Origin of the sequence: Actinomadura sp. NBRC 104412 (assembly GCF_030269515.1) — a bacterium.
Classification (GTDB): Bacteria; Actinomycetota; Actinomycetes; order Streptosporangiales; family Streptosporangiaceae; genus Spirillospora.
This window is the reverse complement of the sequence record NZ_BSTM01000006.1, coordinates 115,344-294,517: the sequence shown is the minus strand read 5'-3', so window position 1 is coordinate 294,517 and position 179,174 is coordinate 115,344. Positions and strand designations below refer to the sequence as shown.

Annotated in this window: 153 protein-coding genes; 83 read left to right on the top strand and 70 right to left on the bottom strand. The window is 73.0% G+C overall.

What is annotated here, in order from left to right; all coding sequences use genetic code 11:
• The coding region (locus QSK21_RS10940; RefSeq protein ID WP_285695385.1) for a helix-turn-helix domain-containing protein at positions 1-479 on the bottom strand (479 nt) is incomplete at its 3' end.
• Between the two features lie 592 nt (positions 480-1,071).
• Between QSK21_RS10940 and QSK21_RS10935 the strand changes: the two genes are divergently transcribed.
• A complete protein-coding gene (locus QSK21_RS10935) occupies positions 1,072-2,211 on the top strand; it encodes an acyl-CoA dehydrogenase family protein (RefSeq protein ID WP_285695384.1) in 1,140 nt (379 codons plus the stop codon).
• Here the strand turns inward: QSK21_RS10935 and QSK21_RS10930 are convergent.
• From QSK21_RS10930 to QSK21_RS10915, 4 genes are all read right to left on the bottom strand, one after another.
• Entirely contained in the window at positions 2,208-6,746 is a 4,539-nt protein-coding gene (locus tag QSK21_RS10930) for a cation-translocating P-type ATPase (RefSeq protein WP_285695383.1), read from the bottom strand. The genes QSK21_RS10935 and QSK21_RS10930 overlap by 4 nt on opposite strands.
• A 107-nt stretch (positions 6,747-6,853) precedes the next feature.
• On the bottom strand, positions 6,854-8,014 hold the full coding sequence (locus tag QSK21_RS10925; protein ID WP_285695381.1) for a CaiB/BaiF CoA transferase family protein: 1,161 nt from the start codon (positions 8,012-8,014) through the stop codon (positions 6,854-6,856).
• Positions 8,015-8,079: 65 nt separating this feature from the next.
• A complete protein-coding gene (locus QSK21_RS10920) occupies positions 8,080-9,834 on the bottom strand; it encodes a hypothetical protein (protein ID WP_285695380.1) in 1,755 nt (584 codons plus the stop codon).
• Positions 9,835-9,998: 164 nt separating this feature from the next.
• Entirely contained in the window at positions 9,999-10,190 is a 192-nt protein-coding gene (locus QSK21_RS10915) for a hypothetical protein (protein ID WP_285695379.1), read from the bottom strand.
• Positions 10,191-10,208: 18 nt separating this feature from the next.
• Between QSK21_RS10915 and QSK21_RS10910 the strand changes: the two genes are divergently transcribed.
• From QSK21_RS10910 to QSK21_RS10880, 7 genes are all read left to right on the top strand, one after another.
• Complete coding sequence (locus tag QSK21_RS10910) at positions 10,209-10,862, top strand: hypothetical protein (protein ID WP_285695377.1); 654 nt, start codon at positions 10,209-10,211, stop codon at positions 10,860-10,862.
• Positions 10,863-11,019: 157 nt separating this feature from the next.
• Positions 11,020-11,781 carry a M50 family metallopeptidase gene (locus QSK21_RS10905; RefSeq protein ID WP_502871540.1) on the top strand — a complete coding sequence of 254 codons (762 nt, stop codon included), beginning with the start codon at positions 11,020-11,022 and terminating at the stop codon, positions 11,779-11,781.
• 280 nt (positions 11,782-12,061) lie between these two features.
• Positions 12,062-13,375 carry an SWIM zinc finger family protein gene (locus QSK21_RS10900; RefSeq protein ID WP_285695376.1) on the top strand — a complete coding sequence of 438 codons (1,314 nt, stop codon included), beginning with the start codon at positions 12,062-12,064 and terminating at the stop codon, positions 13,373-13,375.
• Positions 13,363-14,937 (top strand): DUF5691 domain-containing protein, encoded by a 1,575-nt coding sequence (locus tag QSK21_RS10895; protein ID WP_285695374.1) that lies wholly within the window; start codon positions 13,363-13,365, stop codon positions 14,935-14,937. Before QSK21_RS10900 ends, QSK21_RS10895 begins: the two co-directional genes overlap by 13 nt.
• The gene (locus QSK21_RS10890) at positions 14,934-16,037 is read left to right on the top strand and encodes an ATP-binding protein (protein ID WP_285695372.1); all 1,104 of its coding nucleotides are present in this window, start codon (positions 14,934-14,936) and stop codon (positions 16,035-16,037) included. Before QSK21_RS10895 ends, QSK21_RS10890 begins: the two co-directional genes overlap by 4 nt.
• The gene (locus QSK21_RS10885; RefSeq protein ID WP_285695371.1) at positions 16,034-18,391 is read left to right on the top strand and encodes a DUF5682 family protein; all 2,358 of its coding nucleotides are present in this window, start codon (positions 16,034-16,036) and stop codon (positions 18,389-18,391) included. Before QSK21_RS10890 ends, QSK21_RS10885 begins: the two co-directional genes overlap by 4 nt.
• Positions 18,388-19,578, top strand: coding sequence for a VWA domain-containing protein (locus QSK21_RS10880; protein WP_285695370.1), 1,191 nt, complete (start codon positions 18,388-18,390; stop codon positions 19,576-19,578). The genes QSK21_RS10885 and QSK21_RS10880 overlap by 4 nt, the downstream gene beginning before the upstream one ends.
• 13 nt (positions 19,579-19,591) lie before the next feature.
• Here QSK21_RS10880 and QSK21_RS10875 read toward each other — a convergent pair whose 3' ends face one another.
• Entirely contained in the window at positions 19,592-21,136 is a 1,545-nt protein-coding gene (locus QSK21_RS10875) for a serine/threonine-protein kinase (RefSeq protein ID WP_285695369.1), read from the bottom strand.
• Positions 21,137-21,287: 151 nt separating this feature from the next.
• Between QSK21_RS10875 and QSK21_RS10870 the strand changes: the two genes are divergently transcribed.
• From QSK21_RS10870 to QSK21_RS10860, 3 genes are read left to right on the top strand one after another with little or no spacing between them, the layout of a single operon-like run.
• A complete protein-coding gene (locus QSK21_RS10870; RefSeq protein ID WP_285695368.1) occupies positions 21,288-22,292 on the top strand; it encodes a DUF6777 domain-containing protein in 1,005 nt (334 codons plus the stop codon).
• A gap of 52 nt (positions 22,293-22,344) precedes the next feature.
• Positions 22,345-22,737, top strand: a complete 393-nt coding sequence (locus QSK21_RS10865) for an ArsR/SmtB family transcription factor (RefSeq protein WP_285695367.1) — start codon at positions 22,345-22,347, stop codon at positions 22,735-22,737.
• The gene (locus QSK21_RS10860) at positions 22,734-23,750 is read left to right on the top strand and encodes a cation diffusion facilitator family transporter (RefSeq protein ID WP_285695366.1); all 1,017 of its coding nucleotides are present in this window, start codon (positions 22,734-22,736) and stop codon (positions 23,748-23,750) included. Before QSK21_RS10865 ends, QSK21_RS10860 begins: the two co-directional genes overlap by 4 nt.
• A gap of 25 nt (positions 23,751-23,775) precedes the next feature.
• On the opposite strand, the gene QSK21_RS10855 is transcribed toward QSK21_RS10860, so the two are convergent.
• Both QSK21_RS10855 and QSK21_RS10850 read right to left on the bottom strand, forming a co-directional pair.
• Complete coding sequence (locus QSK21_RS10855) at positions 23,776-24,696, bottom strand: amidohydrolase family protein (RefSeq protein WP_285695365.1); 921 nt, start codon at positions 24,694-24,696, stop codon at positions 23,776-23,778.
• A gap of 22 nt (positions 24,697-24,718) precedes the next feature.
• Complete coding sequence (locus QSK21_RS10850) at positions 24,719-25,705, bottom strand: alpha/beta hydrolase (protein ID WP_285695364.1); 987 nt, start codon at positions 25,703-25,705, stop codon at positions 24,719-24,721.
• A gap of 202 nt (positions 25,706-25,907) precedes the next feature.
• Between QSK21_RS10850 and QSK21_RS10845 the strand changes: the two genes are divergently transcribed.
• From QSK21_RS10845 to QSK21_RS10820, 6 genes are all read left to right on the top strand, one after another.
• Positions 25,908-26,879, top strand: a complete 972-nt coding sequence (locus QSK21_RS10845) for a diacylglycerol/lipid kinase family protein (RefSeq protein WP_285695363.1) — start codon at positions 25,908-25,910, stop codon at positions 26,877-26,879.
• Positions 26,880-27,027: 148 nt separating this feature from the next.
• On the top strand, positions 27,028-27,732 hold the full coding sequence (locus QSK21_RS10840) for a maleylpyruvate isomerase family mycothiol-dependent enzyme (protein ID WP_285695362.1): 705 nt from the start codon (positions 27,028-27,030) through the stop codon (positions 27,730-27,732).
• Between the two features lie 143 nt (positions 27,733-27,875).
• Entirely contained in the window at positions 27,876-29,345 is a 1,470-nt protein-coding gene (locus tag QSK21_RS10835) for a flavin-containing monooxygenase (RefSeq protein ID WP_285695361.1), read from the top strand.
• 23 nt (positions 29,346-29,368) lie between these two features.
• Positions 29,369-30,139 (top strand): SDR family NAD(P)-dependent oxidoreductase, encoded by a 771-nt coding sequence (locus QSK21_RS10830; RefSeq protein ID WP_285695359.1) that lies wholly within the window; start codon positions 29,369-29,371, stop codon positions 30,137-30,139.
• Positions 30,140-30,213: 74 nt separating this feature from the next.
• A complete protein-coding gene (locus tag QSK21_RS10825) occupies positions 30,214-30,534 on the top strand; it encodes a GroES family chaperonin (protein ID WP_285695358.1) in 321 nt (106 codons plus the stop codon).
• Between the two features lie 173 nt (positions 30,535-30,707).
• Positions 30,708-31,499 carry an SAM-dependent methyltransferase gene (locus QSK21_RS10820; protein ID WP_285695356.1) on the top strand — a complete coding sequence of 264 codons (792 nt, stop codon included), beginning with the start codon at positions 30,708-30,710 and terminating at the stop codon, positions 31,497-31,499.
• A gap of 34 nt (positions 31,500-31,533) precedes the next feature.
• On the opposite strand, the gene QSK21_RS10815 is transcribed toward QSK21_RS10820, so the two are convergent.
• Both QSK21_RS10815 and QSK21_RS10810 read right to left on the bottom strand, forming a co-directional pair.
• The gene (locus tag QSK21_RS10815) at positions 31,534-34,518 is read right to left on the bottom strand and encodes an AAA family ATPase (RefSeq protein WP_285695355.1); all 2,985 of its coding nucleotides are present in this window, start codon (positions 34,516-34,518) and stop codon (positions 31,534-31,536) included.
• Positions 34,515-35,645, bottom strand: a complete 1,131-nt coding sequence (locus tag QSK21_RS10810) for an exonuclease SbcCD subunit D (protein ID WP_285695354.1) — start codon at positions 35,643-35,645, stop codon at positions 34,515-34,517. Before QSK21_RS10810 ends, QSK21_RS10815 begins: the two co-directional genes overlap by 4 nt.
• Before the next feature lie 80 nt (positions 35,646-35,725).
• Between QSK21_RS10810 and QSK21_RS10805 the strand changes: the two genes are divergently transcribed.
• Complete coding sequence (locus QSK21_RS10805) at positions 35,726-36,412, top strand: RibD family protein (protein WP_285695353.1); 687 nt, start codon at positions 35,726-35,728, stop codon at positions 36,410-36,412.
• Positions 36,405-36,884: a deaminase gene (locus tag QSK21_RS10800; protein ID WP_285695351.1), complete on the top strand. Its 480-nt coding sequence runs from the start codon at positions 36,405-36,407 to the stop codon at positions 36,882-36,884. Before QSK21_RS10805 ends, QSK21_RS10800 begins: the two co-directional genes overlap by 8 nt.
• Here the strand turns inward: QSK21_RS10800 and QSK21_RS10795 are convergent.
• Complete coding sequence (locus QSK21_RS10795) at positions 36,832-37,455, bottom strand: DsbA family protein (RefSeq protein ID WP_502871539.1); 624 nt, start codon at positions 37,453-37,455, stop codon at positions 36,832-36,834. The two genes, QSK21_RS10800 and QSK21_RS10795, sit on opposite strands and share 53 nt — an antisense overlap.
• Positions 37,456-37,573: 118 nt before the next feature.
• On the opposite strand from QSK21_RS10795, the gene QSK21_RS10790 reads away from it, so the two are divergent.
• Complete coding sequence (locus tag QSK21_RS10790; RefSeq protein WP_285695350.1) at positions 37,574-39,013, top strand: aldehyde dehydrogenase; 1,440 nt, start codon at positions 37,574-37,576, stop codon at positions 39,011-39,013.
• 60 nt (positions 39,014-39,073) lie between these two features.
• Here QSK21_RS10790 and QSK21_RS10785 read toward each other — a convergent pair whose 3' ends face one another.
• From QSK21_RS10785 to QSK21_RS10775, 3 genes are all read right to left on the bottom strand, one after another.
• Positions 39,074-40,018: an AMP-binding protein gene (locus QSK21_RS10785; protein WP_285695348.1), complete on the bottom strand. Its 945-nt coding sequence runs from the start codon at positions 40,016-40,018 to the stop codon at positions 39,074-39,076.
• Between the two features lie 71 nt (positions 40,019-40,089).
• On the bottom strand, positions 40,090-41,367 hold the full coding sequence (locus tag QSK21_RS10780; RefSeq protein WP_285695347.1) for an AMP-binding protein: 1,278 nt from the start codon (positions 41,365-41,367) through the stop codon (positions 40,090-40,092).
• Positions 41,368-41,517: 150 nt separating this feature from the next.
• The gene (locus tag QSK21_RS10775) at positions 41,518-44,004 is read right to left on the bottom strand and encodes a helix-turn-helix transcriptional regulator (protein WP_285695346.1); all 2,487 of its coding nucleotides are present in this window, start codon (positions 44,002-44,004) and stop codon (positions 41,518-41,520) included.
• Between the two features lie 202 nt (positions 44,005-44,206).
• Between QSK21_RS10775 and QSK21_RS10770 the strand changes: the two genes are divergently transcribed.
• The 5 genes from QSK21_RS10770 to QSK21_RS10750 are packed head-to-tail and all read left to right on the top strand — an operon-like array spanning position 44,207 to position 51,567.
• Entirely contained in the window at positions 44,207-45,499 is a 1,293-nt protein-coding gene (locus tag QSK21_RS10770; RefSeq protein WP_285695345.1) for a hypothetical protein, read from the top strand.
• The gene (locus tag QSK21_RS10765; RefSeq protein WP_285695343.1) at positions 45,496-46,020 is read left to right on the top strand and encodes a hypothetical protein; all 525 of its coding nucleotides are present in this window, start codon (positions 45,496-45,498) and stop codon (positions 46,018-46,020) included. Before QSK21_RS10770 ends, QSK21_RS10765 begins: the two co-directional genes overlap by 4 nt.
• Positions 46,013-46,678, top strand: a complete 666-nt coding sequence (locus QSK21_RS10760; protein ID WP_285695341.1) for a hypothetical protein — start codon at positions 46,013-46,015, stop codon at positions 46,676-46,678. Before QSK21_RS10765 ends, QSK21_RS10760 begins: the two co-directional genes overlap by 8 nt.
• Complete coding sequence (locus QSK21_RS10755; protein ID WP_285695340.1) at positions 46,675-49,782, top strand: chromosome partitioning protein ParA; 3,108 nt, start codon at positions 46,675-46,677, stop codon at positions 49,780-49,782. Before QSK21_RS10760 ends, QSK21_RS10755 begins: the two co-directional genes overlap by 4 nt.
• Before the next feature lie 54 nt (positions 49,783-49,836).
• On the top strand, positions 49,837-51,567 hold the full coding sequence (locus QSK21_RS10750) for a serine/threonine-protein kinase (protein ID WP_285695338.1): 1,731 nt from the start codon (positions 49,837-49,839) through the stop codon (positions 51,565-51,567).
• Between the two features lie 36 nt (positions 51,568-51,603).
• On the opposite strand, the gene QSK21_RS10745 is transcribed toward QSK21_RS10750, so the two are convergent.
• From QSK21_RS10745 to QSK21_RS10710, 8 genes are all read right to left on the bottom strand, one after another.
• Positions 51,604-52,425: an ATP-binding cassette domain-containing protein gene (locus tag QSK21_RS10745; RefSeq protein WP_285695337.1), complete on the bottom strand. Its 822-nt coding sequence runs from the start codon at positions 52,423-52,425 to the stop codon at positions 51,604-51,606.
• Positions 52,422-53,471: an ABC transporter permease gene (locus QSK21_RS10740; protein WP_285695336.1), complete on the bottom strand. Its 1,050-nt coding sequence runs from the start codon at positions 53,469-53,471 to the stop codon at positions 52,422-52,424. The genes QSK21_RS10745 and QSK21_RS10740 overlap by 4 nt, the downstream gene beginning before the upstream one ends.
• Positions 53,468-54,529 (bottom strand): sugar ABC transporter substrate-binding protein, encoded by a 1,062-nt coding sequence (locus tag QSK21_RS10735; RefSeq protein WP_285695335.1) that lies wholly within the window; start codon positions 54,527-54,529, stop codon positions 53,468-53,470. The genes QSK21_RS10740 and QSK21_RS10735 overlap by 4 nt, the downstream gene beginning before the upstream one ends.
• Positions 54,530-54,601: 72 nt before the next feature.
• Entirely contained in the window at positions 54,602-56,470 is a 1,869-nt protein-coding gene (gene iolD / locus QSK21_RS10730) for a 3D-(3,5/4)-trihydroxycyclohexane-1,2-dione acylhydrolase (decyclizing) (RefSeq protein ID WP_285695334.1), read from the bottom strand.
• Entirely contained in the window at positions 56,467-57,351 is an 885-nt protein-coding gene (gene iolB / locus QSK21_RS10725) for a 5-deoxy-glucuronate isomerase (protein WP_285695333.1), read from the bottom strand. Before iolB ends, iolD begins: the two co-directional genes overlap by 4 nt.
• On the bottom strand, positions 57,348-58,268 hold the full coding sequence (gene iolC / locus QSK21_RS10720; RefSeq protein WP_285695404.1) for a 5-dehydro-2-deoxygluconokinase: 921 nt from the start codon (positions 58,266-58,268) through the stop codon (positions 57,348-57,350). The genes iolB and iolC overlap by 4 nt, the downstream gene beginning before the upstream one ends.
• Before the next feature lie 23 nt (positions 58,269-58,291).
• Complete coding sequence (locus QSK21_RS10715) at positions 58,292-59,149, bottom strand: TIM barrel protein (RefSeq protein WP_285695332.1); 858 nt, start codon at positions 59,147-59,149, stop codon at positions 58,292-58,294.
• Positions 59,146-60,165: a Gfo/Idh/MocA family protein gene (locus QSK21_RS10710; RefSeq protein ID WP_285695331.1), complete on the bottom strand. Its 1,020-nt coding sequence runs from the start codon at positions 60,163-60,165 to the stop codon at positions 59,146-59,148. The genes QSK21_RS10715 and QSK21_RS10710 overlap by 4 nt, the downstream gene beginning before the upstream one ends.
• 264 nt (positions 60,166-60,429) lie before the next feature.
• Between QSK21_RS10710 and QSK21_RS10705 the strand changes: the two genes are divergently transcribed.
• A complete protein-coding gene (locus tag QSK21_RS10705; protein ID WP_285695330.1) occupies positions 60,430-61,974 on the top strand; it encodes a nitroreductase family deazaflavin-dependent oxidoreductase in 1,545 nt (514 codons plus the stop codon).
• Positions 61,975-62,195: 221 nt separating this feature from the next.
• On the opposite strand, the gene lon is transcribed toward QSK21_RS10705, so the two are convergent.
• On the bottom strand, positions 62,196-64,598 hold the full coding sequence (gene lon, locus QSK21_RS10700) for an endopeptidase La (protein WP_285695329.1): 2,403 nt from the start codon (positions 64,596-64,598) through the stop codon (positions 62,196-62,198).
• A 243-nt stretch (positions 64,599-64,841) separates the two neighbouring features.
• Between lon and QSK21_RS10695 the strand changes: the two genes are divergently transcribed.
• Both QSK21_RS10695 and QSK21_RS10690 read left to right on the top strand, forming a co-directional pair.
• Positions 64,842-65,492: an RNA polymerase sigma factor gene (locus tag QSK21_RS10695; protein ID WP_285695328.1), complete on the top strand. Its 651-nt coding sequence runs from the start codon at positions 64,842-64,844 to the stop codon at positions 65,490-65,492.
• The gene (locus QSK21_RS10690; protein ID WP_285695327.1) at positions 65,489-66,421 is read left to right on the top strand and encodes a hypothetical protein; all 933 of its coding nucleotides are present in this window, start codon (positions 65,489-65,491) and stop codon (positions 66,419-66,421) included. Before QSK21_RS10695 ends, QSK21_RS10690 begins: the two co-directional genes overlap by 4 nt.
• A gap of 924 nt (positions 66,422-67,345) precedes the next feature.
• On the opposite strand, the gene QSK21_RS10685 is transcribed toward QSK21_RS10690, so the two are convergent.
• Entirely contained in the window at positions 67,346-67,726 is a 381-nt protein-coding gene (locus QSK21_RS10685) for a DUF3817 domain-containing protein (RefSeq protein ID WP_285695325.1), read from the bottom strand.
• 39 nt (positions 67,727-67,765) lie between these two features.
• The gene (locus QSK21_RS10680) at positions 67,766-68,134 is read right to left on the bottom strand and encodes a hypothetical protein (protein WP_285695324.1); all 369 of its coding nucleotides are present in this window, start codon (positions 68,132-68,134) and stop codon (positions 67,766-67,768) included.
• A 125-nt stretch (positions 68,135-68,259) separates the two neighbouring features.
• Between QSK21_RS10680 and QSK21_RS10675 the strand changes: the two genes are divergently transcribed.
• The 5 genes from QSK21_RS10675 to QSK21_RS10655 all read left to right on the top strand — a co-directional run bounded on the left by QSK21_RS10675 (position 68,260) and on the right by QSK21_RS10655 (position 74,857).
• Positions 68,260-69,639, top strand: coding sequence for an SWIM zinc finger family protein (locus QSK21_RS10675; RefSeq protein ID WP_285695323.1), 1,380 nt, complete (start codon positions 68,260-68,262; stop codon positions 69,637-69,639).
• Entirely contained in the window at positions 69,636-72,263 is a 2,628-nt protein-coding gene (locus QSK21_RS10670) for a DUF6493 family protein (RefSeq protein WP_285695322.1), read from the top strand. Before QSK21_RS10675 ends, QSK21_RS10670 begins: the two co-directional genes overlap by 4 nt.
• Positions 72,264-72,354: 91 nt before the next feature.
• Positions 72,355-73,611, top strand: a complete 1,257-nt coding sequence (locus tag QSK21_RS10665; RefSeq protein ID WP_285695321.1) for an MFS transporter — start codon at positions 72,355-72,357, stop codon at positions 73,609-73,611.
• A gap of 32 nt (positions 73,612-73,643) precedes the next feature.
• Positions 73,644-74,213 (top strand): methylated-DNA--[protein]-cysteine S-methyltransferase, encoded by a 570-nt coding sequence (locus tag QSK21_RS10660; protein WP_285695320.1) that lies wholly within the window; start codon positions 73,644-73,646, stop codon positions 74,211-74,213.
• A gap of 50 nt (positions 74,214-74,263) precedes the next feature.
• Positions 74,264-74,857, top strand: coding sequence for a TetR/AcrR family transcriptional regulator (locus QSK21_RS10655; protein ID WP_285695319.1), 594 nt, complete (start codon positions 74,264-74,266; stop codon positions 74,855-74,857).
• Here QSK21_RS10655 and QSK21_RS10650 read toward each other — a convergent pair.
• From QSK21_RS10650 to QSK21_RS10625, 6 genes are all read right to left on the bottom strand, one after another.
• Positions 74,854-75,765: an oxidoreductase gene (locus QSK21_RS10650; protein WP_285695318.1), complete on the bottom strand. Its 912-nt coding sequence runs from the start codon at positions 75,763-75,765 to the stop codon at positions 74,854-74,856. The two genes, QSK21_RS10655 and QSK21_RS10650, sit on opposite strands and share 4 nt — an antisense overlap.
• Positions 75,766-75,911: 146 nt before the next feature.
• A complete protein-coding gene (locus tag QSK21_RS10645) occupies positions 75,912-76,403 on the bottom strand; it encodes a glutathione peroxidase (protein ID WP_285695317.1) in 492 nt (163 codons plus the stop codon).
• A gap of 68 nt (positions 76,404-76,471) precedes the next feature.
• The gene (locus QSK21_RS10640) at positions 76,472-76,768 is read right to left on the bottom strand and encodes a hypothetical protein (RefSeq protein ID WP_285695316.1); all 297 of its coding nucleotides are present in this window, start codon (positions 76,766-76,768) and stop codon (positions 76,472-76,474) included.
• Positions 76,769-76,832: 64 nt separating this feature from the next.
• Positions 76,833-76,988 (bottom strand): hypothetical protein, encoded by a 156-nt coding sequence (locus QSK21_RS10635; protein ID WP_285695315.1) that lies wholly within the window; start codon positions 76,986-76,988, stop codon positions 76,833-76,835.
• A gap of 99 nt (positions 76,989-77,087) precedes the next feature.
• Positions 77,088-77,387, bottom strand: a complete 300-nt coding sequence (locus QSK21_RS10630; RefSeq protein ID WP_285695313.1) for a hypothetical protein — start codon at positions 77,385-77,387, stop codon at positions 77,088-77,090.
• Positions 77,388-77,459: 72 nt separating this feature from the next.
• Positions 77,460-78,581, bottom strand: a complete 1,122-nt coding sequence (locus tag QSK21_RS10625; RefSeq protein ID WP_285695312.1) for an LCP family protein — start codon at positions 78,579-78,581, stop codon at positions 77,460-77,462.
• 420 nt (positions 78,582-79,001) lie between these two features.
• On the opposite strand from QSK21_RS10625, the gene QSK21_RS10620 reads away from it, so the two are divergent.
• Positions 79,002-80,819 (top strand): ABC transporter ATP-binding protein, encoded by a 1,818-nt coding sequence (locus QSK21_RS10620; RefSeq protein WP_502871545.1) that lies wholly within the window; start codon positions 79,002-79,004, stop codon positions 80,817-80,819.
• Here QSK21_RS10620 and QSK21_RS10615 read toward each other — a convergent pair.
• On the bottom strand, positions 80,816-84,463 hold the full coding sequence (locus QSK21_RS10615) for an AAA family ATPase (RefSeq protein ID WP_285695310.1): 3,648 nt from the start codon (positions 84,461-84,463) through the stop codon (positions 80,816-80,818). The genes QSK21_RS10620 and QSK21_RS10615 overlap by 4 nt on opposite strands.
• A 135-nt stretch (positions 84,464-84,598) precedes the next feature.
• On the opposite strand from QSK21_RS10615, the gene QSK21_RS10610 reads away from it, so the two are divergent.
• The gene (locus QSK21_RS10610; protein WP_285695309.1) at positions 84,599-84,967 is read left to right on the top strand and encodes an STAS domain-containing protein; all 369 of its coding nucleotides are present in this window, start codon (positions 84,599-84,601) and stop codon (positions 84,965-84,967) included.
• A 46-nt stretch (positions 84,968-85,013) separates the two neighbouring features.
• On the opposite strand, the gene QSK21_RS10605 is transcribed toward QSK21_RS10610, so the two are convergent.
• From QSK21_RS10605 to QSK21_RS10585, 5 genes are all read right to left on the bottom strand, one after another.
• The gene (locus tag QSK21_RS10605) at positions 85,014-85,793 is read right to left on the bottom strand and encodes an SGNH/GDSL hydrolase family protein (RefSeq protein ID WP_285695308.1); all 780 of its coding nucleotides are present in this window, start codon (positions 85,791-85,793) and stop codon (positions 85,014-85,016) included.
• Positions 85,794-85,931: 138 nt separating this feature from the next.
• Positions 85,932-86,552 (bottom strand): GTP-binding protein, encoded by a 621-nt coding sequence (locus QSK21_RS10600; RefSeq protein ID WP_285695403.1) that lies wholly within the window; start codon positions 86,550-86,552, stop codon positions 85,932-85,934.
• A gap of 40 nt (positions 86,553-86,592) precedes the next feature.
• Positions 86,593-87,048: a DUF742 domain-containing protein gene (locus tag QSK21_RS10595; protein ID WP_285695307.1), complete on the bottom strand. Its 456-nt coding sequence runs from the start codon at positions 87,046-87,048 to the stop codon at positions 86,593-86,595.
• A gap of 28 nt (positions 87,049-87,076) precedes the next feature.
• Positions 87,077-87,532 carry a roadblock/LC7 domain-containing protein gene (locus QSK21_RS10590; protein ID WP_285695306.1) on the bottom strand — a complete coding sequence of 152 codons (456 nt, stop codon included), beginning with the start codon at positions 87,530-87,532 and terminating at the stop codon, positions 87,077-87,079.
• The gene (locus QSK21_RS10585; protein ID WP_285695305.1) at positions 87,529-90,849 is read right to left on the bottom strand and encodes a sensor histidine kinase; all 3,321 of its coding nucleotides are present in this window, start codon (positions 90,847-90,849) and stop codon (positions 87,529-87,531) included. The genes QSK21_RS10590 and QSK21_RS10585 overlap by 4 nt, the downstream gene beginning before the upstream one ends.
• Before the next feature lie 847 nt (positions 90,850-91,696).
• Between QSK21_RS10585 and QSK21_RS10580 the strand changes: the two genes are divergently transcribed.
• From QSK21_RS10580 to QSK21_RS10560, 5 genes are read left to right on the top strand one after another with little or no spacing between them, the layout of a single operon-like run.
• On the top strand, positions 91,697-92,683 hold the full coding sequence (locus QSK21_RS10580; protein WP_285695304.1) for an ABC transporter substrate-binding protein: 987 nt from the start codon (positions 91,697-91,699) through the stop codon (positions 92,681-92,683).
• A gap of 22 nt (positions 92,684-92,705) precedes the next feature.
• On the top strand, positions 92,706-93,509 hold the full coding sequence (locus tag QSK21_RS10575) for an ABC transporter permease (RefSeq protein ID WP_285695303.1): 804 nt from the start codon (positions 92,706-92,708) through the stop codon (positions 93,507-93,509).
• Positions 93,506-94,360, top strand: coding sequence for an ABC transporter permease (locus tag QSK21_RS10570; protein ID WP_285695301.1), 855 nt, complete (start codon positions 93,506-93,508; stop codon positions 94,358-94,360). The genes QSK21_RS10575 and QSK21_RS10570 overlap by 4 nt, the downstream gene beginning before the upstream one ends.
• Complete coding sequence (gene mdlC, locus QSK21_RS10565; RefSeq protein WP_285695300.1) at positions 94,357-95,970, top strand: benzoylformate decarboxylase; 1,614 nt, start codon at positions 94,357-94,359, stop codon at positions 95,968-95,970. The genes QSK21_RS10570 and mdlC overlap by 4 nt, the downstream gene beginning before the upstream one ends.
• Positions 95,958-96,764 carry an ABC transporter ATP-binding protein gene (locus QSK21_RS10560; RefSeq protein WP_285695299.1) on the top strand — a complete coding sequence of 269 codons (807 nt, stop codon included), beginning with the start codon at positions 95,958-95,960 and terminating at the stop codon, positions 96,762-96,764. The genes mdlC and QSK21_RS10560 overlap by 13 nt, the downstream gene beginning before the upstream one ends.
• An 88-nt stretch (positions 96,765-96,852) precedes the next feature.
• Here QSK21_RS10560 and QSK21_RS10555 read toward each other — a convergent pair whose 3' ends face one another.
• From QSK21_RS10555 to QSK21_RS10535, 5 genes are all read right to left on the bottom strand, one after another.
• A complete protein-coding gene (locus QSK21_RS10555; protein WP_285695298.1) occupies positions 96,853-98,592 on the bottom strand; it encodes a bifunctional 3'-5' exonuclease/DNA polymerase in 1,740 nt (579 codons plus the stop codon).
• Between the two features lie 111 nt (positions 98,593-98,703).
• Positions 98,704-99,195, bottom strand: a complete 492-nt coding sequence (locus QSK21_RS10550) for a DUF4234 domain-containing protein (protein ID WP_285695297.1) — start codon at positions 99,193-99,195, stop codon at positions 98,704-98,706.
• A 170-nt stretch (positions 99,196-99,365) separates the two neighbouring features.
• The gene (locus QSK21_RS10545) at positions 99,366-100,973 is read right to left on the bottom strand and encodes a metallophosphoesterase family protein (protein ID WP_285695296.1); all 1,608 of its coding nucleotides are present in this window, start codon (positions 100,971-100,973) and stop codon (positions 99,366-99,368) included.
• A 366-nt stretch (positions 100,974-101,339) separates the two neighbouring features.
• Positions 101,340-102,269 carry a diacylglycerol/lipid kinase family protein gene (locus QSK21_RS10540; protein ID WP_285695295.1) on the bottom strand — a complete coding sequence of 310 codons (930 nt, stop codon included), beginning with the start codon at positions 102,267-102,269 and terminating at the stop codon, positions 101,340-101,342.
• Between the two features lie 49 nt (positions 102,270-102,318).
• On the bottom strand, positions 102,319-103,917 hold the full coding sequence (locus QSK21_RS10535) for an FAD-binding oxidoreductase (protein ID WP_502871544.1): 1,599 nt from the start codon (positions 103,915-103,917) through the stop codon (positions 102,319-102,321).
• Between the two features lie 35 nt (positions 103,918-103,952).
• Here QSK21_RS10535 and QSK21_RS10530 point away from each other — a divergent pair, with 35 nt between their 5' ends.
• The 4 genes from QSK21_RS10530 to QSK21_RS10515 all read left to right on the top strand — a co-directional run bounded on the left by QSK21_RS10530 (position 103,953) and on the right by QSK21_RS10515 (position 107,859).
• Complete coding sequence (locus QSK21_RS10530; protein ID WP_285695293.1) at positions 103,953-104,546, top strand: TetR/AcrR family transcriptional regulator; 594 nt, start codon at positions 103,953-103,955, stop codon at positions 104,544-104,546.
• A gap of 270 nt (positions 104,547-104,816) precedes the next feature.
• The gene (locus QSK21_RS10525; protein WP_285695292.1) at positions 104,817-106,379 is read left to right on the top strand and encodes a glycerol-3-phosphate dehydrogenase/oxidase; all 1,563 of its coding nucleotides are present in this window, start codon (positions 104,817-104,819) and stop codon (positions 106,377-106,379) included.
• An 89-nt stretch (positions 106,380-106,468) separates the two neighbouring features.
• The gene (locus QSK21_RS10520) at positions 106,469-107,371 is read left to right on the top strand and encodes a sucrase ferredoxin (protein ID WP_285695291.1); all 903 of its coding nucleotides are present in this window, start codon (positions 106,469-106,471) and stop codon (positions 107,369-107,371) included.
• A 191-nt stretch (positions 107,372-107,562) separates the two neighbouring features.
• Positions 107,563-107,859, top strand: a complete 297-nt coding sequence (locus QSK21_RS10515) for a WhiB family transcriptional regulator (RefSeq protein WP_081640018.1) — start codon at positions 107,563-107,565, stop codon at positions 107,857-107,859.
• Between the two features lie 191 nt (positions 107,860-108,050).
• Here the strand turns inward: QSK21_RS10515 and QSK21_RS10510 are convergent, their stop codons facing one another.
• The 3 genes from QSK21_RS10510 to QSK21_RS10500 form a co-directional block, all read right to left on the bottom strand.
• Complete coding sequence (locus QSK21_RS10510) at positions 108,051-108,794, bottom strand: phosphoribosyltransferase (RefSeq protein WP_285695288.1); 744 nt, start codon at positions 108,792-108,794, stop codon at positions 108,051-108,053.
• Positions 108,795-108,951: 157 nt separating this feature from the next.
• Positions 108,952-109,908, bottom strand: a complete 957-nt coding sequence (locus QSK21_RS10505) for a phosphotriesterase family protein (protein WP_285695287.1) — start codon at positions 109,906-109,908, stop codon at positions 108,952-108,954.
• 55 nt (positions 109,909-109,963) lie between these two features.
• On the bottom strand, positions 109,964-111,157 hold the full coding sequence (locus QSK21_RS10500) for a YihY/virulence factor BrkB family protein (protein ID WP_285695286.1): 1,194 nt from the start codon (positions 111,155-111,157) through the stop codon (positions 109,964-109,966).
• A gap of 731 nt (positions 111,158-111,888) precedes the next feature.
• Here QSK21_RS10500 and QSK21_RS10495 point away from each other — a divergent pair.
• The 5 genes from QSK21_RS10495 to QSK21_RS10475 are packed head-to-tail and all read left to right on the top strand — an operon-like array spanning position 111,889 to position 115,534.
• Entirely contained in the window at positions 111,889-113,559 is a 1,671-nt protein-coding gene (locus tag QSK21_RS10495) for a nitrite/sulfite reductase (protein WP_502871538.1), read from the top strand.
• Positions 113,560-113,575: 16 nt separating this feature from the next.
• Positions 113,576-113,755 carry an Insertion element protein gene (locus tag QSK21_RS10490; RefSeq protein ID WP_285695284.1) on the top strand — a complete coding sequence of 60 codons (180 nt, stop codon included), beginning with the start codon at positions 113,576-113,578 and terminating at the stop codon, positions 113,753-113,755.
• Positions 113,752-114,462 (top strand): phosphoadenylyl-sulfate reductase, encoded by a 711-nt coding sequence (locus tag QSK21_RS10485; RefSeq protein WP_285695283.1) that lies wholly within the window; start codon positions 113,752-113,754, stop codon positions 114,460-114,462. Before QSK21_RS10490 ends, QSK21_RS10485 begins: the two co-directional genes overlap by 4 nt.
• On the top strand, positions 114,444-115,208 hold the full coding sequence (locus QSK21_RS10480; protein ID WP_502871537.1) for a sirohydrochlorin chelatase: 765 nt from the start codon (positions 114,444-114,446) through the stop codon (positions 115,206-115,208). Before QSK21_RS10485 ends, QSK21_RS10480 begins: the two co-directional genes overlap by 19 nt.
• Before the next feature lie 53 nt (positions 115,209-115,261).
• Entirely contained in the window at positions 115,262-115,534 is a 273-nt protein-coding gene (locus QSK21_RS10475) for a hypothetical protein (RefSeq protein WP_285695282.1), read from the top strand.
• Here QSK21_RS10475 and QSK21_RS10470 read toward each other — a convergent pair.
• Positions 115,531-116,235 (bottom strand): DUF1707 SHOCT-like domain-containing protein, encoded by a 705-nt coding sequence (locus tag QSK21_RS10470; RefSeq protein WP_285695281.1) that lies wholly within the window; start codon positions 116,233-116,235, stop codon positions 115,531-115,533. The two genes, QSK21_RS10475 and QSK21_RS10470, sit on opposite strands and share 4 nt — an antisense overlap.
• Before the next feature lie 222 nt (positions 116,236-116,457).
• Between QSK21_RS10470 and QSK21_RS10465 the strand changes: the two genes are divergently transcribed.
• Positions 116,458-118,044 (top strand): FAD-binding oxidoreductase, encoded by a 1,587-nt coding sequence (locus QSK21_RS10465; protein WP_285695280.1) that lies wholly within the window; start codon positions 116,458-116,460, stop codon positions 118,042-118,044.
• Here QSK21_RS10465 and QSK21_RS10460 read toward each other — a convergent pair.
• Positions 118,004-118,969, bottom strand: coding sequence for a LysR family transcriptional regulator (locus tag QSK21_RS10460; protein WP_285695279.1), 966 nt, complete (start codon positions 118,967-118,969; stop codon positions 118,004-118,006). The two genes, QSK21_RS10465 and QSK21_RS10460, sit on opposite strands and share 41 nt — an antisense overlap.
• Before the next feature lie 72 nt (positions 118,970-119,041).
• Here QSK21_RS10460 and QSK21_RS10455 point away from each other — a divergent pair, with 72 nt between their 5' ends.
• The 6 genes from QSK21_RS10455 to glgX all read left to right on the top strand — a co-directional run bounded on the left by QSK21_RS10455 (position 119,042) and on the right by glgX (position 125,418).
• A complete protein-coding gene (locus QSK21_RS10455; RefSeq protein WP_285695278.1) occupies positions 119,042-120,223 on the top strand; it encodes a M24 family metallopeptidase in 1,182 nt (393 codons plus the stop codon).
• Between the two features lie 20 nt (positions 120,224-120,243).
• Positions 120,244-121,428, top strand: a complete 1,185-nt coding sequence (locus tag QSK21_RS10450; protein ID WP_285695277.1) for a mandelate racemase/muconate lactonizing enzyme family protein — start codon at positions 120,244-120,246, stop codon at positions 121,426-121,428.
• Positions 121,429-121,529: 101 nt separating this feature from the next.
• Entirely contained in the window at positions 121,530-122,093 is a 564-nt protein-coding gene (locus QSK21_RS10445; RefSeq protein ID WP_285695276.1) for a DUF4262 domain-containing protein, read from the top strand.
• 34 nt (positions 122,094-122,127) lie between these two features.
• Positions 122,128-122,628, top strand: a complete 501-nt coding sequence (locus QSK21_RS10440) for a GNAT family N-acetyltransferase (RefSeq protein ID WP_285695401.1) — start codon at positions 122,128-122,130, stop codon at positions 122,626-122,628.
• 168 nt (positions 122,629-122,796) lie between these two features.
• Positions 122,797-123,264, top strand: a complete 468-nt coding sequence (locus tag QSK21_RS10435; protein ID WP_285695275.1) for an ATP-binding protein — start codon at positions 122,797-122,799, stop codon at positions 123,262-123,264.
• Between the two features lie 42 nt (positions 123,265-123,306).
• Positions 123,307-125,418: a glycogen debranching protein GlgX gene (glgX, locus tag QSK21_RS10430; protein WP_285695274.1), complete on the top strand. Its 2,112-nt coding sequence runs from the start codon at positions 123,307-123,309 to the stop codon at positions 125,416-125,418.
• A 14-nt stretch (positions 125,419-125,432) separates the two neighbouring features.
• Here glgX and QSK21_RS10425 read toward each other — a convergent pair whose 3' ends face one another.
• Entirely contained in the window at positions 125,433-125,789 is a 357-nt protein-coding gene (locus QSK21_RS10425; protein ID WP_285695273.1) for a hypothetical protein, read from the bottom strand.
• A gap of 222 nt (positions 125,790-126,011) precedes the next feature.
• On the opposite strand from QSK21_RS10425, the gene QSK21_RS10420 reads away from it, so the two are divergent.
• The gene (locus tag QSK21_RS10420) at positions 126,012-126,770 is read left to right on the top strand and encodes a pyrimidine reductase family protein (protein ID WP_352231271.1); all 759 of its coding nucleotides are present in this window, start codon (positions 126,012-126,014) and stop codon (positions 126,768-126,770) included.
• On the opposite strand, the gene QSK21_RS10415 is transcribed toward QSK21_RS10420, so the two are convergent.
• Positions 126,749-127,450 carry a dihydrofolate reductase family protein gene (locus QSK21_RS10415; protein WP_285695271.1) on the bottom strand — a complete coding sequence of 234 codons (702 nt, stop codon included), beginning with the start codon at positions 127,448-127,450 and terminating at the stop codon, positions 126,749-126,751. The two genes, QSK21_RS10420 and QSK21_RS10415, sit on opposite strands and share 22 nt — an antisense overlap.
• A 63-nt stretch (positions 127,451-127,513) precedes the next feature.
• On the opposite strand from QSK21_RS10415, the gene QSK21_RS10410 reads away from it, so the two are divergent.
• Positions 127,514-128,599 carry an ATP-dependent DNA ligase gene (locus tag QSK21_RS10410; RefSeq protein WP_285695270.1) on the top strand — a complete coding sequence of 362 codons (1,086 nt, stop codon included), beginning with the start codon at positions 127,514-127,516 and terminating at the stop codon, positions 128,597-128,599.
• 44 nt (positions 128,600-128,643) lie between these two features.
• Here the strand turns inward: QSK21_RS10410 and QSK21_RS10405 are convergent, their stop codons facing one another.
• Positions 128,644-130,347, bottom strand: a complete 1,704-nt coding sequence (locus QSK21_RS10405; protein ID WP_502871543.1) for an alkaline phosphatase D family protein — start codon at positions 130,345-130,347, stop codon at positions 128,644-128,646.
• Between the two features lie 307 nt (positions 130,348-130,654).
• Between QSK21_RS10405 and QSK21_RS10400 the strand changes: the two genes are divergently transcribed.
• Both QSK21_RS10400 and QSK21_RS10395 read left to right on the top strand, forming a co-directional pair.
• Complete coding sequence (locus tag QSK21_RS10400; RefSeq protein ID WP_502871536.1) at positions 130,655-133,084, top strand: HelD family protein; 2,430 nt, start codon at positions 130,655-130,657, stop codon at positions 133,082-133,084.
• A 90-nt stretch (positions 133,085-133,174) separates the two neighbouring features.
• Positions 133,175-134,617 (top strand): aldehyde dehydrogenase family protein, encoded by a 1,443-nt coding sequence (locus QSK21_RS10395; protein ID WP_285695267.1) that lies wholly within the window; start codon positions 133,175-133,177, stop codon positions 134,615-134,617.
• A 389-nt stretch (positions 134,618-135,006) separates the two neighbouring features.
• Here the strand turns inward: QSK21_RS10395 and QSK21_RS10390 are convergent, their stop codons facing one another.
• Together QSK21_RS10390 and QSK21_RS10385 are read right to left on the bottom strand one after the other, a co-directional pair.
• Positions 135,007-135,837 carry an MBL fold metallo-hydrolase gene (locus QSK21_RS10390; RefSeq protein ID WP_285695266.1) on the bottom strand — a complete coding sequence of 277 codons (831 nt, stop codon included), beginning with the start codon at positions 135,835-135,837 and terminating at the stop codon, positions 135,007-135,009.
• 21 nt (positions 135,838-135,858) lie between these two features.
• Complete coding sequence (locus tag QSK21_RS10385) at positions 135,859-136,947, bottom strand: DNA polymerase domain-containing protein (protein WP_285695264.1); 1,089 nt, start codon at positions 136,945-136,947, stop codon at positions 135,859-135,861.
• Positions 136,948-137,036: 89 nt separating this feature from the next.
• Here QSK21_RS10385 and msrB point away from each other — a divergent pair, with 89 nt between their 5' ends.
• Positions 137,037-137,438: a peptide-methionine (R)-S-oxide reductase MsrB gene (gene msrB, locus QSK21_RS10380; protein ID WP_285695263.1), complete on the top strand. Its 402-nt coding sequence runs from the start codon at positions 137,037-137,039 to the stop codon at positions 137,436-137,438.
• A 21-nt stretch (positions 137,439-137,459) separates the two neighbouring features.
• Here the strand turns inward: msrB and hemQ are convergent, their stop codons facing one another.
• Together hemQ and hemG are read right to left on the bottom strand one after the other, a co-directional pair.
• Complete coding sequence (gene hemQ / locus QSK21_RS10375) at positions 137,460-138,164, bottom strand: hydrogen peroxide-dependent heme synthase (protein WP_285695262.1); 705 nt, start codon at positions 138,162-138,164, stop codon at positions 137,460-137,462.
• On the bottom strand, positions 138,118-139,584 hold the full coding sequence (gene hemG / locus QSK21_RS10370; RefSeq protein ID WP_285695261.1) for a protoporphyrinogen oxidase: 1,467 nt from the start codon (positions 139,582-139,584) through the stop codon (positions 138,118-138,120). Before hemG ends, hemQ begins: the two co-directional genes overlap by 47 nt.
• Positions 139,585-139,766: 182 nt before the next feature.
• Here hemG and QSK21_RS10365 point away from each other — a divergent pair, with 182 nt between their 5' ends.
• On the top strand, positions 139,767-140,627 hold the full coding sequence (locus QSK21_RS10365) for a DUF4349 domain-containing protein (RefSeq protein ID WP_285695260.1): 861 nt from the start codon (positions 139,767-139,769) through the stop codon (positions 140,625-140,627).
• 34 nt (positions 140,628-140,661) lie between these two features.
• On the opposite strand, the gene hemE is transcribed toward QSK21_RS10365, so the two are convergent.
• Positions 140,662-141,705: a uroporphyrinogen decarboxylase gene (hemE, locus tag QSK21_RS10360; protein ID WP_285695259.1), complete on the bottom strand. Its 1,044-nt coding sequence runs from the start codon at positions 141,703-141,705 to the stop codon at positions 140,662-140,664.
• Between the two features lie 198 nt (positions 141,706-141,903).
• Between hemE and QSK21_RS10355 the strand changes: the two genes are divergently transcribed.
• The 3 genes from QSK21_RS10355 to QSK21_RS10345 all read left to right on the top strand — a co-directional run bounded on the left by QSK21_RS10355 (position 141,904) and on the right by QSK21_RS10345 (position 144,505).
• Positions 141,904-142,137 (top strand): hypothetical protein, encoded by a 234-nt coding sequence (locus QSK21_RS10355; protein WP_285695257.1) that lies wholly within the window; start codon positions 141,904-141,906, stop codon positions 142,135-142,137.
• Between the two features lie 214 nt (positions 142,138-142,351).
• On the top strand, positions 142,352-142,915 hold the full coding sequence (locus QSK21_RS10350; protein ID WP_285695399.1) for a DUF3000 domain-containing protein: 564 nt from the start codon (positions 142,352-142,354) through the stop codon (positions 142,913-142,915).
• 243 nt (positions 142,916-143,158) lie between these two features.
• Entirely contained in the window at positions 143,159-144,505 is a 1,347-nt protein-coding gene (locus QSK21_RS10345; RefSeq protein ID WP_502871542.1) for a ribonuclease D, read from the top strand.
• A 7-nt stretch (positions 144,506-144,512) separates the two neighbouring features.
• Here QSK21_RS10345 and QSK21_RS10340 read toward each other — a convergent pair whose 3' ends face one another.
• The 6 genes from QSK21_RS10340 to QSK21_RS10315 all read right to left on the bottom strand — a co-directional run bounded on the left by QSK21_RS10340 (position 144,513) and on the right by QSK21_RS10315 (position 148,915).
• Positions 144,513-144,836, bottom strand: coding sequence for a tetratricopeptide repeat protein (locus QSK21_RS10340; protein WP_285695256.1), 324 nt, complete (start codon positions 144,834-144,836; stop codon positions 144,513-144,515).
• Positions 144,837-144,877: 41 nt separating this feature from the next.
• Positions 144,878-145,240 carry a hypothetical protein gene (locus QSK21_RS10335; protein WP_285695254.1) on the bottom strand — a complete coding sequence of 121 codons (363 nt, stop codon included), beginning with the start codon at positions 145,238-145,240 and terminating at the stop codon, positions 144,878-144,880.
• Positions 145,241-145,424: 184 nt separating this feature from the next.
• Positions 145,425-146,642 carry an ABC transporter permease gene (locus QSK21_RS10330; protein WP_285695253.1) on the bottom strand — a complete coding sequence of 406 codons (1,218 nt, stop codon included), beginning with the start codon at positions 146,640-146,642 and terminating at the stop codon, positions 145,425-145,427.
• Positions 146,639-147,346: an ABC transporter ATP-binding protein gene (locus QSK21_RS10325; RefSeq protein ID WP_285695252.1), complete on the bottom strand. Its 708-nt coding sequence runs from the start codon at positions 147,344-147,346 to the stop codon at positions 146,639-146,641. The genes QSK21_RS10330 and QSK21_RS10325 overlap by 4 nt, the downstream gene beginning before the upstream one ends.
• Positions 147,339-148,388 carry a peptidoglycan-binding protein gene (locus tag QSK21_RS10320; RefSeq protein WP_285695397.1) on the bottom strand — a complete coding sequence of 350 codons (1,050 nt, stop codon included), beginning with the start codon at positions 148,386-148,388 and terminating at the stop codon, positions 147,339-147,341. The genes QSK21_RS10325 and QSK21_RS10320 overlap by 8 nt, the downstream gene beginning before the upstream one ends.
• 5 nt (positions 148,389-148,393) lie before the next feature.
• Complete coding sequence (locus tag QSK21_RS10315) at positions 148,394-148,915, bottom strand: hypothetical protein (RefSeq protein ID WP_285695251.1); 522 nt, start codon at positions 148,913-148,915, stop codon at positions 148,394-148,396.
• Between the two features lie 201 nt (positions 148,916-149,116).
• Here QSK21_RS10315 and QSK21_RS10310 point away from each other — a divergent pair, with 201 nt between their 5' ends.
• From QSK21_RS10310 to QSK21_RS10285, 6 genes are all read left to right on the top strand, one after another.
• Positions 149,117-150,016 carry an SMP-30/gluconolactonase/LRE family protein gene (locus tag QSK21_RS10310; RefSeq protein WP_285695250.1) on the top strand — a complete coding sequence of 300 codons (900 nt, stop codon included), beginning with the start codon at positions 149,117-149,119 and terminating at the stop codon, positions 150,014-150,016.
• 51 nt (positions 150,017-150,067) lie between these two features.
• Positions 150,068-150,730, top strand: a complete 663-nt coding sequence (locus QSK21_RS10305) for a response regulator transcription factor (RefSeq protein WP_285695249.1) — start codon at positions 150,068-150,070, stop codon at positions 150,728-150,730.
• Entirely contained in the window at positions 150,727-152,007 is a 1,281-nt protein-coding gene (locus tag QSK21_RS10300; protein ID WP_285695248.1) for a sensor histidine kinase, read from the top strand. The genes QSK21_RS10305 and QSK21_RS10300 overlap by 4 nt, the downstream gene beginning before the upstream one ends.
• 289 nt (positions 152,008-152,296) lie before the next feature.
• A complete protein-coding gene (locus tag QSK21_RS10295) occupies positions 152,297-153,817 on the top strand; it encodes an amino acid permease (protein WP_285695396.1) in 1,521 nt (506 codons plus the stop codon).
• Positions 153,818-153,851: 34 nt separating this feature from the next.
• Positions 153,852-155,198, top strand: a complete 1,347-nt coding sequence (locus QSK21_RS10290) for an FAD-dependent oxidoreductase (protein WP_285695247.1) — start codon at positions 153,852-153,854, stop codon at positions 155,196-155,198.
• Between the two features lie 114 nt (positions 155,199-155,312).
• The gene (locus QSK21_RS10285; protein WP_285695246.1) at positions 155,313-155,678 is read left to right on the top strand and encodes a hypothetical protein; all 366 of its coding nucleotides are present in this window, start codon (positions 155,313-155,315) and stop codon (positions 155,676-155,678) included.
• A 9-nt stretch (positions 155,679-155,687) separates the two neighbouring features.
• Here the strand turns inward: QSK21_RS10285 and QSK21_RS10280 are convergent, their stop codons facing one another.
• Both QSK21_RS10280 and dxs read right to left on the bottom strand, forming a co-directional pair.
• Entirely contained in the window at positions 155,688-156,296 is a 609-nt protein-coding gene (locus QSK21_RS10280; RefSeq protein WP_285695245.1) for a hypothetical protein, read from the bottom strand.
• Between the two features lie 191 nt (positions 156,297-156,487).
• On the bottom strand, positions 156,488-158,398 hold the full coding sequence (gene dxs / locus QSK21_RS10275; protein WP_285695244.1) for a 1-deoxy-D-xylulose-5-phosphate synthase: 1,911 nt from the start codon (positions 158,396-158,398) through the stop codon (positions 156,488-156,490).
• Positions 158,399-158,617: 219 nt separating this feature from the next.
• Between dxs and idi the strand changes: the two genes are divergently transcribed.
• The 9 genes from idi to QSK21_RS10230 all read left to right on the top strand — a co-directional run bounded on the left by idi (position 158,618) and on the right by QSK21_RS10230 (position 166,148).
• Positions 158,618-159,193 (top strand): isopentenyl-diphosphate Delta-isomerase, encoded by a 576-nt coding sequence (gene idi, locus QSK21_RS10270; RefSeq protein WP_285695243.1) that lies wholly within the window; start codon positions 158,618-158,620, stop codon positions 159,191-159,193.
• Positions 159,194-159,341: 148 nt separating this feature from the next.
• Positions 159,342-160,622, top strand: coding sequence for an ABC transporter substrate-binding protein (locus QSK21_RS10265; protein WP_285695242.1), 1,281 nt, complete (start codon positions 159,342-159,344; stop codon positions 160,620-160,622).
• Complete coding sequence (locus QSK21_RS10260) at positions 160,622-161,560, top strand: carbohydrate ABC transporter permease (protein ID WP_285695241.1); 939 nt, start codon at positions 160,622-160,624, stop codon at positions 161,558-161,560. The genes QSK21_RS10265 and QSK21_RS10260 overlap by 1 nt, the downstream gene beginning before the upstream one ends.
• A gap of 53 nt (positions 161,561-161,613) precedes the next feature.
• Positions 161,614-162,423 (top strand): carbohydrate ABC transporter permease, encoded by an 810-nt coding sequence (locus QSK21_RS10255; RefSeq protein WP_285695395.1) that lies wholly within the window; start codon positions 161,614-161,616, stop codon positions 162,421-162,423.
• Positions 162,424-162,691: 268 nt separating this feature from the next.
• The gene (locus QSK21_RS10250) at positions 162,692-163,312 is read left to right on the top strand and encodes a hypothetical protein (RefSeq protein WP_285695240.1); all 621 of its coding nucleotides are present in this window, start codon (positions 162,692-162,694) and stop codon (positions 163,310-163,312) included.
• A 1-nt stretch (position 163,313) separates the two neighbouring features.
• Complete coding sequence (locus QSK21_RS10245) at positions 163,314-163,952, top strand: class F sortase (protein WP_285695239.1); 639 nt, start codon at positions 163,314-163,316, stop codon at positions 163,950-163,952.
• A 164-nt stretch (positions 163,953-164,116) separates the two neighbouring features.
• A complete protein-coding gene (locus QSK21_RS10240; RefSeq protein WP_285695238.1) occupies positions 164,117-164,557 on the top strand; it encodes an ASCH domain-containing protein in 441 nt (146 codons plus the stop codon).
• 90 nt (positions 164,558-164,647) lie between these two features.
• Positions 164,648-165,274 carry a Uma2 family endonuclease gene (locus tag QSK21_RS10235; RefSeq protein WP_285695237.1) on the top strand — a complete coding sequence of 209 codons (627 nt, stop codon included), beginning with the start codon at positions 164,648-164,650 and terminating at the stop codon, positions 165,272-165,274.
• A 259-nt stretch (positions 165,275-165,533) separates the two neighbouring features.
• A complete protein-coding gene (locus tag QSK21_RS10230; RefSeq protein ID WP_285695236.1) occupies positions 165,534-166,148 on the top strand; it encodes a Uma2 family endonuclease in 615 nt (204 codons plus the stop codon).
• On the opposite strand, the gene mug is transcribed toward QSK21_RS10230, so the two are convergent.
• The 3 genes from mug to QSK21_RS10215 all read right to left on the bottom strand — a co-directional run bounded on the left by mug (position 166,132) and on the right by QSK21_RS10215 (position 170,280).
• Positions 166,132-166,695, bottom strand: coding sequence for a G/U mismatch-specific DNA glycosylase (gene mug / locus QSK21_RS10225; protein ID WP_285695235.1), 564 nt, complete (start codon positions 166,693-166,695; stop codon positions 166,132-166,134). The two genes, QSK21_RS10230 and mug, sit on opposite strands and share 17 nt — an antisense overlap.
• Positions 166,695-167,414: a sulfite exporter TauE/SafE family protein gene (locus tag QSK21_RS10220; protein WP_285695234.1), complete on the bottom strand. Its 720-nt coding sequence runs from the start codon at positions 167,412-167,414 to the stop codon at positions 166,695-166,697. Before QSK21_RS10220 ends, mug begins: the two co-directional genes overlap by 1 nt.
• An 85-nt stretch (positions 167,415-167,499) precedes the next feature.
• A complete protein-coding gene (locus QSK21_RS10215) occupies positions 167,500-170,280 on the bottom strand; it encodes an aconitate hydratase (RefSeq protein WP_285695233.1) in 2,781 nt (926 codons plus the stop codon).
• 353 nt (positions 170,281-170,633) lie between these two features.
• Here QSK21_RS10215 and QSK21_RS10210 point away from each other — a divergent pair, with 353 nt between their 5' ends.
• Positions 170,634-171,347 carry a PadR family transcriptional regulator gene (locus QSK21_RS10210; protein WP_285695232.1) on the top strand — a complete coding sequence of 238 codons (714 nt, stop codon included), beginning with the start codon at positions 170,634-170,636 and terminating at the stop codon, positions 171,345-171,347.
• A 2-nt stretch (positions 171,348-171,349) separates the two neighbouring features.
• A complete protein-coding gene (locus QSK21_RS10205) occupies positions 171,350-171,793 on the top strand; it encodes a DUF1707 SHOCT-like domain-containing protein (protein ID WP_285695231.1) in 444 nt (147 codons plus the stop codon).
• A 64-nt stretch (positions 171,794-171,857) separates the two neighbouring features.
• Here QSK21_RS10205 and QSK21_RS10200 read toward each other — a convergent pair whose 3' ends face one another.
• A complete protein-coding gene (locus tag QSK21_RS10200) occupies positions 171,858-172,550 on the bottom strand; it encodes a response regulator (protein WP_285695230.1) in 693 nt (230 codons plus the stop codon).
• Complete coding sequence (locus tag QSK21_RS10195; RefSeq protein WP_285695229.1) at positions 172,547-173,854, bottom strand: sensor histidine kinase; 1,308 nt, start codon at positions 173,852-173,854, stop codon at positions 172,547-172,549. Before QSK21_RS10195 ends, QSK21_RS10200 begins: the two co-directional genes overlap by 4 nt.
• Before the next feature lie 138 nt (positions 173,855-173,992).
• Between QSK21_RS10195 and QSK21_RS10190 the strand changes: the two genes are divergently transcribed.
• Positions 173,993-176,560 carry an ABC transporter permease gene (locus QSK21_RS10190; protein WP_285695228.1) on the top strand — a complete coding sequence of 856 codons (2,568 nt, stop codon included), beginning with the start codon at positions 173,993-173,995 and terminating at the stop codon, positions 176,558-176,560.
• A gap of 37 nt (positions 176,561-176,597) precedes the next feature.
• Here the strand turns inward: QSK21_RS10190 and eda are convergent, their stop codons facing one another.
• A complete protein-coding gene (eda, locus tag QSK21_RS10185) occupies positions 176,598-177,221 on the bottom strand; it encodes a bifunctional 4-hydroxy-2-oxoglutarate aldolase/2-dehydro-3-deoxy-phosphogluconate aldolase (protein WP_285695227.1) in 624 nt (207 codons plus the stop codon).
• A gap of 70 nt (positions 177,222-177,291) precedes the next feature.
• Positions 177,292-179,169, bottom strand: a complete 1,878-nt coding sequence (edd, locus tag QSK21_RS10180) for a phosphogluconate dehydratase (RefSeq protein WP_285695226.1) — start codon at positions 179,167-179,169, stop codon at positions 177,292-177,294.
• Positions 179,170-179,174 lie beyond the last annotated feature (5 nt).

Below are 179,174 nucleotides of genomic sequence, written 5' to 3'. Positions count from 1 at the left end.
GACGGCAGCATCACCGCACCGATCATCCGGGAATAACCGCTGACCATGACCAGCACAGGAGGACGCCCTGTCTGGCCGAACCCCAGCGGCACGTCCACCGGCGGGAACCACAGATCGCATTGAGCCAACTCACCGGGCCGGTACTCGGTACGAGACGCCGGGTCGAGCGGGCGATACAGCGGCCGCAGCCGCTGCACCCGCTCGAAGAACACCGTCTTGCCCCGACACCATCCGACCCGTTCCATGATCACCGACGTCGGCATGTCGGGGAACTCCGCCAGCAACGCCCGTATCTGCGGTTCGACCGCGTCCACGATCGAGCCCTTCACGGCCCGCACATACCGAGGCGGCTCATGCGAGACCAGCGCCTTACGCACCGTATTCCGCGAGATCCCGAGCCTGCGAGCGATCGCCCTGATCGCCAGCCCCTCAGCCCGGTGCAACCGACGGATCTCCGCCCAGTCCTCCACCTTCAACACCTCACCAGGGTCCAGGGGCGGGTCACGATTCGGCCGGAACCACAGGGTCAGTCTTCAGGCGGAATCAACACTGCGCTCCGTTTATTGGCGGTACCTGCGGCGTCGGGCGCTGGGCGCCCTCCTTCTCCGGCACCGCGCGCGATCGCTGCATCGCTCCGACTCGCCCAGGGGCTCGCTACGCGATCAGGGTCTCGCTGACGCTCGCCCCTGCCTTCGGACGCGATCGCAGCGCTTGGGCACCGTTCGGGGCTGGGGTGACGGGTTGAGGTCGTTGGGAGAGGTGTTTATTGCATGCGCGAGCTGCGCAGTGTTTACTGCTGCCGCGACAAGCGACGAGCCGCCAGAGGAGCGCCGCTCGCGGCTGCGAATGAACACCCTCGCACCCACCCCAGCCCCCAACCCCAGCCCCGAACGGTCGCTCAAGCGTTGCGATCGCGTCCGAAGGCAGGTTCCGAGCTTGCGAGGAACCTGATCGCGAAGCGAGCCTCTAGGCGAGTCGGAGCGATGCAGCGATCGCCGCAGGCGCGACAAGCGACGAGCCGTCAAGGCGAGGAGCGCAGCTCGCGCCTGCCATAAGAAAGAGAGCCGGTGGATGGGCCCGTGGAAGACGGATGAGCGTGTCGCGTTGCGGCGGCTCGTGCGGGAGTTTACCGAGCGGGAGATCGTTCCCTACCTGGGCGGGTGGGAGGAGGCCGGGGAGCTGCCGCGTGAGCTGCATCGGAAGGCGGCGAAGGCCGGGCTGCTCGGGGTGGCCTTCCCCGAGTCCGCGGGCGGGGGCGGCGGCGAGCTGTTCGACTCGATGATCGTGACCGAGGAGCTGATCCAGGCGGGCGGGTCCGGTGGGGTCGTGGCCTCCCTGTTCACGCATGGGATCGCGCTGCCGCACATCGTCGCGTCCGGGGACGAGGGGCTGATCGAGCGGTTCGCGCGGCCGACCCTGGCCGGGGAGATGATCGGGGCGCTGGGCATCACCGAGCCGGAGACCGGGTCCGACGTCGCGGGGATCCGGACCACGGCGGTGCGCGACGGCGACCACTATGTGGTGAACGGGGCCAAGCTGTTCATCACCTCGGGAGTGCGGGCCGACTTCGTGACCACGGCGGTGCGGACGGGCGGGCCTGGTGCCGGGGGGATCTCGCTGCTGGTGATCGAGAAGGGCACGCCGGGGTTCGAGGTGTCGCGGTCCCTGAGGAAGATGGGCTGGCTGTGCTCGGACACCGCCGAGCTGTCGTTCACCGACGTGCGGGTGCCCGTGGCCAACCTGGTCGGTGCGGAGAACTCCGGGTTCCTGCAGATCGTCCAGAACTTCGTGACCGAGCGGCTGGGGCTGGCCGTGCAGGCGTACGCGACGGCGCAGCGCTGCCTGGACCTGACGATCCGGTGGGTGCGGGACCGTGAGACGTTCGGGCGTCCGCTGGCGTCCCGGCAGCTCGTCCGGCACAAGATCGCCGAGATGGCCCGGCAGGTGGACGTGGCCCGCGCGTACACCAGGAGTGTCGCGGAGCGGTACGCGGCGGGTGAGGACGTGCTGACCGAGACGGCGTTCGCCAAGAACACGGCCGTGTACGCGGCCGAGCACGTCGTCCACGAGGCCGTCCAGTTGCACGGCGGGATGGGCTACATGCGCGAGTCGGAGGTCGAGCGGCACTACCGCGACGCCCGCATCCTGGGCATCGGCGGCGGCACCAACGAGATCATGAACGAGATCGTGGGCAAGCGGCTCGGGTTCTAGCGCAGCCTCTCCACGAGCCGCGGTCCCAGGACGGACGCGACCGTGGCCGCCGCGGCGGCGCCGAGGACGACCGACCAGGCCACCGGGCCCAGCGGGACGCTGCCGAAGAAGTGGCTCACGCCCGGCGTCTCGATCACCAGCGCGAGGACGAGCAGCGAGGCCGCGCAGGTGGCCAGGACGGCGGGGCTGCGCCAGCCGGTCTGCAACGTCTGCGCGAGCTGCGTGATGACCAGCGCGGCCAGGCCCATCGTCCCGGCGCGGCGGCCACGCCCGGTGAACCGCCCGATCTGCCAGGCGAGGATGGCGCCGAGCGCGGTGACCACGCCGCGCGCCACGATCGCGTCGTGCAGCGGGTCACCGAGCACGCCGGGACGGGACGGGCGTCCGGCGCGGTCGCTCCGCTCTTCGCCGGGCGGGGCGAGCGCGACGGCCAGCGCGGGCATCATGTCGGTGAGCATGTTGACCAGCAGGAGCTGGCGGGTGGTCAGCGGAGCCTGCCCGCCGCCCAGCGTGGTGCCGTAGAGGGTGAACGCGACCTCCCCCACGTTGCCGCCGACCAGGATCGACACGGCGTTGCGGACGCTCTCCCACAGCGCGCGCCCCTCCAGGAGGGCGGCGACGATGCCGGGCAGGTCACCGCCGCGCAGGATCAGGTCGGCGGCGGACGGCGCGGCCCGCGAGTCCCCCGCGGTCAGGCCGATGCCCACGTCGGCGAGCCGGATCGCGGCGGCGTCGTTGGCGCCGTCGCCGGTCATCGCCACCACCCGTCCCGCGCGCCGCAGCGCCTGCACGATGCGCACCTTGTGCTCGGGCGTGACGCGGGCGAACACCGAGGTCTCCGCGATCCGCCGGGTACGGTCGCGGTCACTGAGCCGGTCCAGCTCGGCGCCGGTCATGGTGCGCTCGGGGTTCGGGACGCCCAGCTCGGCGGCCACGGCGCGGGCGGTGTCCGGATGGTCCCCGGTGATCATCGTGACCCGGATCCCGGCGGCGGTGAGCGTGCCGATCGCCTCCGCGGCGTCCGGGCGGACCGGGTCGGCGATCCCCACGAAGCCGAGCAGCGCGAGCCCGGCGAGGACCTCCTCGTCGGCGTCCAGGGCGTCGGGCTCGGTGTGGCCGACGGCGAGGACGCGCAGCCCGCGGCCCGCCAGGCGGCGCACCGTCGCCTCGGCCTGGGCGCGCCGCTCCTCGGTCATCGGCTCGGTGCCCCGGCCCGTCACGACCCGGCCGCAGTGGGGCAGCAGGACCTCGGGCGCGCCCTTGACGGCGACGTAGGGCACGCCGTCGTCCCGTCCGAGCGCGGCCGAGTAGCCCCGGCTCGGCTCGAACGGGATCGTGCGCAGCGCCTCCCAGCCGGTGTCGTCGCCGAGTCCGGCGGCCGCCTCCAGGACGGCGCGGTCCGTGGCGTGCCGCGCGGGGCCGGCACCGCCGTTCGGGTCGGGGCAGGCGCGGGCGGCGGTGGCCAGGACGCGGCGCCACGCCGCGCCGCCGGGCTCAAGGTCGCGGCGCGGCCCGCTGATCGTGGTGACCTTGAGCCGGCCGTCGGTGAGCGTGCCGGTCTTGTCGAAGCACACCACGTCCGCGCGGCCCAGCGTGCCCAGCGTCCGGGACGAGCGGACCAGCACGTCGCGGCGGGACAGGCGGCGGGCGGCGGCGAGCTGGGCGACGGTCGCGACCAGCGTCAGGCCCTCGGGCACCGCCGCCACCGCGACCGCCACGCCCGAGGAGATCGCCTGCCTGGCGGACATGCCGCGCAGCATGCCGAGCGCGCTGACCAGCGCGCCGCTGAACCCGGACACCGGCAGCGAGACCCGCGTCAGCTCGTTCAGCCGTGCCTGCACCCCCGTCGGCGCGGCGCCTTCGCCCGCCAGGGCGGCGGCGCGTCCCGCCTGGGTGCTCGACCCCGTGGCGACCACGACGGCGTAGGCGCGCCCGGTCAGCACGGTGGTCTCCTCGTACAGCATGCAGGCGCGCTCGGCCAGGTCCGCGCCGGGGGCGGCGGCGACCGACTTGGGCACCGGGGTGGACTCGCCGGTCAGCGTGGCCTCGTCCACCTCCAGGTCCTCGGCCACCAGCAGGCGGGCGTCCGCGGGCACCACGTCGGACGCGCGGACGGCGATGACGTCGCCGGGGCGCAGCTCGGCCGCCGGGATGTCGTCGTGCGGCGCCCAACCGACGCCGTTGTCCAGCCGCAGATCCCAGTCGCGGGGCCCGCCCTGCACGCGGACGCGGCGGGCGGGCGCGCGCTGCCCCAGCAGCAGGCCACGGAGCGCACGCTCCGCACGGGACCGCTGGATGCCGCTGATCAGCGCGTTCCCCGCCATCACCCCGCCGACCAGCGCCGCGTCGACACCGGACCCGACGACGGCGGACGCCGCCGCGCCCAGGACGAGTACCGGTGTGAGAGGGTCGCGCAGCTCGTGCCATACCGCGCCCGCGACCTCGGCGACCGCGCGTACGGGCGGCGCGGAGCGGATCCCTTCCGGGAGGCGATGCGCCGGGGCACGGTCGCGGGCGCCCTCGTCGCGCAGCCGCAGCGCCCGTTCGGCGGCGGCCTGCGGATCCAGGGCGTGCCAGGGTACGCGCGGCACGGGTACGGGCACGGGACGCGCGGCCAGGCGGCGCGCGGACAGGAACCCGCTCACCAGCGCGATCAGCGCGGCGCCGTGCACGGGGGTCAGGTCGAGCCGGGACCGCGAACGGTCCCCGGTGAGCACCAGCAGGGTGCCCAGCGCCGAGCCGCCGATGGCCAGCCGTACCGCGCGTTCGCTCGCGGCCCTGGTCGCGCCCACGGCCACCATCAGCCGCCAGACCTGTTCGAGCCCACCCGTGCAGACCAGGTCGGAGCTCCAGCAGATCGGGGGCGCGGACTCGTCCAGGCCCGTGACGGACACGCTCACGCCCACGTCGGCGGCCAGCGCGGCGTCCTCGTCGCCGGTGGTGACGACGAGCACGCCCTCCCCGTCCCGCTGGAGCGCGCGGACGTGCTCGGCGAGCGGGACGGACGCGTCCAGCGCCTCGTCCACCAGCGGCAGCAGCTCGGCGGTGGCGGCGTGCTCGGTCAGCAGGATCCGGGCGCCGCTGTCGCGGGCGGCCGACAGCACCGCCTCGGCCCGCGGATCGAGACGGCGCCCGATCAGGGCCTCGCCGATCGTGTGACCGGTGGGATCCATCACCTGGACCCTGAGGCCGCGCGGATCGCCGGAGTCGCCGGAACCGCCGGGGGCCCCGGTGCCGTTCAGTAAGGGGTCGGTGGAGGCCGCGGACACGCGGTGGAGGCACCAGCCGTCACGGTCCCGGACGCCCTCGATGCCGGGGTCGATGGTGAGGAGCCGTGCCGTCGCGTCCCACACCTCGGGGCCGTCGGCGGAGACGATCTCGTGTTCGGTTCCGCACAGCGCCGACGAGTCCACCACGACGGCCGTCACCCGGTCGAGCCTGCGGTACGCGGCGCCGTCCAGCGGCACCACGCCCTGCCCGGCCAGCTCGCGTCCCAGCGTCGAGGCGAAGCCCGAGCGGCCGATCCGGGAGGCGCGCGGCACCGCCGCCAGCAGCAGGGCGGACGCGGCACGGGGGTCGCGCCCGAAGGCCACCACCCCGGCGGCGCCGACGAGCGCGGCGATCGAGGAACGGTCGGCCCACTTCTCCACCGGGCCGGGCGGCAGCGGGCAGGGCCGTTCGGCGCGTTCGGGGGCGTCGGCGGGCAGGCCGGGCGCGCACAACGCGGTCTCCCAGCGCGACCAGGCGGCGCGGCGCGCCCTCAGCTCCGCGACCTGCACGCCACGGTGCAGCGCGTCCAGCGCGAGCCCCGACGGCTCCTGGGTGAGCCCGTGCAGCACGGCGCCGCCCACCGACAGCACCAGGTCGGCGCCGTGATGCCCCAGCCTGGTCTCCAGCTCGCGCCGCAGCCGCGGCTGGCTGTCCATCCACGCCAGGGCGATCCGCGCGGCGGGCGGCAGCCGCGGCAGGCGCACGAACCGTCCCGCCGAGGCCAGCGCGAAGGCGGCGCAGTCGGACGCCAGCGCGATCGCCTCGGCGGTGACCGGCGCGGTGTCGGCCGGATGCCCTTCCATCGGGAACGCCTCGTCCCCGACCTGCTGCGCGTCCTCCACCGCCGCGATGGCGTCGACGATGCCGTCCAGGTCGACCCGGTCCTCGTCGAAGAGGCACAGGATCTCGCCCGTGACGGCGTTGACCTGGGCCCAGTGGACGCCTTTCAGCCGTCTCACCGCGGCCGCCGCCGAGTCGCGCAGCTCGCGGGCCGACCGGGTGCGGGCGGTCGGGTGCCCGCGGATCTCGATGTAGGCGCGGCCCTTCCGCGACCAGGTCCGCCGCCGCACCCGATGGCCGATCAGGTTCGCCAGCTCGGCGCGTTCCGCCATCCCGGCGAGGTCGGGAAGCCTGGGCTTGAGCAGCGACGGCTTGGGCAGGGGCGGTTTGGGCAGCGGCAGCGAGCCGGCCAGCCCGGCCGCGCCGGACACCGCGCTCGACACTGTGCGCGGCACCAGTCCGGCCACCGATCGGAGCACTCCCACCCTTGTCACCTTCGCTTGGGGACGACGGTGAGTGCGCTACCCGTGGTCGGGCGGACGACACCGGACGGCCCGGGCAAAATATCACCGCGCCGCCGTAAACCCCCAGGTCAGCTCTGCGCCACGGCCCCCTCGGCGAGCAGCGCGTCCACGTCCTCGAAGCCCAGCTCGGCGAGGATGTCGCGGGTCTGGCCGCCGGGGAGGGCGGGGACGCCGTCGGTCTCGGTGACGGTACGGGAGAAACGCGGGGCCGGGGACGGCTGGTGGTGCCCCTCGTGCTCGAAGAACACCTCCCGGGCGGTGTTGTACGGGTGCTCGGCCGCCTCCTTCAGCGACAGCACCGGGGCCACGCAGCCGTCACCGGGCAGGAACAGCTTGGCCCACTCGTCGCGGGTCTTGGTCCTGAACGCGGCGGCGAACCGTTCCCGCGCCTCCGGCCAGCGCTCCCGGTCGTGCTGGCCGGGCAGGTCCTTCTCGTCCTCCAGTCCCAGCACCCGGATGAACTCGGCGTAGAACTGCGGCTCGATCGCGCCGACCGCCATGTACCGGCCGTCGGCGGTCTCGTACACGTCGTACCAGGGGGCGCCGGTGTCGAGCATGTTGACCCCGCGCCTGTCCTGCCAGAGGCCGCCGGCCATCATCGCGTGGATGAACGTGGACAGGTGCGCCGTGCCGTCCACGATGGCGGCGTCCACGACCTGGCCCTGCCCGCTGGTCCTGGACTCCAGCAGCGCGGACAGCACCCCGACGACCAGGTACATGCTGCCGCCCGCGAAGTCGCCCAGCAGGTTCAACGGCACCTGCGGCGGGCCGCCCTCCCGTCCGATGGCGTGCAGCGCGCCGGTGACCGCGATGTAGCCGATGTCGTGGCCGGCGCTGCTCGACAGCGGACCCCGCTGGCCCCAGCCGGTCATCCGCCCGTACACCAGCCGGGGGTTGCGGGCCAGGCAGTCGTCGGGCCCCAGGCCCAGCCGCTCGGTCACCCCGGGCCGGAAGCCCTCCAGCAGGACGTCCGCGCGCTCCACCAGGCGGAGCACGACGTCACGCCCGCGCTCGCTCTTGAGGTCGACGGCGATGGAGCGCTTGCCGCGGTTGCTGAAATCGGTGCCGCCCCTGGAGGCGCCCGGCTTGACGGCGGAGGTCCGGTCCACGCGGATCACGTCCGCGCCCAGGTCGGCCAGCAGCATCGCGGCGAACGGGCCCGGCCCGATCCCCGCCAGTTCGACCACCCGCACCCCGGACAGCGGCCCCTTACCCGTCGCAGCGCCCATCCCTGCCCCTTTCGCTTCGCCCCTCGGCTTGCAGGGACCAGGGTAAGCGCACGCTGATCCCAGGGTCAGTCCGGGCGGGCCGTCAGCTTCACGCGCCCGGTGGGACGGCGCCTCGGCTCGGCGGGCACCGAGATCAGCAGCCGCGACCGGCGCTGCCACGCCCTGAACGGACCCTTGACCTGTGGTGTGAGCCCGCGCGCCGCCGCGGCGAGGTGGTACCAGTCACCGCGCGCCGACCGCCACCAGGAGCCGCCGACCGGGCGCCGGGCGTCGCACCGGCCGGTGTCCCGCGCCCCGCGCCTGTCGATGAGCACCGCCCGCGCGGCCGATCCGCCACCGGTGTAGGACACGCCGGTGCAGACCCACCGGGCCCGCCTGCCACCGATCCACCCTGACCAGAACTCCCACGCCGTCGCCTCGGACACGGGACGCCCGGAACGTCCCGGGGACGGGGCCAGGCACGCGGTCCGCTCCCACACGCGCAGAGCCCTGCCCGTGAGCCGCTTGCCGTTGCGGCGCGCGGTCTTGGACGCCTTCGCCGCTTTCCTGTTGTTGACCGACTTGGCGGCCTTGCCTGCACCGCCGGCCATGGCGGTGGGGGGACGGTACGTGAGCGGCACACCGCGGACGCCGCCGAACTCCCCAACCGTCCTGGTCCCGCCCTTCTCCCTGAGGTGCAGGACGGGGCCACGCCCGCATCGCGTGCGGGGGAACACCGGGTCGGTGACGCCCTGGCTCACCGTCACCCGCTTCCCGGTGAGGGACACGGGCCGATGCCAGGGGGCCACCAGGTAGCGGCCACGGGACAGCCGGATCGGGGCGGCGGCATCCGTGCCCGCCCTGTACACGGTCATCGGCCCGCCCCCGTCGGTGAAGCGGCCGATCCGGTCGCCGCGCCGCACCAGCGCGACCTTCCGGCCGTCCACATGCCCGGCGAACAGGAGCTGGGGGTTGCCCGCCTCGCCCGGTCTCGCCGCGGCGCCGGACGTCTTCGCGGCGTCCGCCCACGCGTTCAGTGCCCGTCCGGTGAACCGCCTGTCGCCGGTCAGGTCTCCGCGCGCGGGCCACACGTCCAGGCTGTGCGGTGCCGTCCGCCACGTGTCGGGCGCGGGGGCGACCAGGCTGAGGCCGTGCGCGGCGGCGGCCTTGGAGGTGCCGCTCAGCAGCCGTCCCTTGTCCTCGACCATCAGCAGCGTGCCGGCCAGCACCGCCGTCAGCACCACCGCGACGCCCACCGGCATCGGGGAGCGGTGGCCGAGCGGCTGGATCCGTCCCGGCGCGAACGGATCGGAGTGCGGCCAGGTCCTGATCACGGGCACCTTCGCCCGCTCGGCCTCCGCGATCACGTCCATCTGGTCCGGAATGCGCAGGTCAAGGAGCTGGTCGCGTACCTCGTGCCGGCTCATCTTCGCCACGTTCAGCAGCGCGTAGGCGACGCGGACGGGCGGCTCCAGCTCCGCCAGCGCGTTGGTGGTGGCCCCGGCGGGCATCCGGGGCGGCGTGGCGCGCAGCCAACGGCGCAGGCCGACCCGCCATACCCAGTGCGGCTTCATCGCGCGGCGCAGCACCCTGGTCCGGCGCCGTTCGCGGCCGCCGCCCGCGCCCCCGGTGCTCTCCACGATCCGGCGGGCCAGGGCCATCCGGTGCGGCCGCCTGCCCTTGCCGGGCAGGACGAAGTAGGCCAGCCGGACCAGCTCGCGGAACGCCTCGTCGGCGTCCGCCGCGTTACGTGCTCTCCGTGCGCCCGGCGCCTTCGGCCGCGTGGCCCCGGGCCGCTCGCCGGCCACCCTCGTGCCCCTGCCCGTCGCACCGTCCCGCATGGTCTCGCTCCCCCGATTGCGCCCGGCTGATGCGGACCAGACATTAGGGAGCACCGCCACACGCCCAACGGGAGTTGGCGGAACGATTGCCATGCATGGCGGTAGCCATGACCCCGCCAAAGAGCGCTACGAAGAAAGCGCCGAGAAGTGCGGCGAAAGGAGCGCTAGGAAGACGCCTCGGGTGCCTCGGAGGCCCCGGGCGCGCCCGGCTCCTCCTCGGCGATCCGCAGCCGCAGCCGGTCCCTGATCTCCTCGGGCGTGTAGGCGCGGCGCTTGCGCTCGGCCCGCACGATGACCACCCCGGTCGCCGCGACCCCGACGAATCCGGCCACTCCCAGCACCTTCCACCACCGCATCGCCCTAGGGTATCGATCATGTCCGGCACGAGCATCGGTCTCGACGAGGCCGCCGAGCTGACCCGCACCGGTGACCTGTGGTTGTTCCGCGGCCGTACGGTGGCCGACCGGGCGATCCAGGTGACCACCAACAGCCCCGTCAACCACGTCGGCATGGCGATCGTCATCGAGGACCTGCCGCCGCTGATGTGGCACGCCGAGCTCGGCCGGTCCCTGCGCGACGTGTGGTCCGGGGGCCACCACCGGGGCGCGCAGCTCCACGATCTGCGGGAGGCGGTGGTGCTGTGGGGCGGCCGGTACGGGCAGCGCGCCTGGCTGCGGCAACTGGAGCCGCCGCCCACGCGGGGGCGGGAGAACGCGGCGCTGAGGGCGGTGGCGCGGCTGGACGGCACCCCGTTCCCGTCCACGACCCGGCTCGCCTCGCGCTGGCTGCGCGGCCGGATCCCGTTCCGCCGTCCCGCCGAACGTGACCCCGACCTGGAGACCGCGTTCTGCGCGGAGATCGTGGCGGTGACCTACCAGGCGATGGGCCTGCTGCCGCCCGGGCGCCGCCCGAGCTGGTACGACCCCGGCCGCTTCTGGAGCGGCGACGACCTCGGCCTGGAGGGTGACGCCCGGCTCGGCGGCGAGATCAGCGTGGTGGTCCCGCCCGCCGTCCGGCACGCCCGCTGACACGGACACTGACACGGACACTGACACGGACACTGACTCGACGCGGACACGACCTCCTGGGACGAACCGAACGCGTACCTTATTCCGGACGTCTTACCCTGAGGCGGCACACGGGGACTTCGATGGGCCGGCGCGCGAGAACGACGACGAGGTGGACGTGGACACGGTGAGCATCGCCGACTTGTGGGACCGGCTGACGGGGACCCAGCAGGACCCGCCCTGGTGGCTGGTCGTCCTGGCGGCGCTGATCGCCCTGGCCGCGGTGCTGCACGGCCCGACCTGGCGGGTCGCGAGGAACGTCGTCACCATCGCGCACGAGGGCGGGCACGCGCTGATCGCCCTGGTCACCGGGCGCAAGCTGGACGGCATCAAGCTGCACTCCGACACCTCGGGCGTCACCGTCTCGCGGGGCAAGCCGCACGGTCCCGGCATGGTGTTCACCGCCATGGCGGGCTACCTCACGCCTCCGCTGCTGGGGCTGCTGTTCGCCGTCCTGCTGGAGGGCGGCCGGATCACCCTCATGCTGTGGTTCTCGCTGGCGCTGCTGGGCGCGATGCTCGTCATGATCCGCAACGCCTACGGGGTGCTGTCCATCGTCGCCACCGGCGCGATCATCGTCGGGGTGTCCTGGCTGGGCGGCGCCACCGTCCAGGCGGGCTTCGCCTACCTGGCGGCGTTCTTCCTGCTGTTCGCCGCCGCGAGGCCGGTCGCGGAGCTCCAGCGGATGCGCGCCCGGCACATGGCCCCCAGCTCCGACGCCGACCAGCTCGCGCACCTCACCGGGGTGCCCGGCCTGGCGTGGGTGGGCCTGTTCGGCCTGGTCGCCGTGGGCGCGCTGCTCACCGGCGGGCTGCTGCTGGCCCCCGACTCGGTCTCCCTCCCCGACCTGCCCGACGCCCCGGGCGTCAGCCGCGGCTGAGTCCGGATCCGGACAGGGATCTGCCCCTTTCGCCCGAACGGGGCCCACGATGGCTCATGGCCCAGAAGAAGCTCGACCGCGCCAAGTACCACCGCAAGCGCAAGGCCCGTCTGCGCCGGACCCGCCATCGCTCCCGCCCCACCCGCGGCAAGGGCAAAGGCCGCTGACCCCTCCCGTCCCGCAGGACGTTTGCCCAGCTCACAGGGCTTATGGTGGGGCTTTTCCGGTAGGTTGGGACGCGTGGGGATGAATGTCGGACCGGGTCGCTAGGTTCGGCGGTGTGAGCGATCGATGGGATCGGGAGCAGGTGCTCGGCCTGGCCCCGGACACGGCGTCGGCCAAGGCCGCCGAGGGCGTCGCCAAGCCCGCCAAGTGGGGCGCCGCCGGGTGCGACGACGACGCCCTGTGGGGCGAGTGCCGTGGCAGCGGCAAGAACCCGTACCGCGCCTGCGTCGACCTGTCCGAGCCGGCGTTCCGCTGCTCGTGCCCCAGCCGCAAGTTCCCCTGCAAGCACGCCCTGGGCCTGCTGCTGCTGTGGAGCGAAGGCACGGTCGACGCGGGGCCGCGTCCCGCCTGGGCCGCCGAATGGATCGAGGAGCGCCGGGCTCGGGCCGACAGGGCGCGGGAACGCCGGGCGGGCGCGGCCGCCAAGGCCCGCGATCCCAGGACCGTCGAGCGGCGCGAGCAGCGGGTCGACGGCGGCGTCGCCGAGCTCGACCAGTGGCTGCGCGACCAGGTGACGCACGGGCTCGCGCAGGCCGAGCAGGCGTCCTACCGGCTGTGGGACGACGTCGCGCGGCGGCTGGTGGACGCGCAGGCGGCGGGGCTGGCCGGGCAGGTCAGGGCGCTGGCCGCCGTCCCGCGGAGGCCCGGCTGGCCGGGCCGGTTGCTGGAGGAGTACGCGCTGCTCAGGCTGCTGGTGCGGGCGTACAGGCGGCGGGACGGGCTGCCCGAGGGGCTGCGCGAGACGGTGCGGTCGCGGGTCGGCTTCACCGTCCAGCAGGAGGAGGTCGTCCGGGAGGGCGAGCGCGTCCGCGACCTGTGGTGCGTGACGGGGTCGCGCGACATCGCCCAAGACCAGCTCACCACCCGGCGGGTCTGGCTGCGGGGGCGCCGCAGCGGGCGGCCCGCGCTGGTCCTGTCGTTCGCGGTCCCGGGGCGTCCGCTGGACGCCTCGCTGGTCGTGGGCACCGAGGTCGACGCCGAGCTGGCGTTCTACCCGGGCTCGCAGCCACTGCGGGCGGTCGTCGCCGAGCGGTACGGCGCGGCGACCCCGGCGGTGCCCGACGGGTCGCCGGTCGCCGCCTTTTTGGACGAGTACGCGGCGGCCCTGGAACGTGACCCCTGGCTGGACCGCTGGCCCGCCGTGCTGAGCGACGTGCGGCCCGCCCGTCCGCCCGGCGAGCGCAACGGCACCTGGAACCTTCAGGTCGTCGACGCCGAAGGGGACGCGCTGCCGCTGCTGCCCACCGACCCGTGGCGGCTGCTGGCGGCGTCGGGCGGGCGCCCGGTGACCGTCGCCGGGGAGTGGACGCCGCGCGGCATGCGTCCCCTGGCCCTCTGGAGCGAGGACGAAGGGGTATGCATCCTGTGAGCTGGAGCGAGCACGTGAGCGCGGCACTGCTGGGGACGGCGCGCAAGCCGGTGCCCGCGCTTCCCGAGTCGCGGGGGCACCCCGAGGCTCCGGGCCAGGGGGACGACCCGGCGGGGCGGCTGCTCGACCAGGCGGCCGTCCTGACCGTCCGGAGGCGGGCGGGCATGCGGCCCGTCGCGGCGGGCGAGCCGATCGCGCCCGCCCCGCAGGAGCACGCGGCGCCCGCGCCGCCCGCCGCCGCCCGCCGCCTGGCCCGCATCCTGGAGGGCGAGCGGATCCGGGTGCTGCCCGAATGGCTGGACGCCGCGGCCGACCACGGCTACCGCGTCCCGTCCCGGATGCTGCCCGACGTGCTGGAGAAGGGCCGCGGCAACCGTGACCTGCGCCCGTCCATCGCCCGCGCGGCGGGGCGGCGCGGCGTCTGGCTCGCCCTGCAGAACACCGACTGGGCCTACCTCGTCGGCTCGGGCGACGACCCGGGCGGCGACACCGAGGAGGTGTGGGAGACCGGCACCCGGCCGCAGCGGGTCGCCTACCTCGTCCGGTTGCGCGGCACCGACCCGGCGGCGGCGCGGGAGGCCCTGGCCGCCACCTGGTCCCGCGAGGCGGCGCCCGACCGCGCCGCCTACCTCGCGACCTTCGAGCACGGCCTGTCGCCGGGCGACGAGGACTTCCTGGAGCACGCCCTGGAGGATCGCGGCAAGGACGTCAGGCAGCTCGCGTCCGACCTGCTGGCGCGGCTGCCCGGCTCGGCGTACGGCCGCAGGATGGCGGCGCGGGCGCTGCGCTGCGTGCGGCCCGAGATCCGCTCCGCTCCCCCGGGAGGCCGCGCCGAGACCTGGATCACGGTGGAGCCGCCGGACTCCTATGACGACGAGCTGGCCAGGGACGGCGTTCCGTTCCACCCGTCCGGGTCGTTCGCGCCGAGCACACCGGGCGGGCAGCCCGTCGGCGCCCGGTCGGCCTGGCTTCGCGAGATCCTGGCCCGCACGCCCCTGTCCACCTGGACGGAGCTGTTCGAGGCCGAGCCCGCGGCAGTCGTCACCCTGCGGGCCGCCACGTCCGGCGGGCCCGACGCCCGCGCCGCCCGCGACCTGCACACCGGGTGGGCACGCGCGGCCGTACGGCAGCACGAGACCGAGTGGGCCAGGGCGCTGCTGCGCAGCGGCGTCCTGGCCGACGAGCCCGACGACCTCGCCGGGCTGCTCGGCGTCCTGCCCGACGAGGAGCGCGGCGTCGCGGCCGCCGACCTGATCCGGTGGGGCGAGAGCGGCCCCGACGTGCTGCGCGTGCTGCGGCGCGTCCCGGGGCCGTGGGCGGGCCCGCTCGCCGACGCGGTCATCGCCACGATCGGCGCCGCCCACGAGCGCGCCACCGACCTGCACGGCCGGGCGGTGATCCAGTTGTGCGAGCTGGCCGAGCAGCGGCTGACCCCCGACGCGGCGCCGCGGCTCGTACGGCTCACCACCCGGGAGGGAGGCGACGCCGCGTCCCCCGCCCTCGCCCGGCTGATCGACAGCCTGAGCTTCCGCCACGACATGCTGAAGGAGCTTGCCCAGTGACGTCCGACCCGTCCTCCGGCACCGGCCGCGTCCTGCGCCCGCACGCCGAGCAGCAGTACGCCGACGAGCTGGCCCGCCTGGCCGAGCACGACGACCGGCCCCGTCCACCCGGCTGGCGGCTGTCGCCGTGGGCCGTCACCACCTACCTGATGGGCGGGGAGCTGCCCGACGGCTCCACGATCACCCCGAAGTACGTGGGCGCGCGCCGCCTGATGGAGGTCGCGGTGGCCACCCTCGCCACCGACCGGGCGCTGCTGCTGCTCGGCGTGCCCGGCACCGCCAAGACCTGGGTGTCGGAGCACCTGGCGGCGGCCGTCAGCGGCGACTCCACCCTGCTGGTGCAGGGCACCGCGGGCACCGCCGAGGAGGCCATCAGGTACGGGTGGAACTACGCCCGCCTCCTCGCCGAAGGCCCCTCGGAGAAGGCGCTGGTGGAAAGCCCGATGATGCGGGCGATGCGGCGCGGCTCGGTCGCCCGGATCGAGGAGCTGACCCGGATGCCCTCCGACGTCCAGGACACGCTGATCACCATCCTGTCGGAGAAGACGCTGCCCGTCCCCGAGCTGAACACCGAGGTCCAGGCGGCCAAGGGGTTCACCGTGATCGCCACCGCCAACGACCGCGACCGGGGCGTCAACGAGCTGTCCAGCGCCCTGCGGCGGCGGTTCAACACCGTCGTGCTGCCGCTGCCGGAGACCGCGGAGGACGAGGTGGAGATCGTCTCCCGCCGGGTCGAGCAGATCGGCGCCGCGCTGGAACTCCCCGAGACCCCCGCCGGGCTGGACGAGATCCGCCGCGTGGTCACGGTCTTCCGCGAGTTGCGCGCCGGCGTCACCGGCGACGGCCGCACCAAGCTCAAGTCCCCCAGCGGGACGCTCAGCACCGCCGAGGCCATCTCCGTCATCACCAACGGCCTCGCGCTGGCCGCCCACTTCGGCGACGGCGTCCTGCGCGCCCCCGACGTGGCCGGCGGCATCGTCGGCGCCGTCGTCCAGGACCCCGTCTCCGACCGCGTGGTGTGGCAGGAGTACCTGGAGACGGTCGTCCGCGAACGCCCCGAATGGCATGACTTCTACCGCGCCTGCCGGGAAGTGTCATGACACTTCCCGGCCCGCCCGTGAGCGCGGTGGATCGTGGGGAGAAGGTGCGGGTCGAGGTCTATGGGATCCGGCATCACGGGCCGGGGTCGGCGCGGGCCGTGCGGCGGGCGTTGGAGGAGTTCCGGCCGGACGCCGTGCTGATCGAGGGGCCGCCGGAGGCGGATGCGATCGTCCATCTCGCGGGTGACGCGGGGATGGTCCCGCCCGTTGCGCTGCTCGCCTACGCGCCTGGTCGGCAGGATGCGGCGGCCGTGTCGGCCGAGGGTTCCGGTTCTGGGGAGCGTCAGGCCGCGTTTTGGCCGTTCGCCGAGTTCAGCCCGGAGTGGCAGGCCATCCAGCACGCTTTGGCGGCGGGTGTCCCGGTTCGCTTCTGCGACCTGCCCGCCGCGCATCAGCTTGCCCGGGCCGACGAGGCCGAGGAAGGGCAGGAGGAGGGCCAGGAGGGCCAGGGGGAGGGGTCCGAGGACGAGGAGGTGCGGGCGATCCGGCTGGACCCCCTCGGGTGGCTGGCGAAGGCGGCGGGTTATGACGACGCCGAGCGCTGGTGGGACGACGTCGTCGAGCACCGGCATGACGGGCCGTCGCCGTTCCCGGCGATCGCGGAGGCGATGACCGAGCTGCGGGACCGGCTGGCCGCCCTGCCCGAGGAGAGCCTGGCCGGTCACCTGCGGCGTGAGGAACAGCGCGAGGCGCACATGCGGCGGACGCTGCGCCGCACCCTGAAGGAAGGGTACGAGCGGGTCGCCGTGGTGTGCGGGGCCTGGCACGTCCCTGCCCTGCTGCGGAAGGTTCCGGCGACGCGGGACGACCAGACGCTGCGCGGCCTGCCGAAGGCGAAGGTCGCGATGACCTGGGTGCCGTGGACGCATGGGCGCCTGGCGAACCGCTCCGGGTACGGGGCGGGCGTGCGGTCGCCCGGCTGGTACCACCATCTGTTCACGGCGGGCGACCGTCCCGTCGAGCGGTGGCTGACCCAGGCGGCGCGGGTCCTGCGGGAGGAGGACCTGCACGTGTCCTCGGCGCATGTGATCGAGGCGGTGCGGCTGGCGGACGCGCTCGCGGCGCTGCGCGGCCGTCCCCTCGCCGGGCTGGACGAGGTCACCGAGGCGACCCGAGCGGTGCTGTGCGAGGGCGCCGAACTGCCGGTGGAGCTGATCCAGCGGAGGCTGGTGGTCGGCGAGCGGCTCGGGGCCGTCCCCGACGAGACCCCGATGGTGCCGTTGCAGCGCGACCTGAAGGCCGAGCAGGGCAGGCTCCGCCTCAAGGCGTCCGCGCTCGACAAGGAACTGGACCTCGACCTGCGCAAGCCCACCGATCTGGAACGCAGCCGCCTGCTGCACCGGCTGCGGCTGCTGGACGTCGACTGGGGCGTCCCCCAGGAGGACTTCGGACGGTCCAAGGGCACGTTCCGCGAGACGTGGACGCTGATGTGGCGGCCGGAGTTCGACGTGGAGCTGATCGAGGCGAGCGCCTGGGGCACGACCGTCCAGGGCGCGGCCACCGCCCGCGCCAAGGCGATGGCCGCGCACGCCGAGGCGCTGTCCGACCTGACCTCGGTCGCCGAACGCTGCCTGCTCGCCGATCTGGGCGGCGCCCTGCCCGACGTGATGCGGGCCTTGGGCGACAGGGCCGCGCTCGACACCGACGTCGAGCATCTGATGGCGGCGCTGCCCCCGCTCGTCCGCGCGCTGAGGTACGGGGACGTGCGCGGCACCGCCACCGGCCCGCTGCGCACCGTGGTCGACGGGCTGGTGGTGCGCGTGTGCGTGGGCCTGCCGCCCGCCCTGTCCGGCCTGGACGACGACGCGGCCCGCGAACTGCTGGGGCACATCGACGCGGTGAACGGCGCGCTGTCCCTGCTCGACGACCCCGGCCACAGCGAACGCTGGCAGCGCACCCTTGAGGGCGCGGTGGACCGGCAGGGCCTGCACGGGCTTCTCGAAGGACGGCTGACCCGGCTCCTGCTGGACGCGGGACGGCTTCCCGACATCGCGGCGCGGATGGCCCGTTCGGTGTCGGTGGGGGCCGCGCCCGACCGCGCCGCGGCGTGGGTCGAGGGGTTCCTGTCGGGCGGCGGCCTGATCCTCGTCCACGACGACGACCTGCTCCGGCTGGTGGACGAGTGGATCGCGGGCCTGCCGGGCGACGCGTTCACCGACGTGCTGCCGCTGCTGCGGCGCACCTTCGGCGGGTACGCCGCCGCCGAGCGCCGCGCGATCGGGGAGCGCGTCCGGCGGCTCGGCACGCCCCGCGCCGCCGCCGGCGCGCCCGAGGACGGCGGGCTCGACCACGCGCGTGCCGAGCGCGCCGCCGCGACCGCCCTCCACATCCTCGGCTGGAAGGCACCCGCATGAGCGACGACACGAGGAGCGGCATGACCGGCACCCCCGACGAACGCCTCAAGCGGTGGCGGCTGGTGCTCGGCGGCGAGGGCGGCGCCGACGGCACGGGCGTCCGGTTGTCGGGCGACGAGGCGCGCATGGACGGCGCCCTGGAGAAGCTGTACGGGGCGGGCGCCGGCGGCCGTTCCGGGTCCGACCGGCGCGCCGGCGGGCTGGGCGACTCCGCGCCGAGGGTGGCGCGCTGGCTCGGCGACATCCGCGACTACTTCCCGTCCACCGTCGTCCAGGTGATGCAGAAGGACGCGATCGAACGGCTCAACCTCACCCGGCTCCTGCTCGAACCGGAGATGCTCGACGCCGTCGAACCCGACGTCCACCTGGTCGGGACGCTGCTCTCCCTCAACCGGGTGATGCCCGACCGCGCCCGCGAGTCGGCGCGCGGGGTGGTGCGCACGGTGGTGGCGGACCTGGAGAAGCGGCTCGCGCAGCGGACCCGTTCCGCGGTCGGCGGTGCCCTCGACCGCTCCGCCCGCGTCCAGCGTCCCCGCCGCCTGCCCGACGTCGACTGGAACCGGACGATCCGCGCCAACCTGCGCCACTACCTGCCCGAGCACCGCACCCTCGTCCCCGAACGCATGATCGGGTACGGGCGCAGGCAGCAGGCCGTGAAACGCGACGTGGTGCTGGCCATCGACCAGAGCGGGTCGATGGCGGCCTCGGTGGTGTACGCGAGCGTGTTCGGCGCGGTGCTGGCCTCGATGCGGTCGCTGCGCACGTCCCTGGTGGTGTTCGACACCTCGGTGGTCGACCTCACCGACCAGTTGCACGATCCGGTCGAGCTGCTGTTCGGCACGCAGCTCGGCGGCGGCACCGACATCAACCGCGCCATCGCCTACTGCCAGGGCCTGGTCACCCGGCCCAACGACACCATCCTCGTGCTGATCAGCGATCTGTACGAGGGCGGCGTCCGCGCCGAGCTGCTCCAGCGCGTCGCGGCCCTGACCAACGCCGGCGTCCAGGTGATCGTGCTGCTGGCGCTGTCGGACGAGGGCGCCCCGGCCTACGACCACGACAACGCCGCCGCGCTGGCCGCGCTGGGCGTCCCGGCCTTCGCCTGCACCCCGGACGCCTTCCCCGACCTGATGGCCGCCGCCGTGGCCCGCCGTGACCTGAGGGAATGGTCCGAACGCAACCTCTGACGAGGCTCGGGAGTCAGCGGGATCGCAGGCCGGCGGCCAGCAGGGCGACCATCAGCGCGGTGACGGCGGCATAGCCGGCGATGGAGGCGATGCTCCAGTCCACGTCCGGGACCTGGGTCCAGAGCGCCCACAGCGGGACGCGCACCACCCGGGCGGTCAGGACCGTCCACGCGGCGGCCCTGCCGCCCCGCAGGGCCAGCACCACGCCGACCAGCGTCACGACCGCCAGAAGGACGAAGGAGGCGGCCACCACCAGCAGCCAGCGCCCACCGGGACCCGAGGTGAGGTCCGGCCTGGCCACGAGGATCGCCATGGAGAGCACGTCCAGCGCCGCCAGGAGCGCGGCGAGGACGAGTCCCGTGACCGCCGCCACGCCGCGCTTCAGCGTGCGGGGCGCGCGTCCGGCGCCGGTACCGGCTTGGCCGGGAGCGACGTTCCAGCCGGCGGGCCGCGGCCCGCCCGGCGCCGCGCCGGTGGGAGGCGCGCCCGGCTCCCAGGTCTGGGAGGCGCCGACCGGCGGCCGGGCCTGGCCCGCGCCTTGAGGCCGGGGGACGGCCTCGGTCTCCGCCACGACCGTGCCGGGGTCGGGACGGCCGGTCGGCGGCCCGGTCTCCCAGGCGGTGGCAGCGCCCGCGGTGGCGTCCTGGCTTCCGCCGCCCGGCGTCCCGGCCCCCGTGGACGGCCGGCGAGGCGGCACGACCTGGGTCGGCGGCGGGCGATTGGGCGTGGTGCGGTCGCCGAGGAGCCGCATGAGGGCCGCTTCGGCGGACGGACGGGACGCGGGGTCCTTCCTGAGGGCCTCGGCGGCGACGGCCGCGATCTGCTCGGGGAGCACGGACAGGTCCGGCTCGTGATGCATGATCCGGTACATGGTGGCCGGGACGGAGCCGGCGGCGAACGGGTCCCGGCCGGTCGCGGCGAAGAGCATGGTGGCGGCCCAGGCGAACAGGTCGGCGGCCGGGCCGATCCCGGTGCCGGTGAACTGCTCGGGCGCCATGTACGCGGGCGTGCCGACGATCTGGCTGGTGACCGTGGCGGACGGGTCCAGGGCGCGGGCGATCCCGAAGTCGATGACGCGGGGGCCGTCCGCTCCCATCAGGACGTTCTGCGGCTTGAAGTCGCGGTGCACGATGCCGGCGCGGTGGATGGCGGTGAGCGCGGTGACCGAGCTGATCGCCAGCCGGTCCAGGTCGGCGCCCGCGCGCGGCCCCTGTTCCTGGACGAGCCGGCGCAGCGACGGCCCCGGCACGTACTCGCTGACGATGTAGGGCTGGTCACCGGCCAGATCGGCGTCGATCACCTGGGCGGTGCAGAAGCCCGCGACCCGCTGGAGCAGCGACAGCTCGCGGACGAACCGGGCCCGCGCGTTCGGGCTTTCGAGCATCTGCGCGTGCAGGAGTTTGATCGCGACCTGGCCGGAAACGGCCGGTGCGGTCCGGCCGGGAACGGTCACCGGCCGGGCGAGATAGACCACTCCCTGGCCGCCGGAACCGAGGCGGCCGAGCAATTCGTAGTCGCCGAGGCGTACCGGATCTGCCGAACTCAGCGGAACCGTCACTGCCCGCCCACCCCCGGTCACGAGATTCGTCGTTTCTGCCCGGCACAAATCACCCCGCTCCGGCATCAAAGAGTATAGGTACGGCCGGGCACGGGCGGGAGATGGGATGCCGGAGATCAAATTCCGAATTCAGGTGCGGGGGGTTCTTCCCGTGGTGCTGTTGGCGGGTGCCGTCATGGGCGGCTGCGGCGACGCGGGCGCGACCATCACCCGGCTCACGGTGGGATCGGCGGGTCCCGACCCGTATGTGCTGATGTCGGGCACCGACCAGCAGAAGATCAAGCCGAGCCCGCGCGGCGGCGGCACGGAGGACGGCGACGCGCCGGGACTGTACGGGGGCACCCGCAGGGCGGCGTCGTGCGACCCGGCTAAGCTGGTGGCGTTCCTGCAGGCCAACCCGGACAAGGCGGCCGCGTGGGCGAGCGTGCACAAGATCCGTCCGGCGGACGTCCCGCGGTTCGTCTCCCGGCTGACGCCGGTGCTGCTGCGGGTCGACACGCTGGTGACCAATCACGGCTTCAAGAACGGCAAGGCGACCCGTATGCCGGCCGTGCTCCAGGCCGGAATGGGCGTTCTGGTGAACGAATACGGCACGCCCGTGGTGAAGTGCAATTGCGGGAATCCGCTGACCCCTCCGGATTCGGAGATCTCCGCAGGGAACGCCGACTACACCGGTGCCTCGTGGCCGGGATTCACCAAGCGGAAGGTGACGAAGATCCGGCCGCGGCGGCAGGTGACCCGGTTCGTGCTCGTCGACCCGGAGGCGAGGATGGGGTTCCAGCGCCCGGCGGCGACGACCGGCGAACTGGACGGCCCGCCGATGGAGGTGCCGCGGGAGGAACTGGCGGCCCCCAGCCCGGACGGCTCGGGGACCATGGACCCCAGCGTGTCACCGCAGGACTCGCTGCCTCCGGACTCACCCTCGGACGAGCCCGGGACCCCGGATCCGTCCGACGGGCCGTCGCCGGGCGGCGACGTTCCGGGCCAGGAGGTGCCCGGTGATGAGGTGCCCGGTGATGAGGTGCCCGGTGATGACACGGGCGCCGGGTCCGGGCAGGACCCGTCCGGCGAGCCGCCGATCGAGGAGACGAGCGCCGGCGCACCACCGCCGTCGATCGAGCCCGCGGGCATGGTACGGCGGAGGGGAACCATCTGAGCGGCGGGTTCGCCCCCGGCGGGGCGGAGGGGCGTGCACTAAGCTTGCTCATATGAGCACTCCTTCAGATGTCGCGGTCGCCCCGGACGCCTGCGCGGTCCGCGTGGTGGACCCCGCGAAGGTGGCCGTGGTGGCCGCCGCCATGCCGGGCGCCACGGAGATCGACGAGCTGTCCCAGATGTTCGGGCTGCTGTCGGACCCCGGACGGCTGCGCGTGATCACGGCGCTGCTGGAGGGCGGCGAGATGTGCGTCTGCGACATCGCGGCGGCGTGCGGGCACAGCGAGTCGGCGGTGTCCCACGCGCTGCGCCTGCTGCGTGCCCACCGGGTGGTCCAGGTGCGGCGCGCGGGCCGCCGCGCGTACTACCGGCTGGACGACTCGCACGTCCGGCTGCTCCTGGACATGGCGCTGGCCCACACCGGCCACCGGGAGGCCGGCGGATGACGGGGCCCGACGCCCACCCGGAGGAGCGCCTGGGCGGGCACGCGTACGGGCACGGCCATGGTCACGGGCAGCCGGTCTCGCCCGGCGCCGACCGCCGGTACCTGGCGGCGGCGCTGGCGCTGATCCTGGCGTACATGGCCGGCGAGGTGGTCATCGGCCTGATGGCGCGGTCACTGGCGCTGATCACGGACGCGGCGCACATGATGACCGACGCGTTCGCGATCACGCTGGCCCTGATCGCGATGCGGATCGCGGCGCGCCCGCCGCGCGCCGGCTACACCTTCGGCCTGCGCCGTGCCGAGATCCTGTCGGCGCAGCTCAACGGGCTGACGCTGATCCTGCTCGCGCTGTTCTTCGTGTACGAGGGGGTCGAGCGGCTGCTGCACCCGCCGGACGTGGCGGGGCCGCTGGTGTTCTGGACGTCGCTGGCCGGGATCGTCGTGAACGTGGCCGCGACGCTGCTGATCGGGCGGGCGGACCGGCGCAGCCTGAACATCGAGGGAGCGTTCCAGCACATCCTCAACGACCTGTACGCGTTCATCTCCACCGCGATCGCCGGGCTGGTGATCTGGACGATCGGCTTCACCCGTGCCGACGCGATCGCGTCGCTGCTGGTGGCGGCGCTGATGCTCAAGGCCGGGTACGAGCTGTTGCGGGACGCGGGCCGGGTGCTCATGGAGGCCGCCCCCGCCGGGCTCGACCCCCGGGAGCTGGGCGACCGGCTGGCGCGGCACCCCTGTGTGGAGGAGGTCCACGACCTGCACGTGTGGGAGGTCAGCTCCGGCTACCCGGCGCTGTCGGCGCATGTCCTGGTGGAGCCGAAGGGCGACTGCCACACGGTGCGGCGCGATTTGCAGCGGTTGCTGCGTTCGTCCTACGGGATCACGCACACCACCCTTGAGGTGGACCACATCGACGACGAATTCCACTGCGAGGACCCGCACGGGCCCCGCCATGTCTCCGCCCAGGGCGAGCCGCACGACCACAACGGGGACGACCGCTGCGACCACTGAAGCCCGACCGCCTGAAGCCGGCCCGTCACCCCGGCGGTGAGAGGTCGAGGAGCTTCGCCGGGGCGTCCCAGCAGACGGCGCGCAGCCAGTCGTCGCCCAGGTCGAGGCGGGCCAGGGCGTCGAGCTGGTGGGCGTACTCGTAGGGGATGTTGGGGAAGTCGGTGCCGAGCAGGATCCGCCCGCTCAGGCCGAGGTCGCGCAGCCGGGGCCGCAGCGTCTCCGGGAACGAGCCGAGGGCGGAGAAGAAGTCGGTGAACGCCATCGTCGTGTCGAGGTGGACGCGCTCGTACCGGTCGGCCAGCTCGAAGAAGCCCTCGAACTCGGGTGCGCCCAGATGCGCGATGATCGCCGTGAGCCGTGGATGCCGTGCCAGGACGCCTCCGAACGGCTCCGGCCCGGTGTAGCCGTTGGCGACCGGTCCCGACCCCGCGTGGACGATCACCGGGATAGCGGCGTCCGACAGCAGGCCCCACACCGGGTCGAGCTCGGGGGCCCGCGGGTCGAACCCGCCCACTTGCAGGTGCACCTTGACGACCTTCGTCCCGCCCTCCACGGCGTGGCGCACGTACTCGGCGACGCCGGGCTCCGGGTAGAGCGTCGCCGTGGGCAGGCACTCGGGGACGCGCTCCGCGAACCCGGCCGTCCACTCGTTCAGGGACGCAGCCATGCCGGGCTTGTGCGGGTACGCCAGCGAGGTGAACGCCCGCACGCCGAGGGTGCGCAGGTACGCGACCCGCTCCTCCTCGGGGAACCTGTAGCGGATCGGCCACTCGCGGCCCAGCAGCGGCCCGGCCCGGTCGAAGTACTCCCACACCCGGGCCATGAGCCGCGGCGGCATGAAGTGGACGTGCACGTCGATGAGGCCGGGCAGGCCCAGCGCCTTCCAGAACGCGGGCACCTCGTCGTCGCCGAGCGGCCCGCCCGCACCAGAACGGGATTCAGTCACGCATCGGACCCTACCGACCGGATCAGGTGATCTCGGACAGCAGGACGGGCAGCGCGCAGTCCAGCTCGCGTCCCCAATAGGGCCAGCGGTGGGTGCCCTGGTAGAAGTGCGTGGACGCCGGGATGCCCAGCCTCCTCAGCTTGGCCGCGAACTCGGTGCCGGACCGGTGGGCGACCCTCTCCAGCACCTCCCGGCCCCGCGCGGTCAGGGGATCCCCGGGACGCCACCGGTCGTACGGGCCGGGCGCGCCGTCGCCCGAGCTGAGGTACAGGCGCACGCCGGCAAGGCGATCGGCCAGGTCGAACGGGTTGTGCCGGCGCCAGACCGGGCGCTGCTCGTCCGGGTCGCCCCACAGGTCGGTCCAGTCGGCGAAGCGTGACCCGCCGGTCGCCACGCCCAGCTCGATCAGGTCGGGCACGTCCAGCCCGGTGTCATCGCGGTACAGGGTGTCGAGGGCCCCGCTGAACGACGCGGCGGCCCGGAAAAGGCCGCGATGCCGGGCCGCGTAGGCGAGCGCGCCGGTGCCGCCCATTCCGGCGCCGGCGATGGCGCGCCGCGTCCCTGCGCCGTATCCGCGTTCCAGGATCTGCCGCAGTTCGGTCAGGTGGAACGTCTCCCATTGGGGCGGCCCGCCGGCCCCGTGATTCCACCAGTCGGAGTAATTCCCGCAGCGCCCGCCGTCCGGCATGACGACCATAACGCCCTCACCCCCGGCGATCCGTTCCAGCGCGGTGTTGGCCGTCCAGGACGTGTGGTCGCCGCGCCCGCCGCCGTGCAGCAGCCACAGCACCGGCCAGGTGCGCCCGTTCAGCACCCCGTCCCGCGACCAGCCCGCCGGGAGCAGCAACCGTACGCGCGCCGCCCCGGCCAGCGCGGGCGAGCGGACGGTCAGGTCCAGCAGCCGCGGCCCCACTTCGCGCTCGCCGACCACGACGGCGCCGTCGTCCGAGCACGGCGCCGCCGGGGTGGCGGGATCGTCCGGGGCGACGGAGGCCAAAAGCCCCACCATTCCCGTAACAATTCCCGCTCCGAACAGCCCGCGCCGCCACATGTTGTCGCCTCGGCATTCCCGCAATCACTATTACAAGGAATGTCCCCCACTCCGAAGCGGGTTCAACTCAGGGTAACGGAATATAAAATACCTGTCCGGGAAGAGCAGGGGTGCCTGGGTAGTGTGTGCCCCGGCGGGTGGAGGGGAGACGACCGGTCGAATGCGCACCAAACGCGAGCTACAGTCGGCGATCCGGGGAACGGGACGAGCGGTTCTGGTGATCAACGCCAGGTCCCGGCGCGGGCGCCGCCTGTACAGCACGGCCCGCAGCATGCTGGAGGAGGCGGGGCTGGAGTTCGCGCAGGTCTTCCCCGTCACCGAGCCGGACCGGCTGAGCGACCTGTTCGAGGACGTGCTGGCGCTCGACCCCGACCTGGTCGTGGTGGGCGGCGGTGACGGGACGGTCGCCGAGGCGGTCGGCCACCTGGCCCACCGCGACATCGCGCTGGGCATCCTGCCGCTGGGCACCACCAACAACTTCGCGCGCAGCCTGGAGTTACCGGTCGACCTGAAGGGCGCGGTCGGCGTCCTGCGGGACGGCAAGGTGGCCGACGTCGACGTCGGCCACGTCGAGGCGGAGCCGCCCGCCTCCGACGGCGCCGCCCACCATGACGGCGGCCACATCTTCGCCAACATGGTCAGCATCGGGCTCTCGGTCCACGTCGCCGAGCAGGTGCCGCACGACCTGAAACGGGTCATCGGCCGCGGCGCGTACGCGGTGACGGCGGCCCGGCTGCTGCCCAGGCACGAGGCGTTCCGGGCCACGATCACCATCGACGGCGAGACCCACGAGATGGCCACCCACCAGCTCAACGTGGCCAATGGCGCGCACCACAGCGGCCAGCGCATCGCCCGCGACGCCAGTCCCGACGACCGGCTGCTGGCGGTCTACCGGCTGGGCGACCGGCACCGGCTGCGGCTGGCCTCGGCGACCGCCCGGCACGTGCTGACCGGCCAGTGGCGCTCCCTGAACGAGGACGCCTTCCTCACCACCGACCACGTCCGCATCGCCACCGACCCGCCGCTGAACGTGGACGTGGACGGGGAGGTCAGGGGCCGCACCCCGGTGTCGGTGCGGCTGCTCGGCAACGCCCTGCGCGTGATCGTCCCCGGCTCGTTCCACGACACCTGAGCGACGAGGTCGCGGCGCCGTGGCGGCCGGGGGTGCTGGTGGCCGCGGAACGCCACGGCGCCGCGCCATAGAGGTCACGCCCAAGCCGCTCCGCCGGTTGACACGCGGGCGGGTTCCGCGGCGGCCGGAACCGGGCAGTGCTACCCGCATGGACGCCGACATCCTCCGGGGCCTCGACCCCTTCGCCATCCTCGACGCGGAGGCCGCGCGGCTCGACGCGTACTTCGACGGGCTCACCGGGCCCGACTGGGATCATCCGTCGCGCGCCGAGGGCTGGTCGGTACGGGACGTGCTGGCCCATCTCGCCGGGGAGGAGCTCTACAACCACGCCTGCCTGAACGACGATCTCGACGGCCTGGCCGCCCTGCTCGCGGAGCAGGGGATCGGCGGGGTCGACGGGTTCAACGAGTGGTGCGTCCGGGAGCGGCGCGACATTCCCGTCGAGACGGTGCTGGAGGAATGGCGCCGCAAGAGCGGCGAGACCCGCCGCCGGATGCGCGCGCTCGGCGCCGACGCCACCCTCCCCACGCTGGCCGGGCCGTACCCGGTCGGCCTCCAGACCTTCCACTACTGCTCGGAGTACGCCACGCACGCCGACGACGTGAACGTCCCGGTCCGGCCCGGGGAGGAGCCGGGACGCACGGCGTGGCGGTCCAGAGTGGGCCTCTTCGCCCTGGACGAGCGGGACGCGCCCGTCCGGGCCGAGGAGATCGCGGGCGGCTTCCGGGTGGAGCTGGACGGCCGGGCCGCCGAGCTGTCCTCGGCGGACTTCGTGGACGCCACGACCGGCAGGCTCGCGCCCGATCACACGCTGGACCCGGACCTGCGCGCCGCCCTGGTCGTCCTGGCCTGAGGGCCGTCGCCGGGCTTCTCCACCCGGCGGCCGCGCTCATCGGGCACCGGCCCGGCGTCTTCCGGTTGAGCCGAGGGGTGTTCAGGGGCGAAGTGTCCACTTACCCTCGGGAGGGACCACGAGAACGATGTTCGGGACGGCTCATGGACTCCGCGCACGACGCAGTGATCATCGGCTCCGGCTTCGGCGGCATCGGCATGGCGATCCAGCTCGGCCGGGCCGGGTTCCAGGACGTGGCCGTGCTGGAGAAGGCCGACGGGCTGGGCGGTACCTGGCGCGACAACACCTACCCCGGGTCGGCCTGCGACATCCCGTCGCATCTGTACTCGTTCTCGTTCGAGCCCAAGACCGACTGGACCCGGCGGTTCCCTCCGCAGGAGGAGATCCTCGACTACCTGTGGTCCTGCGCGCGCAAGCACGGTGTGCTGCCCAAGGTGCGGTTCGGCACGGAGGTGACCGAGGCACGCTTCGACGAGGACGCGGCGCTGTGGCGGATCTCCACCAGCGGCGGCGACACGCTGACCGCCCGCGTCCTGGTGTCGGCCTGCGGGCAGCTCAACCGGCCCGCCCTGCCGTCGATCCCGGGCCGCGACGCGTTCGAGGGGACGGCGTTCCACTCCGCCCGCTGGGACCATGACGCCGACCTGACCGGCAGGCGCGTCGCGGTGATCGGCACCGGCGCCAGCGCCATCCAGATCATCCCGGAGCTCGCCGGGCGCGCCGGACGGCTCACCGTCTTCCAGCGGTCGGCCCCGTACGTGATCGACAAGCCCGACCGCCCGTACAGGGGCTGGGAGAAGGCGCTGTTCAAGGCGGTGCCCGGGCTGTACGAGCTGAACCGCGCCCGCATCTACGCCAGCTTCGAGTCGCGGGCGCTGGGCTTCATCAAGTACCCCAGGCTCATGAAGCTCATCGAGCGCCGGTTCCGCGCCAACCTCGACAAGCAGATCACCGACCCGCGGCTGCGCGCGGCGCTGCAACCCGACTACCCGATGGGGTGCAAGCGGATCCTGCTGTCCAGCGTCTACTACCCGGCTCTGACCAGGGACGACGTGGAGCTGGTCACCGAGCCGATCGAGTGTGTCACCCCGGGCGGCATCCGCACCCGCGACGGCCGGGAGCGCCCCCAGGACGTGATCGTGTACGCGACCGGGTTCGCCACCAGCGACTTCCTGGCCCCGATGAAGATCGTCGGGCGGGACGGGCGCGAGCTGAACGAGGAGTGGCGGGACGGCGCGCTGGCGCACCTGGGCATCGTGGTCAGCGGCTTCCCCAACCTGTTCCTGCTGTACGGGCCGTACACCAACCTCGGCCACAACTCGATCATCTACATGCTGGAGTCGCAGTTCCGGTACGTGGTCGGGTGCGTGCGGGCGCTGCGCGACGCCGGGCTCGACTGGATCGACGTGCGTCCCGACGTGCAGGACGCGTTCGGCCGGGAGATGCGTGAGCGGATGCGCGCCACGGTGTGGACGTCCGGGTGCGAGAGCTGGTACATGACCGAGGACGGCACGGTGGTGAACAACTGGCCGGGGTTCACCTTCGCCTACCGCCGCGCCACCCGCCGTCCCGACCCGCGCCACTTCGTGGTGCGTCGTACTACCACGAGGTAGGCGAGGGTCCTAGGCTCGGTCCCATGCCGACCGCTCTCATCACCGGAGCCACTGCGGGGATCGGTGCCGCGTTCGCGCGCCGGCTCGCCTCCGACGGGTTCGACCTGGTCCTGCTCGCCCGCGACAAGGTGCGCCTGGAGAACACCGCGCGCGAGCTGCACGAGACGTATGCGGTGCGCACCGAGGTCCTGGTCGCCGACCTGGCCACCGACGAGGGGCTGGCCGCCGCCGAGGACCGCTGCCGCGCGGGCCTGGACCTGCTGGTCAACAACGCCGGCTTCGGCAACAAGGGGCTGTGGCTCGACGTCCCGCTCGCCGACGAGCTGGCCCTGCTGAGGGTGCACTGCGAGGCCGTGCTGAGGCTGACCCACGCCGTCCTGCCGGGGATGCTGGAGCGCGGCAGGGGCGGCGTCATCAACGTCTCGTCGATGTCGGCGTACGCCGTGCGCGGCACCTACGGCGCCGGCAAGGCGTGGGTGATCAAGTTCAGCCAGGGCGTGCGGCACGACCTCGCCCGGCGGCCCGGCGCGGGCAGGGTGCGGGTGATGGCGCTGGCGCCGGGGTTCGTGCGCACCGAGTTCCACGAGCGGGCCGGGATGGACACCTCCGGCATCCCCGACTTCCTGTGGCTGGACGCGGACGAGGTGGCCGCGACGGCGCTGCGCGACCTGCGGCGCGGTGTCCCGGTGAGCATCCCGGGCGCGCAGTACAAGGCGCTCGCGAGCCTGTCCCGGCTGGTCCCGGCCCGGGTCACCGAACGGATCGGCTCCCGTGCCGGGCGGAGCTACGACTGACCCGCCCGCCGCCCGGCCCGCATCGCGGATGCGTGGGCCGCCGTCCGCCCCCACGGGCGGATAACATGCACAGCGTGTCCGATCCGAAGTTCGAAGTGCAGATGCTCCACGATCGCGTCATGATCAAGGTTGAGAAGGAGGCCACGGAGCGCCGCAGCAGCGGCGGCATCGTCATCCCCGCCACGGTCGAGCAGTCGAACCGGCTGGTCTGGGGCGAGGTCTGCGGCGTCGGGCACCACGCGCGCACCGTCAAGGTCGGCGACCGGGTGCTGTTCCATCCGGAGGACCAGTACGAGGTCGAGATCCAGGGTGAGAACTACCTGGTCATGCGCGAGCGCGACCTGCACGCCATCGCCAGCGAACGTCCCGAGCACGGCACCGGCCTCTACCTGTAGGCGCCGCGACCCCCGGCTCCGATTCCTCAGTGCGGAAAATCGCGCCGCTGAGTGATCGTCCGGCTGCCAAGAGCGATCATGCTGGGTTAAGCTGGCCGTCCCTTCGCGGCCCTGCTGACCACCGCGCCTCCCCGCGGCGCGGCTGGGCGGGCCGAACTCCCCGGGGGACATCCATGACCGATCGATACCGGTACGGCCTCAGCCTCGGCAGGCCGACCAGCACCCGCATCCTGAACTACGCCTCGGGCGGCAAGGACAACTACAGCTGCGACCGGGCGACCGCCATGCTGCTCCTGACCGCGCTCCCCGCCCTGTACCGGCTGCCCGGTGAGATCTTCAGGTTCAAGAGACGCGCCGTGCGGTTCATGCTGGCCCAGGGCGTCCGGCAGTTCATCGACGTCGGCTGCGGCCTGCCGGGCAGGATCAACGTCCACGAGATCGTGCACCGCGCCGACCCCGCCGCGCCCGTCGTGTACGTCGACGCCGACCCGATGGCCGTGGTGCACTACCGGGCGCTCGTCCACGGCGAGCCGAACACGGTCGCGGTGGACGCGGATCCCCGCGACCCCCGCTCCGTCCTGGAGCACCCCGAGGTGACCGGGACGATCGACTTCGACCGGCCGGTGGGCGTGCTCATGATCATGATGCTGGCGCAGATCAGGGACGAGGCGGACCCGGAGGGCGTGGTCCGCGCCTTCCGCGACGCCATGGCCCCCGGCGGGCTGCTGGCGCTGTGCGAGCTCACCGACGAGGCCATGACCGACGAGGAACGGCTGCTCTGCGCCGACCTGCTGCGCCAGGTGGAGCTGGTGGCCGAGTTCCGGCCCCGGCAGCGGATCGCGGGCTTCCTGGACGGGCTGGAGCCGGTCGAGCCCGGCCTGGTCGCCGCGCCGGAGTGGCGTCCCGACCGTCCGTACGAGCCGCCGTGCGGGCTGGCGCTGGCCGCCGTCGCCCGCAGACCTTGACGCGGCGGCGGACCCGCGAGCGAGGGCGGCGGGATCAGTGGGCGATGGCGGTCACCGATCCGCCGCGGGTCTTGGTGACGCGCAGCCGGACGGGGATCCGGGAGCGCAGTTCGGCGACGTGGCTGACGATGCCGACGGCCCGGCCGCCGTCGCGCAGCCCGTCCAGCACGTCCATCACCTCGTCGAGGGTCTGCTCGTCCAGGGTGCCGAAGCCCTCGTCCACGAACAGCGTGTTGATCTCGGTGCCGCCGGCCTCGGCGGTGACCACCCCGGCCAGGCCGAGCGCCAGTGCCAGCGAGGTGACGAACGACTCGCCGCCCGACAGCGTGACCGGGTCGCGGCGGCATCCCGTCCAGCGGTCCAGGACGCGCAGGCCGAGCCCGCCCGCGCCCTTGCCGCGGTCGCCCGCCGCCCGGTCGGTGGTGTGCTCCAGCGCGTACCGGCCGGACGACATCCGGTCCAGGCGCTCGTTGGCCGCGGCGACGACCTGTTCGAGCCGTGCGGCCAGGACGTAGGCCGACAGGGACATCCCGCGCCGGTTGTCGGCGGACTTGCCCGAGGCCAGGCCCGCAAGCCGCGCCGCCACGCGGTGCCGCTCCGCGGCCGGGCGCCACTCCCGTACCGCCCCGGACAGCTCGCGGCGCAGCTCGGCCAGGCGGTCGCCACGGCGGCGGGCGCGTTCGGCGGCGGACGCCACGGCGGTGTGCCGCGCCTCCGCGACCGCCAGCGCCGACTCCAGCGCGGGCAGGTCCGGGGCGGGCGCCTCGGCCGCGGCCTTGAGCGCCGGATCGGCGAGGAGCGACCTGACCGCCGCCTCCTGGTCGTCGAAGCGGCGGATCCGGTCGCGCAGCGCGGCCTGCTCCTCGTCGTCGAGCGCGGACTCCGCCGCCTCGTCCGGGTCGCGGAAGCCCTGGTTCCTGGCGGCGGCCCTGGCCTCGGCGCGGGCGGCGGACAGTTCGGCGGAGGCGGTGTCGGCGTCCCGCAGCGCCCGGGCCGCCTCGGCGAGCGCGTCCGCCTCGCGGCCGAGCCGCCGCATCCGGGCCTCGATGGACGGGTCGTCGCCGCGCGCCTCGTCCAGCTCGGACTCCAGGCGTGCCTGTTCGGCGGCCAGTTCGCTATCGCTCGCCGCGTTGGCGGCCAGGGAACGGGCGATCTCGTCGCGCTCGTCACGGGCCCGCTCCAGCTCCCGTTCCGCGTCGTGCAGCGCGGCCTCGAGCCGTCCGACCTCGTCCTCGGCGGCGAGGGCATCCGCCAGCGCGCGCTCCGCCTCCTCGACCTCGGCGGCCAGCTCGCCCAGCGGCGCCTCGCCGACGGCTTCGAGCTTGGCGTCCAGGTCGGCGCGCACCGACTCGACCCTCCTGCCGGTCTCCTCGCGCAGCTCTTGCGCCTGCTCCCACTCCACCCTGGCGCGTTCCTCGTCGTCCTCGCCGGGGACGACGCCGAGGGCCGGCGCGGGCGAGGGGTGATCGGGCGATCCGCAGACCAGGCAGGGCTCGCCGTCCACCAGGTCCTGGGCGAGCGTGGCGGCCATGCCTTCCAGCCGCGCCTGCCGCAGCTCCTGGAACCGGTCGCGCGCCGCCTGCGCCGCGTCCACGGCCTGCCGGTGCGCGTCCTCCGCCTCGGCGAGGCCGCCGTGCAGCTCGTCTCGGCGCTGCGCGAGGCCGAGCCGCGTCCGGGCCTGCTCGACCGCCGCCTGCGCTCCGGGACGGGACGCGGCGGCGAGGGTGGCGGCCTCGTAGGCGGCCCGCTGCTCGTCCACCACGGCGGGAAGGTCCTCCAGGGTCGCGGCGGCCCGCGCCTCCCGCTGCTCCAGAGCCTCGCGTTCCGTGGTGAGCCGGCCGCGCTGGGCGGTCACGTCCGCCAGCCTGCGGGCGGAGGCGCGCCTGCCGTCCAGCGCGGCGATGTCGTCGCGGCGCGCCCGCTCGGCCTTGGCCAGCACGTCTTCGGCGGCGTTCGGCCCGGCCAGCGCGGCGACCCGCGACCTGGCCAGGTCGGCGGCGTTGTGCGCCGCCTTGGCACGGTGCGCCCGGTCACGCAGGTTGCGGACGAGGGGCAGCACACGGTCGGCGCGCGCCGCCGCGTCCAGCCGGGACGTGAGCCGGGCACGTTCCTCGGCGCTCTCCAGCAGGGCGTCCCGGCGGCGCAACGCCTCGGCGTGCCGACGCTGGGCGTCCGCGAGCACACGCGCCTCGTCCAGTGCCTCACGCCTGGCCGTGAGCTCCTCGGCGGCCCGTGCCCGCACCTCCTCGGCCGAGGCGAGGATCGCTGCGTGCTGGCCCGCCAGCTCGGCCGCCCACGCGGGCAGCGCCTCGACGTCCCCGGCGTCCACGGTGTCCCCGCCGGGCCGCCGGTCGCCGGTGGTCTCGGCGATCCGGTCGGCGAGGGACACCGCCGCGGCCCGCAGCGCGTCCGCGTCCCGTCCGGTGGCGGCGCGCCGTTCGGCCAGCCACTTCTCCACCTGCGTGAACACCTCGGCGGCGAAAAGCCGCTCCAGCACCTTGCGGCGCTCGTCGGCGCCCGCGCGCAGGAAGCTCGCGAACTCGCCCTGCGGCAGCATCGCCACCTGGCAGAACTGCGTGGCCGTCATCCCCAGCAGCCGCCCGACCTGATCGCTCACCTCGTCGATCCGGTTCGACCAGGGCGTCCACGCCCCGTCCCGGAACTCCTCCAGAAGCGCCGTGGCGTGCTGCCGGGTCGTTCCGGTGCCGCGCCGCTTGGGACGCTCCCACTCGGGTGAGCGTGAGATACGGAGCCGCCGTCCCCTGATCGTGGTCTCCAGGACGACCCGGGGCTCGACGTCGGCGGCTGCGTGGTCGCTGCGCAGGCCCTTCACCGCGCCGCGCGCCCCCGGAACCCTGCCGTACAGCGCGAAGCAGACGGCGTCGAGCACGCTGGTCTTGCCCGCGCCCGTCTCGCCATGGACGAGGAACAGGCCCGCCTCGGAGAGCACGTCGAAGTCGATCTCCTCGGTGCCGGCGAACGGCCCGAACGCGCTGATTCTCAGCCGGTGCAGCCTCATAGGCGGGCGTCCTTGCCCCGGCACGCCTCGAACGCCTCGTACAGCAGCGCGCGCTCGTCCTCGGACGGCGGCGCCTCCCCCATCTCGGCCACGAAGTCCCCCGCGATGTCCAGCTCCGAGCGTTCCCTGACCCGCTCGGACCAGGTGCGCGCGCTCTCGTCCTCCGGCCCTTCGGGCTCGAAGCCGAGCACGAGGGTGTGCGGGAACCGCCGGCGAAGCCGCTCCATCGCCCCCGCCGGACGGCGCGGATCGGTCAGCGTGACCTGCAACCAGCGGTCCTCGTACGTCTCGTACCGGGGATCGGTCAGCAGCTCATCGATCCGCCCCCGCACCCGCGCCACGCGCCGCGGCACGGGCGACTCCACGAACTCCGCCGCGACCCCGTCCGCACGCAGGTCGACCAGCCACGACCCCTTGACGTGGTGCTCCTCGGAGAACGAGTAGGCCAGCGGCGAGCCGGAGTAGCGCACCCTCTGGGTCATCCGCTGCCGCCCGTGCAGATGACCCAGCGCCACGTAGTCGGCTCCGTCGAACACCGACACCGGCACGTTCGCGGCCCCGCCCACGGAGATGTCGCGCTCGCTGTCGCTGGCCTCTCCCCCGGTGACGAACGCGTGCGCCATCACCACCGTCCGCAGGCCGCGCCGCGCGTCCATGTCCGCCCGGACCCGCCGCATGGCCTCGCCGAGCGCCGCCGCGTGGCTCCGCTCGTCCAGCTTCCACGGCTCCCGCACCAGCTCCGGCTCCAAGTAGGGGATCCCGTAGATCGCGGTGTCCCCGACGATGATCGGCTCCCCGACCCGCCCGGGGTCGGTCCTGACGTGCACGCCGGACCCGTCCATGAGCTGCGACCCGAACCCGAGCCGCCGCACCGAGTCGTGGTTCCCCGCGATCAGCACCACCCGGGTCAGCTCGCCGAGCCGTACCAGCGCCTCGTCGCACAGCGCCACCGCGTCCAGCGAGGGCAGCGCGCGGTCGTACACATCCCCGGAGACCAGCACGCAGTCGACCCGCTCCGCGCGCACGGTCTCGACCAGATGGTCGATGAAGCCCGCCTGGGCCGCCATCAGGTCCTCCCGGTGAAAGGATCTGCCGAGGTGCCAGTCGGAGGTGTGGAGGAGTCGCATATCGGGGCAACCATAGGCACCACCCCCGTCACATCCGGCGCAGAAACGCCGCTTGACCCGCCATTTGGAAGACTGTGAGAGTGAGCCAACGTCCTTATGTGCTGCTGAGCTGCGCGATGTCGGTGGACGGATACATCGACGACGCGAGCCCCGAGCGGTTGCGGTTGTCCAGTGCGGCGGATTTCGATCGGGTGGACGGGGTGCGCGCGGCCTGCGACGCGATTCTGGTCGGGGCCGGGACGATCCGGGCGGACGACCCCAAGCTGCTGGTCAAGTCGGCGGCGCGGCGCAAGCGGCGGGTGGAGCGGGGGATGCCCCCCGACCTGGTCAAGGTGACGATCAGCGCGAGCGGCGACCTGGACCCGGACGCGCGGTTCTTCACCACCGGGGACTCGCCCAAGCTCGTCTACGCGCCGCCGGGCGTGGTCCCGGGGCTGGCGGAACGCCTCGGCGACCGGGCGGAGGTGGTGGACGCCGGTGATCCGCCGGACCTGGCCGCGATGCTGGCCGATCTGGAGAAGCGGGGTGTGCGGCGGCTGATGGTCGAGGGCGGCGGGACGATCCACACCCGGTTCCTCACTGCGGGGCTGGCGGATGAGTTGCAGCTCGTGGTCGCACCGTTCTTCATCGGGGACCCGTCCGCGCCGCGGTTCGTGGGACCCGGGGTGTTCCCGCAGTCGCCCGAGCGGCCGATGCGGCTGGCCGAGGCGACGCGGATCGGCGACCTGGTGCTGCTGCGCTACCTGCTCGGCGGCACGCGTGGATGATCTGGACTGGCTGCGGCTGGCCTGCGAGCTGGCCCGGCTCTGCCCGCGGTCGTCCACCGCGTTCTCGGTCGGCGCCGTCATCGTGGGCGCGGACGGCACCGAGATCGCCCGGGGGTACTCGCGCGAGGACGATCCGCTGGACCACGCCGAGGAGTCGGCGCTCGCCAAGGCGAACGGGACGGACCTGGCCGGGGCGACGATCTACAGTTCGCTGGAGCCCTGCGGGGAGCGCAGCTCCCATCCCGTGCCCTGCGCCGACCTCATCGTCGGCGCGGGGATCGGGCGGGTGGTGTTCGCCTGGCGGGAGCCGTCGGTGTTCGTGAACGCGTCCGGCGCCGAACGGCTCGCCGCGCACGGTGTCGAGGTGGTGGAGCTCGCGGAGCTGGCCGACCTGGCGCGCAAGCCGAACGCGCACCTGCTCAGCCGAGGCCGGGACCGGGATCGGGATCGGGGGGCGCCGGGGGGCCCTTGATCTCGTGGAAGCCGGGGACGCCGGCGACCATGAGCGTGCCGTCCCAGAGGCGCCCGGCCTCCTCGCCGCGCGGGACGCGGGAGACGACGGGGCCGAAGAAGGCGACGCGCCGGCCGTCCTCCCGGGTCACCTCGATGATCGGGGTGCCGACGTGGGTGCCGACCTTGGCGATGCCCTCCTCGTGGGAGGCGCGCACGGCGCCGTCGTACTCGTCGGTGAGCGCGGCGGCGGCCAGGGAGGCGGGCAGCCCCGCGTCGGCGAGGGCGTCCTCGACCACGCCCGGCCGCCAGTCGCGGGCCTCCTGGACGCGGGTGCCGAACGCGGTGTAGTAGCGGCCGAGCGCCTCCTGGCCGTGCCGTACGGCGATGGCGGCGCAGATCCGGACGGGCAGCCACAGGTAGCCCTCGGGGTCGCCCTCCGGGTCGTCGTCGCGGTGCTCGTTCAGGACGGCGAGGCTCATCACGTGCCAGCGGATTGCGATCGGGCGGACCCGCGCGGCCTCCAGCAGCCACCGCGAGGTGATCCAGGTGTAGGGGCAGGACGGGTCGAACCAGATGTCGGCGGTCTGCACCAGGCAAGGATGACATCGCGGGGCGGCCGTGCGATGCTGTGCCGAACGCCACCAAGCAAGCATTCGGTTACTCCGGCGCACCGTGCCGGGTGCCCGTCGCGCGAGGAGGAAGGGCGGCATGCGGGAGCACGATCGGCTGTTCATCGGAGGCGAGTGGACCGCACCGGCGGGGACCGGCACGATCGAGGTCCTCTCCCCGCACACCGAGGAGGTCGTCGGGCGGGTCCCCGACGGCACGCCCGCCGACATCGACGCCGCCGTGGCCGCGGCCCGCCGGGCGTTCGACCACGGCCCCTGGCCCCACATGTCCCCGGCCGAGCGCGCGGAGATCCTGGGACGGCTGTCGGCGCTGTACGCCGAGCGGCAGCAGTCGATGGCCGACCTGGTGACCGAGGAGATGGGCTCGCCCATCATGTTCTCGATCTTCGGGCAGGCCGCCATCCCGCAGATGGTGCTCCAGTACTACGTGGACCTGGCCGCGACCTTCACCTGGGAGGAGGAGCGGCCCGGGATGCTCGGCCCGGTGACCGTGACGCGGGAGCCGGTCGGCGTGGTCGCCGCGATCTACCCGTGGAACGTCCCGCAGTTCACGCTCATGCTGAAGCTGGCCCCCGCGCTGATCGCCGGATGCACGGTGGTCGCCAAGCCGTCCCCCGAGGCCCCACTGGACGCCTACCTGCTCGCCGAGTGGATCCAGGAGGCGGGACTGCCCGAGGGCGTGGTCAACATCGTCCCCGCGGGCCGCGAGACCGGCGCCTACCTGGTCGAGCACCCGGACATCGACAAGGTCGCCTTCACCGGCTCCACCGCCGCGGGACGCGCGATCGGCGCCGCCTGCGGGGCCCGGCTGCGCCCGGTCACGCTGGAGCTGGGCGGCAAGTCCGCGGCGATCATCCTGGAGGACGCCGACCTGGCGGCCACCATCGAGGGCTTCAAGCTGGCCTCGCTGATGAACAACGGGGAGGCGTGCGCCGCGCAGACCCGCATCCTCGCGCCCCGCTCCCGGTACGAGGAGGTCGCGGACGCGCTGGCCGCCATGGTGTCCGGGCTGAACGTGGGCGACCCCGCCGACTACGGCACCGAGATCGGCCCGCTGGTGGCCCGGCGCCAGCAGGAGCGGGTGGAGAACTACATCCGCATCGGCCAGGACGAGGGCGCCAAGCTCATCACCGGCGGCCTGGACCGGCCACTGGACCGCGGCTGGTACGTCAAGCCCACCGTGTTCGGCGACGTCCGCAACGACATGCGGATCGCCCGCGAGGAGATCTTCGGCCCGGTGCTGGCGCTGCTGCCCTACGAGGACGAGGAGGACGCGATCGCGATCGCCAACGACAGCGAGTACGGCCTCGGCGGTTCGGTGTGGACCGCCGACGTCGACCACGGTGTCGAGGTGGCGCGCCGGATCCGCACCGGAAGCTGCGGCGTCAACCTCTACACCCTCGACCCCAACACCCCGTTCGGCGGCTACAAGAACAGCGGCGTGGGACGCGAGCTGGGCCCGGAGGGGCTGCTGCCCTACCTGGAGCACAAGTCGATCCCGCGGCCCGCGCAGGCGTGACCCCGGCGCCGTCCACGCCAGCAACCAGGCCAGCGATCAGGCCAGAAATCAGGCCGGGAGTCAGACCAGAAACGTGACCGTCCAGCCGAGCCGTGCGCGGCAGGTCCGGACCACGTCGGGATCGGCCGCGCCGGTGACGAGCAGCCGCACCTCGCGCCCGGTCGCGAGCGGCTCCGGCCGGAACGCCAGCGCCCGCAGCTTCGTGGGCGTGACCACGGCCAGGTCGGCGCGGTGGGTCTCGATCGCGGCGAGCAGGGAGAGCAGGTCGCGGTCGGGGACCCCGGCGAACGTCGCGCCCTGCGTGAGGCACAGGTCCATCAGCCCGAACCAGGTGGGCGGCGTGCACTCCTCGGGGCAGCACGCCACCACGTCGCCGTCCGCGATCCCGGCGGCGGCGCCGAGCCGGTAGAGGTCGGCGAGCCGGTCGGCGTGGGTGAGCTCCTCGGGCGGGTCGCACAGCCGCAGCGCCGCGTCCCGCAGCGGGTCCAGGCCGGCGGCCAGGGACGCGGGGTCCGGCCCCTCCCGGTCGTCCACGAGGCGGGCGAACGGGGTGGCGCCCGGCAGGTCGCCGAACGCGAAGACCTGGCGGATGTAGGTGCGCTCGGTGGCGGTCAGCGCCAGCACCGCCTCCTCGCCCGAGCCGGTCAGCAGGAACCGCGCCTCGCACTCGTTCATGAGCCGCGCCAGCTCGATCGCGGAGGCGTGCGCGGGCAGCGGCGCGGGCACGGCGCCGGCGGCGGCGGCCGCGTGGACGGCCAGCGCCGCGTCGCACGGGTCCGCGAGATGGACGGCGACCACGTCCCCCATGCGCACCCCGTGGCGGGCCATACCGGCCGCGGCGGCGGGGACGACCACGGCGAAACGCGAGAAGCCGACCTGGCGGCCGGAACCGATCAGTGCGGGACGGCCGGGGTGGCGGACCGCGTTGCGGCGCGCCGCGTCCAGCACGGTCGCGGTGACCGTGGCGCTGGGGACGACCGCCGGACCCGAGCTTGCGTCGACCATGCGCCGACGGTAGGCGCGGCGCGCCCGCGGCCACATCCGAAGAATTGTGTAGAAGCGTGTGTAGCCGTGCCTCATCGCGGGTCTCGACCGGGACGCCGGGAACGTCCCTCGCCCAGGCGGCCGAGGATGTACGCACGCCCGTGCTCGTCGCGGAAGGCCGCGTCACCGGTGCGCAGCCATCTCGCGCGGGCACGCCCCGCGGTGCCGGTGGCGGGGATGCGTACGCACATCTCGCCCGGCTGGTACGAGGGCTGGTCGCGGCCGGTGGCGGCGTCCACGATCCGCCACTCCACGCCCGGCAGACCCGGGCCGACCGAGTCCAGCGTGCCCTCTTCGGCGGGACGCCGGTTGAGATGGGTGATCCCGGCCGTCTCCGTCAGGCCGTACGCCTGCCGTACCGCGCAGCGGAGACGGACGGCGCAGGCGCGCGCGACCTCGGCGTTCAGCGGGCCGCCCACCGACACCACGGAGCGGAGGGCGTGCAGGCGGTAGCCGGAGACCGCGCGGTCGTAGGCGAAGGTCTCCACGGTGCGGGGCGGGACGAGCACGACCGTGACGCCGTGCCGCTCCATGGCGCGCATCAGCTCGCGGCGGCCCGCGGCGGGGCTGGCCACGACGGTCGCGCCCAGCCGCAGCGCCGGGTTCAGCACGCCGTTGAGCCCGAGCGCGCCGCTGAACGGCAGCGCGGACAGCACGATGTCGCGCGGGCCGATCATCCCGGCGGCGGCGACCCTGACCAGCCCCGCGACCAGTTCCGCGTGGCCCAGCGCGACGACGCGGGCGGGCGCCGCCGTCCCGCGCGTGCAGGCCAGCATCGCCGGGGCGGTCTCCAGGTCGGCGACGGCGCCCGCGAGCGGCACCGCGGCCGGCTCGTGCGCCAGCAGCGCGCCGAACGGCTCGGCGTCGGGTTCCTCGCCGAAGCAGAACAGCCGGTCGACGCCGGTGGGCCCGGCCGCCTCCCGCGCGATGTCCAGCAGCACCGGCCAGGTGATCAGAGCCCGGGCGGCGCCCGCCCGCAGCAGCCGCGTCAGCTCCGCCGCCGACAGCGTCGCGCGCAGCGGCAGCGGCACGGCGCCCGCGGCCATGACGGCGTGCGTCGCCACGGCGAACTCCGGGCTGTCGGGCAGGTGGACGCCCACCACGGTGCCGGGTGCCACGCCCTGTGCGGCAAGCCCGGCCGCGGCGGCGCCCACGTCCTTGACCAGCCCGGCGTAGGTGAGCACGCGCCCGGAGGTCGCGTCCACCACGGCGGGCCTTCCAGGGTCGGCGCCCGCACCGATGACCGCCTCGGTCACCGTGACCGCAGGGAAGACCGCGAGCGGATCCGCACCGCCACTTCTGGTGTCCATGCCCCGACGCTAGGTAAAGAGCGGGCGCCCGCACATGCTTCGAAGTTGGGATACGTGTTCGTATCCGGTGACGGTCAGGTGGCGGTCGCGGTGAGTACACCATGCGTACACAGCCGCGGGAGCGAGCCGAAGGGCCGGAAGGCGGGCGTGCTAGGAGGGCGGGGGGTCGCCGCCGAGGTGGTCGACCGCCCAGGCGGCAACCTGGGCGCGGGAGCCGAAGCCCAGCTTGGTCAGGATGTTGGTGACGTGCCGCGCCACCGTCGCCGGGCTGATCACCAGTTCCTCGGCGATGCCGCGGTTGCTCAGCCCGCGCGCGACGAGCAGCGCGATCTCCCGTTCGCGTGCGGTGAGCGCGCCGGGCGGGGTGACGGGCGCGGCCACGGACGCGCCCGCCCGCGCTCCCGGTTCGGGACGTGGGGCGGGGACGGCGCCGGTGAGCGACCCCACCTCCGCGGGCTCGCCGTCGTCCGGCGCCCGGAGCGCACGGTCGACGGCCTCGTCCGGCAACGCCGCTCTGCCCTCGCCCCACAACTGCGCGACCAGCGGCTCGCCCAGCTTGCGGCGGATGGGCTCCAGCGTCCGCTCGAACCGGGCGCCGGTGCCGGGCCCGCGGCCCGCTGCGTCCCGCAGCGCCGCGGCGGCACCGCCGAGGAAGACCGCGCGCCGGTGGTCGCCCTCGCGCGCGACCAGCTCGGCGAAGGTGTCCAGCGCCCGCGCCACGTCCAGGCGGATCCCGGTGGAACTGCTCAGCCGCAGGCTCTCGGTCAGCGCCTCGCGCGCCGCCGCCGGCTCGTCCTGGTCGAGCGCGACCCGGCCCAGCCCGGCGAGGGCCCGCGCGATCTCCGGGCGCGCCCCGATCTCCCGCAGGATCGGCAGCGCCTCGATGTAGCGGGCGCGGGCCGCGGGGCCGTCGCCGCGCGACTCGGCGAGCCTTCCCAGCCCGATCAGCGCGTGCGAGGCGCCCCAGAGCTGGCCGATGTCCCGCATGATCGACAGCCCGGTCTCCAGGGACTCCCTGGCCTCCCGCAGCCTGCCCTGGCGGATCCGCAGGTAGCCGCGCGCGATCGAGGCGTACGCACGGTTCCACTCCTGGCCGGGTCCGCCGGCGATCGCGTCGGCCTCGTCGAGGCTGGCAGCGGCCTGCTCGTGGCGGCCCGCCCTGGTGTGCGCCTCCGCCAGCGTGATCAGCGCGATCGCCGTCATGAACTCGTCCCCCGCCGCGCGGCACGGCGCCAGCGCCGCCTCGGCGAACTCCCCCGCCTGGACGACGTCGCGGCCGCCCACGGCGATCTGCGCGCGCCCCGCCAGCCCGGGACCGCGGACGTACGACGGCAGGTCGTCCGCCCGCGCCAGGAACCGGTCGGTCCACTCGGCCCACTCCGCGGCCTGCCCCCGCACGATCCAGTACGTGCGCAGCGCGGTGCAGATGCGCAGGCCCCGCTCGATGTCCCCGCTCTCCAGACAGAAGGTCAGGGCGCCCAGCACGTTGCCGAGCTCGGCGTCGTACCGGCGGAACAGGTCGACCCGCTCCGCCCAGGACGCCGGCCGCTCGGCGATGGCGATCTCGCCGTGCAGCTCGGCACGTTCCAGCAGCGCGTTCCGGTGCAGCACGCGCATCCGCGTGCTCTCGCCCGCCGCCTCCAGCCGCTCGGTCGCGTACTGCCGGATCGTGTCCAGCATCCGGAACCTGACCTCCCCGGCCACCTCCCCGCCGGTCACGACGAGCGACTTGTCCACCAGCGCCGTGAGCAGGTCGAGGACGTCGTCGGCCGCGAAGGCGTCGCCCGCGCAGACCTGCTCGGCCTGCTCCAGCGTCCAGCCGGAGAACACCGACAGCCGGCGCAGCAGCACCCGTTCCTGCTCGGAGAGCAGCTCGTGGCTCCAGTCGATGGCCGCGCGCAGCGTCCGCTGCCTGGGCGGGGCGGTGCGGTCGCCCGCGTTCAGCAGCCGGAACCGGTCGGCCAGGCGGTGCGCGATCTGCTCCACCGACAGCACCCGCACCCTGGCCGCCGCCAGCTCCAGGGCCAGCGGCACCCCGTCCAGCGCCCGCCCGATCTCCTCGACCGCGCCGCCGCCGCCGAAGCCGGGACGGGCGGCGCGCGCCCGTTCCACGAACAGCCGCGCCGCCTCCGCGGGTTCCAGCGGCGGCACCCGGAACACGACCTCCCCCGCCATCCGCAGCGGCTCGCGGCTGGTGGCCAGGACCCGCAGGCGCGGGCAGCGCGCCAGTAGCATGCCGGTCAGCGCGGCGCAGTCGGCGACCAGATGCTCGCAGTTGTCCAGGATGAGCAGCAGCGCCCGGCCGCGCAGCGCGTCGGCCAGCGTGTCGGGCACCGGCCGCCCGTCCTCCTCGGCCACCCCCAGCACCGCGGCCACCCGCCGCGCCACCAGGTCGGACGGCCCGCCGGGCGGCAGGTCGGCCAGCTCCACGAACCACACGCCGTCGGCGCCGTCCCCGTCGGGGTCCTCGGGCCGGAGCAGCGACCGCGCGACCCGCACGGCCAGGCGCGTCTTCCCGATGCCGCCCGCGCCGACCAGCGTCACCGCCCGCATGGTCTCCAGGAGGGAGCCCAGGTCTCCGACATCCCTCTCGCGTCCTATGAACGGGTTGGGCTCGACGGGCAGGTTGGTCTTCACTGCGTCACGGTTGCTCTTTAGCGTTGTCATGCGCCCACAAGTGTCGTTTCCCGGCCGGTGACCTCCCGTGTGGTCCCTGTGAGTGTGTCACCGGTGCGTGTGGATCGTCACGGGTTTGACTGGTGCGGGCCACCGTGCCCGCCCGGCGGTCTGACACGCCCGATTCCACGTCGGGCGGCTCGGGGCCGTACCGTAGTTCGCCGTGTCCCGAACCCACGACCGCTCTTCGGGCGACGGCCCGGGGGCCTGGGGGTCCGCCCCCAGGAAAGACGCAGGCGCCGGTGCCGCCAGCCTGGACGACGTGCTGGTCGGCGAGGCCGTGCTGGGCGTCTACCGGCAGATGTTCGCGGCGCTGGCCCGCGACAGCGGCGCCGTCGTGGACGACCCCGAGCTGGTGGACGTCGCGGAGACGCTGCTGGCCGCGTTCGCCGACGCGGGCGAGGAGGGGCTGAGCCGCGAGCAGATGCGGTACGTGTGCCGCCGCTACCCGGCCGAGGTGTTCGAGAACCGGCTGCGCGTGCTCAAGGGCCTCGGGGCCGTCCGCGAGGTGTTCCCCAAGCCCAACCAGCTCCGGTACCGCGCCTCGTTCACCAGCGTGGTCGGGCTGATGTTCATCCGGCGGATGATGCTGGACGGCGGGCAGAGCGAGATGCACCGGCTGCTGGCGCTGGAGCAGCTCAACGTGGCCGACCCGCGGATGACCGCCGGGCAGGCGCGGGCCGGTGCCGAGGGGCTGGCGCGTGCGTTCCGGCTGTGGAGCGTGGAGCTGCTCACCCTCACCAACGGGACGATCGAGGAGCTTCGGGAGCAGGCGCCCAAGCTGTGGGGCACCGAGGAGATCCTGACCCGCGCGGAACGCCTGCACGGGGCGATCCTGCGGCGCTGGCCGGAGCTGGACCGGGCCTGCACCGACCTGCGCGCCGCGATCTACGCCTACGGGGACGCCTCGCGCCGGGCGGCGGCCCGGCTGTCGGAGTCGGCGGGCACCACCCGCAACCTGACCCTGCTGCCGCCCGAGACCTGGCGGACGTTCGCCCGTACCGCCACCCGCGAGGAACTGGCCGCGGTGCTCGACGGGTTCGTGTTCGACGCGGCCGCCCCGTGGCACGAGCCCTCGGCGGTGGTCGCGGCGGTCGAGGACGGCCCGCGCAGCACGCCCCCGCGTCCCGCGCCGCCCCGGCCGTCCCTGCCCGACCAGGGGCTGTCGGACGACCTCGGCCAGGACTCCACGGCGGCCGAGCGGCTCCGTGAGGTCGCCGAACAGGTGTTGCGCGGCCGGGACCGCGTCGCCGTGGAGGAGGTCCTGGACCGGGACTGGGTGGCGGCGCGGAGGCTGCTCGCCGACCTGTCGTCCGCGCACCTGCATCCCGAGCTGCCCTACCGGCTGGTGTGGTCGGAGGGGCTGGACGCCCGTCCCGGCGAGGCCCCGAGCTGGGTGACCCCCGGCGCCTTCGAGAGGACGGACGGTGCCTTCGAGGGGACGGACGCGGGATGAGCGTCGATCCGGAGACGCTGGCCCGTGCGCGGGCCCGCGTGCTGGGCGTGCCGTCCGTCCCGGTGGCGGAGCCGGTGCCCGCCGGGATGGCCGGGGCCTCGGACGGGGAACGGGTGTGGCTGCTGCCGTCCTGGCCCGACGGGACGACCCCGGCGCTGCTGGAGGAGTACGAGGTCGCGCCGATGCCGCTGGACCGCGCCGGGCAGGCGCGGCGGGTGCTGGCGGCGGCGCTGCGCTGCTGCTGGACCCGGCTGGACGACGCCCCATGGCCCGGGGAGACGGCGGCCGTGGCGTCCGTCCTGGAGGTGTACGAGGGCATGTCTCGCGGGGACCCGGAGCTGGCCCGCCGCTGGGCGACCGGGGAGCTGCGCCGCCTGGCCGACACCGGCTGGCTGTTGCTGGACGAGCCCGCCGGGACGGTCCGCCCCGGCCCGCGCGTCGCCCTGTGGCGTGAGGAGACTTTGGCCTCCCTGCGCGACCTTCTCCGCCGCCTCCCACGGCCGGAGGCCGCGGGTGGGTGAGGCGTTCGAGCCGCTGCTCCGGTCGTACGACGAGAAGCGGCGCGCGGAGCTGGTCGCGGCGTACATGGCGGTGGAGCACGCGGCGGAGCCGGTCGCGGAGGTGCGGTTCGCGGCCCTGCGCGAGCCGGCGCTGCGGCGCACGCTGGAGGAGATGCTGCGGCGGGGCGGCCGGACGCTGGTGCGCGCGGGCCGGTCCGGCGAACCGGCGTGGATCTCCGGCTACCGGGACGACGTGACCGCCGAGCTGGCGTCCGACCCGGAGTGCGTGCCTCCGGTCGCGGACAGGGCCGCGCTGGTGCTGGTGCTGATCCACAGCGTGGCGATCCCGCGCGCGGCGGGGCGGCTGGCCGACGACTCGTGGCTGTCGCCGTACCCGGTGCCGCTGGAGGAGCTGCGGCGCCGCTCGCAGCTCCCGGTCGGCGAGCTGGAGGCGTCGCTGCGCAGGCTGCGGACGGCCGGGCTGGTGACGCAGGTGAGGGCGGACGGGGACGACGCGGGCGGGTTCACGCCGGGGCCGCAGTTCCACCGGCTCACGCCCGCGGCGCGCCGCAGGTTGCAGGAGGAGCTGATCCTGGCCGCGGGGCCGGGCTCGCCGCTGGCCGCGGCGATCCGCGCCCGCCGCAAAGGCCGGGCGAACGATCGGGGGGAGAGCTCGTGACGGCCGTTCTGGAGCCGGAACCGCTGGTGCCCGACGCCGCGACCGCGCGGACGGGCCCCGGGGAGAACGTCGTCGGCGACCGGACGCTGATCGCGGTGCAGGCGGTGAACATCTCGCGGCTGTCGACCCATCCGGTGCCGACCGTCCCGGGGACGCTGATCGTCGTGGCCGGGCAGGGACCCAAGGACTCCAACGGCGCGGGCAAGTCGTCGTTCATCGCGGCGATCACGGCGCTGCTGGGGGACGAGCAGTGGCGGTTCGCGTCCGGGGCGCGGGCGGTCGCGGAGCTGCTGTTCAACGCCGAGCTCGCGGCGCAGGGCGACAGCCGGTGGGCCAGCGCCGAGCACGGCTACATCGTCGGGGTCTTCGACCACGCGGACGGGACCGGCAGCGATCCGCTGACAGTATGGCTGCGCGTGAACGTGGACGCGCCGCACCTCGAGGTCCGGTGGCGCGCAGGCGTCCACCTGGCGGCGGCGCCGTCGGAGGCGGAACGGGTGGCGCTGGCCGACCGGCTGTGGGCGGGACTGCCGCGCGGCGCGGGCCGCCGCGACGTGGTCGCCAAGGACCTCGGCCGCGTCCTGTACGGGGGCCGGGTGCGGTGCGTGTCGTTCCTGTCCACGTCGGTGCGGTCCAAGGTGGCCACCAACCTGCTGTCGCAGCCGCTGAACGAGATCAGCCCGGAGCGGATCTTCTCGGCGATCGCCGCGCTGACCGGGCTCGACCGGGAGCTGGAGGCCGAGCGGACGTCCCGCGCCGAGGAGCACAGGGAACGGGCGCGGGCCGCCGAGGCCGCCGAGAGGCTGTCGGGGTGGGAGCGCGAGGCCGAGGCGCTGCTGGCGGCGTTCGACCGGCGCGACCGCGCCCGGGACGAGGTCGCGGCGGCCACGCGGTGCTGGCGTACCCGGCAGGCGCGGCTGCTGGTGGACGCCGCCGCGGCCGACGCCGCGCACGCGGCCGAGCTGGACCGGCTCCGGCGGGAGAACGAGGAGATCGTCGCGGCCGTGCGGGCCGCCGAGCGGGAGATCGACCAGTTGACCGGCGGCGCGCTGGAGGAGCGGCTCGCGGAGGCGGACGCGGCGCTGGCCGACCTCAAGGGCCAGGCCGACACGCTCGGCGCGGACAAGGCCGTGGCGCGCAACCGGCTGGAGGAGCTGCGCCGCCAGGTCTCGGCCCTGGAGGACAGGTTGCGCGAGGCGGACGGCCGGGACGCCGCCACCGCGGCCCGCGAGTTCGCCGAGGCCGAGGCCCGCAGGGACGAGGCGCAGCAGCGGTTCGGCATGGCCAAGGGCGCGGTCGACCGGGCCCGGCGGGCGCTGGCCGAGGCGGAGGCGGGCGAGAGCAGCGCGCCGGAGCAGATCCGTGCCCTGGCGGGCGCGGGCATCGCCGCGGTCGGCCTGCTGGACGCCGTGGAACTGGCCGACGAGGTGCGGGACCGCTGGGAGGCGGCGCTGTGGCCGTACCGGGCCGCCGTGGTCGTCGGCCCGGACGATCTCGACTCCGCGGCCGAGGCGCTGCGCGCGCTGCCCGGTTCGATGATCGTCCCGGCCGACGCGGGGCTCGACGTCCGGCAGACCGCGGAGACGCCCGGTCATCCGGACGGTGTCCGCTGCGTCCTCCCCTTGACCCGTTTCCTCTCCGCCCTCGAAGGCGGCACCGGCACGGGCGTCGTCGTCATCGGGGGCTTTCCCGAGCCGGTCACCGGACGGGTCGCCCGCGTCCAGGCCGCGCGCGCCGCGCTGGAGGCCGCGCGGCACTCCCTGGCCGAGGCGGAGGAGCGTGCGGACGACGCCGCCGCGGACGTGGCCCTGGCCGCCCGCCGCCTCGACGCGGCCCGCGCGGTGGACGAGCTGGCATCCGTACGGGAGCGGATGGCCGAGCTGCGCGAAAGGCTGGAGGACCTCGCGGGCAGCGAGGCACGCCTGGGGCCGCGGCTGGGAGCGGCGGAGCAGACGCTACGGCGGCTCCAGGCCAAGGCCGACACCCGGGCCCTGGAGATCGACCGGCTGCGCGCCCGGCGCGAGGCGCACGAGCGCGACCGCGACCGCGTCCGGGCGGCGTCCGCCGACCTGGCCGACAAGCGCGCCGCGCTCGGCCTCGACGACCTGGAGAAGCGGTGGGGCGGGTCGCGCGAGAGCGCCGCCGAATGGCTGGCCTCCCTCGACGCCGACGAGAGCACCTGGACACCGGACGAGTGGTGGCACAGCGCGGAGAAGCACCTCTCCGAGGCCCTGCGCCGCGTCTTCCCCGACGGAGAGGTGGGTTCGGGCGGCGTCATGAGCGAAGACGAGGACATGCCCGAGGAGATCCGCTTCCTGCTGCGCGAGCGCGCCGACGGCGGGGGACGCCGTACCGAACGGGAGCAGGCCACCTTCCCCCGCCTGGTGACGGCGCTGGAGGGCTACCTGCGGCAGCAGGAGGACTACGAGCGCCACCAGCGGCGCCAGATCGAGGTGCAGCTCGCGGCCCGCCGCGCCGACCTGGAGAAGGCCCAGAAGGGCGCCGAGGAGGCGGCGGGCGCGGCCGAGGCGCATCGCACCGCGCTGACCGCCGCGATCCGGGCCCGGCTCCAGCGCGTCGCCGAGGAGTTCGAAAAGCTCGACGTCACCTACGGCGGGTACGGGGCGACGCTAGAGTTCCCCACCCCCGAACCACCCGGCGACCCCGAGCAGGAGTGGCGCTGGAAGGTCACCCCGAAATGGCGTCGTTCCGAGGGCCAGCGGTACGTCCCGTACAACCGGAGGGCCAACACCGCGCTGATGGACGAGAAGGCGGTCAAGCTGGTGTGCGCCGCCGCGCTGGCCAGCTCCGGCGGCGGACGGCTGGTCCTCGTCCTGGACGAGCTGGGCCGCAACCTGGGCAAGGAGCACCGCAAGGAGGCCGTCGCCCTCTTCCGCAAGATCGGCGAGACGCACGGCATCACGGTGATCGGCGCGCTGCAGGACGACATGGAGCCGTACGCGATCGACGCGTGCGGCCAGTACGTGAAGCTGCGCCGGTCGTCCGACGCCATGCCCTACAACGAGCCCCCGGTCGTGGTCGGCCACGACGAGCACGAGTCCCGGGTCCGTCTCCTGGCCGCCCAGCTCACCGCCGGTGAGTGAACCTGTGCGTCGTGTCGCGCGTCACATGACCGTTCCGTCGCGGGGAGGAACGACATGAGCGAGTGGACGGTCTCCGGTTTCGCCGAGGTACGGGAGCTCGGGCGAGGCGCGCAGGGCAGGGTGGTGCTGGCCCGGCACGAGACGGCGGGCACCCCGGTGGCCATCAAGTACCTGCCCGCCGGGGCCGCCGAGTCCGACCAGGCCGGGTTCCGGCACGAGGCCCAGATGATGGGCCAGGTCCAGCATCCCAACGTCGCGCGCCTCTACCAGCTCGTCGAGGGCCCGTACGGCGCCGCCATCATCATGGAGGCGGTCAACGGCGTGCCCTTGAAGACGATCCTGGCCGAGCACGGCGCGCTCGGTCCCGAGGCGTCGCTGCTCGTCCTCAAGGGGTCGCTGCTGGGGCTGGCCGCGGCCCACCACGTGGGCGTCGTCCACCGCGACTACAAGCCCGCGAACGTCATCGTCCAGAGCGACGGCCTGAGCAAGCTCATCGACTTCGGGGTGGCGGTCTGGGCGGGTGAGGGCAGCCGCGCGGGCACTCCGTACTACATGGCCCCCGAGCAGTGGCGCGGTGAACCCGCCACTCCGGCCACCGACGTCTACGCCGCCACGTGCGTCTTCTACGAATGCGTCACCGGGCGCCGGCCGTTCAGCGCGCCCGACCGCATGGCGCTGGCGGGCCGGCACCTGACGGGTCCCGTCCCCATCGCGGAGGTCCCCGAGCCCCTGCGCCCGCTGATCGCCCAGGGCCTCGCCAAGGACCCGTCGCAGCGGCCGCCCGGGGCCGTTCCCTTCGTCACCGAGCTGGAGGCGATCGCCGTCCAGAACTACGGCGCCGACTGGGAGCACCGTGCCGTCCGGGCCCTGGCCGCCGCCGCGGCGGCGCTCGCGGGGCTGTTCCCCCTGGCGGCGGGGCTGGCCCCCGCGACCGGTGGCGCGGCGACGGGCGGCGCGGCGACGCCCGCCACCGCCGCCGCTCAGCACTCCGGTGGATCGGCGGCGGCAAGCGTCGCCCACCAGCCGTCCCAGGCGACGACCCACGCGGCGAAGGGCTTCGGCACCAAGGGACCCGCCAAGGCCGTCGCGACCATCGTGGCGGCGGCGATGGTGACGGCGGTGGTCATCGTGGCCGTGGTCTTGACCACCCGCGACTCCGAGGACGAGGACCCGGTCGGTCCGGTCGGCGCACCTGCGTCGCGCTCCTCGCCCCGTCCCACCCTCAGCGGGGTGCCGTTGCGCGTGGGCAACCTGCTCCTCACCGCCCCGCCCACCTGGAAGGTCCGCGCCATCAAGGACGTCGCCGACCCGGTGAACGACCCGCGGCTCGTCGACAGCGGCCACCGGGTCGACATCCCCGGCCGCTGCACCGGCCCCAAGGAGAGGGGCGGCTTCGCCGACCGTAACTACACCGACAACTGCCCCGGCTTCGCCGTGCTGGGCCCGCGATGGATCGACCAGCGGGACGACAGGACGCGCTACGACCCCAACGAGCCGTTCCACCCGGCCACGGACATCGGCGCGTTCTGCCCGAAGGACCCCGAGAAGTACCCCATCGCCAAGGGCGTGTCCGTCCGGAAGCAGGCGCGGGTCACGGTGGCCGGACGGCAGGCCCAGTACAAGGAGTGGCGCATGGAGTGCTACGGCCTGGACGGGGTGAAGAAGACGGGCGTCTTCTTCACCCAGCGCCTCTGGTACCTCCAGGCCGAGAAGCTCCTGATCGTGGACGAGTTCGACACCCCGAACCTCACCGCGATCCTCGACCAGGCCAAGTGGGTGAGCTAGCGGGTCCGCGCCGTCGCGGGCCCGCGCCGTCCGGTCTCAGTCCGAGGTGATGCCGAGGCGTTTGGCGTCCTGGGCCAGCTCGGAGGCGGCAGAGGAGGTCACCGACTCCAGTTCCTCGGCCAGGAGTTCCAGTTCCTCCCCTCCGGCCATGAGGGCGGTGAGCTCCTGCTGGGTGATGTCCCGCTTGGTGCGGTAGGCGATGCTGCGGCCCCGTTTGAGGACGAGGAAGCGGTCCCCCACCGGGTAGGCGTGGTGCGGATTGTGGGTGATGAAGATGACGCCGAGGCCGCGTTCGCGGGCCTGCACGATGTAGCGCAGGACGACGCCCGCCTGCTTCACGCCCAAGGCCGCCGTGGGCTCGTCCAGGACGAGGACCTTGGCACCGAAGTGGACGGCGCGGGCGATGGCCACGCACTGGCGCTCGCCGCCGGAGAGGGTGCCGATGGGCTGGTCCACGTCGCGCAGGTCGATGCCCATCTCCAGGAGCCGGGACTTGGTGGTGCGGCGCATGTAGTGGACGTCCAGGCGGCCGAAGCCCTTGCGCTTCTCGGAACCGAGGAAGAAGTTGCGCCAGACGGGCATGAGGGGGACGACGGCCAGGTCCTGGTAGACGGTGGCGATACCGAGGTCGAGGGCCTGCCGCGGGGAGTCGAACACGACGGGTCTGCCCTCGACCTCGTAGGTGCCCGAGTCATGACGGTGCAGCCCCGACACGATCTTGATGAGGGTGGACTTGCCCGCGCCGTTGTCGCCCAGGACGCAGGCGACCTCACCGGCGGCCACGTCCAGCGAGACACCGCGCAGGGCGATGATGTTGCCGTAGTTCTTGCCGACCGAGTCGAGCCGGATCAATGTCATCGGTTCGCCTCCACCCTGCGGCGCACGACCAGGTTGACGACGGTGGCGACGAGCAGCATGGCGCCGAGGAAGAACCTGAACCAGTCGGGGTTCCACTCGGCGTACACGATGCCCTTGTTGGTCATCCCGAAGATGAACGCGCCGATGGCGGCGCCGATCGCCGACCCGTAGCCGCCGGTCAGCAGGCAGCCGCCGATCACCGCGCAGATGATGTAGAAGAACTCGTTGCCGACGCCCTCGCCGGACTGGACGGTGGCGAACGCGAACAGCAGGTGCATGCCCGACACCCACGCGCAGAACGCCACGCCCATGAACAGGCCGATCTTGGTCTTGGCGACCGGGACGCCGACCGCCCGCGCGCCGGCCGCCGCGCCGCCCGAGGCGAAGATCCAGTTGCCGGTGCGGGTCCGCAGCAGCAGCCAGGTGGCGGCGGCGACCAGCCCCAGCCACCAGAACACGGTGATGTTGACGTTGACGCCCAGCACGCCGACGTCGGACGCGAACACGGCGCGGGCCGAGGAGAAGCCGTCCATGTCGCGGATCGAGTCGGACGCGACGTTGCCCGTGACGGCCTTGGTGACGCCCAGGTTGGCGCCCGCGAGCATCAGGAACGTGGCGAGGGTGATGATGAAGCTGGGCAGGCCCGTCCTGATGTAGAGGACGCCGTTGAGCAGGCCCAGCGCGAGGGTGACGACCAGCGAGATCGCCACCCCCGCCCAGACGTTCAGCGTGAGCTGGTAGCTGGTCAGCGCGGCGACCAGCGCGGAGGTGGTCACCATCACCCCGGCGGACAGGTCGAACTCGCCGCCGATCATCAGCAGCGAGACCCCCACCGCCATGATCCCGAACGTGGAGCTGGCGTACAGGACGGTCGAGAACGAGCTCGCCCGCAGGAACGCGTCCGCGACGACGGAGAAGAACACGAACACCACGACGGCGCCCAGCAGCGCTCCCAGCTCCGGCCTGGCGAGCAGACGGCGCAGCGGGGAGCGCCGCGTCAGGCGCTCGTCGAGCTTGACGGGCGGCCGGGCGACGGCCTGGCTCATCGGGTGCCCCGGTTGGCGAACTGCTCGATGGCGCCCGCGTTGTCCTTGGTGACGATCGCGGGCCCGGTCAGGACGGGACGGCCGCCGCCGATCACGTTGCCGTTGGTCTTCAGCAGCCACAGCTCGTCGACCGCCGCGTACCCCTGAAGGTAGGGCTGCTGGTCCACGGCGAACTGGATGCTGCCGGCCTTGAGCAGGGCGATCAGGTCCTTGTTCATGTCGAACGTGGCGACCTTGGCCCGGCCGCCGGTCTCCTTCACCGCGTCGACCGCGGTGGCCGCGAACGGCGCGCCCAGCGTGAGGATCCCGTCGACGTCCTCGTCGGCCTGCAGCTTGGCGGTGATCGCGGACTTGACCTGCGGCATGTTGGTGCCGGGGACGAACAGGTTCTCCATCTGCCCGCCGAAGGTCTTCTTCGCGCCGGCGCAGCGGTCCTCCAGGCCCACGTTGCCCTGCTCGTGGATCACGCACAGCGCCCGCTTGGAGCCGATGGCGGCCAGCTCGCGGCCGGCGGCCTCACCGGCGATCGTCTCGTCCTGCCCGAAGTGGGCGATCGCGCCGTAGTCGGCGGACACGTCCGCGCCCGAGTTGATGGACACCACCGGGATCTTGGCCGCGGTGGCGCGGGCGACGACGTCCTTCAGGGCGTCCGGCTTGGCGAAGGTGACGATGATCCCGTCCACCTTCTTGTCGATGGCGGCCTGCACGAGCTGGGCCTGCTTGCCGCCGTCCGGGTCGGCCGAGTAGAGGAACTCGACGTTGCTCTTGGCGGCGGCGGCCCGCGCGCCCTTCTGGACGATGTCCCAGAACGTGTCGCCGGGCCCGGAGTGGGTGACCATCGCGATGGTCATCCGCTCGGTGCCGGCGCCGCCCGCGACCGGGTTCTCCTCGGCCTTCTTGCCGCCCGAGCCGCTGCACGCGCTCAGCGACAGGCCCAGCGCCAGGGCCGCGGCCCCCGCCAGGGTGGTGAGGCCCCGGCGCCGGGCGTTCTTCCACGTGGTCGTCCGAGAGGTCCGGGTCGTCCGGGAGGTGCGGGTCATCGGAGGGGTGCGGGTCATCGGAGGGCTCCGTTCTCTCCGCAGGGGGGTGGCTGGATGAACGAGTATGTACCAGAGAGCGTGGCTTGTTGATCAAAGGTGGTGGCGCCTGGCGGTTCGCGCCTTCTCGTAGGCCGCGCGCGCCTCCCGCGTCGGCTCCAGGGCGGAGACCTCCGCCACGGGGACGTCCCACCACACCTCGTCGCCGGGCGCGGGCACCAGCGGGTCGGTCTCGATGTGGACGAGCGTCGTGGTGGACGCCTCGCGCGCCCGTGCCAGCGCGCCGCGCAGGTCGTCGATCGTCTCGGCCCGGATCGTCTCGGCGCCGAGGCTGGCGGCGTTGGCGGCGAGGTCGACGGGGAGGAGCGGCCCGTCCAGCCCGGTGGCGGTGCGGGAGCGGTAGCGGGTGCCGAAGCGCCGCGCGCCCACCGACTCCGACAGCCCGCCGATCGACGCGAAGCCGTGGTTCTGGACGAGGACGACGACGAGCTTGACGCCCTCGGCGACCGCGGTGACCAGTTCCTGCGCCATCATCAGGTACGAGCCGTCCCCGACCAGCACGAACACCTCGCGGGACGGGTCGTCGGAGTCCAGGACGGCCAGCTTCACGCCGAGGCCGCCCGCGATCTCGTAGCCCATGCAGGAGTAGCCGTACTCCACGTGGTAGCTCTTGGGGTCGGTCGACCGCCACAGCCGGTGCAGCTCCCCGGGCATCGACCCTGCGGCGCACACCACGATGTCGCGGAGCCCGGCGGCCTGGTTGACGGCCCCGATGACCTCCGCCTGGGTCGGCAGCGGGCCGCGCCCGTCACCGGCGTAGGCGCGGTCGACGGTCCGGTTCCAGCGGGCGGCCAGCTCGCGGGCCTCCGCGCGGTACGCGTCCGCCACCGAGTGCGCGCCGAGGGCGGCGTGCAGCGCCCGCAGCCCCTCCTTGGCGTCGGCGACCAGCGGCACGCCCGCGTGCTTGGCCGCGTCGAACCGCGCCACGTTGAGGTTGACGAACCGTACGCCGGGATCGGCGAACAGGCTGCGCGAAGCGGTGGTGAAGTCGCTGTAGCGCGTGCCGACGCCGAGCACGACGTCCGCCTGGCGGGCGAGGGCGTTGGCGGCGGGGGTGCCGGTGACGCCGATCGCGCCGACCGAGGACGGGTGGTCCCACGGCAGTGAGCCCTTGCCCGCCTGGGTCTCGGCGACGGGGATCCCCGTCGACTCGGCCAGCGCGCGCAGTTCCAGCGTGGCGTCGGCGTAGATGGTCCCGCCGCCCGCGACGATCAGCGGGCGTTCCGCGGCGGCCAGCAGCGCCGCGGCCTCGTCGAGCGCGGCGGGCTCGGGCACCGGGCGGGTGATCCGCCACACCCGCTCGCGGAACAGCTCCTCGGGCCAGTCGTACGCCTCGGCCTGCACGTCCTGCGGCAGCGCCAGCGTCACCGCGCCCGTCTCCGCCGGGTCGGTCAGGACCCGCATCGCGCCGAGCAGCGCCGGTTCGAGCTGTTCGGGACGGTTGACGCGGTCCCAGAACTTCGAGACCGGCCTCAGGCAGTCGTTGACCGACACGTCGTAGGAACGCGCGTCCTCAAGCTCCTGCAGGACCGGGTTGGCGGGGCGGGTGGCGAACGTGTCGCCGGGCAGCAGCAGCACCGGCAGTCGGTTGATGGTGGCCAGCGCCGCGCCCGTCACCATGTTGGTCGCGCCGGGACCGATCGAGGACGTGCAGGCGAACGTGGCGAGCCGGTCGCTCATCCGCGCGTGACCGGCCGCCGTGTGCACCATCGCCTGCTCGTTGCGGGACATGTAGAAGGGCAGGTCGTCGCCGTACTCCAGCAGCGCCTGCCCCAGCCCGGCCACGTTGCCGTGCCCGAAGATGCCGAAGCATCCGCGGAAGAAGCGGCGGCGGTTCCCGTCGCGTTCGGAGTACTGGGCGGCCAGGAAACGCACGATCGCCTGCCCGACGGTCAGCCTCATCGCGCCTCCTCCTCCGTCGTCGTGAGCGGCAACCGCTCATCCATGTCCTGCCCAGGCCAGGTGTCACGGACCCAGGCATGGGCCGGGTCGTCGCAGATCTTCCAGGCGCGCTCGGGGGACGGCCCCGCCATCACGTTCAGGTAGTAGAGGTGGTGGCCCGGCGCGGCCATCGAAGGGCCGTGCCAGCCGTGCGGCACGAGCACCACGTCACCGTCCCGCACCTGCGCCAGCACCTCGATGGGACGCTCGGGCGTGCCGTACACGTGCTGGTAGCCCATCCCGGGACGGCCCTCGGGGCCGGGCGCGACCTCGAAGTAGTAGATCTCCTCCAGGACGGCCTCGGTCGCGGTCTCCTCGTCGTGCTTGTGCGGCGGGTACGACGACCAGCACCCGCCGGGCGTCAGCACCTCGCAGGCGATCAGCTTCTCGGCGTGCGGGAACCCGGCGGGCGTTCCGAAGTTGTTGACCTGGCGGCTCGCCGGTCCCGCGCCCCGCAGCTCGACCGGCACGTCCTCGGCCGGTACGTGGCGCGGGACGAGCCGCCGCGCGCACCGCGCGCCCGCGAGCGCGAACCGGCCCCACCCGGAGACGGTCACGCGGGCGTCGCGCGGCACGTACGCGAAATCGGTGACCCGGGAGAAGACGCTCCGCCGCCCCGCCAGCTCGAACCGTTCACCGTCGCAGGTCACCGTGCACGCCCCGGCGAGCGGCAGCACGATCGTCTCGAACTCTCCCGTTCCGAAGGTGACCGGCTCGCCATCCAGCTCCAGCACGCGCAGCGAGGCGTAGGTCCAGCCCGCGGTCTCGGGGGTGACGACCAGGCTGAACGGCGCCTCGGCGGTGCTGCCGGCGGGCAGGTGGTGCCGCACGCCGCCGCTCATGACCCCTCCCCCGGCATCGCCTTCTCCACCTCGGCCGTGTCCGGCATGGCGTCGGCGCAGGCCAGCCGGGACGCGACCAGGGCGCCCGCGGTGTTGGCGAACGCGACCGTCCGGGTCAGCGGCCAGCCCGCCAGCAGCCCGTGGCAGACCGCCCCGCCGAACGCGTCCCCGGCGCCGAGCCCGTTGACGACCTCCACCTCGACCGGCGGGCCGTCCACGACCTCGGTTCTGGACGCGGCGAGCACCCCGTCCGGGCCGCGCTTGACGATCGCCAGGTCCAGGCCGAGATCGAGGAGGGCGCGGGCGGCGGCGTGCGGCTCGCGTTCGCCGACCGCCATCGCGCACTCGTCCAGGTTGCCGACGGCGACGGTGGCGTGCTCCAGGGCGCGGCGCGTCCACCGCGTCGCCTCGTCCCGCGACTCCCACAGCGCCGGCCGGTGGTCGAGGTCGAGCACGGTGATCCCGTCGCGGCGGGCGGCGAGGGCGGTCAGCGTCGCCTCCCGGCTGGGCTCCTGCGACAGCCCGGTGACGGTGGCCCACAGGATGCGGGCCGAGCCGATCGCGTCCAGGTCCAGCTCGGCGGCGCGGATCTCCAGGTCGGGCGCCTTCGGGTAGCGGTAGAAGTAGAGCGGGAAGTCGTCCGGCGGGAAGATCTCGCAGAACACGACCGGCGTGGGAAGCGCGGGCACGGCGGTGACGTAGCGGTCGTCCACGCCGAACCCCTTGAGCGCCTTATGGATGAACCGGCCGAACGGGTCGTCCCCTGTACGGGTGATGACCGCCGTACGGCGACCATGTCTCGCCGCCGCCACCGCCACGTTGGTCGGGCTGCCGCCCAGGTACTTGCCGAACGTCTCCACGTCCTCCAGCGGCACTCCCACGTCATGCGGGTACACGTCCACGCTCACCCGCCCCATGGTGACGAGGTCGTAAGGCGCCATCATGCGGCCTTGGAGGAGAGATAGGACAGGCAGGCGCGCACGTCTTCGCAGGGCCCGGAGGCGGGGGCGGGCTCGGTGGTGAGGATGGTGTCCTGCTCCATGACGTACCAGCCTTCGTAGCCGGAGTCCTCCAGGGACCGGATGACCTCGGCGATGTCGATGTCACCTTGGCCGAGGGGCCGGTACAGGCCGTCGCCGACCGCCTGGGTGTAGGTGGTCCGTCCTTCGCGTACGGCATCGGCCAGCGCCACGTCCACGTCCTTGAGGTGGACGTGCGCGATGCGGGGCGCGGCGAAGCGTGACAGCCACACCGGGTCGGTGCCGCCGACGAGGAGGTGGCCGGTGTCGAGGCAGAGCGGGACGCTGCACTCCCCCAGCACGCGTTCGACCTCGGCACGGCGCTCCACCACCGTGCCGACGTGCGGGTGCAGCGTGACGGTATGGCCGCGCTCGGCGGCGCGCACGGTGATGGCGTCGAGGTTGGACAGCAGCGTCCGCCACGCCCTGGTGTCGAGGTCCGGCCGCCCGTCATAGCCGTCGATCCCGGTGGCGGCGGCCAGGACCAGCACGGTACCGGGGCCGAGGTCGTCCATGGCCCGCTCGATCCCGGGCAGCGGGTCGCGGCCGGGGTCGTGCAGGACGACCGGGACGAACGCGCCCGCCAGCTCCAGGTCGTACTCGTCGAGGAGCGCGCCACGCTCGCCCGGGTCGGACGGGAGGAACCCGTCGGGGCCGAGCTCGGTGGCGGTGAGGCCGAGGTCGCGCATCTCGGCCAGGACGCGGCGCGGGGAGAGCTGATGGCCCCAGCCGGGGACCTCGCACACCCCCCAGGAGATCGGGGCGCCCGCCAGCCTCATGACCGTACCTCCTCCGGCTGGACCATCCGGCCTTCCCTCCTGGACAGCTCGCACGCCTCGGCCAGGTAGAACGCCTCCAGGGCCTCGTCCGGCGGACACGGGTTGGCGCGGCGCCCGGCGATCACGTCGATGAAGGCGCGCAGCTCGGCGTCGTAGGCGGCGGCGAACCGCTCCATGAAGCTCACGTACGCGGGCCGGGCGTCCTCCGACTCGTCGGCCGGGACGGGGGTGACCGGTGTGCGGTCGTCCATCCCGGCGACCAGGCTGTCCTTGGAGCCGAACAGCTCCAGCCGCACGTCGTATCCGGCGGCGTTGTACCGGGTCGCGCCGATCATCCCGAGGGTGCCGTCGTCCAGCCCGAGCAGGGCGGCCCCGGTGTCGACGTCGCCGTACCGGCGGAAGACCTCGTCGCCGCGGTTGGATCCGGCGGCGATCACCCAGGCCACGTCGCGCCCGGTGACATGGCGGATGGAGTCCAGGTCGTGGATGACGCAGTCGCGGAACAGGCCGCCGGAGGCGGGGATGTAGCCGGAGGGCGGCGGCGCCGGGTCGAAGCTGCACGACCGGACGGTGTGCAGCCAGCCGAGCCGGCCGGCGGAGACGGCCTCGCGGGCCGCGACGTACCCGGCGTCGAAGCGGCGCTGGAAGCCGACCTGCACCGGGACACCGGTGCGGCGGGCCGCCGCCGCGATATGGAACGTTCCATCAACGTCCGCGGCGAGCGGTTTCTCGCAGAACACGCCGATCCGGGCGGCCACCGCCCTCTCCACCAGGGCGGCGTGCGCGTCGGTCGCGGCGGCCACCACCAGCCCGTCGAGCCCGGCGCCGAACAGCCCGGACACCGACTCCTCGGCGCGCACCCGATCCCGCGGGCGGGCGTCCAGCCGGACGGCCAGGTCCCGCGCTCTCGACGGGTCGGCGTCCGCGATCACCAGCGACTCGACCTCGGGCATCGTGCACAGTGCGGCGGCGTGGCGCGCACCGATGCGCCCCGCCCCGGCCAGCCCGATCCTCATTGATCCCTCCCGGTCGGCTCGATCTCGGCATCGATCCAGGGCGTCGACCCCGGACGTGCGTCCGGTGGCGGCCCCGGGCGACGGCGGTCAGGTGACACCCGAGTGTGATGGAGCGTTCCAGGGGCGTCAACGGCCTACCCTGGTCTCCGCGGTGTTAGGACCTGTCCGCAATGCCGCCCGGAAGGCCGAACGCGGTTCCGTCCGCGACGCTTCGCGAACCCCCGGTGGTTCCTCTCGATCGACACCAAGCGCTAGTTTCCCGGTATGCGGGTCTTTCTCACCGGCGCGTCCGGATTCGTCGGGTCCCACACCGTCCGCGCGCTGCTGGACGCGGGGCACGCCCCCCGCGCCCTGGTCCGCGATCCCGGCAGGGCCGGCAGGGTGCTCTCCGGGCTCGGCGTCGCGCCCGAGGACGTGGAGCTGGTGCGGGGCGACATGTGCGACGCCGCCGCGGTGAACGAGGCGCTGGCCGGCTGCGACGCCGCCATCCACGCCGCCGCCGCGATCGGCGTGACCACGCCCGCCTCGCCCGGCCGCGACCCCGAGACCGGCCTGGTGCACGTCAACGTGTCCGGCACGCGCAACGTGGTCGGCGGCGCGGTGGCGCGCGGCGTCGACCGGGTGGTGCACGTGTCGACGGTCGCGGTGTTCGTCCCGCCGCCCGGCCCGCTCATCACCACCGACGGCCCCCTCGGCACGCCCAGGACCGGCTACGGCAGGTCCAAGGTCGCCGCCGAACGGTACGTCCGGGACCTCCAGGCGGCCGGCGCCCCGGTCACCGTCGTGTATCCCGGCGGCGTGTTCGGCCCCTCCCAGCCCGTGCTGGACTCGTTCATGCAGGGCGTGAGCCGGGCGCTCGACCTGGCCTGGCCGCTCCCGCCCGGCGGCGCCTCGATCATCGACGTGCGGGACCTGGCCGAGGCCCTCGCCCGCGCGGTCTCCAGGCCCACCCCCGACCGGCTCCTGCTCGGCGGGCACTACCGCACCTGGCGGCAGTACGCCGACCTGTGCGACCGGCTGACCGGCCTCAGGCCGCGCGGCTTCCCCGTCCCGGCCGGGGTGATGCTCGGCGCGGGCGCCGCGCTGGACGCGGTCAGGCGCGTCAGGCCGTTCGACTACCCGCTCACCAGGGACGCCGCCGAGTTCATGGTCAGGCTGGTGCCGACCGACGACGGCCCTTCGCTGGACGCGCTGTCGCTGGCCCTGCGACCGGTCGAGGAGACCCTTGAGGACGGGCTGCGCTGGATGGCCGAGACCGGCCACCTCCGGCGGGCCGGAAGGCTGGCCCCGCGTCCCGAAAGCGCCGCCGCCGGACGGCGGCGGACACCGACGCCGCTGCGACGGACCGCCGGGCCGCTGTTCCAGCGGATCTCCGCGGCCCGCTGGTTCTCCAGGATCGGGCCGAGGATCGTCCCGCCGCTGGACCGCGCCCTGCACCGGGCCAGCGGCGGCCGCTTCCTGCTCGGGCAGGCGCTGATCCCGAGCCTGATGCTCACCACCACCGGCGCCAAGAGCGGCCTCCCCCGGCGGGTGCCGCTCGCCTGCATGCCCGAGCCGGGCGGCGGCTGGATCGTCGTCGGCTCCAACTTCGGCAGGGAGCACCACCCCGCCTGGACGGGCAACCTGCTCCGGCATCCCGAGGCGGAGGTGACCTTCCGCGGCCGTACCGTCCCGGTCACCGCCCGGCTGCTGGACGGCGACGAGCGCGCCGCGATCTGGCCCCGGCTGGTGCGCGTCTGGCCGGTGTACGACCGCTACCGCGAACGCGTCACCCGCGAGCTGCGGATCTTCCGCCTCACCCCGCGCTAGGGCCGTCCACGCAGCGCGTACGAGTTCCGGCGTCCGGCCACCAGGTAGGCGAGCACCACGCCCGCCACGTCCAGGCTCACATCGTCGATTTCCTTCACCGGCCCGGAGATCGGTCAAACACGAACCCGGGTCGCGCGGGACGTCCGGGACGCGGCGCAACGCGAAGCGCCCGCGTCGGCTCGATCGAGCCGGCGCGGGCGCTCGCGTCCTCTGCGGAGGGATCAGGCGGCCACGGCCGCGCTGGTCGAGGCCGGCTCCAGGGCCAGGTCCAGGACCTCGCGGACGTCGCTGACCGCGAAGACCGTCATGTTCTCCAGCACCTCGGCCGGGACGTCCTCCAGGTCCGGCTCGTTGCGCTTGGGCACGATCGCGGTCGTGATCCCGAGCCTGCTGGCGGCCAGCAGCTTCTGCTTCAGGCCGCCGATCGGCAGCACCCGGCCGGTCAGCGAGACCTCACCGGTCATCGCCACGTCCGAGCGGACCGGACGGCCCGACAGCAGCGAGGCCAGCGCCGTGGTCATCGTGATGCCCGCGCTCGGCCCGTCCTTCGGGATCGCGCCGGCGGGCACGTGGATGTGCACGCCACGGTCCTTCAGGTCGCCGACCGGAAGCTCCAGCTCCGCGCCGCGCGAGCGCAGGTAGCTGAGCGCGATCCGGGCCGACTCCTTCATGACGTCGCCGAGCTGGCCGGTCAGCGTCACGCCGGTGTCGCCGGTCTCCTTGTCGGCCAGCGACGCCTCGATGTAGAGCACGTCGCCGCCCGCGCCGGTGACCGCCAGGCCCGTCGCCACGCCCGGCACCCCGGTGCGCCGCTCCGACCTGCTCAGCTCGACCTCCGGAGTGAACCGCGGCCGTCCCAGGTAGTCCTTCAGATCGGCCGCGCCGATCGAGACGGGCAGCGTCGCCTTCTCCAGCGCCACGTTCGCGGCGATCTTGCGCAGCACCCTCGCGATCGCGCGGTCCAGCGACCGCACGCCCGCCTCCCGGGTGTACTCGGAGGCCAGCAGCGCCAGCGCCTCGTCGTCGAAGCTCACCTCGGACGCCTCCAGGCCGGCCTTGTCGAGCTGCTTGGGCAGCAGGTGCTCACGGGCGATGGTGACCTTCTCGTGCTCGGTGTAGCCGTCCAGTTGCACCAGCTCCATGCGGTCCAGCAGCGGCCCCGGGATCGCCTCGACCACGTTGGCGGTCGCCAGGAACAGCACGTCGCTCAGGTCGAGCTCGACCTCCAGGTAATGGTCCCTGAACGTGTGGTTCTGCTCGGGGTCCAGCACCTCCAGCAGCGCCGCCGTCGGGTCGCCCCGGTAGTCGGCGCCGACCTTGTCGACCTCGTCCAGCAGGACGACCGGGTTCATCGAGCCCGCCTCGCGGATCGCCCGGACGATACGTCCCGGCAGCGCGCCGACGTAGGTGCGCCGGTGGCCGCGGATCTCCGCCTCGTCCCGGACGCCGCCCAGCGCGACCCGCACGAACTTGCGTCCCATGGCGCGTGCGACCGACTCGCCCAGCGAGGTCTTGCCGACCCCCGGAGGGCCGGTCAGCGCCAGGACGGCACCGGAGCGCCGCCCGCCCACGACGCCCAGGCCGCGGTCGGCCCTGCGCTTGCGCACGGCCAGGTACTCGACGATGCGCTCCTTCACGTCGTCCAGGCCCGCGTGGTCGGCGTCCAGGATCGCGCGGGCGCCCGCGATGTCGTAGGCGTCCTCGGTGCGCTCGTTCCACGGGATGTCGAGTACGGTATCCAGCCAGGTGCGGATCCAGCCGCCCTCAGGGGACGCGTCGGACGACCGCTCCAGCTTGTCGACCTCCTTGAGCGCCGCCTCGCGCACCTTCTCGGGCAGGTTCGCCGCCTCGATCCGGGCGCGGTAGTCGTCCTCCTCGTCGGCCGGGTCGCCGTTCAGCTCGGCCAGCTCCTTGCGGATGGCCTCCTGCTGCTGCCGCAGCAGGAACTCCCGCTGGGTCTTCTCCATGCCCTCCTGGACGTCCTTGCGGATGGTCTCCGCCACGTCCAGCTCGGCCAGGTGGTCACGGGCCCAGCCGATCACCAGGGTGAGGCGCTCGACCACGTCGGGGGTCTCCAGCACCTCGACCTTCTGCTCGTTCGACAGGTAGGGGGCGTAGCCGGCGTTGTCGGCCAGCGTCGAGGGGTCGTCGATGGCCTGCACCACGTCCACGACCTGCCAGGCGCCGCGCTTCTGCAGGATGGCGCTGACCAGGCCCTTGTACTCCTTGGCCAGTTCCTCGACGCGGGGGTCGTCCTGGCCGGTCACCTCGATCCTGGTGCCCTCCACCCACAGCGCCGCGCCGGGTCCGGTCGTCCCGGTGCCGATCCGCACCCGCGCCACGCCGCGCACGACCGCGCCCGGCCCGCCGCCGGGCAGCCGCCCCTCCTGCTCCACGACGCCCAGCGTGCCGACGGCCGCGTAGTTCCCGTTCAGCCTGGGCACCAGCAGCACGCGCGGCTTGACCGCCGACCTGATCCCCGGCCCTCGGGTCTGGGCGACCGCACGGGCCGCCTCGATCGCCGCGCGGACCTCGTTCTCGGACAGATCGAGGGGCACCACCATGCCGGGCAGAACGGCCCCGTCGTCCAGGGGCAGGACCGGCAGCGTCAGGGTCTCGCTCATGCTCTCAGCTCCAAAAGTCTCTAGCGGTCCAGCCCAACCCGAGGTTGAGCCATACTCACTCAAGAAAACGAAGCTCGAATTTGTTTCCTCTGCATCGTTCGCCCTGAGCGATCATCGCCCGGTTGTCCCTCCGGGCGAGCCTTGCGGGCAGGGACGTCGGCCTGCGAGGCGAAGCGAAATGCTGTGCGATGTGCGGACATGTGCCCTGCGTCCGGTGAGAACGCCGCGACGAGAGGAGAGGGCTTGCCATCCCCATCGCGACAATCCGACGAGTATCAGTCCCATCCGCCCGACGAGCGACGGCGCCGTTTCGAGGACGTCTACACGGCCAACCGCGCCCGGATCCTCGGGTACGCGTTGCGCCGCACCAGCGACCCGCAGGACGCCGCCGACGTCCTGGCGGAGACGTTCCTCACCGCCTGGCGGCGGCTCGATGACATCCCGCCCGGTGACGAGGCCCGGCTGTGGCTGTACGGGGTGGCCCGGCGAGTCCTGGCCAATCACCACCGCGGCGAGCGCCGCCGGTCCGCGCTGGCCGCCGACCTCGGGTCCCGGCTGCGCGACGACCTGACCGTCCAGGATGCGCCCGGCGACGACCTGGCCGGCGTGGGCGCGGCGTTCCGCGGCCTGCCCGAGGCCGACCGCGAACTCCTGGCCCTGGTCGGCTGGGAGGGGCTCGACCATGGCGAGATCGCGACCGTCCTCGGCTGCTCCCGCAACGCGGTACGGATCCGCCTGCACCGCGCCCGCCGCCGTTTCGCCCGCGCCCTGGCTCGCATGGACGCGGACGTCCCCGGCACCCCACCGCCCACCACGTCCCCGCACACCGCGCCCCTGCCTGCCGCGGCCTTGCCCGCCGAAGGCCGGCGGATCCCGAACGGAGACCTCAAATGAACCACGAGATCGACCCGCTGATCGCCAGGCTCGCCTCCGTCACCGACCGGCAGGCCGCGGCCCTCCTCCCCGAGGACGCGGCCACCGCCCTCGCCGACCGCATCACCGCGACCGCGGCCCCCTCCGCCGCCCCGCGTCGGCGGCGCTCACCCATCCTGCGCATCGGCCTCCCGCTGGCCTCAGCGGGCGTCGCCTGCGCGGCCGTCACGGCGGTCGTCGCGACCCGCGACGACCGACCCGGCGGGACGCCGGACCTCACCCCGACGAGCCCGCGCGTCGCACTGGCCGCCGCGCTGACGTTCACCCGCAAGGACGGCTACATCGACGTCCGCGTCCGCGACCCGCTCGCCGACCCGAAGCGCTACCGGGAGGAGTTCGCCGCCCACGGCCTCAACGTCACGCTGTCGATGGTGCCGGCGTCCCCGTCCATTGTCGGCACCGTCGTCATGATGGACACCAGCGAGCACACCACCGAGCGCGACGTCACTCCGATCACGGCCAAGGGCGAGTGCGAGACCGGCGGCGGAGGCGACGTCTGCCCGGTCGGCGTCCGGATCCGCACCGGTTACAAAGGCACCGCCGCCATCGTCTTCGGGCGGGACGCCCGTCCGGGCGAGAAGTACAGCAGCACAGCCCCCGCCACTGCCCCCGGCGAAGTCATGCACGGCATGAGCTTCCGCAAGCACCGGGTGGAGGAGGTACTGACCGCCCTGCGGAAGCGGCACGTCACGGTGCCCGAATACCGAACTATGGAGGGCAAGGTGCTGAAGCCCGGCCAGGTCCCGCTCACGTGGTACGTCCACGACGCGGTTCCCTGGGCCAAGAACCAGGTCCTGCTCTTCGTGGGCCCGAACCCCACCCAGGACCTCGTCGACCAGCCACCCGCGTCGGCGCCCCCCAACTCCCCCAGCGCCACACCGACTTCATAACCACCGGCGGACCGCCCCCGACCGGGGCGGTCCGCCTCGTTGACGCGCTCGTTGATGTGGTCGGTGGGCCGATCGTGCCTGGTGGGCAAAGTTTTACCCTCCCCTTTTCTTCCTGGGCGAGTGTTTACGCGACCATGAAGGCTGGGTACTTAACGCAACGAGATCGTGACGCTGAGTGATGGGGAAGCGATGGGGCGGCAAGGCTCCGGCCCCGTCGCCCGGCGAACCGGGGAGGGGGCACGCATGCGGCGCGCGGGACTTGCTCGGCACGGCGGAACCGCCGCTCATCGGCTTCCCTTCGACCGGGGTCCGGGCTTGTCTCGTCGCGCCCGGCCCCCGGCCCCCTCCGGCCCGGTCCGGACGGCCGAGGGCGTACCGGGCCCGTCGCGTCGCCGCCGGCACCTCCCCCCTTCCGCCCTGGTGCCGGCGGCGACGGCGGCGCGTGCCCGGTCACACCTCGGGTCCTCGGCCGTCCCGGCCGGATCCGTTCACCCCGTACCACCCGTTCACCCAGTACCACCCGTTCACCCAGTACCACCCGTTCACCCAGTACCGGAGACCCGGTGCCGCATGCCCCCGTGGCACCGGGATCCACCGCGCCGGGCCGGCGGCTCCGAGCCACGCCGCCGGCCCGGCCCCGGCCACCGTGCCCGATCCCACCGTGTTCGACGTCATCGGATCTCAGTGCCGGATCTCTCGAGAGCAGCGTCGATACCGAAGGAGAGCGAGGTGAGTGCCCGGCGCAGACACCCTGTGAGCCGTTAAGAGCCGGGCGGCCGGACTTCTGACCCGACCCCCGTCCCAGGCCGCCCACACAGCAGTACAGACCGCTGCTGGACGCCCGGCCCGTGGAGGCGCTCCGCCCCACGGGCCGCGGCATGTCCTGGCATGGGTACGTTCAGCCGCGGGCGGCGCCGGGGCGGCTCAGGCGTTGTCGACGGCGCCGCTCGGGGCCTCGCGGGGCACCTCGGCGGTCTCGCCGGTCTCCTTGTCCCGCGCCCTGGCGGCCAGGTCGGCGCGGGCGTCCCGCACGATCCGGCGCTCGATGACGAACGCCAGGAACGGGATCAGCCCCGCGGTCACCATCAGCACCATCTGCCTCAGCGGCCAGGAGAGCTTGCGGTACAGGTCGAACGCGACCGCCAGGTAGACGATGTAGAGGGTGCCGTGCGTCGGGGAGATGATCGCCGACGGGGTCTCGTTGCCGCCGATGTAGCGGATGGGCATGGCCACGAAGACCAGCAGCAACAGCATCACGCCGACCACGATGGCCATGACGCGATACCGGTTGACGGCCGCTTCCACAGATCACCTCTCTGAACGGGGGCCGGTCGGACTCGCCGGTCAGTCTCGCCGGTGCGTCTCGGAGTTGAGCCGCGCCAGGTAGCGGTTGTAGGCGGCGAGCTGAGGGTCTTCCTCCTCCTGCCGCCGGATGATGTCCCGCTTCACCGCGGCCTCGACGGGCTCCTCGACCACCGTGGGGGTCCGGTCGGGCCCCTTGCGGGCGTCGTCGAGCTCGTCCCGCATCATCTTGATCCACATCACCAGCACGAAGATCGCGAAGATCGGCCACTCGAAGACGTACGCCCAGCTACGGTCGTTGCCCTGCTGTGCCCGGTCGAACTGCCACCAGCCGAAGGCCAGGAACGCGGCGAACAGCGTGATCGCCAGCGCGTGGAGCCCGAGCCATCCGGGGGTGAAGAACCTTCGCACGGCTTCGAGCCTACCCCCGGTGTCCCCGAGCCCGGATCCGGCCCCGTACCATGCCCCTCCCCCTGTTCTCCGGCCCCGCCCCTTGTTTCCCGGAAAATGTCGGTCGCGCGCCCTAGGTTCGCGGCATGGCGAGCGGCACGGCGACCACGCCGGTTCAGAAGTACTCGTACGCGCGTCCGTCCTCGCTGGACGGCGGGCTCCTCGGCCTGTCCACCTCCGGCGGGACCACCGCGGCCGGGCCCCAGGCGCGTCCGCGCTTCTTCAGCGGGCTGCTGACCGAGGCGGCACCGGCCGCGGCGGCGCTGCTCGCCCTGGCGGACGTGGCGCAGACCCGGTACTACCAGCCGCGTCCCACGACGATGCGCGACCCGGTGGTGACCTGCAACGGCGACCGGCTGCGGATGGAGTCGTTCTCCGCCTGCTGCGGGGTGTACGGGCGGCTGGACGTCCTGCAGCCCGCGCTGGACGGCGAGGTGCACGAGCGCGGCACGACCAACGTGGACGTCAACGGCCCGCTGCGGGAGGCACTGGCGCGGGTGGGCACCGGCGACCCGCTGCACTTGGCGGTCGGTGCCGAGGAGCTGGCGGTCACCACGCTGGACGGAGCCGTGGTGGAGAAGAAGGTGCCGCTGCCGGACCGCTGGCTGCGGGGCTTCGCCGAGCTCCAGGTGATCACGTCCGGGTTCGACCTGCGCGCGGAGGTGTCCGGGCCGGAGGCGGTGCGGTTCCTGCGCGGGCTGCCGGGCGGGCGTTCGCGGGGGAGGCTGTGGGCCGTCCCGGCAGGCCGGGGCCTGCGGATCAGCTCCCGTCCCGGCCCCGGGGCGGTGTCTCTGGCCGGCCCGGACCGGCTGCGCACGATGCTTCCGCTGCTGCGCTTCGCCCGGGCTCTGCGCGCGTACGGCCCGGCCGTGACCGCGGCGGACGCCAGGCCGGTCGCGAGCGCGTGGGAGCTCGAACTGCCGGGCATGCGGTACGTCCTGACGCTCTCGCCCGAGCCGCACCGCGGGTTCTCCGGCGAGGGAGCCGTCCTGGACGCCCTGGCCACCGAGGAGGCGGCCGACGACGCCGAGCTTCTGGGCGCGCTGCTGTCGTTCGAGGCCCGCGTCGAGCCCGACCTGCTGGCCGAGCGCGCGGGGATCGACGCGCGCCGAACGCGAGCCGCGCTGACCCAGCTCGGCACGGCCGGGCGGGTCGGGTACGACACGGCCGAGGCGGGCTTCTTCCACCGGGAGCTGCCCTACGACCCCGAACGGGTGGCGGCGATGAACCCCCGGCTGCGCGACGCCAGGGCCTTGGCCGGGTCGGGCGCCGTCCGGTTCACCGGCCCCGGCCTCGCGGTCGTGGAGACCGGCGACCGGTCCCGCCAGGTGCGGTTCTCCGGCGACCGGGCGTCCTGCACCTGCCCTTGGTGGGCCGAGTATCGCGGCGGGCGCGGCCCCTGCAAGCACGTGATCGCCGCGCGGCTCGTCCGGGACGCCGCCATGGCGGAGGAGGGCACTCGATGAGCGACCTTCGGGTGGACACGCTGCTCAGCAAGGTCGAGCACGGCAACGCACGGTTCGTCGCGGCGCTGCTGAGGCGGTTCACCGACGAGGAGCGCAGGGCCGCCGCCAAGGAGCTGCCCGGCCTGCTGAGGAGGGTGCGGGACACCCGCCCGGACTCCCCGTGGACCGAGGGGGCGGTCACGTCGGCGTTGCTGGTGGCGGGCGCCGGCTGCATCCCGGGCCCGGCCGCGGCGGCGCAGTGGCTGGCCCGCGCCGACCTGCGGCTCAATCGCGCCTGGGACTTCAGAGCCGGACGCCGGCACGCGGAGTTCGTGGTCACCGCGACCGAGGGCCGTCCCGCCGAGTGGCGCGCGGAGGTGGGCAGGCGCCTCGCGGGGCGGCTGCGCGTGGCCGACCAGAGCGCCTGGGGCGGCGACCAGGCCGCCTGGTGGACCTGCGCGCTCCTCCTGCGGGCCGCCGGTGCGGGACCGCCCGAGGACGAGGCGTTCACCGTCGGCTGGGTGCGCTGGACCGCGCCGGCCACGGGGCTGGGCGAGGATCCGCTGCTGGACGCCATGGTGCCGCGGCTGTTCGAGGTCGAGGCCGTCGGCCAGGTGATCGGCATGTTCGGCGCCGGGAACGCCTGGCGGACCGCGCTGACACGGCTCGTCCAGGAGGGCCGTCTGGAGCGGGAGGCGCTGCTGGACGGGTGCGTGCGCCGGTTCCTGCGCGGCGGCGCACTGAACGACCTGCGCTGGTACGCCGATCTGCATGACGCGCTCGCCCCCGATCTCGACGAGGTGCTTCCGCGGATCCGTGACTACGCGCGGCTGCTCCCCGCCGCGCCCGCCCGGGTCGCGGAGCTGGCGCTGCGCGAGGTCCGCCGGGTGGACGAAGAGGTGGGCCTGGACGAGGCGGTGTTCGCCGAGGCCGCGGAGGCGGTGCTGTTCCGTCCGGAGAAGAAGCTGGTGCGCGCCGCGCTGTCCTGGCTGGACCGGCCGGGCCGGGAGGACGCGGCGCTCGGCGCGCTGACCGTGGCGTTCGGGGATGGGTCGCACGCCCTCCAGGAGCGTGCCGTCCGGATCGCCGTCAAGCACGGCCCCAAGGCCGACGAAGCCGTTCGTGAACGGGTCCGGGAGGCGGCCACGGCCCTGCCCGCCGATCTCAGGGACCGGGTGGCGGAGGTCTTCGGCGAGGTCGAGGCGCCCGTACCGCCGCCCGCCGGGCTCGCCCCTCCCCCGCCGCCCGCCGCGTTCCCCGCGCCGATCGCGTCCGTCGCCGAGCTGGCCGAGATGTTCGCCACCGCGGATCGAAGGAGTCTCGGCCGGATCGGAACGGAACGGCTCCTGGCCGGGATGGTCGAACTCGCCCACGCCGATCCCGGCGGTTTCCACAAGGCGTGCCGGACGACCTTCCGCGAGATTGATCACTGGCTGTGGCTGGACTCCCTGGACGACAACCTCCCCGGGGATCTGTCACCCTTCCTGGCCGCGGTCACCTTCCTGGCACGGCGCCCGCACCAACGGGTCGCCCGCCCGCGCCCGCGCCCGTCGACCCGTGCGCTCGCGCGGTTCCTTGCCCGACGCAGCCGGGAGATCGGGATGCTGATCGGCAGGACGCCGTTCCTGCTGTCCACGCCGACCGCCGCGAACGGGCTGCTGGACGCCGGTGAGCTGGTCTCCCGGCTGGAACGCCTGGAGGCGGTGGGCGGCGACGCAGGGGTGATCGACCTGGCGCAGGCCCTGCTCCGCCTCCCGCCGGGGGCCGATCCCGATGCCGCCGCCCGCGCGGCACGCCTCACGTCGTCTCCGGGCCGGACGCTGGCGGCCTGGCTGGAGAACGGCGGGTTCCCAGAGGTGCGGTTCCACACCGCCGTGACACCGGTGTCGTTCCAACCCGACCAAAAGGCGCGCACGGCCGTCATCGCCATCGCGACCCCCGAGGCCGTGCGGCTGCCGGACCCGGCGGTCGTGGACGAGCTCATGCCGCTCCTCGACTTCCCTGGAGCGTCGTGGCGCCACGGTTCCGCGAGGGCCTTCTCCTTCAACGCCTACGGCGGCGATCCATGGTGGGTGCCGACGATCCCCTCCCATGCCGAGCTGGCCGCCGCGCACCTGCTTCCCGATCTGGCGGTGACGCTGGACCACGTGTACGCGCAGAGCCGCGCGCTGCTCTCGCTGGCCGAGGCGGACGGTCCGGTCGGTGTCGCGACGGCGACCGCGCTCGCGTACGGGCTGACGATCAGGCCGGTGGCGGAGCGTGCCGGGGCGGTCGACGCCCTCCTGCTGATGGCGGCGCGGGGACGGCTGCCCGCGGCCGAGTTGGGCGCGGCGGTCGGCGCGCTGGTCGGGCATGGGATCGCCAAGCTCGGCCGGATGGCGGGCGCGCTGGGCGAGGCGGCCGACGCCGGGGCGCACGCAGAGGTCTGGACGGTGGTCGAGCACGCGCTCCCGCCCGTTCTGGACGCCCACGCCGCACGTCCCGTCACCGGCCTGGCCGACCTGCTCGCCCTCGGCGCCCGTACCGCGGAGGCGACGGGCGCGCGGGCGCGCATCCCCGCGCTGGAGGCCCTCGCCGCGCGGAAGGGCTCCAGCCGCGCCGTCAAGGAGGCCGGGCGCCTGCACGCGTACCTCACCCGCCCGTGAGCCGAGCCCCCGCGCATACGGAAATGACGGTGATGGGTGATATACCCCTTTCGTAGGTGTGCGGGGTCGGTGCGGGAGGGACGGGATCGTCATGGCGGTGGCGGACGAGCTCACCGGAGAAAAATCCACGCCCATCGCGCGGCATCCGGCCCAGCGGCGGATCCTCGCGGTGCTCACCGCCTCGCAGGTGCTCGGAGGCGTCGGCGTCGGCACGGGAATCGCGGTCAGCACGCTGGTCGCGGCGAACCTGTCGGGCTCGGAGGCGATCGGCGGGCTGGCGCAGACCAGCGCGGTGACCGGCGCGGGCGCGCTCGCCGTCCCGATGGCGCGGGCCGCGACCAGGCACGGGCGGCGCGCCGCGCTCTCCATCGCCTACGCCTCCGCCGGGGCGGGCATGCTGACCGCCGCGATCGCCGTCGCGCTCGGCTGGTGGCCGCTGCTGCTGGCGGGGCTGTTCTTCGCCGGCGGCGGGTCCGCCGCCTCACTGGCCGCCCGGTACGCCGCCACCGACCTGTCCGCCCCCGGGCACACCGCCCGCGACCTGTCGGTGGTCGTCTGGGCCACCACGATCGGCTCGATCGCCGGACCCAACCTGGCCGAACCCGCCGACCGCCTGGGACGGTCGCTGGGCCTGGCGGACTGGTCGGGCCCCTACGCCACCTCGGCGGTCGCGTTCGCGCTCACGCTTCTCGGGGTCATGACGCTGCTCCGTCCCGACCCGCTGCTAGCCCAGGCGCACGCCGATCCCGCATCCGCCGCCGGGGAGCGTCGCAAGGGAGGCGGCTGGGAAGTGCTGCGCACCACGCCGCGGGCCCGCCTGGCGGTGGCCACGATCGTGGTGTCCCACCTCGTGATGGTCACGATCATGGTGATGACGCCCGTCCACCTCGACCACGGGCACGCGAGCCTCACCATCGTGGGCATCGTCATCAGCCTGCACATCGCGGGCATGTTCGCGCTGTCCCCGCTGCCGGGCTGGCTGGCCGACCGGTTCGGCCGGATCCCCGTCATGATCGGCGGGATGGCGCTGCTCGCCGTCGCGACCGCGCTGGCCTCGGTCTCGGCGCCGCACCACGTGACCCGGCTGACCGTCGCGCTGTTCCTGCTCGGGCTGGGCTGGTCGTTCGGGCTGGTGGGCGGCTCGGCGCTGCTGACCGACTCGGTGCCCGCCGAGCGGCGGCCCGCCGTCCAGGGCCTGTCGGACCTGCTGATGAACGGTGGCGCCGCGCTGGGCGGTCTGGCGGCCGGCACCATCGTCACCGCCTTCTCCTACGGCGTTCTCGCGACGACCGCGGTGTTCCTGGTGCTGCCCATGACGGCGGCGCTCCTGCTGGCAAGGCGGCGATGACACCACCCATGACCTCACCTGTGACCTCACCCATGACTCCACCTGAGACGACGGCGACCCTGGCGTTCGGCTCGATCGGCACCGTGCTCGGCACGCTGCTGGCCGGTGCCACCGAGACCGGCGTGGCCTGGCTGGGCTGGCGCGACTCCCCCGGCGCCCGCGCCCGCGCCGCCGCGCGCGCCGGCCTGCCCGTCGTGGACGACCCGGACCGGCTCGCCCCCGTCCTGGAGGGCCTGGCCGGCTACTTCGGCGGCGAGCCGCGCACGTTCACCCTCCCCGTCGACTGGCGGCTCACCTCCCCGTTGCAACGTCGGGTGCTCGCCACGCTGTACGAGTCCGTCTCCTACGGCGAGGTGGTGACCTACGGCGAACTGGGCGCGCGCAGCCAAGCCGGCGTCACCGCACAGGCCATCGGCCAGGTGATGGGAAGCAACCCGATCCCGGTCATCGTGCCGTGCCACCGCGTCGTCGCGTCCAACGGGCTCGGCGGCTACAGCGGCGGCTCGGGCATCGAGGTGAAGCGCTGGCTCCTCACCCTCGAAGGCTCCCTTCCCGCGACCCTCGACTGGGACCTGCACACCGGGCCGCGAGCAGAGCCATGAGCAGGCCCATGAGCAGGGCCGCGGGACGGTCACGACCGTAGAATGGGCCGGTGCCGAGAATCAGCGAGCCCACGGTCGCCGAGCACCGTGCCCGCCAGCTGAGAACCCTGCTGGACGCGGCACGCGCGCTGGTCGCCGAGGAGGGCATCGAGGCACTGTCGCTGGCCGCGCTGGCCCGCCGGGTGGGGGTGTCCCGTCCCGGGCTGTACGAGTACTTCCGTTCCAAGGACGACCTGGTCGCCGCGATCGTCGAGGAGGAGCTGCCGCGCTGGGCGTCGCTGGTGGCCGCGTCGCTGGACGGCCCGGACGGGCTCGCCGGCAAGGTCGGCGCCTACGTCCGGGCGCAACTGGAGGTCATGACCGACGGCCGGCACGCGGCGGCGGTCGCGCTGGTCGAGCACGCGCTCGCCGAGCCCGCTCGCGAGCGGATCCGCGACGGCCATGCGCAGCTCCTGCGTCCCCTGGTCACCGCGCTGGCCGAGGGCGGCGTGCCCGAGCCGGAGCTGCGCGCCGAACTGATCCAGGGCATCGTCGACACCGCCGCCAAGCTGGCCCAGCGCCGTCCCGGCGACTCCGGCGCGATCGTCCGCGCGGCCGTGGCCCAGGCGGTGCACGGCCTGGGCGGAGAGCGGCCGGGCGCCTAGCCTTCCGCCGGCACCTCGTAGTGGACGCCGGTGAGGGCCTCGGAGACCTCCCACAACCGTTCGGCCGGCTCCGTACGGTTCGCCTTCGGGGGCATGACGGCCTTGGTGGGCGGACCCATCACCTGGTAGCGGGGCCCGTAGCACGCTCCCTGCTCGACGTCCGGGGAGACGGCCGCGTACAGGGTGGGCAGGGCCCCGGCCGCGGCGGACTGGGAGAAGACCGAGCCGAACTCCCAAAGGCGCTCGCGGAGCCTGCTGCCCTCCATCCGCGGCCCCACCTTCTGCAGCTCGGTGGAGGCGAAGCCCGGGTGGGCCGAGGTGCTGAGGATCTTGGGCACGCGCCGTCCGAGATGCTTGGCGAACACCAGGTTGGCCAGCTTGGACTGGCCGTAGGCGGCCCACCTCCGGTAGCGCCGCTCGCCCTGGAGGTCGGCGAAGTCGAGCCGGCCGCCCCAGGCCGCACCGCTGGTCACCGTGGTGACGCGCGGGGAGGGCGCGGCCAGCAGCGCCGGCAGCAGCAGCCCGGTGAGCGCGAAGTGACCGAGATGGTTGGTGCCGAACTGCATCTCGAACCCGTCGGCGGTGACCCGTCTGGGCAGCGCCATCACCCCGGCGTTGTTGACCAGCAGGTCCAGGGGACGGTCCGCCCGCGCGGCGGCGAACCGGCGCACCGAGGCGAGATCGGCCAGGTCGAGCGTGTCCAGTTCGAGGTCGGCGCCGGGCACCTCCGCCTTCATCCGTTCCATCGCGGCCCGGCCGCGCTCGGCGCTGCGGCAGGCCAGCACGACGGCGGCGCCGTGCCGGGCCAGCTCCAGCGCCGTGTGGAAGCCGATGCCGCTGTTGGCACCGGTGACGACGCAGCGCCGTCCGTACAGGTCAGGGATGTCCGCCGCCGTCCAGCCGCGCATGGGGCCTCCTCCGTGCCTGAGCCGGATGTCTCGGTCGACCCGGGTCCGTGCCGGTCTCGGTTCCGTGCCCGTCCCGGGTCCGCGCCGCCGCACGGGCGCGCCCCAACGCTAGACCCGGAATCCAATAGCCCACAACGGGCCCGGGCTCAGGCGGCCGGAAGGTTCTCCTCGATGGCGGAGACGACCTCGGGCGCCTCCGGATCGGTCTGCGGCGCGAACCGCGCGGCGACCGTGCCGTCCGGGGCGATGACGAACTTCTCGAAGTTCCAGCGGATGTCGCCGGTGTGCCCTTCGGCGTCGGGGGTATCGACCAGGGCCTGGTAGAGCGGGTGCCGCCCCTCCCCGTTGACCTCGACCTTCTCGGTCAGCGGGAACGTCACCCCGTAGGTGGTGGAGCAGAACTCGGCGATCTCCTCGGGGGTTCCGGGCTCCTGGCCCATGAACTGGTTGCACGGGACGCCGATGACGGTGAAGCCGCGGCCGGCGTACCGCTGCTGCAGCCGCTCCAGTCCCTCGTACTGGGGCGTCAGGCCGCACTTCGAAGCGACGTTGACGACGAGCGCGGCCTTGCCCTTGTACTGGCCCAGGTCCGCGGAACCGCCCCGCAGACCACCGATCTCTACCTCGTAGACAGACATGGGCCCGATCCTAGAAGGGACGGGCCCTCAGGCGCCCCCCGGCCCCGGGCGGGCGAAGGGCGCCGCGCTCAGGTCCCCAACGCGTTCACAAAGGCCGCAAGCTGGTTGCCCGCCTCGCCTAGCTGGGCGAAAGCGTTGTTCACCACATTGGCCGCGTCCCTTGGAGAGCTGAGCAAGTAGAAGACCACGAAGGCGATGGCCACGTAGCGGAGGTTCTTCTTCATCCGAACGCCGTCCCTTGGTAGCGCAGCGACACACTGACCCGACTCAATTGTGCCCGGCTGCTTCTGCCCGCAAAGCGCCATTTTACTGTCACGGCCCGGCCAGCGGATGATCCCCTCGGGCGAAAGCGTGATCCATTCCACGGATCATGACGGCGCGAAACGGGCCCCGTGCCCGGCGATCAGCACGGGGCCGCAAAAACGGACATCAGGGGATAGCACTCACAAAACGGGACATCGATTCGGCCGCGCCGCCAAGGCCGCCCAGCGTGCTGTTCACCAGGGCCGCCGCCGCCTCCGGCCGTGTGACCACGTACCACACCGCGAAGGCGATAGCGGTGATCTTCAGGTGCTTCTTGTTCACGTCCCCTGCTTTCCGTGACCGACTGCATCCGTAACGGTACGGAGTGTAGTCTCCCCGGCGCCCGCCGATCCGGAGATCAAGGCACGGCAAAGAAGCCGCTCAGGTGCCGGTCGGAACGCCGTGCTCGGTCAGGTAGGCAATGTACATGGGCCGCAGCGCGTCGGCCATCTCGCCCTCCCTGGCGTGCGTGAACTCCTCCAGCAGCGACAGGACGTGCAGCAGGTCGAACTTCGCCCGATCGACGTTGCCCAGCGCGGCCGCCGCGGCGGGGATGGCGCGCAGCAGCTCCCACAGGAAGGCGACGTCGCGCCGCTCCCGTGCGCGGGTCAGCGCCAGATCGTGCAGTTCCCTGGACGGCAACTCGTCCAGCCGCCCCGCGTCAGGGGTCACATCGGACATGCCCCGTCTCTAACCGCGCGGGCGCGCTCCTAACTTCCGCGACCGCCGTCACCCGCTGCGAGGGGCGGCGGGCTAGCGGGTGATGACCTCGTCGGGGATCTTCTTGTCCTGCTTGAGGGCGTCGAACAGCAGGCCCGCCTTGCGCTTGTCCCACGTGATGTACGCGCCCGCCGCCGCCGACGAGCCGCTCCCGCCGATCGGGACCGAGGTGGTGACGCCGTCGCCGCCGCTGACGCCCTTCATGGCCCACATCATCCGGGCCAGGTCGTACAGGTGGTCGTCCTCGTCCACCGTGAAGTTGCTGGTGGCGTTGAGCGCGAGCGGGACGCCGCGCGCCGGGTTGAGCAGGGTGCCCGGCGATGCGGCCTTCTTCATCAACGCGCCGAAGAACTGCCGCTGCCGCTCGATCCGGTCGAGGTCGGCGCGGGCGGACGCCCGGGTGCGGACGAACCCCAGGGCCTGGCCGCCGTTGAGGGTCTGACAGCCGGGCGAGAGGTCCAGCCCGGCCTTGGGGTCGCGCATCCGCTCCTTGACGCAGATCTCCACCCCGCCGACGGCGTCCACCACGCCGACGAACCCGGCGAAGCCGATCTCCGCGTAGTGGTCGATCCGCACCCCGGTGGCCTGCTCCACGGTCCTGACCAGCAGCTTGGGGCCGCCGAAGGCGAAGGCGGCGTTGAGCTTGTTGGACCCGCGCCCCGGGATCGGCACGTAGGAGTCGCGGGGCAGGCTGATCAGCGAGGTGCCGCCCGCGCCGTAGTGCAGCAGCATCATCGAGTCGGTGCGGCGGCCCTGCGCCTTGCCGGTGGCCAGCCTCCTGCGGTCGGCGCTGGACAGCCCCTCGCGGCTGTCGGAGCCGACGATCAGCCAGTTGGTGCCGGGGGTGTCGGCCAGCCGGCCGGGCTGGTCCAGCACCTGCTCGCGCTTGAGCCGGGAGTCGAGGTAGAAGTAGCCGCCCGCGACCGCGACGAGCAGGATCACCAGGATGATCGCGAGGACCCGTGGCCAGCGGCGGCGCCTGCGGCGGGGCCCGTCGTACTCGTAGGGGTCGCGTCCCCGGTACTGGTCGCCCGCGTACGGATCCGCGTAGGGGTCCGGGTACGGGTCGCCGTACCGATCGCCCTGCCGGTCACCGTACGGGTCGAGCTCGCCGGCGAACTCCGCCGACCCCCGCACTGGCCTGTTGCGCGCCATCCCGCGTCCCTCCCCTTCCGGCCGGCCTCGGTCGCCCAGCGGACGATTCCAGCGGACGACGACTGCACGAATGACTCGACGATAGGGCACCGTCGCCGCTGGTCGCGTCCCACTCACGCATGATTGTCGACAAGTCCAAATGGGCCCGGCATGTGATAAATCAGGCAGAGCTTCTCGTCCGGTCGTTGCACACTGCCCAGTGGTGATACGTGCGGCGGGGGGCCTCGGATGAGTGTCAGGCGAGCTTGGTCTCTGCTCGGAGGATTTCGGCGTGCCCGGCTCCGCCTACGTCGCGGAGATGCCGCGGGTCCCACCGCGGCGGAGGACGGCGGGCAGGGCGGCGGGCAGGGGCAGGACGACCTGCCCGAAGTGACCGTCAGCCTGTGGGCGTCGCGGACCCGGGAGCTCCACGAGACCGGCATGCGCACGATCGCCCGGCGGCTGCCCTCGCTGATCGCGCAGTCCACGCGGCTGGCATGGCGCGCCGGCCGGGCCGACACCCTGGTCACGATCTCCCTGAACGTGGCCGCGGGCGTGTTCACCGCGTTCGGGCTGCTGGCCACCACCGGCGTGCTGACCGCCCTGTTCAGCGCGGGCCCCACACCCGAGCGGGTGCGCGCGGCGCTGCCGTCGCTGGCGCTGGTGGCCGGGGCGGCCGCGCTGCGCGCCGGGTTGCAGGCGGCGGCCGGCTGGGCGCAGGCCCGGCTCGACCCGAAGGTGGAGCGGCTGGTCGAGCTGCGGCTGTACGAGGCGACCACGGCCGTGGAACTGGCCGCCCTCGAGAACTCGGAGTTCCTGGACGACCTCAAGCGCGCCGAAGGCCGGGGCATGCGGTCGGCCACGATGGTCGTCCAGCACGCGGTGGACGTGCTCACCGGCGTGGTCGGGCTGCTCGCGGCGGCGGGGACGCTGGGCATCCTGCACCCGTTGCTGCTGCCGTTGCTGCTGCTCACGGCGCTTCCCGAGGGGTGGGCCTCGGTACGGGCGGCACGCATGCGGTACGTGATGGAGTTGCGGATGATCGGCGCCCTTCGCCGCAAGTGGATCCTGTCGGACCTGATGGCCGACCGGCGGCACGCCGCCGAGATCCGCTCGTTCACCATGCGCGGTTTCCTGCTCGGCGAGTACGACAAGGTCGCGGCCTACCAGCGCGGGGTGGAGCTGGATCTGGCCCGGCGGCAGACGATCGTGCGGGTGTTCGGCGACATGATGCAGGGCGCCGCCACCGGCGGCGTGTACGCCGCGCTCGGGCTGATGCTGTGGGCGGGCGCGGTGCCGCTGGCCGTGGCGGGCACCGCCGTGCTGGCCATCCGCTCGGGGCAGACCTCGCTGGTCAACCTGGTGTTCGCGGTCAACCGCTGCTACGAGGAGGGCCTGTACTTCGGCGACTACCTGGACTTCTGCGAGGAGGCGGAGCGGCGCGTGCCGCGGCGCCCGGCGACGCCCTCCCCGGCCGGCCTTCCCGCCGACTTCGGGCGGATCACCGTACGGGACGTGCGGTTCACCTACCCGGGGGCGGACGACCCGTCCCTGAACGGGATCTCCATGGAGATCCGCCGCGGGGAGGTGGTGGCGCTGGTCGGCGAGAACGGCTCGGGCAAGAGCACGCTCGCCAAGATCCTCGCCGGGCTCTACGACCCGGACGGCGGCGAGGTCGCGTGGGACGGCGTCGCGCTGAACACCGTCCCGCCCGAGGCGGTGTGGGACCACGTGGCGGTCATCGCGCAGGAGTACACGCACTGGCCGATGACCGCGCGGCAGAACATCACGATGGGGCGGGCCGCGACGCGGGAGGAGCTGCTGGCGGCGGCGCGGGCGTCCGGCGCCGACGAGGTGGTGGACGGGCTGGCGCACGGCTACGACACGCTGCTGGACCGGCGGTTCAAGGGCGGCGCCGAGCTGTCGGGCGGGCAGTGGCAGCGGCTGGCGGTGGCGCGCGGGTTCTTCCGGGACGCGCCGCTGCTGATCTGCGACGAGCCGACCGCGGCGCTGGACGCGCGGGCCGAGCACCACCTGTTCGAGCGGATCCGCACGCACGCCGACGGCCGCACGGTACTGCTGATCACGCACCGGCTGGCCAGCGTCCGGCACGCCGACCGGATCTACGTGCTGGAGGGCGGCAGGGTGATCGAGGAGGGCGACCACGCGACGCTGATGGCGCGGAACGGCCTGTACGCCGACCTCTACGGGTTGCAGGCGGCCGCGTACTCCGCCGCGCCGCAGCGGACGCAGGGCTAGATGTAGGGGCCCGGTGGCGGCGGGTCGTCCCGGCGCGCGGGCTCGGCCGGGACGTCCTCCGGGCGCAGCAGCCTGACCTCGGACGGGTCCGCGTCCCCGCCGGGACGGTCGCCGTCGTCCGCGGTGATCCGCTGCGCCTGCCGGGAGATCGACTCCTCCAGGACGTTGCGGACGAGCCTGGCGTTGCCGAAGGAGGCGTCCCTGGGCTCGGCGGCCAGCCTCCGCCTCAGCCGCGCCGGCACCCCGTCCGCCAGGACGAACCCGGCCTCGGCCGCCATCGACTCGAAGATGGTGACCAGCTCGTCGTCGGTGTAGTCGGGGAACCGCAGCGTCTTGGGGAAGCGGGACTCCAGGCCGGGGTTGAACTTCAGGAACCGCTCCATGTCCGCGTCGTAGCCGGCCACGATCACCACCAGGTCGGAGCGGTGCTCCTCCATCAACCTCAGCAGCTCGGCGATCGCCTCGTGGCCGAAGTCGCGCCGGTCGCCGCCCGCCGCGGTCAGCGCGTACGCCTCGTCGATGAACAGGACGCCGCCCAGCGCGCGCTCGACCGCCGCCCGCACCCGGTGGGCGGTCTGCCCGATGAACTCCGCGACCAGGTCGGCCCGGGTGACCTCCACCAGGTGGCCGGACGACAGCAGGCCGAGCCGGGCGTACACGGCGGCGATCAGCCGGGCGATGGTGGTCTTGGCGGTGCCGGGGTTGCCCATGAACACCATGTGCCTGGCCGGGAACGCCAGCGGGACGCCCGCCTCCCGGCGCCGTTCCTCCATCCGGGCCTCGGCGACCAGCGCGCCGATCTCCCGCTTGATCTCGTCGAGCCCGATCAGCCGCTCCACCTCGGCGAGCGGGTCGCCGGGCACCGCGTCCCTGCCGGGGACGAGGGTGTCGGGCACGTCCTCGGGCAGGATCTCGACCAGCGACTCGGTCTCGTCCACGACCCCGTCGGCCAGCACCCGCCGGCCCTGCATCGCCACGGCCCGGTCCAGCAGGCCGTTCATGGCGCGGGCGTTGCCGAAGCCGCGGTCGCGCGGGGTGGCCCGCACCAGCGCCTCGACCCGGCCGAGGACGCCGGGGGCCAGCGCGAACCCGGCGGCCTCCGCCTTCGCCCGGAACACCTCGACCAGCTCGGCCTCGGTGAGGTCGGGGAAGCGGACGGTGCGCGGGAAGTAGGCGGCCAGCTCGGCGTGCGACTTCAGCAGGCCGTTCAGCTCGGCCTCCGGCCCGGCCAGCATCACCACCAGGTCGGTGGGGTGGGCCTGGACGGCGCCCAGCAGCACGTCCACGATCTCCCGTCCGCGCTGGGCCTCCGCCGAGGCGAACGCGTGCGCGTCCCGCACCAGCAGGATGCCGCCCAGCGCGCGCCCGACCGCGCCGCGCACCCGGACCGCGCTCTCGCTGGTGAACTCGCCGAGCAGGTCGGACCTGTCCACCTCGACCAGATGCCCATGGGTCAGGATGCCCAGGTCGGCGTACATCTTGCCGAGGATCTGCGCGACCTTGCTCTTGCCCGTCCCCGGGTTGCCGGCGAACACCAGGTGCCGGGGGCGTCCCGCCACCGGCATCCCGGCCTCGCGGCGCAGCCGGGCGGCCTTGGCCTCGGCGACCAGCGCCTCGATCTCCCGCTTGACCGGCTCGATCCCCGCCATCCCCGCCAGCTCGGCGAACGGGTCGGCGACGGCGCCGCCGGCCGGCGCCCGCTGCGGCAGGTCGTCCGCGGTGATCCACAGGCCGTCCGGGGCGGGTTCGACGGCGCCGAGGCGGACGCGCGCGGCGGCGACGCTCTGCTCGGCCAGATGCTCCACCAGGCGGGCGCCGCGCAGGTTGAGCAGCGGCGGGGTGCGGCTGAGCAGGACGCCCGCGGCCTCGGCGACCTCGTCGGCCACCCGCGCGCCGCGGGCGGTCACGGCGCGGCGGAACAGCTCGGCGTGGTCGTCCTCGGCGAACTCGCGGGTCCTGGTGACCTCGAACGCGCCGACCAGCGCCGGGTTGACGTCGAACAGCCGCCGGTCGCCGCCGGGACGGCACAGCGCGATCACGTCCAGTCCGGGCGAGCGCGCCATCAGCCGGCGCAGCTCCTCCAGCGCGGCCGTCCCGCAGCGCTCGTGCCCGGCCAGCCGCTCCAGGTCGTCGATGACCAGCATCATCCGGCCCTCGACGCACTCGCGCACCCGGGCCTGCAACCACAGCACCGCGTCGCTGACGCCCAGCGACACGAACACCTGGTCGGAGATCCACAGCGCCTCGCGGATCCGGCCGTCGCGCGCCAGCAGGCCCTCGGCGATCTCGACCGCCGTGCCCTTGCCCGTCCCCTCCCCTCCGGCGATCAGCAGCCGGACGGGCCGCTCGCCCGCGAACCGCGCCGCGAGGGCGTTCCGCAACGCGCGGGTCAGGTCGGGCTGGCCGACCAGCAGGCCCTCCAGCGGGTCGGGCTCCGGGGCGGACGCCGCGGCGGCGGCCGGTTCCCCTGAGGCGGACACTGAGGTGGACACTGGGGCGGACACCGAGCCCGGCGCCGAGGCGGACGCGGCCCCGCGTTCCAGCAGGCGGCCGAGGGGATTGGCGACCGGGCGGTGGTCGAACAGGCGCCGCAGGTCGTGCTGGAAGGCGCGTATCGGTACGCGGCAGCGCGCGCTGGTGGCGGACTCGGGCAGCCCTTGCACGGCGCCGGTGAAGCGGACGGCCATGTCCAGCCAGGCGCGGCAGGCGTCGGCCTCCCCGGCGACCAGGCCGCGTGCCAGCCACGCGCGGACCCGCTGCTGCCACGGCTCGGGGGCCCAGTTCCCTTGGTCGGCGCGCAGCGCGTGCAGGCGGTCGGCCAGGTTGTGATAGCGGGCGGTGCCGAGCGCGACGGCGAACTCGGCGGGCGGCGCCGTCACCTCCGCGGCCAGCATCAGCTCCGCCAGGGCCATCTCGAACGTGCCGCCCTCGCCCGTGACGTTCTCCAGGCGGGTGTGAGCGGCCGCCAGACCTTCGCACACCCATCCCAGGTACCCCAGGGGTCCCGCAAGCTCCGGGAGGATCTGCAGCGTCTCCTCGTCCAGGCCGGACGCCCAGAACGCCTCCAGGCGGTCCTGGGGGACGGTCATCGCCTCCCGGCTCGCCTCGGGATCCGCCAGGCGGCGATCGAAGAGCTCCATCAGCGCGGCCCGGCGCCGCTCGATCGGCTCCAGCCCCTCGAAGACGTCCATCCCGGCGCGGGCCAGCCCGTACATCACCGCCCGGCGCTCGGGGTCGTCCCCGGCGGGCTCGGGCAGCCACAGGCCGGGCGGGCGCCACCGGCCGCCCTGCGTGAACCAGGCCAGCGGGTCGCGGACGGCGGGCTCGGGCGTGGCCAGGAAGTCGCCCAGCAGCTCGTAGTCGACATCGCCCCTGGACCCGCCGCGCAACGCCGACGCGCCCAGCAGGAAGGTCAGCAGCGACCACTGCTCGGCGCCCGCGGCGGAGGTGTCCGGGCCGTAGAACTCGCTGAGCTGCCGTGTGAGCACGACCGCGCGCGGATCGCGGTTGAAGGCGAGCGCGCGTTCGCGCATCTCCTCGTACAGGCCGTCCGGCACCCGCCAGGGCCCGTAGGCGTACACGTCGAGGACGGGCTCGTCCGTCACGAGCAGTTCGAGGTGTTCCGGCAACCTTGGGGGGCTCACGCCTGCACCCTACGGCGCCGACCGTGCGCTTGGCAGACCGGTGGGTCTCGGGGATAGTTGTCGCATGGAAAGCGTCCTGGGGTCCCTCTCACGGGCGCCCGGCCGGAGGGGAACCTTCCCGTGGAACCCCTGAACGTGACAGCGCGCCAGGCCGACGACCGCACGATCGTCGAACTGCGGGGCGAGCTCGATGTCGCCAACAGTGACGACCTGCGCGAGCGGCTGCGCGCGATCCGCCGCTCGCACGGCGAACGGCTGGTCCTCGATCTGTCCGGCCTGGAGTTCATGGACTCGCACGGCCTGTCGGTGATCGTCGGCTGCTACCAGGCGGCCGTGGCCGCCGGCGGCGACGTGGCGCTGGCCGCCCCGCGGCCGGTCGTCCGGCGGAACCTGGAGATCACCGGCCTGCACCGCAGGATCACCGTCGCCGGGACGGTGGAGGAGGCGCTGGCCGCTCAGGGCCTCTCCCCCGCGTCCGACCCTCCAGCGACGGCCCATCCCTAGGGTCTTCCCGAGCCTCCTGTCACGGCGCTCCGCGCGGGAGCGTCGTTCACAGCGGCAGCGGTGTCGGGCGCTTGGGGCCGCGGCCGTCCCCGGACGAGCGGCCGGTGGCGCGGCGCCCGATCCACGGCAGCAGGTACGTCCTGGCCCAGTAGATGTCCTCACGGCGCAGGGTCAGCCAGCCCACCGTCTCGGCGGGCGGCCACGGCTCGCGCCAGTCGCCCTTCACCGGCACGCCGAGGCGCTCGGCGACCAGCAGTGCCATCCTCCGGTGCCCCTCGGGCGACAGGTGCAGCCGGTCCTCGTGCCAGGCCCGCGGGTCGTCGAAGACGCGCAGCGCCCACAGGTCCACCACCTCGCACCCGCGCACGTCGGCGATCGCGCGCAGGTGCATATTGTACGTGGCGGCCTTGCCGCGGATGCGATGCCCCGAACGCAGGCCCCGGGTGTCGAAGCCGGTGAAGATGACCACGCGGGCGCCGGTGGCGCGCAGCTTGCGGACGGCGTCGTCGAAGAGCACCGCCAGCGCGTCCGGGTCGGCGCCGGGCCGGATCATGTCGTTGCCGCCGCCGCACAGCGTCACCAGGTTCGGCCGAAGGCCGACGGCGGTCGGCACCTGCTCGTCCACGATCTGGCGGAGCAGCTTGCCGCGCACGGCCAGGTTGGCGTAGCGCAGGTCGGGGTCGTGCTCGGCCAGATGCTCGGCGAGCCGGTCCGCCCACCCGCGGAAGCGGTCCTCCTCGCCCGGATACGGGTCGTTCAGACCCTCGGTGAAGCTGTCCCCGATGGCGACGTAGGTTCCCACGAACAGCCGATCCCGCGCCCCCATTGCACCACCTTGCGTGTGTTGACGGTCTTGACCCCATTCGTCGTGATCAATGATGCATCGTACACACATCCCTACGCGACCGTAGGGAGGCGTCAGGGGCCTGACGAGGGCGGGGGCGGAGGGCCGGGGGCGGCGGGCTCAGGTCCAGGTCGGGGACGTCCTCCCCATCGCGCCGCCCGCGGACGCCGGCCCGTCCAGCCGGCCGACCGGGGCCGCGCCGCCCGCGTGCATCCCGATGGCGTGCTTGACCAGCGTGATGAGCACCTGCTTCGTGGACTCGCGGCTGCGCGCGTCGCACTGCAGGATCGGGACGTGCGCGCTGATCGACAGCGCCTCCCTGATGTCCTCGGACGCGTACGGGAACTCGCCGTTGAAGCCGTTCACGCCCACCACGAACGGCAGGCCGAGCTCCTCGAAGTAGTCGACGGCGGCGAAGCAGTCCTCCAGCCGCCGGGTGTCCACCAGCACCACCGCGCCGATCGCGCCCTTGACCAGGTCGTCCCACATGAACCAGAAACGGTGCTGGCCCGGCGTGCCGAACAGGTACAGGATCAGCTCGGAGTCCAGCGAGACCCGGCCGAAGTCCATCGCGACGGTGGTGGTGGTCTTGTCCGGCACCGCGGACAGGTCGTCCACCTCGGCGCTGGCCGCCGTCATGACCGCCTCGGTGGTGAGCGGCATGATCTCCGACACCGAGCCGACGAAGGTGGTCTTGCCGACACCGAAGCCGCCACCGACGACGATCTTCACAGAGGTCAGCTCGCCGTCCCCGCCCGGCCCGGCCGGAGGCGGTGCCTGATCAGAGGTTCCGAAGGCCACTGAGAACCCTTTCTAGAAGGCGGAGGTCCGGCTGCGCGCCGGCGGGACGCGACTGGTGCAGGCGCAGCAGTCCTTCGAGGCACATGTCGGCGATCAGCACCCTGGCCACGCCCAGCGGGATCTTCAACAGGGCCGATACCTCGGCCACCGACCGCGCGGACCGGCACAGGTCCATGATCGCCCGATATTCCGGTGTCAGCCCCGCCACGTCCCGCGGCGGGTAGGGCGCCGCGGTGACCAGGGCCTCGACCGCCAGGTCGTACCGCGGCCGGGTGCGGCCACCGGTCACCGCGTAGGGCCGCACCAGCGAACTGGCGTCGGACTCCTCAGCGGGGCCCCGTCCCCGTAGAGGGTCGCCCGGCCACCGGGGCGGTCCACCACCACCCGGACCCGGCGGACCGCCTGGACCGGCTCCCCATGGACTGCCTCGATCCATCTCGCCGACCTCCGTCAAAGTCAAATGATCAATAACGGGCCGGCCCCGTGCCCATCTCCGGTACCGCCGGTCCGCCGTAGGGCGGCTGCTGCTGGTCGCCCGCGCTCCGCAACGCGGGGGTCAGCGCCCGGCCGACCCGCTCGACCAGCAGCGTCATCTCGTAGGCGACCAGACCGAGGTCGCAGTCGGACGCGGCCAGCACCGCGAAGACCGAGCCGTTGGCGATGGACATCACGAACAGCAGCCCGCGGTCCATCTCCACGACGGTCTGGCTCACCCCGCCGGCGTCGAAGATCTTCGCCGCGCCCTGGGTCAGGCTCATCAGCCCCGACGCGATCGCCGACAGCTGATCCGCCCGCTCGGGCGGGAAGCCCGCCGAGTACGCCATCGGGAGCCCGTCGGAGGACACCACGACGGCGTGCGCGACCTTGGGCACCCGATCCGCGAAATTGGTCACCAGCCAGTTGAGATCCTGCCCGCTCACCGGGCGCCTCCGTTCCCACCCTCGTCCTGCGAGGGAGACTCACGATCACTACCAGCCACCGGACCGCCCGCGGCCCTGTCGCGCGGCGAGCCGTCACCTCCGGACACCGCGTCCTCGCCGGACCCGGACGGTCCCGACGGGCCGCGTGCCTCGGTGCGCCCACGGCGGACGCCGCTCTGCAGGCTGGCGAACCGGCTCCGCACCACGTCGGCCGACTGGGCCGGTGGCATGCCGCGCGGAGCCTCCTCCGGCGGCGCCGGCTGGGCCGCGGCCGCCTGCGGCTGCTGCGACGGTACCTGGGGGCGGCGGGGCGCCACCGCGCCCGGCACCCGGTTCCTTCCGGGCACCCGCTTGGGCAGGCCCGCGGACGTGCGCTTGCCGGCCACCGGCTCCCGCGCCGCCTCGGCGGCCCGGAACCCGGCGTCGGCTGGAGATTCCCAACCCTTCACGGGATCCTCACTCGGTGTCTGATCGGTCCGGCGCTGGAACCACTCGGACTGCATCGCATCGAAGATCGGCGAGCGTTCCCGCATGCCGGGAGGAGTGGCCCGCTCGGGAGCATGCTCGTCCTGGACCTGCGGGGGCAAGTCCTGGTCGGCGGGCATCCGGTCGCGGGCGGAGCCGTGCGGGGTCTGTGCCGGTGCCCCGTCGCCCGGCCGGCCGTACCCGGAGCCGGCCGGCTCCGGCACGTCGATCGGCCCGGTCACCCAGGTGGGGCGCGACTGAGGTCCGGTGTCGGGAACGGCCGGCTGGGCCTCGGGGACCGCGGGCAGCGGTCCCGTCCGCCAGGGCTCGCCGCCCTGGCGATGGCCCTGTCCGGCCTGGGACGGCGGCTCGGGCATGTCGGGACGGACCGGGCGCTGCCGCATGGGGTGCTGGGCACCCGGCTCGCGCACGGGGAGGCCGCCGCCGTCCTGCCTGGTGTCGTCCGGCTGCTCCTGCCCCTGGGTGCGCCGCCGTCCCGGCAGGGCGCGGAAGCCGCGCAGCCCGCGCGGGCTCTGCCGCGGGCCGGACTCCTGCTCGTGCGCCGAGGGCGGCATCGGCGCGGAGTTCTGCTGCTGCGGGCCGGGGCCGTTGCCGTACGCGCCACGGTCGAAGCCGGAGTTGGCGTTGTCGTAACCGTCGTAGCCGACGTGGTTGTACGGGCCGCTGTCGAAACCGGATCCGTCGTAGGCCCCGTTCTCGTACGCGGGCGCGGGAGGACCGGGCGGCGGACCGTACCCGTCACGGGACGGCCCCGCGGCCAGACGCGGACGGCCTGGAGGGTACTCGCCGGTCTGGTCGCCCGGACGGTACCCGCCGCCCGAGGTGATCGCGGGCGTGGCGGGGGCCGCGATGGCGGCGTACTCCCCGGTGCGCGGGACGTCCTCCACCTGGCCGGGGATCGGCCCGGTGAACCCGCGGGTGCCCACGCCGCCGTGCTCGCTCGGGCTGATCACCGCGTCCGGCAGCACCACGAACGCGGTGAGCCCGCCGGCCTGGGCGCCGCGCAGCTCGACCCGGATGCCGTGCCGGACCGCCAGACGGCCGACCACGAACAGGCCCATGCGGCGGGCGGCGGAGAAGTCGATGACGGGCGGGTTGGCCAGCCGCCAGTTCGCCTCCTCGAGCTGGTCGGGCGCCATGCCCACGCCGTTGTCGGTGATCTGGAGCATCGCGCCGCCGCCGCTGAGCATCTGCCCGGAGACGGTGACGCGGGTGTGCTCGGCGGAGAACACGGTGGCGTTCTCCACCAGCTCGGCCAGGAGGTGGACCAGGTCGCTGACCACCGGGCCGGCCACGGTCATGTCGCCGTGCACCCGCAGTTGCACCCGCTCGTACTGCTCGACCTCGGACAGCGAGGCGCGCACCACGTCGATCAGCGGGACCGGGCGGTTCCACCGGCGCACCTGCTCCTGGCCGCCGAGGACCAGCAGGTTCTCGTTGTTGCGGCGCATGCGGGTGGCCAGGTGGTCCAGCCGGAACAGGTTGGCGAGCTGGTCCTCGTCGCGCTCGGTCTGCTCCAGCTCCTCGATCAGCCGGAGCTGCCGCTCGATCAGCGACTGGCTGCGCCGGGAGAGGTTGACGAACATCGCGTTGATGTTGCCGCGCAGGACCGCCTCGTCGGCCGCCAGCCGCACCGCCTCCCGGTGGACCTCGTCGAAGGCCCGGGCGACCTGGCCGATCTCGTCGGTGGAGTCCACGTCGATCGGCTCGACCTCGATGCCGTCGGCCGCGGCCTCCGGATCTCGCAGCCGGTCGACCAGGCCGGGCAGCCGGGTGCCGGCCACCTCCAGCGCCCCGGCGCGCAGCCGCTGCAGCGGGCGCACCAGCGAGCGCGCCATCAGCGATGTGATCAACAGCACGATCACCAGCAGCAGCGCCACGGCCGCCGCCTCGATGACGGCCGTGGTGCGCGCGTCGCTCTTGGAGTCCCCGCTCAGCGAGACGATCTCCTCGGCGACGGACCGCTCGACGCTGCGCATCTTGTCGAGCATGGCGGTCATCGACTGCCGGACCAGTTCCCTGGAGGCCGGCGCGACCAGTCCTCTGGGCAGCAGCCCGCCGGTGGCCGCGGCCGCCGACAGCGCCCGCTGCCGCAGGTCCCTGGCCTGGTCCACATCGGTGCCGACCACGGTGTCCTCGAACCGCTGCCGCTGTTCGAGCGTGGCGGCGGCGCGGAAGGCCGCGATCTCGCTGTCCTCCTGCGCGCGGGCCGCCGACAGCGCCTCCAGCTCCTCGGCCGCCAGCCGGCCGGTCCGCGCGCCGATCATCAGCAGCGCGCGCTCGCGCGACACGCCGTCCTTGGCACGGGCCAGCGCGCCCAGCGCACGGCTGGACGCGGCGAGCCGGTCGTCGGCCACGTTCTGGGAGATCCCGTCGAGCATGCCCACCAGCTCGGAGACGGCCTCGGAGTACTTCTCCAGCACCGTGAAGGCGGGCACCTTGCTCTCGGTGGCCAGCGCGCGCAGCGCCTCGATGCCGTCCAGGCGGCTGATCACGAGCCGCGCGTCGTTCACCGCCTCGGTGCCGAACGAGCCGTCCACCTCGGCGGCGGCGGTGCGCAGCCGCGCGACCGTCGCGTCCGCCTTGCGCTGCTGGTCGCGCAGCGCGCGCAGCAGGTCGGGGTCGCGCCTGGCGGTGATGTACTCCACAGAGGCGTCGCGCTCGGCGGCGAACTCGTGGACGAACGCGGTGATACCGAGGCCGAGTTCGGCCATTCGCTCCACCCGCCCGTACGCGTCCGCGCGTCCCGTCGACTGGGAGATCCGCACGCCACCGAGCACCACGGCGGTGACCGTCGGCACCAGGATCAGCACGATGAGCCGCTGCGGCACGCGCCAGTTGCGGAGCCGGAGCCGTCCGGACCGCCGGGTCTTGGGGGCCGGCCGAGCCTCAGGCCGCACAGACCTGGGGCCGCCGTCGCCGGCCGTGTCGCTCGGTTGCATCCGCCGTTTACACCCTCTCCGTCACAATGCCGCGGCCATACATGCGGTGCGCCGCCGCCGATGTGCGTGCGGGGAACAGTCTCTGGCCTACAGCGCTCGACATTGCAGCACATCCGTCGATGTGCCGCAAAGGACACTGGAAGACTTCCTGAAGTCCGGCGAGCCATTCATGTTTTCATGTCCTCCTGTCCGGTTTACCGAACACGTCTCGTCACTCAGAGTGATCGAACGCCCGGTGTTCATGCCGGTACGTACCGTGATGACCGGGCGGTATCACCCGTCGGTCACCACCCCGCCCACCCCGCCTGATCTTGGGAAAGGACGTCGTGATAACGCTGTGAAATGACCCGGCTATCCACCGCGACGATCTTCCATGAATGCGCTCCGCGGTTCCCCGAATACGGTCCCGGCCATATCCGGCGACGCCGGCGGACACAAATCGCCGGTGCCACTCCGGGCACAACCGAGGGGCACGGCGCGACCGGGCCCGCACGGGGGTGCGCCCGGGCCGCCGCCGAATCCGCCGTGATCTCATTGATCACAATCGTCCCACAGGACACAAGACAGTCACACGATTCCGGGCAACTCACGCATGCCGGTCAAGGTCCGATACGCTCCCGGCTACGCCTGATCAACTGAGGCGCGGTGCGAGCCGGTGGGCGCCGCCATCAGCGGCCGCCCGGCTCGACCCCCCGCTCGCCGCGCAGCCAACCCCCTGTCGAGTTAAAGGAGTGCCATGAGGCAATCCGGACGTTCACGACGTCTCTCCCTGGTTCTCGGTGCTCTCGCCCTGGTCACGTCCATGGTGACCGCGTGCGGAGACTCCGAGTCCTCGGGCGCGGGCGACCTGGAGAAGGACACCGTCACGGTCGCCGCCCTTCCCCTCGTCGACAGCGCGGCGATCTACATCGCGCAGAAGCAGAAGCTGTTCGAGGCCGAGGGCCTCAAGGTGCAGATCAAGCCCATCGCCCAGAGCATCGCGGCGCTCCCCGCGCTGGCCAAGGGCGAGGTCGACTTCATCTCCGGCGCCAACTACGTCTCGTTCCTGGCGGCGCAGGAGAAGGGCACGCTCAAGCTGAGCATCGTCGCCGAGGCCGCCACCCTGACCCCGAACATGGTGAACGTGGTGGTCAACCCCGACTCGCCCATCAAGACGATGAAGGACCTCGAGGGCAAGACCATCGCGGTCAACATCCTCAACAACATCCAGTCCCTGACCCTGGACGCCATCTTCAAGGCGAACAACATCGATCCCAAGAAGATCAAGTACGTGACGGTGCCGTTCCCGCAGATGGGCGCCGCGCTGCAGAAGAAGCAGGTCGACTCCGCCAGCATCGTCGAGCCGTTCCTGTCGGACGTGCAGAAGAAGGCCGGCGCCAGGGTCGTGGTGAACGGCGGCGCCGAGCCCGTCACCAACATGCCCCTGAGCGGCTACGTCAGCACCCAGGACTTCACGTCCAAGAACCCCAAGACCACCGCGGCGTTCCAGCGGGCCATCATCAAGGCCCAGCAGATCGCCGCCAGCGACCGCAAGCGGGTGGAGGAGGTCCTGCCGGGCTACGCGCGCATCGACCCGCAGGTCGCCTCGGTGATCACGCTGCCCGGCTACCCCACCTCCCTCAACGCCACCCGGATCCAGCGCGTCATCGACCTCATGACGGCGGCCGGCCAGCTGAAGCAGAAGCCGGACGTCAAGTCCCTGCTGTTCCAGTCGACGGCCTGACCTAGGGAATCACGATCAGTTCATGACGATTCAGTCGACGCCGCCCCGGCGGCTCTCCCGCACCGGCACGTGGGTGCGGGGAGCCGTCGGGGTGGCGGTTCTTTTCGCCGCCAGCGAGGCGCTGGGCAGGGCCGGGATCGTGGACCGTTCCTATCTGCCGCCCGCCTCGGACGTGGTCGTCCGCGCCGCCGAGCTGGCCACGGACACAGAGTTCCTGTTCAACGTGCGGGTCACGCTCACCGCCTGGGCCCTGGGCCTGCTCTCCGCCATCGCGATCGCGGTGCCGCTGGGCCTGCTGCTGGGCAGCGTCCCCGCCGTCAACACCGCCACCCGCGCCATCGTGGAGTTCCTCCGCCCGATCCCCTCGGTGGCCCTGATCCCGCTGGCCGCGCTCCTGCTGGGCTCCGGCCTCGAGATGGAGGTGCCTCTCATCATCTACGCCTCGAGCTGGCCCATCCTCTTCAACACCATGTACGGCCTGGACGAGGTCGATCCCACCGCCAAGGACACGCTGCGCAGTTTCGGCTTCGGGCGCATGCAGGTCCTGCTGCGGGTCTCGCTGCCCAGCGCCGCCCCTTTCATCGCGACCGGGATCCGCCTCGCCGCGGCCATCGCGCTGATCCTGGCCATCGGCACCGAGATCCTCTCCGGCTTCGGGGACGGCCTCGGCACCTTCATCGGTGAGGCGGGGATCACGCTCAACGGCGTCGAGGACGTCCTGGCCGGCACCGTCTGGGCGGGCTGCATCGGCCTGATCATCGACGCCGCCCTGGTCCGCGGCGAACGCCGCGTGTTCCACTGGCACCACGCTAGGCAGGCGTCATGACAGCGGCCACCGTCACTTCGCGAAGCGCCGCCGGACGAGACGCCGGACGGGTGCGCGCCCTCACGGTCGGGGTGCTCCAGCGCTGGCTGCCGCTGGCGATCCTGGTGGTGTGCTGGGAGGCGGTGACACGCACCGCGACCAGCGCGTACTTCCCGCCGCCCAGCGACATCGTGAAGGCGATGCACGAGCTGTGGTTCACCGGACCGGCAAGCCATCTGTTCCTCAACGAGGAGGCCACCGGCAACATCCTGCCCAGCCTGGGACGGCTGGCGCTGTCGCTCTTCCTGTCCGCGCTCGCCGGCATCGCGCTGGGCATCCTGCTCGGCCGGTCCGACCAGGCGATGGCCTACCTGAACCCCGTGCTCCAGTTCGCCCGAGTGATCCCGCCGCCGACGCTGGTGCCGGTGTTCGCGGTGCTGTTCGAGTTCGGCACCCAGATGCAGGTCGCCTCGATCATCTTCAGCGCGATCTGGCCGATCCTGCTCAACACCGCCGACGGCGTGCGCTCGGTCGACCCGGTGCAGGCCGACACCGCGCGGGTGTTCCGGCTGTCGCGGACGGAACGGCTGCGGTACCTCATCGTTCCGTCGGCACTGGTCAAGATCTTCGCGGGGCTGCGGCTCGCGCTGTCGCTCTCGCTGATCCTCATGGTGTTCTCCGAGCTGCTGCCCGGCACCTCCAACGGTCTCGGCTACGAGCTGACCAACGCCCAGAGCCAGTCGGACGTCCCGACCATCTGGTCCGTCATCGTCCTGCTCGGCATCCTGGGATACCTGTTCAACACGATCCTCCTCGCGGTGGAGCGGCGCGTTCTGGCCACCCACCGGGGGGCGCGAAAGGCGGCTTCATGACGACCGGCTTCACGGTCCGCGACGCGTTGTACGACTTCTGCCGGCGGACCGGGATGACGACCGTCTTCGGGAACCCCGGCTCGACCGAGCTGCGGATGCTGCGCGGCTTTCCCGACGACTTCACCTACGTGCTCGCCCTGCAGGAGAGCGTGGCGGTGGCCGCCGCGGCCGGCCACGTCCTCGGCACCGGACGGGCCACCCTGGTCAGCCTGCACTCGGCCGGCGGCGTCGGGCACTCGCTCGGCGCGGTGTTCAACGCCTACCGCGACCGGGTCCCGCTCGTGATCATCGCGGGGCAGCAGAACCGCGCGCTGCTGCAGACCCGCCCGTTCCTCGGCGCGGACGAGCCGGCGACCTTCCCCCGCCCGTACGTGAAATGGAGCCGGCAGCCCGAGCGCGGCGAGGACGTGCCCGCCGCGCTCGCCGAGGCGTACCGGGTGGCGATGACGCCACCGCGCGGACCGGTGTTCCTGTCGGTGCCCGAGGACGACTGGGACCTGCCCGCCGAGCCCGTCGCCGAGCGGACGGTGCACACCGGCTTCACCGCCTCCCCCGAAGCGCTCCGCGAGGTCGCCGACGCGCTCAACGCGGCGGCGAACCCGGTGCTCGTGGTGGGCTCCGGGGTGGACGACGAGGGCGCCATGCCGGTGGTGACCCGGCTCGCCGAGCGCACCGGCGCGCCGGTCTGGATCAGCCCGCTGTCGGGACGGTCCGGGTTCCCCGAGGACCACCGGCTGTTCCGCGGCTTCCTGCCGCCCGTCCGCGACCAGGTGCGGGCGCGGCTCGAAGGCCACGACGTCATCCTGGTGCTCGGCGCGCCCGTCTTCACCTACCACGTCCACAACGAGAACCCCGGGCCGGTCGTCCCCGAGGGGTCGCGGCTGTTCCATCTCGACTGCGACCCGGTGCAGACGGCGTGGACACCCGTCGGCACCAGCGTCCTCACCACCATCCAGGCCGGCGTGTCCGGGCTGCTGGACCTGGTGGACGAGGTGGAGCGCCCGGCGCCCGAGCCGCGGGAGCGCCTGGCCGCGCCGCCCGCCACCGACCCGCTGGACGCCGGCCTGGTGTTCGAGTCGCTGCGGGAGCTGATGCCCGAGGACGCCGTCGTCGTCGAGGAGGTCCCCAGCTACCGGGACGACTTCCACGCCCGGTTCCCGATCTCCCGGTCCGGCGGGTTCCTCACCACCGGCAGCGGCGCGCTCGGCTGGGGCCTGCCCCTGGGCGTCGGACGCGCCCTGGCCGCCGGTCCGGGGGAGCGCGTGGTCAGCCTGATCGGGGACGGCTCGATGATGTACTCGATCCAGGCGCTCTGGACGGCCGCGCAGCACAACGCGCCGATGACCGTCATCGTGCTGAACAACCACGGCTACGGCGCGGTGAAGGCGCTCGGCCGCAGGATCCAGATCCCGGCGGTGCCCGGCTGCGACATCCGCGACCTCGACTTCGTCAAGGTCGCCGCGGGCCTGGGCGTGCCGGGACGCCGAGTGGACGAGGCCGCGGCACTCAAGGCGGCACTGACCGAGGGGCTGGCCCACGAGGGCCCGTTCCTCCTGGACGTCGGCGTCGCCGGCGACGAATCGGCGATGTACGAGCCATGGGCGAGGTGAGCGGCATGCTGGAGATCACCGGGCTCGGGCACTCCTACGGGTCCCACCGGGTGCTGAACGACATCAACCTCAAGGTCGCGCAGGGCGAGCTGGTCAGCATCGTCGGCCCGTCCGGCTGCGGCAAGTCCACCCTGCTGCGCTGTATCGCGGGGCTCATCCAGCCCACCGACGGGGGGATCGTCCTCAACGGCACGCGCACCCAGGGCGTACCGGACGACCTGGCCGTGGTGTTCCAGGACTACAGCCGTTCGCTGTTCCCCTGGCTCACCGTCCGCGACAACGTGGCGCTCCCGCTGCGGCGGCGCGGCATGGGCAAGCAGGAACGGCGCGCCGCCGCGCAGCAGGCGCTGGAGTCGGTGGGCCTGGGCGACGCGGGACGCAAGTACCCCTGGCAGCTTTCGGGCGGTATGCAGCAGCGCGTCTCCATCGCCCGTGCCCTCGCCTACCGGCCGTCCCTCATGCTGATGGACGAGCCGTTCGGCTCGGTGGACGCGCAGACCCGCGAGGACCTGGAGGACCTGGTGCTGCGCGTGCACCGCGACGCGGGCATGACGATGCTGCTGGTCACCCACGACATCGACGAGAGCGTGTACGTGGGCGACCGCGTCGTCGTGCTGGCGCGCAACCCCGGCCGCATCGCGGCCGAGCTGCCGGTGGGGCTGCCGTCCATCCGTGACCAGATCGAGACGCGGGGCATGCCCGAGTTCGTCCGGCTGCGGACCGAGGTGGGACGTCTGGTGCGCGGCGGCGCACAGGCCGATCCCGTGTCCACGGACGACCTCAACACCCACTGAAGCACCACCCGCTGCAACACCCATCCCTGAGCGGCATGCCGGCCGGCGCGTCCCCCGCCGACGCCGGCCGGCATGCTCCCCCGCCCCGTCATTTGGCGTCGGCGTAGGAGCCGACGATCGCGATCCCCATGGGGAACACGACGGGAGTGCGGCCGAACAGCAACCTTCCCGCCTCTTCGGCGGAGGCGTGCACGGCGGCGGCGACGTCCTCGGCGAGCTCGTCCGGGGTGTGCACGATGACCTCGTCGTGCTGGAAGAAGACCAGGCGGGGCGGCCCCAGCTCGGCCAGCCTGCGCCGCAACGTGGCCAGCAGGATCAGCGCCCATTCCGCCGCCGTGGCCTGCACGACGAAGTTGCGGGTGAAGCGTCCCCTGCTGCGCAGCGCCTGCGCCGCGGTGACGGTCTGCGAGCGGTCGTCCTCGGACGGGGGATCGCCGTCCCCCGCCGTGGTGAGGCGGCGCCAGCCGTCCGAGGGCGGCGGGCAGGTGCGGCCCAGCCGCGACCGTACGAGGTCACCGCGCTCGCCCGCGCGGGCGGCCGCCTCGACATAGTCGAACGCCTGCGGGAACCGGCTCCTGAGCACGGCCAGCAACCGCACGGCCTCGCCCGTGCCGCCCCCGTACATCGCGGACAGCAGCGCGATCTTCGCCTGGTCGCGCGCGCTGCGCTCGCCCGTCGCCGTGCCGCGGAACGCCTCCGACAGCGCCTCGTACAGGTCGCCCTGGGCGGCGGCCGCCGCGAACGCGCGGTCGCCCGCCAGCGCGGCCAGCACCCGCGGCTCGAGCTGGGCCGCGTCGGCCACCACCAGCGACCAGCCGGGGTCGGCGACCGCGGCCTTGCGCAGCACGCGCGGGATCTGCAGCGCGCCGCCGCCGTTGGTGGCCCACCGGCCCGACACCACCCCGCCGACCACGTACTCGGGACGGAACCGTCCGCCGCTGACCCACGTGTCCAGCCACGACCAGCCGTGCGCCGTGTGCAGCCGCGACAGCTCCTTGTACTCCAGGAGCAACGGCACGGCCGGGTGGTCGATCCTCTTCAGCACATGCGCGCGGGTGGAGGTGACGGGCAGCCCGACCGAGGCGAACGCCTTGAGGATCTGCGCCGGGGAATCCGGGTTGACCGGCGTCCGCAACCCGAACGCCTCGCTGATCCGGTCGGCGAGCGCCTGGAGCCTGCGCGGCCGCATGCCCCCGGTCGGGCGCGGACCCAGCAGCTCGGTGAGCACGGCGTCGTGCCGCTCCGCCGACCAGGGCAGGCCGTCGTGGCTCAGCTCCGCCGCGACCAGCGCGCCCGCCGACTCGGCCGCCGCGAGCAGCGCGAACCCGGGCAGCTCCGCCATCCGCCGCCGCTGCTCGGCGTGGACGGCGACGACCTGCTCCAGCGCGTCGTCCCCGGCGTGCGCGGTACGGTCACCGGCGCGCGCCGGCCCCCCGGTGGCGTCATCGGCGACATCGTCGAACAGGAAGCCCTGTGGCTGTGCCTCCCGAGGCGGCGGCGGGTCGGCGGGAACGGGAAGGCCGTGCAGACGCGCCCACGCGGCCCGGACGGAGCGGGGCTCGCCATGCCGGCCCGCGTGCCCCAGCAGCAGGCCCTCGACCAGCTCAAGGTCGTGGCAGCGCGCCACCCGTACACCCGCCTCCAGTAGCGCGGGGTAGAGGCGCGCGGTGGACGGCCACACCCAGCGCGGCGCGTCGGCGCGCTCGCGGTCGGCGATGGCGGCGACCAGGTCGGCGACGGTCTCGACGGGACCGGCGGGCGCTCCGCGGTCGTCGAGACGCCGCAGCGCCCCACCGCCGTCCCGCCTGGCGGCCACCGCGATCCTCACCAGGCCATTCTGACCCGCGGCACCGACAGAACGGCCGGGGAGGAAGGGTCCTCACGAAACGGCACCGCTCCCCCCGCCGGGCGGAGGGAGCGGTGCGGCGACGGAAGCGGATCAGGCCGCCAGCGACACCGGCTGGCCGGGCTGGATGTCGCCGTAGCGGTCGACGACCTTGTTGAGCTGGATCTGGTAGTAGAGCACCCCGAAGCCGATGAGGCCCAGCAGGAAGCCGATGCCGCCGCTGCACGTGGGCTGGAGGCCCGCGGCGCGCTGCGCCTGCGAGATCCGCCCGGCGAGCTTGACGTACATGATCAGCGGCCAGATGCCCAGCGTGATGAACCCGAAGATCAGCGACAGCAGCGCGTTGGTGGCGGCGTCGCCGGTGCGCCGGTCGTAGGCGAACAGCTCCGCGTGCACCTTGTAGAACCACACGAGCCCGTAGATCCCGAGCGTGATGATCGGCAGGCCGAGCCAGGCCCCGAGCGGGTTGCGGCGCTTCATGTTGTATCCGGTCGCGACGACGGGGGCGTGCTGCTGCGCGGGGACGGGGGCCTGACCGCCCTGGTAGTGCTGCTGTTGACCCTGGCCCTGCTGGGGGTAGCTCATGCTGTCTTTTCTCTCCCGTATGCCCGCCGCGGACCATGGTGGTCCCCCGGATCGGCGGCGAGTGATGTGAAGTCCTGACTGAGTATCGACACTGTACGGGAGCGCGGCACCGCTGTCCTGGAACAGCTTGAAATGTCCGGCGATTTTGAGCAATCGCCCAACATGGACGCCTATCGCAGCGGGATCCTCACCTCGTCCTCGCACGGCGGGTCGAGTTCCTGGTCGCCGCAGCCGGTCACGGCGTAACAGCGGATGCGCAGCGTCTCCGGAGTGACGTCCAGGCGCAGAAAGCTCTTGAAGAAAGGCGGCCGGTCCCAGTCGGCCATCTCCGAACGGAACCGCTGCCGCACCTTGCGCACCGGCAGCCGTGTCATTCCGGGACGGCGCCTCTCGCCGCGCGGCACGCCCAGCAGCGAGGCGACGAACCGCACCCGCCACGACGGCACGCCGCCTCGGCCCGGCGCGCCTCCGCGCCTCCCGTCCATGCCCCTGGCATTCGAGGACGGGGACGGGTCCTCGCCGTAGCCGCGTCCGGGCGTGATGCCGAGCCGGTACCGGATGGCCGCGGTCGCCTCCTCCGGTGTGAGCTCGAACAGCTTGGGCAGCCTGAACACCCGCCCGTACAGCTTGCTGTAGCGCGACAGCGAGTCGCCGCGCAGCGGGTAGCAGCGGAACTCGCTCTCGTCCGTCACGCGCGTCCTGGGAATGGTGTGGGTGGCGTGCATGAACGCGCCGCCGCCACCCGACACCAGGTACTGAACGGTGCGCCGCTTCGAGGGACCGGCGCCGTCCGCGTCGTCCAGCCGCACGGGATAGCGCTGGTAGTTGTGGATGTCGCCACCGATCGCCGCGACGTAGTTGTGGGCCGGATCCTTGACGATCGCGTCGACCGTGCCGCCGCCCTCGATCGGGCCGGGCCGGAGGCTGTCGTCCACGTACAGCGGCTTGCCGGTGATGAGCAGCTTCGGCTTGGGTCCCGCCGACACCTCGCGCAGCCAGGCGCCCTGGTCCCGGTCGATACCGCCGGTGATGCCGGTGTCGATGCCCACGATCCGCAGAGCGGGGGTGTCGATGGCCCAGTACGGGCCCGGCTGAAAGGAGCGTTGCCTCGGCGTGCCCCGGAACCGGTCGCGCGCCGCCTCCAGGGCCTCGCCGTCCACCTCACCGGAGCGGCGCCACAGCAGCCGGGGCACGAGGCGGAGCGGCCCCGGCCACGGCTCCGGCGAGCAGTCCAGGTCGAGGTCGCAGAACACGCGCAGGAACGCGCGCAGCCCGTCGTACCAGTCGTGGTTGCCCGGCACGGCGTAGATGGGGCCGGGGTAGCCCTGGTACGGGCGGAAGAACTTGTCCGGGTAGTCGGCCGCCTCGCCGCACGGGTAGATCACGTCGCTGGCGATGACCATGAAGTCGGTGTCGGAGCCCACGCTCAGGGCGGCCGGCACCACCGCGTACTGCGACCGGTCGCCCTCCCCCGTGTCGCCCAGGAGCAGGAACGAGAACTCCTCGTCCGAGCGATGCATGGTGAACCCGGCGCGTGTACCCCGGTCGGTCAGCGCGGATATGCAGCGGCGGCGGATCCCGTTGGACGGATCGCCGAAGAGCTTGGCGATGACGTCGTTGCGGGAGCGCCACAGCACCAGGGGACGCCGCCAGGAGAACGCCGACACGCGTTCGGGCATCAGGTCGTAGAAGCCGCCCCGTTTCGTGCAGGCCCAGCCCGCCCCCGCCTCGGAGTCGCGCGAGTTCTCCGGCCTGTCGGGCGTGGTTTCCGATGCCACGGCGTCCTCGGCGCGCACGGGCAACCTCCGGGGGGAAGTGGGTCGGGACGACCACATATTGTGCCGTCCGCGTCACTCGCCCATCTAACGGTTCCGAAAGCCCCATTGGCGTTGAGGGGAACGAGAGAAGGGCCTTGGCGCGCGAGGGGAAGTGACGCGGACATGACGAGCGCCGGTGTCAACCCCCCGTGGACACCGGCGCCCTCACGTTCAGGGCGTCTGTGCGCATCATGAGTCCCCCCAGAACGGCGAGCTGTCGCCTTCTCATGATGCCGGCACAGACGTCCCGTAGGTCCCTAATGGCGGGACGTCATCCACGTTATACGGATGTCCGTAATGCCGGAGTCAACCCCTGTCCCCGCACGGTCAAAGATCGGGTTCCGCCTGCCCGCCCGCCTGTGGGGCGAGCACGCGCAGCGCCCCCGGCATGACGCGGGCGGTCACCGGCAGCGTGCCCGGAAGCTCCCCATCGGCCCCGTACGGCAGGGTCCTGCCGGGCGTCGCCAGCTCGATCCGCACCTCGCGGCCGCGGACCACCTCCACCTGCGGGCGGCGGACGTGCGACCCGTCCTCCAGCTCCCGCATCACGGAGAAGAACAGCGTCCGCGAGGCGTGCTTGATGACGACGACGTCGAGCAGCCCGTCGTCCACCGCGGCGTCCGGGGCGATGTGACGCCCGAAACCGTAGAAGCCGGAGTTGGCGGCGACCACCGTGTACCCGCGCCGTTCCATGACCTCGCCGTCCACCGTGATCCGGTAGTCGGCGGGACGCCAGCCGAGCACGGCGCGCAGCGCGCCGACGTAGTAGGCCGCCGAGCCGCGCAGCAGCCGCGTCCTGTTGGCGTTGTCGTTGGCCACGGCGTCCACCCCCGCGTACACGCTGCCCAGGACGGGGGTGCCGTTGGCCTCGATGACGTCCACGGCGCGCGGCTCGCCCTCCAGCAGCAACGCGGCCAGTTCGGGCGGGGCGGACGGGATGCCCAACTGCCGCGTGAAGTCGTTGCCGCGCCCGGACGGGACGATGCCGAACGGCGCCTCGGTCCCGGCCAGGGCACCGCCGACGCAGCCGACCATGCCGTCGCCGCCCACGCCCAGCACCACGTCGCCGCGCTTCGCCGCCGCCCGCGCCAGCGTGGCGGCGTGCCCCAAACCGCGGCTGTACTCCACCAGGACTTCGGCGCCTGCCTGGCGTAACTCGCGCGCGAGCGCGACCAGGGTGCCGGCGCCCGCCGACCCGCCGGCGGCGGGATTGACGATCGCGGTGAACGCGCGGGGGTGTCGTGTCTGTTCTGTCATCGCGGCCGCTCCTCGGGGGGCGAATCGTGAACGCGGACCTAGGGAGCAGTCAGGGGATGAGCACACCCGGGTTCAGGATGCCGGACGGGTCGACCCGGCGCTTGACCGCCCGGACGATCTCCACGCCCAGAGGCCCGATCTCGCGGGCGTACCAGTCGCGGTGATCGGTGCCGACCCCATGGTGATGCGTGATCGTACCGCCCGCCGCGAGGATCGCGTCATTGGCCGCGTGCTTGGCCTTCTCCCAGTGCTTCACGGCCGCGTCGGCGTTCCCGCCTTCGCCGCCTCCTTGCGCGGAGACCACCGTGAAGTACAGCGAGGCCCCCGCCGCGTAGACGTGCGAGATGTGGCACATCACCAGTGGTGGCGTGCCCGCACCCGACAGGACGCGGATCAGCGCCTCCCGCACCGCCGCGTACAGGTCCGGGACGCGCGACCAGTACGTCGCGGTCTCCAGCGTCTCGGCGAAGGCGCCCACGTCGAGCAGCGCGTCGCGCAGGTACGGGGCGTTGAAACGGCCGTGCTCCCATCTCTCTCCGGGCTCGGAGCCGAGCGGCTCACCGCCCAGCCCGGACAGGACGGCGCGGACGGCCGCACGTCGCTGGGCGATCTCCTCGGGCGTCCCCTCGTACCCGAGGATCGTCAGGCAGCCGGCGGACCCGGACGACGTGCCGACCGCCGACGGATCGGCCAGCCCGATCGCCGTCTCGGTCTCGTCCGACAGCCGCGCCACCACCGGGAGCGGGCCATCCTGGGCGAGCCGGCGCAGCGCGGCGGCGCCCGCCGGGAACGACGGGAAGCGCCACCCCTCGTACGCCGTGGCCTCGGGGACGGGACGCACCCGTACCGTCACCGACGTGATCACGCCGAACGCGCCCTCCGAGCCCAGGACGAGCTGCCGCAGATCGGGGCCGGCGGCCGAGCGGGGCGCGCGGCCCAGGTCAAGGGTGCCCTCGGGGGTCGCGGCCGTGAGCCCGGTGACCATGTCGTCGAAGCGCCCGTACCCCGCCGACGCCTGGCCGCTCGACCGCGCCGCCGCGAACCCGCCGATGGTGGCCCACTCGTACGACTGGGGGAAATGCCCGAGCGTGAACCCGCGTGCGCGCAGCAGCGCCTCGGCCTGGGGCGCCCGCAGGCCGGGCTGCAGCACGGCGGTCCGGGACACCGGGTCGAGCGAGACCAGCGCGTCCATCCGGCGCAGGTCGAGGGCGATGAACGCGCCGGCGCCCCGCGGGGCGAGCCCGCCGACGACCGACGTTCCGCCGCCGAACGGCACGACCGCCACGCCGTGCTCCGCGCACGCCTTGAGCACGGCCAGGACCTCGTCGTGCGTGCCGGGAAGGACCACCGCGTCCGGCGCGTCCGAGACCTCGCCGGACCGGATGCGCAGCAGGTCGGGCGTCGACTTGCCCCGGGTATGCCGGATCCGCGACTCGGCGTCCACGCGCACATGCTCCGCACCGCCGACCGCGCCGGCGAGGGCGTCGACGCAACCCTCGGGAAGGCGGGACTCGGGCACCGCGATCTCGTCGAGGGCCACCGGCGGGGCATCGCCGGCGGGCACTCCCAGCAGGTCGCGCAGCAGCGTCACCACGGAATCCGGCAGGGGCGTGGCACGGGCCGGGTCGCCCCAGCCGCTCCAGAGCATGTCCCGGGGAACGTCCATGGCTTACACTGTGACACATGGCGTCAGAACGTCACAACAGGAGACCCGACGACGCGGTCCTGGACGCCGCACGCGACTGCGTCCTCGCCGTCGGCGTACGCCGCACCACGCTGACCGACGTCGCCAGGCGCGCCGGAGTCTCCCGGATGACGCTGTACCGGCGCTGGCCCGACGTCCGCACCCTCGTGGGCGACCTCATGACCCGCGAATGGCTGGCCACCGCCCGGGCCGCACGACCCCCCGCCACCGGCCCCACCCGGCCCCGGCTCGTCAAGGGCCTGGTCGATGGGGTCGCCGCGCTCCGCGCCCACCCCCTGCTCCGCAAGATCATCGAGGTGGATCCGGAGCTGCTGCTCCCCTACATGCTCGACCGCTGCGGCGCCAGCCAGCTCGCGCTCCTGGAAATGATCGAAGCGGACCTGCGCGACGGCCACGCCGACGGCTCCATCCGCCGCGACAACCCCCGCCGGCAGGCCCGCGCCCTCCTCCTGGTCGTCCAGTCGTTCACGCTGTCGGCTCCCACCATGACCGATGACACCGACCCCGACCTGGACGACGCCGCCTTCGACACGGAACTCGAACACATCCTGGAAAGGACCCTGGCGCCATGAGCTGTGCTTATTGGCAAGCACGAGCTGCGCTCGTCGCTGGCGCTCCTCGCTTGTCGTGCTTGCGGCGATCGCTGCATCGCTCCGACTCGCCCAGGGGCTCGCTCCGCGATCAGGGTCTCGCTGGCGCTCGCCCCTGCCTTCGGACGCGATCGCAGCGCTTGGGCGCCGTTCGGGGCTGGGGTTGGGGGCTGGGGTGGTTGAAAGGGGTCTTTATGGCGGGCGCGAGCTGCGCTCCTCGTCCGGGGGCTTTTCGGTTGGGTGGTTGGTGCTGTGAGCGGGCCTGAGCGGTCGTCGCTGAATGCGGGTCGGCGGGCGCGGGAGTTGGAGGCGCTTCCCGGCGAGGTGGTGGACGTCCTGGTCGTCGGGCTCGGCGCCACCGGGGCCGGTGTGGCGCTCGACGCGGCGTCCCGGGGGTTGAGCGTCGCCGCGGTCGACGCGCACGACCTGGCGTTTGGGACGTCCCGTTGGAGTTCCAAGCTGATCCACGGCGGGCTGCGCTACCTGGCGTCCGGGCAGGTGGACGTGGCGTACGAGAGCGCCGTCGAACGCGGGATCCTGATGGAGCGCACGGCACCGCACCTGGTGCGCGCCCTGCCGTTCGTGCTGCCGCTGACCTCGCTGGTGTCGCGGCGGGACGCGGCGGTCATCCGTGGCGGGCTGGCCGCCGGGGACGTGCTGCGGCTGGCGGCGGGCACGCGGCGCGGGACGCTGCCGCGCCCGCGGCGGCTGTCCACGGTGGAGACGCTGCGGCTGGCGCCCGTGCTGCGCCCGTACGGGCTGCGCGGCGGCCTGCTGTCCTGGGACGGGCAGCTCGCCGACGACGCCCGGCTGGTCACCGCGATCGCCCGGACCGCCGCCGCGCACGGCGCCCGGATCCTCACCCGGTGCCGCGCGCTGATCGTGACCGGCGACGGCGCCCTGCTGCGCGACGAGATCACGGGACGGACCCTCACCGTCCGGGCCCGTTCGGTGATCAACGCGGCCGGGGTGTGGGCCGGGGGGCTGGTGGACGGGCTACGGCTGCGTCCTTCGCGCGGCACCCATCTGGTGCTGCGCGCGGAGAGCCTGCGCGGTCTGACGGCGGGCGTGCAGGTTCCGGTGCCGGGTTCGCGGGCGCGGTACGTCCTGGTGCTGCCGCAGGGCGACGGGCGGGTGTACGTGGGCCTGACGGACGAGGCCGCCGATGGCCCGATCCCCGACGTGCCCGAGCCCACCGAGGCCGAGATCGGGTTCCTGCTGGACGTCCTGGACTCGGTCCTGGATCTCCCCGTTCACAGGGACGATGTCGCCGGGGCCTACGCGGGCCTGCGTCCCCTCCTCGACGACGGGGAGGGCGCGACCGCGGACATCTCGCGGCGGCACCAGGTGCTGACCTCGCCCAACGGAGTGGTCACGATTCTCGGGGGCAAGCTCACCACGTACCGGCGGATGGCCGAGGACGCGGTGGACGCGGCGGTCCAAGCCCTGCCGGAGGCGGCCGGGCGGCGGAGCCGGACCGCGCGGATCCCGCTGGTGGGGGCCGCGCCGCCGCGCGAGCTGTCCGCGCTCGACGCACCGCCCCGGCTGGTCCGCCGGTACGGGACGGAGGCGCCGCTGCTGGTCGCGCTGGCGCGTGACCTCGGGCACGGGCTCGAACCGGTGGCGCCGGGGTCGCCCGTGCTGGGCGTGGAGCTGGAGTGGGCGGTACGGCACGAGGGGGCGCTCGACGTGGCCGACCTGCTCGACCGGCGCACCCGGATCGGCGTGGTGAAGGCCGACAGGGACGCCGCCGCCCCGGCCGCCGAGGCCGTGTTGCGCCAGAAAGGTCAGCCAACCGGAGTGGCACGACGATAGAAGTGTGACACGAGTCACATAGCATGGACTCGACGATCTTGATTAGGTTAACCTAACCTACATTCAATGATCGTCAGGGGGGCCGCGTCGTGACGCGCGCGAACGGGTGCGACCACTGCCCGGGGAGCCATACGGGCACCCGGCCGTGCCTGGCCAGCGCGACACCGAAGGCGCGGAGCTGGCTGCTGATCGAGCATCCCGGGCCCTGGCCCGAGCGCATCGAGCACCTGCCCGCGGGCCCGGTCGGCGACGCCGTGCGGGCCGCCCAAGAGGCCGGCGTCCGTCCCCAGCTCATCCGCAGGCCGCGCCGGCGGCGGCGCACCCCTCCCCTCCAGGTGTACGCGGGCCACTCGGCGGAGGACGACGTCTGGCTCGAGGGCCGGGAACTGGCCGATCACGGAGAACTGGCGGAGCTGGACCTTCAGGCCCTCGCCGCCGGTGAGCGCCTCGGTTTCGGGGAGCCGGTCCACGACCCCGTGTTCCTGGTCTGCACGCACGGGCGGCGCAACGCCTGCTGCGCCCGGACGGGCGCGCCCCTGGCACGGCACCTCGCCGGAAGTTTCGACCCATTTGTCTGGGAAACGACGCATGTCGGCGGCGATCGCTACGCCGCGAACCTTCTGTGCCTTCCTCATGCGATCTACTACGGCGACCTCGGCCCCCAGGAGGCCACGGCCGCCGCGAAGGCATATCTGAAAGGCCAGGTCAGCACGGTACGGCTGCGCGGAAGGGCGGGCCTGCCCGAGCCGGCCCAGGCCGCCGAGCACTTCGTGCGGGACCATTCGCGGGTGTTCGAGATCGGCGCGGTGACCGTGGAATCCCTCACCGGAAGATCACCTTACGAGGCGGTGGTCCGGGCGAACCGGAACCGTTACCGGGTGATCTTTGAGAGCGGGCAGGCGGCCGATCCGTGCGGCCCGGAGTGCCACGAGAACCTGCGAACCTACTTTGTTAGGGACATCACCCTTCTCAACGAAGCGGCCCTCGTGTAATCTCTCCAAGGCCCCATTCGCGGGTCTCCACTGCCGCACAGGCTCCTCAGGTCCCCGGTGAACCGGGCGGAGGGGAACAGAGCGGCAACTCCAGACGTTGGACCTTTCGGCGCTTCTGACACATGTCTTTGAAGCTCGTCGGGCGTCCATGTCCGTAATTTGCTCAGCAAACCAACCAAGGTGGGTGTTCCATGGCTCAGGTACGTCGGCAGGCAAACCTCCCTCGTCCCAGCTGGGGCTGGCAGGACGCCGCGGCGTGCCGAGGGGAAGACCTCGTGCTCTTCTTCGGCCCCGACGGCGAGCGCCAGCCCGAGCGCGAGATTCGAGAGCGCAAGGCCAAGCAGATCTGCATGGGCTGCCCCGTCCGCTCGGAGTGCCTGGACTACGCCGTGTCCCGGCCCGAGAAGTACGGCACGTGGGGCGGCCTTAACGAGGACGAGCGCGCCTCCGAGCGTCGCCGCCGCATGCGGCGCGCGAACGCCGCCTGACCGACCGGGATCCTCCCCCGGCACGCCACCGGAAGAAACGTCACGGCCCCGCCCGGCGGGGCCGTTCGCGTTGTTTCACCGCGGGTTTTCGGCACCGTTCATCACAGCTCCGTCACACCTCTGTCACGGCGCCGTTCATGAATGGCGCCGGAAAGTTCCGCGCAATACCGCATCCGGCGCCGCCGTGCGGGCTATTTCCGCGAATTCGCCCGCTCGGCGGCGTCGCGCTCCAGCCACGCGATGACGTCCTCGTCGGTGAGCTGCTCGAATTGCGTGTACCACTGGCCCACGGCCTGGAACGACACGGGCGCGGCCAGCACGACCACGTCGTCCGCCTCGCGTTCCAGCGCGGCGACCGTCTCGGCGGCGCCCACCGGGACGGCCAGGACCAGCCGGGACGGGTGGTGCCGGCGAACGGCCCTCAGCGCGGCCCGCGCCGTGCCCCCGGTGGCCAGCCCGTCGTCCACCACGATCGCGGGACGGTCCCCCAGCTCGGGCAGCGGCCGGTCGCCCCGGTAGGCGGCGACCCTGCGGGCCAGCTCGGCCCGTTCGGCCTCCACCGTCCCCGCCAGGTCGCCCTCGTCCAGCCCGAGCCGGCCGAGCAGGCCCTGGTCGAAGACGGGCTCGCCGCCCTCGGCGATGGCCCCCACGCCCAGCTCCGGCTGCGGCGGGTACCCGATCTTGCGGGTCACCAGCACCTCCAGCGGCACGGGCGCGTCCGGCGTGGACAGCCTGCGGGCCACCTCGTAGCCGACCGGCACCCCGCCCCGGGGAAGCGCGAGCACCACCGCGCCGTCCAGGTCCATCGGCACCAGGCGCTCGGCGAGGACCCGCCCCGCCTCGGTGCGGTCGGTGAAGGGTAGCCGGACCTGCGGCCGGTCGGACCGGGTCCCGGCGTCCGGTGCGGTCTCACGCGCCGTCCTGTTCCAGCGCATCGGCGTCACCCCCTTCTGGGGACGCGACAGAACACCTTTCGTGTGCTCCTACCCAATTACGCTCGATTACAGCGACCTGTGCCCGACCTCATTCGCCCAGCTCAACCCGTACCCATCCGTACCCATGGCGGGTGGAGCCGAGGGGTCGAGGGCGCCGCTAGGCCAGGCCGGTCAGCCAGCGCAGAGGGTTGTCGCGCAGGACGAGGCGGAGCGTCGGCTCGTCGGCGCCGGCGGCGCGGAGGGCGGGCACGAAGGTGTCGAACAGGTAGCCGTAGCCGTGGCCGCCGTAGCGCGGGATGTCGGTCATCCGGGAGATCCCGGTGCTCAGCAGGAGCCGGTCGGCGTGGCCGCCGTCCAGGAACTCCAGGACGTTGCGCACCAGCCGGTCCAGACGCCCCGGGTCGGCCGCGGCCAGGCCCACCGAGCCGAACGACACGTACGCCCCCGCCTCGGCGATCTTGCGGTGCGCGGCGGGGTCGTCCACCAGGTCCTGCTGGCCCACCGCGACCCGGTTCGGCGGCAGCCCCATCCCGGTCAGGATCTCCAGCTGGGCCAGCCCGGAACGGCCGTAGGTGGCGACCGACAGCCCCGAGTAGCGCGCCGCCTGGGCGGCGGCCCGCAGGCACCGCTCCTCGGCCTCGGTGGGGGCCTCGCCCCAGGTGCCGATCTCCCCGATCACCCCGGGCAGCGCGTTGGTGCCGTCGAGGCCGAAGCCGATCTCGGCGAGCAGCCGCTCGGCCAGCCGGTCCACGTCGGACTCGCGCACGTACGCCGGGTGGAACGGCTCGGTGAAGTACCCCGTCCCGGCCACCACGGCGACGCGGGCGCTGGCGCTCATCCGGGCCAGCCCGGCGGCCTGCCGGCCCATCCCGGTGCAGGTCAGATCGACGACCAGGCCCAGGTCGTGGTCGCGGCGCAGCGCGGCCAGCTCGCGGGTGACGGGCTTCTCCTCGTCCAGCCAGCGGTACGGGTCGTCGGCCAGCAGGGCGGGCCGCTGCGGCCAGCGCAGATCCAGTTGCAGATGCTCGCGGGGAAGCACCGGGCCGGTGATGGCGGACGTGGGGATCGTTCCGGTCACGGTGCGCAGCCGCCCGTGTTCCTCGCGGGAGGTCATGTCAGACGAGGCTACGACATTTTGGGATTATTCAGGTCCCGCCTAGTGGCGGTTTTTACCTTTCGTCCGGGTGACCTTCGTCCGAGGGCACGGAGGAAGGCGGATCGTCGGCGCGCACGGTCTCGCGCACGGCGCGCGCCCTGGCGGTGTTCGCGCTGGGCCAGCGCCGGTCGATCTCGGCGTTCAGCTCGGCGCCGATCAGGACCGCGAGCGCCGCCACGTACAGCCAGGCCAGCACGGCGATCGAGGCGGACAGCGACCCGTACACCGACACCCCGGTCAGCGAGCCCGCCAGGTACACCCGCAGCGCCATGCTGCCGAAGATCCAGATCAGCAGCGCGAGCCCCGCCCCGGGCACCTCGCGCCACCAGGAGGTCCGCACCGGAACGCTCATGTGGTACAGCAGCGCCAGGAACAGGATCGACAGCGTCACCACGACCGGCCAGTACAGCATCGTGATCGCCGGAGCGCTCTCGGGCAGCGCGTGCTGCGCCAGCGTCGGGCCCGCCACCAGCAGCGGCAGCACGATGATCAGGACGAGCAGCCCGAGCAGGTAGAGCACGAACGCGCGCAGCCGGGTCCTGATCACCCCGCGGATGCCGGACAGGCCGTAGGCGATCGTGATGGTGTCCACGTAGACGTTGGTGGCGCGGGAGCCCGCCCACAGCGAGATCAGGAAGCTGACCGACACGATGTCCGGGCGGCCGCCGCGGATCACGTCGTCGATCAGCGGGACCACCACCGAGTCCACGGCGGGCGCCGTCAGCACGGTCTGGGCGCGTTCGATCAGCCAGGACCTGATCTCCCGCACGGTCTCGGGGCCCAGCACGCCGCGGACGTGGCCCATCGTCCCGATCAGGCCGATGACCAGCGGTGGCGTGGACAGCAACGCCCAGAAGGCGGCCTCGGCCGCCAGCCCGGTCACCCGGTGCCTGAACGCCGACACCGCGGTCCCGCGGACCAAAGCCCACAGGATCGCCAGGACCGGGACGCCCGGCAGCCCGCGCCGCACCGTCCGCAGCAGCCGGACGAGGTGACCCGGCACGCCCATCGAGGCGCGGGCGAGCGAGCGCGGCGCGCCGCGGAGCGACCGCGAGCGGGCGGCACCGGCCAGCCGGGCCAGCGGGCCATGATCGCCCAGCCCCTCCGGCTCGTCCGGGTGTCGCCGTGTCTCCGGCCCGCTGTGAACCGCGTTCCCCTCCTCGTCCCCGGTGACGGTGCCGCCGGCGGCGTCCGGAATCGTGGTCACACCGATACACCGTCCGGTGCCGGCCGTCCGTTACCCGGCCGCCGTCCCGCCGGGACGCCCCCGTCCGCGCGTCTCATGCCGCTTGTCATGCCCGCCCGAACCCTTCCGCTCGTGGTCGTACCCGCTTGGACGCCCGCTACGGCCCGTCCGCCCAAGATCGGCAGCGCGGCCTGGCGACGTCCGGCGCATCGCCGGTCGTCGGTGACAATGGAGGGATGATCTGCCATGCGTGCCGCGAGGACCGCCACGGGGACTGCCGTGGCGGATCGTGGTGCGACTGCCGGCATCACCCGCGCCCGGCCCGTCCGGCGCCCGCCCGCGAGGCATCGGCCCCCACAGAGTCGGCCAACACGGAGCGGGCCACCACGGAACCGGCCGATACGGAATCGGCCGATACGGAACCGGGCACGGCCGAGCCGCGGGTCAACTGGCGGCGGCAGGGGTGAGGCCGGAGATGACTCTTCTCACCCGTCCGCATGCCGGACGCAACTGGACAGCCTGTGAGACGGCATGTCAGAGTGCAGATATGACTGCTGCGGATCCGTTGCTGGTAATGCGCCGGCACGTCGACTTCCTGCGCGTCCGCAGCGCGATCTGTCTGTGACGCCCTGACCACGCCGCCCGTGTTCTACCGGCGCGTGCCGCATCGGCGTCATCCCTGAACCCGTTCCCGCTCGGCGACGAGCCGGCCGCTGGAGACCGCCGGTGCGCCACGCGTCCCCGCCACCTGGATGGATGAGGATCGCGCCGTGCCACCTGCGACCAAGCGCAAGAAGGGCGAGGGCCAGTGGGCCCTCGGCTATCGCGAACCGCTGAACAAGAACGAAGAGAACAAGAAGAACGACGACGGCCTCAACGTCCGCCGCCGCATCATCGACATCTACTCCAAGGCGGGCTTCGACTCGATCGACCCCGCCGACCTGCGCGGCAGGTTCCGCTGGTACGGGCTGTACACCCAGCGCAGGCCGGGAATCGACGGCGGCAAGACGGCGATCCTCGAGGACGAGGAGCTCGACGACCGCTACTTCATGATGCGGGTCCGGATCGACGGCGGGCAGCTCTCCGGGCCGCAGCTACGGACGATCGCCGACATCTCCACCACCTACGCGCGCGGCACCGCCGACATCACCGACCGGCAGAACGTCCAGTTCCACTGGATCCGGATCGAGGACGTCCCGGAGATCTGGGACCGCCTGGAGGCCGTCGGCCTGGACACCACCGAGGCGTGCGGCGACACCCCGCGCGTCATCCTCGGCTGCCCGCTGGCCGGCATCGCCGAGGACGAGGTGCTGGACGCGACCCCGCAGATCCGTGAGATCTACGACAACTACATCGGCTCCCCGGAGTTCTCCAACCTGCCGCGCAAGTTCAAGACCGCGCTGTCGGGCTGCACCGCGCACTGCACCGTCCACGAGATCAACGACGTGGCCTTCGTGGGCGTGGTCAACGCCGAGGGCGAGGCGGGCTACCAGGCGTTCGTCGGCGGCGGGCTGTCCACCAACCCGATGTTCGCCAAGAGCCTCGGCGTGTTCGTCCGGCCGGACCAGGCGCACGAGGTCTGGAAGGGCGTCGCCTCGATCTTCCGCGACTACGGGTACCGGCGGCTGCGGCACCGCGCCAGGATCAAGTTCCTGGTGAACGACTGGGGCGCGCCCAAGTTCCGCGAGGTGCTGGAGAAGGAGTACCTCGGGTACGCGCTGCCCGACGGCCCCGAGCCTGCCGCTCCGCTCCCCCACCGCGACCACGTGGGCGTCCACCGGCAGAAGGACGGCAACTTCTACGTCGGCTTCGCCCCCAAGGTCGGCCGGGTCAACGGGCCGCTGCTGGGCGTCATCGCCGACCTGGCCGAGCGGTACGGGTCGGGACGGGTCCGCACCACCACCGAGCAGAAGATGGTGATCCTCGACGTCCCCGAGGAGAACACCGAGGCCCTGGCCGACGCGCTGGCCGAGCACGACCTTCAGGTGCGCCCCTCGACGTTCCGGCGGCAGACGATGGCCTGCACCGGCATCGAGTACTGCAAGCTGGCGATCGTCGAGACCAAGCAGCGCGCCATGGACCTGATCGACGAGCTGGAGAAGCGGCTGCCGGACTTCGACCAGCCGCTGAGCATCAACGTCAACGGCTGCCCGAACGCCTGCGCCCGCATCCAGGTCGCCGACATCGGCCTGAAGGGCCAGCTCGTGGTGGACGAAAACGGCGACCAGGTGGAGGGCTTCCAGATCCACCTGGGCGGCCAGGTCGGCGCGTCCTTCGGCAAGAAGGTCCGGGGGCTGAAGACCACCTCGGCGGGTCTGACCGACTACGTTGAGCGCGTCGTGCGCAGGTACGACGAGCAGCGTGGCGAGGGTGAGAGCTTCGCCTCGTGGGTACAGCGTGCCGACGACGCCGATCTGAAGTAAAAGGGGCGGTAGAGGAATGAGCGAACGCATGGTGCCGTTCTACTGCCCGTACTGCGGTGAGGAGGATCTGGAACCGCTGGAGCGGGACGGGGCGTGGTTCTGCCGTGGCTGCGTCCGTTCCTTCTCGCTGACGTTCCTCGGCGTGGGATCCCCCCGGACCACCGCCGCCCGTGAAAGCAAGGAGAGCCTGCGGTGACGCTGCTGGAGACCGACAGACCGACCCTCGACCTGGAAGACATCGTGGAATCGGCCTCGGCGGCCCTGGAAGGCGCCTCCCCGCTGGAGATCGTCCGGTGGGCCGCGGCCACGTTCGGCGACCGGATCTGCCTGACCTCCTCGATGTCGGACGCCGCGCTGATCCACCTGGTGTCGAAGGTCAAGCCGGGCATCGACGTGCTGTTCGTCGACACCGGCTACCACTTCGCCGAGACCATCGGCACCCGGGACGCGGTGGAGTCGGTGTACCCGGTGAACGTGATCAACGTGACGCCGTCCCGCACGGTCGAGGAGCAGGACGAGGCGCTGGGGCCGCGCCTGTACGGCCGCAACCCCGACCTGTGCTGCCATCTGCGCAAGGTGGAGCCGCTGGGCCGGGCGCTGGAGGGCTACATGGCCTGGTTCAGCGGGATCCGCAGGGACGAGACCGCCAGCCGCCGCGACCGCAAGGTCGTCGAGTGGGACCGCAAGCGCTCCATGGTGAAGGTGAACCCGATCCTGGACTGGTCCCAGGAGGACATGGACAACTACATCGCCGACAACGGCGTGATCGTGAACCCGCTGCACTACGACGGCTACCCCTCGATCGGCTGCAAGCCCTGCACCCGTCCCGTCGCGCCGGGCGAGGACCCGCGCAGCGGACGCTGGGCGGGTATGGGCAAGACCGAATGCGGCATCCACCTGTGACCTCGCCGCCCATGGTCGCGGTGGCGCACGGGAGCAAGGACCCGCGTGCCGCCGCGACCGTGGAGGAGCTGCTGTCCGCCGTGCGGGCGCGGCGGCCGGACGTGCCCGTGCTGACCTCCTTCCTCGACCACGCCCCGCCCGCGCCGGGCCGCGTCCTGGACGGGCTCGCCTCGCGGGGGACGTCCGACGCGGTGGTGCTGCCGCTGCTGCTGACGGCCGCGTACCACAGCAAGAGCGACATCCCCGGCGTGCTGGCGCGGGTGCGGCGGCGCCATCCGCTGCTGGGGCTGCGCACGGCCGCCACGCTGGGGCCGCATCCGCTGCTGATGGCGGCGCTGGAGCGCCGGCTGGCGGAGGCGGGCGTGGAGATCGGCGACCCGGGCACCGCCGTGGTGCTGGTGTCGGCCGGGTCCAGCGACGCGTCCGCGAACGCCACCATCGGGCGGATGGCCCGGGAGTGGCGCGCCCGCGGGTGGTACGGGGTCGTCCCGGCCTACGCCTCCGCCGCGCGGCCCGACCCGGCCACGGCCGTGCGGGAGCTGTACGGCGCCGGCGCTCCCCGTGTCGTCGTGGCCTCGTACTTCCTGGCTCCCGGTCACTTCGCCGACAAGGTCCGTGCCGAGTCCCTGGAGGCGGGGGCGGCGGCGGTGTCCGACGTCCTGGGCGCCGCCCCGGAGGTGGCCGACCTGGTGGCGCTGCGCTACGCGGAGGCCGTCACGGCGGGCGACCGTGCCGCCGCCGTCTGACCGGTCCGCCGCCTCGATCCGCATGTTCGCGGCGGTACGGGTATGCGGTTCTCATGGCCGATCGCGAGGATCCGGGGCACGAGCCAGAACGGACGCAGGAGAAGCGTTTCGCGCCTGTCACCAGGGGTGAGGACGCCCGCGGCCGTACCGTCGTCCCACGGGACGAGAACGCGGCCCGCCGGAAGGACGAGGTCAGCGGCACCGGCGTTCCCGGGGTACGGGCCGACGCCGCCGACACGCTGCCGCCCGACGAGGAGGGCGTCCGCGCCGCCGAACGCGGCGACGCCTCGCGCAGGCACCCCGGGCGCCGGTCTCCGCCGCGCTAGTCTCTCCCGTGCCGGTCGCGTCCGGTCCTGCGCTGCTCCCACCAGCCGGCGATGGCCCGCCGGACGGGGCTGTGGTGCTCGTCGTCGACGATCTTCACATCGCCCATGATCACGTTGGCGCGGATGCGGACGACGGGGACGCGGGCGCCGGATCCGGCCTCGCGGACCATCACCTTGCGCTCACCCAGGACGCAGTAGCCGTTCATCTCCACCACCACGCCGTCCGGGACGATCACCTTCACGTCGCCCATGACGGCGGTGGCGACCACGTTGACCTCGCCGCTGGGGACCTGGGCGCCGCGCAGGTCGAGGACGACGTCGCCCATCACCGCCAGCGCCTCCAGCTCCTGCTCGACGCGGCCGATGATGCGCTCGGTGCAGTCGCCCATGACCGCGGCGAAGCGCCGCCGCACCTGGGCGGGCGCGGGGGCGGCGCCGGGCGCGCCCATGCCGGGCAGGTCGGCGGTGACGGCGTCCAGGTCGCCGCGGGTGACGGCCAGGTAGGCCGCCTCGGTGCGCTCGGCGAGCTCCTCGAAGGTCAGCCGTCCCTCGACGGAGGCCACCCGCAGTCGCTCGACGGCCGCCTCACGCTCGGCGTCGGAGGCGCGCACCGCTCCCGCGGCACGGTGCGGGGCGTCCGCCGGGAGCTGCGACCGGGGCTCCTGCGACCGTCTCCCCGGCTGCGGGGTGGGCTGACTCATGTCTCAGAAGGTATGCCCTCACGGTCATCGGACAATCCGCCGCGGGAACGAGATCGCTCCGGCCCTTCAGGAGGAACCGGCCCGCCGCCCGCGGCCCGGTCACCAGGGTACGGGACGGCCGTTGTGGCTCAAGCCACCGGAGGGGTACATCGGGCGCGGCTCGTTCGTCGCGGCTCCGGCCGTCCCTTCACGCCGCCGCCCGCGCGGTGCCAGGATGCGGGCGTGAGCGACGTGAAGACGCGGTCCTGGTGGGGCTGGGGTTGGGCCGAGGACGCGATGACGGACGAGGAGTGCGTGGCGCTGGGCGCGCTGCTGCCCGGCCTGCCGTCCCGTCCCCTGCCGGTGCCGGACGTCGGCGACCTGAGGCTGCCCGAGCCGCGGGTGTCGCCTCCCGCGTCGCTCGCGCCGCTGGTCTCCACGGCGCCGGACGACCGGGCCTCGCACGCGCTCGGGAAGGCGTACCGGGACGTGGTGCGGGCGCTGCGCGGCGACCTCGGCCGCGTGCCGGACCTGGTGGCGCGCCCCGCCCGCGAACAGGACGTGGTGGACCTCCTGGACTGGGCGGGCGCGACGGGCACGGCGGTCGTCCCGTACGGGGGCGGCAGCTCGGTGGTCGGCGGCGTGGAGTATCGCGGTGACGCGCACGAGGCGGTGATGTCCCTCGACCTGACCCGGCTGGACACGGTGCTGGAAGTGGACGAGGTCAGCCGGGCCGCCCGCGTCCAGGCCGGGGTGCTCGGCCCGCATCTGGAGGACCAGCTCAGGCCGTACGGGCTCACGCTGCGGCACTTCCCGCAAAGCTTCGAGTTCTCCACGCTGGGCGGCTGGCTGGCCACCCGGTCGGGCGGTCACTACGCGACGCTGCGCACCCACATCGACGACTTCGCCGAGTCGCTGCGGGTGGTGACCCCGGCGGGCGTCGGCGAGTCCTGGAGGCTGCCCGCCTCGGGCGCAGGCCCCTCACCCGACCGGCTGTTCCTGGGCTCGGAGGGGACGCTCGGGATCATCACCGAGGCGTGGATGCGGCTCCAGGACCGGCCGGACCGCAAGGCGTCGGCGTCGGTGGCCTTCGGCTCGTTCGCGGCGGGCGCCGAGGCGGTGCGCGCGATCGTCCAGGCGGATCTGAACCCGGCGAACTGCCGGCTGCTGGACCCCGGCGAGGCCGCCCTGTCGGGCGCCGGACGGGACGGCCGGGCGGTGCTCGTGCTCGGCTTCGAGTCGGCCCGTGTCCCGGTCGAGGGGAGGCTGGAGGAGGCCGTCGAGGTCGCCCGCGCGCACGGCGGCACGCCCGCCGAGCGCCGCGAGGGGCGCGACCGGGCCGTGGACTCCTGGCGCTCGGCGTTCCTGCGGATGCCGTACCAGCGGGACGGCATGGCCAGGATGAGCGCCGTCGTCGAGACCTTCGAGACCGCGTGCACCTGGGACCGGCTCCCCGCCCTGTACGAGGCGGTGCGCACCGGCGTCGGCGCCGCGATCCGCGAGGTCACCGGCGCGGAGGGGCTGGTCAACTGCCGGCTGACGCACGCCTACCCCGATGGCGCCGCCCCGTACTTCACCGTCGTGGCGGCCGGCCGCCGGGGGGACGAGCTCGCCATGTGGGACGAGCTCAAGGCGGCGGCGTCCGAGCTGCTGGCCGCGCACGGCGCCACCATCACCCACCACCACGCCGTGGGCCGCGACCACCGTCCCGGGTACGACCGGCAGCGCCCGGAGCCGTTCGCGCTCGCCCTGCGCGCCGCCAAGGAGGCGCTCGACCCGCACGGCGTTCTCAACCCCGGCGTGCTGATCGACGTCGGCCCCCGTCGCTGACGACCGGCTCGGGCGGGTGCGCGAGGTCCCTCGACAGGGTGTGCGCGGCATGCCTGAGCTCCTGCAGCACGACGGCGATCGGCGGGTTGCGGCGGCTGCCCGCCCTGACCGCGACGGCCACCGTGCGGGACAGCTGGAGGTCGGCGATCTCGCACAGGCGGCTGCCGCCCTCGACCGCCTCCACGGCGAGCCGCGGCACCAGCGCCACCCCGAGCCCGGCGCGGACCAGCGCGAAGATCACGGTGTAGTCGTTGCTGGTGTACTCGACGCGGGGCGCGAACCCGGCCAGGCCGCAGGCGCGCTCGAACATGGCGTGCAGGGCGTCGTCGCTGTGGGCGGCGATCCAGGGCTGCTCGGCCAGCTCCGACAGCGTCACCGGCCCGGTGTGCAGATCGGCGGGAACCAGCGCCAGCAACGGCTCGCGGAACAGGACGTCGGTCTCGATGCCGGTCTCGCGGACCTTGGGCAGCAGGTTGTACTCGTAGATGAGCGCGGCGTCGAGGTGGCCCGACGTGAGGGCTCTGATCGCGCCTTCGGTCTCGTGCTCGGACAGCCGTACCCGCAGGTCGGGGTGGGCCTCCTTGCAGCGGGCCAGGGCGGTGGGCACCAGGGCGCGGGCGGCGGTCGGGAAGGCGCCGAGCCGCAACGTGCCGCCCACGGCGGAGGTGAGCTCCGCGACGTGGGCGCGGGCCTCCTCCAGCTCGGCGAGGATCCGCTCGGTGTGCTCGACCAGGACGCGGGCGGCCTCGGTGAACGCCAGCCGGCGGCCGTCACGGAGGAACAGCGGCGTGCCCACCTCCCGTTCCAGGGCCGAGAGCTGCTGCGAGACCGCGGAGGGCGTCAGCGAGCACATCCGCGCCGTCTCCGCGATCGTCCCGTGCCTGGACAGCTCCCGCAGAAGCCGCAGGCGATGCACGTCGAACATGTAGTGAGATTAACGACTCACCGCAGAAATCGTTACTGGTGCTGAGCGGTTCCGGTGCCGCACCCTGGTCCCATGACAGCGGAGACCTCGCAGGTCGCGGCGCGTTCCACCGCCGCGACGGGCGGCATCGAGCACGGCACGAGGATCGCGGGGCTGCGCGCGAGGATGGCGGCGCGCGGCATCGCGGCGGTCGCCGTGGCCGGCCCGGAGAACATCTACTACCTGACCGGTCTCGACCATCTCGGCTACTTCGCGTTCACGCTGCTGGTCGTGCCGGCCGAGGGGGCGCCGATCGTGGTGACGCGGGACATGGAACGCGCCACCGTGCGCACCCAGTTGCCGTGGTGCCGCCATCTGACCTTCCACGACGGCGAGGACCCGGCGGTGGCCGCGACGGCCGCCATCGCCGAGCTGGTCCCCCGCGGCGGATCGCTGGCGATCGAGGACGAGTCGATGTTCTTCCCGCCGTCCATCCGGGGCAGGCTGCGGCTGGCGCTGCGGCACCGCAGGTGGCTGGACGCCACGGCGATGCTGGCGGGGATGCGCGCGGTCAAGTCCCCCGCCGAGGTGGAGCACACGCGGGCGGCGGCGCGGGTGTCGCGGGCGGCCATGGACGCCGGGCTCGCGACCGCCCGTCCCGGGGTGGCCGAGCGGCAGGTGGCCACGGCGATCTGGCACGCGATGCTCGCCTCGGGCGGCCGGCAGCCGGGGTTCGAGCCGCTGATCCGCCCGCTGTCGATGCTGGACCAGGAGCACGTCTCCTGGGGCGAGCGCGAGCTGCGCGAGGGCGACGGCCTGTTCATCGAGCTGTCGGGATGCGTGCGCCGCTACCACGCGCCCATGAGCCGCACCCTGTACCTGGGGGACGTCCCGGACGAGGGACGGGAGGCGCACGCCGCCGCGTCCGCCGGGTTCGAGGCGGCGCTGGAGGCGCTGCGGCCCGGCGCCGTGACCGGCGAGGTGTACGCGGCGTGGCAGCGCGCGGTCGCGGACCGCTCGTCCGGCGCCCGGCCGTCCCGGCACCACTGCGGCTACCTGGTGGGGATCGGGTTCCCGCCGAGCTGGGTGGGCGGCGGCGAGGTGCTGGGCATCCGGCCGGACGGGCGTACGGAGATCGTGCCGGGGATGACCTTCCATCTGATGTCGTGGGTGACCCGTCCCGCCGGGCACGCCCTCTCCGACACCGCGCTGGTGACCGACACCGGAGCCGAACCGCTCACCGGCACGTCCCGCGGCCTGCTGGTCGCGGCCTGACCCCTGGACAGGAGAGACCCATGCGCATCACCGCGCTGCGCGCCACCCCGGTGGCGGTGCCGTTCCGCACCGACGAGATCTGGGCGTTCGGGCGCCGCCGCGGCCAGGTGAGCGTCCTGATCGAGGTGGAGACCGACGAGGGCGTCACCGGCCTGGGCGAGGCGTCGGCCTACCCGTCGGCGGACGTGGTGCTGGCGGTGCTGCGCGGCATCGAGCCGCTGGTGGTGGGCGCGGACCCGCTACGGATCGAGGCGCTGGCCCGCCGGATCGACCTGGTCGGCACCTGGCATCACGTCAGGATGACCAGCCCGGCCATCGCCGCGGTGGAGACGGCGTGCTGGGACATCCTGGGCAAGGTGAGCGGGCAGCCGCTGGTGAACCTGCTCGGCGGCCGGTTCCGGGACAGCGTCGCGTTCTTCTACTACGTGGCCCGCGCCGAGCCCGCCGAGGTGGAGGCCGAGGCCAAGCGGGCGACGGCGGCCGGCTTCTCCACCTGCTACCTGAAGGTCGGCGCCGACGATCCGCGGCGCGACCTGGAACGGGTGGAGGCGCTGCGCTCGGGCGCGGGGCCGGACGCGCTGCTGCGGGTGGACGCCAACGAGGCGTGGTCGCCGGGCACCGCGATACGGATGATCAGCGAGCTGGAGCGGTACGGGCTTGAGCTGGTCGAGCAGCCGGTGTCGGGGCGCAACCTCGACGAGATGGCCTACGTGCGCGCCAGGGTGGGCACGCCGCTGCTGGCCAACGAGGCGAGCTGGACCCGGCAGGACCAGCTCGCCGTGATTCGCGCGGGCGCCGCCGACGTGCTGTCGGCGGACAACCAGATGGACGGCGGCCTGCTCAACCTCAAGCGCTCGGCCGGCATCTGCGAGGCCGCCGGCCTGCCGGTGGTCAAGCACAGCCTGGGCGAGCTGGGGGTGGCCTTGGCCGCCGCCGTCCACGTCATCGCCGCCACGCCCACCTTCCGGTACGCCAACCAGGGGTACGGGGCGCTCCTCGCCGACGACGTCACCCGGGGGTTCGGCGGCGGGGTGGACGGCTATCTCAACGGTGAGATTTCTGTGCCCACGGGGCCGGGTCTGGGTGTCGAGCTGGATCGCGACCGGGTGGAGACCTACGCGGATTTGTACCGTTCCGAGGGGGCGGCCTTCGGCTTCCACGACGGGAACGTCCTGACGGCGGCGCCGGCACTGCCAAAGCGCTGACCTGCCATTTTCGTCGCAATTTGCACCCCGCTGGGGGGGGTCCGGGCGCCGCGGGCACGGTGATCGCCGACCGGCGATCAACCCGCCGTAAGCTGGACGACATGCCCGACGGCCGTCCCGCATGCGCCTGCATCATCTGCCATGACTACGGCGACCGCGACCGGCTCGACAACTTCCAGCTCCGCACCATCGTCCACGTCACCCAGTACGGCTGGAGCGTGGTACTGATCCCCGCCACCGACGCGGGCCCCGGCTGGGCCTACACCATCGGGCTCTGGCACAGTCACGACTCCCCCGAGCTGGCGATGTTCGGCGGCGACGTCTACGAGATGGAGGAGATCCTCAACACGCTCGGACGGCAGGCCGCCGAGGGGCGGGCGCCCGGCGACGGCGAGCGGCGCGAGGACGTCCTGCGCGGCTGGCCTGTGGTGTTCCGCGCCGCCGGCCCGCTCTGGTACGAGGCCGCCTTCGGCGGTGCCCTGGCGTTCTACCGGCGCACCCCCATCCCGTTCCTCCAGGTAGTGTGGCCGGACCCGCAGGGCCTCTTCCCCTGGGACGCGGGGGCCGGCGGCGTGTACCGCCGTGCCCAGCCCGCGCTGTGGGTGGACCCCCAGCGTCACCCGGAAGGTACGTGGACCCGGCGGCTCGCGGTGCAGGCGATCTGACGGCGACAGGGGCGGGGACGGGACCACGAAGACCATCGAGACGACGCGCCTGCGGCTGGAGCCGCTGGGCGTCCACCATGCCGAGGAGATGGCGGCGGTCCTCGACGACATCCGGCTGCACCGCTACATCGGCGGCGAACCGCTCACGCTGGAGGAGCTGCGCGCCAGGTACGAGCGCCTGGTCGCCGGTCCCTCCCCCTACCACGGGGAGCGCTGGCTCAACTGGATCGTGCGCCGCCGCCGGGACGGGCAGGCCGTGGGCACCGTCCAGGCCACGGTGATGTCCGGGGACGGCGGCCCGCGCGCCGCGGTGGCATGGGTGATCGGGATGCCCTACCAGGGGTTCGGCTTCGCCACCGAGGCCGCCCGCGGCCTGGTGGACTGGCTGCGCCACAACGGCGTCCGCGACATCGTCGCCAGCATCCACCCGGACAACCTGGCGTCGGCCGCCGTCGCCCGCCGCGCCGGGCTGCGGCCGACGGATGAGCGCTCCGGGGACGAGATCGTCTGGAGTGACGCGGATCGTTCGGAGTGACGCGCGGGACGGCCGGTTCTCCGCACAGTCATCTTGATGTCAAGAGACGGCAGGGTCCGCATAGGTGGAAGTTTTCGGCCTCCGACGCGACGCGAACCCCCCCGGCCGGACGTACTTCGTGGTGGGCCGGTCCCTCCCAGGAGCCCGCTCACGGAAAGGAGACGGCGCGTGTCATCCCAAGCGGAAGACGTTCCCCTGGACCTCCCCCTCACCGTCCTCGGCTCCGTCGTCCTTCCCGGCATCGAGCCGGCCGCGTGCCTGGTGCGCCGGTACGCGCGCGCCCTGCTCGGCCCCGGCTTCCCCGGCCTGTACGAGCTCACCGTCGTGGCCAGCGAGCTGTTCACCAACGCCGTCCGGCACTCCCGGTCCGGGCACCCGTCCCGCGAGAACGGCCACGGCCATGTCACCATGACCCTCCTCACCGGCGGCGGGCTGCTCCGGCTTGAGCTGGCCGACCAGGGCGGACCGGGCACGCCGCGGCTCACCCGCCCCGGCGACGACGGCGAGAGCGGGCGCGGGCTGCAGGTGGTGGACGCCCTCAGCCTGGCCTGGGGAGCCGAGCGCCGTGGGTCCGGCACCGTCGTGTGGGCGGAGTTCCCCTGGCCGGGGTGTACCGTGCCACAGGCAGGCGGGTAGGAATCAAAGGCTCACGCCACGACGGAGCCGAGAGGTGAACAGATGCAGGAGGTGTGGCCCGGTGAGGCGTACCCCCTGGGCGCCACATGGGACGGCACCGGGACCAACTTCGCCCTGTTCTCCGAGGTCGCGCAGCGGGTGGAGCTGTGCCTGTTCGACGACGAGGGGCGGGAGCGGCGCATCGTCCTGCCGGAGGTCGACGGGTTCGTCTGGCACGGCTACCTGCCGGGCGTCGGCCCCGGCCAGCGGTACGGCTACCGCGTGCACGGCCCGTACGATCCGCGTGAGGGCCACCGGTGCAACCCGTCCAAGCTCGTGCTCGACCCGTACGCCAAGGCCGTCGAGGGCGCGATCCGGTGGCACGAGTCGCTGTTCTCCTACCGGTTTCCCGACCCGGATGTCCTGAACACCGACGACAGCGCGCCCCACATGCCCAAGAACGTGGTGGTGAACCCGTTCTTCGACTGGGGGGACGACCGGCCGCCGCGCGTCCCGTACCACGAGAGCCTCATCTACGAGGCGCACGTGAAGGGGCTGACCAGGCTGCACCCGGCGATCCCCGAGGAGCAGCGCGGCACCTACGCGGGGCTGGCCCACCCGGTGATGATCGACCATTTCACCGATCTCGGGGTGACGGCGGTCGAGCTGATGCCGGTGCACCAGTTCGTCCCCGAGCACGCCCTGGTGGCGCGCGGTCTGACCAACTACTGGGGCTACAACACCCTGGGCTACCTGGCCCCGCACAACGCCTACAGCTCGTCGGGGCAGCGCGGCGAGCAGGTGCTGGAGTTCAAGGCGATGGTCCGGGCGCTGCACGCGGCGGGCATCGAGGTGATCCTCGACGTGGTCTACAACCACACCGCCGAGGGCGACCACCTGGGGCCGACGCTGTCGTTCCGCGGCATCGACAACGCCGCGTACTACCGCCTGCGCGACGACGACAAGCGCTACCACCTCGACTACACCGGCTGCGGCAACTCGCTGAACGTGCGCAGCCCGCACGCGCTCCAGTTGATCATGGACTCGCTGCGGTACTGGGTGCTGGAGATGCACGTCGACGGGTTCCGCTTCGACCTGGCCTCGGCGCTGGCCCGGGAGCTGCACGACGTGGACCGGCTGGCGGCCTTCTTCGACCTGGTCCAGCAGGACCCGGTGGTGTCCCAGGTCAAGCTGATCGCCGAGCCGTGGGACGTGGGGGAGGGCGGCTACCAGGTCGGCAACTTCCCGCCGCTGTGGACCGAGTGGAACGGCAAGTACCGCGACACCGTCCGGGACTACTGGCGGGGCCGCCCGGGCGTGCTGCCGGAGTTCGCGTCGCGGCTGACCGGCTCCAGCGACCTGTACGAGCACGGCTCCCGCCGCCCGTTCGCCTCGATCAACTTCGTGACCTGCCACGACGGGTTCACACTGCACGACCTGGTGTCCTACGAGGCCAAGCACAACGAGGCCAACGGCGAGGGCAACCGGGACGGCAGCGACGACAACCGCTCCTGGAACTGTGGCGCCGAGGGTCCGACGTCCGACCCGGCGATCATCGAGCTGCGGGAACGGCAGAAGCGCAACTTCCTGACCACGCTGTTCCTGAGCCAGGGCGTGCCGATGCTGTCGCACGGCGACGAGCTGGGCCGTACGCAGCGGGGCAACAACAACGCCTACTGCCAGGACAACGAGATCTCCTGGGTCGACTGGGACGGCGACATCGCCGAGACCGAGCTGGAGTTCGTCCGGGCCCTGTCGCGGCTGCGCCGCGACCACCCCGTGTTCCGCCGCCGCCGCTTCTTCACCGGCGGCGCCGGCGGCCCCGCCGGGGACGCGCCGGACATCGCCTGGCTCACCCCCGCGGGCGAGCCGATGACCGACCACGACTGGCAGGCCGGGTTCGCCAAGTCGCTCGGGGTGTTCCTCAACGGCGACGCGATCACCGAGCCCGACCCGCGCGGCCGCCCGATCGAGGACGACTCGTTCCTGCTGCTGTTCAACGCGCATTCCGAGCCGGTGGACTTCGTCCTGCCCGGCGCGGAGTACGGGGAGCGCTGGGAGTTCACGCTGGACACCGCCGACCCGCGCGCCACCGGCGAACGGCCACGGGTCAAGGCGCGCGACCAGGTCACCGTCGCCGACCGGTCCCTCACCGTGCTCCGCCGCGTCGCCTGACGCCCGCGGCGGCCTCACCCGGTCCCGACGCGGATGGCGGTCAGGAACACCAGCACGAGCGTCGCCGCCGCCGCGATGCCGTGGACGGCGACGGCCGTGGCGGGGAAGACCTCGTCGGTGCCCTTGGCGTGGCGCCCGCCGGTCTGGCCCACGAGCCAGCGGGTGAACAGCATGAACCCCTCGATGATGACGACGACCAGGGCGGCGAAGGCCACCCAGGCGCACCAGGACCGCCCCGTCACCAGGAGGGCGACCCATGCCGCCAGCCCGACCATCGCCGCGGCGGGATGTCCCACCGTGACCAGCAACGGGAAGGGCGTCACCTTCGTCGGATGCCGGAACAGCCCCCCCTGCGCCGTCCGGGCGGCCATCAGACGCGTTCCTCCCACAGCGGCGAGAATCCAGGCGCCGAGCGCCACGAACTCCACCCCGTTCCCCCTTCGGTGCGGTTGTCCGTCCCCTGGCCGTAGTGTCCTCCCAACCGTCCACCGACATGCCGGAAACGCACGGAACGCACCACAGACCGTTATGAAATGTGACCGTTGCGTACACGGATCCTCGGCGCGGGGGCCGGGTGCAGTAGCTTGACGCGCATGCGGATGCGGCGGCTGTCCCCTGATCCGAGCACGGTCGACGTGGCCGCGGCCTACGCCTACCCGCCCGGCGCGTCCCGGGACGGGACATGGGTGCGGGCGAACATGATCGCGAGCGCGGACGGCGCCGCCGCCCTGGAAGGACGCAGCGGGGGCCTCGGCTGCGCGGCCGACCGGGAGTTGTTCGCCTTGCTCCGCGGGCTGTGCGACGCGGTCGTCGTGGGAGCCGGGACGGTTCGGGCGGAGGGCTACGGCCCGGCCCGTCCCGGCCCGTCCTGGGGGCGGCTGCGCGAGGGACGCCCCGCCACGCCCGCGATCGCCATCGTGTCGAGGTCGCTCGACCTCGACTTCGGCTCCCCCATCTTCACCGAGGCCGCCCCCGATGCCGCGACGATGGTGCTGACCGTCCAGGGCGCCGACCCGGCGCGGCTCGAAGCCGCCCGCGAGCGCGCCGAGGTCATCGTCGCGGGCACCGGAAGCGTCGACTTCGGCTCCGCGTTCGCCCAGATGGCCGAACGCGGGTACAGGCGGCTGCTCTGCGAGGGCGGGCCGCATGTCCTCGCGCAGATCGCGGCGGCGGGCCTGCTGGACGAGCTGTGCCTGACGCTGAGCCCCGTCCTGGCGGCGGGCGCCTCTCAGCGCGTCCTGAACGGGCCTCCCCTTCCCGGCGCCCGCGCCGGGCTGCGCCTGGTCCACGCCCTCGTGGACGCAGAGGACGAGGGCTTCCTCTTCCTCCGCTACGTACGGGCGACGGCGTAACGCAGGAACAGCACGCCCTCGTCCAGGTAGACGGCGGCGGGATCCAGCGCGACCTCGGCGGGGAGCCCGCTCACGAGCCGGGTGTGGTGGTCGCCGCCCAGGAGGGTCGGGGCGACGCTGAGGCACAGCTCGTCCACCAGACCCTTTCTGAGCAGGGAGCCGACCAGCGACGGCCCGCCCTCGCACAACAGCCTCGGATACTCGGCCCGGAGGGCGCGCACGCCCGCCCGAAGATCGACGTCCTCCTCCCCCGCCGTCACGACCCGCACCGCCTCGGGGGTGCGGGACGCCGCGGCGGCGGCCCGCGAGGTCACCACGATCGTCGGGGTCTCGGCCGCGGTGAACAGCGGCAGCGTCCAGTCCAGGTCCAGCGACCGGCTCACCACCGCGATCGGCGCGGGCGGGCCGCCGCGCCGGTGCCGCAGCCCGCTCCCCAGCCGTGCCGGGCCGAGCCTGCCGGTGCGGGCGGTTCCGGCGCCGACCAGGATCACGTCCGCCAGCGCCCGCAGCGTCCGGAACACCCGGAAGTCGGCCTCCCCGCCCAGCCCGTCGGTCCAGCCCTCGGCGTCGGTGGCCGAGCCGTCCACGCTCATCACCATGCCGACGCGCACGCCCGGGACGTCCGCGTACGCCTCCCACGGGTCGGTGCGGGCGGGGGGCTCGGGCAGCAGTCGGCGCATGAGAACGGATCTTAGGGCGCCCCGGGAAGGCACATCGTCAGTGGTAGGGAGCAAGATGGGGCCATGGACCTGCCGATCAGCCCGCCGCTGTCGCCCATGCTGGCCAAGGCGGTCAAGACCATGCCCAAGGGCGATGTGCTGTACGAGCCGAAGTGGGACGGCTTCCGGTGCATCGTGTTCCGCGACGGCGACGAGGTGGAGCTGTCCAGCCGCGGCGAGCGCCCGCTGACCCGTTACTTCCCCGAGCTCGTCGAGGCGGTCAAGCGGGAGCTGCCCGAGCGCTGCGTCGTGGACGGCGAGATCGTGCTGCGCAACGGCTCGCAGCTCGACTTCGAGCGGCTCCAGTGGCGCATCCACCCGGCCGCGTCCCGGATCAAGCTGCTCTCCGAGCAGATCCCGGCGTCCTTCATCGCCTTCGACCTGCTGGCCCTGGGCGACGAGTCGCTGATGGAGGTGCCGCTGGGCGAGCGGCGGCGGCGGCTGGTCGACACGCTGGGGTCGGTGAACGCGCCGATCCATGTCACGCCCGCGTCCGACTCCTACGAGACGGCGCTGCGCTGGTTCGAGGAGTTCGAGGGCGCCGGCCTGGACGGCGTGATCGCCAAGCCGCTCGACCTGGTCTACGAGCCCGACAGGCGGGTGCTGTTCAAGGTCAAGCACGAGCGCACCGCCGACTGCGTGGTGGCGGGCTTCCGGTGGCACAAGTCCGGGCCGATCGTGGGCTCGCTGCTGCTCGGCCTCTACGACTCCGAGGGCCGTCTCCAGCACGTCGGGGTCGCGGCGTCGTTCACGATGAAGCGCCGCGCCGAGCTCGTCGAGGAGCTCGAGCCCTACCGGATGCGGGACTACACCGGCCATCCCTGGGAGAACTGGGCCCGCCAGGCCGACCCGGAGGCCACCGGCGACCGGATGCCGGGCGCGGTCTCCCGCTGGACCGGCAAGAAGGATCTGAGCTGGGTGGCCCTGCGTCCCGAGCTGGTGGCCGAGGTCGCCTACGAGGGCATGGAGGGCGAGCGCATCCGGCACACCGCGCGGTTCCGCCGCTGGCGCCCCGACCGCACCCCGGAGTCCTGCACCTACGACCAGCTTGAGGTGCCGGTCGACTACGACCTGGACGACATCTTCGCCGGCCCGCATCAGCATCAGTAGGCCCGGCCCCGTGCCCCGGAGGCGGGGGACGGGGCCGGGACGGGTCAGGGCCTGCGGGTCTCGTTCTCGATGGTCTCCCGGATGATCTGCTCGTCGGACTTCGCCGCGGCCTTCGGCGCGGCCGACCGCGGCAGGGGCCGCAGATAGGTCTGCTCAAGACCGGGGACGCGGTCCTCGATGACGAAGGTGGCCTTGGTGGTGGCCTGCGCGTCGGCGGTCCTGACGGTGGGAAGCGTCTTGAAGTCCGAGCGCATCTCCTTCCTGCCGATCCGGCTGATCACGTAGCCGCGCTGGTTGTTGTGGAAGCGCAGGTGCTTGTTGATCTGGAGGAACGGGTGGGTGGCGGGGTCGGAGTCGGCGCCGTCGCCGCCGCTGGTGATGGAGGTGCAGACCAGCTCGGACCCGATGGTGGCCGAGTCGGGGTCGTCGAAGTCCGCCTTGATGTCGGCGGCCCAGTGCGCGTGGACGTCGCCGGTCAGCACGACGGCGTTGCGGACACCGGCGTCCACCCAGCCCTTGGTGATGCGGTTCCGGGAGGCCACGTAGCCGTCCCAGGAGTCCATGCTGGTGACCTTGAGGGGGCCCGCGTTGTTGTCGCGCTGGGTGAAGAACACCTGCTGGCCGAGGATGTCCCAGCGGGCGGCGGAGCGGCGGAACCCGTCCAGCAGCCACTTCTCCTGGGCCTCGCCGGTGATCGAGCGGGCCGGGTCGACGGCGGCGGGGCAGTCCTTGTAGCCGTCGCCGCAGGCTTGGTCGTCGCGGTACTGGCGGGTGTCGAGCATGTGGAAGTTGACCAGGCGGCCCCACCGGACGCGGCGGTAGAGCTGCATGTCCGGGCCGTGGGGCACCGAGCCGCGGCGCAGCGGCATGTTCTCGTAGTACGCCTTGAACGCGGCGGCGCGGCGCTCCCGGAACGCGGCGGGATCGGGCGTGTCGGAGTTCGCCTCGGGGATGTCGCCGGCCCAGTTGTTCTCGGTCTCGTGGTCGTCCCACACCACCAGCCAGGGCGCGGCCTGGTGCGCGGCCTGAAGGTCGGGGTCGGACTTGTACTGGGCGTGCCGCTGCCGGTAGGTGGCGAGGGTGACGGTCTCCGGTCCCGCGTGGTCGCGGACGTTGCCGCCGGGGATGGTGTAGACGCCCGCCCGGTACTCGTACTGGTAGTCGCCCAGGTGCAGGATCAGGTCGGGGTGCTCTTCGGCGAGCCGCCGGTACGCGGTGAACAGGCCGTGCTCGTACTGGGAGCAGGAGACGAAGGCCATCAGCAGGTCCGGGCCCAGCGAGTCGGGACGGGTCGCGGTCAAGGCCCGTCCGACCGGGGAGACGTGGTTTCCGACGCGGAACCGGTACCAGTACTCGCGTCCGTGCCGCAGTCCCTTCAGCTCGACGTGCACGCTGTGCGCGGACTCGGGACGAGCGAGGGCGGTGCCGCGACGCTCGATCCGGCGGAACCGCTCGTCGGAGGCGACCTCCCAGGCCACCTCGAAGGCGTTGCCCGGCATGCCGCCCAGTCCGTCCTCGGCCAGCGGCTGGAGCGCCAGCCGGGTCCAGATCACGAAGCCCTCGTGGTCCGGGTCGCCGGAGGCGACGCCCAGGGTGAACGGGTCGGAGAGAAGGGCGCCGCCGCGGTGGGCGGCGAGGGCGGGGGCGGCACCAGGGATGGCGGCGGGAACGACGGCGGCGGAGCCGGCCGCCAAACCGGTGGTGATGAGGAACGATCTGCGGTTGAGCGTACGGGAGACCTCGGTCATGGCGGGTGGTGATCCCTTCCAGCGCTCGATGATGATCGCCAGAAGCGTCACCCGGCACGGTGGACACGACGTTCCGTGCAGATAACCAGTGCTCCAACAAACCCGATATTTCACGATCACGGGCGCGCCGACGGGCCGTTGCAGGACGTTCAGGGACATTCAAGGCGCAAGCCGGATCCGGGCAGAAAAAATCCCGGGCGGCGCTGACGCGCGGGCACCCGGGGCACGCCGGTGGATGTTACGCTTGACTGTGCGCTGCTTTCGCGCACACGAAACTCCACCTTACGCATAGGAGTGTACTGGACGCATGGGAGCCCGTCAAGTCAACCCCGTGGCCGAATCTTTTTCCGCGAGCGACGGCGGCGGTGGCGACGACGCCCTCGCGGCCGCTCTGCGCACAGAGCAGGAGTACGTCACCCGGGTCTACGGCCGGCTGGACGCCGAGCGCGACCGGGCCGCGGAGGCGCTGCGCGAAGGTCCCGGGCAGGGCGGGGGCTCGGTCCTCCAGGCCCGGGTCGAGCGCGAGGTCACGACGGAGGAGGCGGCGCGCAGGCTGGCCAGGCTCTCCGCGGTGGAGCGCGCCCTGTGCTTCGGCCGCATCGACCACCGCGCCGAGGACGGCGTACCGGGCGAGACGTACTACATCGGGCGGATCGGGCTGCGCGACGAGGACCGCGAGCCGCTGCTGATCGACTGGCGGGCCGAGGCGGCGCGCCCGTTCTACACCGCCACGCCGGGCTCCCCCGGCACGCTGGCCCGCCGCCGCCATCTGCACCTGCGGGAGCGCACGGTGGTCGGGCTGGACGACGAGGTGTTCGACCTGGACGGGCTGGCCGCGTCCGACCGGAGCACGATCGTCGGCGAAGCCGCGCTTCTGGCGACGCTGCGCCGTGGCCGCACCGGGCGGATGACCGACGTGGTCGCCACCATCCAGGAGGAACAGGACCAGGTCATCCGTTCCGTCCTGCAAGGCGTGCTGGTGGTGCAGGGCGGACCCGGCACCGGGAAGACGGTCGCGGCCCTGCACCGCGCCGCCTACCTGCTCTACACCCATCGGGACGTGCTGGAACGCCGCGGCGTCCTCATCGTGGGGCCGAACGCGACGTTCCTGCGCTACATCGAGCAGGTGCTCCCCGGCCTCGGCGAGACCGACGTCGCCCTGGTCACGGTCGGCGAGCTGTATCCCGGAGTGCGCGCCACCCAGGGCGAGCCGCCCGGCGTGGCCGTCCTCAAGGGCGACCTGCGCATGGCGGCGATGGTCGAGGCCGCCGTCCGGGACCGGCAGCGCGTCCCCGAGGGCGACCTTGAGATCGAGGTGGACGACATGGTGCTGCGCGTCCCACACGAGAAGTGCGTGCAGGCGCGCGACCGCGCCCGGGCGCTGCGCGCGCCGCACAACATCCAGCGCCGCCTGTACGTCCACGACCTCTTGGACGCCCTCGCCCTGGACCGCGCCGAGCAGTACGACAGGATCGCCGACGAGCCGCTGGAGGAGATGATGGCCTCCGGCCAGGTCCCCGACTGGCTCCGGGAGCTGATCGACGAGGCGGAGGACACCCCGCTCCTGGACGAGACGGACCTGCGGCTCTCGAAGGAGGCCCTCTGGCGCGACCCGGCCGTCCGCCGCGCGCTCGACGAGCTGTGGCCCGAGCTGAGCCCGCAACGGCTGCTGTCCGACCTGTTCTCCGACCCGGCCGCGCTCGACCGGGTGGGCGCCGAGGCGGGCCTCACGCCGGCCGAACGCCGTCTCCTGCACCGCGCGGCGGACGCCCCCTGGACGGTGCCGGACGTACCCCTGCTGGACGAGGCCGCCGAATGGCTCGGCCAGGACGACACCCCCGACCGCATCCGGCGGCGCCGTGCGGAGGCCGAGCGGCAGGAAGAGGAGCTGTACGCCCACGAGGTCATGCAGGTGACCGGCGTGGCCGATCTCAAGATGATGGACGGCCGTCCGGTGCTGGACGCCACCACCCTCGCCGACCTCAACCGCGACACCGGCCCGGCGCCGACCACCGCCGAACGCGCCGCGTCCGACCGCCAGTGGGCGTACGGGCACGTGATCGTGGACGAGGCGCAGGAGCTCTCGGAGATGGCCTGGCGGACGGTGATGCGCCGCGTCCCCACCCGGTCCCTGACCGTGGTCGGCGACATCGCGCAGACGGGCAGCCCCGCCGGCGCCCGCTCGTGGGGGCAGATGCTGGACCGCTACGTCCCCGGACGGTGGCGCGAGCAGCGGTTGCTGATCAACTACCGCACCCCGGCGGCGATCATGAAGGTGGCGGCGGACGTGCTGGCGGAGGTCGCGCCCGACCAGGTGCCGCCCGAGCCCGTCCGCGACGACGGACCTCCCCCGTCGGCCGTGCGCATCCCCGCGTCCGCCCTGGAGACCAGGCTGCCGATGCTGGTCGCCGCGGAACTGGGCCGGATCCGCGGCGGGTCCGGCGAGGGACGGCTCGCGGTGATCTCCTCCTGCGCCCGCCATCCCGACGTCTGCACGGCGCTGCCGGACGCCCCCGCGGGCGCCACGCCCGAGGCCCTGGACTCCCCGGTCGTCGTCCTGACCGCCGAGGAGGCCAAGGGCCTGGAGTTCGACTCGGTCATCGTGGTGGACCCGGCCGGCATCTCCTCCGAGTCCCCGCGCGGAGGCCAGGACCTCTACGTCGCCATCACGCGCCCGACCCGCCGCCTGACCGTCGTCCACGACGGCGACCTGCCCCCGGCCCTGGCCGCCCTCTGAGACCGACCGCGAGAACGACCGCGAGGGTTCCGTCCCGAGCCTGACCAAGCGTACGCTTGGTCGCGTGCTGACATCCGGGAAGGGACGGCGATGACACGGGAGTACTCCAACCTGATCGGCGGAGAGCTACGGAAGGCGGCGGGCGGCGGCACGCTCGACTCGATCGACCCGGCCACCGGCGAGGTCTGGGCCGTGGTCCCCCGCAGCGGGGCCGAGGACGCGGACGCGGCGGTGGCCGCCGCCCGCGCCGCCTTCCCGGCGTGGTCCCGGCTGCCCGCCGCCGCCAGGGCCCACTACCTGCGCAAGGTCGCCGGGGTCTTCGCCGAGCACGCCAAGGAGCTGGCCGAGCTCGAGACCCGCGACAACGGCCGGATCATCACCGAGACCGCCGAGCGGGACCTGCCCGGCATGACCTACCTGTGGGGCAGCGCCGCCGACCAGTGCGCCGCCGCCGTCGAGGCCAGGGCCGTCGACTTCGACGCGACCAGCCAGGGGATGACCCGCCGCGAGCCGTACGGGGTCACGCTCGGCATCATCCCCTGGAACTCCCCCATCTCCACGCTCTCCGCCAAGGCGGCCTTCGCGCTCGCCGCCGGCAACACCGTCGTCATCAAGCCCGCCGAGCAGGCCACCGTCTCGTCCCTGCGGGTCGGCGAGCTGCTGCGCGAGGTGCTGCCGCCGGGCACGCTCAACATCGTCTCCGGTCTCGGCGAGGAGGTCGGCGACCCCCTCGTCCGGCACCGCGGCGTCAACAAGGTCAGCCTCACCGGCTCGGTCGAGACCGCGCAGATCATCACCCGCGCCTCCGCGGACTCGCTCAAGCCGCTCGCCCTGGAATTGGGCGGCAAGTCGCCCAACATCGTGTTCGCCGACGCCGACCTGGACAAGGCCGCCCCCGGCGTCACCACCCAGGCCATCTTCACCCCGAACGCGGGCCAGATCTGTTACGGCGGCTCCCGCATCCTCGTGCAGCGTCCCGTCTACGCCGAGATGATCGAGCGCATGACGGCCATCGCCGCCGGCATCACGCTGGGCGACCCCATGTCGCGCGACACCACCATGGGCCCGATCGTCTCCAAGGAACAGTACGAGCGCGTCACGTCCTACCTGGAGCTGGGCGCCAAGGAGGGCGCCGACCTGGTCTTCGGGGGACGCTTCGGCCCCGAGGTCGTCGGCGACCCGAGACTGGCCGGCGGCTACTGGGTCGAGCCCACCCTCTTCGCCACCGAGGACAACCGCCTGCGCGTCTGCCAGGAGGAGATCTTCGGGCCGGTCGCCGTCGTCCTGCCCTTCGACACCGAGGAGGAGGCCGTCGCCATCGCCAACGACTCGTCGTACGGCCTGGCCGCCGGGGTCTGGACCCGCGACCTCGGCACCGCCCAGCGCATGTTCCGCAACCTGGAGGCGGGCACGGTCTGGATCAACACCTTCCGCAAGGTCATGTTCCCCCTGGAGGGCATCAAGAACAGCGGCTACGGCAACGACTCGGTGCTGGCCTACACCCGCGAAAAAGCGGGGGTCTTCGAGTTCTAGGGACAGGTCCCGGGAGACGAGACGCGGCGAGCCGCCGATGCCGCCGCCCGCCTGTTCAGCGCCGCCGCGCCGGCCCACGCTGTGGCCGACACCCCCGCGCGACAAGGTGAACCGGAACGGCCCCACCTTGATCGACTTGCCCAGGTGACGGAACCCCGCGGGACGGCATGGCATGCGCTGGCCGCATTGCGAACGGCCCGAAAGCAGGCGTAATCACAGGAAGGGGCAAGGCAAAAACGCCAAGCACGCAAGCCGAGACACCGCAAGGGGCAAAGCCCCCAACGGAGGCAAGGGGCAAAGCCCCACGGGGGTGCAGGGGGCGGAGCCCCCTGCCGGGGGTGTCGGGGGCGGAGCCCCTGACCGGGGTCAGTGGCCGCCGCCGCGAGCCGTCAAGGCGAGCGGCGGTGGTCGCTGGCCCCGCACCGGGGGGTGTGGGGGGTCGCCCCCCCACATATGTCACACTCTCCGGGCGCGAGCAGATGCAGCCGGTCGGCCAGCCCCAGCCGCTCGAACGCGGGGAGCAGCGTGTCGCGCCCCTGGGTGAAGTGCGCCCAGCCCTCGAAATGCACCGGGACGACCTGCGGCGCGCCGAGGATCCGGGCGGCCTCCGCGGCCTGCTCGCTGGACAGCGTCAGGTAGGCGTCCCCGACCAGCGGGGTCTTCGCGCCGCCCGCGAACAGGACCGCGACGTCCATCGGGCCGAGGCGCTCGGCGATGGCGCGCACGAGGTCGAGCGAGGCATTGTCGCCGCTGACATAGGTGGTGGGCAGCCCGGACCCGCTCAGCACGAACCCGGTCACCTCCCCGACCAGGTGTTCGGTGCCGGGCGGGCCGTGCAGCGCGGGCACCCCGGTGACCCGCAGCGTCCCGCCGTCCGGGCGGGGCAATTCGACGTGCTCCCAGTTGGGCAGCGCCCGGACGGGGTCGCCGAGCCGGTCGCGCGCCGCGCCGGTCGACAGGGTGAGCGGCACGCCGCCCAGGTAGGCGCGGCCGGACCGGTCGAGATTGTCGGGATGCTGGTCGTGCGAGAGCAGGACGGCGTCGACCGGCCCCACCTCGCCCGGCCCCGCGGACGGCGGCATGGTCTTGGTCAGCGCCCGGTCGCCGATCGGGTAGTCGCCGGGCTCGTCGAAGGTGGGGTCGGTGATCAGCCGCAGCCCCCCGACCTCGATGACGGCGGTGGGCCCGCCCAGGTAACGGACGCTGAGGTCAGCGGTCATGTGATCGGTCTCCAGCGCGGGTCAGGCCGAGCGGCCGTCGCGGTCCTTGCTGGGCTGGACGCGCTTGGGCTCGCCGGGCATCTTCGGATAGTTCGGGGGGTAGGGCATGTCGCCCAGGCCGTGGTCGGACTCGTCGCGGTCGGCCATCTCCAGCAGCGGCTCCAGCGAGAACGCCCGGTCGTCGATCGCCGCATGCGGGTCGCCGACCGTGGCGAACCGCTCCGGCATGGTGGCGATCGTGAAGTCCTCCGGCACGATGTCCGGCAGCTCGTCCCAGGTCACGGGCGCGGACACGGGCGCGTGCGGGGCGGGACGGACGCTGTAGGCGGAGGCGATGGTCCGGTCGCGGGCGTTCTGGTTGAAGTCGATGAAGATCTGCTCCCCGCGCTCCTCCTTCCACCACCGGGTGGTCACCTGGTCGGGGACGCGGCGTTCGACCTCCCGGCCGAAGGCCAGCGCCGCCCGGCGCACCTCGGTGAACGTCCAGCGGGGCTCGACCCGCACGTAGATGTGCACGCCGGCCTTGCCCGACGTCTTCACGAAGCCGGTGTAGCCCAGCTCGCCCAGCAGGTCGCGGGCGGGGCCCAGCGCCACCCGCTTGGCGTCCTCGAAGGTCGTCCCGGGCTGCGGGTCGAGGTCGATCCGCAGCTCATCGGGGTGGTCGACGTCGTCGGAGCGCACCGGCCAGGGATGGAAGGTGAGCGTGCCGAGGTTGGCCGCCCAGGCGATCACGGCCACCTCCGAGGGGCAGACCTCGTCGGCGGACCGGCCGCTGGGGAACTCGATGCGGGCGGACGGCACCCAGCTCGGCGCCCCCTTGGGGATCCGCTTCTGGTAGAAGGCGTCCGACTTGCCCGCCCCGAAGCCCGCCTGCCCACGCGCGTAGTCCTCGCGGGTGGCCATCCTGGCCCCCTCGAAGACCCCGGCGGGCCACCGTTCCAGGGTGGTCGGGCGGTCGCGGGTGGCGCGCAGGATGCCCTCACCCACGGCGATGTAGTACTCCACGAGCTGCCGCTTGGTGTAGCCGTGCTCCGGGAAGTACACCTTGTCGGGGTTGGTCACCTTGACGAGCCGATCCCCCACCGGGATCTCGATGAACGGCGAGGCCATGCACGAAACGGTAGCCCACGGCTGCGACAACCCCCCGGACGAGCCCCCGAGCAGGCGGAACGCCGCCGCGGCGCGGTACCGTCGAGGACATGGCGAAGATCCAGAAAAGCGAGGAAGAGTGGCGCGCCCAGCTCACGCCCGAGGAGTACCACGTCCTGCGTGAGGCGGGCACCGAACGCCCCTTCACGGGCGAGTACAACGACACCAAGACCGTCGGTGTCTACCGGTGCCGTGCCTGCGGTTCCGAGCTGTTCCGGTCCGAGCAGAAGTTCGAGTCGCACTGCGGCTGGCCCTCGTTCTACGCGCCGGCCGACTCCGACGCGGTCACCCTCATCGAGGACCGCTCGCTCGGCATGGTCCGCACCGAGGTGCGCTGCGCCACCTGCGACTCCCACCTGGGTCACGTGTTCGAGGGCGAGGGCTACGACACCCCGACCGACCAGCGCTGGTGCATCAACTCGATCTCGCTCACCCTGGAGCCCGCCGAGTGACGGCCCGGCCGCCCGCCGGCGCTACGGGAGGCTCGCGATGAGCTCGGCGACCGGCTTGCGGCGGCCGGTGTAGAAGGGGACCTCCTCGCGGACGTGGCGGCGCGCCGTGGACCCGCGCAGATGCCGCATGAGGTCGACGATGCGGTGCAGCTCGTCGGCCTCGAACGCCAGGATCCACTCGTAGTCGCCCAGCGCGAACGCGGGAACGGTGTTGGCCCGCACGTCCGGGAAGCCGCGCGCCATCTGGCCGTGCTCGGCGAGCATGGCGCGGCGCTCCTCGTCCGGCAGCAGGTACCACTCGTACGAGCGCACGAACGGGTACACGCACACGTGCGCGCGGGGCTCCTCGCCGGCGAGGAACGCGGGGACGTGGCTCTTGTTGAACTCGGCGGGACGGTGCAGCGCCATCTGCGACCACACCGGCTCGCTGGCGCGGCCCAGGGCGGTGCGGCGGAACCGGGAGTAGATCTCTTGGAGGTCCTCCGAAGTGGGGGCGTGCCACCAGAACATGTAGTCGGCGTCGGCCCGCAGGCCCGCGACGTCGTAGAGGCCGCGGGTGGTCACGTCCTTCTGCGCGGCCTGGTCGAGGAGGTCCTGCACCTCCCCGGCGTGCTGCTCCCCGATCTGGCCCGTGCCCGACACCCGGAACACCGACCACATCGTGTAGCGGATGATCTGGTTAAGGTCGCGCGCCTTCGGCTTGCCCGCCTTGTCCGTCGCCGTCATGGCTCAATCCTCCCCGACTGCTCGTAGTGTCCAGAAACTCCTGCACCCGGGCCGCCGCGGCGTGCGCGCTCGCGATGCAGGCCGGGATGCCCAATCCGTCATAGGCCGCCCCCGCCACGGCCAGCCCCGGCTGCCGTGCCACAGCGGCGCGGATGCGCGCCACCCGATCGACGTGGCCCACGTTGTACTGCGGAAGCCCCCCGCCCCAGCGGGTGACGCGGCTGTCGATGGGAAGCTCCGACATGCCGCAGGTCGCGGCCAGGTCCGCCATCGCGGCCGCCTTGAGGTCGTCGTCGCTTCTCTGGAGAAGGTGCTCCTCCCCGTACCGGCCGATGGAGCACCGCACGGCGATGAGGCCGGGCCACTCGTCGCGCAGGTGGGGCCATTTGATGGAGCTGAAGGTGACCGCCTTGACGTTCTGCCCCTCGACCGCCGGGACGAGGTAGCCGCTGCCGCGCGGAAGCCGGGGGAACGCGCTCTCACGGTAGACGAGGGTGACGATGGCCATGCCGGCGTACTCGATCCCGGCCAGCTCCTGCGACGCCGGTGGGACGTCCTCGGCCAGCAGGCGGGAGGCGGGCGCGGCCGGGACGGCGATCACCACGGCGTCGGCGTCCACCGCCTCGGGGTCGCGTGCGGGGCCCACCGTCAGCCGCCATCCCTCGGGGCGCCGCCTCAGCTCGCGCACCATCGCCCCGGTGCGGATCGTCCCGCCGGCGGCGGCGAGGTCGTCGGCGACCAGGTCCGCGAGGCGTCCCAGGCCGCCGGGCAGCGTGGCGAACACGGGCCCGGTGGCGGCGGGGGCGGCGGCCCGGATTCCGCGCACGGCGCCGATCAGCGACCGGTGCGAGCGCGCCGCGGTGGCCACCTGCGGCAACGTCGCCTCGAACGACAACTCCTCGGCGCGCCCCGCGTACACGCCGCCCAGCAGCGGCTCCACCAGCCGGTCCACGACCTCCCGGCCCATGCGGGCGCCGATGTAGCCGGCCACCGACACGTCCGCGCCGCGCGGGGTCTCCGGGAGCACCAGGTCCAGCGGCACCCGCGCCAGCCCCCGCGCCGACAGCACCTGCGAGGCCGCCAGGGCGCGCAGATCGGACGGGACGCCCATCACCTGGCCTTGGGGAAGCCTCCGCAGAGCGCCGCGGCTCAGGATCGCCGAGGACGTCGTTCCCGGGTGCACCAGCTCGTGGCCACGGCCGAGCCCACCGACCAGGTCGAGGCCCTCGGGGCGGCGCACCAGCATCGCCTCCGCGCCCTCGTCCACCGGCAGGCCGCCCACCTCGCTGACCTTGAGCTTCCCGCCGATCCGCGGGGAACCCTCCAGAACGGTGACGCGGCGGCCCGCGCGGGCCAGGTCGCGCGCCGCGACGAGGCCCGCGATCCCGGCGCCGATCACCGCGACATGGGAGGTGCTCATGCCTCCAAGATTCCAGATACCTCCCCGGAACCCGTCATCACCCCACCCGTACGGCCGGGCACGGCGTGACCTCCGCGCGGCCTCATCGTGCCCGTATCGCGACACGCCCGCCGGAACGGTGACCGGGATCACGCCGTCAGACCGCCATGCGGATCGTCAGACCCGTCAGACACGCCACGTGCGTGCTCGCCGTCCTGCTGCTGGCCGGTTCCCTGGCCGCCTGCGGCGGGGGCGGCGGCAGCGACGCCGCGAACAGCGCGGCCCGGGAGCTCCAGGGCGGACAGGCCGGTCGGTCGGCCGACCGCGGAACCGGGGGCTCCAACAACCGGCAGGGCGCCCCGGAGCCACAGACCAAGCAGTTCATCGTCTACACGGCCAAGCTCCGCGTGAGCACGCCCAACGTCGACCAGGCCACGGCCAAGGCCAAGCAGCTCACGCTCGCCGCGGGCGGCTACGTCCAGAACGAGTCGTCGGCCGCGGGCAGCGAGACCACCATCACCCTCAAGATCCCCTCGGACCGCCACGCGACCGTCCTCAACGACCTGAGCCGGCTCGGCACCAGGCTGTCGCTGACCCAGAACACCGAGGACGTCGCACGCGAGGTCGCCGACGTCGACAGCAGGGTGAAGTCGGCGGAGGCCGTCCTGGCGTCCTTCCGCAGGCTGCTCGACCGCACCACCACGGTCCAGGAGATCATCAACGTGCAGGAGGAGATCACCGAGCGGCAGGCCGAGCTGGAGGCGCTACAGGCGCGGCAGAGGGCGCTTCAGCACAGCACCAGCTACGCGACCACGACGGTCGTCCTCACCACGCCGCCCAGATCGGCCGCGCCACCGGAGAAGGACGAGGGCGGCTTCGTCGGCGGCCTCAAGGACGGCTGGGCGGCCTTCACCGCCTTCCTGTCCGCCGTGGCGGTCGTCGTCGGATGGCTGTTGCCGTTCCTGGCCCTCGCGGCGCTCTTCGCGTTCCCCGCCCATCTGGTGTGGCGGAGGCTGCGCTCACGCAGGCCGATCGGCTCCACCACCGGCCTGCCGCCCAAGTAGCCGTCGAAGAAGGAGCCGGCCGTCGTCCACGGGGCTAGCGCGCGCTCGCCTCGTGGACGAGGTCCGCGAGGCGGGCCAGCACATCGGGGTCGGTGGACGGCAGCACGCCATGGCCGAGGTTGAACACGTGCCCCTCGGCCGCGCGGCCCCGTGCCAGCACGTCCTTGGCCCGGCGTTCCACCACGTCCCAAGGGGCGAACAGGATCGCCGGGTCCAGATTGCCTTGCAGCGCCTTGCCGGGCCCCACCCTGCGGGCCGCCTCGTCCAGCGGGACCCGCCAGTCGACGCCCACCACGTCCGCCCCGGCCTCGCCCATCAGGCCGAGCAGTTCCCCCGTGCCGACGCCGAAATGGATCCTGGGGACGCCCAGCGCCTCGATCTCCGCGAAGATCCGCGAGGTATGGGGCAGCACCGAGGCGCGGTAGTCCTCGGGAGCGACCGCGCCCACCCAGGAGTCGAACACCTGCACCGCGCTCGCGCCCGCGGTCACCTGCACCTTCAGGAACGCGATCGTGATGTCGGCCAGCCGGCCCATCAGCTCGGCCCACAGCGCCGGCTCGCCGTACATCATGGCCTTCGTCCGGTCGTGGTTCTTGGACGGGCCTCCCTCGATCAGATACGAGGCGAGCGTGAACGGGCCACCGGCGAACCCGATCAGGGGCGTGCCGCGCAGCTCCCCGACCAGCCCGCGCACGGCCTCGCTCACGTAGGGGACGTCCTCGGGCACCAGGGGCCGCAGCCGGGCCGCGCCCGCCGCGTCGCGGATCGGGTCGGCGATCACCGGGCCGACGCCCGGCGCGATCTCCAGGTCCACCCCGATCGCCTTGAGCGGCACCATGATGTCGCTGAAGAAGATCGCCGCGTCCACCGCGTACCGGCGCACCGGCTGCATCGTGATCTCCACGATGAGGTCGGGACGGGCGCACGCCTCCAGCATCGCCACGCCCTCCCGCGCCTTCAGGTACTCGGGCAGCGACCGGCCGGCCTGCCGCATGAACCACACCGGGGTGTGCGGGACCGGCTCACGGCGGCACGCCTTCAGGAAGGCCCCGTGCCGGGCATCACCGTTGACAACCACCCGTCGATGGTCCCACGGGCACCACACCGATCCGCACCGACCCTCCGCACGACCCTCCGCACCGGCCTCCGGCCGCGGCTCTGTCGGCGGCCCCGGCTCGAACGCACGCGCGAAGTTCCGGACACGCCGAGCGAAGTCCCGCATTCTGTCGGCCGCTCATGCGAACGTGATCCGTGTCATAGCCGAGGGAGGTCCCCCTTGTACTGTTCCACCTGCGGCGACGAGCGCGATGTCGAGCGGCCGCCGTGTCCGGACGGGCATGGTTCCGACTGTCCCGAACGGGCCTGCGTGGCGTGCGGCGCGGCCATCCTGGTCGGGCTTCCGCTGAACGCGCCGCCGCCGGTTCCGGTGACGGTGGCGGCGAGCGCGCGTCCCACGGCATCCGGCGCCCCCCGGCCCGAGCGGGCCGTGTCCCAGCGGGCCGTGGCCTGACCGGCCCGGCTCCCGAATCGAAACCACCTGTGCTGTGCCACCTTCCCCACCGACGGCATCGACCGCCCCCAGTCCAGGCCCCGCCTGCGCCCACCGTGTGCCGGTGGTGCGCGCCCGCACACCGGCCGGTCCTGTCATGAGCCCCGCGGCGCAGACCCCGCCCCAGGACGACCCGGCGGCGTCGGCCTCCGCATCGGCCTCTCCGCCGCCCGTCATGCCCGCCCCGTTCCAGCGCGCCCTCGACACGCTCACGTCGTTCCTCGAAGGACCCCCGCTACGGCCCGAGCTCGACCTTGAGGAGATGCCCGCCCCGCAGCGCCTGGCGCCGTACGCCGCGGCCATCTCCGGCAGCGTCTACCGCGAGGACGACACCGAGGTCGCGATGGGCCGCCTGATCGTCCTCTACGACCCCGACGGCCGCGCCGAGTGGAGCGGCGGCTTCCGGATCGTGGCCTACATCCGGGCCGACCTGGAGCCGGAGATCGCCGCGGACGAGCTGATCGGCTCGGTGGCGTGGGACTGGCTGCTGGAGGCCCTCCAGCCCGCCGGCTACTCGGGCGAGTCCGGCACGGTCACCCGCGCCGTCTCCGAGAGCTTCGGCGACAAGGCCGGCGAGCCGTCCACCACCGAGCTGGAGCTGCGCGCCTCCTGGTCCCCCACGAGCGACGACCTGGCGGGCCACATCGCCGCCTGGTGCGAGGTCATGTGCACCACGGCGGGCCTGCCGCCCACGGGCGTCACCGCGCTGCCCGACCGTCCCGGCGGCGGCGCGCCCTGAGGCACGTACGGTAGGAGCGTGGGAAGCACAGCGCCGGAGACCGAGGCGGCCGGAGGGTGCCGGCGGCCGTCTCGTCCGCGGGCCGGCAGGCCCGCCGTGATGTCCGAGGAGTACGCCACGACAGACCAGTCCATCGACCCCGCCGGGAACGGCCAGACCTCAGACCGGGAATCCCCTTCGGCACCGCAGGGACCCGCCCGCCCCAAGGCGACGCCCGCCCCGACCACCCCGACAGCCCCGTCCATGGCGGCCCCCGCGGCCCCCGCGACCCCCGCGACCCCTGCGGCCCCCGCGTCCCAGGCGGTGCGCGAGGCGACGGCCGCCGGGGCGGACGAGGCCGCCAAGGCCGCCGGGGCGAGCGCCGAGCCGGGGAGGCCCGCCGCCGTTCCGCTGCTCGAACCGCGTGAGGGCGTCCCGCCGGTGATCGTCGACGTCCCGGGGTTGGAACGTGTCATCGAGGCGTTCGCCGCCGGTTCAGGCCCGGTCGCGGTGGACGCCGAGCGGGCGTCCGGCTACCGCTACGGGCAGCGCGCCTACCTGATCCAGCTGCGCCGGGCCAGCGCCGGCACCGCGCTGATCGACCCGATCGCGCTGCCCGACCTGTCCGGGCTGGACGCGGCGCTCGAAGACGCCGAGATGGTGCTGCACGCCGCCAACCAGGACCTGCCCTGCCTGGCGGAGGTCGGCCTGGTGCCGCGGCGGCTGTTCGACACCGAGCTGGCGGGACGGCTGCTCGGCTACCCCCGGGTGGGGTTGGGCTCGATGGTGGAGAACATCCTCGGCTTCGTGCTGGAGAAGGGGCACTCGGCGGCCGACTGGTCCACCCGGCCGCTGCCGGAGGACTGGCTGCGGTACGCGGCGCTGGACGTCGAGTTGCTGGTGGAGCTGCGCGACGAGCTGGACGCCCGGCTGCGCGCGGCGGGCAAGCTGGAGTGGGCGTTGGAGGAGTTCGCGGCGATCCTGGCCACGCCGCCGCGCGCCCCCCGTCCCGACCCGTGGCGCCGCACGTCCGGCATCCACCGCGTGCGCAACCGCCGGGCGCTGGCGGTCGTCCGCGAGGTGTGGGAGACCCGCGACAGGATCGCCCAGGAGCGGGACCTGTCCCCTGGACGGGTCCTCCAGGACGCCGCGATCGTCGAGCTGGCCCTGAACACGCCGAAGAACACGGCCGAGCTGCAAGCCCTCCCCGCGCTGCGCAATCGCGGCGCCCGCCGTCACCAGTCGGCCTGGTTGCGGGCGGTGTCCCGGGCTCGGGCGCTGCCCGATCGGGCGTTGCCCGAGGCCAATCTGCCCGGTGACGGGCCGCCCCCCGCGCACCGGTGGGCCGAGCGCGACCCCGAGGCGGCCAAGCGCCTGACCGCGGCCCGTGCCGTGGTGGCGGCCTTGGCCGACGAGCACACGATGCCCAGCGAGAACCTGTTGCAGCCGGACTTCGTCCGCAGGCTGGCGTGGACGCCGCCGGAGGAGTGCACCCCCGAGGCGATCCGCTCGGCGCTGCTCACCCTTGGAGCGCGCGCCTGGCAGGTCGGTCTCGTCGCCAAGCCCCTGGCGAAGGCGCTGCAACGGGTGGAGTGCAAGGGCGACCGCTAGGCCGCGTTCAGAAGGCGGTCTTGCCTCCCATGGCCAGGGCCAGCTTGCGGAAGGGCGCGGCCTCGTCGGCGCGGCTCTGCCGCTCCAGCGTCCTGGCCAGCACCTCGTGCGCCCAGGCGTTGCACGGGTCGAGCTCCACCAGCCGGCGGAACGTCGCCTCCGCCCGCGAGAGCTGGGCGGAGTGGAAGTAGGCACGGCCGAGCAGCTCGATCACGCTGCGGTTGCCGGGCTGCTCTTCGGCCAGCGGCTCCAGGATCCGCGCCGCCTCGGCGGGATCACGCATCTCGAAGTACAGCCTGGCCCTCTCGTAGGTCTCGAAAAGCTGCTCCATGCCCGGCGCAACCGGCCGCGACCCCCGCGTATTCCGCCGGCTCACAGATCGGGGAGGGGGTCGCGGGGCAGGCTGTCACGGGCGAAGATCTCGGTGTCGGCGGCGTTGACGACCGGCACGTACTCGTCGTCCACCTCGAAGAACGCCCCCGCGAACTCGAAGGACGCGCCGTTGCCCGTCTCCACCGGGCCGATCCTGGTGCCCCGCGGGTAGGTGCCCCACACGCTGCGCGGCCTGGCCCCGCCGAGCGACCCGGTGGAGATCACCGCGATCTGCTCGTCGGTCACCACGAAGATGAACCCGGCACCGCCCCCGTACGTCATCGCGGGGAAGATGTAACGGATCTCCCTCTCGATGCCCAGGAACTCCCGGCATCGGTCGCGCAACGGCCGTGGGACGGGCATGGCGGCGGGAACCTCCCCGGGGACGGGTCTCCTCGACCGCATCAATCATGCACCGGTCCCTGAGATCATCGCCAGCGTCCGCCGCACGGCCGCCACGGCCGCCACGGCCGCCGCGCCGCCGCGCACAGGGCCGCACAGGGGGCCGGCCCTGCGCACCTCATACGACCCACCTCATACGGGTGTCTCACACGCTCGCCAGCGCCACGGTCGGCGCCAGCCGCGCCGCGCGCATCGCCGGGTAGAGCCCGGCCATCGTGCCGATCGCCAGCGTCGCGGCGAGCGCGCCTCCGAGCGCCCACAACGGGACGACCGGCGGCCACCCCCGGTACAGCGCGAACGCCACCGTGACCGCCGTGCCGAGAACGATCCCGGCCGCGCCGCCCAGCGCCGACAGCAGCAGCGACTCGGCCAGGAACTGGACGCGCACCTGGCCGCGGGTGGCGCCCAGCGAGCGGCGCAGCCCGATCTCCCGGCGCCGCTCCAGGACGGAGATCACCATCGTGTTGGCGACGCCGACCCCGCCGACCAGCAGCGCGACCGCGCCGAGCCCCAGCAGCAGGTTGGTGAACGCGCCCGCTGCCGCCGCCCTGGCCTCCAGCGCGTCCGATGGCCGGCTCACCTCCACCTCCTCGGGGTTCTGCGGGTTGATGGTGCGTCCCAGCACGGCGCGGACGTCCTCCACCGCGTCGTCGGCCGACCGCTCGTACACCGTGGTGGGATGTCCGTCGAACCCGAGGTAGGTGCCGGCCGCCTCCCAGCCGACCAGCGCGGACCGGTCGACCTCGGGGGCCAGCTCGGCGGGACCGAGCACGCCGAGCACGGTGAACCACCGGCCGCCGATCCACACGCGCCCGCCCGCCCGGTCGAAGCCGAGCCGCCGCGCCGCCTCCGCGCCCAGCACCACGCCGGGGTAGCGCGCGGTGGCGGGGTTCAGCCAGGCGCCGTGCCGCACCGGCACGTCCAGCGTGGCGAGCAGCCCGGTGGAGGCGGCCTGCACGGAGATCCCATGCGTGATCTCGTCCGGGATCCGGTCGGTGCGGCGCACGGTCGTCTCGATCGTGCCGAGCGCGCCGACCTCGGTGACCGGGCCGATCCTGGCGACCATCGCGGGCGCCGACTCCGGCAGCCGCGCCTCCTCGCCGAACAGCGTGCTGCCCGGCTTGGCCGTCAGCAGGTTGGTGCCGAGCCGGTCCAGCCGCCGCATCAGGTCCTCCTTGCTGGACGAGGAGATCCCGATGACCGCGACCATCGTGGCGATCCCGATGGCGATGCCCAGCGCGGACAGCACCACCCGGGCCGGTCTGGCACGCAATCCGCCGAGGCCCGTGCGGACCACGTCCCGCCCGCTCAGCCGCGCCGGGACGAGCGGCGGCAGCGGCGTCGTCATCGTCGCCCGGCTCATCGGGCCGTCACCCCCGCCCGCTCGTCGGCGACGATCCGCCCGTCCCGCACCCGGACACGGCGCGGCGCGGCGGCCGCCACCTCCGTGTCATGCGTGATGATCGCGACGGTGGTGCCGGTGCCGTGCAGGTCGCGCAGCAGGTCCAGCACCTCGGTCCCGGACGCGGTGTCGAGGTTGCCGGTCGGCTCGTCGGCCAGCAGCAGGTCCGGCTCGCCGACCACGGCCCGCGCCACCGCGACCCGCTGTTGCTCGCCTCCCGACAGTTGGTCGGGACGGTGCCCGGTGCGGTGCCCGAGCCCGACCCGTTCGAGCGCGGCGGCGGCGCGCTCTCGACGCTGCCGCAGGGTGTTGCGCGCACCGCCGTTCCCTCCGTAGAGGAGGCCGTCGGCGACGTTGTCCAGCGCGCTCACCCCGGCCGCGAGGTGGAACTGCTGGAACACGAACCCGATGTGCCTAGCGCGCAGCGCCGACAGCTCCCGGTCGGGCAGCTCGGCGACCTCGTACCCGGCGATGCGGACGGTGCCCTCGCTGGGCCGGTCCAGCGTCCCGATCAGGTGCAGCAGGGTCGACTTGCCCGACCCGGACGGTCCCACGATGGCGGTCATCTCCCCGCGCCCGATCACCAGGTCCACGCCGCGCAGCGCCCGCACGCCGCCCGGGTACGTCTTGGCGACCCCGGCCAGCTCGACGATCGGCTCACTCACCGGCGGGCACCCCGACCTTCATGCCCGCGGCCAGGCCCGGCCCGCTGATCTCGACACGGCCGCCGCCGAACGCGCCGGTCGTCACCGGGACGATCCGCCTGCCCGCGCCCTCGACGACCTCGACGCCGAAGCCGCCCTCGCGCAGGCCCAGCAGCGCCTCGATCGGGACGGACAGGACGCCCTCGCGCCGCTCGCTCTCCAGCTCCACCGTCACCGGCGCCTGGTCGAGCCGCCCGGTGTCGGCGTTCCGGTCGAGGGTGATCTCCACGTCCACCGTGGTCCTGGGGTTCTGCTCGGTGCCGGTCTCCTCCGCGACCGTGCCCACGGACGCGATACGGCCCGCGACGACCTTGCCGCCGGGCAGCTCGACCGACACCCTGGCGCCCTTGACCGCCATGTCCTGCTTGTCGGCGTCCAGGTCGATGTGGACGATCCGCCGCGTCCCGGCCACCGTCATCACCGGCTGCCCGGGGGCGACCCGTTTGCCCTCCGGGGCCTTGACGGTCTTCACGCGCACGGCGCCGGGCAGGAACACGACCTGCTTGTCGTCCACGCGCCCGGTCTCCTCCAGGCCCCTGTCGTCCTGCCACTCTCTAATGGCGGCCTCGGTGGCGGCGGTGAACTCATCGTCCACCGTCAGGTCGCCCCCGTACCCGAGGGCCTTCAGGTTGGACTCCAGGGCCTTGACGTCCGCCCCGTCCGAGACGCCCGACCCGATGGCCCGGTACATGGGCGTCCCGCCGTACATCAGCGTGACGGGCCGGTTCTGTACGCGCACCAGGGGGTCGCCGCGTTCGATGACGGCGCCTTGGGACGGCGCCCAGGTGACCACGCCGGAGGCGCCGACCCACACGTCCCGCTCCCCCTCGAAGGTCAGGGTGCCGTCCACCTTCTCCGTGTCGACCAGGTCCCCCTTGGTGATGGCGGCCGTCGACAGCTCCACGTTCCCACCCTGCGCCCGCGCGTCACCGTCGTCCCCGATCAAGGCGAACGCGGCGCCGCCCCCGGCGACCACCGTCACGGCCGCCCCGATCGCGAGCATCCGCCTCACCGGCCCACCTTCCGCCGGATGTCCTGGAGGTGGTGGCCGCACAGCGGGCGCGCCTTCTCGAACTTCGCGCGGTCGCGGCCCAGCAGGCCCCCGAACCCCTCGCCGGGCTTCGGGTCGGGGATGTCGATGCCGTTCCGGCGGGCGCACTGCGCGAACTTCACCATCGCGTCCCTGATCTCCGGGTCGTCCAGGTTGAAGTTCATCCCGGCGGCCTCCAGGAGATGGCGGCACTTCTGCAGCGCTACCTGGAGCTTCCGCCGGTCGCCCTCGCGTCGCAGTTCCATCCGGAAGTTCCGGTCGGGCTGCGGGTCGGGCATGTCGATCCCGTTCTCCCGCATGCACTGCGCGAACTTCAGCCGCGCGTCCTCCGGCCTGAGCGAGGCCGACGCCTGGACCGACGCCTTGGCCGCCGTTCCGCCCGCGCTGGCCACCCCGCCACCGTCATCCTCACCACCGCACCCGGCGAGCCCGACGAGCAACGGAACGATGAGGCACAGCACCCATGCCCGAGTTCTCATGTCATCCTCTCCACCGGGAGCACGGCACCCCCGGCGGCCCCCCATTGCATCCATCAGGGGGTTAAGCCCGCATTAGGTGCCGGAGGGCGGGCGCACGGATCAAAGCCCTTGAAGGTTCGACTTGTGGCTGGCCTGTTGTCGCCAGGAGGGCGGGGGGCGATGGGTCTGGGCGCAGGGGCCGATACGCGCAATCTTGGGGGCATGAGATCGCGACTGATGCTTCTCGCTCTGATGGCCGGGCTCGTGGTCCCCGTGGGCGGCGCCGCGCACGCGAGCGGTGGCAGGCTCCCCGATCGGATCCCGCTGCCCAACGGGTTCCAGCCCGAAGGAATCGCGACCGGGCACAAGACCTATGCCTACCTGGGGTCGCGGGTGGACGGCCGGATCTGGCGGGCCGACCTGCGCACCGGGAAGGGCAAGGTGTTCAGCCCCGGTCCCGGAACGCCGTCGCTGGGGCTGAAGACCGGCAACGGGCTCCTGTACGTCGCGGGCGGCACCGGCGGCGACGCCCGGGTGATCGACCTGCGCACCGGGAGGATCCTCAAGCGGCACGTGCTGACCACCGGAACCGCGTTCATCAACGACCTGGTGCTCACCCGGTCCGGCGCGTTCGTGACCGACTCGGCGAACCCGGTGCTGTACCGGCTGCCGCTGGGCGTCCACGGGAAGGCCACGTCGGTGCCGCTGAGCGGCGACTGGGTCCAGGAGGCGGGCACCAACGCCAACGGGATCGTGCAGACCCCCGACCGCAGGTCGCTGCTGATCGTCCAGTCCAACACCGGGCGGCTGTTCAGGGTGGACCCCAGGACGGGCCACGCCAGGCTGGTCGACCTGGGCGGCGAGTCCCTCCAGTTCGGGGACGGGATGCTGCTGGTCGGCAGCACGCTGTACGTCGTCCAGAACCGGGACAACGTGATCGCCGTCCTGAAGGTCGCCAGGGACGGCCGCAAGGCGCGGGTCGTGGAGCGGATCACCGATCCGGACTTCGACGTGCCGGCGACCGTGGCCAGGTTCGGTGGGCGGCTCTACCTGCCCAACGCCCGGTTCACCACGCCGCCGACCCCGGAGACCCCCTACGACATCGTCTCGGTCAGGCCCTGAGGACGCGCGGGCTTACCCGCGTTTAACGACGTCTCGGGCATGCTCCAGGGCATGCGTGTACTGATCGTCGAGGACGAGCGGATCCTCGCGGACACCATCGCCGAGGGGTTGCGCGAGGAGGCGATCGCCGTCGACGTGGTCTACGACGGCGACGACGCCCTGGAACGGACCTCCCACACCGGGTACGACGTGGTGGTCCTGGACCGGGACCTACCCACCGTGCACGGCGACGAGGTCTGCCGTGAGCTGGCGGGGCGCCACCCCGGCCGCATCCTGATGCTGACCGCGGCCGGGGACGTCGCCGCGCGGGTGGACGGGCTGGCCCTGGGCGCCGACGACTACCTGCCCAAGCCGTTCGTGTTCAGCGAGCTGGTCGCGCGGGTGCGGGCGCTGGGACGGCGCTCGGCGCCGGCCGTCCCGCCGGTCCTGGAACGGGCCGGGGTGCGGCTCGATCCGCACCGGCGGACGGTGGAACGGGACGGGCGGCCGCTGCGGCTCACCAAGAAGGAGTTCACGGTCCTGGAGGAGCTGCTGCGCGCCGACGGCGGCGTGGTCAGCGCGGAGACCCTGCTGGACCGCGCCTGGGACGAGCACATCGACCCGTTCAGCAACATCGTGCGGGTGACGATGGCGACCTTGCGCAAGAAGCTGGGCGACCCGCCGGTGATCGAGACGGTCACCGGCGCCGGGTACCGGCTGGAGGGAACGCCGTGATCGCCCTGCTGAAGGCGCCGGCACGGATGCTGCTGAGGACCGTGGCGGGTGGGCGTCCGCCCCGGCTGAGCGTGCGGGCGCGGCTGACGCTGGTGTACGGGTCGCTGTTCCTCTTCTCGATCGCGGTGCTGGTCACGGTCAGCTACGTGCTGACCGCCCGCGCCATCGACGAGCGGGTGGGGACGCTGTCGCCGATCAAGCCCCGCCCGGGGGTGCTGGAGCGGATCCTGGGCGACAGCGACCGGGCGGCCGCGCTGGTCGAGGCCAGGGAGGAGCTGAACCGCCAGTTGGAGGAGCAGAAGCGGGAGGTGCTGGCGCAGCTCCTCCAGACCTCGCTGCTGATGCTGCTGGTGTTCGGCGCGCTGACCGTCCTGGTCGGGTACGTGGTGTCGGGCCGGATGCTGCGTCCGCTGCACCGGGTGACCGCGACGGCGCACCGGCTGTCGCAGTCCAATCTGCACGAGCGGATCGCGCTGGACGGCCCGCAGGACGAGATCAAGGAGCTGGCCGACACCTTCGACCGGATGCTGGACCGGCTGAGCCGGGCGTTCGACGCGCAGCGCCGGTTCGTCGCCAACGCCTCGCACGAGCTGCGCACCCCGCTCACGATCAACCGCACGGTGCTGGAGGTGGCGATCGCGAGCCGGAAGAACCCGCCGGAGACCAAGGCGCTGGCGGACGTGCTGCTGGGCAACACCGCCCGGCACGAGCGGCTGATCGAGGGGCTGCTGACGCTGGCCCGTTCAGAGCGCGAGCTGTCGACCCGCACGCCGACCCCGCTGGCCGACGTGGTGCGCAGCGCGCTCGACCAGATGGAGGAGCCGCCGGGCGGGATCGAGGTGGAGTCCGAGCTGGGTCCGGGCACGGTCGAGGGCGACCCGGTGCTGCTGGAGCGGTGCGCGGTGAACCTGCTGGAGAACGCGGTGAAGTACAACGTGCCGGGCGGCCGGGTGCGGGTGCGGACCGGCAGCCGCTCGGGGCTCGCCGTGCTCAGCGTCGAGAACACCGGCAGGCCGGTGCCGTCCTACGAGGTGGAGCGGATCTTCGAGCCGTTCCAGCGGCTGCGCGCCGACCGGGTGGGCTCGGCGCAGGGCGCGGGGCTCGGCCTGTCGATCGTGCGGGCCGTGGTGGACGCGCACGGCGGGACGATCCAGACGGTGCCGCGCCAGGACGGCGGCCTGGCGATCACCATCTGGTTCCCGGACGGCGCGGCGAGCGGCGCGCCGTCCGCGGTGGCGGTGCCCGCGACATCGGGGGCCGCTCTCGGGAGTCAGTGATTACTGACGAGTAGGCTTGGCTTGTCACTCCCGAGTTCCCGCTGGACGGTCGAGGGCAGGCTGCACAGCGCCGCCCCGGCCTTCAGGGTGAACGGCGCCCGCTTCCTGGAGCCGGGCGTGGCCTCGCTACCGGGCTGACCACCAGGCGTTTCACGACAACACGGGCGTTCCGGATGTCACCTTCGGGACGCCCTTGTCGTGTCTTCCTCCCAAAGCGGCCGGAGGGGGTTTCGACCGCTCGCGATCGGTGAGCATAGGCCCGTACCTGACCCCCGCCGAGGAGGACGGCGTGTCCCTGTTCCGCACGAAGAGCGTCGAGGACTCGATACGCGACACCGAGGCCGAGAGCCCCGAGCACCGGCTGCGCCGGGACCTGTCGGCCGCGGACCTGACCGTGTTCGGCATCGGGGTGATCATCGGCACCGGGATCTTCGTCCTGACCGGCCAGGTCGCCAAGGACAAGGCCGGACCGGCGGTCGCGCTGTCGTTCATCCTCGCCGCCATCGTGTGCGGGCTGGCCGCGCTGTGCTACGCCGAGTTCTCCTCGACCGTCCCGGTGGCGGGCTCGGCCTACACCTACTCCTACGCCACCCTCGGCGAGCTGCCGGCGTGGATCATCGGCTGGGACCTGATCCTGGAGCTGGCGCTGGCCGCCGCCGTGGTCGCGGTCGGCTGGTCCGGGTACGCCGTCTCGCTGCTGGACTCCTGGGGCTGGACCATCCCGGCGGACTGGGCCAACCCGCCGGGCGAGGCCGGCGGAATCCTCAACGTGCCCGCGATCCTGCTGGTGCTGGCCGTCACCGCGGTGCTGGTGGCCGGGGTGAAGATCTCCTCGCGGGTGAACGCGCTGATCGTCGCGGTCAAGCTGTTCGTGGTGCTGCTGGTGATCGTCGCCGGGCTGTTCTACGTCAAGGCGGACAACTACACCCCGTTCATCCCGCCGTCGCAGGCCACGCCCAACGCCGAGGGCGGCGACGCGCCGCTGATCCAGGTGCTGTTCGGCATCACCCCGGTCAGCTTCGGCTGGCTCGGCGTGTTCGCCGCGATCGCCGTGGTGTTCTTCGCCTACATCGGCTTCGACATCGTCGCCACCGCCGCCGAGGAGGCCCGCCGCCCGCAGCGCGACCTGCCCATCGGCCTGATCGGCTCGCTGGTCATCACCGCCGTCCTGTACGCGCTGGTGTCGCTGGTGGTGGTCGGCATGCGGCACTACACCCGGCTGAGCGAGGCGGCCCCGCTCGCCGACGCGTTCAAGGCGGTCGGCAGCCCCGGCTTCGCCACCGTGATCAGCATCGGGGCGGTGGCCGGGCTCACCACGGTGGTGCTGATCCTGCTGCTCGGGCAGAGCCGGGTGTTCTTCGCGATGGGCCGGGACGGGCTGCTGCCCGAATGGCTGTCGGCCGTCCACCCGCGGTTCGGCACCCCGTACCGGTCCACCATCCTGATGGGCGTGATCGCCGCCGTGCTGGCCGGGTTCATCCCGCTGGCCGCGCTGGCGGAACTGGTCAACATCGGCACGCTGTTCGCGTTCCTGGTCGTCTCGGTCGCCGTCGTGGTGCTGCGCCGCACCCGTCCCGACCTCCGCCGCGGGTTCCGCACGCCGCTCGTCCCCGTGGTGCCGGCGCTGGCGGTGCTGGGCTGCCTGTTCATCATGGTCAACCTGCCGGTGGAGACGTGGATACGGTTCCTGGTCTGGCTGGGCATCGGCTTCGTCGTCTACTTCTTCTACGGCCGCCGGCACAGCCATCTGGACATCGCCGCCAAGATGGGCGAAGGCCCGGTCATCGGCCCCAAAGATCCGGTCGCCTGAAAGGCCGCCGATCGGCTGAGGCACAATGGCCCGCATGGCTGCTCCTCCGCGTGTCGCAGTGATCGGCTCCGGGCCCGCGGGCCTGTACGCCGCCGAGGCCCTGGTCAAGCAGACCGACGGGAACGTCAGGGTGGACGTCTTCGACCGGCTGCCCACGCCCTACGGCCTGGTCAGATATGGCGTCGCCCCGGACCACAAGTCGATCAAGTCGATCGCCCGGTATCTGCAGCGGGTGCTGGAGAACCCCGCGGTCCGGTTCTTCGGCTGCGTGGAGCTGGGCCGCGACCTGACCCGCGCCGACCTGCTCGGCTGCTACGACGCCGTGCTGTACTCCACCGGCGCGATGGTCGACCGGCGCCTCGGCGTGCCCGGCGAGGACCTGCCCGGCAGCGTCGCCGCCACCGACTTCGTCAACTGGTACTGCGGCCATCCCGACGCCGCCGACCACGTCTTCGACCTCACCGCCGAGGAGGTCGCGGTCATCGGCGTCGGCAACGTGGCCGTGGACGTGGTGCGGATCCTGGCCAAGTCCGCCGACGAGCTGCGCGAGACCGATGTCCCCGAACACGTGCTGGACGCGCTGGCGGCCGGCCGGGTCAGGCGCATCCACATGATCGGGCGGCGCGGCCCGGCGCAGGCCAAGTTCACCACCAAGGAGCTGCGCGAGCTGGGCGAGCTCCCCGGCGTCGGCGTGCACGTCCGTCCCGAGGACATGGACCTCGACCCCGCGAGCGCGGGACTGGCCGAGTCCGACCGGCAGGTGCGCGGCAACGTCAAGGTCCTGAACGGGTGGACCACCGAGCCCGACGCGACCCTCCCCCGCCGCATCGACGTGCGGTTCTGGCGCGCGCCCGCGGAGATCCTCGGCACCGGGCGGGTGGAGGGCCTGCGGCTGGAGCGCACGACGCTGGACGAGTCGGGACGCGTCCGCGGCACCGGCGAGCACGAGACGCTGCCCGTCGGCCTGGTGCTGCGGTCGGTCGGCTACCAGAGCGTGGCACTGGACGGCGTCCCGTTCGACGACCGCGCCTCCGTCGTCCCGAACGCGGCCGGGCGGATCCTCGGGCCGGACGGCGCACCGATCCCGCGCGAGTACGTGGCGGGCTGGATCAAGCGCGGACCCACCGGCGTCGTGGGCACCAACAAGTCCGACGCCGCCGAGACCGTGCGCAACCTGCTGGAGGACTTCGACCCCGACGGCCCGCGTCCCGGCGGCACCATCGAGGACCTGCTGGAGTCGCGCGGGCTGCGGGTCGTCACCTACAACGACTGGCTCAACCTCGACGCGGCCGAGATCGAGCTGGCCCGTTCCCTGAGCCGCGGCGAACGGGTGAAGCTGGCGCGCTGGGACGCGATGCGCGCGGCCTGCCATCCGGAATGACCGTCCCCTGAGGGGGAGATCGGCACGGGCCGGCACGGGTCAGAGCATGGTCCTGCGCAGGATCGCATGTTTGAACTAGTGACGTAGACCTCTACAGAGCGCTACGGTGCGCGTGTGACCGGCGGTCCAGAGCTGTACGGATTCCCCCCTCCGGAGCGGCTGCCCGATCTGCGGTGGCTCGGCCCCGACTACGTGTCCGTACTCGTCTACGACCTGACGCAGGGGTTGCTGCGCCAGGATCCCGGCACGCGCGTCATGGGCGTGCGGTGCGAGGGAAAGCCAGAGCTACGCGCCACCGTCGACACCACCGGTGTCATCCGCGCGCACGACGCGTCGTTCCCCTTGCAGGTGTTCGTCCAGGACGGCGCGGGCCGCCCATGGCGGTTGCGCGGCCGGTGGACCTACTCCGGCCGCGACCTCGGCACCGCCACGGCGACCATCACCCACTACTGGCAGCTCGGCTCGGCGGAGGGCGTGTGACCGCGTCCGCTAGTTCCGCCGGTCGTCCTCCAGCCCCGGCGACAGCCACGAGGCGAGCACGGACGCGGCCTCGTCGCCGAACGCCTGGTTGCTGCCGTAGTTCTCGACCGAGCCGGACGAGCCGGGCCTGGTGCGGATGGTCGTCATGGCCCGGCCGCGCTTGAGCCTCACACCGCGCAGGACGAACCGCACGTTCTGCCCGGCGAGCTCGACCAGCGCCGGCACCCGGTCCCGGCCGCCCCAGGTGATGACGGAGTCGCGGCCCTCGATGACGGTGTCCCTGGTGATCGGCGGCAGCGCGGAGTTCTCCCCGTGCCGCTTGGTCACGACGTAGGTGCAGTTGGGCACCAGCGCGATCCGGCCGCCCGCCCTGATCGCGCGGGCCAGCGCGGTGTCCCCCGCGCCGTGCGCGCAGGGCACGTGCGCCACCGCCTCGTCGTCGACCGCGGTCGTCCACGGCTGCGCCGGCCGCGTCTTCGGCGACTGCCCCCCGGATCCCTGCTGCCGCGGGGGCTCGGGTGCCGCCGTCGCCGCCGAGGACATCGCGGTCACGGCCGCCAGCACCACCACCGGCATGGTGCGGCGCAGGCCAACCCCCAGGTTCGTGTTGTCACGCATGTGCTCCCCCGTCCTGCCGGATACATAGAGGCCGGATACCTAGAGCCCCGGATACCTTGAGCCTCGGTACGCTCGCACAACGTAATCGGCGGCGATCGGCAGGCGGCGCTCCGGCACACCGGAGGCGACCGTCCCATGACGAGGACATGAGCCGGTTTTTCCCGCGGGCCGGAGACGGGCCTGGGGCGTGGTCAGTCGGACGGGGCGGGCTCGCGTGCCTCGGACGAGGCGATCCGGCTCACGGCGGCGATGATGTCGCGGGCCAGCGCCTGCGGCGTCAGTCCCAGATCGTCCAGGATCATCGCCCGCTTGGCGTGGTCGAGGAACTCCTGCGGGATGCCGAACGTACGGACCGGCACGTCCACGCCGGAATCGCGCAGCAGCCGGGCCACCGCGTCGCCCACGGCGCCGACCCTGCCGTTGTCCTCGACGACCGCGACCATGCTGTGCCCGGCCGCGGCCTGCACCAGCGCCGGGTCGAGCGGCTTGACCCACCGGGGGTCGACCACGGTGGCGCCGATCCCCTGCGCGGCGAGCCGTTCCCCCACCTCGACCGCGGGGGTCGCCATCGCGCCCACGGCGACCACCAGTACCCGGGTGCCGTTGGCGCCGTCGTGCCGGGCCAGCACGTCCATGCCGCCGAGCGCGCCGACCGCCTCGACGTCGTCCGCCACCGGGCCCTTGGGGAAGCGCAGCGCGGTGGGGCCGTCCTCGACCGCCACCGCCTCGCGCAGCAGCTCGCGCACGCGGGCGCCGTCGCGCGGCACCGCGATCCGCATGCCCGGCACCAGTTGCAGGATCGACAGGTCCCACATGCCGTTGTGGCTGGGCCCGTCGTCGCCGGTCACCCCGGCACGGTCCAGGACGAACGTGACCGCCTGCCGGTGCAGCGCCACGTCCATCAGCACCTGGTCAAAGGCCCGGTTGAGGAACGTGGCGTAGATCGCCACAACCGGGTGCAGGCCGCCCAGCGCCAGCCCGGCCGCGGAGGTCACCGCGTGCTGCTCGGCGATGCCCACGTCGTAGATCCGGTCCGGGTACGCCTCGGCGAACGCGGCCAGCCCCACCGGGTGCAGCATCGCCGCGGTGATCCCCACGATGTCGTCGCGCTCGGCGCCGAGCGCCACCATCTCCTCGCTGAACACGTTGGTCCAGATGCGGCCCTTGGGCTTCTGCACGCCGGTCTTGCGGTCGTACGGGCCGGGCGAGTGGAACTGCTCCTCGTCGTCGTTCTCCGCGGGCGCGTAGCCGTTGCCCTTGCGCGTGATGCAGTGGACGATCACCGGGCCGCCGAAGTCGTGCGCCTTGCGCAGGGCGTGCTCGACGGCCTGCTCGTCATGGCCGTCGATGGGCCCGACGTACTTCAGGCCGAGGTCCTCGAACATCGCCTGCGGCTGCAGGATGTCCTTCAGGCCCTTCTTGATGCCGTGCAGCGTCTCGTACGCGGCGTTGCCGACGACGGGAGCGCGCGGCACCGTCTTCTTGATGAGTTCGAGCGCGTGCTCGTAGGTCGAGGTGACCCGCAGGTCGGCCAGGTGGCGGGCCAGCCCGCCGATGGTGGGCGAGTAGGAACGGCCGTTGTCGTTCACCACGATGATGACGCGGCGGTCGCGGCCCTCGGCGATGTTGTTCAGCGCCTCCCAGCACATCCCGCCGGTCAGCGCGCCGTCCCCGACCACCGGGACCACCACGCGGTCGGTCTCGCCGCGCAGCTCGAACGCCTTGGCCAGCCCGTCGGCGTACGAGAGCGCGGTGGAGGCGTGCGAGTTCTCGATGACGTCGTGCTCGGACTCGGCGGCGCTCGGGTAGCCCGACAGCCCGCCGCGCTGCTTGAGCAGGGAGAAGTCGTGCCGGCCCGTGAGCAGCTTGTGGACGTAGCACTGGTGGCCGGTATCGAAGAGGATCTTGTCGCGGGGCGAGTCGAACACCCGGTGCAGCGCGATGGTGAGTTCGATCACTCCCAGGTTGGGTCCAAGGTGCCCGCCGGTCTTCGCCACGGCGTCCACCAGGAACTCGCGGATCTCCTCGGCGAGCAGGGGCAGCTCGGTGGCGTCCAGTCGCTTGAGGTCCTGCGGACTCCGGATCGACTCCAGCAGAGACACGCGCGTCAACTCCTCCATCAGGGGCCCTGCCGTCGCTCTTCGGGCGAAGCCCCCGAGGGCTGGGGGTCCGCCCCAGGGGCGACTCTGACCCTGGTGTCCGCGGGCCGTTCCGAGTTTAGTCCCGGTTTGCCCGCCGCGTGGCCCGGCCTCATTTCCCTCGCGCCACGCGCACGAAATCCTCACGCGCGAGGGAACGGGGCCGTGGGGTAAGAAGAGGGCATGGGTGTCGAAGAGATCGTGCTGCTCAATGAGGCCGACGAGGCCATCGGTTCGGCACCCAAGGTGCCGAGCCACCACCGCACCACCCCCTATCACCTCGCCTTCTCGTGTTTCCTGCTGAACACCTCCGGTAAGGTTCTGATCACCCGTCGCGCGCTCGGTAAACGGACGTTCCCCGGTGTGTGGACCGGAAGCTGCTGCGGCCACCCGGGTCCAGGTGAGGGCCTGCGCGCCGCCGTGGCCCGTCGGCTGCGCGACGAGCTGGGCGTCGAGGCGCAAGAGTTCACCTCGATCCTGCCCGGCTTCCGCTACCAGGCCACGGCGGCCGACGGCACCGTCGAGAACGAGCGGTGCCCGGTGGTCCGCGCCATCGCCGCGGCCGACACCGTCCACCCCGACCCCGACGAGGTGGAGGACGCCCAGTGGTGGACGTGGGAACGGTGCAAGGAGCTGGCCGCCCGTCCCGAGGCGTCCCCCTGGTTCCGCCTGCAGATGGGCGAGCTGGTGCCGCTCGGCGACCCGCTGGAGTGGCCCGATGCGGGCGTCGAGGGCCTTCCCCCCTTCCTGACCTGGTAGGGCCCGCGCCTGACCTGGTAGGGCCCGCGGCGCCCGGACGGCGCCGGCCTCGGCGCACGGTAACCACGAGATCACTATTCGGTCGCGGCTGTTGACCTTCACCCGTGCCGAGCGGACGCTTGGTGCTCCGGGACGAAAGGGACGTGCGATGCGAGGACGGTGGAAGGCCGTCGCCGCAGTGGCCCTCAGCGGCGCGCTGGTCATTTCGGGTTGCGGCGGCGACGGAGGGGGCGGCGACGCCTCCGAAGTGGAGGTCTTCTCCTGGTGGACCGGCCCCGGCGAGGCCGACGGCCTCAAGGCACTGCAGGCCGACTTCGAGAAGAAGAACCCGGGGATCAAGTTCACCAACGCCGCGATCGCCGGCGGCTCGGGCACCCAGGCGCAGGCCGTGCTGGCCAGCCGGTTGCAGAACCGCAAGCCGCCGGACTCCTTCCAGGGACACGCGGGCGCCGAACTCCTCGACTACATCAAGGCCGGGCAGATCGAGCCGCTGGACTCCTTCTACGAGGAGAACAACCTCAAGCAGGCGTACCCGCAGCAGCTCCTCGACCAGATCTCCTACCAGGGCAAGATCTACTCGGTGCCGGTGAACATCCACCGCTCCAACATCCTCTGGTACAACCCGAAGATCCTCGACGAGGCCGGGGTGTCCGGACCGCCCACGTCGATCCCCGAGTTCATCGACGCGCTGAAGAAGGTCGACGCGGCCGGCAAGGTGCCGCTGTCGCTCGGCGCCCAGTGGACCGCCGACCACCTGCTGGAGAACGTCCTGCTCGGCTCGATGGGCGCGGACGCCTACAACGCGCTGTGGAAGCCCGGCGGCGACTGGAGCGGTCCCGCGGTCACCAAGGCGCTGGGCGAGTTCGCCGAGATCATGAAGTACACCACCGCCGAGGCGGCCTCCACCGACTGGCAGGGCGCGGCCAAGGCGGTCGTGGACGGCAAGGCCGCGTTCAACATCATGGGCGACTGGGCGTACGGCTACTACGTGAACCCGCCGCCCAACGGCCTGGCCAAGAAGCTGGACACCGACTTCAAGTACGCGGCGGCGCCCGGCACCGAAGGCGTCTACATGTGGCTGTCCGACAGCTTCACGCTGCCGAAGAACGCCCCGCACCGCGGCGGCGCGCTGGCCTGGCTCAAGGAGGTCGGCAGCAAGGAGGGGCAGGACCTCTTCAACCCCAAGAAGGGCTCCATCCCCGCGCGTAAGGACGCCGACAAGGCCCTGTACAAGGGCTACCTGGAGTACGCGATCAACGAGTGGAACAAGCCGGGCATCAAGCTGGCCGGCTCGTTCTGGCACGGCGTCTACTCCAACAAGAAGTGGCACACCGACATCGACCAGGCCGTGGGACTGTTCCTCCAGAACAAGGACGTGACCAAGCTGCAGCAGGCCCTCGTCCAGACGGCCAAGGCCAACGCGCAGTAGTGACGGCGCTCAAGGGGCGGGCGCGCGGCGGCCCGGGTCGCCGCTGGTCGCCGGGACGTTCCCGGCGATGGCTTCCCGGGCTGCTGCTGCTCTCGCCGTCCATCGTCGCCATCGGCCTGTTCGTGTACGGGCTGATCTTCTGGAACACGCGGGTCGCGCTCAGCGGGCGGCACGACGAGGTCACGCCGTACGGGTTCGACAAGGGAAAGAACTTCGTCGACCTCTGGGACGACCCGACCTGGCCGCCGGCCGTCCGGCACGCCCTGCTGTTCACGGTCGTGTTCGTGGGCGGCGCGCTGCTCCTCGGGGCGTTCCTGGCCTTCCTCATGGAGAAGGGCATCCGGTGGGAGGCGGGGTTCCGCGCCGTCTACCTCTTCCCGATGGCGATCTCGTTCATCGCCAGCGGCGTGGTGTGGCGCTGGCTGATGAACCCGGCGCCGCCCGAACGCGCCGTCGGCCTCAACCAGCTCTTCAACAAGACCGGTTTTGACGCGCTCGCCAACAACTGGTGGCAGAACCCGACCTGGGGCATGGCCGCGATGGCGCTGCCCGCGATCTGGCAGATGTCGGGCTATGTCATGGCGCTCTACCTGGCCGGCTTCCGCAGCGTTCCCGAGGACCTGCGGGAGGCCGCCAGGGTCGACGGCGCCTCGGAGTGGAAGGTGTACCGGTACGTGGTGTTCCCGCAGCTGCGGCCGGTGACGCTGTCCGCGCTGATCATCCTCGGCCATATCTCGCTCAAGGTGTTCGACCTGATCATGGCGATCGCGGGCAAGCAGATCATCACCTATGTCCCGGCCATCGCCACGTACGTGGAGGTGTTCGACTCCCACGACCCGGCCAACGGCGCCACCATCGCCACGTACCTGCTGGTGGCCGTCGCCGTGCTGGTGATCCCCTATCTGGTGTGGTCCGTACGGGCGGAGCGCGCCTCGTGAGCGCGGCGTCGGTGACCGCCCGGGGCCGTACCGGCGTGCGCGACCGGCGCGGCATGCGGATCGCCCGTTTCGTGGTGCTGCTCGCGTTCGTGCTGCTGTTCCTGATGCCGGTGTACGTGCTGTTCGTCACCAGCTTCAAGTCGCTTCAGGAGGCCGATCCCAGCAGCGCGTGGAACCTTCCGGGGCAGTGGAGCACGCAGGGCTGGTCGGCCGCCTGGGAGTCGCTGCGCGGCGGGCTGGAGAACAGCGTCAAGATCGCCGTCACCGGCTCGCTGATCTCGGCGGTGCTCGGCTCGCTCAACGGCTACGTGCTGTCGAAGTGGCGGTTTCCCGGCGCGGACGCGGTGTTCACGCTGTTCCTTTTCGGGATGTTCATCCCGTACCAAGCGGTGATGATCCCGCTGGCGGGTTTACTGACCGATATGGAACTGGTCGGCACCATCCGCGGGCTGGTTCTGGCGCATGTGGTGTACGGCATCCCGATCTGCACGCTGATCTTTCGGAACTACTACGTCACGATCCCCGACGAGCTGATCGAGGCCGCGCGGGTCGACGGCGCCGGGATGCTGCGCACCTACGCCTCGATCGTCCTGCCGGTGTCCGGCCCCGCCTTCGCGGTCACCCTGATCTGGCAGTTCACCTCGATGTGGAACGACTTCCTGTTCGCGGTGTTCCTGGGCGCGCCCGACAGCTGGCCGGTCACCGTCATGCTCAACAACACGGCCGGGTCGGGAGCGGTCGCCGTCCAGTACAACCAGCAGATGGCGTCGGCCCTGCTCGCCTCGCTGCCCACTCTGCTGGTATACCTGCTGCTCGGACGGTTCTTCATGCGCGGGCTGATGGCCGGAGCCCTCAAGGGATGACACGCGAAAAGGCCCCCGACGCGCGAAATAGCCCATTGGTTTCCTGATCGGCCAGAACAGGCCAGAGATCATTCCGACCGGTGTTCCCGGCGGAAAACGCGGATAAGCTCACGGCCCAATATCTGGCTTTCGTTCCCTCCCTCCCGACGATCCCGCGACACCGCGGGCAGGGCCGGACGTGTTCCCCGTGCCGATCGCGGCGCAACCCCGCCAACACGCATCGCGGCGGGCGGGAGCGAAAGCCCCTTCCCTCTTCGAGGAGAGCGAAATGCATCCCACCCGACTGGCGGCCGCCGGTGCCGCCGCCGCACTACTGGTCCTGGGTATGGCGGGCCCTGCCCTGGCGACGCCCACCGACGACCCCAGCAGCCCGCCGACCACCGAGGCCCCCGACCCGTCGGACTCCCCGACCCCGTCGGACCCGGACCCGAGCGAGCCGCCGACGTTCGAGTTCGGCTTCGATGACGTGAAGCTGTCGACGACGCGGGTGGTGCCCGGCGGGAAGACCACCTTCACGGTGACCTGCCCGACCGAGGTCACCATCACCAGCAACGCCTACACGCAGGACCCGCTTCCCGTCAGCAAGACCGGTGACGACACCTGGACCGCCACCGGCACCTTCAAGTCGTCCCTGCCCAACCCGTCCATCGCGCGGGTGACCTGCAAGGACCACGGCACGGTCACGTTCACCACCAACCCGGAGAAGGGGGAGATGAAGCCCGGCAAGCCGACCGGCAAGATCCCCACCGGGCGGATCGACACCGGTGACGGCAGCACCCAGGGCGGCCCGGGCATGCCGCTGCTGGCCGGGGGCTCGGCCGCCGCGCTGGCCGCCGCGGGGCTGGGCGCGCTCGCGCTGCGGCGCCGGGCCGGGCGGGAGAGTTCCTGAATTGCCCCAGCGCATCACCATCGCCGGTCGCCGCGCCGCGTGCGCGGCGGCCGGCGTGCTGCTCACCGGGCTCCTGATCGGCGCCTGCGGCGGTGACGGGACGCCCACCGCCCGCGGTTCCGCGTCGTCCCCTCCGGCCTCGGCCGCCCCGGGAACGCTGAAGGAGGCGCCGCCGCTCGCGGAGTCCCTGCCCGAGACCATCACGATCCCCAAGATCGGCGTATCCGCCCCGGTCGGCACGATCGGGCTGCGTCCCGACGGCCGGATCGAGGAGCCGCCGCTGAGCCGTCCCAACTACACCGGCTGGTACAAGGAGGGGGTCACGCCCGGCGAGGCCGGGCCTGCGGTGATCCTCGGCCATGTCGACGCCAACAAGAGGGCCGCCGTCTTCTACAGGCTCAAGGAGCTGAAGCCGGGCGACCTCATCCGGGTGGCCCGAAAGAACGGTACCGTCGCCACGTTCGCGGTGCAGCGCCTCCAGAGCGTGGACAAGGACGCGTTCCCGCACAAGAAGGTCTTCGGCGAGCAGATCGACTACTCGTCCCTGCGCCTGGTGACCTGCGGCGGCGCCTTCGACCCGTCCAGCGGCCACTACAAGAACAACATCATCGTGTACGCCAAGCTGGTCCAGGGCGTCTGAACGGCCCGTCTCCCCTCCGGTCACCCCCTCCCGGAGAGGAGACGGTCCGGCGGGCCGCAGCCGTTTTGCCGAACGGGGCGAATGGAGGGAAAATCTCTACGTCGCGCCGTACCGTCCTCGGTCGCGGCCCGACCGGGAGACGGACGAAGCGGATTGGAGTCCGTGTGCAGGCGATCAGCGTGCAGCAGCCCTGGGCCTTCGGGATCGCCCGCAGCGGCAAGGCCATCGCCAACCAGGCTCTGCCGACCGCCTACCGCGGCCCCCTGCTCATCCACGCCTCCATGCGCGTCGACCTCAAGGCGTGCGACCATCCCCTGATCCGCTCCGCGGGCTGGGACCCGCGCGACCCCCTCGCCACCATCGGCGCCGTCATCGCCGTCGCCCGCCTGGACGACGTCTGCTCCAAGGCCCTGGTCGAAGGCCCCTGCGACTGCGGCCCCTGGTCCCAGCCGGGCGCCCACCACTGGCGCCTGACCGACATCCAGCCCCTCCCCCGCCCCATCGTCGCCCTCGGCCGCCCGGAACTGTGGGAACCCACCCAGACCCTGCTCACCAAGGTCGAATCCATGCTCACCACAACCACTCAGTCCAATCACGGCGCCTGAGCGTCAGCGTTCGACTACATTGAGTCGCGGCAGTCGGGCGGGGTACCGTAGTCCTGGGTGGATCTGTCGCGCCATCGATGGGAGCGGAACGTGAGCGTCGCGCACGACCACGGTGGATTCGGTCCGTACACGGTGGAAGACCTGCACGCCCGAGAGGACGAAGGCCGAGGCCTTGAACTCGAGGACGGATGGCTGGTCGACTTGCCGCCACGCCCGTTGCATCAAATCGCTTATCGGAGGCTTCACGAGTGTATCGAGGCGGCTGCGATACGGGCGGGCGCTTCCGTCTACGTTGATAGAGGCGGGGATTGGGAGATCAGCACCCCGGCGGGCATCCGGAGACCTGACGTGTTCGTTGTACCAGAGCACGTTTACCATGCCTGGCACGACGGCGTGACCACCACCTCCGGCCAGGACTTGCTGCTTGTCGCAGAAGTGGTCTCACCGGGTAGCTCGACCGAGCGTACAGACCGTGTCCGTAAGCTCAGGGAGTACGCCGAACTGAACATCCCCCAGTATTGGATCGTTGACTACACCCCCACCCCCAAGGTGGAGGTCTACGTCTTGGACGACAACGAGACCGATCCCGCTGGGAATAGGACTGGCGCCTACCGCCTACATCTTTCGGTCGAGGCGGGCAATACTCTGGAAGTCACAGTGGATGCGGACAAACCGTTCACCGTGCGCTTCGACCCTCAGGTACTTACGGCACGCTGAGGTCGGTCACCTCGCGGAGGCGGGCGAGTTCTTCGGCGATCTTGTTCAGGGGCCGGCTTGCGTTGAGGCCGCTCGCCCTCGGCCGCCCGGAACTGTGGGAACCCACCCAAACCTTGCTGACCAAGGTCGAATCCATGCTCACCGCCACCCAACACCCTTCCTGAGCGCAATCGATCGGCTACGATAAGTCACCATGGCGGCAGGGGTAACGTTGTCCGCGACCGACGTTGATCCACCACGCCACCGACGGGAGCGGGCCATGCGCAGTCAGCGGGTGCATGACCATGGCGGTTTCGGCCCGTACACGATCGAGGACCTGCACGCCCGAGCGGACGACGGTAAGGGCCTCGAGCTTGAGGATGGGTGGCTGGTCGAGTTGTCCCCGAGCGCGCCGCACCAGTGGGCAGTGGACACGCTCCGAGATCTGATCAGGGACGCCGTGCGCGAGGCGGGCGCCGACGCCTTCGTCGTCGGCGGCGGCGAATGGGAGATCAGCACGCCCGCCGGCATCCGCAAACCGGACGTCTTCGTGGTTCCCAGGGACGCGGCCCGAGCCTCCATCGTCCACCGCGACCCCACCACGATCCCGGGCGGCGAGGCGCTGCTGGCGATCGAGGTGATCTCGCCCGGCAGCTCCAGCGAGCGCACCGACAAGGTCCGCAAGCTCAAGGAATACGCCATGCTCGGCATCCCCCAGTACTGGATCGCCGAGTTCACGCCGGATCCCCTGGTGCATCTCATGATCTTGGACGAGGAGGCCACCACCTACCGGGCGGATTCGGTGACCAGGCGGGGTTCGGTGTTCAAGGCCGTGATCCAGGCGGACGTGCCCATCGAGGTGAGCTTCGATCCCGGCGTCACGGCGGAGTTCTGAGGGCGGCGCACTCGCGGAGGCGGGTGAACTCGGCCGCGATCCTGGTCAGTTGCCAGCTTGCGTTGAGGCCGCTGGGGTTGGGGAGGATCCACAGGCGGGACGGCCCGAAGGTGTCCGGTTGCGGGCCGATCTGTGCGCGGGGGTCGCCGAAGGCGGTGCGGTACGCGGTGACGCCCGCGACGGCCAGGTAGGCGGGGCGGTGGCGTTCGACGAGGGCGCGCAAGCGCAGGCCACCTTCGCGTAGTTCCTCGGGGGTGAGCTCGTCGGCGCGGGCCGTGGTGCGGTGCGCGAGGTTGGTGATGCCCAACCCGTACGAGGGCAGCAGGTGCTGTTCGGATGGGGCCAGGCGGCGCGGAGTGAAGCCGGACAGGTGCAGGGCGGGCCAGAAACGGTTGCCGGGGCGGGCGAAGTGGTGGCCCGTGGCGCCGGAGTAGAGGCCCGGGTTGATGCCGCAGAACAGAACGCGCAGGGGTTCGCCGTCGGGTGGGAGGACGTCGGGGATGACGCGGTCCCGGGCCGCCTCCAGGTCCTCTTTGGTGGGGCGCATCAGATCAGGTTACGGACGATCAGGGTGACGGCGGACGCGCCTACCACGATGAGGATGGCCTTGCGCATGCGGCCGTCGTCCACGTACCGGCGTACCGGCCCCGCCACCAGGAAACCGGTCAGGACGAACGGGGTGAGGGCCAGGCCGGCGGTGACCTGCTCCCCGGGGAGCCGGCCCGCGGCGGCGAGGGTGGTCAGGGAGAGGGCGGCGCCGATGGTGAAGAAGACCGCGAGCGTCGCGCGGACCTTGGGGCCGCTCTCGTGCTGGTAGAGCAGGGCGAGCGGGGGGCCGCCGATGGCCGAGGCGGTGCCGGTGGCGCCGGCGACGAGCCCCGCGGTGGTGAGGGTGCCCGGGTTGCGCGGCACCCGTCCCGACCACAGGCCGGCGCCGAGCGCGGCCAGCACCATCCCGCCGACCAGGACGCCGAGCACACGGGTGGGGACGGTGGCGACCACCCAGACGCCCAGCGGGGTGCCGATCAGGCGCCCGCCGAAGGCCCAGCCGAGGCCGCCGAGGTCGGCGTGCCGGACCTCACGGGTCAGCGTGGCCAGCGGCAGGACGGTCGCCGCGACCAGGAGGGCGCCGGGCATCAGGTGGGGGTACAGCATCGTGACGATCGGCGTGGCGACCAGGCCCACGCCCAGTCCCACGCTGCCCTGCACGATGGAGCCGATCAGCGCGGCCAGCCCGCCGACCACGAGGAAGTCCGTTGTGGGCACGTGCGGGGACGTTACATCCCATATTTCCCGACCGGGAAACATGGGCCGCCTCCTGGGGGGTGGAGGCGGCCCATGGCGACGCGGGTTACTTGCGGAGCAGGTTGCGGAGGACGTACTGCATGATGCCGCCGTTGCGGTAGTAGTCGGCCTCGCCCGGCGTGTCGATGCGGACGACCGCCGTGAACTCCTTGTCGTCCGCCTTGACGGTGACCTCGCCGACGGGGCCGTCGTTGAGCTTGTCGACCCCGGTGATGTCGAAGGTCTCGGTGCCGGTCAGGCCCAGGGACTCGGCGGACTCGCCGTCCTTGAACTGCAACGGCAGGACGCCCATGCCGATGAGGTTGGAGCGGTGGATCCGCTCGTACGACTCGGCGATGACGGCGCGGACGCCGAGCAGCGCGGTGCCCTTGGCGGCCCAGTCGCGGGACGAGCCGGAGCCGTACTCCTTGCCCGCGATGACGACCAGCGGGGTGCCCTGCGCGGCGTAGTTCTGCGCGGCGTCGTAGATGAACGACTGGGGCGCGCCGTCCTGGGTGAAGTCGCGGGTGTAGCCGCCCTCGACCCCGTCCAGGAGCTGGTTGCGCAGCCGGATGTTGGCGAACGTGCCGCGGATCATGACCTCGTGGTTGCCGCGGCGCGAGCCGTAGGAGTTGAAGTCCTTGGGCCCGACGCCGTGGTCCTGGAGGTACTGGGCGGCGGGGGTGCCCACCTTGATGGCGCCGGCCGGGGAGATGTGGTCGGTGGTGACCGAGTCGCCCAGCTTGGCCAGGACGCGGGCGCCGCGGATGTCGGAGACCGGCTCGGGCTCCATGCCCATGCCGTCGAAGTACGGCGCCTTGCGGACGTAGGTGGAGTCCGGGTCCCATTCGAAGGTGTCGCCGGTGGGGATGGCCAGCTCCCGCCAGCGCGCGTCGCCCTTGAAGACGTCCGCGTAGTCCTGCACGAACATCTCCTGCCCGATCGAGCCCTCGACGATCTCCTTGATCTCCTCAAGGGAGGGCCAGAGGTCGCGCAGGTACACCGGGCCGTCGGTGCCCTCGCCGATGGGGTCGTTGAGGATGTCGATGTCCATCGTGCCCGCGAGCGCGTAGGCGACCACCAGCGGCGGCGAGGCCAGGTAGTTCATCTTCACGTCGGGGTTGATGCGGCCCTCGAAGTTGCGGTTGCCCGACAGGACGGAGGTGACGGCCAGGTCGGCGTCGCTCACGGCCTTGGAGATCTCCTCCTGCAGCGGGCCGGAGTTGCCGATGCAGGTGGTGCAGCCGTACCCGACCAGGTTGTAGCCGATCTTGTCGAGGTACGGGGCGAGGCCCGAGCGCTCCAGGTAGCCGGTGACGACCTGGGAGCCGGGGGCCAGCGAGGTCTTGACCCAGGGCTTGCGGGTCAGCCCGTGCTCCACCGCCTTCTTGGCCAGCAGCCCGGCGCCGACCATGACGTACGGGTTGGACGTGTTGGTGCAGGAGGTGATCGCGGCGATCACGACGGCGCCGTGGTCGAGCTCGAAGGACGTGCCGTCGGCGAGCGTCACCCGCGTCGGGTTGTGCGGCCGCGAGGAGCCATCGGTGGCGTGCGCGCGGGGCCTGTCGCCGTTGGCGTCGTGGGAGATGGCCGGGGAGTCGGACGCCGGGAACGACTCGGCGGACGCCTCGTCGGCCGGGCCCTCGATGCCGTCCGACCCGTCGGACGCGGAGACGTAGTTGCGGACGTCCCGGCGCCAGGTCTCCTTGGCCTCGGAGAGGGAGATGCGGTCCTGCGGGCGCTTGGGCCCGGCGATGGACGGGACCACCGTGGACAGGTCCAGCTCCAGGTACTCGGAGAACTCCGGTTCCACGGACGGGTCCAGCCACATGCCCTGCGCCTTGGCGTACGCCTCGGTCAGCGCGATCTGCTCCTCGCTCCGGCCGGTGAGGCGCAGGTACGACAGGGTCTCGCCGTCGATCGGGAAGATGGCGCAGGTGGAGCCGAACTCGGGGCTCATGTTGCCGATGGTGGCGCGGTCGGCGACGGGGAGCGCGGCCACGCCCTCGCCGTAGAACTCCACGAACTTGCCCACGACGCCGTGCTGACGCAGCATCTCGGTGACGGTCAGCACCAGGTCGGTGGCGGTGGTGCCGGCGGGCAGCGAGCCGGTGAGCTTGAAGCCGACCACTCGCGGGATCAGCATCGAGATGGGCTGGCCGAGCATCGCGGCCTCCGCCTCGATGCCGCCGACGCCCCAGCCGAGCACGCCGATGCCGTTCTCCATCGTGGTGTGGGAGTCGGTGCCGACGCAGGTGTCGGGGTACGCGACGCCGTCACGGTCGAACACGACGCGGGCCAGGTGCTCGATGTTGACCTGGTGGACGATGCCGGTGCCGGGCGGGACGACCTTGAACTCGTCGAAGGCGGTCTGGCCCCAGCGCAGGAACTGGTAGCGCTCGCCGTTGCGCTCGTACTCGCGCTGGACGTTGCGCTCGAAGGCGTCCGGCGACCCGAAGTAGTCAACGATGACGGAGTGGTCGATCACCATCTCGGCGGGCGCGAGCGGGTTGATCCGGGACGGGTCGCCGCCCAGGTCGCGCACGGCCTCGCGCATGGTGGCCAAATCGACGACGCAGGGCACGCCGGTGAAGTCCTGCATGATGACCCGGGCGGGGGTGAACTGGATCTCCTTGCTGGGCTGGGCCTTGGGGTCCCAGCCGGCCAGCGCGCGGATGTGCTCGGCGGTGACGTTGGCGCCGTCCTCGGTGCGCAGCAGGTTCTCCAGCAGCACCTTGAGGCTGTACGGGAGCCGGGCCGAGCCCTCGACGGCGTCCAGCCGGTAGATCTCGTACGACGTCTCGCCGACCTGCAGCGTGCTACGGCTGCCGAAGCTGTTCGCGGACACGGACTCCTCCTCCGTCACCGCCGCGCGTCCGGTGCTGCACGGGAGCGCGACGTGCTGCCTCATCTTCCGATATGCCCGGATATCCAGCGCCACGCCGGTCGCGGGGGGAAAGGCCGGCGAGGGCCCGGGCGGGGCGGTTCACCGTCCCCCTGAATCCTGCCCTAGTGACGGCCTTGCTCGAGAATCGGGGCCGACTAACTTCCGCAGGTTTTCTCTCGACATCAAGCTATCTGCGATTTGTCTTGACATCAAGTTACTTCGCCCGGGAACCATCTGGCCGTTCCCCTCGTCTTCGATATATCGTTGTCGTATCGCGAAAGATCAAAGAGAGATCTTGGAAGGCGGTGGAGCACATGGGGACGCGGCACGGTCCTGGACCGGACCTGGGCTGGGCGTTCGCCGCGGCGGCACTCGGGGCGAAGATGGCGCACAGGCGCTCCCACGACTGGAGCTGGGGATGCGGCCCGCGCGGCGAGGTCCCCGGCTGGTTCTTCGGCGGCGCGGGTCCATGGGGCCCGCCTCCCGGCCCCTGGGGACGGGGCGCCCCGCCGTGGGCGAAGGGCCGCAAGGGACGCGGACCGAGGGCGCGCAAGGGAGACGTGCGCGCGGCCATCCTGGCGCTGCTGGCCGAGGAGCCACGCAACGGCTATCAGATCATCCAGGAGATCAACGAGCGCAGCGGCGGCGGCTGGAAGCCCAGCCCCGGCGCGGTCTACCCGGCCTTGCAGCAGCTCGTGGACGAGGGCCTGATCCGCGGCGAGGAGGACGGCGGCCGCCGCACCTTCCACCTGACCGACGAGGGCCGCGCCCACATCGCCGAGCACCCCGAGGAGGTGGACGAGCCGTGGGCGGCGATGGCGCCCGACTTCGGCGAGGGCGTCCCCGACCTGTTCAAGGAGGCGGCCCGGACGGGCGCCGCGGTGATGCAGATCGTCCACTCGGGCACCCCCGAGCAGGTCGCGCAGGCCACGTCGGCGCTGGCGGACGCCCGGCGGCGCCTCTACCTGATCCTCGCCGAGGACGACGAGGACGCGGGCCCCACGACCCGCGAAGCACCCGAGGAGTGACGGTGACCCAGCCGGACGACATGCGGATCGGCGACGCCGAACGGGACGCGGTGACCTCGGCCCTCCACGAGCACTTCGCGGCGGGCCGCCTCGACCGCGAGGAACTCGACGAGCGGCTGGACGCCACCCTGGCGTCCAAGACCCAGGGCGACCTGAAGGCGATCGTCCAGGACCTGCCCGGCTCCAACGGCCTGCCCGAACCGGCGCCCAAGACCAAGCACAGGCATCGCCACCCCCACCACGCTCACCACCAGGGGATGCCGATGCGCCACCACCGCCCCGGCGCGTCCCCGGCCTTCCCCCTGCTGCTGATCGTGTTCACGGTGGTCGCCTTCACCGGCGGCTTCGGCGCCGCCGTCCTGGCGGTCCTCAAGGTGGCCCTGCTGATCTTCCTGGTCAGAGCAGTGGTGAGAGCAGCGCAAGCAGCCCGGTTCCATTCCCGCTGACCACACCCCAAGGGGGCAAGGGCCGGAGCCCCTACGCGGGGTCAGCGGTCACCGCCGCAAGCCTTCAGGCGAGCGGCGGGGGTCGTCGGCCCCGCATTCGGGGGGTGTGGGGGGTCGCCCCCCATAGGGATACGGCTAAGAGCCCGGCTTGTGTCCGGTTCGCGCATTGCAGTTTGTCCAGCAGGCGCGACACGTACCCCTTGACCGTGGCCTCGCTGAGGCAGAGGCGTTCGCCGATCTGGGCGTTGGTGAGTCCTTCGCCGAGGCAGGCGAGGACGTCGGTTTCGCGTTCGGTGAGCTCGTCGAGCAGTGCGCGGGCGCGGTCGCGTGCGGTCTCCTGTCCGGTGACGGTGGCGACGAGGCGGCGGGTGGCGGCGGCGGACATCACGGTGTGGCCGTCGGCGGCGACGCGGACGAGTTCGACGAGGTCGTCCGGCGGGGTGGATTTCAGCAGGAAGCCGGCGGCGCCCGCGCGCAGCGCCCTGATGACGTAGTGGTCGGCGTCGAAGGTGGTGAGCGCGACGATGACGGGCGGGTCGCGGTGGGCGGCGATGCGTTCGATGGCGGTCAGGCCGTCGACGCCGGGCATGCGCAGGTCCATGAGGACGACGTCGGGGCGGTAGCGCAGCACGGCCTCGACCGCGGCGGCGCCGTCGTGCGCTTCGCCGACGACCTGGATGTCGCCGGACGCGCCGAGGATGGTGTGGAGGTGGGCGCACACCATGGGTTCGTCGTCGACGACGACCACGTCGATCATGGGGCGGGCTCCGGCGCGAGCGTGACGGGTGGGGTGGCGCCGGCGGGGACGAAGGCGGGAAGGGAGGCTTCGACGGTGAATCCGTCGTCGCCGTCCGGTCCGAAGGTGATCGTCCCGCCGATGAGTTCGACGCGTTCGCGGAGTCCGGCGAGCCCCGAGCCGGATCCGCTGCCGGCCAGTTCGGCGTCCGCGGCGCGGGCGGGCGCGGTGTTGTGGACGGTGAGCCGTACTCCGTCCGGGCGGTATCGGACCTGGACGCGCACATGCGCGCCCGGCGCGTGTTTGCGCACGTTCGTCAGCGCTTCCTGCACGATCCGGTACGCGGTGCGGCCGGCGACGGGCGAGGCGGCCGGAGGGACGCCTGATTCCTCCAGTTCGACGGGCACGCCGACCGACGCGGATTCGGCGATGAGCGCGGACAGGTCGGGCAGGGGCGCGGCCGGTGGCGCGTCGTCGTCGCCTTCGCCGGTGCGGCGGAGGAGCCCGATGACGTCGCGGAGCTCTTCCAGTGCCTGGCAGCCGGTGCGGCGCAGTTCCTCGGCGGCGTCCCGGGTGCCGTCGTCGGGGGCGCGGACGCGCAGCGCTCCGGCCTGGAGCACCATCAGCGTCACGCGATGCGCGACGACGTCGTGCATCTCGGCGGCGAGGCGGGCGCGTTCCTCCGCCCGTGCCCGTTCGGCGAGCAGGTGCCGTTCGCGTTCGGCGCGTTCGGCGCGTTCGGTGAGGCCGCGCACCACGCTCCGGCGGGCGCCCATGTACATGCCGAGCAGCGCGCCGCCGACGATGACGACGAGGCTGCGGAAGATGATCGTCTCGACGGCGCCTTCCTGCTGGCCTTGGAAGGGCCGGAACGCCGTGGAGGGGATCGCCGTGCCGAGGAAGAGCACCGGCACGGCCAGTCCGGCCACGGCCGGCGCGGATTGCCGCCATTCGCGGGCGAACGCGGTGGCGGCGTACGCGGCGAACATCCCGGTCGGGGGCCACCAGGCGATCTGGATGTAGGCGGCGTCCCCTTCCGTGTACAGCAGGGTGCCGGGGGCGATGTGCTCCACGACGAGCGGCAGCACGGTGACCGAGGTGGTGGACCACGCGACCACGATGGGGGCGCGCCGCCGGAACGCCAGCGGCAGGGCGGTGAGCACCAGGACCACGGCGGTGAGGCCGCCGTGAGGACGCAGGATCGACCCGTTCTGGGTGGCCAGCGTGAGGCAGAACACGACCCCGAGGATCACCACGAGGGCGTCCGACGCGATGTCGATGGCGGGCCTTCCCTTCAGGGAGGACCACGCGAGTTGTGGACGCACATCCCCACGGTACGCACGACGGCGGCGCCCGCCACCCTACGAAAGTCGCGTGATCGCGGCGTTGGCCCGACGTTCGTCGTGGCCTTCCCCCACTTTCCGCTCTGCCGCGGCGTGGCCGTCCCCGGCTGGAATCGGCCCATGATGGTCAAGCTCGTCCTGCGCGGACTCGTGGCGCACCGCGCCCGGCTGCTGCTCTCGGCGGTGTCGGTGACGGTGGGCGCCGCCTTCATGGCCGGCACCCTGATCTTCTCGGCGACCCTGGACCGCGAGCTGGATCGCGTGTTCGAGAATTTCGGGCGGGGCACCGATGTGGTGGTGCGCCCGGGCAAGGCGGTCGAGGACGCGGCGACCCCGTTGGCGACCTCGGGGCGTGCCGTCCCGGCGTCCGCCCTGGAGGCGGTGCGGAGGGTGGACGGGGTCGCCAAGGCGCGCGGCGAGGTGAGCGGGTTCGCCGCCGTGGTGGACGGCAAGGGCGAGATCGTGGGCCCGGCGCCGCACGTCGGTACGGATTGGATCGCCGACCGCGATCTGGCCCAGATCCGCCCTCGGTCCGGTCGTGCCCCGGTGTCGCCCGGCGAGCTCGCCATGGACGCGAACACCGCGTCCGCGGCGGGGCACCGGATCGGGGACCGGGTCAGGGTCGCGCTGGCCGGGGGCACGCGGACGTTCACGCTCACCGGGATCTTCCGGTACGGGGACTCGGCGCTGAACTCCAGCGTGTCGGTGGTGGCGTTCGAGCCGGGCACGGCGCAGCGCCTGGTGATGGAGCGCCCGGGCACCTACAGCCGGATCGTCGTGCACGCGCGTGACGGTGTGCCGCCCGAGCGCCTGCGCGACGCGGTGGCCGCGGTGCTGCCCGAGGGCGCCGGGCTTGAGGCGGTCACCGGACGGCAGGTGACCGAGGAGACCGCCGGGCAGCTCCGCGAGATCCTCGCCATCCTGCGGACGTTCCTCCTGGTCTTCGCCATGATCGCGGTCTTTGTCGGGACGTTCCTGATCTTCAACACGTTCGGGATGCTGGTGGCGCGGCGGACCCGCGAGCTGGCGCTGCTGCGGGCGGTCGGGGCCTCGCGCGGGCAGATCACCCGGTCGGTGCTCGGTGAGGCGGCGGGCGTGGGACTGGTGGGCGCGACGGCGGGGCTGGTGGCCGGTGGCGGGCTCGCGTACGGGCTGTCGCGGCTGCTGTCGGCGTTCGCAGGCGAGGACCTGCCGTTCGGCACGCCGGTCGTGCCGGTCTCGGCGGTGCTCGGCGCGTACGGCGTGGGACTGCTGGTGACGCCGGCCGTGGCGTACATCCCCGCGCGGCGTGCGGCGCGGACACCGCCGGTGGCGGCGATGCGGGACGACGCGTCCGGTGCCCTTCCCCGCCGCTCGCTGCGGTGGCGTGTCGTCGCTGGGGCGGGTGTGCTGGCCGGAGCGGTGGGCGCCCTGGCGGCGGGATCGGCGACCAGCGGGGACACCGCGCTGACGTGCACGGGCGGCGGCTGCGCCCTGCTCCTCACCGCCGTCCTGCTGCTGGGACCGGTGATCGCCGGGCCGCTCACCGGGCTGCTCGGCCGGCCGTTCGCCCGTTTCGCCGGCGTGCCGGGACGGCTGGGCCGCAGGAACGCGCAGCGCAACCCCCGGCAGACCGCCGCCACCGCGTCCGCCCTGATGATCGGGCTCGCGCTGATCGGGACGGTCTCGGTGCTCGGGCAGTCGCTGGCCGCCTCGGTGGAACGCCGGCTCGGCGCGGGGGTGACCGCCGACTACCGGATCGAGGGCCGCAGCGTGGTGACGCCGGTGGGCGCGAACGTCCTCCCCGCCGTGACCCGCACGCCCGGGGTCGGGACCGCGGTCCCGATCCGCGACGCGCGCATCGCTCTGGACGGTCAGGCGCACACCGTCACGGCGGGCGACCCCCGCGCGCTGGCAAGCCATTTCCGGCTCCGGCTCGTCGCGGGCGGCCTGCCGTCACGGAAGGACGACCTGCTCGTCTCGCGCGGCGTCGCCACGTCCAACGGCTGGCGGGCCGGAAGCGCGATCCCCGGCCTGTACGCGGACGGCGCCCGCACGGTGTTCCGGGTCGCGGGCGTCTACGCCGACACCACGACGATCGCCCCGACGACGCCCTCCATGATCATCGACGGCGAGGGCTACCGCGCCCACGACCCGTCCAAGACGCTCGACCGGATCGAGGTGACGGCCGCGCCCGGCGCCGACCGGGCGGCGACCCGCCGCGCGCTGGAGGCGGCGCTCGCGCCCTGGCCCAACCTCGACCTGAAGGACCGGGAGGAGATCAAGGACGACGCCGGCGCCGACATCGACCTCTTCCTCCAGCTCATCCTGGTGCTGCTGGTGCTGTCGGTGCTGGTCGCGGCGCTGGGCATCGTCAACACGCTGGCGCTCGCGGTCGTGGAGCGCACCCGGGAGATCGGCATGCTGCGCGCTGTCGGCCTGCAACGCCGCCAATTGCGCCGCATGATCCGGTACGAGGGGCTGGTGGTCTCGCTGTTCGGCGGTGTGACCGGGCTCGGGCTCGGTGTGCTGTTCGGCGTGGCGCTGCGGCGCGCGCTGGAGGCCGAGGGCCTGGACGTGCTGGCCATCCCGTACGGCAGGCTCGCGTTCTACCTGCTGGCCGCCGTGGTCATCGGCGTGCTGGCCTCGGTGTGGCCGGCACGCCGCGCCGCCCGCATGGACATCCTCCGCGCCATGGCCACCGAGTGAGCCACCGGGTGAGCCACCGGGCGAGCCACCGGGTGAGCTACCGGGCGAGCGCGGCGGCCGCCTTGGCGAGCTTCTCGATGCGGTCCCAGTCGCCTTCGCGGACGACGTCGGACGGGGTCAGCCAGCTTCCCCCGACGCAGGCCACGTTGGGCAGCTCCAGGTACTTGGGGGCGTTGTCGGTGGTGATGCCGCCGGTCGGGCAGAACGTGATCTGCGGCAGCGGCCCGTACAGCGCCTTGAGGCAGGCCGCTCCGCCGGACTGCTCGGCGGGGAAGAACTTCATCACCGTGACGTCGTGCTCCAGCAACGCCATGGCCTCGGACGCGCTGGAGACCCCGGGCAGGAACGGCAGCCCCGTCGCGTTCATCGCGCGCCGCAAGGTGTCGGTCGCGCCGGGGCTGACCAGGAACCGCGCCCCCGCGCCCGCCGCCCGCTCCGCGTCCTCCGGCGTGACGATCGTGCCCGCGCCGACGACGGCGTCCGGCACCTCGGCGGCGATGCGCTCGATGGACTCCAGGGCCGACTGGGTGCGCAGCGTCACCTCGATCGCCGGCAGGCCGCCCGCCAGCAGCGCCCGCGCCAGGGGGACGGCGGCGTCCGGGTCGTCCAGCACCACGACGGGGATGACCGGGGCGAGGTCCACCAGTTCTTCGGCCTTCATACGTACTCCAGCGTTGGTCGGGTAGGCGGCGGGAAAGCCTGCGGCAGGATACCCGCACCCACCGAAACGATCATGACAGGACCACCGCGGCGCCGCGCTCGGCCGCGCCCACCGCCTGCCGGAAGGCGCCGAACAGCTCCCTTCCGGTGCCGTCGTGGCCACCGGCGGGCGGGGGCGCGGGCTCGCGCGCCGCGAACTCCTCGTCCGGGACGAGCACCTCCAGCAGGTTCTTGCCGCAGTCGAGGCGGATGAGGTCGCCGTCCCGGACGCGCGCCAGCGGCCCGCCGTCCGCCGCCTCGGGCGACAGGTGGATGGCGGCGGGGACGGATCCGGACGCGCCCGACATGCGCCCGTCGGTGACCAGCGCCACGCGATGGCCCCGGTCCTGGAGGACCGACAGCGGCGGGGTGAGCTTGTGCAGCTCGGGCATGCCGTTGGCGCGCGGCCCCTGGAAGCGGACGACCGCGACCATGTCGCCGTCCAGCTCCCCGGCCGCGAAGGCGTCCTGGAGGTCGTGCTGGGAGTCGAACACCCGGGCGGGGGCCTCGATCGCGCGGTGCTCCTCGCGGACGGCCGAGACCTTGATCACGCAGCGACCGAGGTTGCCGCGCAGCGTGCGCAGGCCGCCCTGCTCGTCGAACGGGTCGGCGGCCGGGCGCAGCACGGCGAGGTCGCCCGAGGTCTCCGGGGCGGGACGCCAGTCCAGTCCGTCCTCGGTCAGCACCGGGGACCTCCGGTACGCGGCGAGGCCCTCCCCGGCGACGGTCCGCACGTCCTCGTGCAGAAGGCCCGCGTCGAGCAGCTCGCCGATGAGGAAGGCGGTGCCGCCCGCCGCGTGGAAGTGGTTCACATCGGCGGTCCCGTTCGGGTAGAGGCGGGTCAGCAGCGGCGTCACGGTGGACAGCTCGTCGAAGTCGTCCCAGGTCAGCTCGATGCCCGCGGCGGCGGCCATGGCCACCAGGTGCAGCGTGTGGTTCGTGGACCCGCCGGTGGCCAGCAGCGCGACCACCCCGTTCACGAACGCCCGCTCGTCCAGCACCTCCCCGATCGGGGGGGCGTGCCGCAGCACCCGCCGTCCCGCCTCCTCGGTGAGCGCGCGGCGCAGCCCGGTGCCCGGCGGGACGAAGCTCGCCCCGGGCAGGTGCAGGCCCATGACCTCCATGAGCAGTTGGTTGGAGTTGGCCGTCCCGTAGAAGGTGCAGGTGCCGGGCGCGTGGTAGGAGGCGGCCTCGGCCTCCAGCAGCTCGTCGCGTCCGATCTCGCCCGCGGCGAACCGCTTGCGCACCCGCGCCTTCTCGGCGTTGGGCAGCCCGGACGGCATCGGACCGGCCGGGACGAGGATCACCGGGAGGTGCCCGAACGACAGCGCGCCCATCACCAGGCCCGGCACGATCTTGTCGCAGACCCCCAGCAGCAACGCCCCGTCGAACATCTCGTGGGACAGCGCGACCGCGGTGGCCATGGCGACGACGTCCCGGCTGAACAGGGACAGCTCCATGCCGGCCCGTCCCTGCGTGATGCCGTCGCACATGGCGGGGACGCCCCCGGCGAACTGGGCCGTGCCGCCCGCGTCCCTGATCGCGGCCTTGAGCAGCTCCGGGTAGTCGCGGAGCGGCTGGTGCGCCGACAGCAGGTCGTTGTAGGACGACACGATCGCGATGTTCTTCACCGCCGTCCCCTTGAGCCGGAGCTTGTCGGCCGGGCCGCAGGCGGCGAAGCCGTGCGCGAGGTTGGCGCAGCCGAGCGCGCTGCGGGCGGGGGCGGACATCCGCAGCGAAGCGAGGAGTGTCTGCCCGGCTTTTGCCGGGGGGTCTGGGGGGTCGTCCCCCCAGAATGACGCGGAGGCGGCCTCGGCGATGCGTCGCAGGTAGGCGGCGCGGCGGTCGGCGCCGCGTTCGGCGATGCGCTGGGTGACCCGCGCGACGACGGGATGGAGTGGGGGTGTCAACGGGA

What these genes read in the sequence shown, in the direction of transcription:
- QSK21_RS10935 (WP_285695384.1), top strand. Translation starts at nt 1,072, where the DNA reads ATGGGCCCGTGGAAGACGGATGAGCGTGTCGCGTTGCGGCGGCTCGTG.
- QSK21_RS10925 (WP_285695381.1), bottom strand. Translation starts at nt 8,014, where the DNA reads ATGGGCGCTGCGACGGGTAAGGGGCCGCTGTCCGGGGTGCGGGTGGTC.
- QSK21_RS10920 (WP_285695380.1), bottom strand. Translation starts at nt 9,834, where the DNA reads ATGCGGGACGGTGCGACGGGCAGGGGCACGAGGGTGGCCGGCGAGCGG.
- QSK21_RS10915 (WP_285695379.1), bottom strand. Translation starts at nt 10,190, where the DNA reads ATGCGGTGGTGGAAGGTGCTGGGAGTGGCCGGATTCGTCGGGGTCGCG.
- QSK21_RS10910 (WP_285695377.1), top strand. Translation starts at nt 10,209, where the DNA reads ATGTCCGGCACGAGCATCGGTCTCGACGAGGCCGCCGAGCTGACCCGC.
- QSK21_RS10895 (WP_285695374.1), top strand. Translation starts at nt 13,363, where the DNA reads ATGCATCCTGTGAGCTGGAGCGAGCACGTGAGCGCGGCACTGCTGGGG.
- QSK21_RS10885 (WP_285695371.1), top strand. Translation starts at nt 16,034, where the DNA reads ATGACACTTCCCGGCCCGCCCGTGAGCGCGGTGGATCGTGGGGAGAAG.
- QSK21_RS10880 (WP_285695370.1), top strand. Translation starts at nt 18,388, where the DNA reads ATGAGCGACGACACGAGGAGCGGCATGACCGGCACCCCCGACGAACGC.
- QSK21_RS10865 (WP_285695367.1), top strand. Translation starts at nt 22,345, where the DNA reads ATGAGCACTCCTTCAGATGTCGCGGTCGCCCCGGACGCCTGCGCGGTC.
- QSK21_RS10860 (WP_285695366.1), top strand. Translation starts at nt 22,734, where the DNA reads ATGACGGGGCCCGACGCCCACCCGGAGGAGCGCCTGGGCGGGCACGCG.
- QSK21_RS10850 (WP_285695364.1), bottom strand. Translation starts at nt 25,705, where the DNA reads ATGGTGGGGCTTTTGGCCTCCGTCGCCCCGGACGATCCCGCCACCCCG.
- QSK21_RS10845 (WP_285695363.1), top strand. Translation starts at nt 25,908, where the DNA reads ATGCGCACCAAACGCGAGCTACAGTCGGCGATCCGGGGAACGGGACGA.
- QSK21_RS10840 (WP_285695362.1), top strand. Translation starts at nt 27,028, where the DNA reads ATGGACGCCGACATCCTCCGGGGCCTCGACCCCTTCGCCATCCTCGAC.
- QSK21_RS10835 (WP_285695361.1), top strand. Translation starts at nt 27,876, where the DNA reads ATGGACTCCGCGCACGACGCAGTGATCATCGGCTCCGGCTTCGGCGGC.
- QSK21_RS10830 (WP_285695359.1), top strand. Translation starts at nt 29,369, where the DNA reads ATGCCGACCGCTCTCATCACCGGAGCCACTGCGGGGATCGGTGCCGCG.
- QSK21_RS10820 (WP_285695356.1), top strand. Translation starts at nt 30,708, where the DNA reads ATGACCGATCGATACCGGTACGGCCTCAGCCTCGGCAGGCCGACCAGC.
- QSK21_RS10815 (WP_285695355.1), bottom strand. Translation starts at nt 34,518, where the DNA reads ATGAGGCTGCACCGGCTGAGAATCAGCGCGTTCGGGCCGTTCGCCGGC.
- QSK21_RS10810 (WP_285695354.1), bottom strand. Translation starts at nt 35,645, where the DNA reads ATGCGACTCCTCCACACCTCCGACTGGCACCTCGGCAGATCCTTTCAC.
- QSK21_RS10790 (WP_285695350.1), top strand. Translation starts at nt 37,574, where the DNA reads ATGCGGGAGCACGATCGGCTGTTCATCGGAGGCGAGTGGACCGCACCG.
- QSK21_RS10785 (WP_285695348.1), bottom strand. Translation starts at nt 40,018, where the DNA reads ATGGTCGACGCAAGCTCGGGTCCGGCGGTCGTCCCCAGCGCCACGGTC.
- QSK21_RS10780 (WP_285695347.1), bottom strand. Translation starts at nt 41,367, where the DNA reads ATGGACACCAGAAGTGGCGGTGCGGATCCGCTCGCGGTCTTCCCTGCG.
- QSK21_RS10765 (WP_285695343.1), top strand. Translation starts at nt 45,496, where the DNA reads ATGAGCGTCGATCCGGAGACGCTGGCCCGTGCGCGGGCCCGCGTGCTG.
- QSK21_RS10750 (WP_285695338.1), top strand. Translation starts at nt 49,837, where the DNA reads ATGAGCGAGTGGACGGTCTCCGGTTTCGCCGAGGTACGGGAGCTCGGG.
- QSK21_RS10745 (WP_285695337.1), bottom strand. Translation starts at nt 52,425, where the DNA reads ATGACATTGATCCGGCTCGACTCGGTCGGCAAGAACTACGGCAACATC.
- QSK21_RS10740 (WP_285695336.1), bottom strand. Translation starts at nt 53,471, where the DNA reads ATGAGCCAGGCCGTCGCCCGGCCGCCCGTCAAGCTCGACGAGCGCCTG.
- QSK21_RS10735 (WP_285695335.1), bottom strand. Translation starts at nt 54,529, where the DNA reads ATGACCCGCACCCCTCCGATGACCCGCACCTCCCGGACGACCCGGACC.
- iolD (WP_285695334.1), bottom strand. Translation starts at nt 56,470, where the DNA reads ATGAGGCTGACCGTCGGGCAGGCGATCGTGCGTTTCCTGGCCGCCCAG.
- iolB (WP_285695333.1), bottom strand. Translation starts at nt 57,351, where the DNA reads ATGAGCGGCGGCGTGCGGCACCACCTGCCCGCCGGCAGCACCGCCGAG.
- iolC (WP_285695404.1), bottom strand. Translation starts at nt 58,268, where the DNA reads ATGGGGCGGGTGAGCGTGGACGTGTACCCGCATGACGTGGGAGTGCCG.
- QSK21_RS10715 (WP_285695332.1), bottom strand. Translation starts at nt 59,149, where the DNA reads ATGAGGCTGGCGGGCGCCCCGATCTCCTGGGGGGTGTGCGAGGTCCCC.
- QSK21_RS10710 (WP_285695331.1), bottom strand. Translation starts at nt 60,165, where the DNA reads ATGAGGATCGGGCTGGCCGGGGCGGGGCGCATCGGTGCGCGCCACGCC.
- QSK21_RS10705 (WP_285695330.1), top strand. Translation starts at nt 60,430, where the DNA reads ATGCGGGTCTTTCTCACCGGCGCGTCCGGATTCGTCGGGTCCCACACC.
- lon (WP_285695329.1), bottom strand. Translation starts at nt 64,598, where the DNA reads ATGAGCGAGACCCTGACGCTGCCGGTCCTGCCCCTGGACGACGGGGCC.
- QSK21_RS10690 (WP_285695327.1), top strand. Translation starts at nt 65,489, where the DNA reads ATGAACCACGAGATCGACCCGCTGATCGCCAGGCTCGCCTCCGTCACC.
- QSK21_RS10675 (WP_285695323.1), top strand. Translation starts at nt 68,260, where the DNA reads ATGGCGAGCGGCACGGCGACCACGCCGGTTCAGAAGTACTCGTACGCG.
- QSK21_RS10670 (WP_285695322.1), top strand. Translation starts at nt 69,636, where the DNA reads ATGAGCGACCTTCGGGTGGACACGCTGCTCAGCAAGGTCGAGCACGGC.
- QSK21_RS10665 (WP_285695321.1), top strand. Translation starts at nt 72,355, where the DNA reads ATGGCGGTGGCGGACGAGCTCACCGGAGAAAAATCCACGCCCATCGCG.
- QSK21_RS10660 (WP_285695320.1), top strand. Translation starts at nt 73,644, where the DNA reads ATGACTCCACCTGAGACGACGGCGACCCTGGCGTTCGGCTCGATCGGC.
- QSK21_RS10650 (WP_285695318.1), bottom strand. Translation starts at nt 75,765, where the DNA reads ATGCGCGGCTGGACGGCGGCGGACATCCCTGACCTGTACGGACGGCGC.
- QSK21_RS10645 (WP_285695317.1), bottom strand. Translation starts at nt 76,403, where the DNA reads ATGTCTGTCTACGAGGTAGAGATCGGTGGTCTGCGGGGCGGTTCCGCG.
- QSK21_RS10630 (WP_285695313.1), bottom strand. Translation starts at nt 77,387, where the DNA reads ATGTCCGATGTGACCCCTGACGCGGGGCGGCTGGACGAGTTGCCGTCC.
- QSK21_RS10625 (WP_285695312.1), bottom strand. Translation starts at nt 78,581, where the DNA reads ATGGCGCGCAACAGGCCAGTGCGGGGGTCGGCGGAGTTCGCCGGCGAG.
- QSK21_RS10620 (WP_502871545.1), top strand. Translation starts at nt 79,002, where the DNA reads ATGCGCACGATCGCCCGGCGGCTGCCCTCGCTGATCGCGCAGTCCACG.
- QSK21_RS10605 (WP_285695308.1), bottom strand. Translation starts at nt 85,793, where the DNA reads ATGGGGGCGCGGGATCGGCTGTTCGTGGGAACCTACGTCGCCATCGGG.
- QSK21_RS10595 (WP_285695307.1), bottom strand. Translation starts at nt 87,048, where the DNA reads ATGGATCGAGGCAGTCCATGGGGAGCCGGTCCAGGCGGTCCGCCGGGT.
- QSK21_RS10580 (WP_285695304.1), top strand. Translation starts at nt 91,697, where the DNA reads ATGAGGCAATCCGGACGTTCACGACGTCTCTCCCTGGTTCTCGGTGCT.
- QSK21_RS10575 (WP_285695303.1), top strand. Translation starts at nt 92,706, where the DNA reads ATGACGATTCAGTCGACGCCGCCCCGGCGGCTCTCCCGCACCGGCACG.
- QSK21_RS10570 (WP_285695301.1), top strand. Translation starts at nt 93,506, where the DNA reads ATGACAGCGGCCACCGTCACTTCGCGAAGCGCCGCCGGACGAGACGCC.
- mdlC (WP_285695300.1), top strand. Translation starts at nt 94,357, where the DNA reads ATGACGACCGGCTTCACGGTCCGCGACGCGTTGTACGACTTCTGCCGG.
- QSK21_RS10560 (WP_285695299.1), top strand. Translation starts at nt 95,958, where the DNA reads ATGGGCGAGGTGAGCGGCATGCTGGAGATCACCGGGCTCGGGCACTCC.
- QSK21_RS10550 (WP_285695297.1), bottom strand. Translation starts at nt 99,195, where the DNA reads ATGAGCTACCCCCAGCAGGGCCAGGGTCAACAGCAGCACTACCAGGGC.
- QSK21_RS10540 (WP_285695295.1), bottom strand. Translation starts at nt 102,269, where the DNA reads ATGACAGAACAGACACGACACCCCCGCGCGTTCACCGCGATCGTCAAT.
- QSK21_RS10535 (WP_502871544.1), bottom strand. Translation starts at nt 103,917, where the DNA reads ATGCTCTGGAGCGGCTGGGGCGACCCGGCCCGTGCCACGCCCCTGCCG.
- QSK21_RS10530 (WP_285695293.1), top strand. Translation starts at nt 103,953, where the DNA reads ATGGCGTCAGAACGTCACAACAGGAGACCCGACGACGCGGTCCTGGAC.
- QSK21_RS10515 (WP_081640018.1), top strand. Translation starts at nt 107,563, where the DNA reads ATGGCTCAGGTACGTCGGCAGGCAAACCTCCCTCGTCCCAGCTGGGGC.
- QSK21_RS10510 (WP_285695288.1), bottom strand. Translation starts at nt 108,794, where the DNA reads ATGCGCTGGAACAGGACGGCGCGTGAGACCGCACCGGACGCCGGGACC.
- QSK21_RS10505 (WP_285695287.1), bottom strand. Translation starts at nt 109,908, where the DNA reads ATGACCTCCCGCGAGGAACACGGGCGGCTGCGCACCGTGACCGGAACG.
- QSK21_RS10495 (WP_502871538.1), top strand. Translation starts at nt 111,889, where the DNA reads ATGGATGAGGATCGCGCCGTGCCACCTGCGACCAAGCGCAAGAAGGGC.
- QSK21_RS10490 (WP_285695284.1), top strand. Translation starts at nt 113,576, where the DNA reads ATGAGCGAACGCATGGTGCCGTTCTACTGCCCGTACTGCGGTGAGGAG.
- QSK21_RS10480 (WP_502871537.1), top strand. Translation starts at nt 114,444, where the DNA reads ATGCGGCATCCACCTGTGACCTCGCCGCCCATGGTCGCGGTGGCGCAC.
- QSK21_RS10475 (WP_285695282.1), top strand. Translation starts at nt 115,262, where the DNA reads ATGGCCGATCGCGAGGATCCGGGGCACGAGCCAGAACGGACGCAGGAG.
- QSK21_RS10470 (WP_285695281.1), bottom strand. Translation starts at nt 116,235, where the DNA reads ATGAGTCAGCCCACCCCGCAGCCGGGGAGACGGTCGCAGGAGCCCCGG.
- QSK21_RS10460 (WP_285695279.1), bottom strand. Translation starts at nt 118,969, where the DNA reads ATGTTCGACGTGCATCGCCTGCGGCTTCTGCGGGAGCTGTCCAGGCAC.
- QSK21_RS10455 (WP_285695278.1), top strand. Translation starts at nt 119,042, where the DNA reads ATGACAGCGGAGACCTCGCAGGTCGCGGCGCGTTCCACCGCCGCGACG.
- QSK21_RS10450 (WP_285695277.1), top strand. Translation starts at nt 120,244, where the DNA reads ATGCGCATCACCGCGCTGCGCGCCACCCCGGTGGCGGTGCCGTTCCGC.
- QSK21_RS10445 (WP_285695276.1), top strand. Translation starts at nt 121,530, where the DNA reads ATGCCCGACGGCCGTCCCGCATGCGCCTGCATCATCTGCCATGACTAC.
- glgX (WP_285695274.1), top strand. Translation starts at nt 123,307, where the DNA reads ATGCAGGAGGTGTGGCCCGGTGAGGCGTACCCCCTGGGCGCCACATGG.
- QSK21_RS10425 (WP_285695273.1), bottom strand. Translation starts at nt 125,789, where the DNA reads ATGGCCGCCCGGACGGCGCAGGGGGGGCTGTTCCGGCATCCGACGAAG.
- QSK21_RS10420 (WP_352231271.1), top strand. Translation starts at nt 126,012, where the DNA reads ATGCGGATGCGGCGGCTGTCCCCTGATCCGAGCACGGTCGACGTGGCC.
- QSK21_RS10415 (WP_285695271.1), bottom strand. Translation starts at nt 127,450, where the DNA reads ATGCGCCGACTGCTGCCCGAGCCCCCCGCCCGCACCGACCCGTGGGAG.
- QSK21_RS10410 (WP_285695270.1), top strand. Translation starts at nt 127,514, where the DNA reads ATGGACCTGCCGATCAGCCCGCCGCTGTCGCCCATGCTGGCCAAGGCG.
- QSK21_RS10405 (WP_502871543.1), bottom strand. Translation starts at nt 130,347, where the DNA reads ATGACCGAGGTCTCCCGTACGCTCAACCGCAGATCGTTCCTCATCACC.
- QSK21_RS10400 (WP_502871536.1), top strand. Translation starts at nt 130,655, where the DNA reads ATGGGAGCCCGTCAAGTCAACCCCGTGGCCGAATCTTTTTCCGCGAGC.
- QSK21_RS10395 (WP_285695267.1), top strand. Translation starts at nt 133,175, where the DNA reads ATGACACGGGAGTACTCCAACCTGATCGGCGGAGAGCTACGGAAGGCG.
- QSK21_RS10390 (WP_285695266.1), bottom strand. Translation starts at nt 135,837, where the DNA reads ATGACCGCTGACCTCAGCGTCCGTTACCTGGGCGGGCCCACCGCCGTC.
- QSK21_RS10385 (WP_285695264.1), bottom strand. Translation starts at nt 136,947, where the DNA reads ATGGCCTCGCCGTTCATCGAGATCCCGGTGGGGGATCGGCTCGTCAAG.
- msrB (WP_285695263.1), top strand. Translation starts at nt 137,037, where the DNA reads ATGGCGAAGATCCAGAAAAGCGAGGAAGAGTGGCGCGCCCAGCTCACG.
- hemQ (WP_285695262.1), bottom strand. Translation starts at nt 138,164, where the DNA reads ATGACGGCGACGGACAAGGCGGGCAAGCCGAAGGCGCGCGACCTTAAC.
- hemG (WP_285695261.1), bottom strand. Translation starts at nt 139,584, where the DNA reads ATGAGCACCTCCCATGTCGCGGTGATCGGCGCCGGGATCGCGGGCCTC.
- QSK21_RS10350 (WP_285695399.1), top strand. Translation starts at nt 142,352, where the DNA reads ATGCCCGCCCCGTTCCAGCGCGCCCTCGACACGCTCACGTCGTTCCTC.
- QSK21_RS10345 (WP_502871542.1), top strand. Translation starts at nt 143,159, where the DNA reads ATGGCGGCCCCCGCGGCCCCCGCGACCCCCGCGACCCCTGCGGCCCCC.
- QSK21_RS10340 (WP_285695256.1), bottom strand. Translation starts at nt 144,836, where the DNA reads ATGGAGCAGCTTTTCGAGACCTACGAGAGGGCCAGGCTGTACTTCGAG.
- QSK21_RS10335 (WP_285695254.1), bottom strand. Translation starts at nt 145,240, where the DNA reads ATGCCCGTCCCACGGCCGTTGCGCGACCGATGCCGGGAGTTCCTGGGC.
- QSK21_RS10330 (WP_285695253.1), bottom strand. Translation starts at nt 146,642, where the DNA reads ATGAGCCGGGCGACGATGACGACGCCGCTGCCGCCGCTCGTCCCGGCG.
- QSK21_RS10320 (WP_285695397.1), bottom strand. Translation starts at nt 148,388, where the DNA reads ATGCTCGCGATCGGGGCGGCCGTGACGGTGGTCGCCGGGGGCGGCGCC.
- QSK21_RS10315 (WP_285695251.1), bottom strand. Translation starts at nt 148,915, where the DNA reads ATGAGAACTCGGGCATGGGTGCTGTGCCTCATCGTTCCGTTGCTCGTC.
- QSK21_RS10310 (WP_285695250.1), top strand. Translation starts at nt 149,117, where the DNA reads ATGAGATCGCGACTGATGCTTCTCGCTCTGATGGCCGGGCTCGTGGTC.
- QSK21_RS10305 (WP_285695249.1), top strand. Translation starts at nt 150,068, where the DNA reads ATGCGTGTACTGATCGTCGAGGACGAGCGGATCCTCGCGGACACCATC.
- QSK21_RS10290 (WP_285695247.1), top strand. Translation starts at nt 153,852, where the DNA reads ATGGCTGCTCCTCCGCGTGTCGCAGTGATCGGCTCCGGGCCCGCGGGC.
- QSK21_RS10280 (WP_285695245.1), bottom strand. Translation starts at nt 156,296, where the DNA reads ATGCGTGACAACACGAACCTGGGGGTTGGCCTGCGCCGCACCATGCCG.
- idi (WP_285695243.1), top strand. Translation starts at nt 158,618, where the DNA reads ATGGGTGTCGAAGAGATCGTGCTGCTCAATGAGGCCGACGAGGCCATC.
- QSK21_RS10265 (WP_285695242.1), top strand. Translation starts at nt 159,342, where the DNA reads ATGCGAGGACGGTGGAAGGCCGTCGCCGCAGTGGCCCTCAGCGGCGCG.
- QSK21_RS10255 (WP_285695395.1), top strand. Translation starts at nt 161,614, where the DNA reads ATGCGGATCGCCCGTTTCGTGGTGCTGCTCGCGTTCGTGCTGCTGTTC.
- QSK21_RS10250 (WP_285695240.1), top strand. Translation starts at nt 162,692, where the DNA reads ATGCATCCCACCCGACTGGCGGCCGCCGGTGCCGCCGCCGCACTACTG.
- QSK21_RS10230 (WP_285695236.1), top strand. Translation starts at nt 165,534, where the DNA reads ATGCGCAGTCAGCGGGTGCATGACCATGGCGGTTTCGGCCCGTACACG.
- mug (WP_285695235.1), bottom strand. Translation starts at nt 166,695, where the DNA reads ATGCGCCCCACCAAAGAGGACCTGGAGGCGGCCCGGGACCGCGTCATC.
- QSK21_RS10210 (WP_285695232.1), top strand. Translation starts at nt 170,634, where the DNA reads ATGGGGACGCGGCACGGTCCTGGACCGGACCTGGGCTGGGCGTTCGCC.
- QSK21_RS10200 (WP_285695230.1), bottom strand. Translation starts at nt 172,550, where the DNA reads ATGATCGACGTGGTCGTCGTCGACGACGAACCCATGGTGTGCGCCCAC.
- QSK21_RS10190 (WP_285695228.1), top strand. Translation starts at nt 173,993, where the DNA reads ATGATGGTCAAGCTCGTCCTGCGCGGACTCGTGGCGCACCGCGCCCGG.
- eda (WP_285695227.1), bottom strand. Translation starts at nt 177,221, where the DNA reads ATGAAGGCCGAAGAACTGGTGGACCTCGCCCCGGTCATCCCCGTCGTG.